Raw genomic sequence first — 230,686 nt, 5'->3', positions numbered from 1 at the left:
TAAATTCGTCCACGAGTTAATATTGGTCTTTGCTTCAATCACAACAACCAAAGGGAAAGCAGAAGATAAACCGCATGATGCAGATGCCTTTATGGCACGAACTCTAAATTGCGGACTGTTACCATTACCATTTACGTCGAGAGTAAAACACTTGCCATTACTACCATACCCTGCTTCGGAACGATGAAGAATTTCTTGCCAAGGCGAATCATCTGAATGCCCTGTCGCAAATTCATAAAGATGACTTTCCGTCCAATTCCCACGAGTTCCAGAAATGTTAACCGACCATCCAGTCGCGGCACCTGCTGCAATAGGAGCGGCTTGAACAACTTCGATATAATCACCTTCGGCCCAACCGTCTGCAAAAGTAATTGTTTCGACATAGCGCTGCTTACCTAAGATTTGGCCATCAACTCTTAAGTCACCCGCAACATGTAACTTATCAGTTGGAGCTGTCGTTCCAATCCCAACATTACCAATGGCCGGATTTAAAAGAAGGTCGTGTACTGCTGCACCCGAAGATTGAGTTTGAATAATCTTCTTTCCGGCAGAATCGATATAAACATCAAGGTACTCATCATTTGTCCCATCACTATTCTTATCAGCAATTAGTCGAATACCTTCATAATTATCAGCGACTCCACTTTGCTGAATTGAAAGACGAGCAGAAGGAGCAGTCGTTCCCATTCCAATCTTTCCTGACTCATCAATATAAAGGTCAGGATCGTTGTCACCAAAAGTTGCAGTATTGGCCTTAAAAGCTAAAGCTTTACTCTGCCCTGACTGAATAAGTCCTGCACCATTACCACTATTAAGGCTTACATCAAGGCCCATGTATAAACCTTGATTATTATCTCTAATAGAGATGTACTTATCATCTAAACTACTATCTCCAAAAATTGCAACGTTACCATCAGTCCCAACATCTAAAGTTGTACGAGCTGTTGTTTTCCCCATTGCAATATTTCCACTTGCATCCTCTTCAATTAAGCGTCGCCAATTATTCCAAGTAGTATTTGAGCCATAACGATGAAATAAATTACCATTTGTCGTAAAACCAAGTTGATGAGACGGGCCACCTGACCAATCAGAAGCGCTACCGTAGCTTCTAAATGTCATAACACCATTATAGGCACCACCATCACTTAGGCCATTCGTAACATTTCTTTTGAAGTCATAAACGACACCACTATCAATCGTCTCAGGAGTTGTCACATCATCACGAGTGTCTGTAGAGTCAATTCTCCCTCTAAACTCAGCTCCCTTTACAACACCAGAAACATCTAGCGCAACTTCAGGAGTCGTCGTTCCAATCCCCACATTTCCAGTGGAATCTATAGTCATCTTTACATCCGATGACGTCGTTCCATTAGTTGTAAACTGCATAGCACCACCACTTGTCACAATGGCATTTGATGATGTGGGATCCTTCAATTCAATTCTAGCTACAGCATCTGTACTCTCAACAACAAGTGGAATATTTGACGTTGACTGCACATGAAGAGGTTGTATTGGGCTATTCGTTCCTATACCGACATTACCACCTAATAAATATGAACTCCCTCCCGATGATATAACTGAACCAAGTGTACCAGTGGAGTCATAAAGATTTAACTGTCCATTATTTGTCACCCCTAGATCACCTAAAAGAGCATTTAAAACTCCGCCCCTTGTCACTCTTAAAACAGGAGCATCACTCTTTTCAAGATGTAAGAGACCTACTGGATTTGTTGTTCCAATACCAACTTTACCATGCCTAAACACGGCCGTTGGTGCTGCCGTAAAATCATCATTTTCAGTAACAGATCCTTTTGTTGAATAAACCGAGACAACACCAGAGTCAATAAAGTCACCAGCGTTTGTATTACCACCAATCGTAATGCCTGCTCCAGACATAGTAGCATGAGTTTGACTCACCTCTAGGTCGTGCCCAGCTCCTGTTTCTGAAATTCTTAAATTCGAACCAATAAGAAGGTTAGCATGATTATTTGATTGAATATTTGAGTATTCACCTTCACCATTTGTACCAGAAATAATAACATTTCCTTCGTCACCTTTAACGTGTAAATCACCTAATGGAGACGCTGTTCCAATACCAACTTTTCCAACACTCTCTGCAAGGATGACATCACCATCACCTTGTAAAATCATCGAACTTCCTGCACCAGCATCAGAAACGTCAAAAGTTGCATTCCCGCTATCCATTGCAACAACAAGATGCTCATTTGTTCCACCTTGGTCAGTATCTGTTAACCTGAACGTAGGTGCTGTTGAAGCAATATTTAAAAGAGCACCTGGAGTACTTGTTCCGATTCCAACATTACCTGAGTTATCAACTGTCATCTTAGTTGTGCCACCAGTTTCAAAATTAATAGCACCAGTTCCGTTGACATCAGTATCAGCAGAGATTGTATTATCTGCGATATTAGAAGATGATGATGAGTTAACACCAGTTAAGCTTGAACCATCACCAATAAATGCCGTGGCCTTTACGTTTCCACTAACTTCTAATTTTTCACTTGGAGTTGTTGTTCCAACTCCAACGCTTCCATTATCTGCGATAATAAGTTGCGAACCAAGTTGCACGTCTGTTAGAGTCGTATAATCCGTCGTTGTTGTAAAATCAACCCACTTCCCTCTAAGCGCAACGTGCTGTCCGTGAGACTTACCTTCTGTCGCGGTTAAAAAGAAAACTGTTGTTCCAGGAGCTGAATCCAAATTTGAATACCTAAGTTTTATTCCTATATCAGTTGTAGAACCTGAAAGAACTTTGATAGCTGTCGTATTTATACCACCGTTATTCTTTACAGTGATTCCATAAGTAACAATAGCTAAATCTTGGCCGTCACTAATTGTGATCTCGGCCCATGACTCACCACCGTTAGTCATATTAGCTGTTTTAAAAATAAAGTTATCTGTTCCATTAATCATTGGACGCCAACTATAGGCCTTATGATAAACACCATTAATTCTAGCTACTCCATTTACTTCAAGAGGTACACTTGGACTTGCTGTACCAATTCCAACATTGCCACCAGTGTATGAAATATCACTTCCACTAGTCGCCCACTGAGTCGCGCGATCATCAACATAAGTCTTTATCGAACTAACCGATGGAGCTTGACCCATTTCTGTACCGGCCATTGAATTGATAACAAGATTTGAATTTGCTGCAATCGAAGTTGAATGAGCATTTAATTGCCCTTGAACTTTTCCAAATGCTTCTAAGATTGTATCAGTTGCCGCAACACTTGAAGCGGCACCAGTTGAGAAGCCAGTTAAAGCAACATCAACTGCAGGGTTATAATTAATAATTGAATCCGCAAGCTTATCTCCTGCTCCAACTTGTGCTATCTTGCCGTTTGTTGTCCCCACATCAACCGCAAGAGTTCCAGTTGAAGTAATGGTTCCACCTGTAAGGCCTGTTCCTGCTGCAACAGAAGTTACCGTTCCGCCACTTCCAGTAGGCCATGATGTACGACAATCACCACCAATACAAAGCTCTGTCCCTTTTACTCTTCCGACAACTTCAAGCATTTCAGATGGGTTTGTTGTTCCAATACCAACATTACCGTTACTACTTATTCGCATGACTTCATCACTAGCAGTGATACCGTTGCTAAAAATAATACCACTCGTATCAAGTTTTATTCGGCGGGAGTTATCCCCAAGCTTGATATAACCTTCATTTGTGCTACTGGTAATGCCTCCGACCTCAAGTCCATTAATTCTTGCGTGGGCATAGCCCGTTGAATTAGAAGCAGAAAAGGGAACATAATTGCCCGAAGAATTATAAGTAATGGCCCCTGAAGAGTTTAGACCACCAGCGGTAATTACACCATTAACAGTGAGCGGGCTTATTGGCGAAGTTGTTCCAATACCAACTCGTCCGCTATCAAAGTAGATATCACTTGCAGAATTTGTCCACTGAGATTGATTAACACCAGCAATTTCAGTTGTGACATAATTTTTCATGGCATCCACTGAAGCCGCTTGCCCAGTCTCATTACCTGCCGTCGAGTTAATAACTAGAGTTGAATTTCCAGCAATCGAAGTTGCGTGAGCATCAAGTTGCCCCTGAACTTTAGCAAATGCCTGTAAGATTGTATCTGTTGCCACGACACTTGATGCCGCTCCAGTTGAAAAACCAGTAAGTGCGACATCAATGGCAGGGTTATAATTAATAATTGAATCCGCTAGTTTATCCCCTGCTCCAACTTGAGCAATTTTGCCATTGGTTGTTCCCACATCAACAGCAAGAGTTCCTGAAGAAGTAATCGTTCCACCTGTAAGTCCTGTGCCACCAGTTACAGATGTAACTGTTCCAGCATTTCCAGTTGGCCAAGCTGTGCGACAGTCGGCCCCAATACAAACTCCTGTTGCTTTGATATTGCCATCAACATCTAATTTTTGCGTTGGCGCTAAAACACCAATACCTACTCGCCCAGCATTTGTTACTGCTAAACTTTCAATTTGAGTTGCATCCACATCACTTACAATTCTTAGTGAGTGATAGGCATTATTAACACCTTCGTTTGCAATGAGAAGACCCGACATATTAGAAAGATTTGTAAGACTTGAGATATCAGCATCAGTTGCACCAAAGCGCATGACACTTAAGTCATTGGCAGAACCCACAACATGTAATGGACCCATCGGAGTATTTGTTCCAACACCAACATAGCCAGTGTTAAAATAAATATCCAGTCCAGAATCTGTCCACTGCGAAGATGTGATCCCTCCAGTCTGTGAAGTCACATAAGTTTTAACAGCATTTACAGAAGGAGCAATTGTCGTTTGCACCCCACTCATATCATCAATTACTTTCGCATCTGCAATTGCCCCGGCCGTTGTATCAACATAAGTCTTAACAATATTCTCTGTCGCAACAGCAGAAGTCGTTCCAAGAGGGCCAGCACTATTAACAGTTAGGCCAACATCATTTGGAGTTGCCCCTGTCTTGTTAATCTTTGACCAAGAAATCGCTGCGTTCGTATTGATATCAGCATCCACAATTAAGTTATCTTGAATATCACTTGCCGTTGTTGAAGGTGGTGTTGTTGAACCACCAGTCACTCGTCCATAATCATCAACTGTTACAGAATAATATGTATCCCCTGTCACAACAGTTGGAAGACCAATCACTCCCGCATTATTCACAAGAGTTGAGTCAACAGCAACTGCTGCTGTTTGATCCACACACTCAAGTTCATTTGAAGCATTTACTGATACAACTTGTCCAGGAGAGCAAGTAGCTGCGACAACTAAATTTTCTGCCACCGCTGCGTGATTGGCGTAAACTGAAATTGGAGTCGCTAGAATATTTTGAAAGTCATAGACAACTGGATTCATTGCATCCGTTATGTCTGTTACCTGAATCACTAAAGTTTCATTTGTTGGGATACCATCGATCACTGTAGCAATACCTGAAAAGTCTAACTCGACAGTATAGATTCCGTTTGAAAGTGGAACCGCATTGATTGTCTCAGTTCCCCTATTAACTCCAATCGAGCCAGAGTAATAGAGATCAAATTTAAGATCAGGAGTTCCTGTTACCGGTGTGCCATTTGTTTGCACAAGACGGCCAGAGTAACCAAGCTTAGTCGTCGATGCAATAGCACTTAGGTTTAAGAATAGCCCTAAACAAATTGCTAAAATAAATGTTAATTTTCGACTAACGTACAACCAAGATCCCCTGTTAATACAGTGGCTTATCGTCAGTATAGAATGGTTTCGTTAAGATCAATAATTAAATGTCATTTAGAGGACTTATCTGCCGGTGGTGATTCTAAGTAGCCTAAATTCGCCTTGATTTTGGGCCAATCAAATAATTATTACTGTCCACAAAAAGGAGCTTCAGGGTCTTTTGAACATAGATAATCTTTAAGCATCTTATTTTCGGCCTTAATCTCAGCATTCTCTTCTTTAAGGCTTGCTATTTCTCGACTATTTTCATCTACTTTTGTTTCAATTCCACTACTCATGAAATTAAACATCTTCTTATTATCTTCAATCATATGATTTAGATCTTGAAGGGCATTGATAATATAAGGAGTAAACTCTCCTTGATTAAGAGTTAAGTATTCCCCATCCTCTCTTTGTGTATCAACAGTTACTGCATGAGGAATTGCCTCTTGTACTTCTTGTGCTATAAATCCGTAATTAATCTTTTCGCTTTCATCCGCATTCCAAACATAAGTACGTGGACGAAGCTTCATGATCACATCAATACCATCTTTGAAATCTTCAATATCATGCTTAAGTCTTCGATCTGAAGAACATGTGAAAGTTGCAGAACCTCCGGCCTTTTCACAAGCTGATCCAGTCCCTGAATATGTTCTAATACGTCCATCAGCGTAATTAATAGCATAGGCATCAGAAGAACAAGAGCCTTCACAGCCTGCACCAACCCAACCAGTCGCTCCAATATTCCCAGTAACATGAAGTGCATTTGTAGGGGCCGTCATTCCAATCCCAACATTTCCATCCCAAATGAATGTATTGGTATTTAGATCCATATAACCAGAAACTTTATCTGCATCTGTTTCAACAAAAGTTATCTGAGCATCAGACTCAATACTCATGGCATTATCATAAGGAAGAGATGGACCTAGTCCAGTTTTTGACTTTTGTCCCAAGAGATGTGGGTAGATCGCATACTTATCAGTTGTTGAAGTTAGATTATATCCAAGAGCATAATCAGAAGCCGTTGATATATTTCCAGCAGCGACATTTATTGCATTAGTATGTATAGCGTTTTGTGAGAATGTTGTAACGCTTGTGACATCTGTATCATAGACAAGTCTTAATTGCTCTACTCCTGTAGCATTATACGCGTAACCAGTAAAAGTTGCGTTATACATCGTCGAGTTATCAGGAATAGCAAGAGCAACATACTTTACGCCACTATAAGTAACATAAGCAAGATAAGTGTATTCACCATAGTTGATGATATTTCCTCGACAGCTATCATACGCACAGGCCGTATTAACTTGTGCTGAAACTTTTCGATTCCATGCAGCCGTTCCACCTCGCCTTAAATTAATCTCACCATTTACATAGTGCTCGTCTAAGAGAGCTCCATCATAGGCACGGTGAAGAAGAATATAATTTATCCCTGTTGAGTTTTCTGTTTGCGAGTATCCGTCAATCTTGCGATTAACGTGGTAATGCTTACCATTTTCATAAACATGTAAACGAGATGATGGAGTGCTTGTCCCAATTCCGACATTCGCCGTTTGACGACTTATACTGATAGCATTGGTATCACTTGCTGTTAAAAGGTCGGCCGTTTCATGGACACCAATGTGAAGATAGTCTGGCCCCGTTCCGTCATAGTGAATATATCCACCTTGGAAAGTATTATTAGGCTCAGCAAAGCGAATACGACCAGCTTCAAATTGATTACTCACATCTCCAGCAAGAGTTAGAGTTGGCCCATTAGTGACATGATCAGCTCCTCTTACCGTAAGTTTTGAAATTGGTTCAGACGAACCAACACCAATCTTACCATCATTTGCAATGATCATTCTTGTTTGTTCTGAAAGAGAGCCATTTGTTACGGTTTTAAAATCAAGATCAGTTCCTCTTGTCGTTGGAGTCCAGTTTTCTGAAGCTCGCCCAGAAATTCCCGCAAGCGCAGTTGTGGCCCAACTTGATCCATCATAGCCAGTAAAAGAAATTCGTCCTACTTCCTCATTATCTGAAGGAGCAACCTCTGCACCAATACTTCCCTTAGCACCACGTAAGAGTAAGTGAGAAGGATTACCAGAAACGCGGTCAAAGAAGACAGGCTCTGTTCCGAATGTATGAATCTGACCTAGAGGTGCATTCGTCCCGATACCTACTCGCCCGGTACTTTCAACAATTAATCCAGTTGTACTATTCCAAGGAGCAGTTCCAAATGTCATATAAAGTTTCTGTTGAGTTGTTGCACTTCCTAGTAGCCCAAAACCTGCAAGCCCATTACTAGTAGAATCAACACTTCCATCTGGTGTATAGTGCATACCACGGGCCCAACTACCTGCCGTTACCGGTCTTTGTAAAGTAAGGTATCCACCTTTTAAAGTCATACTTCCATTTACTTCAAATTTATCAATCGGTGATGCTGTTCCAATCCCAACTTTTCCAGTGTTATAGTAAATATCACTTCCCGAAGTCGACCATTGAGTCGCTCTTGCATCCACATAATTTTTAACAGCACTCACTGATGGCGCCTGAGTTGTTTCACTACCGGCCGTCGAGTTAACAACTGCCGCAGTTTGCGCGCGAGTATTTGTAAAATATAAGTTACCGGCTTCGGCCACATCATCTGTGTCCAGACCTGTAATTGAAGTAAATTGAGCATTGAGCTGTGCTTGAAGCTTTCCGTAAGCATCAACAATTGAATCGGTTGGCGCAAGAACTGAATTTGTCCCTACAGCGTAACCAGTAAGAGGTGTGCCCATAACATTGGAAGCTGGCACACGCCCACTTGCATCTAGTCTTAATAATTCATTGGCTCCATTTGCCGTATTGATAGCAAGGCCAACATCATTCGTATTTGCCGTAAGTGTAATATCACTTGAACTTGTTAGACCTTTAAAGACTAAGTCTGTTCCTGTCTTTGTTTTATAAAGAGAAGTTCCTCCAGCACTAGATGCAGTATTCACCTCACCAGCACCAGAGATAGCAGCGGCCAAACAACCAGCTCCATCAATACAAATATCATTCGTGGCCGTTACATTGATATTTCCATCTACTGTTAGTTTCTGAGTGGCCGTTGTTCCGATACCAACATTACCTGTGGCATCTGCTGTTACAATCTCTTGCCAATCTTTAAAGTCTCCAGTGTTATCACTGTGACGAATAAAGGCACGTGGGTCCTCAGTGTTATTTGCTTTAATGTGAAGTTGAGCAACAGCACCACTTGCAACACCGCTTTGCATATTAAGTGTCGCCCCACTCTCTCCAGGAGTTGGAGAACCAGTTGTTGAAGTATTGGCACGATATAAACCAGCAGGAAGAGCATTGCTATCAAGAGAGTTTGAGGCCGGAAGACTCAATCCAATATTATTGGCCGAAACAATTCCACTCACCTCTAATTCTGTTGTTGGAGAATTAGTCCCAATCCCCACACTACCTTGGAAGTAGTTCTTATAAGCTGCTCCAACTTGGTAAAGTCCAAAACGATTGGTCACAGTTCCACCTGCTCCACTATCGTTACCAATATGAAGATCATAAGCATTTGTCACTGTACCTGAACGATTATAATTTGTGACCTTGATCCCATATGCATCAGTTGTAACCGGGTTTGCTGTACCATCAAAGCTATGATGTCCGTAAGCAACGTTAGATGCTGTTTGCACAGCTAAAGTTCCATTATCTCCGCTTACACCTGCGTTTCTTAGGGCCTGAGTCAATTGTCCTACTTGCATACCTGAAGAAGTCACTCCGGAATCAATTTGAGTCGTATTAATAACATAAGATCCACGAGAAGAGTAAGCTCCATTCGTATCAATCGAATGAACAGTCTGAGAATAAAGTCCCGACTCATCGACATTTGCGTTATTTGTCAGTGTATCTGTTACATGTAACTTCGTGCGTGGAGAAGCTGTTCCAATCCCCACCATACCTGTTGAATAATAAATATCACTTGCCGACGTTGTCCATTGTGTTGAGTTAGCAGCAATTGAAGTTGCTTGAGAATTAAGTTGTGCTTGCACTTTTCCAAAGGCCTCTAACACAGTATCAGTCGCTGCAACTGTTGAAGCTGCTCCAGTAGAGAAGCCTGTTAGTGCAACATCAATGGCAGGATTATAATTAATAATTGAATCTGCTAACTTATCGCCTGCTCCAACTTGAGCAATCTTGCCATTTGTCGTTCCCACGTCAACCGCAAGAGTTCCAGTTGATGTAATCGTTCCACCTGTCAGACCTGTTCCACCAGTAACAGAAGTTACTGCAGCTGCAATGGAAGTAGCATGAGCATCAAGTTGTCCCTGGATTTTTCCAAAGGCCTGCAAAATTGTATCAGTAGCAACAACGCTTGAAGCGGCTCCCGTTGTGTAACCAGTTAAGGCAACATCAAGGGCCGGATTATAGTTAATAATTGAATCAGCTAATTTATCCCCAGCTCCAACTTGAGCAATCTTGCCATTCGTTGTCCCCACATCAACTGCAAGAGTTCCCGAAGAAGTGATCGTTCCACCTGTAAGGCCTGCTCCACCAGTTACTGACGTCACAGTTCCAGCATTTCCAGTTGGCCAAGAAGTTCGACAGTCGGCCCCAATACAAAGCCCTGTCCCTTTAACATAACCTGCTACATCTAATTTTTGAGTTGGTACTAAAACACCAACCCCTACTCGTCCAGCATTAGTTACAGCAAGACTTTCAATATCTGTTCCATCAATATCACTTACAATTCTAAAGCTATGATAGCTATTTGAAACACCTTCAGAAGCAATGAGAAGACCTGCCATATTTGCATAATCTGTAATAGCGGCAACATCAGCATCAGTCGCACCAAAGCGCATTGTGTTGACGTCGTTTGCTCCTCCAGTGATATGTAGCGGTCCTGTTGGAGAATTTGTTCCGATCCCAACATGCCCAGTATTAAAATAAATGTCGAGTCCTGAATCTGTCCATTGAGAAGATGTAATAGCACCTGTTTGAGCTGTTACATAATTTTTTACTGAATCAACAGAAGGTGCAATTGTTGTCTGCACGCCACTCATATCGTTAATGACTTTTGCATCAGCAATTGCCGTTGCCGTTGTATCAACATAAGTTTTAACAACATTCTCAGTTGCAATAGCAGAAGTCGTTCCGAGAGGGCCAGCACTATTAATAGTTAGACCAACATCACTTGGAGTTGCCCCAGTCTTATCAATCTTAGACCACGCAATTGCTGCACTCGTATTGATATCAGCATCAACAATTAAATTATCTTGAATATCATTTGCTGTTGTTGAAGGTGGTGTTGTATTACCACTCTTCACACGTCCCTGCGCATCCACAACAACAGAATAGTAAGTTGTATTATCAGTCACAAGACTTGGTAATCCTATGACACCCGCATTATTAACAAGAGTTGAATCAACAGCTACTGCTGCGGTTTGATCCACGCATTCAAATTCATTTGATGCATTTATAGAAACGACCTGTCCAGTCGAACAAGCGCCAGTAAAATCAACGCTATCAGGAGTGATCGCATCATTTGCAATAGTCTCGGCAAGGGCCGCGTGGTTGGCATAAACCGCAATTGGAGTTGCTAAGATATTTTGAAAGTCATAGACAACTGGATTTCCCACATCAGTTATATCTGTTACTTGAATAACGAGAGTCTCAGAAGCTGGAATAGCATCAATCACTGCTGCAATACCTGCAAAGTCTAGCTCGACAGTGTAGATTCCATTTGAAAGTGGAACAGCATTGATTGTCTCAGTTCCCCTACTTACTCCAGTAGAGCCGGAATAATAGAGATCAAATTTAAGATCAGGAGTTCCTGTAACCGGTGTGCCATTTGTTTGCACAAGGCGGCCAGAGTAGCCTAGCTTAGTCGTCGACGCAAATATTCCAGTGCTTAAGAATAGACTTAAGCTTAGAGCTAAAATAAATGTTAATTTTCGACTAACGTACAACTAACTTCCTCTGTTAATACAGTGGCATATCGACATTTTAGTCCAATTGATTAAATGAAAGAAATTTAATGACTTGGAGAGGAAGAATTTGCGTAAGCTTAAGAAAGCCGCCAATAATTTGAGTTACTTATTGATGTGTTAAAGTATAGAGACCTTGTTTATTTGAGGTAATCCCTTGCTCATTGCTTAGCTGACCTGAATTAGAAGTATTTGGAGTAGCCTGAAAGTGTCCATAACCAACAAAGCCACCGTAAGTTGTGCGAACTCCAGAAATAACAGAAGTTGCTCCCGTCCCCGTAAAGGCAGCAATGGCAAAATCCTTAACAACAACATTTTGCACCTGGCATGAAACGATTCCTAGATTGCGATCTTCGATAACTGTTGCAATAAAGTTATCTCCTATAACAAAATCTGTAATTCCTATTAATTGATCAATCTGTTGGGTTGCAGGATCTAGTCCTGATACATCAACATCTGTCGCAATTGATGAAAAACCTGAAACGTTATAATCATGATAAATCTGATCACATGTCCAGTTAAGGCCACCTGCTCCAGGATTTGTGCCTTTAAAATTAATCTGATGATAGTAGTAATTTGATTTCCCAAAGTCAGCGGACTGAGTGTAATTCGAGACAGAGTTAAACGTTGTCTGCGCGTAGACCTTTGGAAAGGTCACCATTAAGTCTGGCGGAGTTGAGTCAATATGATAAGTAAACTCGGCCACTTCAGTTGAGCTTGTCGTACTCATCGATTCAGCAAAGTATGATAGGCCATACTCTCCATCCACTGTACCGACAGCAATAGGCCCAGAGTAAATTGTTGGAGATGAGACAGGATCACAAAATCCCCCACCTGATTGTAAACAATATGAAATCCTAGAGTTCTCACTACAAGTGATTGTTACATTAATTGTAGATGAATACATCCCTTCAGCACGATCCACAGAACATGTCACAGGAGTAATCACTGGATCATTTGAGCTTCCGCTTCCACTTGGAGTTGTTGTTGATGATGAATTTGAGTCATCCGAATTTTCAGTTGTTGTCGTCGATGAGCCACTCTTAACACCAAGGTCATCATTTGATATTGAAGCAACGGAATTAGAAGTCGTTGATCCATCACCAGAACCACTATCAGAAGAGAAATTATTTGTCCCAGAGCTATCGCCACCAGGGCCGCCAGCATCTCCACCACTACCAGAGGGGCCAGCATATGAGCCACCAGCAGAAATACTTCCACGGCCACTACCACCACCTAAATTTCCTTCGTAACTTGAGCCATCTAATTGCTGAGCTTCATAGGCAGGGTCTCTCACAACCTTGCCGCCTACATTCACACGTGATTCTTCATTCTTTCTTTTTCGTGTAGGAAATTGTCGACTGATCTCTTCTTCAAATGAAGAAGGTCTACGCTTAGGTCGCCCAAATTCATCGACCTCTTGCCCTTCGATTCTCTCTTGTGCATCAAGAGACTCAGAAAGCATTTTATCTTCTGGAGAAGTTGATGATTCAGGAGCGAGGAAGCTAAAATAAGAAACAACTGCAGCTAAAGCTCCAGCACCAAATATATTTCTTAAAAGTGAGCGAAATTCTGAACTCAAAGTAACACCTTCCCCTACTCTTCTTATCGGTTAATTTTAATATATCTTTAAAAATATCAATAATTGAGTAGGAAAAGGCGCCAATATTAGTAAATAACCAAAATTATTTGCCAAGTATTCGTGTCAGAGCTAAACCAGCTCCGAGTTCGTTAAATGCAGATACTGATAATGCTTTTCATATTGAGTAACAGCATCAGCAACAATTTGTTCTTTTGAATAACCATAGATATCGTACTCTTGCCCCCCACTTAGTAGGAAAACTTCTGCACGATAATACTTCTCTTGGTTACCAGGTAAGAAATCAGGAACTTCAAAGGACCTTAGATAAACCTCATACTTAAAGTCCTCAACTCCTTCCTTTTCAATAACAAGAGAGATTGCATCATCTTTACCATAGCGAATAACCGCTTCTAGTCCATTCTTGATAAACTCTTGCTGTAACTCTTTGAGTCCAGGCTCAACGACATCGGCCAGAAACTCCTCTGCAACTTTGTGCTTAGGATGACTTAAGAGAGCGTTTAAGTGCTCCTTCCAAGTCATACTCGCCTTCTCGTATTGAACAGAGCTTGTATGATTTAGAACCTGATTACGTAAGAGATAATCACTACGTAAGGACTTTATTAAACAATAAACTGCAATTAACAATAAGAAGATCATCGGAAATGCCGAGGCAATCGTCATTGTTTGCAGGGCCTCAAGACCCCCAGAGTGTAGAAGTACAGCTGCGACAACACCTTCTGTTACGGCCCAGAAAACTCTTTGCCAAACAGGCGGCTCTTGCTTCCCACCAGAGGCAAGAGTATCAATAACGAGTGATCCTGAGTCAGATGAACTTACAAAGAAAGTAATAACTAGGATGACTCCTAAGATTGAAAGTGCACTTGAGAATGGAAAGAACTCAAAGAAGCGAAATAGCGCAACAGGAACATTACCTGTAACAGCTGCAACAAATTCCCCCGTTGTATCTTTAAGTGCAATTGAGATCGCAGAGTTTCCAAATACAGTCATCCAAAGGAATGTGAAACCTGCAGGAACAAATAGGACTCCAATCATAAATTCACGAATGGTACGCCCTCTTGAAATACGAGCAATAAACATCCCTACAAATGGTGACCATGAAATCCACCAACCCCAGTATAGTAGTGTCCAACCACCGATCCACTCTTCTTTCTTCTCATAAGCATAAAGATTGAAAGTTTTGTAGATAATGTCTGAAAGGTACGATCCAGTATTTTGAACATATTGTTGAAATAAGTGGACAGTATCTCCTAAGACCATGACTGCAACGAGAAGTAAAACAGCAACTGCAAGATTAATATTTGATAGCTTCTTAATACCACCATCTAATCCCAGAACAACAGAGACTGTTGCCATTGCCGTAATGATTGCAATGAGTCCCACTTGAATCGTTTCTGATTGTGGAATACCGATTAGGTAATGAAGTCCTGCATTTACCTGAGCAACCCCAAAACCTAAAGATGTCGCAACACCAAACATTGTTCCAATTACGGCAAAGGTATCGACGATGTCACCAAGAGGGCCATGAACTTTCTCTCCTAAGATTGGATAGAAGGCCGATCTTGGAAGAAGTGGTAGACCTTTTCGATAACAGAAATAAGCAAGGCAGACGGCCAAAAGAGCATAGGCTCCCCAGGCATGTAGGCCCCAGTGAAAGAAGGTAATTTTCATTGCCTCCCGAGCACTCTCGATAGTCTGCGGGTCCCCTACAGGAGGAGAATTGAAGTGCATGATTGGCTCAGCAACTCCAAAGAAAAGTAGACCAATTCCCATCCCTGCAGAAAAGAGCATGGCAAACCAAGATAAGTTTGTATAGCTAGGCTCTGAGTGATCTGGGCCAAGTTTGATATCACCAAGGCGACTTACCATTAGCCAAAGTGATGTGAATAAAATGATTCCCATTGCTAAAACATAGACCCAACTGGCCTTAGCAATTAACCAAGCTTGTATCCCCTTAAAGAACTGACTTAAATGTCCTGGCCAAAAAGAGCCAACTGCAGTGATTAAGAGAATAAAGAAAGCTGAGGTAAAGAAAACATTTTTGTTGATTGTTGATTCGACGACTTCCGTCGATTTCGATTCTTTATTGATAACAAACTCCCCTTTAATTGGACCCGTACCGGGACCAACACAAAATAACGTATAAAAACCAATGCATTCTTATCGACATCTTGGCCAAGAATTTTAAAGTTAAATTTCTTTGATTTAACTTAACAAATTAATTACTCACACCAATCATGAATCCCACCGTTATAGCTTCTGTTACAACAACGAGGTAAATATGGAAATTACGAAGATAATGACAAAGAAGCCTATTACTATCACAGAAGATAAGACAGTAAAAGACGCTGCGAAGTTAATGTGTGATAAGCGAATTAGTGCGCTACCTGTTCTAAACAAAGATGGTGATGTCGTTGGGATCATTACGGAGTCTGATTTTGTTGGTAAAGAAGTCGAAGTCCCCCACGCTATGGCAAAGCTTAAGCAGGCTTTTGGGCATAACTTAAATTTCACTCAACTTGAAAAGACATACGAGCTTATTAAAGAAGTAAGAGTTGGTGAAGTCATGACAAGAAACGTGAAGTCCCTAACAGAAGAGACTGACCTTGAAGGCTATATACAATTTATGATTGAAAAGCATATTAAGCGAGTACCTGTGATCAAAGATAATAAGCTTGTTGGTATCGTCACTCGAAAAGATATCATTAAGTCATTTCTCTAGACTCAATTTATAGCGATATGGTAAGGTGCTTTCATGTCTCATATTAAGCAAAAGATTTCACTTTTACCGCTATTATTATTTGTCGTTATCTACTTAGGCTCTGGGATCTATTTCCAGATGAAAGGTGTTAAACACGCCTTCTATCAAGTGCCGGCACCGATTGCAATTCTACCAGCAATCCTCCTTGCCTTCTTTATTACAAAAGATACTTTCAATAATAATGTTTCTAAATTTGTAAAAGGAATTGGGCATCCTGATATCATTACCATGTGTCTCATCTATCTTCTTGCTGGAGCATTTTCAACGATTGCAACAGAAACAGGTGGAGTTGATGCTATCGTTAACCTAGGCCTATCAATCATTCCAAACTCCCTCATTCTTCCGGGAGTCTTTGTTATCTCAGCCCTTGTTTCGACGGCCATGGGAACATCAATGGGAACAATCGGTGCGATCGGCCCAATCGCTCTTTCAATGGCAGCCAAAACAGATATCAACCTAGGAATCCTAGCAGGGGCCGTGATGTCTGGGGCGATGTTTGGTGATAACCTATCTGTAATCTCTGATACGACCATTGCGGCCACAAGAACACAGGGTTGTAATATGCGAGATAAATTTCAAGAGAACTTTAAAATTGCATCATTTGCGGCCCTGATAGCTATTGTTGTTTACTTCTTTCTTATTTCAGCTCCCAATGTAGCAGTTGAAAAACCAACAAATTTATTTTTAGGTCTACCATACTTCTTCATTCTCTTACTTGCTATCTTAGGAGTGAATGTCTTTGTTGTCTTATCAGGAGGAATTATCCTTGCTGGTATCGTTGCGCTATTTAATGGATTTGATTTCTCGACAATTATAGGGCTGACTTACCGAGGCTTCAGTAATATGCAAGAGATCTTCCTACTCTCCCTTTTAATCGGTGGGCTTAGTGAGTTCATTAGATCAGAAGGTGGACTAGACTATATCTCTCATAAGATTCAAAGACTGATTTCTAAGCTTGCACACTTAAATAAGAATGCTGCTGACCAAATTGGTATTGGACTCTTATCTGCTCTCACAAATATGTGTGTCGCAAATAATACGGTTTCTATTATTATCGTTGGCCCTATTGCAAAGAAGCTTGCTGTGCAGGGAAATATCTCACCTAAGAGAAGTGCTTCTCTCATTGATATTTTTAGCTGTGTAGTTCAAGGCCTACTTCCTTATGGCGCCCAAGCATTGCTTCTGGGTGTGACCTTTAAGATCTCTCCTTGGGAAGTTGTCACAAACTCTTACTACTGTATGATTCTACCGTTTATCGCCCTAGGCTTCATCTTTACAAGACGTTAGACCGTATAATTATTGCGATTTCACCTATTTCCATTGAGATGAGCAGGGATTTTTGTCATAAAGACTCATGCAAAATTCCTTCATTAAGTATTTATTATTTATCTCATTATCAATTCAAGTATATGCACTTAGTGAATATGCCGCTAGTTTTGAGACAGTAAATAGCGCGAAATGTAGCACAAAGGTTCCAAGTAATTGGCAAATCACTCAATATGCAAGGCCTTATCTCAATACAAAAATTGATGAAGCCTATTCACTACTTGTTAAGACTTACGTCTATAATGGTTTAAAAGACAAAGCAGATTTTAAAACTAAAATAGCGGCGGCCAATAAATGTCACACAAAATCTTGTAAGCTTAAAGAATTATTTGAAAGTGATGAACTCATCGAGAAATCAATCTTCTTACTTTTTAAGTACGGCCTTAATACTTCTCCTTATGCAAACAAGGATGCGGCCTTACTTGATTTAGAACAAATGGATGCCATTATCAAAGGTGTAAATCTTCTTCCAACTCACCTTCCAAAGTTATGGGTTAGTAAAAGACTGGTTCGCCATATTAAGAAAGATATCGGTTACGGCCATCGTGGAATGATCTTTGCGAATGCTTCAATTGAGCTTTACGCTCCTTGGGATCGCGAGCTTGATGAAGATGGTAAGGCCTACAGCCTCTTTCATGAACTTGGACATAACCTCGCCTACTTCTATAACTTAAACTACTCATCTTTTTGGTGGGATATGTCTGGATGGATCGATCACCCAATGGGGTGGCGCTATAACCGCGATGAAATGGTTTCAAAGTACGGGCAAACAAATCCAAGCGAAGATGCAGCAGAAAGTATCGCGGCCTACCGTTTAAACCCGACTCATTTAAAGAAGGTATCACCAAAGAAGTACGCCTTTATTCGTGACTATATCTTCTTAGGGCAAGAGTATCTAAATGGATCAAGCTGTTCTAATACGCCAGTTAAAAGCTACTTAGAGAAGCTTATTTCAAGCGCTCATAAAACGTGCAAGAGTAACGATTGTCTTATCACTAATATCAAAACTAAGATAAAAGATGACAATCGCTACCCATTATTTCTAAAGGCGAAGGATGACTTCTTTAAAACTTTCCTAACCAGGTAATTGTCCTCGGTTAAGAGAGATATGAAGATGAAGAACTTCGTTATTGTAACGATTATCCGACTCGTCTGATAAGCGCACAATATCTGAAATTGAATCAATCTGATTTTTGATAAGAGAAAGATATCTTGGGGAGATTCTTCGAATCATCATCTTATTGACGAGATTTTGAAACTTAAAGTTTCGGCCAAACTCCATATCCCAATCGTCAAACTTACCGTAGGCCTTCTTAATCGCCTCACTCTCCTCTTTTGGAAACCTAAACTCAGTTGATCTTGCATAGATCAATCCATCTTGTTCAAAGGCTATCTCGGCCTTGATAAGATCGTTAACAACACTCTTTTTAATGGCATAAGTTTTAAGTTCGCTAATCTTTAAAGCACTTCTTGAAAGAGTCAAAATAAGAAAGAGAAAGTAATGAGACTTCGTTTGAGCAAGTGTATTAATCTGCATGACAGAGAGGTAGCGTTGTCCTTGATTGGCCTTTGCAGCGACTTCTATGACCTTCTCATCACTCTGATTATCCTCTTTAAATAAGTAATCAAAAGAAGAGAATTGATTGCGACAAAAGCTTAAAATAAGAATATTGGCATCCTTCGTCTTAAGACACTTAGCAATTTGATTAACGATGGCAGAAGAAGGAAAAGCATCCCCTTTTTCAATCTTAACGAAATATTGATAATTGCAGTCCAAACCTTTCTTTGCCAGTACTTCATAGAATGATTTCGCACTCTTATAACCGTTTGCCTTTCTAATCTTAACCAAATCTTGACCAAAGTGATCCATAAATCTCCTGACAGGCGACTATCGCCTAATAGAATACTTTTCAATGAATTATCGGAATTATAGAACTCATTCATTAATAAAATTTGGAGATAATAATAAATGAAAAAGCTAATTGCTCTGCTACTAATTTGCCTTACGACTTATGCTGGAAACGGTGTTGAGCGCGGAAGAGTAATCTTAACGGGACAATTTAAAATTCAAAAAGAGATTAGAAATTATCTTTCAAAAGAGTTAACGAAGTGTTCTCTAGGACTTTCTCAAGAGAGATTTGATATCAGAAATATCGCAATTTCTGAGGATCGAGTTGATCAAGGGATCACTGACTACTACTACAAAATTGAACTTACCCACTTAGATAATATTGGAAATAATCTAAATGACATCAAGATTGAAATTGAAGATGCTGATTATAATAACTGGCGCCGTTACGAAGAGAAGCTATCGATTCAATTGCTATCTGATGTGAAAGGAAATTGTAATCTTTAATTAATAATACACTTACTAACAACGGAGAAAAAAATGAAATTTATTCTAGTAGCACTTATGACTCTTTCGGCATCAGCTTCAATCATCAACTCAACTTTTGAAGCACGTCACAATGACAAAATCGTTGACGCTATCATCAACGAGTGTAACGTAATGAAAGACCTTACTCTTGTTTCAACAGAGAAAGTAAAAGTTGTTGTTGACCAAGGGATCGTAGACTACAAATTCGTATCAACTTTCACAGGAAAGCAAAGATACGATCAAAATATGTTTGATCACTATGAAATTACAGTAGAATCTTGGCTATTTGATGGTTATGACCACACAACTCAAGAAGCTAACTGGTACAATGTAGAATCAGTAAATTGTGAAATGACTGCAGAAATGCAATAAAAAGAAAAAAAAAGAAAGGCCTCATTAGAGGCCTTTTTTTATTTTACGCTTTCAAAAGCTTTTAAAATATCTTTTCTTGTAATGATTCCAACTAGCTTATCCCCGTCACATACAGGAATTCTCTTAAGTTGTTTTTTCATCATAAGCTCAACAACAGCAGTTAGAGAGTAATCTGAAGTAACAGTCGTTACATTCTTTGTCATAATCTCAGATAGTGGCTTACTCTTTGCTTTCTTGTAAATATCTTCAACATCACCAAGATTATAATCCATTCCAAATAGTCTCTTGATAGAAGCTAGTGCATGTGGAATCTCAACTTCTCTACCGATAAAGTCAGATTGAGTTACAATTCCAACAAGCTTATCACTGCTATCTAAAATTGGCATAACACTCACACCTAGATCAAGCATCGATTTTGCAGCATCTGCAACAGTTTGAGTATCGCGACAAGTTGTTACATCTTTAGTCATAAATTCAGTTACTTTCATATAAACCTCAATTTTCTATTAATCCCGTCTATTTTAACTTAAACTTGGCCCCTTAGCTATCATTATGAACATGTGCCTAAAACCGACTATAACGATAAAGTACTTAAATCCAATATATATTATGCATCATTTTTGGCCGTTACTTAATTTGACACAAAATTAAGGCCAAATTAAAGTATAGTAATGCTAATTGTTTATATAGTCATCTCGATTGGCGTCTCTTTTCTTTGCTCCATAATGGAAGCTGTCCTGCTCTCCATAACTCCGAGCTTTATTTTGGCCTCCCAGCGCCAAAATCGTAGCTATGCAACGGCACTGAAAAAGTATGCTTCAAATAAAGACGAGTCCATTTCTGCAATCCTTACCCTAAATACATTTGCTCACACCCTTGGTGCTGCTGGTGTTGGGTCTGAGTCCATCCAAATGTTTAAGGACATGGGAATCAGTGGTGCTAATTTAGAGTACTACCTATCAGCTGTTTCCATCATTTTAACTTTGGCAATCCTCTACTTATCAGAAATCATTCCGAAGTCTCTTGGGCATCATTATTGGAAGAGCTTAACTCCTTCCCTATTAAAGATTCTTCCTCCATTGATCTTTATTTTAAAGCCAATACTCTTTATATCAATGACATTGATGAGGTTATTAAAGACAGAGGCCGAACATAAGATGAGCCGAGAAGAAGTTGAATCAATGATTGAATTAGGTGTTCAAACAAAGGCCCTAGCAAAAGATGAGGGGGAATTCTTAAAAGAGTCTCTCTTGGCATCTCGAAAAGTCATTGAAGAAGTCATGACACCTGCACGCAAGGTCTTTATGGTACATGTCGAAGACACCATTGCCTCTGTCTATGACCTGAAAGCTCCAGTAACACGCATCCCATGTTATGGAGAGAGTGTTAATGAAATTAACGGCTATATCCATAAAGAAGATATTGCAAAATCAATTATTGAAAACAATAAAGACAAAAAGCTTTATGAATTAGATATCATAAGGCCTATTGCTATTGTCAATCGCCAAACCCCACTTCGAAATCTCTTTAAGCGCTTTATTCGAGAAAAGGAACATATCGCCATGGTGAGTGATGACTACGGAACAATTCTAGGAGTGATTACACTTGAAGATATTGTTGAGACATTCTTTGGAATTGAAATTATGGATGAGTTTGACGAAGTTGAAGATCTACAAAGTCAGGCCAAGGATGAGATCTTAGCTGAAGAAAAAAAAAGAGAGCACCTGTAGCACTCTCTTATTAGTTTTTTAATCTTTAAATGTTAATGGCATTTGAAGGTATCTCACGCCATTATCTTGTGGCGCTGGCATATGCCCTCCACGAATATTTACCTGAATACTTGGTAGCAGAAGCTTTGGTGCAGCAAGTGTCTTATCGCGACTTGTGCGAAATTGTACATACTCTTCACGACTCGTATCTGCTCTAAGATGTACATTACTCTTCTTATTCTCACCAATAGTACTCTTGTACTTTAGCTCTCTACCGCCTGGCTGATAGTCATGACCAGTGTAAACATTTGTCTCATCTGGTAACGTATAAAGCTTCTTTGTAATTGAGTCATAAAGTGCATTTGCATCTCCACCAGGAAAATCACATCTTCCCGTACCATAATCAGGCATAAAGAGAGCGTCCCCTGTAAAGACATTATTACCAATGATAAATGAAGAACACGCTGGAGTATGCCCAGGAGTGAAGATCGTTTTTACTTCAATTGTTCCGGCCACGAGTGGTTCATCTTCATTTAAAAAAGCATCGAAGTCTTCAAGCTTAATCTCTTTTAAAATATTAAACTTTGCACCAAAAACTTCTTGAACAATTTTAATATTCTCGTTGATCGCAACTTTTACACCAGGAAAGAAGTCCTTAAGTTTTAAGGCCCCTGTTAGGTGGTCAGCGTGTGCGTGAGTTTCTAAAATATAGTGAGGCTTAAGTCCCGCTTCTTTTACAAAGATAGCAACTTTTTCAACTGACTCTGTCGTGATTGTTGATGATGCTTGATCATAATCAAGAACTGGGTCGATAATCACAGCATCCTTTGTCACGTCATCATAGACAACATAAGTTAGTGTGTAAGTTTGCTCATCAAAGAATGTTTTTATATTTAAATTATCCATAATTTCCTCCTATCATAGAGTAAATAAATTTATGAGAAAAGACATTGACCCCCATCAATGTTTAAGAAAAATTAATCCCCTATACTGATTTCAGGAGGAAATATATATGGCATATCTATTAGCACTTATCGCGGGAACAACTCTTGGGCTCTTAGGCGGAGGCGGTTCAATCCTAGTCGTTCCAATCTTAGTTTATATTGTCAAAATCGATCCAAAGATTGCCATTACCATGAGTTTAGCAATTGTCGGCCTAACAGGCTTTATGGGGACACTAAGACATCACAAGAATGGAAATGTTATGGTGAAATTAGCATTTCAATTTGGTGCCATGACAATGCTTTCAACTTATCTTGGAACTTACCTGGCCTCTTTCATTAGTGGACAGGTTCAACTCTATATCTTTGCAGGAATCATGCTCTTGGCCTCGGTTTCGATGCTAAAAAATGGTAAGAATATCAAGGTTAAATCGTCATCAAATCTAACGATTTTTGGGGCTGCGAGTGTTGTCGGGATTGTCACTGGTCTTATTGGAGTTGGTGGCGGATTCCTCATTGTACCAGCACTGGTAAACTTCTTTCATGTCCCAATGAAGAAGGCGATTGGAACTTCCCTGCTAATTATAGCGATTAACTCTCTGATTGGTTTTGTGGGAAATATTATCAACTCACCTAACCTAGAACTTGATTATCAATTTATTGCTATCTTTACAGCTCTGGCCATTGTTGGTTCACAATTTGGTTCGGCCCTGACTCATAAGCTACCACAAGAAAAACTTAAAAAGATTTTTGGTTACTTCTTAATTGTGATGGGAATTTTTATGATTGTTAGAGAAACACTACTCTAATTTCTTCTTTAATTTCTTCAAATACTTTTTCATAAGAACACCGTATAATTTTACCACGACCTCTGGCTTTGCATTAAAGCCAAAGGTCTCTTTAATCATACGACGATCAAAGTCCACCACATACGTAAAGAGAGTTCCATTCTCACCTTCTTTAAACATGCGATTACTTCTTAAGAAATATGGATTTGATCTTACTGTTTCAAATAAAGCCTGATAAGGAGCATTTAATTCAATCAGTTCAGTTGTCGTAATAAAGTGCTTACGAATACCAATCCATGCATCTTCTCTAAAAGTGCTCCCGATTTCAAAAGTACGAGAGTTCGTTGCCATATCATTAACTTCACTACGCCAATGATGATCATTCATTGGGTCGGCCACAAATTCAAAAACTTCTTCAATTGGTGCATCGATTTCGATACTGCCAGTGACTTGGACAGTCTCAATTGCAAAAGTAATATTTGAAATAAGTAGCGTAATTAGAAGTAAAAGATTTTTCATATAAAAATGATGGCAATCTTAATTTGATCTGGCAAGTTTACGTCCAAAATATAAAGTCAATTGGATGATCAAAACACTCAAGAATGCACTCGTTCCAAGTGCTCCACCATAGCCTTTTAGATATGGGACGAGGTATTGAAAGAAAAGAGCAAAGAAAACTGCACCGATGACAATGGTATAATTATGCATCTTTGTAGGACAACTCATTCCCACAAAAGTTGAGCCAAAGAATATCACGGCCATCATTTCATAATTGGGCACTGTAAAATATAAGATCGCATAAGCAACTAAAGTTAAAAGACCGGAAGCTCTAATGGCCCCTATCTTCTTAAAGCGTGATAGGTGAAAAGTTGAAAGTGCACCGATGAGTGAAACTCCAATTGCAGTAATCATATGATACTCCCCTTGATAAAGAAGAATAAGGCAACACTAACAAAGGCAATCGTTCCAAGCTTTCCGCCAAAGCCTTGAAAGATTCTTAATGTATAGAAATATAGAATTGCACCAATAAGAGAGATTCCTAAAATCTCCCAGTAATTTGAGACCAACTCACTAGAGCACATGCCTGCAAAGCTTCCACTATAGACTGCTGCTTGCAGAGTCATTCTCATTGGAATGAGACCAGCGATTAGGCCAACAGTTGCGGAGGCAATGACTGGAGACCAGCTGAATTGTGAATGTAAGATGAAACAAAAAAGGCATCCTAAAAAGAATGCCCCAAATTTGTATAAAAATTGTATTCTCATGCCCCTCTATCTTAGAGCAATGAACTTAGTTTTCCAACACGTAATGGAAAACAAGTGGCGCAACAATCGTTGCATCGGACTCAATAATGAACCTTGGAGTTCTTGAAGATAGTTTCCCCCAAGTGATCTTTTCATTTGGAACAGCTCCTGAATAAGAACCGTAACTTGTTGTCGAGTCAGAGATTTGGCAGAAGTATGACCATAGAGGAACATCGTCTTCCATATCTTGGTTAAGCATTGGAACAACACAAATTGGAAAATCTCCGGCAATACCACCACCAATTTGAAAAAAGCCGATACCACCATCACCACAATTTTCTGGGTACCACTTTGCAAGAAACATCATGTACTCAATTCCGTTTTTGACAAGTGAAGGCTCAAGCTCTCCAGTTAAGCAGTATGAAGCAAAGATATTTGCTGTTGTTGAATCTTCCCAACCTGGAACGATAATAGGAAGGTTCTTTTCACAAGCGGCCATAACCCAAGAGTTTGCCACATCTGTTTCAAATTCTTTTGCAAAGTCTTCACGACGAAGAATACGATAAAGAAATTCGTGAGGAAAGAGTCTCTCCCCTGCTTTGGCAGCATTTGACCACTCTTCAAAGAGATACTTTTGAAGTTTTCTAAAGGCAGTCTCCTCTGGAATACAAGTATCAGTCACACGGTTAAAGCCTTGCTCAAGAAGCTCTTCTTCTTGCTCTGGACTGAGGTCTCTATAATTTGGAATTCGCTTATAGTGGTTATATGCGATGAGATTCATAATATCTTCTTCAAGGTTTGCACCTGTACAAGAAAGAATCTGAACCTTATCCTGACGAATCATTTCAGCAAGTGAAACCCCAAGCTCTGCCGTACTCATGGCACCAGCAAGAGTGATCATCATCTTCTTCCCACTATTTAAATGGTCGACATAGGCCTTCGATGCATCAACAAGTGAAGCGGCATTAAAGTGTCGATAATTGCGACTAAAGAATTGGGCCATTGTACTCATAATAAATCTCCTGACATAGCCAAAATAGAACGAGACTTATTACACCACAATGTAGATCCAAGTCTACATAAATTAGTCAAAAATATTATAATTTGAAGAGTACATGAGCCCGATCACACTAGTGTCTGAAGGACCATCTTGATTCTGGTAATAAAGACCAAAAATAGGGCTGGCCTTTCGGTTAGTTAGCTTAAACCCCATGGATGCCTCGTAGGTACGAGTGATATTTTCAGGTAAGTCTTGCGCCACTCTATTTTCGACTTCACGGTACTGGAGGCCAAATAGAAATGAGTATGTCGTTCCCTTATAGAATTTAGACATCGTATATTCAGGAGTACTCAATCCAAATTTAAGCCATATATCATCTGAAAAGTTATTTCGATTTTGCTCTTGGTTCGGATCAAAAGAAATAATATCTTTAGAAATATCATAGAATATTTCAAATGAAGGCGACCAACTATCTGTAGATAAATAACTGTAGCCAATATTTAATCCCGTATTACTCTTATAACTCGGTTTACTTACAACTCTATTAAATACGGCCGGATCTGCATCAACACGAGAAAAGCTCTCCTGAGTACTTGATGAAGAATACTTGATCCCAGGAAAGAGAACCGAAGCACTCAAAAAGTGCTTCCTTTCGATATAAGATGCACTTAAAAGAGTATTAATAATAATATACTTTGTTCGATCATTTACTGTTTCAAGATATTCGCTACCAGCAATATTCCCATAGAAAGTAGCAAATGTTTTTGAAGATTGAATATCAAGACTACCAGAAAAACCGACGGCGAATTTATCATTTAGCTTCTTTGCTGCGCTAATTCCAAGCACCGTCTCTTCGGCCTGAATATCTGCACTTCCTTTAAATTCATTCGTACTAAAATTGATCGTTCCATTATTTGTTCCACTATAGGTAACAAAATTCGTGAATGTTATGCCAAAGAAGTCCCCTGCAAAACCTGTGAAATAAGGAATGAACTGACTCTCAAAATCGCTACCAGCTGTTCCCTCAACATCAATATCTTGCCTCGAGTACATAAGGCCAAAGTAGATCTTGATTTCATCACGCTTTAGATAGGCCGTGGCAGATGGAAACACCAAGGCAGCACCAATATCACCTGGACGAGATGTCGTATTTCCCAAAAAGCCTGACTCATGGCCAATAGGCAATGCAAATAAACTTAGTGAAAATAGAACTAGGGTTACGATTCGAAATAAAGACATACAGAAAATTAAATCACCCTAAGTAAATAAAGTCTATTCCTATAAAAAAATGAACTTAATTGTTGATATTAACTAATGTTTGATGTATCAAACCATAGTTTCGACAAACAATCATAATTTTAACAAAGGATAAGAATATGTTAAAAAGATCTATCTTACTGATTTCATTAGGTTTAGGCTTAAATACTTCTGCTGCAACAACAGCGCAGTCAGTGATCGAAGGTTACACGAACCTTGTTTACAAGACTTATACAGAGTCTCTTGATAAGGCGATCACTCTTCAAGAAGACGTTGAATTCTTCATCTCCAACCCAGGTGTTATGACACTTGAGATGGCAAGAGAATCTTGGAGACAAGCAAGAGCTCCTTATGGACAATCAGAAGTTTTCAGATTCTACAATGGGCCAATTGATAGTGACGAAGGTCCAGAGGGACTTCTAAACGCATGGCCACTTGATGAAGCCTATATCGACTATGTTGAAGGTGCACCAAACGCAGGTATCGTAAATAACGTTGCTGATTACCCAGTTATCAACAAAGAAGTTCTTTCTTCACTTAATGAACTTAATGGTGAAAAGAATATCTCTACTGGTTACCACGCGATTGAATTCCTACTTTGGGGACAAGATCTTTCAGTTGATGGTGCAGGAGACAGACCTCACACTGATTACGTTATCGGTCTAGGGCAAAACGCTGAGAGACGTGCAGTTTACCTTTCAACAGCAACTGATCTTCTTATCGATCACTTAACTGAGCTTGTTGATGCTTGGGCACCTAATAAGGAAAATTACAGAGCAGCTTTTGAAGCAAAAGACCAAAAAGAAGCGCTTAATAATATTCTTTCAGGAATGATCTATATGTCAGGAGATGAGCTTTCGGGTGAAAGAATGTTTGTTGCTTGGGAAACTCAAGGACAAGAAGATGAGCACTCATGCTTTTCTGATATGACTCACATGGATATTCAGTGGAACTTCTGGGGTGTTGCAAATATTTTAAAAGCAACAGGAATCCTAGGTCTGACAGATAACACAGTTCTTACGACAACAATCGACAACAGAGTTGCAAAGATTAACAAAATGCTTGCAGGCCTTCCTGTACCATTTGATCAAGCAATTCTTGATGAGAATGCAAGGCCAGAAATTCTAGCTTCAATCGAAGAGATGGAACAACTTGCAATCGAGCTTGTTGAAGTTTCTAAAGAATTAGAGACACCTGTACAATGGTAAGAGCTCTTGTTCTCACATTAATTTCAGTATTAAGTTTTAATACATATTCCAGTGAAAAGTTCCCGGCCGGTGCCGGGACTACACTGGACTTTTCCGTAAATGCCTTCTCACACCCGATGAGTGGAACACGTGGCATGCTTAGACGACAGTTCCAAGTTGGAAATAGCTTCTTTAAAGGAGCATGGGTAACATCCCCTTCTTCCACTCCCCTAAGAGATGGATTAGGGCCAATTTTTAATGCGACTTCTTGTACCGCTTGCCACCTACTAGATGGACGCGGACGTGGCCTTCCTGATAGTGACGGCAAAACTGATATCTCCCTACTCTTTCGCCTTAAGAAGGTGGCTGAAAATGGAGAGACTTCACCACACCCAACTTATGGCGATCAATTTCAACCTCATAGTATTGAGGGTGTCCAGGGAGAAGGAGAAGTCTTCGTAAAGTTTGAAACAATTAAGGGAAGCTTTGCCGATGGTGAAGTTTACGAGCTAAAGAAACCAAACTATATCTTTAGAAAACTAGCGTTAGGAAACTTAGGAGACAATACGATTGTCTCACCACGAGTTGGTCCACAAATGATTGGACTCGGACTTCTTGAAAATATTAATGAAGAAGATATTCTTGCAGGAGAAGATCCTGAAGATTTAAATAAAGACGGTATTTCAGGCCGTGCAAATTATATCTACTCAGTTATTGAACAAAGACAAACTCTTGGACGCTTTGGTTGGAAAGCTTCTCGTCCAAACCTCTTAGAACAAAATGCTGCCGCATTCAATGGTGATCTAGGAATCACAAGTCCCCTCTTTCCTACAGAAGAATGCACTCTCGTTCAAATTGATTGTTTAGAGAAACAAACGCAGGAAGATATCTCAAGAGAGCTTTTAGATAAGGTAACGCTATACACGCAGTTAATCTCTGTTCCTGCTAGAAGAGACATTCATGATCCGAGTGTTAAGAATGGAAAGAAACTATTTCATCAAATAAGCTGCCAAGCTTGTCATAGGCCAGATTTTACGACAGGTTCAAACTCAAAATATCAGGTCTTAAATAATCAAAAGATTTATCCATATACGGACATGCTCCTACATGACATGGGAGATGAGCTGGCCGATGATACACGCTCTTATGAATTTGAAGGAAAGGCCACAACAAGAGAATGGCGAACACCTCCCCTTTGGGGACTAGGGCTTGTAAAGAGCGTAAATGGCCACACTCGCTTTCTACATGATGGACGTGCACGAAACCTGCAAGAAGCAATCCTATGGCACGGCGGAGAGGCACAAAAGTCCAAGGATGAATTTATTAAATTAACAAAGAAAGATCGAGACGATCTCATTAAATTTCTTAGGAGCCTATAATGAAGAATTTAATTCTATTAGTAACACTTCTAACTAATCCAGTAAGTGCCCAAATTTGGCCACTACCAACTGGAACAACATATTTCGTTAAGGGAACAGGATACGACTGTGGCGAATTCATCAGACGCTACAAAGTTGAATACACAACAACACCAAAGGTATTCTCTGAGAAAGGAATTAAATTCGATCTCTTAACAGCAGATAGTGACTTAAATGTATTTTCAATTGAATCCTCTTGGAACACAGAATCTGGTCAAACGTGTCACTTTGGCCTCTTCTTTAATCGTGCAAGAGAGACGAGAACACTTGATCTTGACTATACAAAATCACAAACAAATGGATCACCAGAAGCATGTTTAGAAAATGAAGAGCTATTAAAGAGCAAGCTTCAATCTTCTGCATATGAAGCTTCAAAAAGAGGTATTCGTTATATTGCAGTTGATATCCTAAATGAAGAAAATGAGGTTTGCGATGGTAATCGCGTCAGATTAATTTTTGATCGTCGAGCTCAGTAATATATGTAGTGGCACGCAAGTGCCACTATTCTACTTTAAGTGGAATGGTAAAAACGAAGCGAGTTAAGGACGAACTTTCATCGAGATAGAACTCACCACCATGCTTTTCAATATTATTCTTAGAAATACTTAGGCCAAGTCCTGTTCCTCTATTCTTCTTCTTTGTTGTAAAGAAGGGCTCCATAATCTTGCCACGAATATCTTCAGGAATCCCTCTTCCTGTATCAGTAATAGAAATTTCCACGTAGTCCTGATCATACTTTTTGATAGGAACGGCCTTTAAGTTAATCTTCCTCTCTCCTTTAACATTGATAAGCTCATCAAATGAGTTATTGATTAGATTAAGAAGAACTTGAGCGACTTGAACAATTGAGCCATGAATAATAATTGATTCATCGACATTTATATTGAATTCAATATCATTCTCTTTAAATTTTTCATAACATAGAAATGTCACATCTTCTACGGCCTCAATCAAGTGGAAGTTTGCAAACTTTGACTTATCTCCATCTTTCGCAAGATGTTTTAAACCTTTAATAATTTTCGAAATTCTAAATGTCGTACTTGAAATACGGCCAGCATTCTTGATGATATTATCAGAGCTGGTACGCTGAGAAATTCGATTGGCACTCAAGTCGATAATTGTTAATGGATTATTAATCTCGTGTGCAATACCGCTGGCCATCTCACCAATTGACGCTAAACGAGCAGAGTTAATGATTTGTGACTGCTGCTGCACTAGCTGTACCGTGCGATCATGGACATTACGTTCTAGTTTCTCATTCACTTTAATGAGAGAGTCCTTATAGCTACGCTGCTTCTCAAAGAAGTATAGTAAGATAAAGAAGAAAATACACAAGCAAACAAAGCATGCAAAAACGACTAAAAGTTCCGACTTGTACTCATGATAAAACTGAAAGAAGCTAGAAGAATAACTTATGACCTTAGATCTTTCTGGTAGCTTATTGATATCAATATCATATCTCTTTAGTTGATCTAGATCGAAAACGAGGTCATTAATCGATTCAATAATTAGTGGGATCTCTGATATTTTCTTTTTTCCAGAAAGAAACTCATCTGCCATGCGAGCAATCTCTCTTCCATAGATCGTACCATCAGAAACATTTCCACCGACGATTCCCTTATTTAAAAAGACCTTATTAAAACCATAGATTGGTTGCGCTGAAACTTTACTAAGATTCTTAATATTTTCATCTAACTCAAAATACTTTCCATCTCGATCTCTTGCATAAACTCCAAAGAGAACGATTGAGTCATCTTCAAAGTGCTTGGCCATTTCATAGACTTCTTCCATATTGTAATTTTCAATATAGATTACTTTCTGCTTAAGCTTCATCTTCTCAAATGAAGTTTCAAATTGCTTTTTAAGGTAGCGGCCAGTTGGAGTAAATTGTGTGTTTATCACATAAATCTTTTTGGCCGTAGGGTTGATATCAAGGGCGCCCTTAACAGTGGGAATAACATCAAAAGTTTCAACAACTCCCGTGAAGTTCTTCTCTGTTCGATAGAGATCACGTTTAAACTTATCGTAGCCATTTACACCGCTAAAGATGATAGGAGCATCATTGAAGATTTCTCTTCGATACTTGATTGCAAAGTCGAAGGCATAATCATCAGTTGTTACAATTAAATCAATTTTATGAGAGCTAAATTTTGTCGCATAGAGTTTCGCTAGGATTTCATCATATTCACGCCCAAAGAATCTCTTAGAGTCCATATACTCTGTATAGAACTTCATTGAATAATTACTGCGACGATGCACGTGAAAACGAAAGGAGCTATCAAGTTCTTCAGTCCAAACATTCCCCTTCTCATAAGAGTGCAACATAAGAATTTCAAACGCATCTGATGCTTGAACAAGGGAGCTTAAAAAGAAAAATAAAAATGCAATGGACCGGCCGATGACCTTTAAACTAATCATTATAAATAAATATCACTTATTACTTAGAATGTAATTATTTATTTACGCAGTAGGTAGTTGAATGACAAAGCGAGTATTCGGACATGACTTATCGACAAAGATGCGGCCCTTGTGGTGCTCAATAATATTCTTACAGATACTTAGACCAAGGCCAGTACCTCTTTGATCAACCTTAGTTGTAAAGAATGGCTCCATGATTTTTTCAAAGATCTCTTCAGAGATCCCCTTACCAGAATCCGTAACAGAAATCTCAACGATATCCTTGTCTTTCTTTCCTTCAAGCTTAATCCAGCGTTCTGTGTCACCTTGTACTAATTCATCAAAGGAATTATTTAGGAGATTTAAAACGACCTGAGAGATCTGAACAGGGGCACCGTGAACTTTTAAATTCTCATCAACATCAATTTTGAAGTGAATTTCATTCTCTTTAAACTTCGCCTTACAAATTGAAATAACATCTTCAATAGCGGCCTTAATATTAACAAGCTCGCTTGAAAGGCTAGCGTCTTCCTTGGCCAGCTGTTTAAGCCCCTTAATGATTTTAGAGATACGATCAACTGTAAGTTTGATCTTTTGTGCAGACTTAAGAACGACTTCATTATCGGCCATTTGAACAATTCGATAAGCACTCAAATCAATAATAGTCAGAGGGTTATTAATTTCGTGAGCAATACCACTGGCCATCTCACCTATTGAAGCAAGCTTGGCCGAGTTAATCAATTTCGACTGCTGCTCAATTAACTGTCTTGTTCTCTTTTCGACTCGGTCCTCAAGCTGTTCGTTAATTCGAAGAACGGCCTTCTTGTGCTTCTTTTGTTGTTCAAAATGATAAGCAAGAACCACCAGACTAATAAATAGGCACGCAAATGAAAAAAGAATAAACCAAAATTCAAAGGTATATTCTTCATAAAAACGAAGGAGCTTATTATTGCGATTAATAATCTGAGAACTAACGGGTAGCTTGTGGAAGTCTAGGCCATACTTAACAATTTTTGAGTAATCAAAAATTATCGGAGCATCCACATTTTCAACAATTGGAATAGAATTGATATCCTCACCCGCAATGACTTTATTTGCAATAAGGGCAGCTTCCTTTCCGTATAGCTCACCACTAGTGAAGTAGCCACCAGTCAATCCATATGGAAGATAGTATTTTAAGAAGCCGTAAATAGGAACATTCGAGTGCTTTGCTAATTCGCTAAGATTCTTCTCAAAGTCAAGGAAGTTTCCATCACGGTCGCGAGAGAAACCACCATAAAGAGCAAAGGAGCCCTTCTCTAAATTTTCGACTTTTTTATAAAGATCGCTTGCACTGATATCTTCGAGGTATTCAACCTTGTCTTCTAATTTTAATTCAGCAATCGACTTTTGGAATTCTTTCTTTAGGTACTGTCCAGTTGGAGTATGAATAGTATTGATAATATAAAACTTTTTGGCCTTAGAGTGTAAGTCTTTAGAAAGCTCAAGCATTTCTTTGATCTTGAAGCTTTCAACGAGTCCCGTAAAGTTATTCTCATTACGATATTTCTGCTTAAACTCGTTATTATAACCGTTAACTCCAGTGAAAATAATCTGACTATTCTGAAATAGCTTTTCACGATACTTCATCGCAAAGGCAAAAGCGTTATCATCAGAAGTGATAATTAATTTGATATTTCTGTCAGAGTATTTAATCGAAAATAGATTATATAATTTCTCACCATAATCTCGGCCAAAGAAACGCTTAGAATCCATATACTCTGTATAAACATCTAAGTGATTCTTATCACTATGAAGATTCTTCTTAATCGATTGATCAATAAGGTCCGTCCAAATACTATCGCGCGAGTAAGAATGAAGGATAAGAACTTCATATTTATCTAGTGCGATACTTGGAAGCGCCATGACAAAAAGAGTGAATGTGATGAATAATACTCTGGCCCATTTCACTATTTATAATTATCATTTTATCGCTAAAAAGTATTGATAAAATTTATCGATTTAGCAAAAAATCTTCATAATAGCTTGAAATTACTCTAGGGCAGCACGTTAAATCTTACCTCAACTTCATCGTGAACAGTTGCAATCCAAATTGATGGATCTGGGATCTCCAGCTTTTTAAGAGACAGAACAGACTTTCCAACTAAAGAGGCTTCTCCCTCAGCGCTCACAACTTTTTCGATAAAGAGAACAATTGAATGCTTCTTATTTCTTACCTCAATACTTCCCTTATTTAACTCGCCGAGTCTTACAGGGCCAGGTATGCGAACAATAAGCTTAGGATATTTTTCTGTCTCAAGAGATTGTTCATACATCTTATCATTACGCGCATCATTATCTGTATCCAATTGCTTGGAATTAATAACGATTGAAATATCTTTGTAATTACCTTTTGCGTCTTTGGAATAAGTTATCTGCGCATCTTTAACGGCCCCTTTAAAATCCGTTGTTATGATACCCGCCTTAGTGGAAGACATATTAAAGAAGATATGATTCTTTGCTTCAAGTGCTTTTTCATAACTATCGTATTTAAGAATCAGCTTTGATTCAGCAAAGAGACTAGTTTGAAGGAGTAGTAAAATTGTAAGTAGCTTAAAAAATTTCATCGATACCTCAAGAAAAAATAATTCTAAAGAGACCCTTCATAGGAGTATGAATATTTCCAATAATTCCAATAAAGTTATCTCTTCTTTTTTGACTGTGATTTAAAAACTTCGCAATGATCTCAACTAACCACGAGCGACGAATGAGCCACTGAAACCCAAGATTAAGAAAAGTTTTTTCACGAAAACTTTTCGATTTCTTCTCTGTGTAAATCAATAGAGACTGATTATAATCAAAACATGTGTTAGCGATATTAATACTTTCAAAGAGCATTCGTGCAGTAAATAGTGCATTAAAGATACCTTCACCTGTAATGGGATCAACGAAGCCAGCGGCATCTCCAATTAGGGCAACATTATTTCCAATAACATCTTTAACATTATGTTCAATAGGATAGCTCGTATGTATTTTTGAATCCTCTGTTAACTCAACACCAAGTTCATTTTTGATTTGGCCAAGATAGTGTTCAAATGTACTTCTCGCATTTCCGTACTTTCTAATCTCTTGGGCCCCACACACGAGGGAGAGATTTAACTCTTTGGACGAAATCGGATCGACACCGATATAGCTTCCTTTATCAAAGATAAACATCTGGCCTTTTCGAGGAGGTGTTTTCTTCGTTTCAAGCCAAGCATGTAAAGCAATGCGTTTTTTTGAATTTGGCAGCTGAAGATTTAGTTCTCGGGCAACAAGAGAGTTTCTTCCATCTGCACCAACTAAGAGTCTTGAGTAAAAGACATCTTGATCAGAAGTTTCAATTCGCCAATAAGTGCCTAAGTACTCCATACTGACCACGCTCTTGCCTAGAAGAACCTGAGCGCCACTTTCATGTGCAAGATTAATCAAACGCTTATCTAAAACCTGACGATTAACACTGACTCCAAAATTCTTCTGACCATGGCTTTTTGGAAAAGTTGTATTTACCCTATTTCTCTTTGGAGTGTGAATAATCATCCCATCCAAAGGAAGGAAGTCCTTATAGACTGACTTTAAGTCAAGTTCATCTAATAGCTTTACTCCCTGTGGGCAAAGGTACTCACCGCACACCTTGCGGCCAACTTCCTTGTTTCTTTCTAAGATTAAAACATTAGAATTATTCTTGGCCATAAGATGACCAAAGAGTGCCCCCGCGGGACCACCGCCAACAATTAGTACATCATAGATATTCATTCCCAGTCCTCCATCACCTCTTTTAAAGAGGAGCTACCTAAGTAAAGAGTTGGTAAAACAAAGAGATCAAAAATCATCCCACAGAGTAAAATGAAGGATAAATTCACACCAAACTCCCTAATTGGTAGAAAGTCATAAATTCCAAATAGTAAAAATGCGATAATGAGTGTCAGTGAGCTTGTCAGTATTGGTTTCACGATCGTTTCAACATACGACAAAAAGTCACCTCTTTTTTCATCAAAGAAATGTAATAAATGAAAGGTGCTATCAACAACAATTCCAAGCCCCACACTATAAGTCATCACTGTTGCAATATTTAGAGACATCCCTGTAAGGTTAAGAAAACCAAGAGACAACCCCAGAGGCATAGTGTTTACAATAATGAAAATCATAAATAGTTTTAGCTGCCTTAAGGAAATAACAGCAATGGCCGCCATGATAAATAAACTCAACAGAAAGCTTTTTGAAAGAGTATGAACCATCGCTTTTTGCGAAATCATTAAATTATAATAAAGGCCATCGAGTACATAAGTTTTCTCTCCAAGAATATTTCTTACTTTTTTCAAGAGAGCTTCATATTGATCAACATTTAAAGGAGTCCCTAAAAGAGTAATCTTATAGAATGAATCAATTGGATAAGCTTCTCGAATACCTTCTGCGGCCTTTGAGTAGAGAGTCGCATAGGCAAATTGATTGTCAGGAAGAGAAGAGCGCATACTATAAGCTTGATTGATCTTTCTCACCACATGGTTTCGAGACATTACACTCACCCCATCAAGAATCTCTAACTCATCTTCAATATTACTTATCTTTTTTAAGTCTTCATAGCTTAACTCTCCCATTCCAATTTCGAGCAATGGTACTCCTCCTGCGATTGGAGAAATTTCATTAAAGCTTCTTGCAATGGCCGTCTCTTTAGGAAAGTACTTCGTCGCATCTGTAATGATATTGATATTCATCGATCCCCATATCCCAATAAATAGAGAGATACTGCAAATAAGAAATAGACTTGCACCAGATAAGCTACGTTCTGGATACGTTGACAATTTCACACGAGACGCTTCTTCAAGTTTTAAGATTTTCTCTATACTTATTAACCAGAGCATTGAGGCGAATGAAGATAGAAGAATCATAAGACTACTGAGTAGTCCAAAAACTCGAATCACATAGATCTCACTCACGTATAGTGACAAGAAACCGATGAAAGTTGTCACAAGCATAAGAGAAATTGGCTTAATTTTTTTCTTAAGGGCAAGTGATAAGCTTCCCTCTTCTCTCGCTGTAAAATAGATATGCTGACCAAGAGAGAGCACGATTACAAAGGTCATGAGCGGAACAATTGATGTCACCATATTCATCGTTCCAAAATAGAACTTAATTACAGACAGAGAAAAAAGAGCACTAAAAAGACATGGAATAAAAAGCAAGAGCGTCGCTAAGAAATTTCTTATAAACGCCAACAAGAGAATAAATGAAAAGATAAAGAGAATTGGAAATAGCTTTTCTTGCACCAGCGCTGATGACTGATCAAGATGATAATTTGTGTACTCATGGCCGGCACAAAAGAAGCTTTGATTTTCTTCAACTTTTCTAATCACATCTTTAAGCTGACTTTTCTTTCCATTATTAAATATCAGAAAGCCTAGTCGATTAGACGAGATAAGATCAGCATTAGCAGCTGCCCCTTTAATAAGCTCATTATCTAGAATTGTGCGCTCTTTTACGAGATCATGAGGATAAACAAAGTAGCACTCATCATCACATAGCTGCGCCAATTCATTCCCAAACTTCTCAAGCTTTAAATATGCCTCTTCGCTAGGGGCTTCATTTATGTAAACAACAAGAGAGTCAACTTCCGGGTAGTCCTGCTGAAATGCTCTGAATTGATCCATACCCTCATCAGTTAAAAAAATCGACTCAGGATTTTTTTGTTTGATATCCTTGGTATAAAAAAGCATTCCAGCAAAGACGCCGACAAAGGAAATAATAAATAGAGATCTTAGGATCGCTTTTATTATGACCTCCACTCTAGAAGAATACTTTGGGCCATAAAGCCAGGGCCAAATGCTAGCATGTAACCACGCTGTCCATTTTCGATAACCCTTTCTCTCGTAACCTTGTCAAAGATATGAAGAATTGTCGCAGATGACATATTTCCACAATTTTCAAGAACCCATTTAGACTCTGAAATATCTTTGTTGTAATCACCAATATAGTCTTCAACCATTTGAATGATTTTCTTTCCACCTGGGTGAAACATATAATTATCGATATCTTCGATCTTTAGGCCATTACGCTCTAGGAATGGGAGAAAGATATTTTCAAAATTACCCTCAATTGCACTTGGTACATCTTTATCAAGAACAATCTTGAGGCCAGAGTTAATTAACTCAAATCCCATCAGGTACTCACCATGAGAGAAGTTATACATATCGGTATCAATTATATGGGCCCCTTTTCCCTCACCACCTTTTAAAACAGCACAAGCAAAGCCATCAGAAAAGATTGCAGTTGAAACAAGGTTGGCCGCATCCAGGTCATTTAATTGAAATGTGATACTTGGGATTTCCATTGTCAGCACAAGTGCCGTTTTATCTGGATTGGCCTTTAAGAATTCATCAGCATAAATCAGTGCAGAGGTTCCTCCTGCACATCCCATTTCTGTAACAGGCAGACGAACAACGTCCTTTCTTAAACCAAATTCATTGACTAGATATGCATCAACAGATGGAATCATAAATCCTGTACAGCTTGTTGTGATAATATAATCCACTTCACTCGGATCAATATTCGATCTTTCAAAAGTTCGTTTCAATAACCTCTTACCGTACTCAACCATTTTGGCCTTATAGATATTATTCTTCTCTTCAAAGCTGATGTTAGAGAAGACAGTCTCGAGGTCAACAACTGCACTACGTTGATCAATTTTGGAGCCCTTAAATATTTTCAGGGCCTTACGTCTTGTGGTTTCATCAACATCTTTTAGCCATAGGCGCTGTGCTGCTTCAACAATCTCTTCAGTCTTGTACGTGTAATCTGGTTTATAAGTTTCCATGTGAACAATACGTGTCATTTGTTCCTCCTTTCCTAGAGAAAGAATCGTTCAAATTTCTAATTTTTGTAACTGGACGAAAGTCCTAATTCCAAATAAAATGTGTATTATCAGATAGATACAACTCTTATAAGACTAAGGTCCTAGAACTATGCTTAATAAACGTGAACGCCTAATTTCTGGAATACTCTTCCTTCTAATATCCATTTTTCTCATTTTTGATATCTACGAAGACCTCAGCGAAGGCTCGACTTATGAGCATGTTATCGAGGAAGGTATTGTTATGCTCATAGGACTTATCGGAACTACAGTTCTATGGTTCAAGTGGCTATTTACGAAAAAAGAAAACTTAAGAATTAATTCAGATGTTACAAAGCTAAAGTTTGATCTAGAAAACTATAAACAAAAAACCCGTGAATTATCTCGAGGACTTTCAGAGAAAATAAATGATCAGCTAAATGAATGGTCGCTAACAAAGTCAGAAAAGGATATCGCCCTACTTCTTCTAAAAGGGCTGGCCATAAAAGAAATAGCTGAAATTAGGTCAACTGCTGAAAAAACAATTAAACAACATTGCTCTAATATCTACAGTAAATCAAACCTAAGTGGACGCAGTGAACTTTCGGCATTCTTTTTAGAGGATATTTTAGTCATCGATGAGGTATAATAGCTTGAATTAGAAACAAAGAGACAATTTTTAATGAAGCTAGAAAGTTTTAAACAAGAACTAACAAAAACAAATAAGATCACAATTATTGGGCCAATGGCCTTAAGCCTCCCTTATATAATTGACTCTCCTATTATCTATGTTGATGGTGGGCTCAACCATAGGCCAAGTGATGATCATCCCTACCTCTCTGTTGGCGATGATGACTCCAATCAAACAAATGATAGCCTTGATATCATTCTAGATGAAAATAAGGACTACTCCGACCTCACCTTTGCTTTAACACTGGTGCCAGATAATATCACTGAGATTAACTTATTTGGCTTCTTGGGTGGAAGACTCGATCATCAAATGATTACTCTCGGCTCAATTCATCATTTTTTAATAGAAAGAAAATTACAAACGATATGCAATTTTGAAAGAAAGGTTCTTGCAAGCTCTGGTGGTGAGTTCTCATTTACTCACAATGGTACATTTTCACTTTTAAGCCTTGAGAAACAAGAGCTTAAAATTAGCGGCTCATGTGACTTTCCTCTTAATACGCAAAAGAAAGTAAAAACTCTTAGCTGCCTGACCCTTTCAAATAAAGCTTCAGGTGAAGTACATATTAATTCTGAGCTACCTGTATTTATCTACTTACTAGATTCAGAAACACTAGGCCCTCAAGCCTAGTGTTCCAAAAATTTTAATGTGATGATTTATCCTTTTCATCTGCAAATAATTTTACAAAATTTTCTGTAGCGTCTGAGACTTCAATCTTATGAGACTTCTTCTCTGCACTCTTAGGTAATGCTAAGTAGAGAATACCATCTTGAATTTGGGCCTGAACTTCATTTCGATTGATGAAATGAGGCACTGTTAGACTACGTGAGATACGTCGAGTCTCCCCGCCTCCATCTTCAAATAGAGTTTTGCGTTCGGCCTCAATAGTGACAAGCCCATCATCGACTTGAATATTTAGGTCTTCCTTCTTAACACCAGGCATATCAATACTTAGCAGATAAGCATTATCAGTTTCCTTCATTTCACCAAAGGCATTACTGCTTCCACTTCCTCTGCCCTGCCAAATGTCTTCAAGGCCGGTAATAATATCCCTAAACTCATTATCAAAATTTGCGGAACCAAAAAAGTCTGAATTAAATGCTGAACTTTTTCGGGGAACAATTGAACGTCTAATCATGGGAAACTCCTTTAACTTACGTGTGTGTGTGTTGTAGAGAGTACATAACGACGCCAATAGATAAACATCGTCACCTATCTCTTGTTATTAAGATAACGCCATCTTACCATTGTGAATGAGTCGGATAAACTTAAGATATTTTTAAATGCTTCAAATAAGAACTAAAAGATCTCATGACAAAGAGATGTATTGGTGCCTGAGTATAGCAGTAAATATACCAAGGAAGTGATGGCCGAAAATTATTAATTGATACTAGAGTAAATTTTCCATTAGCGACACTTCTAAACTCCAGCCAACCAGTATCTTCAGATGCACTTAAAACTCCTCCAACAATATGAAACTTCGCCCTTCTTAAATTCGACTTATTTTCGATATACCTAAGAATCAGTAGTGGTGTTTTAAATCCAAAAATATTGAAAGTAATAGTTCCCTCTTCTTCATGAACATGAATAATAAATCGAATAAAGCGTGGAAGCCACTTCATATACGTACTCGCAAGCTCTTTCATTTCAAGATGGTTGGGGTTATCAAGGCGTTGAATGGAGCGAACAGTTTTCTCTTCTCTGCGCCTTGCTCTCCGAGGAGCTCTTTTAGTTTTTCTTAAATTAATCAAATTTAACATTTCATCATATGATCGAATTTTGATTAGGTCTCTAATATCATCTTCGATATCAACTTTTGGAAGATGACATTTTAAGCTATCGACTAAAGGAGAAACTAACTCTATTTGTGACTCACCAAAAATAGTCACCCACCACTTTGATAATTTTAAATAATTAATTGGAACAGGAATCATGGGACAAAACTTTCTAAAGCGACGAGAAGTCTTTCTTATCAATTGCTCGTAAGTAACATCCTCGCCGTTAACAATATTAATAATACGATGAAAGAAGTTTTCGTTACCAATCAAATGCGACAGAACTCGCAATAAGTCGTCGATATAGACCAGCTGAGTGCGACTCTTTGTCCACTTAGGTAAAATCATTGCTGGTAAGTTAATAACGAGATTCTTTAAGATCTCAAAAGAAGAGCCCCCGTCTCCTACAATCATACCAGCTCGTAAAATTGTATAAGCAATGCCTGATGACTTAAAGACTTCCTCTACTTCAAGTCGACTTTTTAGGTGTTCACTACTTTCACCTGTCGGAACAAGTCCTCCAAGGTAGATAATATGTTTTACACCATTATGCTGACATGCTTTTGCAAAGTTATCGGCCAAAAGAAGATCTGTATCGCGGAAGTTTCCTTGAAATAATCGTGATGATGGTAGCATTGAATGGACAAGATAAATTGCAATATCAATATCTTTTAAGGCCTCTTTAGTGCTGTGATAAGAAAAGAGGTCTGTTTTTGAAAACTCAATATTCTCATCTGAATAGGACTCACTACGCCCCAGGGCCCTAACTTGATGTTGGCCTTTGATCTTTTGAATGAGGTTGCGACCAATAAAACCATTGGCACCAGCAATTGCTACTTTCATAATAGATAACTTTAATTACTTCTTTCGACGAACGTAGAGAGTTTTTTTGACTCTTGCCACTTGCTTTCCGCCTTTGTCATAAATATAAGTTTCAAAAACAGGATGAACTCTTCTTTCTTCACTGGCCTGCTTTTTTATTCTCTCGACTTCTTCCAGGCTAATTTCAAATTCGGCCTTAACAACACCTTTCCCAGGACTCAAAAAGTCGATCTCTGCAGACTTGTCCCAAATGATATGATCTTTTCCAAGATGAAAACTTAGTAATAACATATAGAATGGGTCACACATTGAGTATAAGCTGCCCCCAAAGTGAACTCCAACATAATTAGTATTAAGAAATGTTTGTTTCATTTGCACACAGATCTTTGTGCGTTCATCATTGATAGATAAGACCTTAATTCCTGCACCCAGGTAAGGTGGCCAAAACTTAAGTAATTTAATGGCCTTTTCTGGTGGTATTCTTTGCCAAAAGCTCATGGCGAAACCTTTAAGATTCAAATGATTAATAAAGTATTTATTATATCATTGGAAATTTCAAAGTCACGCGAGAGCCACGATTTGGCATATTTTCGATAAATAGAGCAGCACCATGCTTTTTAAGAAAAGAGTGAACGAGCTTTAATCCAATGCCAGTTCCTTTCTCTCCCTTTGTCCCCTGCTTTACATGGAATGTCTGTCCACTTTGAATTCCATCAATAACAATATCAGGAACCCCTTCTCCTTCATCACAAATTTGAATTGCATAGCCATCTGAGACAGCGCCCTTGACAACAATTTTCTTTCCTTCAGGAGAGAATTTAATAGCATTTGAAATAATATTACGAACACAAGTTTCAATCATATTACTATCGTGATTGAAGATATAATCCTCTAAATCAACTTCAATTTCGAGATCCTTGGTTTGAGCTAACTCATAGGCAAACTCAACAGCACTCGTTATCGTATCCTTTATATTGAGCTCTTTTGGAGTATAACCAAGGCTTTCATTACTCGTTAGTGCCCAAGCAAGAAGATCCTTTAAGAGCGAATCTGTTTTCTTCGCCGATTTAATAATGCGGTCTTGGTAAAGTTTAATTCGCTCCACTGACAGCTCTTCATTCCTTTTTGAAACAAGAGACGCTGACGAGAGAATAACTTGTAATGGACTCTTTAAGTCGTGAGCAATCGTTGAAATAACATCGTCTTTTGTTTTATTAAGTTCTTCTAGACGGCGGTTAGAAATATAAAATAGTCTCCATGCTCTGTTAAACATTGATCTAAAGGCAAATAGAACAATATTTAGCGATAAGAGAATAAAGATTTTATAGAAGTGTTTCTTTAGATCAACTGACTCGTTAAGAATAGGAATAATCATAAAGAGAGCAAAAAGAAGTGCACAGTTAACGATAATGCCATTTAGTCTTCCAGGTAGCATGACATAGAATGAAGTGGTCATGATCATAATACCAGCAAGTAGTGTCGTACTAGTTCCCATAATCATAAATGTCATTAGCGCAACAATGACTACGGAAACGAGCTTAATAAAGAATAAGTGTGTTTCAATTTTGTCACTATAATCACTCTTTCTAAAAGCAACGAAGAAGCCAAGCCCATAAGCAACAAGTAGAGATCTAAAGAAAGTCAGAATATTTGGTGATCCAAAAGTATAGGCACGTTGATAGTCAGCAAGTATTCCAGCAAATAAGAGCAGGATACAGCAGACTAAATACGACAAGAGTGTATATGTTCGATCCTTTGGCCAAGACGTTTGAAGATAATTTCTCTCTTCAGTACGCGACTTAAACTCCCCAAAGGAATTGATTAGGGCTTCCAATAGTTAATCCTTTAAATTTTAAATACGTAAACAATTAGTCTTTACTATATTTATCCAAGAGATTCGAGAAAAAAAATTGTGATGTGAAAATTTACAATCTCATAAGGCTTGTAAAAACAAGCACTTAAAAACTAAAACAAGTGATTATTATGTTTTAGCTTTGGACGGCCTAGGGAAATCTTTCAATTTACCATAGTGGCCCATGTGCGCGTGATATTTATAAATATGAACAAAATCACCCCTCTACTTATTACTTTATTTGCCTTAAACACCTCAGCAAGCGACATCAAGTCCAGACTGCTAGACTTTCATCAGATTCAAGAAGAGTTAGAATGTAGTCGTGAATACAAATTCGTTGCTTCAGCATTTAAAGTAAAGAAGAGAGAATCCATTAGCTGTAGCGATGTTGATTGGGCCGAAAATGCTCTAAGCAAGGTTGCAAATCTTAAGCCTGATGCACCAATGATTAACTTAGAGTTACTTGCTAGGGATAATGGAGCGTCATTTGATATTGGAGAAACAGTACGTATCCCTCTTCATTTAACATTTACCAATCAATGGGGACAAGTCTTTAACTCATACACAATTGGAACTGATGCAATCCTCTACCATGAGTACTCTCATGCCATATTTGGAAAGAAAATTGGGACACAATTCTATCCGAAGCTTAAGGCCTTAGCAGAAAGGCTATCGCGTTTTAAAATTAGTCGCCAAAAAGCATATGCAGAAGGGAACCCAAGAAATGTGGTTGAATACTATACAAAGCAAATCGAGTCCATTGAGGCGAGAATAAAGAGTCATAATGAGCTTGAAAAATACCATCTTTCATCTTCATATAACGAACTCTTTGCTGATCTCATGGCCGTTCTTGTGACAAATAACCGCAATGCCATCTTTAATGCTCTCTACTATGACGAGATGACAGACGACGCCTATCAGCTAATTAAGCTCAGGTCATTTGAGGATCAAAATACAAAGTATGATAATCGCGGACTCTATGAAGAACATGGTGAGCTGGCCCTAGTTCGCCAATATATTGGAGAAGAAATTCTTCCTAAAATTTTCAAAAAGGAAAACGAAGAAGAACTTAAGAAAGAATTAATAAAAATCGTCCTAGAATCAATTGAATCTCAAATGGATAAGAGGATTAGAAAGGCCGCTTTTAAAACATCTCCTATGCACAGCAACACTGCTCTGATTGAGGAGATTAAGCAACGATATCTTAGCAAAACTGATTCTGTTGACTGAGTAGAAGATAAAACCTAAAATTAATCGAAAGCGACTGAGTCAACTAGAGGTGAATCATAAGCGTCGATTTATTCAAATACTTTTATCCAAATTCCGTAAATGATGAGAACGAACTTCAAGCTATTGATAAGCGCTACGAGGCTCGCTTAATCGTTTTCACCTTAATTTCCATAATATTTATTTTCTTACTGATGATTGGTGTCTTTTCCTATAATGTTGGAATTACGAGCCAATACAATATGCCCTTTCTGATCTTTATCCCAACGGCATCATACACTCTCTTCTTTTATAAGAGATACGATAACCCACTTCTGTTTAAGATTCTAATCCTTAGCATGAGCTATATTATTATCAACTTAAGGGCCTTTGAGCTTCAATCTCATGCTGGCTCACTAGTCCCATGGATGCTCGTGATCTTTGCCCTGATCTCATATACCGTTTCGTTTCGAGTCGGTTTTGGAGGAATACTTCTAAACTCTATTGCCATAATTTATAACTCGTATATGGGAGATAGCTTTTCAGGAATTCTCGATAAAGAGCTCCAAGTTATTGTTAACCAAGGGATTCCCATTTTTCTTTTTTCTTTAGTGGTCTATTACAAACATGTCGTTGACCGCGAAAAGTCTAAGGAGCTTAAACGATTTCAAAAACGTGATGCCATTTCAAAAATGATTATCACCTTATCTCATGAGATAAATAACCCTCTTACGGTTTCAAAATTGTGCTTAAGTAGATTAAAGAGAAATTATGATAACGATACATTAAATCGTTGTGAAAAGAATCTCGATCGTATCTCCAAGATCACTCACTTTATTAAAGATATCCAGGACTTTAAAGAAGTCGATTACGGAACAAATAGCAAGATGTACGACCTTTACGAGGCCATAAAAAGCCACGAAAGGTCAATCGATGACGTCCTTTAATAACCTCAATTCTCAAGAATCGAAGTCAGATATACTAAATCATAATATGGGGCCAAGAATAGGTCAGTCGATAAATTAGACATTCTACAAGTGGGGTATTCCCCCACTTATAGATGAGGTGTAACTAGGCTACTTTAATTTTAGGATTTAGCGTGAATTTACAATTCATTGAATTTGTAACCAGGCATTTGTGTTGAGTCTCTTCTAATAATTTTAGATAATCCTCAACATTCTCCTTACCATGAACAACAAGATTTGGTTGAATCTCTACCGTTGTAAAAGTGAGCTTTCCATCCTTTCTTTCTAGCTTAGCATCTGCTTTAACATCAAGTGTTTCCCAATCCATTTTTCTTGCTTGGGCCAATGCCTTGAAGCTAAGTAGGTAGCAACTTGAAATACTTGCTGAGAATAGGTCTTCTGGAGACCACTCTCCTTCTGGTCCTTTAAATTCAGGAGGTGCCGTCGCTTCCAAATTCTGTTTTCCTTTAGAAGAAATTTTCATTCTTCCATCATTTCTTTCGCCGTGGGTGTTGGTACTGTAGATACTCATATATACTCCAATGTTCTCGTTATTTTGCTATCTTAAGGGTTTTTGTAGTCCAGCTGCTTTAAAGAAATCCTTATTTTTGTTTAATAACTAAAACAAGGCCATAATCTTTAAAGCTTGAAAGAACACAAAACAGATTCAACTTGCAATTCATGTAAAACCTAAGCTACATCATCTTTTTTTTGCTCCAATTCTTCTAAGATTGCCCTTAGGAGATAAAAAGATGATTAAAGACAGTCTTGTTCAAAAATATAATGTACCAGTACCTCGCTACACTAGCTTTCCAGCTGTTCCCTATTGGACGGGGGCACCATCACAAGAGATGTGGTTTGAGCACCTTAAAGAAGGCCATAGTAAGTCCCAAGGTGTAGAGCTTTATATCCATGTTCCTTTTTGTGAAAAGCTTTGTTACTACTGCGGTTGTCACCGAGTTATTTCAAAAAATAAAAATCGTGGTGTTGAATATGTTGATTTCTTACTAAGAGAGTGGGAACTCTACCGGGAGCAAATGGGAGATATTAAGATCTCATCAATTCACCTTGGAGGTGGAACTCCTAATTTTTTAAACGAAGAGGCCTTTTCAACACTATTAGATAAGCTAAAGGAATCAATTGACTCTAAAGATTTTAAAGGTTCAATTGAAATTGATCCTCGAACTTGTTCAAAGTCACAATTAGACCTTTATAAGAAATTGGGATTCAATCGTCTCTCAATGGGAATTCAAGATTTTGATCCTACAGTTCAAGAAGCAATCGGACGCGTACAGCCTTTCAATAAGGTAAAAGAGCTTGTGGACTACTGTCGAGAAATAGGAATTGATGATATCAATTTTGATTTAATCTATGGGTTGCCTTTTCAAACACTAGAGTCTGTTGAAGAAACAATAGAAAAGGTCATCTCTCTTAAACCACTACAGATTGCTTTCTACAGCTATGCTCACCTTCCATCTAAAATAAAAAATCAGAAGCTGATTCCTGAAGAAGCACTGCCAGAAGGAGCGAAAAAAAGAGCATTATACGAACACGGCAAGAGTTTACTTGAAAAGCATTCATATAAAGAAATTGGCCTCGATCACTTTGCCAAGTCAAATTCACAACTCTACCAAGCAAAACAAGAAGGTAAACTGAGACGAAACTTTATGGGGCACACTCATAAGAGCTCTCCGATTATTATCGGTCTAGGTTGTTCTTCAATTTCATCATCTGCTAAGAGCTTTGTGCAAAATGAAAAGGATGTGAAGGCGTATTATGAATCAATCAGCAATAGGAAACTTGCTATTACTGCTGGTCATATTCACTCTCAAGAAGATATCGCCGTTGAAGAAATCTTACAAAATTTCTTTGCGACAAATAGTGTTTCAAATAAAGCATGGCAGGGCCTAAAGAATGCTTCACTTATTAGTCATAAGATTTGCGAGCTTGAAGAAGATGGCCTTATTACAAGTAGTGATAAGATTATTGTCACAGAAGAAGGCAGGCCATTTATGAGAAATATTGCGAGCATTTTTGATCATCATTTGATGAAGGCAAAGCAAAATAGTGGCTCTCGCTCCCTATAAGAGTATTGTTCGATAGACTCTAGCTATTAGTCGATGCAGTTTGATAATTTGCATATTTTTCCAATCTAATAGATAATTTAAGTCACACAACACACAATATAGGGAGAATACATGAGTCAATTGACGCCACAACAAAAAGAAGAATTACTTGCAGAAATCACACTTCTAGAAGGGCAACTTACTGGAAATATGATGGAAGATATGGATATTCGTGGCAGAATTCACAATATTAAAATGAAACTTGATGGCGTAAAACCACCTGAAAGCTTTATCGACTGCATCGGTTGTGGTTCATAGAGAAATCTTCAACGATCAAATTCACTCTTTAGTAAAAAGATAATCTGATTAATAGCAAATCTAGATTCCCTAAGATGAGGCATCTCTATAAATCCATGCATCATCTTGGGGTATTCAAAGTAGCGATAAGGCCTACTACCTTCTTTCAAACGATTTTTTAATTCCTTCGCATCCGGATGTAAAATATCGTGAGTACCTGTAAAGATATTAATCTCAGGAAGATCATCAAGCTCTCCTCTTAATGGACTTATACGATAATCATCCCCAGGTAAATCATCTGCAAATATTTGTCCTAACTCTCTAATCCCCTTTCGATCTAAAACCATTTCATGCTCATCAAAGTCTTCAATCTCAGGGTTACTCATGGTGATATCAAGCCACGGTGAAAGGAGTATAATTGAAGAAGGAAGTGAATACTTTTCATTTCTCATTTGCTCACAAAGCGCAAGTGCAAGACAACCTCCCGCTGCATCTCCCATGACAACGATATTTTCAGCACCAACTCTTTGCGCTGTCTTCTCAAAAGATTCTCTAATCATCGAAAGAGCATCTAAGACGCTTCCATGAGGAACCAAGGGATAGTCAGGAACAATAATTTCGATATCTATATTTCGCATCAACTGTGTGAGCAAGTGGAATTGGCCAACATTCATATTATAAATAAATGCTCCGCCGTGAATATAGAAAACTGTTTTTGCACACTCCTTACCCATTGGCCTAAATTGGAAGAGGTTGCGATTTTGTATCTGCATACAGTGAATATCAAATTCATGATAGAAAGCACGAGGTATACTCGTTTCATTTGGGATGGGATCTTCTTTCTTCTTTTCAACAATCTTAGAAAAGATCTTTCTAAGTTGTAGAATTCTAAGACTTCCCTTTGAGACAAATGAGCCAAAGCTTTCCTCACCTTTGTAACGAAATTCAGTCTCAATTGGATAGCGATCTTTTTTTAGTGCTTTATTTCCCATAGAGCTAATATCGGAGCTCTTAGAACTGGGCCACAGATAAGAATGGCCAAATTCTTTTTAACCAGTTTTAAGACTCAATGCAACACTATTCACAGAACTCCACAAAACACTAATATTTCAAAAATATTGTCCTTAAACTAAGTAAATTATATCTAGTGTCACAACTTACAAAACACAATGTTTTGTCAATTTTAACCCGCTGTACTATGTAGAGTAGTAACTTAGGAGCTTATCTATGAAAACTTTATCGCTAATTGTTTTATCAATGTTAATTCCTGCTTTTGCTAACGCAAATGCTCCAGAGCTAAAGAGCTACTTTAATGATCTAAGGAATGACTACAAGCTCTTCAAAGACTGTAACCTCTATGACATTTACGACAACCAGGACATTAATGCAGGAGATGATGCCTACAAGTGCTACGAGTTTAAGGTAACAAAGATAACATTTAAGGTTGCTGAGATCTTAGGTGGAGATATTGAGCTTATTAATATCCATGATGACACAAGCTTTGATATGAAGTTCACTTTGGCAAAGGCACTTCGCTCAAAGGATTATATGGGTGGACGCTACACTTCACCAGATGGTGAGTACGGATCATCAACAGGTTTTAAAAATGCATACAAGGTTGGAAACCTCTACCTTTTTCAATACGAATCTGCTGGTGGAGAATGGGATAATATGCACCTAACAACGAAGTACTTTCTACTTAATAAGGACGGCGAGTTACTTGGAAGATATAGCGTAAGTGCTTCAATCGATTAATGAATCTAAAATTTAAAAAGCCCCTCACGCATGAGTAGAAGATGAGGGGCCCCCTAGATTTCTCTAGATTATTTATGTAACGCAGAGAGAGTTGTTGCGTTTACACAAGCATTAAGTCTTCAAAGGCAGTTAGGCCTGCTTTGGCCCCTTCTCCCATTGCTATAATAATCTGCTTATACGGAACAATTGTTACGTCTCCAGCAGCATAAATTCCCTTCTCACTTGTACGGCATTTATCCGACACAATGATCTCGCCAAATTTGTTCTTTTCAACAAGCTCCCCAAGGAAGGCACTATTTGGCACAAGTCCAATTTGAACAAAGACGCCATCTAGGTCGACTTTCTTCATCTCACCAGTTGCACGATCCTCATACTCAAGACCGATAACTTTTTCATCGTCACCGACGACCTTATCTGTTCGTGCATTTTTAACGATTGTTACATTTGGTAGAGACTCAAGCTTCTTAACAAGAACAGAGTCTGCTTTAAGTTCTGGTGCAAACTCAAAGAGTGTCACTGACTTTACGATACCAGCAAGGTCAATGGCCGCTTCAACACCAGAGTTTCCACCACCAACAACACTAATATCTTTACCTTTATAATAAGGGCCATCACAGTGTGGGCAATAAGCAACACCACGACCGATATACTCTTTCTCACCGTCAACACCAAGCTCACGCCATTTTGCTCCTGTTGCAATAATGAGAGCTTTTGTTTGGACAGTTTCCCCACTATTTAAAAATAGAGTCTTAACATCACCGTTTTCAATATTTTCAACACGACGATGCTCGAGTGTTTTAATATCATACTGTGACATATGTTCATTAAGGGCCGCAGATAAGTGTGGGCCTTCTGTATATGGAATCGAGATAAAGTTTTCGATGCCCTTAGTATCTTGCATCTGACCGCCGACGCGATCAGTGATTACAGCTGTCTTAAGCCCTTTACGAGCTGTGTAGATTGCAGATGAGACACCAGCAGGACCTCCTCCAATAACGATAACATCGTATAGACCTAAGTCTTTTGCTTCGCCAGAAGACTGTCTGTCTTCTTTTCCAAAGCGTGCTTCTAGCTTTTCTAGTAAATCAACAAGTGAAGACTTTCCAGAGTGAACTAAGTCATCGCCATCAATCACACTTGGGACTCCCTGAATCTTAAGTCTAGCAATTTCATCTTGATCAAACTCTCCATCAACCATTTCGTGAGTGAAGTCGTCTTTAAAGATGGCCATGAGATTAAGTGCTTGTACGATATCAGGGCAATTCTCACATGAGAGAGAAATATATGTTTTAAGGCCTATCTCACCTTTTAAAGCTTTAATTCGATTAATAATCATCTCATCAGGAAGCTTCCCTTTAAGATCACTATTTAGGATAGCAAGAATTAGTGATGTAAATTCATGTCCACCTGGAATACCAGAAAATTTGATTCCATTCGCCTTGCCATTTACATGAATTTCAAAATGTGGGTAATCGTAATTTTGTCCGCTAGACTTTGCCACAATCTTTGGAGAAGTAGTCGCGATGCTCTCAAGCATCTCAACAAGCTCCTGTTGTTTAGCATGACTTGATTCATTGTAAACAAGCCCAATCTCACTCTCCAGTTGAGCGTAGACAGACTTTAATTGTTCAATGATTCCACTATCTAACATAATTACTCCAATAAAATTCTAGGACAGGCCCAAGCGATAAAGCCTGGGCCCAAAATATCGTTGAGGATAAATCTTAGATTTTTCCTACAAGGTCTAAACCTGGCTTAAGTGTTTCAGCACCTGGCTTCCACTTAGCTGGACATACTTCGTCTGGGTGCTCAGCAATGAATTGCGCAGCTTGAACTTTTCTCATAAGTTCATCAGCATTACGTCCGATTCCATTGTCGTGAATTTCAGCAAGTTTAATTTCACCAGCTGGATTGATTAGGAAAGTTCCTCTATAAGCAAGACCTTCTTCTTCAATATGAACACCAAACGCTCTTGTTAGTTGACCTGTTGGGTCTGCAAGCATAGGGTACTTAATTTTCTTGATTGTATCTGAAGTGTCATGCCAAGCTTTATGTGTGAAGTGAGTATCTGTTGATACAGAGTAAACCTCTACACCCATTTTTTGGAATTCTTCATACTTATCTGCCATGTCACCTAGTTCAGTAGGACATACGAATGTAAAGTCTGCTGGGTAGAAGAAAAGGATTGACCATTTACCTTCTAGATCATTAGCTGTAACTGTTTTGAATTCTTCATTGTGATAAGCTTGCACATTGAAGTCTTGTACTTTTGTGTTGATTAAAGTTTGCACTATTCATCTCCTTTAGAAGTTTTAATAAGTGATATTCTACTTATAAGATTCTTCCATCAGAGGTGATTTTAATCTAATATTTATTATCTAATGCTTGATAGATGTCACCTATGATACCGCGAGGCACCATAGGCTTGTATATGACTGTAATTAATGAAAACTTAATTCATTTAGTCGAGATGATAGATTTCCATGATATTTTCTAGAGTTTTTTCAAAGTCAATCTTGAGATCTTTAAGTTCTCCAGTGTGAACATCAAAAACCCAGCCGTAAACTTTTAGGCCTCTTTCACGGTTTGCTTTTTGTACGGCAGCTGTCTTAATAGCATTAATACATTGCTCTTGAACATTTAACTCAACTAGACGCTCATAGCGCTTGTCTTCGTCTTCAATTGCATTAAGTTCTGTCTTGTGAGTACGATAAACATCGCGAATATTTCTAAGCCATGGGTTTAGAATTCCAAGGTCTTGGCTTTCCATTGCGGCCTTAACACCACCACACCCGTAGTGCCCACAAACGATAATATGATCGACTTTTAAGTGATCAACTGCGTAGTTTAGAACACTCATGACATTTAGGTCGATACTGATAACCATATTGGCGATATTTCTGTGAACGAAGATCTCACCTGGTCCGGCACCCATTACTTCTTCGGCCGTAACACGAGAGTCAGAGCATCCGATATAAAGAAAATTAGGGTTTTGTCCTGCCCCTAATTTGTCGAAGTATTTTTCGTCTTGTTTAAGCTTTGAATCAACCCATTCTTTGTTATTTTCAAAAATCTTTTTGATATCCATATAATTCACCTATGTTATTTTTTGCAAAATCATAAGTGAATAAATTGAATTTGCCAATTATAGGCCTTCGAGTAGGAATTTCACCGCAAGGCTTTGTAAAATAATCGCGGCAATGATGCTAAAAACTGGTCCTAACTTATCAGAAGCGCGTTTAGCAATGCTCATTCCCACTATTGTCGAACAAAACGCCCAAACACCAATCGAAGTAATGTATGGAGCCAGCACTTTACCCGATGCGCCAATTGTCACTCCAACAGCAAATGCGTCAAGGCTTGTGGCAAATGAAACCAGGATCACTTTTAATAAGCTATGAAACTGCTTCGGCCTCTCTTCTTCATCATCATTCTTACCACTAAGCTCTTCATAGCCCTCATAGGCCATGTGAATAGCAACAGCTGTTAAGAGGCCAAACGAAATCCAATGATCAATATAATCAAATTGAGCAATAACTTTCGCGCCGGCAATTGCACCTAAGAAAGCAACCAGTGCTTCTGCTCCCCCCGATGAGAATGCAAACTTCAGAGTATCACTAAATTTATGAGGTCTGGCCCCCATTGCAACAGCAGCAGAAAAAGAGTCGGCACATAGAACTAAACCAATAACTATAACTTCAAAATAATTAATCATAAGACCTTTATAATACGTCGGCCTATTACAGGCAATTATTAAAAAACTATTCGATTTGTTAAATATTTACTATTGTCTCTACAGATGAAAATATTAATAGCACTGCTTATCTCAACATTCTCATTCGCAACAAATTCTTTTGTTGATGAAGTTGATACTTACTTTCAAAGTAATGAATTAACTAAAGTTCGAAATCAATCTGAGTTTCAAATCGATAAGTGTCACACTCAATTAAAGGGCCAAAATACTTTTGGTGAAACGCTACTCTATTTTATAAATGAGCTAGCAACTAAGAAATCTACATTCTTACATATTAGTTCAATCTATAAAATGCCTTCCAAAATGGAAGATCAAGAGCAAGTCGGACTTTTAAGTCATCCGCTATGTCTCGTAACAAAAGAGTCTCTTTCAAAGACGATTAAGAATATGCCAGATGAGATGACGATTGAGTTGGCCAATCGTTTTGCTCGTGAACATAATGAGCTTAGAGAGCAAGAAGATCACGCAGAACTTCAACAACTATGGGGAAAGTTCTTTGGGTGTTTAGCATACACTGAAAGCTTAACAACAGCGGACCTCGCTGCAAGTGAGAAGCTCGCAAAGAAGTATGCTCCAAAAAATTACAAAAGACCTCAAGGGGTAAAATTCTATTACGATAAATGGCAGCCAAAAGTGAGTCGTTTGAATATTGGACTCTATCAATTCACGCCGAATTATGGTGGAAATATAAAACCTTGTGTGGATTCATGGAATCATTATTATTCAAATGAAAGTTGTCAGATAAAGAATAAAAAGAAGGATGCGTTGATTAATGCTTTTGGCTCCACTGCTCAGCATTTCAATGCTTATTGTGGAGTTCATAAAGTCATCGAAGCATTTTCAGTACAATTAAATACTTCGGAAAAAAAATTCACTCATCCGCAAAATCAAGAAGATGGAAAACTTAAGAGCGCAAGTGAAAGATGTGTCACTCCTCACTTCTATGCAGGTTGGTCATACAATCACTTTGGGCCACTACAGAACTCGACAAAGAATAATCTAAAAAAGCTTATGTCTTGTCTCTATAATTAAACACCAGTACAGCTTATAACAAGCTTACCTTTATCAAACTCAATTGACTTACGCCCTTCTACAGCTCCATCAAAAACGATAACTTCAGGAAGAATAGGTTCCACTTCAAACTTAGGCATTACTGAGTTTGCAAAAGGCTTTCCTTCTCTTAATTCAATGCGAAGGTACCCTGTTGAAATGACATAAGAGATCATATAATTAAAATGATTTCCCATCATCAGAGGAACTCCACCAGAGAGAATGCTATGCTTTACACCAGAAGCGGCACCTGAGTGGAGACGGTTTAACTGATCAATATATGAAAAAGAACAAGATACATTATTAAAAGATGATTGCTCTTTTGCATCGACAACGAGAAGAGAGCTTAAGTTATAAGTTCCTTCTTCAAGCCCTAATAGACCTAAGTATTCATGAAAAACGATCTTTAACTTTTCATGATCATTAAGTGACTCCCAACGCTGTTGATTAACATGAATTTCTAAGGTCTCAGGAAAATTCTTTGCAACAAAGCCACGCTCATTACGACAACGGTAATCACCGGCCCTCGAACAAAGTTTATAATTCACAGAGAAGACTGCTGTCTTATCAACAATTAAATCCAATAGATCAAGATTGATATCATCAAAGATACTATGCTTTGAGAAAAGAAGTGCCTGTTGCCCTTCGATTTGATCACGAAGCTTCGCTCCAATTTCAAAGAATTCAGCTGCGATATCATCACCACCATTCCCTTCTCTTCCAAGGCGTAATGCCTGATCAAGAATATTTTCGTCAATATTAAAATCTTCTGGACGATCTTTTAATATCTCTAAAACGTGAATTCTTTCTTCGATATTTTTCTTTAATAGAAAACTCTTATTAATCTTTGTTTCTTGTAAATTAATCTCAGGCCTTGCAACCCTTAGACTTGCACGAATTTGTTTTGCCTTGTCGTTTGCTGAAGCAGAAAGCATCTGAGTTAGAAGAATCGATAAAATAATAAGTTTCATTTTCATAAGCTAAATCATATCGGCCAACTAAGAGATATTAGGCCCTTATGTAAAATATCTCCATGGTGTCCATATCTTAAGCAAACGCCAAGTCACTGATTTCACTGACTTTTATTAGAGATTTTGTGACGATAACTTTATCTGGAACTTCCTTCAAAGATGCCTCATACTTATAGCTAATGGATTATTTAGAATTACTCACAAAAATACTTGAAGAAAAGAAAGCAAAGAATAAACGCTTTTCGATGCGCTCCTTTGCTAATTGCCTCGATATGGACCCAGGTCTTCTTTCTAAATACTTAAATGGTAAACGTGAAATTCCGGATGCCTTCATCGAATCAAGAGCGCAACTTTTAGGAATTACAGATGAAGAGCTTTCCAAGATTAAAAAAGAAGTAAGATCTAAAGAGGTTATAAAGTCGTTTCGCCTCAAAAATCCAAAAGAAGAATATACTCGTGTCGATATGATTCACCAAGAGGTCATAAAGAATTGGCAGTATTACGCTATCCTAGAGCTAATGAAAGTTAAAGGCTTCGATCCAACAGCAAAATGGATTGCGGGAGAGCTCCATACGACTGAAGACTATGCACAAAGCCTAATTGATGACCTTGTTGAAGCAAAGTTGCTAGAAATTCGTGAGGATGGTGATTGGCTCGATCTTACGGAAGGAAGCTCTACTCATGCTCTTAGTGATGAAGATATCAATATGGCCAATAAAGAATCTCAACGTCGTATTCTTGAACTTGCAAAGCTTGCCATTGACGAAGTCACTCCTGAGTTTCGTGAGCAATCATCAATGATGATGGCAACTAATAAGAAGAAAATTGAAGAGGCAAAGGTGCTGATTAGAGACTTCAGGCGTAAGCTTTGTGATTTTCTCGAAGATACAAATGAATATGATTCAATCTATCAATTAAGTCTTTCACTTTTTCCGCTCAGTGGAAAAAAGAAGAAATAACTCCTTAAAATTATTAAAAGCTGTAGTATTTATATGATGACAATCGAGGGTCAACACATTAGCCCCTGCTCATATTGAGCGCAGTCCTCCTTTCGATTACATTGGCAAAAAACAAAAGGAGAACAACATGAAAACTTTAATTTTAATTGCAACATTAATCCTATCGATCCAATCATTTGCTGCCGGAACAATCAAACATGAAACTTGTAATGTTGTGATGGCAAAAGGTCCTTATTACGGAACATTTGCAAATTATGATATGCCAAAAGATTACTTTGATAAATTTAGACAAGCTTTTGAAAGAAAGGGATATAATGTTGTCGATCAAATGAGCATCGGAACTTATCATGATCATCCATATGTTCATCAAAATGCTAATGATCAAAAGGCACTAGCTTTCTTTTATCGTGCTACTTACCAAATCATCTCAGGAGACCTTAGAGGTGAAAATTCAGATGACCACTTATGCCGTATGAATGTGGAGCTTTATAAAAATAATTATAGAGTGATATCTAAGGAAGTAACAACAAGTACAGAAGTAAGCTTATTTAAAAATCAGTACAGAAAATCAATTTGTAATAAAGTATTTAGAAACTTCAAAAAATCGATTCTAAAATGTGAGATCAAATAAGAAAGGGCCTCTAAGGCCCTCTTCTAATTAACTGTATTCTTATAATATTTGATACTACCCTTCATTCCAAAGATTAAATGACCTTGGTCGAGAATCAGTGAATCCGCAAAAACACTTTCATCCCCAAACTCGATGGAATTAATCACTTTCCCCTCATTTAGGCCAAGATAAGAAATCTTTCCCTTGCGATCAGAGAAAATAAGTTTTTCACCGTCATACTTAACTGACGAATAGTTGTAGCCAATTTTCTTCTCACGACTGGCGTACTTCCACTCTATTTTGGAAGTAATGCTATTCCACGCATAGACTCTTCCATCAAAGTCATTAAAGACAATAAGGTCATCAAAAACAATTGGCTTTCCAATGACAGGAGAATCAATATTAATTGAGCTAATTTGTTGTCCTAGTGAATTTAAACAAACAAGCCCACCTAACTCAGACTTAACGTGAAGCTCCCCCTGAATAAAGCAGATATTATCTCTTGTAGCGACTGGTCCATACCAACTAGAAAGAGGAAGCTCTTCTTTCCATAAAAGCTTTCCTGTTTTCACATCAATTTTATAGGCGAATGGCCTTGCCTTACCAATATCCTCTTCCGGTACCCCACTTGCCACGTAAAGCGCCTGGTCTCTTACAAGAACAAAGGCATCCATATGGCCACCTTTGTATTGCCAGATTAGCTCCATTGAATTTGGATCAATTGCATAAAGGCCATCCCCACCTGCTGATTGAAAGAGATAGTCCTTTCCATCAATTTCTTTGAGAACAGGGAAGATTTCAGTGTGTCCTTTAGTTTGAAATGAACCAACAACTTTCTTAGCATTAGGATCAAATTTATAAACCCTCATATGGTGAGAAGCGTGAAGGCCTTCTCCAAAATATAGGAACCCTTTATAGTAGACCGGAGTCGGTGAAAGAAATTTCCCGAAGAAAATCTTATTCTTAATTGCTCCTGAATTTATATCAATGACAAAGAGGTTTCCTTCTTTGGAGCCAACAAATAATTCGTCGCCAACCACAACACCAGAAGCAAAAATACCTTCTTCAACACTTTGTTGCCACAAAAGACCAGCTTGCGCCTCTAGTGGAGCTTTTGAAAAGCTAGTATCTTTATTCACAAACTCCTGCACAAAAAGAGGTACAGGGCCATGCTTTAAGTATTGGTAAGCTTCCATTCCGCCATAAATAAGAACATTAAAGATCATGGCCGAAATCAAAATCTTTGGCTTTAATAAAACTTCTAATAATTTCTTAGGACCTTCGGCCTTAAGCTTTATTCCAAAAAGGCCTGCAATAAAAGTCGCAACGACTGTGATACCAGTACTTAAGAAAGCTAGTGGTAATAAAACAGTTGGTACAATTGAGTAGCTAAAGTCACTACATAAATTATTGCATGAGTTTAATTGATCCAGTATTTCCATCAACGAAAACATCTTCTCCACCTTTGAATTTTAAATGACATTGTTTAATTCCACTTACTGCAGGGATTCCCATCTCTCTGGCGACAATTGCACAGTGAGACAAGACTCCACCACGCTCGACGATGATTCCACTTGCCTTAGTAAAGACAGGTGTCCATCCTGGGTCTGTTGACTGGGCCACAACAATTGCATTTTGAGGCCAATCAATCTCCTTCCAACTTGCGGGGTTGTTTACAACAACAATTTTTCCTCTAACGACTCCAGATGAAAGCCCCTCTCCCATAAGGTCATTTGTACTAGATTCTTCCTCTCCATCAATAACTGCTTTAATCTCCTGGAGAGAAGTAACTGTTGAGAAATTGAAGTTCTTAAACATATGAGCGCGCTCTTTTCTTTCTTTAATTAATTCAAGCATTGAAGATTCAAAACTTAGGATCTCTTCTTTATTTAGAAAGAAGATATCATTTTCATCTTCAAGCTGAAGTCTTCTCGCCTTTTCCAGAGCAAGGAAACGGATATGAGCATAAGGCCTTAGGATGGCCATTTTCCACTTTTCTCTAAGCTCTAATAATTGCTTGAGTATTTTCCATTCTTCTAGAATTAAAGTCTTCTTAAAAGACTTCATTGCCATAATTTCTGTCTCAACATCAATAAATGCATGAGAGTTCTTATCCTGTTCATATTTCTCAACAGGATAATCATAGAATGCATCATCTCCAATCTCAGACCATCTCTTAGCACTTAAATCAAGCTCTCCCGGTCCACGATGGCCATAACGAGCAAGAAAGAGTGATCTCGTATTAGGTTTTGCACAGGCCTTTTTAAAATATAGCCCCATATTATATGTTTCAGAGTTAATCCCAGCGCCAGACCATTTCTTAATCATCTGATCAGCTTCTTGCTCAGTATAAATACTTTTAAGAAGAGAGATTAAGGTTTGAATTGTTGTCTCTGTTAGAGAAATCAAAATATATGGCCACTCTAGAGTACGATTACTAAAGATTGCGATCTCTTTTGAAAGGCGATCATTAATCTCCTCTTCACTCCAGTCTTTATAGATTGTTGGATCATTTGGTCGCTTTGAGATTGTTGTAATCTCAAGTAGTTCTTTTGAGGCCTCGTCGATTACTTCTTGGCGATGAGTATTGATTGAAAGTCCAACCTTGAGCATACGCCACATTGTTTGTGGGGTACGAAATAAAACCTTTGGAGTAATTTTCGAAAAATGAAACTTCAGGTGCGGTCTTGGTATAGGCTCGATTGAATACGGAATTGGACCAAAGTACATCTGACCTAGTTTACTTAGGTTAATATAATTACGGCCAAAGACCTCATCCATAATGGATTCATTTCCATCAAAACCAACATAGCCTAATTTTCGGAGGGCCTTATCAAAGGCTTGATCTCTTTTAAATGACTCAGACCAAATCTGTGTCGTTAGCGTTGTCGGAGAGACAGTCCATTCAGCAAATGTTTGTCCATCCCAAACTGTATCGTCAGAGAAGACACTTGAAAGTCTTTCAAGCTCGTCATGGGCCAACTTCTTAAGATTTGTAATCGATGCCTTGGCAGTAATTGGTCTTGCCTGTAATAGATAAACCTTTCCGGCCTTATCAATTGCCCATTCGATATCAAAATCATCTTGGTACTTATCTTCAACGAGATTAGCAAACGCAACAATCTCTTTTACTTGTTCTTCAGTGATATGCTCACTTTCAAAATTCTCTTCACTTAGAATGATCGGAGTACGCTTTCCAGAAACGAGGTCTTCACCTACTCCATCAATATACTCTAGCATCCAAGTTTCGAACTTACCTCTTGGGTCCTTTGAAAAGTAAACACCTGAATATGAAGGGTCAATCATACGCTGAACAACGACATTCATTGGAACTTCTTTATCTGAACCAAGAAAGTGTTTACGATAGGCCTTAGACGACTCTTTATGAATTGAATTAAAACAATTTTCAATTGCATGCTCTAAGTCTGTATCATTGCTTACATATAAGAAGGTCGAATTTTGACCTGCGAAACTATTTTCTTTTGAGTCTTCACCAGTTGCTGAACTTCTTACAGCGAGAGAATATTCTCCATCGCGTGCAAATTTAAAAATTTCTGCTAACTCGTCTTTCGTCGGTAGTGCATCAAGAATAATTCCATCAGGGACAACAATTCCCATCTGGGCCATCATCGCCAGCATATAGGCCTTGCCACCAACTTCTTTCTTCTCTTCAGGGAGATCCTTAAAATAATACAACATAAATGCCTTCCTCTTCTTGATAAATTTATATCGTTTACGAGACAGTCATTACATGACAATCGTCACCTTTTGTCACATTAAATGCCGAATATCAGGAAATTAGCGTCTTGATTGTATCAATTGACTCTTTTGGCCAATATGATTCCTGTGTCACAATTGCGTTAGTATTAACTCTCTCAAACTTAACTTCGTCGTTAACTAAGCTTGGAATCAAATGAGTTAATAACTCTTTTACATTTGAAACATTCTTATTGATTACATTTGTGATCTCTTCTAGAGAGCAGGCTTCGTCTTTCCAGCAATCGTAATCAGTCACAAGTGCCACTGTTGCATAAGCAATCCCAGCTTCTTTTGCAAGGTAGCTTTCAGGAACATTAGTCATCCCAATAACACTAGCACCAAAGCTGCGATAAAGTTCAGACTCTGCTCGTGATGAATACTGTGGGCCTTCAATGCAAATATAACTTCCACCAAAGTGAAACCTTGTTTCGATTTTATCAGCTACTAATCTAATTCGTTCAATAAGAGCTTTTTCAACTGGCTCCGCCACAGAAACGTGCCCTACGATTCCATTTTCAAAGAAAGATCTCTTACGTAGTCCCTTTGTCCAATCAATAAACTGATCCGGAAGAAAGAAGTCACCAGGCGCAACTTCTTCTTTTAAAGATCCCACTGCAGAAATAGAAATAATATGAGTCACTCCAAGAGACTTTAGAGCAAAAATATTGGCGCGGTAATTGATATCTGAAGGACTAATATGATGGCCCTTCCCGTGGCGAGTAATAAAGAAAAATTCGCTACCATTGATCTTTAAATGATCAATGTTACTACTTGGATCTCCATAAGGAGTCTCTATCTTTAATGAGTCGACTCTCTCCATAAGATCAAGATCGTAAACCCCGCTTCCACCAATTACACCTATTTTCATATTACCTACTTATAAAATACTGCTAAGAATTGATTGTACTCACGCCCATTCTTAGTACGTGAGTTAATTGTTTCTATCTTCACATTAAGATTTGCCTTGTCTGCCCAAGAAGCAATTTCTTCATTAGAGAAACCAAAGTGTTTCACTCCCATTCCCTTTGGATCAGGATGAAAGCTTCCATCTTCAGACTCAAGATCAACGATGGCCATCTTTCCACCCTCATTTAACATGCCAGCAAGCTTCAGCGTCATTTGTTCAGGAGAATCAAGATGATGAAAAGTCATCGAACTTATAATCAAATCAAATTTTTCATTGAGCTCTTGATTTTCTAAATCAGTATTGACCGATTTAATATGATCGTAGTCAGCTGTTTTCTTATTGAAAACTTCAAGCATACCTGTGGATGTATCCACTCCTGTGATACTTTTAGCATCATCGATAAACTCAAGGCCAAAAAGACCTGTTCCACATCCAAAATCAAGAAGATCGACTTTACGAGAAAGATTAAGACGTTCTCTGGTTTTTTCTGCAAGCGTTTGCATTAGGGAAATCTTATCTTCAGAGTCCCAAGTATTGGCCGCATGATTAAAATGTGACATATTTTTTCTCCATAAATGACTAATTTCTAAACGTTATAATATCTAATCAAAAAACATGTTAAAAGTCATATTTTTTCCCCCTATTCTTCTTCAGAAAATACTAAGAAAAAAGCTATAAATGACCGATAATAAAGGTATGAGAACAAGGCTTCTTTTGCTATTTACAGGTATTATTATTGCAATAAATACTTTTGCGCAAAGTGCCTCAGTCATCGAATCCCACCAAGAATATGAAATAGCGGCCTGCCAAGATATAGAATCAAATAACCAAAATGATGAATACTATATTGGTTGTGAAAATGGACGAATCAATTACTTTGAAGATTTCTCAGTTCTGTCAAAGTCAGCAAGTGCTATTGAAAGAAATATTTACGAAGACAATCTTCTAAGTGAGCTAAGAGAATTCACAATAAGAGAACTTAGAAAGAACAAAGCATACTTTGATAAAATAAAAGAATGTCTCATTTCAAATAATCCAAATTGTAACGAGATCAAAGAGTCCATACTTAATACAGTAAGAACAGAATCTCCAAAACTTAGGGCCACAATGTCTATGATGGTCCCTCCCCCAAACTTCCAGAGGATGAAACCAATCCTCTATAGCACATCAATAAAGCATAAGTTTCAGAATAAAGAACTTAAGCCATTAACTAAAGATGAAAGGGTAAAAATTGAAGAGGAAGCAAAGGCAATAAAGTATCACTTTAAACAAGCTTGGTTTGAGGATAACTTTGGCAAAAACAAATGTATCGAAAAGTTATCACCTACTTCTTTTCGCTTTCTTCCTTCTAAAGGACGTTATTCATGTGAGTCATTTCACCAGCGAACACGAGATAAAGCGGTTGCTCTCAACATGGCCAACTACCGTAAAGAACTAAAGAAAGAGTATAATAATAAATTAGCAAGTAATCCGATTCTAGCACATATTGATCTTAGAGGAACCGAGAGCGATAAAGAAATCCTTAGCGAAGTCGCAACAGTCATTTCTAATTTGGCCAAACAAACAAGTCTTTCAATTGATAGACTTTCACATTTAAAAAAAGAAGATGAAGCATCTCTAATTCGAAATGATAATATTTTAAATTCGTTTATTAAAGACAGAGGAGTATCAAGGGTTCTTTGTGATGTCTCTCAGAACCTAAAAGATCAAGAAGAGTTTAATGAGATAAAAACTGACCTCGCCCTAGCAGGGGCAGCACTTATAGGTGGTGGAGTATGCGCCTTCACTGCAGGGATCGGGTGTATAATAGGAGTCGGTGTTGCAGCTGAGACGATTGGAATTAGTATTGCTCAGAACCGATATGAAGAAGCTGCTCTAGCATTCAACTCTGGTCTTACAACAGCTCAAATATATGAGGATCGAAAATTTGAACGAGATTTCACACTCCTGCTTGCTCCACTTTCTGTAACAGGAGAATTTATCGGAAGTGGTGTCAAGTTCACTTCTAAAGCAATACGCTACTCCCCTTCTGGAACAAGTGTTGACTACGATCTAAAGGGGATAAGAAAAAGAGATCAGTATCGTCAATCAACATTCATAAATCCGAACGAAAAAATTGGAAGTAAGGCCGAGTTTATTTCGAAGTATGAAGACTTCGTCCTCACTGGCCCAGAATTAAATAGTCGATGGATTCAAAATGCAAGGGCCACGAATGCATCTCTTTACTTAGATATTGAAAACTCTGCTCTAAAAAGATTAAACGATACAATTGGAGACAAGAGTCTTGTGACATCACTAACAAATGCCCACAAGACAATTATCGCTACGAGAATCAATGAGTTATTAAAGAAGTATCCAAATATAGATATTGAAGTCTATTCAGACTTCAAATCAACGCGCTTTGCCTTTGTTCCAAAAGACATATCAAGTGAAACCAAGGCCCAATTATCAAAAGAGCTCAATAGTGTTTACCAAGAAGCAAATAGCGAATTTGCCGATATGATTAAAACAATGGAGGGAATCCCAACAACTGAAAATATTCGAGGTTGGTTTCAAGCAGGAATTGGAGAGACGGCAGACGAGGCAGGACAGGCATCAAAGAGGAGTCGTTCGGTAGATCGTTCGGGTCAAATTGCAAACTTTCAAAAAGTAAAATTTACGATCGAAGAAGAAGTTAAAAGCATCAAGAAGTATACAGAAAGATTGAATCAGAACCACCCTCTTGCAAAGGTAGGGCTTATTGAGAAAACAAAAGATAAAAAATCTTTTGTGCCTACGCTCGAAGTCTTTGAGGTGGCGAGAAAAGTCTCAGGTCCACCTTCTGCTCAGGGAGAAGCCCTGGCCAATGAATTGAATCGTCGCTTTGGAAGTAAATTATCAATTCAAGATGGGCAAGAATTAATGAGCTATATTAAAAATCTTGACTCCCTAACACCTGGGCTCTGGATTAAAGAGCGTGTTAATGCAAATTTAAACGATGCAAGTTTAGGGGGAATGTCAGGAGATATCACAGGAATGGGAGCAAGAAATATTCGCCAAGTTGCATTTGATATTCTTCATACTGATAAAGACTCACCTTCTGATATCGTCAAGGCCACAAGAGCTGGCGAAGAGAAAGTGACAAAAACCTTTGACCAAATTAAAACGAGATTTAATCAAATTGTAAAAGATGTTTTAGATGAGCGACAAATTGAATACTCTAATGCTTGTAGTGGTGATGACTGTGTCATGATTCCATCAAAGGAATTAACGGCCAAAGATCAGATTGCACTTGTTAGTAAATTCGCATCTCAAGAAAACCCTTCACAGTACAGATTAAGTATTATACCAGCAGGAGTTAAACAGAGTGATCGAACAAACTTGGCCGTCCATGGAGAGCTCGTGGAAAAGCACCTAAGGAAGATTCTGACAGGTGTTGGTGATGGAAAAATCAACCACTCAAAACTTAAGAACTTAACAATCGCGACGAAAATGCCTACACAAATCAAGCAAGGAAAAGTTGACCTTATTATAGGAGTTAAAGAAGAGCTACAATTCACACCTCGTGAGCAAGTACTAATTCAGAAGGCCCTAAAGGAGTCGATTGAAAAAGTGAATAATGAACTAGGAACTGAAGCGGCCGAAAAGAGCAGTAACTATAGTGCTGGGACTATGGCATGGATCTAAGTTACTTTAACAAGTCTCTTTTTAAATCAGAATCAACTGGGTACTCACCAATCCATGGGGCATGGGCCAATCCATAGAGTTTTTTATCATCCTTACGTTCAAGAATGATCTTATCATTCTTTTTTATGACAACTTGATCTCCATTAAGCTTATAGATGGAAATGATATCTCCCTCTTTAACATCGACACTACTTTCAACAAATGCCTTCAATTGATTTTCAATATCATCATAGTGCTTTAAAGATTCCTGCCACCCTTTTTGTGAAAGTTTCTTTTCGATATCTCGAAGATATCTAATCTTAAGTAATTCAACATCATCACTAGAGTTTTTAAAGTAAGAGACTTCATAAACATCCCATATAAAATATGACAAGGTCCCCTTTCCAATCAGGCGCAATTCACTATTTGCAGCGCTAGCGTAGAAAGTAAGAAGTCCTAATAATATAACATTTCTCATTAGTTTAATCATAGTTCACCACCTTGGCCCTTTTTAAAAACTTAAGAGCAATAAAAGTAAAATCAAGCTCAAATTCTTTATCTGCAAAATTCAAGCTAGTCTCATTTGCATGATGATTATTTTGATATAGCTCACCCATCATTAAAAAATCAATTAAGAGAGTATTTTTGGAGTGGTCATCCAGATTATGATTTCGATAGCCATATTTATGGCCACACCAGTTTACAATCGCTCCGTGAATTGGCCCTAAAAAACTGTGAATAGGAACTAATAGAAGATACCAATATGAGTCCGTGAATAATAAATACATGAGCGTATAAAGCACGACAAAGAGCAATCTGACGAATACGGAATCAGCGAAAGCAACAACACTAGGATATTTCTCTTCTTGTGTTTCTACGCTCATGTACTCCCTATAAGTATGAAACATCATAGAGATAATATTTTTACTAACAACTGGAGAATGAGGGTCTCCAATGTCATCTGAATGTTTATGATGATTTAAATGCAATGCTCGATAATGTTGAGGACGCAAGAAACTAGGCCCTTGTGCAATAATAGTAAGAACCAAGAAAAACTTGTCCCAAGCAGGTGTTAGCTTACAAAGTCCATGAGATATATAACGATGTAAGTAAAAGGACTGACAAAATAATGACAAGTACCAATGGATAAATAAAAAGCATATTGCAAAAATCATTTTAATCTCCGTGTTTGACTACTTCTTTTCAAATAAGAAGTGTCCAACAAACCATTCCTCACCCTTGTCATGGCCAAACAACTCGGCACAAGATGCAAAAAATATCTTCCAACGATGAAACCAAATATTGGCCTGGTCTTCACCATAGGTAGCGGCCATAACTTTCATGATTTCAGGACGTTTCTTCTCCATATTTTGAAACCACTGTTCTGAAGTCTCTTGATAATTGGCACCATTAACCTTCCATTTTTCTACTAGTTTGAAACTATCTTGCACCTTCTCAAATAGGTCAAAACTAGGCATTACTCCCCCAGTAAAGAAATATCGCCCCATCCAATTGTCTTCTCCCTGAGTTTCAAAGAAATACGAGGCATCTTTATGGCAAAAGATATGTATAAATAGTTTTCCATTGTCTTTTAACCATGAAGAGACTTTAGAGAATAAAGAATTATAGTTGCGCATATGTTCAAACATTTCGATCGAAACAATTCGATCAAACTTACGGTCAATACTAAACTCATTGATATCGCATGTTTTAATCTCAAGGTTGTTTAAGGAGCGCTCTTTAATGCGATCTTCAATAAACTCTCTTTGCCCATTGGAGTTTGATATGGCAATGATTTTTGAATTTGGAAACTTCTTCGCAAGATAGAGGCTTAGTGAACCCCAACCACAACCTAATTCAAGTATATCCATACCATCTTCAATCTTGGCCCTTTCGCAATACTTTTCAAGCATTGCACTTTCCGCTTCATCAAGAGTCTTAATCCCATCATCAAAAAGAGCACTTGAATACTTTAGGTTAGCTCCTAAAACCAACTTAAAAAACTCCGGTGGAAGTTCATAGTGTTGCTCATTTGCTTTATCGACATCTTCTGCAATGAGAGACTTATTGAATTCTTTGATGATTCCATTCTTATGGAACTCGAGATTTTCATTAATTTCATCCTTACGTTGTTTAATTAATTTTCTTATCCCCATTCTAATTAATGGATCAGGAATAAAACCTCTTTCAGCAGCACTCATTAATATAGACATCATATCCTCCTAAGATCTGTATAACGGTTTTCCAAAGACTAAATGAGAAACACCAATGGCCCTTTCACTAAAGCCTCCAATGCAATACGAAAAATAGAAATTCCAAAGTCGTTTAAATTGTTCGTCTTCACCAAGTTTTGGAATCTTATGTGTTTCGTGATTGAATCGATTCTGCCACTCTTCTAGAGTGCGAACATAGTCCTGAGCGAAGTCGACTTGAGAATATAGGCGCATATCTGAAACTTTCTTAGCGGCACCTAAGACAGCATGAATCGAAGGAATAAAACTTCCAGGAAAAATAAACTTCTTAATAAAGTCTAACTCTTTTACAGCTCGATCATATTCTTGATCATTAATCGAAATTATTTGTAAAAGAGCAAGGCCGTCTTCTTTGAGGACGTCAGAGATTTTCTTAATATACGTATTTAAGAATTTTTCACCAACGGCTTCAATCATCTCAATTGATACGACACGATCAAACTGTCCTTCTAGCAGACGATAGTCTTTCTTCAAAAGAGTAATCTTATCCTCAAGGCCCGCTGCCTTAATTCTTCTGCTAGCTTCTTCATATTGATTTTCTGAAATGGTCGTCGTTGTAACATGACAGTCATAGGCCTGAGCGAGATGGATAGCAAGAGCTCCCCAACCAGTACCGATTTCGAGAATATGATCACCTGCCCTAATATTTAATCGTTCACCGATAAGTTTGAGCTTATATTGTTGGGCCTCTTCTAAAGTAGAGTTTTCATTTGCAAATATTGCACTCGAATACATCATAGAATCATCTAAGAAGTGCTTAAATAATTCATCAGGTAAATCGTAATGGGCCTCAATATTCTTCTTAGAGCCAGTGAGTGTATTTCGACTTTGCCAATACTCTAGGAATCTCGCTGGTTTTAAAAGGTTTACAAATCCAGAGTCCATCTCACTAAGAAGGCCTTTATTGATAGCAAATACTCTCATAACATTACTTAAATTTGGAGTATCCCATTTCTTTAGGATATAAGACTCTGCAGCACCAATGGAGCCCTTGATAAAAATATCTGTAAAGAAGCTCTGGTCATGAATAATCATTTCAGCACTAATGCGTTTAGGGCCACGGCCAAGTGTATGCTTCTTACGGCCAACATAAATCGTTAGCCGAACATTTTCTAACAGGTCCAATTTCTTTAGAATTGCATCACGAAGAGTTCGAAGGAGAACACCTGGTGCATCATCTTTATTTAACAATTGAGACTTTTCAATAGTTTTGATATCTGGTTTCATTATTACTCCTTTAAATTCGCTTGTGAGAATAAATTCCTACGGCTATTTGGGTTTGGATGATCATAGAAAGGCACACCTTTAATCCATAAGAGGAATGCTTGAAAGTAAATGCCAAAGACAATCTTCAGAGTCATCAAAGGGAATTTAATTAAGACTCTGTTCAGCGCACCTTCAGTGGCCTCGACCTTCTTTAAGTTCATATTTGCAAAGAAGACCTTCTCTCCTTTATCAAATGTTTCCATATTTATTTTTAATAAATTATTAGGCTTAGAGAATTTCCAATCATATGCCAAGGACATTGGAAAGAAGGGTGACACATGAAATTCCTTTTCAAATTGTGCCTTTATTTCATCTTTGGAAGACTTCGTTGCATCAACAACGTAGCAAAACCTCTCGCCCCAAGGTGTATTTTCAATCTCGGCCATAACAGCGTCGATCTCACCTTCCTTATTAAAGCAGTAGTAGAAAGTAACGGGGTTAAAGCAGTGACCAAAGTATCTAAGACTTGTCAGCATTCTAACGGCCCCTTCACTCTTGCGCCCAAGGTGCTTTTCAACAGTCTTTAAAACTTCATCTTTAAGACTCTTAGTCTTATCACCGTGGTAATCACTTCTTTTAAAGTATGCTATATTTCGTTTCATATAAGACCAGAAACGAGAAAGTGAAAAAAACTCATCCACCTCATCTAAGTCAAGATAAACGAGAAAGAGCTTGTACTTAAAGAAGTGTACTTTAGGACGAGAGCGAGAATGAATGACTACTCCTTCATAAAGGCACGATTTCATAACTTCTCCAATTCCTCGACAACTCTCAAGGCACTAAAGACACCATCTTCATGAAAACCGTTACGCCAATAAGCTCCACAGTAGTGAGTACGATTGTGTCCACTAATTTCATGCCACCTTGCTTGGGCCCTCATCCCATCTAAAGTAAATAGAGGGTGCATATAATTCATTTTTTTAAGGATTGTATCTTCCTTTATAGGGCGATATGGATTTAATGTGACATTGAAATTCTTATGAAAGTTGATCCCTTGGAGGATATTCATATTATAAGTGACAGTTGAGCCAACAGACTCCTCTACTGGTAGCTGATAATTCCATGCTGCGACAGCAAGCTCTCTTTTAGGTAAGAAGCTATCATCTGTGTGAAGATAAGTAGGATTGGCAACATAGGGAATCGCAGAAAGTAATTCGACTTCTTTACTTGTTGGACTCTCTAATAGCTTTAAGGCCGTATCTGAATGTGTTGCAATAATAACTTGATCAAAGTTCTCTCGGCCCTCCTTTGTTTCAATTATAACTTGTTCTCTTTCACGAGAGATATATTTAACAGGAGATTTCAACCTTATTGAGTTCTTAAAGTGTGGCACCATTTTCTTAATATATGAATTTGATCCACCTTCAATCACATACCACTGTGGCCGATCATCAACTTCTAAGAAGCCATGATTTTCAAAAAAACGTAAAACGAATTTGGCAGGAAATCGCCAAACGTCAACTGGATCAGTCGACCAAACTGCCGCCATCATTGGTACGATATAATAATCAATAACACTCTTCTTAACTCCCCTTGTTTCAAAGAAATGAGAAAGAGAAATATCACCAGAATCATTACTTAAAAAGTCCTTCGCTTTTTTGTTAAAGTCCATAATTCCATTAATCATGGAGTAAAACCAAGGTCTAAAGAGATTTCTTCTTTGTGCAAATAGAGTATTTAACGTAGTGCCATTGTATTCAAGACCTGTCTTATCACAATGAACACTAAAACTCATTGAAGTAGGCTTATACTCAACACCCAGTTCTTCCATAAGACTTAAGAAATGAGGATAAGTCTTTTTATTAAAGACAATAAAGCCAGTATCAATTCTAAACTCTTGCTCTTCGTACTCGATTTCATGAGTATGAGTGTGGCCACCAAGATAGTCATTGGCCTCAAAAAGCGTAATATCATACTTCTTCGAAAGCTTATAGGCACATGTCAGGCCGGAAATACCAGAACCAATGATTGCAATTCTCATTACTGCCCCTTTAGCCTATTCTTAATATACTTAATTAAGGAACCAAGTATTGGAATATGCTGGTAAATGAACTCCCCCATATCAAAATAATCACGATGGTAGCTTACGAGGCCAGCTTCATTAAATTTAATAACAGAGTTCCCATGTAAGATAACAGGTTTCCCAGAGTTCAGATTAGGCGTAATAAGAATCATCTTCCAAACAGCAACATGATGATTTCCATTTGAAATAATTTCGGAAAATTCAAAACGAATATCTTCAACTCCTTGATAAATCCCTCGATAATAGTCTTTAACCGCATCAAGTCCTTTATGCTCACCGATGGGATCAATGAAGAGCGCTTTCTTGTCATAGAAGTCATTTAAGATTTCAATATTATCAGCTCGAAGCTCGTTAAAGACCTTTTCAATTTGTTGCGCTTGTTGATTTTGATTATCTACGCCTGCCGCCTTTAGCTCTTTCACACTGACTCCTCCAATTAAACATATTATTAAAACAAGTTTCATGGCTCTTTTTGGAAACCATAAGAGAAAACGATTTGTTCTCTTTTGATACTCTCGGTAAACTTCTCCTTTAGACTTCAACGATGACTCCTCTGCGGGAGGAACTCCTGTAACAGAAGTAATAAGATAAAGCATGATGATATATGGTATAAAACCAATGAAAGTAATAGGTCGTGCCATATCAAGGCCATAAACTCCGTATGATAACCAAATTAATGTTTCAAAGAAGTAATTCGGATGACGTGAGTACTTCCATAATCCAATATCACAAACTTTACCTTTATTATCCTTAGAAGAAATAAACCTTTTAAGTTGGCCATCAGCAGTCATTTCCCCTAATAGTGCAATGATGAATATGGAAAGACCTAAGAAGTTAAAGGCTGTTAAGCTTCCCACTTCAAGAAGAAATAGAGGTAGCGACAAGACAACTGTGAGAATGGCCTCGCCAACAAAGAGTCCATAAAGGTAAACACCATACATAACCTTCCACTTCTTTTTTAAATTTAAGTAACGACTATCCTCTCCAGTCTTTCTAATCCTTTGAAATAAATGTGTACTTAAGCGCAGTGACCAGAATGAATAAAGGAGGCCGAGTAAAATGAACTGAGATGACTCAAGTAAACGAGGCTCAGACAGGAGCAAAGTAGCTATCACGATGAGAAAGCTTGAGCTCCAGAAAAAGTCCAAGTATGAGAATATTTTAATATTCAAAGAAATGAACCACCCTATAGAAAAATAGAGAATAACTAAGAATAGTATGAGCACGATTACATCAAACACGGTCAGTCCTTTATTTGTCTTATGCCTATGGATACGAGCATATTTAAATAAAAGATCACCCTCGAAGAAGAAAACTCTATTTTTCTCCTAATATTAAACACTTAGATTTTTTATTCTTAGTTAGTGATCCAAATCGATGTGATTAACGTATTAAGTAATATGAAGGCATTTAGTGCAACAAATGACTTACTAAATAACACGTGCATAAATTATGCTAAAATAATTCCTATTATAGGGAGAGCAGCTAAGGTGCAACTAAGTCTATCAGACATTGAATATTTGCTAATGCAAATAGCGAAGAATAAATCGCGAGATGCTTTCAAGAAGCTATTTGACTTCTATTATCCAAAAATAATTGGATATGGCCTAAAAGGTAGCCTAAATAAAGAACAGTCTGCAGATATGGCCCAAGAAGTGATGCTTAAAATCTGGAGAAATGCTCATCAGCATAATAACGATAAAGGAAATATTAACACTTGGATTTATGCAATTGTGAGAAATCAAAAGTACGATCTATTAAGGAAACAGGGCCGAGATCCATTAAGTATCATTAGTGCTAATGATATTTTTGAAGACGAATACCTTCAACAAGAAGATGAAAATTATAATAGTGAAGAAATTTATCACTTGGCCTATACGAGAGAAATGATAAATAAGTTATCACTCGAACAGCAGGAAGTCCTTAATGGCGTCTACCAAGAAGGACTAACGCAAAAAGAATTTGCACAACAAGAAAAGATCCCGCTAGGAACCGTAAAGTCACGTATTCGCCTGGCCATTAAAAACTTAAAGATTATATTGGAGGAAAAGTGAAGAAGCTTTATCATCCAGACATTGAATTAATAAAAAAATATGAATCTGGTGAACTTGAAGCAGGACTTGGACTTCTTGTGAAAACTCACCTTAATAATTGTGAAGCTTGTCGTGTGCGGGCCGAGTCAGAGCTAGAGAGACAAGCAAGTGACTTCTTTCACTCTATTGACACAACGCAAACTCCTCTAGATGAGAGTGATGATATTTTCAACTCCATTTTTGAAAAAGTTGAAGGCGCTCAACCGAAGGTAGAAAGGAATAATATCAACGGGCCGGCAACCTTAAAGTTTCATGATAAAACCTTTCTTCTACCAGACACTCTTTCATTTGTTTCTGATAAGGACATTAGCTGGAAAGAATTTGGTGAAAATAGTGCTGTTGCTCAGGTGACATCTGGTAAGGCCGGTGGGCTCTTCTTTATCTACCTAGGTCCAGGGGAAACCATTCCCAAACACGGTCACCATGGCAGAGAATATAGTTATGTTCTCGATGGGTATTACAGCAGTGATGGCCATAGACTCGATACTGGAGACTTTTCAACTTTTGAGGAATCAGACACTCATGAACCATCAACAACAAGTGAAGATGGATGCTTAGTTATCTCCTGGGTTGAAAATCGCTTGAATTTCCTTCATGGAATCTTTGCCCCTTTAAATCGACTTCTATGGTGGTACTTAAAACGTTCATGATTGAACTAAATAAAACAGGTTAAACTAATTTTATTTTGTATTTTTTATGGATTAGCGGATAAATATTTAGTAAAATAATCTCTGATGAATACGGAAGAGAAAAAAGATTTAACACATAAGAACGAGCAGGTTCGTACTGTGGTAACCCACAGGTGTATCCTTAAGGCCACGGACTTATTTTTGCAACAAAACCCAGCAAGCAAGCTAACGACAAATAAGATTGCCCGCGTTGCTGGTGTCAGTATAGGTAGTGTATATAATCACTTTAAGAATAAAGATGAGATTCTTATTGAATTAATCAATAATCAACTTGATGAAGACCTTATTACCTATGGGAACTTCTTTAATGATGAGTCCAAAAGAGAGACTATTGAAGAAGAGTTTCACAAATTCTTAAAAGTTGTCTTAGATAATTACCGCAGAAATATTGAGCTTAGAAGGTTGATCATTTTTTACAAGAGACACCCATCTGTTGAAAAAAAGTTCGTTTACGTCAATCGAGCAACCCAGACTTTGATTGAAGACCACTTCTATCAAAGCTCTGAAATCAAATCTGAACTTCCCATTGATATTATCGTGAGTTCACTACGTGGGGTAATCCGCTACTACTTAGAATTCTGCCCTGAGAAGTTTGGAAGTTTTGAGCTTGATAGAGAGCTTGATATATTGATTAGCTCATATATCAAAAACTCTCACCTGATTGATAGACACGACTAAATTGATGTTTCAATTCGCCTGATGATTGCAGCGTGATTCAAGATCACAACCCCATCGCCATTCGTATCTCGAATAATTTCGGAAACGTCCTGGTCTAGCTGGCCTGATATCTTAGAAAGAATACTAGGCATTTTCATCTTATTTAGCATATCGATTTTAACGATACTATCAATATCATCAACTAAGAGAGCGTAATTCTCTCCCCTTTCATCGGCCTCAAGAATAATAACCTTCTTGACCGTGCTTGGTTTTTCTTCTGCCTCTTCTTTTATGCCATACATACGACGAGCATCAATGATCGTTATTAATTGATCACGTAAGTTATAGACACCAATGACATGAGAAGGTGCTCCAGGTGTTTTAAGGATATCGTTAGGACGTTCTATAATTTCTCGTACCTCACCAACGGCCAATCCAAAGTGATAACCAAAATCAAACGTCACAAATGATTCGAGTCTCATTTCGACTTTATTCTTGGCCTCTTCTTCATGTGATGCCTGATAAATTTCAGCATGACTTCTTGTGATCTCTTTAATTTCCCCATTATTTAAAATCTCTTTATGATCAATCAAAAATGTCATCCCATTGTCACTCGTTTCAATTCCTCCAAGGAACATACTAGACCTCTTTGAGGAAAAGACAGGAACTGGCATAACGCCATCATCATCGTAGAATGTGATTGCATTGAGAGAGTCCACGACTAGTCCGAAGAATTCATTATCAATCTTAATAATAAGAATCTTCTGATCCTTGAGTTGATTACTTTCTGTCTGAAGTCCTAAGATACGAGAAAAGCTTAAAACAGGAATCGTAGTTCCCCTTAAATTAACAAGCCCTAAGCAAAGTTTTGAAGCAAATGCAGAATGCTCAATATTTTGCATATTTATAATTTCATTGATTGATGTAATTTCCATCGCCAACGGAGTTCCACTAACTTGAAAAGAGATACACTTCTTATGCTGACTTTGAATTTTTAAGCGACTATCTACCCCTTGCCTAAAAGAGTCGTAACTTCCAAGCCTAGCAAGATTTCTTATTTTTATAATTAGAGAAGGTTCTAGAATTTGATATATTTTTCTTCCCTCATCTCTTTTAATCGCTCCTTTTACAACCTGAGCACTATCTTCACTATCACTTATATCAAATAGACTAACTTCAGAATCTTCAACTCTTAAAATCTCGCCTGTAGAATCAAATGAAACGCCAATGCTAATGCCATCAACATTTACAATTGCAACTTTAGAGGAAGATTTATTAACCTCTTCATCCTCACTAAGATTCAGAAGCTTTGATAAACATAAGATTGGAATAATCATTCCCCTCAAGTTAAAGATTCCATCAAGGTAATTCGGAGCAAGAGGCATTGAAAAGAGAGAGTTAGGGTAATTCACTACCTCTTGAACCGAATTAATATCAAGTACGAATTCATTTCCACTCAATGAAAATGAAGCGTAAATATTAGAATTAGTTTTTAAAACTTCAACTTCTTTTAATTCATTCATTTTTTTTGTTCCGATTTATCATTAATGCGAATCATCTTTATTTCTAAAGTGTCACAATCAATAATAATTTTAGTTGCTAATTCTTCACCATCTAAAATCTTACGTATTGTTAATTTCTTTTCTTGTAAAATCTCTAAGGCCTTCGCCTTATTCAGTTTTCCAATATGGTCAACATTTCGTTGTTTTAACTGCGCCATCATATTGCCGCCACCAGCGAGATAAATTTCAAAATCATCTTGCAAGCGAGACTCTAGATTAAGCTTTGTTAAGAGATATGGAATAGCATCCACCACATATTTTCCGGGCTGAGCTTCGGGGGACTTTCCTTCCCCTGCTGGAAGAAAGCAATGAGCAAGACCACAGCGTTTATTTACTCTGTCGATAATAGCGATCCCTAAGCAAGAGCCAAGTGTAGCCTGAAGAACAGCGCCTTTTTTGCCGAACTTTATTTCACCAATTCGCACATGAATATACTCGCGGTCTCTACTATTCATACCCTACTTCTTCTTATAGATTTGAGGACTCACATACTCAAAATCATTGGACAGGCCATTTAAGCTCTCAGACTCTCCAAGGATTAAGATTGCCCCAGACTTCATTGCCCTCGAAATATTACTAATCACTCTCATTTGATCATCTTGTTTAAAATAAATTAAAACATTTCGCAGAAACACAATATCAAAATTTGAGATATTACTCTTTGGAAGTGAAAAAAGATTATGGGCCATAAAGCTTACATTCTTTCTTACCTCGGGCAGGATTTCAGCTTCCTCTCCTACTGGTTTAAAATATGCTTGGTATAGACTTGTAAAACGCTCTTTAAAATTATTTATATTGCGTCCACTATACTTGGCATCTTGAGCATAAGTTAAAACCTTTGTGGAAATATCTGTTCCTATGATTTCATACCTCAGTATGCCGTTATTCTTCTTGTGCTCTTCACAAGACATTGCAATCGAATAGGCCTCTTCTCCAGTAGAAGAAGCGGCCGACCAAATTTTTATAGGTGCGCTACTTTTCCAATTAAGTAAAAACTCATCTTGAAAGAAATTCCAAACCTTCTGTGTTCGAAAGAAAGTTGTTTCATTGGTTGTTATAATATTGATGAATTCTTGCTTCTCATTGCTATCAGTTTGCAAATAATTAATATAATCATCATAGCTCTCTAACTCCAATGCTTTCAATCGCTGACGAATTCTGCCTTGTAACATGCTTTTTTTAGATGGAGCAATAGTAATGCCTGTATGTACATGAACAAGACTAATGATCTTCTCAAGTTGATTACTATTAAGCTCCATAAGGTAAATCATTTCCGACACCTGGCCTTAGTCTTCAATTAGGTCACTAAGTTTCTTAGCGCCTTCAGCAAGACTACGAGTTGCCATTGCAATCGACTCAGAAGCGGCCGCAGAGTTTTCTGTTTCAGAAGCCACCTGCTGAACTGCCTCACTAACCTCTTTAGCTGCAAGTAATTGTTCTTGAGTAGCACTTGAGATTTCTGCAATTGAATGATTTGTATTATTAACACCTTCAACAATTTTAGTGAAGGCCTCACCGGCCATTTTTGAAATCTGACTTCCTTCTGAAATCTTTTTAACCGAATCATTAATTAACTTAGAGATTTCCTTCGTTGCTTGTGAAGAGCGCTCAGCAAGTTTTCTAACTTCGTCTGCAACAACTGAGAATCCTGCACCATGCTCTCCTGCTCTTGCTGCCTCAATAGCGGCATTGAACGCCAGAAGATTTGTTTGACCAGCAATCTCACGAATCACTTCAACGATCTCACTAATTTCTTCTGATGATTTTGTGATAACATCCATTGCCTCAACGGCCTCATTGATCGACTTTGCTCCTTCTTGCGCTTCCGAAGAAGTTTGCTCTGCGATTTCATTTGCCGACTTAGCATTTTGTGCAATTGAGTTAATTGATGCTGTTAACTCTTCAACAGAAGCATTCATTTCTTCAGTTGTTGCTCCTAACGAAACGGCACCTTCTGCAACGTGAGATGACTTTGTTGAAATATCTTCAGTACTATCTCTCATCTCAGTGGCCAGCTCATTAATGGCCGTCTTAATTCTTTCCTGCTCAGTGATAACATCCCAAGTAACCATTGCACCTTGATAGACATTATTTTGGTCCATCACTGGACTTACTAATAAATTTAGAATTTCATCCCCTACATGAATATTTGTTTCATGTGGAAGATTAGAAGGATCAGATAGCATTCTTCTTTGATGAGCAGGGTTCTTATGAAAAATATCAATACTACTTCCAACAATTTCTGAAACCTTTATTGGCAATAGGTTTTCAATTGACGTTAGAGTTTGTCTCGACTTTGGATTTATATAAGTAATATTGAAGTCACGATCAGATAGCATTACATTGATTGGCATATTATCAAGCATCGAAGCGTATTGAGCATTGCGATTATCTGCGACGAGCTTATCTGTGATAATATCCCAAGTAACCATGGCCCCAATGTAGTCATTACCTTCCATAACAGCAACGACATTTAATTCGAGTGTTTCGTCTCCAATTTTAATCTCCGTCTTAATTGGTAGATTCTTTGGATTAGCTAAAATCTTTTGCTGATGAATTGGGTTCTCATGAAAGACATCAATTTTAGAACCGATAATCTCTGTGACAGGAATAGGTAGAAGTGACTCAATAGCTCTTAAACTTTCAAAACTCTTTGGGTTAATATACTTAATAACTAAATCAGTCCCACAGTACATTACGTTAAATGGTAACTTATCCAACATATCGTAGATTGCTCCACTTCCCTCAAATACATTTCGACAGTCAAGCTCTTGGTTTAATTTTGCCATGGTCATATAAATCTCCTACATCCTCATTGAGAAAATAATTTGTAATAAAGAAATTATATGACTCCATATTTTTTAAACTACTCAGTTTTAACGTAACGTTAGTTATTTAGAACACGGCTGTAATATCAACAACTTAGAACTGATGGTTATAGAAATAAGCAAGAAATTAATACCTGAGCATTTCACTTACTCATTTTTGTTTTTTACCGGGAATAAAAAATGAACAATTTATATTTTTAAACTTCGAAATCGAAGTAATCCGATAGCTCACCTTCGCCTTCTTGAAGATCATCAATATCCTCATGAGTATCTTCACAGAGGAAGCCAATATTATAAAGAGCATCTCCGGCCATAACGACTGAAGACTTACTGATTCCTAGGATCACACCATCATGTTCCATTGTAATACGACTAATGAGTTCACCAGTAAGTTGCCTAAGCTCTCCTACAACCTCACCCTCTTTAACAATCTTTCCATGATGGGCCTTATTTATTAGGAGTCCGCCTTTTGCCGCCCTCATCCACTTCGTTTTTCGAATGATGAATTTTTCTTCTTTAAAGCTCTTTTTACTTTTAATCATGCCGTAGTGGCTAAGGATACTTTTTACGAGGTTAACTCCATACTTAGCAATCGTCTCATCTATTCTAAGGCCCTCTCCCCCCTCAAAGACGATACAAGGGCGGCCGAGATCATTAATGGCCTCTCTTAAAGAGCCATCTCTTAGGGTGCTATTAACAACAAGTGGGATACTGATATTATTGACAAGATCAAGCATTCCTTCTGTATCGAGGTCACAGCGTATTTGCGGGATATTAAATCGTCCCGGGCCACCTGAGTGTAGGTCGATAAAGACATCACCATATTTTGTAATTTGTTTGAAAATAAAATTTGCAAAGCGAGCACCAAAGCTTCCCTTGGGTTTTCCAGGAAAGCATCTGTTTAAATCCTTGCGATCAGGAAGGTAGCGCTGCTTATTAAGAAAGCCATAGATATTAACCGCAGGGATAATAATCAGTGTTCCCTTAAGAAGCTTGAGCTTTCCTTTCATTAAAAGTTGGGCCGCTCTTAATCCATTGATCTCATCTCCGTGCATACATGCTGTTACCACAACACAGGGAGAAATCTCTTTCGTTGCACGATAGATATAAATGGGAGCCTTTACTTTTTGTAGCCCATAGAAAGAAGGGAAATTGACAAACTCAACGATTGGTCTGCCAATTTCAACTTCTTCAACTTTTAATTTAAATAATTGATCCGTCAATTAGTTATCCTTGATGACTTTTGTGTAATTCTTTTCAACGTAGTCAATGATCTCAACAGCAATATTCTTATTTGTGCAGCCTTCAATTCCTTCCAGTCCAGGAGAAGAGTTTACTTCTAAGATCTTTGGTCCACTACCTGAGCGAATAATATCAACACCGGCCATATTAAGTTTCATCGCCTTTGCAGCTGCAATGGCAACCTTTCTTTCTTCTGGCGTGATCTTTACAGGAGTCCCAACACCACCTCTGTGAATATTAGAGCGGAACTCACCTTCTTTTGCTTGCCTCATCATTGTTCCAATAACCTTACCACCAACAACAAAGCAGCGAATATCAGCGCCATTTGCATCCTTGATAAATTCTTGAACAAGAAAGTTTGCCTTAAGAATTCTAAAGGCATCAATTAAGCTCTCTGCCGCTTTCTTAGTCTCGGCCAGGATAACCCCTTTCCCTTGAGATCCTTCAATAAGCTTTACAACCATCGGTGCACCACCAACGAGTTTAATTAGACTCTCTGTTTGCTGAGTATTATTTGCCATCCCCGTCTTAGGAAGAGGGAGATGTTTTTGTGATAAGATTTGAAGAGAGCGTAGCTTATCTCTTGAGCGTCCAATAGCATTGGATGAGTTTAAGCAGTAAACTCCCATCATTTCGAATTGACGAACAATGGCCATTCCATAGGCACTAACACTTGCTCCAATTCTTGGTATGACAATATCAACCTTGTCTAACTTTCTCTTGCGGTAGTAAACCATAGGAGAACCTGTGGCCACGTCCATATAGCATTTATCAGGACGAATAACTTCTACATGATGACCTCTAAGCTTTGCTTCTTCTACTAGCCTCTTTGTCGAGTAAAGATGTTTATTAGAAGATAAAATCAAAATATTCATTTGCACTCCGTAAAAATAAAAAACTAATTTTGCACACCTATAATATAATCCAGAATTCCTGAACAATGACTATAAAAGTCAATATAATTCATAAATTTTTAATTATTTTTTAGTATCTTTTTTCTTGTGAAAGAGTTGTCATATTTACAATGAGGCTTCTTAGGTTTAACCTTATCGAATGACAGAAGAAAATCAAACATGCCCAAAATGTAGTTCACCTTACGCCTATAACGATGGCCAATTATGGATTTGCCCAGAATGCTTCAACGAGTGGAGCCTAGATGCTAGCTCTGAAGAAGATAGCACTCCACAATTCGTCGATGTAAATGGTGCCCAGTTACAAAACGGCGACTCTGTAACAGTTGTCAAAGATCTGAAGGCCGGAAAAGGTACGATCAAGTCTGGAACAAAAGTTAAGAATATTCGCCTACTAGAAGAACCAGTTAATGGTCACGATATCGCCTGTAAAGTTGACGGCCATGGCTCGATGTATCTTAAGTGTTCAGTAGTAAAGAAAGCCTAGGCCAAGTCTAGTTCTTTACAACCTGCCAAAGAGAATCGATAAATAGCTGATCTTTATCAGTAAAGTGATCCTTTAATTTGAAGCCCGTGTGCTGACACGTTCGTTCTATATCCTCTTTCGTGTACTTGAATGAATATTCGAGATGAAGTGGCTCATAGGCTTCAAACTCAAAACTATGCTCTAGCTCCTTGATATACACCTCCTGCTTCTCCTTAGGAAGTAAGTAACTCTCCATCGCTCCCAACTTTGGGTTAAAGACACCAATATGCTGAAACTTCTTTTTATCGAAGTTACCACCAAGTTCTCGGTTTATTCGATCCAGTAAGTTGAGATTAAAGTCACGAGTGTAGCCACTTGAATCATTATAAGCAGCACTTAGCTTTTCCACATCTTTTTTCAGGTCAAAGCCAATTAAAAGATAATCATCACTATTTAAATACTTCCATAGCTGTCTAAGGAAATTCTCACTTTGAGTGCGATCAAAATTTCCAATATTTGATCCAAGAAAGAGAACAAGCTTTCTCCTCTTTGACTTTTCCTTTAAGAACTTAAGCCCCTGCAAGTAGTCTGCAACAATTCCATGTATCGTTAGGTCAGATTTGTGCGTGATATGCTCTTCCATCTGCTTAAGGGCCTGGGCAGAAATATCAATTGGAAAGTAATTAACTTTCTTTCCTTGCCCTAAGAAGCCATCGATGACTAGCTCACTCTTATGGCCATCACCAGCGCCAAGTTCGATGATATCAATTTCATCTTCACTGATTAAATTCGCTATTTTTGCACTCGACTCTTTTAGGATATTAAACTCTGTGCGAGTTAAATAGTAGTCGTGGTGCTGTGTGATCTTTTGAAATAAATCACTTCCACGATCATCATAGAAATACTTCGTCGATAATCTTTTTTCGGGTTTTGATAGGCCCGTTAAAACATCAATTGCAAACTCTTCTAAAAATTCTGAGTTTTGTTCTTCACTAACTTCTCTAAGTACTGACACTTCCATTATATATCCTTTGCAACTCTAATCCCCGAAAACATCCACCTCTGATGAGCACGGTAGAAGTTTCGGTATGTATTTCGGTAATGTTCATCAGGAGTCGCAAAGCAGCCTCCACGCAGAACAAACTGATTACACATAAATTTACTATTATATTCTCCCAAGGCCCCCATATATGATTCATAGGATGGGTATGGTGAGTAATGTGATGAAGTCCAACACCAAAGAGGTAATTTCTTATCCCCAAGGGCCAGTTCTAATTCGAACTCTGTTGGCAAGCGCTGCCCAGACCATTTCGCAAATGCCTGGGCCTCATATAAGCTGACATGAGTTACAGGTGCATACATATCTAGAGGCACTAAACCATGTAGAGTGAATTCGTACCACTCTCCTTCGATTAGTCGCCAATAAAGTGGAGAGCAAATTTTTTCTTCATTAATCCAGTCCCAACCGTCACTCAGCCAATACTGAAAGCTTTGATATCCTCCAGAATTAATAAACTCTAAGTACTCACCATTTGAAATATAGCTTTCACGAATGGCAAAGGAGTTTATATATTTTTTGTGACATGGCCTCTCATTATCGTAAGCAAACCCACTGTCACTATTACCTAATTCATAAACTCCCTCTTTAAAGTGTCTCCACTTTAATGAACCGGCCGAGAAAGCTTCCACTCTCTTTTCAGAGTAAACAGGAATCAGTGGAGATGAGCTTAGGATATGTTTAATATCCATTAAAAGTAATTCCTGGTGCTGTTGCTCGTGATTGAGTCCGACATCTAAAAGAAACTCAATTCTTTCAGGCTCCATTGTTGTCTCCAACAGAGTCAACATTGCAGTATCCACGTGATTGCGATAACTCAGAACTTCTTGAACAGTGGGCCTAGATAAAAGGCCTCTCTTTTCTTGCTTCCAATGGGTCCCTACTGACTTGTAGTATGAGTTAAATAACAAACCATATTCATCATTAAACTTCTCATATCCTGGTGAGTACTTGGCGAGAATGAACTCTTCAAAGAACCAAGTCGTATGAGCGAGATGCCACTTCGGAGGGCTCACTTCGGGAGCTGATTGCACCGTAAAGTCTTCAATCTTAAGGCCTACGCAGACCTTTAGACTGGCCTCTCTTACAAGTCGATACTTTTCGACGCACAGAGACTTTCGCTCAATCATATCTAGTAACTTATCGCTAAATGCTTCGATAATGACTCCAAAATACTTATAAAATTTAGTTCTACAAAAAAATTACCTTTTGCGCTCTGGGATAAAAACTTAAGAATATTAAAATTTCTTAAAGAATAATTTGGCATGCTTTTGTATCTCAGGGATAATACTTATTATTTAGAAAAGAAAAGGGAGAAATATGAAACGTCTTTTATTATTAGTGATTACTACGCTTCTTTTAAGCTCAACTGTAGCAGCAAAGGAAGTTCAAGATATGTCAGATCCTCTGGCGGTTTATACTCAGGCCGGTCTTGGGGCAACCAACAAAGGGCTAAACGCAAAGATTGGTATATCTTACGATACGGGAATCAAAGACGTTGCGGCCATGAATGTTATCGAATTCAAGGGCTTCTTTGGAGAAGATCTTGGATGGGATGGTTCATCAAAGAAGACAAATCGACTTGATAGTTTTCGCTTTAGAAATTTTAGCGCAAATATAAAGTCAGGTAGAGGCTCTCAACTTGATATCAACTATAGCCTTAAAGAATCATTTCTTGCGGAAAGAACAGGTAATGCTTCTTATTCGATTCTACAAGCGCTACCAAAATTTTGGATTGTTAATCTCTATCCTCTAATTGGCGCTGGCGTTGAGTTTGGAAAAAATACTGTTGAAGATGATAGCTCTATTGATAGTGGCTTCTCTATTATTGGTGTTAATAGTGTAGTTGGTTTCTACGGAAAATTTACAATTACAGAAAAGATCTGGCTTAACTACAACCCAATCTGGGCAGCGGCCCTAGCAGGTTCTGATCTCTACGAGTCATCAGCATACGGTGGAAAGGATAATATTCTTCTTCACGAATTCGTAGCAAGCTACCAGTTTACTCCACGCTTTAATCTTCGCTACTTTGCGAATTGGAGTAACCTAGTAGACATTGCTGACGGTGACCACAGAATCGAATTTAACTATCAATTCTAATTAATCACTTTATCTTTTAAGGGGCGGCGATTCCAAATGTCGCTGACCCTCCTAAGAAGATCTCTGAGAATTTAATTCCTCGATCATATAGTAGCGGTGTTTCAGTTGAGCCCCAGAAAGTATCAGGATAATTTCCAATCTCACCACCTTCACCATAACCAAAGCAATACATATAACCTGTGACATTTTCGATTCCACAAGTGTGCCACATCCCAGAAACAAGCTTGTTCCATGAACGTCCTGCTATGATTGCCGGCTCAGCTCTATTTGAATAATCTCCCTGTCCAAGAGCTCCGTTATTCCCGCTTCCCCAACAATAACCATCACCACTGGCCTGAAGTGCACAAGAGTGAGATTCTCCAACAGATAATGATGTCCAAACTGCTCCACCAACAACTTCAACAGGTACGGAAGAGCTTGTAAAAGATGCATCATTTCCTAACTGCCCTCGGTTATCATATCCCCAGCAGTAAACTTTATTATCCGTTGCTAACCCACAAGCGAAATGATCACCTGTTCCGATATCAGTAAAGGTAAGTCCACCGTTAACTGCTGTTGGTGTTGTCGTAAGGGTTGTCGTGTTTCCAGTGGCCACTCCATTCCCTATCCCACCGTAACGATTCGTTCCCCAACAATAAGCAGCACCATCAGTACGAATTCCACAAACGTGATAATAACCAACAGAAATTTTACTCCAACTATGACCACCTACAATTAAATTTGGGTCATGAAAGGACGCTGTTGTATCACCACTTCCTATTTGCCCGTAGTTATTTCGTCCCCAACAGTAACCAACATTAGAAGTTGTTACCCCACAAACAGAGTCATAATTAGCACTAAGAGATGCCCATTTGTGACCACCTGTAACTATTGTTGATGGGTGTGAATAGTTGGCCGTATCAGCGGCTCCATTTCCAAGTTCACCATATTGGTCTCGTCCCATACAATAAGCATCGTCGGAATCATCAATACCACAATGAAGCATATACCCGGCTGCCATAGACTTCCAAGTTTTTGCCAAAGGAACTTTCTTAGGCATAAAAAGCCCAGCATTCCCCATTCCTGTTCCGGCCTGTCCCCAGTTCCAATATTGTCCCCAGCAATATCCATCACCACCTGTTGTAACACCACAACTTAAATAGTCAGAAGCTGAAGCGGATGCCCAATTATGGCCACCAATAACAAGAGTTGGTGTCAGGCGATCTTGAATATCACCGTCTCCGATCTCTCCTTCTTCACCCTCACCCCAACAGTACATTTGATTTAAATTATCGATACCACATGAGTGTCTTCCCCTCACCGAAACATCAACCCAGTCTTGAGAACCAGTTACTTGTACAGGGACATTAGAAGTCGTTCCAAGCCCATCACCTAAGTTTCCTCCACCACTCCAATCAGTACCCCAACACCAGATCTTATTTGATGTCGTCAACCCACAAGCGTGAAACCAATGAACTTCAATTTTATCAAATGTTAGACCACCACTGACAGGACTAGGAGAATACGTATCAGCACTTAGCCCATCCCCTAAAACATGGTTAGACCCCATTCCCCAACAGTATCCAACTCCCGCGACTGTAACTGCACATGTAGAATATTCACCAACAGCAACATTTTTCCACTTCGTTCCTGAACTTATATGCTCAGGTGCCGTAATAACTGTTGTGTTATCTCCCATTCCGATTTGACCATAATTATTTCTTCCCCAACAATAAAGGTCATCAAGGGAGTTAATAGCGCAAACATGATAATTACGAGCTGAAATCATCTTCCACTTCATTCCTCCCGGAACAAGCTTTGGAACAAATGAATCAGTTGCTGTCCCATCACCAAATCGATAGTAACTATTATCTCCCCAACAGTAGAGGTCATCACTGCCATCAATTCCGCATGTTAGACGATAACCAGTTGAGACATCCTTCCAAGTTTTCTCACCATCAACGATATGAGGAATATACTTAGGTTCATCAACTCCATAACCAATCTCACCATACCAACCCTCACCCCAGCAGTAGAGTTTTGACTCAGTTGTAATTCCACAAGAGTGTTGATCTCCACCAACTATTTTTGACCAAGTTAAATTCCCGACGACCTTATTCAGATCATTTGGATAAAGAGATTGAAACTTTTGTGGATCATAAACATCAATAGGCGCACCAACATCCCAAGAACCAAAGTAATAGAGGTTACCAGCACTATAGCCAGTGGCCATCCCCTGCACACGGTGCTCAGAAGAAACTACCGTTCCATCTGTGATATAGATATTTGCAAAATAATACCCATCAGCTGATGCATTAATTGTCATATCAATTGTACAAGTTTCACCAGGATTTAAAGTGGTTCCAGTACAAGTATCATTTGTCATTTGAAAATTTCCTGAACTTCCATAGATAAGCGGTGCTTGTAAAAGACCAGTTGTTACACCACCAGAATTCGATAAAGTAATCGACTGCGTCTCTCCTGGTCCAGCTCCACCTGGTTGATATAAAAGAGAGAACTCTGTTGAGCCTAATGTTAATGCACTAGATGCTACATTTAAAGTTGTATACGTATCCGAAACGACAACACTTGTGTTTCCCGCTACATCGATGGCGCGAATTTCAATTCGATAATCTTCCGCTCCATCTAAAGACAGACCACTTACTGAGTCTCCCTTTGTAAAAGAAGTCCAATCCTGCTCAATAGAGGAATCAGAGTCCTTAACGACTCTTACCTGGTAGCCAGCAAGAGCTAGGTTATCAGTTGAGTCCGTTGTCCATGTAATGGTAGGAGTTGTTGATAAGCTTGCAGGAACTGTTCCCAAAGTAAGGGCCGACACAGCAGTTGGATCTGTTGTATCGAGAGTAATGTTTTTTGTTACAGTCTGAGATGAAATAGCATTAGAGCTATCGGCTCCAAAAATATATACAACCTTTAGTCCATCTCCACCAGAGAGTGCAAATGACGAAGGAAAGCCAGTAACCCAATTTCCTCCTCCACATGAGCCAGCGCTCGTATCTGCCGGAGGTGTTGTTTGCGTTTCACTAATACAGTACTGAGTTAGATCATCACCACCAGTTTTTGCAATATCAATGCTATTAATATTAGAATGAGTTGTTGATCCAGAACTGCTATCACTTAAGATAACTTCCAAGGCCGCAACATCAAAGCCGAAATTAAATTCAACTTCAGATTCCTTCAAACAACTAGTCATTAAAAATATAACCGACAATAATAGAATGTTTTTCATTTCCCTCACCTTATAAAACAACATAATTTATATCGGTAAATACTTTTCACTTATTTAAACAAAATTTTACTATGGTTAAAAAAAATTTATAAAAATCGATCATTTACATCAGTTATCTTTTTATTGACTGCAGAAATAGCTCTATATGACAGAGTTTAATCTTCAATTAAAATGGTTTAACTCAAATTAATAAATATAAGAGAGAATCAATGAAACAAAATTTATTAAAACTAACTTGCCTTTTCTTTTTATCATTTAATTATTTACATGCAGATTCAATAAACTTTGAGGAATCAAAGAGGAATTCTAAGCATCAATACCTGAGACTTTCATATCAGTCCGTAAATAGTGAGAACCTTGAAACAATCTATGAACAGATCTTAGTTGATTCTTATAGCTACACTGAAGAAGATGCGATGGCCGAGAAGACCAGACGTGAAAATGGTCATATTAAGGACTGGGCCAGTTTAAAGAAGAAGAACTTTAGACTCTATGTCGAGATTGAACTTATCGATATTAACAAATTTATGAAGATTCTAAACTTATCTGATGAGCAAATAAAGGCCCTATTTGGCGTTGTTAAGGCAAAGGAGCAAGTAGCTCAAACACCAAAGAACACGAAGCCTTTAAGCTTTTCTGTTTTCTATATGACTTCTCTTGGTGAGTTTAACCAAAAAAGCGCACCAGGCTCAGTCGAGTTTAAACAAAACTCTTCTGTTTCTCTAGGTCTAACGACAAATTATCAAATTAATACAAAGTATGGCGCCCAAGCAAGTCTTTACTACTCTCAACTTAACACGGCCTCAGCAAATAAGTACCTTGATAATGTTTCCGTAGATCCGGAGATTGGATTTAACTTATATGGAACTTATAAATTTGCTGATTATGGACTTGAAGCCTATGGTGGACTTGATTTTGAACGTTTTAATACTTTCAACTTCGATGGCCTAACAGATGCTGACCAAGTGACATTTGATAAGAATCAAATCTTTTTCTTAACTGTAGGAATTCAAAAGAATTTTAAGTTATATCGTAGAAACTTCTTAGCAAAGTTTAGCTACTCTCACTCAGTGTTTTCAAACCGTGATATTGGTTATGCAAATACAAGTGATAAGCAAGAGTTTACTGGTGGTAAGGCCATGGCCTATGTCATGGGTGATATCACAAAGAAGATCTTTGCTCACGTCATCTTTAAAATGCACTTTATGGATGGCCCAACCGACTTAACAGTAAATCGACTAGGCCTTGGGTTTGGTTATAAGTTTTAACGATATGTAATATCCTTAGCGTCAAAGTCACTTTGACTATGGCGCTCAAGGATTTGTTGATCTTCATCTCCCCAAGCACGATTCACTAATCTCCCCCTTAAAACAGCTGGCCTCTTAATTAATTCATCTGCCCAACGAATTATATTCTTATACTCATGTACTGACAGGAACTCTGCTGCATCATAGAGCTTGCCTTTTACAAGTGCTCCGTACCATGGAAAGATTGCCATATCTGCAATTGAATATTCATCTCCCGCTATATACTTATGACTTGCTAATTGTTTATCGAGTACATCAAGTTGTCTCTTTGTCTCCATCGCAAAGCGGTCTATTGGGTATTCAAATTTCTCCGGCGCATATGCATAGAAGTGACCAAAGCCTCCGCCTAAATATGGAGCGCTTCCCATTTGCCAAAAGAGCCAGTTAAATACTTCTGCTCTCTTAGCTGGGTCCTTTGGTAAGAAGTGACCAAATTTTTCTGCCAAGTGGACAAGAATTGAAGCCGACTCAAAAACACGAATTGGATTACCATTATTCTTATCAAGTAAAGCAGGTATCTTAGAGTTTGGATTGATAGCAACAAAATCTGAACCAAATTGGTCTGCTTCACCAATATTAATTAAATAAGCATCATACTCTGCTTCTTTAATTCCAAGCTCTAAAAGCTCTTCAAACATAATCGTAACCTTAACTCCATTTGGAGTTCCTAACGAATATAATTGAAATGGATGATCCCCTTGAGGGAGTTTCTTTTCAAAGCGGGCCCCAGCTGTTGGGCGATTAATGTTTGCAAACTCTCCCCCATTTCCTTCTTTAAATGTCCACACTTTTGGTGGTGTATATTTTTGATCCATATTTTTCTCCTTGTAATGCATAAAGTATAACAACCATTAGAGGTAAAAAAAATCTAAACTTGACGAAGATCAAACTTACTAAATAGAGATTATGGTAGGATATTTGTATGAAAAAAATAATCATCGCCCTACTATTTACATCAAGTTTATTTGCCTCAGAGAAAGAAGCCGTTCAAGCAATACAGAAGACTGCAATGGCACTAAAGAAAGAGCTACAATCAGCAATGAAAGTATCTCCCGTTAACGCTGTGTCAGTTTGCAACACAAAGGCCCTACCGATCACTAAGAAGTATCATGAAGATGGTATTGAAGTTGGTCGCGTGAGTCTAAAGAATCGTAACCCAAATAATACCGTAAAGGGCTGGATGAATGACGCAATCATGAGTTATGAATCAGGAAAGAATAAGAAGAAATATTCTGTTGTAAGAATTGATTCTGATAAGAATGGTATTATCATGCCTATCAAAACAATGCCTCTTTGTCTTAACTGTCATGGAGATAACCTAAAACCGGAAGTACAAAATAAAATCACTCAGCTTTATCCAAGTGATAAGGCCACAGGCTATAAGAGTGGTGATATTCGAGGATACTTTTGGGCAACTTTTAAAACAGAAAAGTAGAAATATAAGAAGTTTACTTCTTTGCTAAGTTCTTTATTTTAGGGTGAAGTGTAAATTCACACTTCATCGACTTTGTTACCAGACAATTATCTTTGGCCTTGTAGAGAAGATCCAAGTAGGGATCAACATCCGACTCACAACAAATCTCCAGAAAAACGTGGATATCACATTTAGTGAACTCATAGCCCTTGGCAACTTTCTCGAGATGAGCATCTGCCTTGACTTCAATATTTCTAAAATCAAGTTTCTTAAAAGAAGCAAATGATTTGAATGTTAAGATATAACAACTTGAAATACTCGCACTAAAGAGATCCTCAGGACTCCATTCTGTTTCGACTCCATTAAACTCAGGCGGAGGAGTAATCGTAATACTTTGCTTTTTATCTGCCGTAAGACTTAACTCAATACTTTCAGAATTACCTTTAGTAATCGTTGTATACATCCCCATAACTACTCCTAATTAAACATGTGCTTGAGCTGCATTTTCTGTATGACTTCTAATTTTTCTAAGGGCCACAATCATATCTGAATAAGTAAGCGCACCCAAAGCATCATACTCACCACTTGAAACACGATCTAAGTGCTTCTTTCTTATTTGCTCGGCCTGATCTCTTAATTCCTTAGACTTTCGTTCTGCAACACTATAGTCCACTCGATCCAGTGATATTTGATTTGATACTGAATCATAGAAGGCCTTAACATTAACAAATAAAGCATCAAAATCTTTCTTTGCTTCATCACGCATTAGCTTAGAGATATCACCGCGAGCACTGTAAGCAATAAGCCTTTCAATATAGTCCGCAATACTCTCTAGTTCATCTACTTCTTTAATCATCGATTGAGCGCGACGGGATTCATCTTCACTCAATGGATTAACCATAAGCTTTACAATGAAGATCGTAACTTCTTTTTGAATATTATCAGTAATCCTCTCGTAGTCTTTGGCCTTTAGAGAAATTCGTTCTTGATCTTTAAAGTTTTGTTTAATGTAAATCTCTTCAGCAAGAGCGTAAAGTCTAGAAACGATATCTTTCATTTTATTAACTTCGGCCTGTGCCTGAGCAAGTGCTGCAGCTGTCACCATTTGACTTGGATCTCCAAGCATCACAAGATGATGCTGCTCTTTTTCTCCCGTCGCAGGTGTGATCTTAGTGACAAAGTTTGCTAGCTGAGTAAGGAATGGAATAAAGATGATCGTTGCCGCAACATTGAAGATCGTATGTCCAGTTGCAATATGAACTGCAACATTAACAAAGTCACCTTCTGCGTTCACAGCGTTGGCAGCTCCGGGAACAAGATAATCGATAAACTCAACATAGAATGGAAAGAATAAGAAGATAATAAGGACACCCAGAAGATTGAAGATAGCGTGAGCACGTGCGGCCCTCTTGGCCGTTATATTTGCCCCAACACTAGCGAGAAGGGCCGTAATCGTTGTTCCAATATTCTCACCTAATACGAGTGCTGCTGCCGTATGAAATTGAATCACTCCAGAACTAGCAAGAGCAATGGTAATCCCTAGCATGGCCGAAGAAGATTGAATAACGACAGTCAAAATACAACCAACGATGATACACGCAAAGTATGCGCCGTAATTTTGTTCAGAAAAGTATGAAATCATACTTAAGAATTCAGGTATTGTTCTTAGAGGCTTAAATGCATTAGACATAATACTTAGGCCGAAGAAGATCATCCCGACTGAAAATAAGATACGCCCAATTTGACGATAGCGGTTAGTTTTAGCAAATAAGAGAGGAAAAATACCTAGGCCAATAAAGAGTAGGCCATACTTCCCTACCTTAATTGAAATAATCCAACCAGTTACGGTTGTTCCAATATTTGCACCTAGAATAACACCAATTGCTTGGCTTAAGTTCATAAGGCCAGCATTAACAAAGCCTACCGTCATAACAGATGTTACAGATGAGCTTTGAACAAAGACAGTGACAAGAGTTCCAACGACGATGGCAGAGAAGCGATTCGTTGTAATTTTGTTAATTGTATTTTTAACAACATCACCGGCTACAGACTGTAAGGCCTCTGACATATTCTTCATTCCATAGAAGAAAATTCCAAGTCCTCCAAAAACAGAATAAATGAGCTTAAAGACTTCCACTGCCCTTCACTTCCTTTCGCCTATGATACGACGTTATATTGATCATGATAAATTTCAACAATTGTCAAAAAGAGGATTCCAATAATTGGGCCATAGAAAATCCCCCCCATTCCAAATACTCCCATCCCTCCAATAATTGCAAGCAAGACAAAAGTTGAGTTAATTTGAATACGATTTCCAATAAATTTTGGCTTAAACCAATTTTCAACAATCAGGCCAACAAGTGCTGTAAAAATAAATAGCACCACTCCTGAAGTTGGACTACCAGTCAGAACGAGATAAAGACTTGCAGGAATTGTTACAATTGAAATCCCAACGAGTGGAACAAATGCTAGGAATATCATAAGAACTGTCCAAAGCACAACAGACTCAATACCAGCGGCCCAAAGTGCAAGTCCTCCAAGCACACCTTGAATCACCCCTCCAACTCCATTACAAACAAGAGTCACGTAATTCATTTGGTTAAATTTATCGAGAATCTTTTGTTCTTGATCAGATGGTAGTGGTGAAAGATCAAAAATATATGTTTTTAGTCTTTTTCCTTCAACAAAAATACCAAAGACCACAATCATCATTATCGCAAGATCAAAAATAAAAGTAATGATATTTCCAACGATCGAGTTAATACTTGAAATAACCGTTCCAGAAATTCCTTTTAGAGTTCCAAATACAGTTGTCTTAACTTGCTCCATATCAATATCAACACCAGTGATATCAGATACACTTTTAATAAGAACAGCAACGGGACCATCTCCAAATAAGAAATCATTTACCTCATGGTGAGACATTGCCTTCATTATTGTTTGATAAAGACTTAAGGCTTCCTTACTAAGAGCGATTGATAGAAAGATGAGAGGAATAAGAACCAGTAGAATAATAATACAGCTTGTAACTGTGGCCGCTAAATTATCAGAAAGTTTATACTTCTCAATTAAGCGATTATTTAGTGGATTAAAAACACCTGCTAAGACAAAGCCAAAAATGATTGGAGCAATCATTTGCTTGGCCATCATCCAAACAAGGTAACAGACTAAAAGAAAGATACAACCGAAGAATACGTACGTTACGTTAAATTTATTTTGCATGTAAATATTGTATGTTTGAAATGGTTAATAAGCAATTTATAATGCCCTACTTTATAAGTGATTTACACTGCTTGAGCTCTAGAAAGAATTTTATAAACTTTGTCAGATAATATGCGCCAGGAAGAATTCCTATTACTGCCCCATAGGACATGGCCATTGCAAAGTCATTTAGGAAATAAGCAATTGCTGAAAATGTACTAATAAAGAGAATCGTTCCAAAGCATAGAAAAATAGGAATAAAGTTTACAATCATACTAAAGATAATTGCTCTAGTCGTCGTTGCAGTCAGCACCTCTTTTCCAATCTTTGCCATTGCAATATAGAAGAACCTCCCTACCTTAAAGTAGGCCAATTCAACTTCTTCACCCTTATCGAAGTTTTCAGCTATTGAAACCGATGTAACAACATTTTCTATTATTACGCCATTTTCAAATTTGATAAAATTAAAAACACGATCACTTCCACTTGGGGTTGCGACTTCGTAGCCAACAACCTTTGATCTTATATTTAAAACCATACGAGAGCCCTTAAAATGATTAGGGCATTATCGGCAATATACTGGACAACTTTACTTAGAGATTATTTGTTTGGAAGAATTTAAAAATGAAAAAGCCTCCGAAAGGAGGCCTTTATTAATTTGATTTTAGTAGCAGTAGTAATTACCCCAGTAATCACGGTAGCAGTCATAGTAGTAAGTGTACTGAAATGCATACCAGTAGTAATAGAATGCAACACCACCGAATACAACAAAGTATAAACCGTAGTCGTAGCTATAGTAACCAGAGTAGTTAGCACCTGTGTTCTTCATACCATCAACATAGTCTTGAATTAGTGACTTTGATTCTTCAAGAGTCATATTCTCTACGTCAATTGATCCAACAAGGTTAGAAAGCTCTGATGCAACTTTCTTATCTTTGATATTTGCTTGTAGGTAATTTAAAACCTCAGATGGCGTGATACCTTCTTGAGCTAGATCACCTAGTTGTTTTTCAAATGATTTTACAGTTTCATTGTAGAAATTTTGATCTTTTTGATCCCACTCTACAGATAATTTAAATTCAACTTCTTCAAAAATTGGCGCGATTTTAGCTTCAACATTTGCAAGAGCTGAGAACGAAAAGCATACAAGTGCCATAGCAGCTAATTTTCTTAACATGAACATCTCCCTATTAGTAACAGATATGGGTAACTACCCTATCTAAATATATTTTGTCAATTTAATAAAAGTTAACTTCCTTTACAAACCCATCTCATGATAGGCGTTTTGAAGATTTATGCGATCTCTCAAGGGTGACTTACAACTTCTACGACACTCCTTAAGAATTGACTTCAATAAATCTCCTCTAATATTTGAGCTACTAGTAATATTCTTGCGAACATCATAAATCAGCCCATGACTTGAGTCTTTATCAAGCTCGCGAACTTGCCACAAAACCCCAAGAACAAAATCAATATTGGCATAAGCATTAGTTTCAAAGCCAGCATTATAAACTTCATCGCGAAAGGCATCCTTTTCACGAACTCTTTTTGCATAGTCTTTTACATTATCAGCAATCGTTGCACTATCTGCGATAGAGGCAGCAAAGAAGTCGGCCATCCCTTCATTAACGGGAGAAGAGTGGCTAAGTCCTAGATGATCACTGAGAGCGACATGGGCAAACTCATGGTAGACAACTTCGGGAATAAAGCTTGTATCTAAAAAGAATTTCTTTCCCTGAAGTAGTCCGTAGAGCTTTTTCATAGCAAAGAATGATGCCTCGATAATGGCCGTTGAGCCCAGAATATTAAGCCCGCTGTCTTTTAGGGCATCTCCTGTAAGTAAGAATAGGTCACTAACAAATTTTTGAAAGCTTGCTAAACGTGACTGGTTTCTAAACTCACTAAAGATTGCGGCAGTTTGTTCAAAGTCATTCTTTAAACCTTCCTTAGGAAGATTAATCTCCTTGGCCGGACGAAACCAAATTTCATAATTCCAAGGCTTAATCCCAAATTTTTCTCTTCCCTCACCAGGTGGAATCGAAAGAGCGTTATTATACTCAGGAGATAAGTTGTCATGTGCAAAGTGCCCAATTGAATTAAATTGGTTTGTTATATTTAAACGTACCACAAGTTGAGGAAGCTCTTTTACGTACGAAGACTTAACAACGTTTAAGAAATAATTCTTTGCCTTTGTCAGGTGATAGAAAACACTTGCTGCTCTAAGCTTTTCAACTTCATCTTCTAAAGTCTCTAAATTTATCGCTTCATTTGATTTGCCATATACAATTTTAAAGCTCTGGTTTTCCAGTAATGATGCTTTTGTTAGATCAAGCTCTACTTCCTTCTTAACCAAGTCCATATCACCATCACGAGTGATAACCTGGGCCTTAAAGCTTGCCATGATTGACGATGCGAGAAGTGACAGTAGAAGGAGCTTAGAAAATTGAATGATCACGTTGTGGCTCCTGCTTTGTCTCTGTTAACATCTCGATACCAACTAATGATAAAACTTTTACAAAGTAAAATGTTGTTGGAATAGCTGCAACAAAGATTGTTCCATATCTTCTAATAAATCTTTTTCTCTTTTCTGCTTTTGTAAGCTCAGGGTTCCAAACATCATCGACTAATGCTAGTGTGCTCAAGTCCCCACCAGAGACCAAGCCTGTTTCAAATGCTGCGGCCAGAATATCTTCAAAACCAACATTAGTACCTTCAAATAAATTCATCATCTGAAGATCACCTAATTCTTTCCTTACCATTTTAGCGGCGAAACGATACTGCTCCATTGGATCCAGAATAATCTCCTCAACACTTTCATCATCAATCATAACGTTGATAATTACTTCATCCGCATTAAGACGATTAAGTAGCCTCTGAGTCATTCCACTTAGATAAATAATTTGAAATTGATTGTACTTTGCAAGCAAGGCCTCTCTACGTGACACCTTACTCTTATCACGTCGCCCTGAAATATAATTTGTCTTTTGAATATTAAGGCGCTCTGGAAATTGCCTTGTTAGAAAGTTTTGTTCTTTCAAGTACTCTGCTAATATCTGAGGTTCAAGATGATAGTCCTCTTGAACTAGTCTTTTGAGCATCCAATAGGTACGCTTATCAATTAAGTTTTTATGATAGGCCTTCTTTAGAAACTTCGTTGGTTTCTTTTCTCCTAGTTCTTTAAATAAATTCTTAGCAATAGCATTGAAGCAAAGACCTCTTTGCTGTGCCCTTTGAAAGTTTTCAAAAGTCTGCGCCTTGAAGTTTTTAACAATAGGATTAAAAGGAGAAAGATGTTTTTCTAATTTAGAGATTTCAAATGATCTTAAGGTTCTTAAAAGTAAGCGGTATTGGGTGTCATCGATTCGAGAATTACTTCGTAAGTAAACGAGAGCTTCTTTCAACTTACCTTGCGCAAATTGATTTAAATCTTCTAAAAGCTCATACTCACAAGTTCGTGATGAAAGCTCAACTTCATCTAGTAAGGCTTGCTCTTGAGAACTTAGTTCTGCCTGGGCCTTTGCGATATCTTTCTTATCAAAGTACGCACTTTCTCCCGCGAGATTTAACCCACATGCCTGAAAGCTCATATTCAATGACAGAATAAAGATAAGTAGATGATTTTTCATATGTCTATCTACCCTGAACAGGTAATAAAGAAAATAAGTGGTGAAATTTATACACTAATTATTTAGTTGTAAATTTATTTTGACGAGTTAAGATGGCAACAATGTTAAGAATTCAATAAAATCAACAATTTATGACATATATCATGTTTTGTTCATTTTTTTCATTCTAAACAGAAAATATTCATGATTTTTCAGAAAAGGGAGGATGCATGTCGAAGGATAGAGAGAGTAACTTCGATTTTGATGAACTATTCTTTTCCAGGACCGATAAGCGAGGAGTTATCGCGTCCGGAAATTCAGTATTTCAACGAGTCAGTCAGTACGAGTGGGAGGAGATGCTTGGCAAACCCCACAAGGTGGTTAGACATCCGGAAATGCCTCGCGGGGTATTTTCATTACTTTGGGACACTATTGCCCAAGACAAGATGATCGGCGCCTATGTCAACAATCAAGCTAAAGATGGAAGCAATTATTGGGTCTTTGCCCTCGTCTCACCTATAGACGATGGCTACCTGTCTGTAAGACTAAAGCCTAGTAGTCATTTCTTTGAGATCGTGAAGGAAAAGTATATTGAGCTAGCTCAATTAGAAAAGCGTAAGAAACTTACACCGGCACAATCACAAGAAACTCTTCTAGCAATGATTAATGAGTTAGGCTTTGAGTCCTACGAGCACTTCATGATTGAGGCCCTCATGCAAGAGCTTGAATCAAGACAAGTAGCACTTGGAGAAGAGCCAATTGAAGAGCTTAACTTATTAAGAAAGGCCCTAGAATCCGGCTCATTTCTACAAGAGAAGTCAGAAGGTATATTTGAGGAATACAAGAAGACCTCACTTGTGCCTATGAACCTAGAAGTTCAAGCTGCAAGGATTGGGGAAGAAGCAGCTTCAATGGCGACGATTTCTACTCAGTACGACAATCTTGCTAAAGAGATTCAAGACGAAATTAACAAGTTCATGGTCTCTGGAAAGCTTGTTCAAGAGAAAGTGAAGGATTGCCAATTCTTTGTTTGTAATTCAATTCTTCAAAGAGAGATTTACAACTTCTTTGAAAAAGAAACAAAGCCTTCACCAATTCAAAAGGCAAATGAGATGGGTATCTTGTCAATGTTACAAGAACAGCAGATTAAGAATGCCAAGACTAGCCTCATTGAAATTCAAACGGAGTTTAGTGAATTCAAAAGAGTGTGTAACGACGTGAAGAAGTTATCAATTGGCCTAGAGATGGTAAGTATCAGTGGAAAGATCGAAGCGGCAAGACTTAACAGAAATTCAGGAGAGCTTTCGGGGCTTCTCGATCAATTAACTAACTTTAAAGACTCACTCAAGCAATCGTTAAAAGAGATAAACGATATCGGTAACGATTTAGTTCATCAGGTATTTCGCATGAATGAGTCTTTAGCAAATCAAAATAACTAAGACTGATAGCTTTCTTTAAAATCTTTAATTGATTTTGAGATAGGTATCGTTGGGCGTCCGATGAGACTTGATAATTGCTTTTGATTATCAAATAGGCCTCCTACGGACGCTCCTTTTTCAGAGTCTGCCAATAATTGTGCAAATCCTTCGGGGAGACCTCCCTGCATTAAAGCATTTTTAAAATCAGCTTCGCTTAGATTTTGAAATTGTATTTCTTTCCCAAATTCTTTACCTACAGATTCTGCAAATTCAGATAAGGTAAATGCTTCATCCCCTGCTAATTCATAAATCTTTCCTTCATGACCTGTTCCGGTTAAGACCTTCGCAGCGGCAAGAGCATAGTCCACACGTGCTGCAGTTGAAAGCTTGCCATCACCAGCACAACCAATAACAGCTGAATGTTCAATAATACTAGGTAATCCCATCATGTAGTTTTCAGAATACCAACCGTTACGAAGTATCGTCGTTGATATATTAAGGTCATTTAGTAACTTCTCCGTTTCAACATGCTCTTTCGCAAGCCCAAGTGGAGATTTATCTGCATGAAGAATACTAGTGTAAATAAGATGTTTAACTGAAGATTCCTTTACAGCATCAATAACATTCTTATGTTGAGGAAGTCTTTTACCAACCTCACTTGCAGATATTAATAAAAGCTTATTAATTCCTCTTAGTGCTTCTTTCAATGAATCAGGTTTTTCATAATCACCATACCTTACTTGAACACCTTTTTTTGCAAACTGATCGAGTTTTTCAGTAGACCTTGCAATGGCCACTATTTCATTGGGATTAACACCCTCATCTAAGAGTTGTTGAATAACTAATTGGCCTAGCTGACCAGATGCACCTGTTAATGCAATCATATATTTCTCCTTATTATCTAAAACTAAAGCTTCTCATTGAAATGGAAGCGTTTTGAATTCCTTCAAAATCAAAATTCAGGATGTCACTTTCATCTGAGGCCCCTATCACATATAAAAGAGGAAGATAGTGTTCAACTGAAGGTACACTCATCTTTCCAATATCCATGCTTTGAAAATCATTAATCAAATAATTAAACTCTCTATTGATAAGCTTCTCTTTGATAAGTTCATCATACTCTATGGCCCAATCAACGACAGGAGCATCCTCACTCCAGCTTATTGTTTTTAAGTTATGAACAATATTTCCACTGCCTATAATGAGCACTCCTTGATCTCTCAAAACTTTTAGCTTCTTTCCTAGATCAAAGTGATACTGTGGGGGCTTCCTCATATCCAAACTCAACTGAACAACTGGTATATTTGCTTCGGGATACATGAACTTCAGTAACGACCATGTCCCGTGATCCAATCCCCAATTTTCATGATCAAGCTTCACACTCTCACCAATCATTTCAACAATCTCGTTAGCAAGATGAGGTGATCCCGGAGCGGGGTATTGAATTTCATATAACTCTTTTGGAAAGCCGTAAAAATCATGAATCGTTTTAGGTTTATCCATTGCTGTAATCCACGTTCCCTGTGTTTCCCAATGCGCAGATATCATTAGTATTGCTCTAGGCTTTGGCAGCTCTTTTCCTATTATTCTAAGTTGATCAGTAAATTCATTACTTGCAATTGCATTCATAGGAGAGCCATGTCCTAAGAATATCACTGGAATCTTTTCTCTAGTCATGACTGCTCCGCCTACTACTTAGTAACGACTTTAAAAGTTAGTGTTACTGTATCTGAAATCATATTATCACCAAGGTTCTTAAAGAAACTTCCTGAACCATAAACCATATCAAACTCAGTACGATCAAAGGCAAGAACCCCAGAATAAATCTTTCCCTTCTTTGTCACAGGGATTGCGACAGCATTAGTCTTGCCCTTAATAGTTAGTTGTCCATAAAGTTGTCCGTTATCAATCTTATTAATCTTTAGCTTTGCTGTTGGGTACTTTTCAACATCAAAGAAATCACTACTTTTAATATGTGAGAGAAATTTTGCCTTCCACTCACCTTTTAAAGTTGTATCATCAATAGAGCTCATATCAGCGACGAAACTCCCTCTTCCATTATCTAAAGTGGCACTTTTCATTTTAATTGGCCCAGAGTGAAAATCACCTGTGATTTTTGAACCTTTCCATACGAATGAACTTCTTGCTAAGTCAATATTATCGGCCATCGCTGTTAAAGATGTTAAAATTAGTCCTAGAATTATAAATTTAGCTTTCATTTCTTTTCTCCTGATTTGTTTTGCTATATTCGTATTATGGAGAAAAAATGAGTGTTGCAACAGATCACAATAATGCAATATAATGTTCCATATAAGGAACACTAAATGGATCTAAATTTACTTAAGATATTTGAAAAAGTTGCTGAGGCAGGAAGTCTAACTAAAGCTTCCCTAGCACTAGGTCACCCTAAATCCAAAATTAGTCGCGACCTCGTCAAGTTAGAAGATGAACTGGAACAGACTTTACTATCTCGCGGGCCAAGAGGAGTAACGTTAACAGAACAAGGCCTAGCACTACTACAGTTGATTAAATCTCCACTAGAGTCTCTTGATGCATCTCTTTTAAAAATAAAGAGCCAAAAAGATGAGATGAAAGGCTTAATTAAATTAACCGCACCAGAGGATCTTTCACAGTCACTCCTTACTAGTATTGTTTGTGACTTCATGGATAAATACCCTGGTATACGAGTTGAACTTTTCTCTACAAATATCCTTATGGACTTCAAAGAGCATAAGTTAGATCTTGCCCTGCGTATTGGAAAATTAAAGGATTCATCACTGATTCAAAAGAAAGTCTGTGATATTGAAGTTGGCCTAGTCGCTAGCTCACAATATTTGAAAAGCTCTCCAAGAATATCAAAATTAGCAGACCTTGAAAAACATCCGGTGGCAATCTTGACTGACCTTTATGGTAACCCTTTAAATAAGTCATGTTTTAAAGACCTCATTCCTCAATTTGCAAGCAACTCATTTCCCATTTTAAAGGATTACGTAAAAAACAATAAAGGACCGGCAATGATCCCGAGTTTTTACTGCAAAAAAGAACTCGTTGAAAATGAATTCATCAAGATATTACCAAGCTATAAGTATTTAGCTAGAACACTCTTCTTACTTTCTAAGCCTTCAAAACATATTCCAAAACATGTGAAGATATTTAAAGAATACCTCTATGATAATTTAAAATATATTTTAGATAACTAATCTTTGGAACGAAATGATGAAGGAATAATATCGACACCTAGTCTCTCACCTAGCTTAACAACAAAAGGAATCGTAAGTGGGGCAAAAGGAAGTACAAGTAAAACACCAACACCTAGCCCTTTAATGACCTCAACAAATTGCTTATTGGCCTCTTTCATTTCTTCTTTAGAGGCACGTCCTTGAGTGTAGCGCCTATATATGGCAAACATCTCTTTTGTTTCAGTTCCTTCCTTTTCAAGGCCATCTCGAAGAATAATTAGAGATTTCCTCAGCCTAAACATAAGTCCCTTTTTCTTAGAAGCAAAATAGACAAGAATATCAAGATATAGCTTTTCAATTTTTCTTAGCATATTCATGGTGCGATTCGGCCTTCTCTCAAATGATAATAATTCATCAACTTATCTTTAAGTCTTTGAGAATAAGTCAGAAGGTGCATAATTGCTCCTGCATCATTTCGTTCAGGCTTTGCCATCAGTGTGAATACTTTCTTTCCAAAGCCTTCAAGGTTTCTTTGAAAGTCTTGTGATACTTTTTTTAGATCCTTATCTTTTTGACTATCACTTGAAATATAGTCGAAAACCGAAAGCGTACTACTTGCAATCTCTCGCACAATCATCAGGACATCACTTTTGAGCTCTACATAGTTATTATCCATTGAAGCTTTAACACTTGTAATATCTTTAACTGAGTCGTGCATCTGAAAGATATATTCATACATGGCCATGATATTTACGATGCGATCAATTTCTTCTTCATTATTACACTTGGAAATGAACTTAGAAAAGAAGCCTAAAAGTTCGGCCTTAAGAAAGTCCATATATTCAATACGCTTCTTTGCCGCCTCATAAATACCTTTATAATTTGTTTCAATACTTAAGGTAATAAGGTTGTAGTTTTCTTGTACAAATTGAAAGGTCTTTTCGAGGTCATCCATTAAGTTTTCTTCAATCTCACTAAATTCTGATTCTTCTTTTAGGCCTAGAGCGATTCGTTCAAAATCCATTTTCCCTTCCCCAAGCATTCGATCGATTAGAGCAGTAAAAGGGTTTAAGAAAATAACAAAGATAAAACTCGTGGTGACGTTAAAGATGAGGTGAAAGTTTGCGAGCGCTATAGCCGGAATATCTGACATCAGAGGAAGGTGCTCCCTCCAAAAAATAACGATTGGAAGAAAGATTAACACTCCTCCTAAGTTAAAAAGAAAGTGAGCAAGGGCCGTCTTCTTTGCTGCAATATCCATACTAATAATAGAAATAAGGGCCGTAACGGTTGTTCCAAGATTTGAACCCATTAAAATCGGAATTGCATTATCAAGACTCATAAGCCCTTGTTGTGTGAAGATAATAGCTAAACCAGTTGTTACTGAACTTGATTGAACAATAGCGGTAATGACAGCACCAACGAGAACACCAAGAAGTGGATTATGGGCCTTTGTTAGAAACTCAATTAAGCGCACATCCGTTTGAAGTGGGGCGAGGGCCGATGAGATTAGGTTTAAGCTAAAGAAGACGAAACCAAAATAGAAAAGTGTCTTTCCAAAGATAGCGTAGCGAGATCTCGTAAAAGAAAGTAGAAAACCAACGATAATAAAGACAGGAGCAAAGGCCGTCAGCTTAAAGGCAACTAATTGTGCCGTAACCGTTGTCCCAACATTAGCACCAAAAATTATCCCAACACTATTTTTAAAGGACATAACACCGGCATTTACCAAGCTAATTGCGATGACAGATGTTGCAGAGCTCGACTGAATGAAGGCCGTGACAATAGCTCCAATTAAGAGCCCTACGACGGGGTACATTGTTGCACTTCCGAGAAATTTTCGAAATTTTTCACCAGTAATATTTTGAACTTCTTTAGAGAAGTTCTCAAGGCCAAAGACAAAGAGTATTACACTCGATGTTGCGGCCAGAATAATTTGAAAATCCTTCATTAATAAACCTATGTCTAATATCAAAATGAATTATTGAGATAAATATAGCAGTAAAACCAGTATCATAAAATTATCATATTCTTTATTTGAATAAATCGTTAGTAATTTCAACAAGTTAGAAAAATAGGCCTTAATCTTAATTAATGAATGAACTTTGTACGGCCGCATGGATTATCAACACCGCTCTTAGGCCAACTAAATGATTATTCAAGAAAAATACTGGCACTCCCCTTGCATTAATATACAGAAATATTGAACGGAGCGATTTCAAATGAAGAAAATCTTTTTTCTAAGTCTACTTTTAAGTTTTAATACTCAAGCTGAGTTTAGCATAAGCGCCAATGGCTCAAATGTTGATATTAAAAAGCGCAAGTATCATACGAGACCGCTTATTCAAACTGAAGAATTCAATACATCATCTTATTGGGCAGATACCGTCAGAAGAACAACTGTTGTAAAATCAATTGTTGGTTGTCTAAGTGAGAATTGTGCCTATTTCAATGAAATGGATATGTCGGATATCTTTAAAGAGTCCGTTGCCCAATTTGGTAAAGAAGAAGGTGAAATGTATTTTACTAACGTTGTCGCGGGCCTAATCATTGGCTCACCTGAAGTTAGAAGAGAGAATATCTATTCATCAGCAAAGCTTCTTTTAAGCTTTAATCAAAAGATGTACCTGGCCCATATTCTTGGGACAATAATGAATAATCACTATGATTTTGAACGTGATAAAGATGGCGTTGTAACAACAGAAGATATCTTTGAAGCAATCAGAAGTGGTACAAAGGCCGGTGTTTGTCGTGACATTGCCGTAACTCAGGCCAATGTCCTAAAGAAGTTAAATGTTGAAGACGTCTATGTTGTCGCTTACAACACAAGAAATGTAGGTCACGCTACAGTCGTTGTACAAGATCCAGGAAATAAAGATCGCATCATTAATTTCAACTACGGTGAAACCAGAATTAATGAGGGGCAAAGTGCGCAGAGCTTAGCACAAGATACAACCCTAGCTGACTTTGGAATTAATTATCGAATTTTTAATGCAGATGGAGAACCAGTTGACAGAGTTCCTAGTGAGGTTGGTTACTTACTAAATCAAGCAGTCGGTCTAGACATTGATATGGTCGCTCCTGGTGTCGAGTTTGATAATATCGATGTTATCTCGATGAATTATGAGAACGGGGCCATAAGAGCAAAGAGTTATTATGCAGAAACTGAAAATGGCCTAACAGCATCAGGTGTTGCCGCAACTCTAAAAAACCAAGGAAACAGAATTAAATTTGACGCTGGAATTGCGCTTCAAAGAGAACAAAAAAAATTAGAACATAGAGAGTTTGTTAAAGATAGCACTAGCTTTTACTTCGGTATGGATGCACGACTGAAGTCAGGAAAAGTCGACTTAGGTATTCTAAGAAATGTCTACGCGGACATAAAGTCACACGTAAGTATTACCGTTGGAAATGGAAAGATAAAAACTAAGAACTTCAAAACAGACGGAGAATTTAGCGACAGCCAAAATATGTTCTCTTCTTCCCTATATGCTGATTCAAGCTACATGGGAGTGAATTGGAAAGGTATCGTAACGGCCCACGCTTCTATTATGAAGGCCGATGTTAGAGAAGAAGGAAAATACACGATGGCCGTAATTGGAGGAACAATTAAAAATGAAATTAAAAGACAGATTATGGATGAGTATGGAGTTGGTATTCAAAATATCATCTATATTAGGCAAGAAGGTGCGACAGCTGACTATAGTATTACGCTCTACTCGGAAGATGGACGTCACTCATTTGAAGTTGGAATGAAGGCCCCACTATACGGAAGAACAGGGTTCTGGGTAAAAGGTAACCAAAAGTCTGCATATATAGCTGCACAAACAAAGATATTAAAAGACAGTTTAAAGTTAGGTATTAAATATATTAAAAAAGAAGATAAAGAAGCAACTTATAAATTTGAAGGTGAATATATCTTTTAATAAATAAAATAGTCACCTACTACAGGTGACTATTATTATCGATATAATCAATGATTTCATCTAAGTGGATATAGATATTTTTCTTGATCAACTTGGCCTTATTTAAAGTTCCTTCCTTAAAGTGAAATCCTGCAAGCCCTAATTGCTTTGCGGCCTCCACTTCCTTTAAGGACTCGGAAATATACAAACTAGGATAACGTCCCGTCTCATCTAGCGCCTTATTAAAAATATAAGGCGCAGGCTTTAGTTCATCATTACTCATAGGAATATAGATTTTTTCAAATACACTCCAGTCAAATTCTACTGAATCATTCCAATGTGCCCTTACATATTCCTTTAGCGTTGTAATCTTCTGTTCATAAGTCTCACCAAAAGATTCAGGAATATTTGAGATAATGGCCACATGAATCCCCATCCCTTTTAAAGCATGGATATACTCGAGAGAGCCTTCGTAGTAGTGATAATTCCCACTCTTTTTCGTGTTGATAATAGTATCCCCTAAATCAAAGAATACCCATCTTTGAAGACTCGTATCTTCATTTAGGTTTGATGCATAGTAACCAGCACCGGCAAAAGAGATTAAAGTAATAAGAATAAGTAGTACGATATTTTCTTTTTTCATACTTTATTTTAGCAAACAATTATATTAGTTTAACCTGATCAATGTCAGGGTTTTTAGTTATATTTTTCAACATCCATCGGTACTTCCATCACGAGAATCTCTGAGTCATTGAGTGACTTTAGTCCAATATTATTACCAGGATCAATCCCTAGCCCATCACGATTTGATAATGTTAATTCATTAACCCTTACCTCGCCATTTATAACAAAGAGATAGACACCATTTGATTTGATATACTTCTTATAAATTAAATTCTGCCCTTCTTCTAAGTTTGCTAATGAGAAAAAGGCATTTTGATTTATCGTCACAGAATTATCTCGGCCATCAGGGGAAACAATTAATTGAAACTCTCCTCTTCGCCCAGAGTCTTTGAAATATCTTTGAGAGTAAGAAGGCCTAATATTATGCTCTTTAGGTAGCACCCAAATTTGTAAGAAGTGTACCTCTTCTCGATCAGAATTATTATATTCACTATGAGAAATTCCCGAACCGGCAGACATCACTTGGATCTCGCCTTTCCTTATAATGAAATCATTTCCAATAGTATCCTGATGGTGAAGAGAGCCCTTTAGAGGAATAGATATGATCTCCATATTACGGTGGGGATGAGTATCAAAGCCTTCCCCTGGAGCAACGACATCGTCATTAATAACCCGAAGTGTGCCGAAGTGAATTCTTTCCGGGTCATAATAATTGGCAAAGCTGAAAGTATGATTACTCTTTAACCACCCATGTTCTGCATAACCACGCGAGTCCGCGCGGTGAAGTACATTTGTCATCTTTCCTCCTACATTTTTGATATTATAGCGGTCCTCAATATCTCAATGTAGGTAAATTAAATTAAAATTTTAGTCGGAGGATCAAGTAAGAAGTCTAAAAGCAACTCAAGCTCTTTAGCAAGATCAGGTTCAACTTTAGTCCACTTCTTCTGGCTAACTTGAATTCGATCATAAAGCTCTGTTGCCTTCTTTTTTATTTTAAAGGTTGAGCCCTCTGAAATAGACTCAACCATTCTCCACTTTAATTCATCAAGGATATAGTAATACGTTTGTGGGCCATCATCTTTTTCCAACTCTTGGTCGATGACGGTAACAAGATCCCACCAATCATTTTTACGATATCTTCTTGAACTTGAGTACATCTTAACGTAGCTCTCGGCGAAGTACCTTACCAACGTTATTCTTTGGAAGGTCATCGACAAATGCAATTTGCTTAGGAACTTTATATCCAGCTAAGTTCTTCTTTGCATAGGCCTTAATATCTTCTTCAGTTAAAGAGGCATTTGCTTTAACAACAAAGACCTTAACAACCTGTCCTGACTTTTCGCTATCAATTCCAATAGCAGCAACATCCTGAACCCCATCAAGCTCAAGAAGAACACCTTCGACCTCATTTGGATAAACATTAAATCCTGAAACAACAATCATATCTTTCTTACGATCTAAAATTCTTAGAAAACCTTTTTCATCAATCGTTGCGTAATCACCAGTTTTAAGCCAACCATCTTTTGTAAAAGTCTTACTCGTCTCTTCAGGTTGATTCCAATAGCCCTTCATAACCTGAGGACCTTTTACACAAAGCTCCCCTTCTTCATTAAAGCCTAATTCATTCTCATCCCCGTCAATGATTTTAATATCAGTAGAAGGAAGAGGAAGCCCAATTGAACCAATTTCATCAGTCCCATCTGTTGGGTTACAACTAACAACTGGAGACGCTTCAGTAAGGCCATAACCCTCAATAACTCTGGTCTTCGTTACCTTCTCCCACTCTTGTTTCACAGCAGGTTTAAGGGCCATCCCACCAGCAACACTAAAGCCAATAAAGCTTAAGTCATGCTTTCTAAATTCCTCATTTGCAAGTAGAGCTTGAAGAAGAGTGTTTACAACAATCATAACTTTAGGCTTATGAGTATAAACGTCCTTGATTAATGAATTAAGATCACGCGGATTTGTGACAAGTACATTTGTCATCCCCATCTTAAAGAATCCAAAGATATTAACTGATAAAGTGAAAACGTGATAAATCGGTAGTGGAGCTAGAATATTAGCGTGTTCCGTACCTAGGCCAGCATTGATCCAAACATCCATTTGTAACATATTAGCAATAATATTTCTGTGAGTTAGAATCGCGGCCTTCGTTTTTCCAGTCGTTCCACCAGTGTATTGGAAAAGAGCAGTATCTTCTCTTTCAATCGTTGGAAAAGTTGCACTCGCCCCCCTTCCTTTTGCAATAGCTTCATTAAGCGTTAAGTAAGTTCCTTTATAAGCAGGAATCATTTTCTTTACGTGCTTAATAACAAAATTTGTAAGCTTTCTCTTTACTAAAGGAAAGAAGTCACCGATTTCAGTTGTGATAATATGCTCAATCTTACTTCCTTCAATGGCCTCTTCTAAATTTGCCACAAAGTTCGAACAGATAACAATTGCTTTTGCCCCACTATCTTCAAGAACTTTTTTAACTTCTCTTGTTGTATAAAGTGGATTTGTATTAACAACAACTAGCCCCGCCTTGAATGCTCCAAAGAGAGCGACAGGATATTGAAGAAGGTTTGGCATCTGAATCATGATGACATCACCCTTCTTAAGCTTTAGATCTTTAATAAGATAGTTAGCAAATGCATCAGACTTCTCTCTTACCTCTTGATAAGTCATACTAGCATTCATATTGATAAATGCTTTTCTCGCCGAAAATTTTTCACAAGTCTCATCAATCATTTCAACAATATTATTATATTGATCAGGGTTGATTTCTGCTGCAGCATTCTTTGGGTAATTCTCTAACCATACTTTATTCATTTATATATCCTTTTTTCTTATAGCTTTAATCTTATATTCACAATTCCCATTGTTTCAGGCTCTATGAAAACTTCGCCGCGGCTCTTGAGAAGCCCTAATACTGCGTGATTGCCAGTACTGGCCGTGCCATATATCTCTTTAATCTTGCGCTCTTTGGCGGCCTCAATTAAATGATCAATTAAAATTCCACCAAATCCCATACGATGATATTTATCAATCACAGTAACGGCGAATTCGGCCTTTGGTGAATGATCAGAGTCGCGGTAGAATCTTGTGGAGCCTACCGGAAGCTCACCCTCTTCACTTTGCTTCATAACCGTTAAGGCCACATGGTTAACATAATCAGGACAAGTAAATAACTCTAAGTCCTTTTTTGAAAGACTTTTCTTTGCCGCTAGAAAGCGACTACTCAATGTACGATGAGAGGCCATCTTAAAAGCTTCGATCAATTTTTCTTGATCTTTTTCACTTACACTTCGGATGATGTATTTCTCACCACGATGCTCAAACTGTTTAAAGAAGTCTTTATTGTATTTCACAAGGGCTTCCAATGACACATGCTCGATTTAGCGTCTTTATAAATTGTTCCTTTAGAAGATCAAATTCTTTCTCATCTCTACCACGGCCAATCCACGAGTGAACAAGCTCTCTGGCCGCACCAAATAAAATGGCATCGAGTATATGGCGATCAACAATTCTAATATTTTCAAGCTCGGCCTGTTTTGTGAGGACTTCATAAATTCTTGTGGATAGAATTTCGTACTCACTAACTAAGAGTTCACGAATTTCTTGGAAGCCAGACATTGTCGCCTTCCAAAAGAAATCACTCTCCCTCACTTCATTCTTATGCCAACCAAAGTAGATGCATACCAAATCATTTAGAGTTTGTTCTATCGACTTTGCACTACTGGCAGCGACAAAGGCCCTATTTCTAATCTTAGATGAAAGCTTTATAAAGAGAGACTTATAAATATCTTCGATGCCACCAGGGAAATGATAATAAAAAGTTCCAGTTGAAAGCCCGGTGTGTTTCTTAAGCTTAGAAACCGAAATATCTAAAATGGCCTCTTCATTTAAAAGCTCTAAGACACCTTCAAAGATGGCCTCTTTTGAATCCTGTTTCACAATCACTCCATTTGTAGACAAGTTGTCTAGACGTGTACTCTAGAATATGCCACAGCAGAACATAAGACTCAAGCTAAATGATCTAACTAGCTGAAAAATGGTTATAGAATTTTAAACAAGGAAATTACTTTAGCAACTGACACTTTACTGCAAATTTAATTTTATCAAATCCTTCAGCGCCAAACCACTCAACGTATTGGCAATAGATCGATTTGTAGAGGTCTGTGTCTTGATATTCGAGGTAGAGTTCTTCTCCAACAGGAGTGGAGAAGAACGGAACGAGAAAAATAAATGTTAGAATAACTGTAATTAGAATTCTAAACATCTATTGAACCTCCCAAATGGCCATTGCCCACTCAGGGTGGTCAATGAAAGGGTTGCGGTTCTTTTGATATTCACATGCGATATCATTTCTTCTTCTTTCGTGCTCACTTACAGGATCTTGCTTGTGCCACTTTAGAAGTAGTTTAATAAACCAAGTGCTATATGTTTGCTCACGTGAACCATTAGTCATTGGGTTATTCTTAAATCTTGGAATCTCTGCTTCATAGCGAACTGCAAAGTAAAGCATTGCTCTTGCAATATCACCTTTGAATTCATCGATTGGTTCAAAAACGCGACCACGGTAACCACTTGTTGAGCTTCTCCCAACCTTTGATCCGTTCTTAGAAGTCCATGATGCGTCACCAACTTCTCCAAAAGGATAAGAGCCACGATGTCCGTTTACTTTTCCATCAGTAGGATAAACATGAAAGATATCTGTTTTCATTGGGCGTCTCTTATTAAAAAGACCTTGAGGGAATAAGTGCTCTCTATTGTAGCAGTCACCCTCTCCCTTATATTGGCCACATGTTCTGCGACCAGGTTGAAAACGATACGGATCCTTTCCATTTGGATTTTCTGAGTACATATCCATAATCGTGCGATCACCATCGTAAGTAGTATCGAGGTCAGTGCTACGATACGCCTTAAGAAGGTCATCATACGAGATACTACGATGTTCTCTTCTCAAAAGAGAAGAAAGCTCTGATTTAAACTCGTAGCCAGATGCATGCTTAGAAAGTCGTGAATAAAATTGTGTTTGATCACAAGTTGAAGCAAAGGCCGTGCTTGTGATGAAAATTAGAAAAGTTGTGATGTGTGTGATTTTCATGCAAAGAGAGTATCGACTAAAATACATGAACACAATGAAAAAATTTATTAAATCTTATAGGGTATATTAGGTATTCTTATAAACAGATAGTCTTTAGAAGAAGGTGTACCTTCTAAGAAGCTGAAATTCTTCACTTTCTTAAAAGGCACGGTGTATCAATCTTAAGATTAAGAAAGAACGCTTACTGAAACAGCACAAGGACCTTTTTGTCCTTCACCTACTTCAAATTCAACAGCGTCATTTTCACTTAGAGTGTTTCCGTTTACTGCTGAAATGTGTACGAAAAGATCTTTGCTTCCATCGTCAGGAACGATAAATCCAAAACCTTTCTCATCATTAAAAAACTTAACTTTACCTGTTTTCATACTTACTCCTTATGTTTAAGTTTCTTTAGGTCTACGTTAGAACTATATATTTTTAATTCGCCAGAGCTTAAAACGCCATTGGCCTTCCAAAATTGTTTATACTTTCTTTCCAACAAGAAATCTATTCGATCACCTCTAGTCACTAAAAAGAAACTATAGTCACCGATTCGACTTACTAATTCATCTAAAATCTTCGAAATATCCTCAATTTCACTAAAATCATAGATAAAGTATATTTGCGCCTTTGGTAGAATAAAATCATCATCCAAGACGTCTTCTAAAATAATTTCACAATTTATGAGATCTAATTTTTCAAAAAGACGATTTCCTTCGCTCTCTCTTTGTTTAAGAATCTCATAGCCGATAAATCGGGACTCTGGAAAAACAGAGTTCATCACAATACCAACTCGTCCATAGCCAGCACCAACATCCACTATCTTATCAACCTCAAAATCCTTTAAAAGATAAAGTGCATCAAAAATATCATTATAAGGTGTCTGCAAAACTTGCGGATGTAATCCAATCCAAGTTTGCGTGCCTTGAAAGTGCTGCTTTCCTTTAATGCCATCATTTTGCTTATAATAGGCTTTGTATTTCTGTAGAAGCTTTCCTTCTATTTTTGGAATACGAAAACCAAGCAGCCGATCTAAATCCTTTGCATGTTCCAGAGGATGATTATTGCTTCTCATAAATGTACGCGGATTTTTAATAAGATCTTTCAATGGTACTGAGTCTGCATTAAGCACTTCGTTCACTAAGGTATTCCCTGCAATTCTGTCGTTTCTAAATAATAAAAGATTAAAAATAGACAGAACCGAAATAAGGAAGTGAACTATAGGAAACCTAATTTGACACAAGATACTATGTCCAAAGCTCTAATACAAGCGAGATTCTTCTTACTGTATTTTATTCGCATGTTTTTTTAATTGTTTCGATCAAGCCTGGGTAATACTTTTTGATATTAGGATTGAGAAATAGGTACTTCTTCACTCCTTCCGTCCTCTGGCAAATGATATGGGCCTCAATCAGAATCTTAATATGATGTGAAAATGTGGCCTTATTCACACAATAATCGAAGCCGCCACAAGTTATCTCCTTGTGTCCATGCTCTTCCTCGTAAGCAATTAGCTGCTTAATCACACTCATGCGAATAGGATCGCCTAGTGATTTAAATATCTTATCCAATGGTATCTGTGTGCAGTCATTCATAGTTAGATAAAATTCTAACAAAGGACTTGATTTTTATCAAGGGCAGGCCTATTGTTTGATAAATATCAAACTAAAGGAGTCTCAATTGAGTACGAATTTATTCACACCTATAAAGCTTGGAAGAACTGAGCTCAAAAATAGAATTATTATGGCCCCCCTAACTCGAGCAAGAGCAGGAGAAGAACGAGTTCCAAATGATCTTATGGTTAAATACTATGAACAGCGTGCTGATGCAGGAATGATCCTCACAGAGGCAACCGCTATTACACCGTCGGCCGTTGGTTATGCCAATACTCCTGGTATTTGGTCGAAAGATCAAATCGAGGGCTGGCGAAGAATTACAGATGCAGTGCATGCCAAAGGCTCAAAGATCTACATGCAGCTATGGCACGTGGGAAGAATCTCACACTCTAGTTTTCTAAATGGGCAAAAGCCTGTTGCCCCAAGTGCGATCCAACCAGCGGGTCATGTTTCTCTTGTTCGTCCAATTACGAACTATGAAACTCCTCGAGCACTTGAGACACAAGAAGTAAAAGCAATAGTAAAAGACTATCGTCAAGCAGCAATCAACGCAATGGAGGCAGGCTTTGATGGTGTTGAAGTTCATGCGGCCAATGGATATCTCATTGACCAGTTCTTACAAGACTCGACTAATAAGAGAGACGATATATACGGAGGCAGTATTGAAAACCGCACAAGATTCTTGCTTGAAGTTACAGACGAACTCATTGAAGTATGGGGCGCTGATCGCGTCGGCGTTCATCTTGCTCCTCGCTGCGATAGCCACGACATGGGTGACTCTGATCCCCTGGCCCTTTTTGGCCATGTGGTAGAGGAATTAAATAAGAGAAAGATTGCATTTATCTTTACTCGCGATCCGCTAGATAATGACAGTCTTTTTCCAAAGCTTAAAGAAAAGTTTGACGGCGTCCTTATTGCCAATCAAAAATTCACCAAGGCCACAGCTGAAAAAGCATTAGAAGATAAGATAGCGGATGCCATTTCATTTGGTGTTCCCTTTATTGCAAATCCTGATCTTGTTGAAAGGTTTGCAAAAGATGCTCCCTTAAATGAGCCAGTCTTTGAAACATTCTACGGCCCTGATCACGTTGGTTATACAGACTACCCAACACTAAAGGATTTACCATGACTCCAAAATTATCCCTACTCGACTTAGTCTTTGTTAATGAAGGACAGGAGCTTAAAGAAGCATTTGATCATTCAATACGTAGCGCACAAGCAGCAGAGGAATATGGATATCATCGCATATGGGTGGCCGAACATCACAATATGCCGGCCATTGCAAGTGCTGCAACATCAGTTGTGATTGGACATCTTGCCAGTCAAACAAAGTCTATTCGAATTGGTGCGGGAGGAATTATGCTTCCCAACCACTCACCTCTTGTTATCGCTGAGCAATTCGGAACATTAGAGGCACTCTATCCTGGACGTATCGACCTAGGACTTGGCCGAGCCCCAGGTACTGATCAAATGACTATTCAGGCCCTAAGAACAACGGCCCAGAGTTCAAATAACTTCCCAAAAGATATTGTCGAACTTCAGCGCTACCTTTCTAAAGAAAGTGGTAGTGATCCAATAGTGGCAACACCTGGCCTTGGCTCACAAGTTCCACTCTGGATTCTCGGTTCAAGTACGTTTGGGGCACAACTAGCTGCTCACCTTGGACTACCATATGCCTTTGCTTCTCACTTTGCACCTGATGCCATTCAAGAAGCGCTATCACTTTATCATGCAGGCTTTGAGCCATCTGCTCAACAAGAAAAGCCTTACGTCATGTTAGGTGTAAATGTCATTATTGCAGATACTGATGGAGAAGCTCAATTTCTTTCAACGAGTCAGAAACAGTCCTTTGCCAATCTTCGCCGTGGATTAAAGAAGAAATTCCAAGCTCCTATTGACGATATGGATACCTATTGGGATATGCATGAGAAGATGACGGCACAACATATGCTTCACTTCTCTTTTGTTGGCTCAAAGGAGACAGTCAAGAAAGGTCTCGATCAATTCATTGAGCGCTACAGACCTGACGAGTTGATGGTTGTGACTTCAATCTTTGATAATGAGAAAAAGATAAAATCCTTAAAATTATTGTCTGAAATATTTAAGCAGTAAGTTTAAGTCCTATAATTGAAATAAGAAGTAGCGCTAGAAAAACGGTGCGTGCAAGAGTGATTGGTTCATTAAATAGAACAATTCCTAAAATTGCAGCACCTAGCGCTCCTATCCCAACCCATACACCATAAGCTGTGCCAATAGGCAGGGACTGACTGGCCTTAGCAAGCAAGAACATACTTGCAGCAAGAGTGACAAGCGTAAAAATACTTGGAACTAGTTTTGTGAACCCTTCAGTGTACTTAAGGCCGATGGCCCAACATACTTCGAGTAGTCCCGCTATAAGAAGAATAATCCAAGCAGCTGTTGTCGACATAAAATCTCCTAAGACATCAATTGAATAAACTCTGTTACCGACTCTGTACCTAGTTTATGTGCAAGATATCCTAAAACGATAGCTGTTGCTAGAGACGAAATTCTTAAGTTCTTCTCTTTAGTTAAGATATGAGAGAACTTAGAAGAGAATGTAACAAGAAAGTAGAACCATACAATTGAAAATACACCTGCGCCTAAGCCAAAAAGAAAACGGTGTTGAACAAGATCAAAACGAGTCGAGTAACCGCCGATCAAAAAGAAGGCATCGATATAGACGTGAGGATTAAGAAGCGTAAAGCTTAGCGTCGTTAAAATCACAATTCGACGAGAAAGAGCAAATTTCTTACTCTCTTGAGTTTCCTTCACACCTTTTACAGAATCAATAAGTTTCATTACTGCATAGTAAAGTAGAAAGGAAGCACCAAGAAGCCCGATACCGACTTTAAACTCAACTGTTTTTACAAGCATCCCTGAGACACCAAGAACGGCCAATAGAATAAGGGCCATATCACAGACAGAACAAATAGCTGCTGCTAAATAATGATTCTTCTTTTTTGTCCCAATATCAATAAGAAATAGGTTCTGTGCACCTAATGCCAGAATGAGACTTGCCTGCAATAAAAAACCTTGAGTAAAAAATTCCATAAAACCTGCTCCTGAGGCGTAATTTAATGCAAACCGTGATATAAGTTAAATTAATCTTTTTAATTATTAATTAGTAAAACTTATGAGAGTAAATAATGATTGATTACCATGCACTAAGGGCCTTACAGGCCGTCATTGAATATCAAAGCTTTGAGCTTGCCTCTAAGGCCATTGGCATCTCACAGTCAGCAGTGACTCAACGTATTCAAAACTTTGAATCTTTCCTCGGGACAAAATTACTAATTCGAAAGACACCCTACCGTGCAACAGAAAAAGGAAAGTCTTATTTAAATCTCTTACGTAAGGTGACAAGCTTAGAGAATGAGATGCTAGAAGATGACGACATCAAAAAGGCAAAGCCAACACTAAAGATCGCCATGAACCGCGACAGTCTGGATCTCTTCTTTCACGATGTCTTAACAGACAGCAAAGTCTCACAAGTTTTAACACTACAAATTATTGCTGATGACCAAGACAATACACTGAAGTACTTAAAGAGTGGTCAGGTTGATATGTGTATTAGCTCTGAGAAGAAGCCACTTCCTAATCACACATCCACTCACCTTGGAGATATGGTCTACTCTCTTGTTTGTTCGAAGAAGTTCTATAAAGAATATTTTAGTGAAGGTGTGAACAAGAAAACTCTTTCAGAAGCTCCTCTTGTCGTCTTTGATAAGTATGATAAGGCCCAACACACTTATCTAAAAGAAAACTTTAAAGTCGATAAGCTGACAAAAATTAACCTTATGCCATCTGTTTCAAGCTTTAAAAAAGCAATCCTTGGAGGATATGGCTATGGGCTCCTGCCCTTTATTGATATGGAAAAAGAAATGAAAAAGAGAAAATTTGTACAACTTAATCCCTCTAAGGATTTTAGCGTTTCACTTTTTCTACATCAATGGGAGTATCAAAGAGAGCATATTAAACTCTTTAATGAGAAGCTAATTAAGGCCGCACAAAAATTATAAGCATTCATCAAGTAATGCTCGCACATCAAAACGTGCTCCAAGCTTTTGTAGAACAAAGAAGACCCCACCAATCTTGCGATCGAGGAAAACGGTATGCCTTGAAGGGTTACCGACAGCTACTTCTTTCATTAGCAGAGGCGCCATCTCCATGACCTTGTCCGCAACATTTGAGCTCCCCCAGTCATAGACCCCACCCTGAAAAGGTGCTGCAATAACTTTGGCATATTCCCAAAAGAAGTCTTCATTAGTTTTCTTACTCTTTGATAGGTACTCCATCTCATAAAGATTTGAAAAGAATAGTTCGCGGTCAAGATTTGCACAGGCAATGATTAGAGTCCGATAACCTTTTAAGAAATTATCTGGTGGAGTTTTTGAGGCACCAAAGTCGATTAGGCCCCAACGATTATTTGGTAGTAGAATATAATTTCCCATATGAACATCAGTCTGTACTTTTTTGAATTGAAAAAGCTCTAAGAACATCAGTCTCATAAAGTCTCTTCCAAGTTCATCTCGATCTTCTTGAGATAAGTTCAATTGATCGATCTCTCTTAAGCTATGACCTTCGAGATATTCCATCGTTAAAACTCGCTCATTACTAAAGTCTTCCAAAACTTCAGGAATTTTGTATTGTGGATAATCCTTGAGCATTTCACGAAACTCATTTATTGACTTGGCCTCTGCCTGGTAATCAGTTTCAAGAAAGAGCATTTCTTCAATTTCAGAATAAATTTCTTTTAAATCCACTTCCTTGGGAATGACATTCAAAAGCTTCATTAACATCTTTAACGCCTTCACATCATTCTTGATGGCCTTACGTACACCCTTGTACTGAATCTTCATGGCATAATCAATTCCGTTAAAGTGTGCCAGGTGAACTTGCCCGAGGCTTGCCGCTGCTATTGGTTTCTCTTGAATATCAAGTTCTTCTAAGAACTCTTTCGGTAGCTGTTCTTTGATTTGATCCCACTCTAAATAGTAGGACTGACTCTCTAATTGTTTTAAAACTTTTTGCGCCTCAGGAGGAAGAAATGCACTTGCATAAGTTGATAGAAGTTGTCCGGCCTTCATTAAAGAGCCCTTCATCACCCCTAACTCATTTACAATGAGTTCAACATGAGGCCCAATACCGCCACTCAATTTATTTTTTAAATCTTCATTGCGTTTAGACCAAACGTCCTTTCCCATCTTGAGGGCAAGCTTTGCAACGCCGACTTGTCTTGAAATGAACTTATTTTTTATTTTATTTATTTTCTTCATTGGCCTTCTTATTCTAGCATTAACTAAAGGAGAAAGGATGAATTTTCGACTCAATAATTGTCAGCACGCTCTAATTATTGGAGCTGGCCATGGAATTGGACTTGGGATAGTGCAAAATTTGCTAGAGAATTACTCAGGTATCTCTATAAAGGCAACTTATCGAAGAAAAGGTCATGCCTTAGAGTTATTAGACCTAAAGAAACAATTTCCAACAAGACTTGAGGTAATAGAACTGAATCCAACAAAAGAAGAACAGATAAGTGCCTTTGCCCAAGAGCATACTGATAGCTCCTTTGATTTAATAATTAACAGCGTAGGCCTTCTTCATACAAAAAAAATCTCCCCGGAAAAAGCTTTACGTGAATTTGATCCTGATACCTTTCTTGAACTCATAAGAGTTAATGCCATAGTCACTCCACTGCTAGCAAAGTACCTTGAAAGGAACTTAAGCGACTCTCCTGGCCTCTTTGCTACAGTTTCGGCAAAAGTAGGAAGTATCGAAGATAATAAAATTGGTGGTTGGTATAGCTATCGCGCTTCAAAAGCTGCTCTCAATATGCTTATAAAAAATATTGCCATTGAATTCGAAAGAAAGAGAAAGAAGTGTCTTGTTCTTGCCATTCACCCAGGGACTACTAGAACAGACTTGTCAGAACCATTTATTGATAGAACCTCCTATATAATTCACGAGACACATGAAACCGCTTCCAATATACTTAATATTATAAATAATAGAGAACTTAGTGAAACTGGAAAGTTTCTATCTTGGGACGGCGGAGAAATTCCATGGTAACGACAACAATTAAAGACACTGACTTTAAAAACTTTGATGAAAGAAAAAGAATAAAATTCATTAATGCTTTATCTGGTTTTAAGTCAGCGAATCTTGTAGGAACAATCAATAATGAAGGACAAACAAACCTATCGATTATTAGTTCCCTCGTTCATCTAGGCGCATCCCCTGCACTTATTGGACTCGTTATTAGACCTGATATCGCCAGAAGAGATACACTAGAGAATATTCGAGAAAATGGTTTCTTCACAATTAATCATGTTAATAAATCAATAGTCGAAAAGGCCCATCAAACGAGTGCTCGCTATCCTCAAGACCAAAGTGAGTTTGATGCCTGTGACCTAAGTGAAGAGTATAAAGACGACTTCCTTGCACCCTTTGTCTTAGAAGCAAATATAAAGATGGCCATTAAATTTGTGCGTGAAATTAAAATTGAGGAGAATGGTACTCATTTTTTAATTGGAGAAATTAAAAGTGTACACTTGCCACAAGATTGCCTCGAAGAAGATGGTCATATCGATATTCATAAGGCGGGAACAATTTGTGTATCTGGTTTAGACTCTTACTTTAGCACAGTCCCATTAGGTCGTCTAAGCTATGCAAAAGCCGATCGCCCACCAAGCTGGTTATAGACAAAAATAAAAAAAATTCCTAGCTAGCATTGACACTACTTTTTTTGCTACCATTATTTTATCACGAGAGGTAAATATTTAATTTTTCAACCTCTAAAGAATCTTTTTTACTACAAACCGTATCAAGGAGACTTTATGTTTAAGAAAACTAATTTATGTGATTTTTCAAAACCTTCATTTTCAGAATTTGGCATTGAATTAGCGCCAAAGCAGTATCAGAAAATTAAAACACGACTGGATAGACTTATGGATCGCTGTCCTATTTATAGTCACTATCAACTTAAATTCAAAAAGCATGAATCAAATTACATAGGTCAGCTCAGTATCAAGTCCTATACCAAGAACTTTCATGCAAAGAAAGTTGCACATACCCCATATCATGCAATTCTACTTCTTGAAGAGGCTATTGATGAGCAATTATTAACATGGAAAAGAGAAAGATTTAGTAAAAGCTTAGCAAGTAACTTACGTGGACCACAAGTCGCGTAATTTATCCCTTGGCAAAACTCCTGGTATCTCCAGGAACCTTAACTGGTTCCTGGAACTTAGTATTTTCTATTTATCTAAACGACGAGTACGGCGGGCCTGCTTTGCCATAATCTCAAGATAGAAAGACTCGGCTTTTTCACTAACCATTAAATCAATATTCTTATTGATCTCTTTCTCGTGAATCTCTTTAGCGGCCTCTTCTGAAGTACCAATACGACAGTCAAAATCCCAAAAGTCAGCACCTTCAGGTAATTCCTTCTTGCGCTCTCTTTTAATATATTTCTTAACTTCAAATTTTATCTTATCCGCAACTCTTTCTGGAGCGCGCTTTTCGTCTACTAACTTAAACGTCTTCTTCACTTTTATCTCACTTTTTTAAACTAATAGGAGCTTTTAGCATGGAATAACTCGGAAAACACTCTATTAATGATCACTAAGTTCACTTTACTTAAATAAAGTGTGAGAATAGAATAATACTATGAAGAAAAAGACCATCGCCCTTGTGGCCCACGATAGTAGAAAGAATGACCTTATCCAATGGACTCTGGAACACAAAGATAAACTCGTCAATTACAACCTTTGTGCCACTGGAACGACAGGAAGACTCTTAGAGGAAAAGCTAGGGATCAATATTCATAAGTACTTAAGTGGACCAATTGGTGGAGACTTTCAAATTGGTAGTGCCATAGTTGAAGGTAGCGTTGATATGCTGATCTTTTTTTGGGACCCATTGGAATCCATGGCACATGATCCAGATATTAAGGCCTTATTAAGAATTGCAACACTCTATAATATTCCCATGGCCTGTAATCAAACAAGTGCTGATTACTTCATTAATTCAAGCTTAATGGACACGGAGTATGAGCGAAAGCTTTCCGTACTTAATCATTATAATCAAGCACGAAAAGATATTAATTAAAGAAGTCCATATACACCTTAAACCAAGGTGTTTCTCCAAATCTCTCGACGACCTTATCAAAGAAGACTTCTACACCTTCTTCAGTAAGCCCCATTTGATCATATGAGAGTTGCTCATAGAGATTCATAATAAGACTTGGCGAAAAGGAATCCATAAGCTTTTCAAGATAGGCCAGCCCATGCTGTGGATTTCGAGTTAAAAGATAGTCATAAATAGATAATCTTTTTATATCACAGGCCTCAGGTGAGCGTTTTTGAATACTTAGGCCATTATCAAAGTGATGCCACTGAGGCGTCCTATCATTTACTGTGCGAATACATAGAGTTACTGTTGGATTTTGTTCATGAAGCACTCGATGAGAGAACTCAAGTCCTCTTTTAATCTCACGAATATCACCCTTTACAAGAGTTTCATCAATTACACATTCAATTTGGCTTGTATAAATATCAGGAAAGAACTCTTCTTTCTTATGAACCTTAAACACTTCATGTCTTGACTCCCCTGCTACGACTTGAAAAGCACCACAGAAAGAGTGAGAGTGAATAGAAGTATCTAGAGTCTGCCAAAAATAAAGATCAACGACAAAGTGTCCATTATTAAAGATGGTAACAGGAGGCTGTCCAAATCCATTATATACATTTACTTGTTCTGGCAAAGTTTCTTGCTCTAAACTCCACTGCGCGATAAATGACTCTAGCTCTTCAAGCTCAAAATCGAATTTCGACTTTATGAGAAATTCAGTACACACTTTTGAAAAGTCTTCGGCCGTAGGTTTTAGGGCTTCAATTTCTTTTCCAATATTCAAAAGGTCTTTAATATTCATTTGTTTTCTCACTACTTTTAAATACGAGTAAAGCTACACTTTCTCGACTTTTTAAAATATTGTCCATCTCGGCTACGTCCACTATAGACTCTTAGATAATCCATTTGCTCACCTTCGACCTTAAGTACTCCTACACCTTGAGCATTAGAAGTTTGATTGCGATCCTTCATCCACTGGACGCGGTCAACATTGAAATAGAGACTTTTCCTATCGGCTCCCCAGTAGAGATTATGAACATTAAATGTCTTTTCAAATTTATTCTCATACTGTTCACTATAAGGCCTACCAATTTTATAATCCATTCCATAAAAATTGATATGCTCACAACTTTGCTGTCTTACATGAAGTTTTTCCATCTTCACTGTACCATCGCGATCACACATTCCCTCCCAAGTACCAGCAAGGTCTGGACAACTTGCCCATGTTGGCAATGTTGAAAGTGTGAGTAAACAAAGAGCTGTCAATTTTAGCTTGAGATAATTCATAAGACTTCCTTAAGTATATTTAAGTTCATTTATAGATAAGTTTAGCTGGTTTTTCTCTATAATGGAAAGTGGAGTTTATCATGCTGGCCCTACTAACTTTAACGATCATACTATTTACATCAATTACTGTTGTAAAAGTAGCAACAAAGATCTTAGTTTTAACTGGCCTAAGTGACGAAGTTGCAAGATTTCAAGCAAAGTCAGCTCTTACAGGAACAGGGTATACGACCAGTGAATCCGAGAGTCTTGTCAATCACCCACTAAGAAGACGCGTACTAAGCTTTCTTATGACAATTAGTAATGTGGGAATCATCTCCGTTATCTCAACGGCCATCTTATCATTTGTAAATATCGATACGACGGTTCAAGGTCTTAGCCGCTTCGCTATCGCAGTCTGCTTATTTTCAATTATTATTTATATAACTCAGAGTAGCTTCTTTAATAAATGGCTCAATAAAAAACTAAAAAAATATCTCAATAAACTCTCTAATGTCGAACTCGTGGACTACGCAAACTTACTTCACCTAGGTGATCGCTTTGGCATTGGCGAAGTCTATGTTTCTGATAAGCACTGGTTTGCCAATAAGAATGTTCGAGAACTCTCTCTACCAAGAGAAGGCCTTATCGTCCTGGGAGTTCAAGTTGCAAATGGTGAGTATCTAGGGCTTCCCTCAAAAGACTATGTCATCACTCCTGGAGATACGGCCATTCTTTATGGGAGAGCTGACATGTTAACTGAAATTAGCACTAGAACTGCTGATATTGGTGACAATGAGAGAAAAGAGGCCATGGAAAAATTAGTGGAAATAAAAAAAGAAGAAAAGGAGAAAGAAGAAGAAATCGTTGAAACGAGAGAGGCCAGTTAATACTCTCTAGCATCTGGCCTTTCTGAAGTTAAAATAACAAAGTACCTCAAAACAAAGATCAAGAAACCAAAACACCATAAGGCAGCTGCAAAATACAAGCTAGTGAAATAGTGTTGTGATGAAACCATAGGAATTATAGAACGTGTTAAGGCCCCTGCAATAATCAATAAATAAGAAAGCTTCGTCCATGAATCCGCTATAATTTTTCGGCCAGTATGCCCCAGAGAAACGCGAGTCATTATCCCAATGGCAACAATCGCTAGTCCTCCTGCTAGTAGCATGTGCAAGGCTGCATTTGTATGACTGATACGTATATCGAAAATTCCAATCAATCTTAAGATCAGCTCTAAATTTATACACCCAATCCCAATATGAAGAATAAAGAGAATCGGAATACTTTTCGTTGATAAGGGATGCCACAAAAGCTGTCTAAAAAGGTTCGAGATAATTGCAATAATAAGGATTGAAATATACGCTACAGATGGGTTCATAAGATCCCAAAAAAATGACAGGAGTAGAACAGACCCTAAGCTTAGCAGATTAAGCCACTTAGGAATATCAATCTTAGTATTAGGAATTTTACTTCTCGTAAAAAATGGGATGACTCTTCCAGCTATCAGTAGAATAATAAAGCGTATTAGGCCAATCGCAACGTCCCTTCCATAATCAGCAATGGCCGCTTCTGAATATAAATTTCCCCAAGTATGTAAAAAGTTAGAAAATGTGAACCCCAATAATATTGGAATAAAGACATATTTTTGCTTTGGAAATTTTTGTAACTTTCTAAAAAGCATAAGTAGAAGCGCTGGAAAGAAAAGATTTAAAGCAATAAGTAGTGCAGGCCCTGAGAGAGGTAAAAAATATGAGAAGCGCTCAACAAGCCACAATAGAAGTAAAACAACGAGGGCCTTTCCTTGATATGGCCTTGAGCCCGTCCAATTGGCACTGGCCGTAAGTAGAAACCCAGCAATGAGAGCACCAGTGAACCCAAAGAGCATTTCATGAGAATGCCAAAAGAGAGAACTTAAGTTAAGGACTGGAACTTCAATATGTCCCAGATAAGTCAAAACCCAAATAATGGGGTTAAGGGCCGCAATTAATCCGGCCATGATAAAAAATGGCCTAAAACTAATTGAAAATAGTGGTCTTAACCCCATCACTTCTCTCTGCCTATTTAAGAAGTACGTCGGCCCTAGTCGACTCAGCAATTGCTGCTGCTTCTTGTATTAGCTCATCTGCCACACCCAGCTCTTGTAAAGTAGCACCAAGGTTTTCAACAACAGCATCAAAGTGCTCATCATTTAGACCTTGGGCAACTAGGGCCTCGTGTGCTTCTCTCATTCCCTTTCCGTCATAAGTATTTGGGCCACCAAAAGCATATGTTAAGAACATGATCTGCTTTCTTCTTTGTGCGGCCATATCAATCCCCTCAAAGAAGTGCTTAATACGTGTATCTGCTAAAACTTTATTATAAAAAACATCCACAGCTGCATTAACAGCATCTCTACCACCTATTCTTTCAAATAATTTTGACATAATATCTCCTTAATATATATCTAAAATACATATTATGTATGCTAGACTTAAATGGTATTAAAGTAAACAGGAAATTAATATGCGTTTGGCCAGTTTTACAGATTACAGTCTAAGAGTTCTTTTATATATCGCCACAAAGGGCGATGAACGCTCTACTGTGGGTGAAATTGCAGATAAGTATAAGATTTCTCGTAATCACTTAGTAAAGGTTGTTCATAATCTTTCATCAATGGGAATCATTGACTCGTATAAAGGAAAAGGCGGAGGCATCACTCTGTCTAGTGCTCCAGATCAAATTGTCATTGGAAATTTAGTACGTGAACTAGAAGAAGACTCTCCCCTTGTGGAGTGCTTTGGAAGTAATGGCGGCTGCATTATTAGTCCTGCGTGCAAGTTAAAAGGTGCGCTAATGATAGCGCAAAACCAATTCTACGAAGCATTGAATGCCTATACTCTGGCCGATCTTCTTACTAATAAGGACAGGCTTGTGGATATTTTTAAAGCGGACAATTAGAATCCAGAAGTCCCCTAATATTCTTTTGAAACTTTCTAATCACCTTAATTTGATTATCCAATTGAGTCAGCTTTTCTTCTAATTGCTTTCTAAGTCGCCCATTTGGTTTTCTTGTTGCTAGAACTTTTGCCATCGACTTAATTTCTGCAAGAGAGAATCCAAGTTCCTTGGCCTGAACAATGAGTTTTAGTAAATCAACAGCTTCCTCAGGATAAACGCGGTAACCATTACCACTTCTTCTTGGAACTAATAATTCAACCTTCTCATAATAGCGTATTGCTGATGAAGGTATCCCCGTTTGCTTAGATAAATCACCTATTTTCATTTTTTCTCTCCGACGCTTGACCTTAAAGTATAGTTTAAGGTTTATACTAGTCTAAACTGATAACAAAAAGGAAAACAAGTGAAATATCTTATCACTCTCTTAATTGCACTTAATATATTTGCCGCCAGCGAAGGCCCTCGTTTTTCAATTATTCAAACGGGTACTGCTAAGACTCTTGAAGCCTTAATATATGAGAAAGGAAGCCTCTTTAAGACAATGATGGTTAATCACGCAGGTTTTCTTATTGAAAATAAGGGAAGGTATATTCTTTTTGAGACAGGTTTAGGAAATGAAGTCGATCATCAGTTTGATAAAGATATGTCTTGGTGGACAAGGCCACTCTTTGCCTATAACAAACTCGATTCAATAAAGGAGCAACTTAAAGATAATTATCAAATTGAAAATATCATTTTATCCCATGCCCACTGGGATCATGCCAGTGGCCTCGTTGATTATCCAACGACAACAACCCTAGTAAGCCCTGAAGAAATGGAAGAAATTGAGCACCCTATTGCCAATAGAACATTTCCTTCGCAATTTAAAGGAACAAAGACGAAACCATTTAAGTGGAAGCAAGAAAGCTATCTTGGATTTGATAAATACTATGACGTCTTTGGGGATAATAAAGTCATCATTGTTCCATTATTTGGACACACGCATGGCTCTCTTGGCCTAATTCTAAATGGAGCGAATAAGAAGTACTTCTTTGTTGGTGATGCTATCTGGACTACTAGACAGCTCTCCCCAATTCAAAATAAACCATTCATTTCATCTAAGCTTGTTGATACAGACAAAGAAGTGGCCCAAAAGAAAATTAAAATTGTAAAGAGTATGCAAGAAGAAGGATTCATTATTATCCCAACCCATGACTACTACGTTCATGAATCACTTGGCCACTATCCAAAGTGGAACTAGCTTTACTCTTTCATTGTTGGCAGTTTTAAACCGAATTTAATGGCCCCATATCTAAGAACAAAAGTAGTTATGATAACGGTTATTGCAGGAAAAATTGGCTCAAGATCAACGTCAGACAATAGAATAAAAACGAGAGATGAGATCGCGGCCACCGTTGCATATAATTCTTTTTGGTAGAGAATTGAAAGTTCCCCACTAAAGGCAGAGCGTAAGATACCACCTAAAACAGCAGTGATGACACCCATAAGAAGAGCAGTCTCATTATTAAAGCCTAGTAGTAAAGTCTTTTGAGTTCCGATGACAACAAAGAAGCCAAGTCCTAGTGTATCGAGGAAGAGCAAGAGAGAGCTCTGGCGCTCATAGAACTTTCTCATAAAGAATGTTGAAAGTGTCGCAATGATAATAATATAGAGGTAAGTTGTATTTTGCGTCCAAAAAACAGGTTCATCAATAATAAGGTCTCGAACTGTCCCGCCTCCAACTGCAGTTAGAAAAGCTAAGAATAGCATTCCAAAGAGATCAAGTTTTGACTTGCCTCCTACTGACGCGCCAGTAACAGCAAATGCAAATGTTCCAAGGTAATCAATATAGATAAATTCATTCATTATAACTTCCTTAGATTGGAGTTTAGCATAAATTTCAAGAAATTTTACTTTTAGAATTAACCAACGACATCTGTTTATCCCCTTATAATTAAGAATAGAAAAATCTTAACCATGGATGTGTTAAATGATTATTTTTTTTATTTGCCTACTGATGCTGGCCCTTGCTTATATCTTCTATGGCCCCTTTGTCGAGAAACAGGCCGGCATTGATCCTAGCAAAGACACCCCTGTTACAAAGTTTGAAGATGGTGTTGACTACGTTGAGGTTTCACCTATCAAGGCCTTTCTCATTCAATTCTTAAATATTGCCGGAGTGGGGCCAATTTTCGGGCCAATACTTGGAGCAATCTACGGCCCTATCGCACTCGTCTGGATCGTGCTTGGAAATATCATTGGAGGCTCTGTTCATGATTTCTACTCAGGAGTTCTAAGCATCAAAGAAGATGGAAAGAGCTTGCCTGAAATAGCTGGCCATTACTTGAATCAATACTTTAAGGCAATCATGCTACTCTTTACAGCAATGCTGCTCTTCTTTGTTGGTGTTGTCTTTATTATGAGTCCGGCCGGTTTAATTAGTAACCTTGATGCCTTTAAGGACACAATCTTTGCGAGTAATAATTTTTGGGTTTTAGTTATTCTTGCCTATTACCTACTTGCAACTCTTCTTCCTATCGATAAAATCATTACAAAATTCTACCCACTCTTTGGCCTCTTAATGGTTGTCATGACGGTCTTAATTGCCTTTGCTTTGATACTCCATGCGCCAATGCTACCTAAGATCGAAAATATCTTTGCCTATTTTTCTCATTCACATCTTAACTATGAATTATTAAATCGAGATCCTAATGGACCTCCTGTCTGGCCACTACTATTTGTCACAATCACTTGTGGTGCCATCAGTGGTTTTCATTCAACCCAAGCCCCTATCATCGCCAGATGTCTTAAGAATGAAAAGTATGTAAGACCTGTTTACTATGGCGCCATGTTAGCAGAGGGAGTCGTTGCTTGTGTTTGGGCCCTAGCAGGGATATCGGCATTCCCAGAAGGCTATGTCCAACTAAAGGCAGTCATCGCACAAGGAGGACCTGGTTTAGTTGTAAAGCAAATCTCATCAACCTATTTGGGAACACTCGGTGGAGTTATGGCAGTACTTGCTGTAGCGATCTTTCCAATAACTTCTGGAGATACTGCCTTTCGTTCACTAAGGCTTACGATCATAGATGCCTTTAATATTCACCAAAGTATAAAGAATCGACTCTTCGTATCGATTCCAATTCTAACCATCGCCTACTTTATGACAAAAATCGACTTCTCTCTTATTTGGCGCTACTTTGCATTTTCAAATATGCTCTTATCAACGAGTGTACTCTGGTTGGCAACAAAATACCTATTTGATCGCAAGGCCATACATTGGGTTGTAAGTCTTCCAGCTATCGTGGGAACAGCAGTTACGATATCCTATATCCTTACTGCGCCTATAGGAGTAAATCTTTCAAAAGCGCAAGCACAACCAATCGGTGCCATCGTAGGGTTGCTATGTTTTGTTTTACTCGTCGTTTTTCACCGCAGGAGGTACGCGTTTAACTAGCTTTTCTTAAATGAAAAGCGTCCATCTTTCTTTTATCGACAGTTAGATCAAAGATATCTGGCCGAGAGTAGTGGCCCCCAATATCTAGAGATCGTCTAGCATCAATAACTTCTTCAAGATCGTATTCAGCATAGAGTATTGCTTTCTCACGTGACATTGGCCCGGCAACAGCACCGCCAAAGGGCCGAAATAAAACCGCATCCCCATCTGATAACCAATCATCTGGTTCTGGAAACACATCGTCTTTGAATGGGATATCATCTGGAATATCACGGCATTGAATTGCAGTCGAACATCCGGCACCCCAGCAGCCTCCTTCACGAGCAATATGCCTTAGGGTACCGACCCAAGACTCTCCACAGTCCCAGGTTGGTGCGAGGTAAACTTCTACACCTTGAGCGTATAAGCTGAAGCGAGAAAGCGGCATATAGTTTTCCCAGCAAATTAAGCTGCCAATTTTACCAGCAGGAGTATCAACAACATTTAATCCCCGAGCATCTCCCCAACCCCAAACCATACGCTCAGGGTTCGTTGGGATAAGCTTACGATGGTTGTTTAGAATCTTTCCATCAGGTCCAATGATGGCATAGGAATTAAAAAGAGTTGAGCCGCTAGCTTCAGAATTAATTTCGTTGAAACCAATTGCGACTGTCACATTTTCTTTCTTAGCTGTTTCTTGAATTTCAGAAAGTTGTCCCTTGGAAAGGTCAACAGAGTTCTTGAAAAGAAGGTGGTGCAATTCTTTAGACATACCGATATCACCACCAGGTCTTAACCTCCATACCCATGAAGGATAGCCTGGCAAGTAAGCTTCGGGAAACATCACTAAGTCGGCACCATTTGCTGCGGCTTCGGAAATTGAGTCACAGGCCTGTTCAATTGTTTTAGTTAAGTTTAAAAATACCGGTGGAAGCTGAACGATTGCAATCTTTTTCACATCGATCTCCTAAGTCAGCACCTCACAGAGTATTTTTATTTAAGCATAAAATTGAATCAAAAAGTATTTAACTCTTTCTTATTTTCCAAAGAATTCACTACGGTATTCTTTGATTCCGGCCTCATTCTTTTTTTGACAATTTTTTGATGATGCTTCTTTACTAACCTTTTCTTTTTTTACTTCTTGAACCTTTGCTTCTGATGCAATAGTTGTGATTGATAAAAGTACACATATACCTAAGATAAGTTTTCTCATATTTAATCCCTTGTTTATTTTTTTCAAATTTAACACTTGGGATTGTTGAAATATAGGTACCAAACAAAGAATTCACACTTATGTTAATAGTTTTAACAATAGTGTCTAAAGTCAATAAATCTATTATTGGTAAGAAAAATCTGGATATAAAAAAGGGCCATCGAAGGCCCTTATGTTTTACAACTTAAGACTATTATAAACCTCTACGCGGCCATAATTTTTTCAATCTCGCTATCAGGTAAGTTTCCTAGATCTTTATTTAAGTAATTGCTTACATGCTTATTTAACTTACTATTCAAGTTATTTCGAATAACTCCTAAGAAAGAATTCTCAGCAACGATAACTAAATCATCAAAGTTATTCTTATTATGATTTTGATTGAGAAATTGATTTATTTCTTTTGCAAATAATTCCTCACGATGCTTCTTATTCGTTTTTTTCGGAGTAAATGACTGATACCCATGGCCATTACTATTGGCCATTGAACCATGTCGATCAGAGTCGACTTCCCCTTCTTTAAGTTTTATTTTTGGGTTCTCAAGAGACTTGATTAATTTTAGTGTATTTCTTTTTTTACGCTCATAAATACGCGCATTAGACTTACTTGCGACAACAACCCATGATCGATGCATATCTACCTCCAAGAGATATTTTTTCAATCATCACTCTATTTCAAAAAAAACTCCAACAAATAAATAGTAAAAATTTCTTATCTGCAAGCAGCTGAACATTGTGTATTTTCTTCGCTAATTCCTTTTTTCTTATAAAGAACTAAAAATATGTTAAAAATAAAGAATGAAAAATGAAAATAAAGCATTACATCAAAGAAATCTTCACAATAAGGGCTATGACTTTAAGGCCTTAATTAAATCATTCCCTTCCCTAGCAGGCTTTGTCAAAGAGAACCAGTATGGCAATCAGAGCGTGAACTTCTCTGATGCTGGAGCAGTCCTATGTTTAAACCAGGCCCTATTAGCTCATTACTACAAAGTAGAAAATTGGAGTGTTCCCCAAGGAAACCTCGTTCCACCGATACCCGGACGTGTGGACTATATTCATTATATTGCCGATCTTTTGGCCGAAGACAATGATGCAAAAATTCCAGTTGGCCCAAAAATCAAGGGACTTGATATTGGTACGGGAACAACTTGTATCTACCCTATTCTTGGTAATAGTATCTATGGCTGGAAATTTGTTGGCAGTGATATCAGCTCAGAGGCCATTAATCATGCCAATACAATCATTAAGTCTAATGCAAGCTTTAAGAAGAATATTAAGGCACGCTTTCAAAAGTCACCAAATCATATCTTTATCGATCTAATTAAGAATGATGAAAAATTCGATTTTACAATGTGTAATCCTCCTTTCTACTCATCACAAGAAGAAGCCGATAAAGAGAGGGCCACAAAGCTTAAGAACTTAAATGTTAATAAAGTAAAGAAAGGTCATAATCCTTCAGCGAAATCAAATTTCGGTGGTGTAAGCAATGAGCTTTGGTGCGAAGGTGGCGAAAAAGCCTTTGTGACAAATATGATTCAAGAAAGTGTTGAGTTTAAGAGTCAGTGTCGCTGGTTTACCACTCTCATTTCTCAAAAAGAGAATCTCGTTGAACTAGAGAAAGAGCTTATAAAACAAAGAGTAAGTGAAAGTCGAGTAATTGAGATGATTCATGGAAATAAGATCGCGCATATACTTGGTTGGCGATTTTAAGAGAAAGTCCATACCTCGACCTTAGGGAAATCAAGGTATGGACATATAAAATTAAAGAAGAATGATTGTATGAACAGCACCTTCTCTAACAACTTCAAATTCAAACATTTCTAGAGCTAGATCTTTACGATCTGATCTCTTAGCGTTCTTAAGAATTTCTACATCAGAGCTTGATAATTCGTCTAGAGAGATATTGAAAGCTACGAACTCGTTTCTTTTTCCGTTATTTACTTCACCGTGACGGTCAGCTGTACCAAATGGCTTATAGCTTAGAACAACTTGAGCAACTTCAACTTTTGTAAGTGTTACTTCACTACAAAGACCTGTTTGAGCTCTATCTCTAACTGGACCATTAGAGTTACAGTTAGTAACAACAACATTTTTAGATTTTACAACTTCAGTAATTTTGAAATCAAATACGTTTACTTTTACAGTTCTAGAAGACTCAACTTTTTTCTCAGTTGCGAATACGTCGTATGAGATAGTTTTTGCTTGAGTTGAAAGTCCTGCGATTAGTGTAAGTGCGATTAATAAGTTTTTCATAAATCCTCCAAGAATTGGTTAGCAATGTTTTCTATGGAGGTAATTTGAACTAAGCACGACAAAAAATATATATTCTTCAAATTTTGTCCAAATTTTCAAAGACATTTGTCCAATATCCTAATTTCAAGGCCCTAGAGCGGACAAATCCCAGACTTTTGTCCAAAATTTTCATAGTTTCACAACAATTATTGATTAAATGAATAGTGAACGATAGTTATATATCCATGCAAAATAGCATTTCCGCTTCCCATTCAAAGCTTGGCCTTAGGGCACAAGTCCAGGCCGATATCAATCGCTACCTTGTGAATTTCAAGGATCCTAAGATTGGTCAAAGGAAGCTGGCCGAAAGTGCTGATATCCATCCAAAGACAATCCAAAGAATCTGTCGTCAGGAGAATACTCCGGGACACATTACGATTCTAAAGATTTACCGCGTTCTTCTTGGAGAGAGCAATACATCGAAGCTCCTTCCCCTACTTCCAAATTCGATTAAAGAAGTTGTTTTAAAAGATGGAATTGATTTACCGGAGACTGACGTTGATTACTCCGCAGTCATAAAGAGTGAAATTTTAAAGAATGCTGTCTTTTGTGAGATTTACTTCTTAATTGATACAGCACCTGTTACGCGTGATCTAATCATGTTCAAATACGGTGAGCATGGACTACATATTCTTGATAATATGTTTTCTCTCAATGCCATTAAGTACCTTGATGATGGTGCCATTACTCTTGGAACTTCTAGAATTCAGCTCGATGCTGAAATCATTAAGAAGGCCGGGCTTACTTTGTCAGAAAAGTATTCTAAGCATCAAAATTGTGAAGTAACTGGTGATAACTTCATCGGACTCTATGTAGAATCCCTACCAGAAGAAGCCTACCAGATGTGGTTAGAGATTGATAAAGAAGCCTTTATCAAGAAAGCTGAAATAGCAAAACAGTATCGTACCAATGTAAAAGGCAAAAGAGTCTTTACCTATATGACAACTGATACATTTACAAAGAGTGAATTATGAAATTTTTTAAGTGGATAGTATTATCTTTTATCGCTGCAAGTATCCTTGCCGGCGGAGACTATGGTGGAGGACCTAAAGTTGTCGCTCTAAATAAACTCGACCACTCTGTTCACCTTGGCGATATTAAGCTGACAAAAGATAATGAGAAAGTCGAGCTTACAGTTATTTACCAGAGACGAGTTATGAAGTTTGATCCTTTCCTAGGAGAGAGAGATGCACATAAGCTTAAGTATGGTAAGTATGCTGAGGCGAGAGTCAAATACGATAAGGAACTATTCAACCAAGACTTAATTGATGAATTAAGTGGCCGAGGGCCAATAACTATCTTTAGATCAAAGTATCGAAAACTTGTGAATGAATACTTCACAATTGATGAAGTAACTGATCAAGTTAATATTGATTCAGATAAAAGATATTTTGAAGTAAATATAAAATAATAAAGAAAGCTTAGAGCTCAGTATATTTCTTTGCTGAGCCCTTTGCTTTTTCAACCGGATATTTCTTTGCATTCTTATGCATTTTTCTAAGAGTAACCTCTTCAATATCAATATCTGCTTTAATAGCGATTCTCATCAGGTAAACAAAGATATCAGCAACTTCATCCTCAAGCTTCTCCTTAAGACTTGCATTTGAAGCGATATCATTGGACTCACTCTCTTTTAGCCACTGAAAGATCTCAACAAGCTCAGAGGTTTCCACACTAAGTGCCATGGCCAAGTTCTTAATCGAGTGAAACTGATCCCAATCTCTCTCACTAATAAATTTACTTACTTCAGAGTTAATTTTTTCAACATTAATCGATTTCATATAGGCCTTTTCTTTAAGTCTTAAAAGGTGTCTCCTATTCGATTATAGTAATTTTCCCATTAGCAAAGCAAGTAAATGTCGATTTCACAGTAACGTCACCGCTACATCCACCTGGAAATGGCGATTCGTTGTGAACAACGACCTCAAGATCGTTACTATTCAGGCGACTCAATTCTCCATTTAGGCCATCGCACCACTTCTGAGCATCATGTAGAATCATATCCACAGCACCGCTTAGCGCCCCAATACTATCAGTGTAACAAGCGTAGTTTTGAACCTCAAAATCTTTGCGAACGATACTCCCATTACTTGCTAGCAGACTTGTAGACGTAAAAATTGTAAGTGCGATTAGTAGAAAATTCTTCATCTCTCCTCCCTTTGGTTAAGAGTAAGATAGAAAATCCTACTTAATAAATACAATAAATTTATGAGTAATATCTAATAAGATAATTTTATGACAAGGAGAAATCTTCACTAAGTACCTAATAACACAGCTTAAAGTTAACCATCTTAACCATATTAAGTTTTACACAGATCAAATTCCCCTTATAATTAAACTCATACCTTAAGGAGAAGTTATGAAAAGAAAGTACGTAGACCACTATAGTAATTTCGACATTAATGAATTCAATAAATTCTTTGATGGAGATATCAATAACTCAATCAATGCTGCTGTCGAGTGTTGTGATCGCTATGCAGATTCAGATAAGGTTGCCCTCTACTGGGAAGGCGTCAATGGCGAAGAAGAAGTTATCACTTTTAAAAAATTAAAAGATGAAACCTCTAGACTTGCAAACTTTCTTGTCGCTCAAGGAGTCAAACCAGGAGAAGTTATTTCAGGTCTTCTGCCACGAACTCCGGAACTCTTGTATACAATCCTAGGAGCGTGGAAAGCTGGCGTAATCTATCAGCCACTCTTTACAGCGTTTGGACCTAAGGCAATTGAACAAAGACTAAATTCAAGTCAGGCCAAGATTGTTTTTACCGATGATACCAATCGTGCAAAATTAGATGAGCTTCCAATGAAGCCTAAGAAATGTGTTCTCGTACGTTCTAATGACTACCAATTAGCACAAGACGATTTTGACTTTCATAAGGCCATGACCGAACAAAGTGTAGACTTCACCCCAGTAATGAAAAAAGGTGAAGATACATTCTGTCTTCTTTCAACTTCTGGAACCACAGGACTTCCAAAGGCCGTGCCAGTTCCACTCTTTGCCCTCTCTTCGTTTAAGCAGTATATGGATCTCGCAGTTGATTTGAAACCAACAGATCGCTTCTGGAACCTTGCTGATCCAGGTTGGGCTTATGGCCTCTATTATTCAGTCATTGGCCCACTTGTTAATGGTAATGCCCTTCTCTTCTATGAAGGTGGCTTTAGTGCAGAAAGCACAGTACGTGTGATTCAAAAATATAAAGTAACTAATTTAGCAGGATCTCCTACGGCCTTCAGGTTATTAATTGGAAATGGTGATGAAGTATCTAAGGCCATAAAAGGACAACTTAGAGTTGTCAGCAGTGCCGGAGAACCTCTTAACCCCGAGGTTATTAATTGGTTTAAAAATAAACTCGATGTTGTCATTAACGATCACTACGGACAAACAGAAACAGGAATGACTGTTAATAACCACCATGAAATAGAACATGAAATTAAGCCAGGAAGTATGGGCTATGCTATGCCTGGTTACAAAGTAGTCATCCTTGATGAAAACGGCAAGGTTGCCCCACCAAACACGCCAGGGGTTATTGCTGTTGATATCGCGAACTCTCCTATTATGTGGTTTAAGGGTTACTTAAAAGCTGAAACTCCGGCCATTGCAAACGGCTTCTATACAACTGGAGATACCGCCGAACAAACTGAAGACGGACGCATCACTTATGTAGGACGTAATGATGATGTCATCACTTCTTCAGGTTATCGAATTGGCCCATTTGATGTTGAAAGTGTCCTTCTTGAGCATCCTTGTGTTTTAGAGACGGCCGTCATTGGAAAGCCTGATCCAAAGAGAACAGAAATCGTAAAAGCATTTGTTGTTTTAAATAAGGGCTTTGAGGCTTCGGAAGAATTGAAAGAAGAGCTTAGTCTATTTGTGAAGAAAGGATTAGCGGCCCATGCCTACCCACGTGAAATTGAGTTCATTGAAGAACTACCCAAAACTCCAAGTGGGAAGGTTCAGCGCTTTCTTTTGAAAAGACGTGAAGATTAAAACTTCATATTAGTAACGGGGCAGACGAAGTCTTCAAGACGTTTCTTGTAGTCTGCCTCAAACTCTTCGCGAGAAACTTTAGCAAGCTCGCTGAATTCAGACTTCTTCATTTCTGCAACAAGATCAAATGGAAGATACATTTCAAGTGCAGCAAGTCCGCCGTCAACTGACTCAATTAGGTTTTTATATCCTCGGATATAACCAAAGGCTTCATCTTGTCTCTTATAACCATCGTAGAATGCAGTTACAATCTCTGCCTTCTCCTCCATTGAAAGAAGGTCACTCTCACCAAGCACTCTTCCCCAAGAGTCCATAAACGGCCCAACTGGGATAAGAAATTTTGAAGACTTTCTTAGACACTTTGGTTGTCTCATGGACATGTGGCGATGATTCTCTTTTGAAGAGAATGTCTTATTCACCTTTCCTGTATACACAAGAATCGGGTCGTAGTTTTCATTTAATTGATGGCCTAGCTTAAAGATTCGCTTGTAGAAGGCGTCCTCTGGATTCATATTCCACTGAACCATCACGCGATCAAGATCCCCAAAGTTATGGGCCATAAGAGGAGCAGCTCTTAGGAAGTTGATATGATCTCTTTCCTCGCGAAGCTTTTGCATAATAAGCTCTTCTTTTTTGATCTCTTCTAAAATGACATCCGCCATTTCCTGGGCAAGTTCAGTTTTACGATTTTTCACAAGAGCACAGTAAGCACCAATGGCAACACTTAGCCATGTTCCTTCGTGAGTACTCATGACCGTATTATTGTCGTTATTATAGGCCTTACGACTTGTTACCTGAGCGTAATCCCAAGTCCACGACTCAATTGTCAGGCGGGCCATTTTCTCAATATGCTTTGAGATATGTCCATGCTTCCACAAAGACTCTCTAATCTGATTGTCCACATCTGTTGGAACAAAAGTTCCCGCTGTCGCCCAGTGTGCACTTATACAAATATGAAAGTACTCAGCTAGATTGATATTATTTAGCTGCTTTAAATTCTTCTTGTAAAACCTTAGCTTCTCTAGGAAAGCTCGCTTTTCACCTGTCGTATCCAGCTCCCCTTGAAAGAGAAAAGGTGCTGTATTTTCAACATGTTGAAGGAGAATATTCGGTGCAATGCCTACACCCTGTAATGCCATCGTTGATTTTTTCTTTTTGCTCATAAAGCCTTGATAACATATTGCACTCAAAAAGAGAGAATTATTTCAGGATGCTATATTTATGACATAAAAATATGATAGATTGGCTCACTTTTATTTACTTAGATAAGGTTTATTCTGCATATGAGAATCAATAAATACATTAGCCAAAGTGGTATCTGCTCTCGTCGTGAAGTAGACGATTTAATTGAACAGCAGGTTGTAAAAATCAATGGAGTTCTGGCAGGCATCGGTGCCACTGTTAACGAAGGTGACGTCGTTGAAGTTCGCGGTCAAATCGTAAAACCAAAAGTTGCAGAAAAAGAGATTATTATCGCTCTAAATAAACCTCGCGGAATTGTTTCAACGACAGAAAGCAGTGAAAAAGACAATATTGTCGACTACGTCAATCACGTGGAAAGAATCTTCCCTATTGGCCGCCTTGATAAAGACTCGCAAGGACTGATCTTTCTGACTAATAATGGTGATATCGTAAACAAGATCCTGCGCGCAGGAAATAATCACGAAAAAGAATATGTCGTTACAGTTGATAAACCAATCAATGATAACTTTATTAAAGGCATGGGCGGTGGAGTTCCAATTTTAGGAACAATGACTAAGAAGTGTAAGGTTGAACAAATGAGTATGATGGTCTTTAAGATCACACTTGTTCAAGGCCTTAATCGCCAAATTCGCCGTATGTGTGAACACTTTGGCTACAATGTCACAAAGCTTGATCGTGTGCGTATCATGAATGTAGGTCTTAATGGCCTTGGTGTTGGAGACTGGCGAGAGCTAAGCGAAACAGAGGTGGCGACCCTCTACAAGTTAATTGAAGGCTCTTCGTCTGAAGATAAGAAGGCCGTAAAGAAAGCGCCTGCTAAAAAGCCACAACAACCACAGAAGAAGAAAAAGAGTAAGTACGATAAGCTCTTTAAAGACTTAGATAAGGAATTTAACTTCAGTGGCAAGACGACAAAGCGAGAAGAAAAGCGCAAACAAAATGCGAAAGGCAAGCACCGTCGTCGCTAAACCAAGTGCTTGCCCGCTGGAATTACTTAGTAATTCCGTACTCTGCTAAAATTGTATTTCTTAAATAACGATAGATATCCGACTTCTTTGCAAGTCTCTTTCTAAGAGGAGCACCAAACTTCTTTGCACTCTTCGACTTTCTAAGTTCACCTGTACAAAACATTGAGTTTTGATCTGCTTCAACAAGTAGCTCAGAGATTCTTTCTGGAGCAACCTCAACTTCTTCAAGTCCCTCTTTCTTAAGAGCACGGTTTACTCTTTTATTAATCTTGGCAACAAGCTTATCAAACTTCTTCCCTCCACCGATATAACCAGTAAATGACATCTTCGCAGCATTCTTAGTGGCAATAATCTTTGAACTAATAACACCCATCTTCACTGTATTATAAATAAGTACAATACCAAGAGCACCAATCCCTGCTCCAGCTCCAGTTTGAATAGCTTCAATAGGCTTAATTCCCAAATCATCCATAATCTTTTGTGCCGTTTCAGCATCAATCGTCTCTGTTAAATCAATATCAAGTAGCTCTAGAATTTTTTCTCCGAACTCAGTAATCGGGCCACCATCAGCAATACCACCAAGAACAAAACCACCAAGAGTTGCAACAATTGGAAGTTGAACGAGACCTAGTGTAAGCTTCACAGGTTGCATTAGTAGGTCTTTTCTAAGCTTTCTAACTCTTTGATGATACTCATCCATACAAGTTGAATTTGCAGCAAAGTTATCTTGTGCATAATTCTTCATTTCTTTGTAAGTATTAATCTTTTCAAACTCAGCTGGAACTTGAGTCTGTGCAACAACAGATGATGCAAAGGCAATAGTAATCACAATCGTCAGTAAGCTACGAAACATTTTTCTCTCCGGTAATTTTGGTTGTAAATAAATATAGGTGACACCAATACTGGCCAACGCAAAGCTTTGTCAACAGCCTAAAAATACGTAAAAGGAGGAATAAGACGTGAATCTTTAGGTTATCTAAAGATTAAATTGATGAATATCTATGAATACATATGATTGCTTTGAAGTCATAAAAATAAAAAAAATAATTAAAATGCAGCATCAAGAAGCAGATCTGCAGTTCCGTCTAATAGTCTCTCAAGAGCATTGGGCTTCTTTTCCTTATGAAGAAATGGCCCTTCTGAATACACTGCAGACTCTAGGACAAGGCCAGAAGAGACAAGCTTTGATTCACCGTTAATAGTTGTTCCGCCAATAAAGTTAAAACCAACAGTTTCACCATTTGTTACATCACAGCTAATCTTTGGATTTCTTCGATTTAAAAACATTTGCGTATAGTAACTTTCAACTTCTACATCATCAGTGAAACAATGAGTACAGCCCTGGTAATTTGGACGTGGTGTATTCACAATCTTATCCATCGGTATAACACACTTTTCTTTCCCATAGGTTTCAATAAGGATCACTCGTCCACCATCAGCAGAGAGTCTCGTCTTTTTTATTTTTTTAATTTTATAAGTCTTAGCTTCTTCGCTAGAGGTGCGAATTGTTAACGTATTCATATCGGCTTCATTTGCAAGGCCTGTGAACACAACTAGAAATATGAGAAATGCTTTAATTAATCTCATGTGTTCTTATCGTTAAAAACAGCGATAAGCTTTAATCGACAATGGCATCAGGTACGGTAACGTAGCGAATTCTTTGTTGTAATTCTTTGGAAATATTATTTTTAATCCACTTCTTTAAGTCACTTACATTTCTTTGTCTCATATAAGAGAGATCCACAAGAATATGAATATTACCAACGGCTTCAAGCTTGTGCTTGATACTATTTCCGGCCTTCTCAATATTAAAACGCCAAGAATGAGTAAGAAGTGGTGAGATTGGTGTTTTCACATCCCAAAAGATCCCATCACCATCAACAAACTCAGTTCCCTCAGGCCCTCTTTCAATCCCTGCAGCAATGATTCCCCTTTCCTGGGCATAGAGTCCACTTACGGCCTCAAGCTGACTCGTTTGAGTTTGCTTAAAGTTATGGTCTGGATCTGATGCGAGAGAGTCAAAGTCTTCGTGAGAAAGGTATTTTGGATTAACTGATGCCCCCTGCTCTTTAAAGATATGCCAAAGCATAATATTCTCTTCAAGATTTAAAGGAGAAAGAAAAGTTCTAAGTGCACTTGAACAACTTATTTCTGAAACAGATCTTGAAGTTGAGTATGAACTTATCGAGCGCTGGCCTTCTTTCGTACTAGAAGAATAGAAGCCAAGACCGAAGATGGCAATAAATTGAATTGATAGTATAAAGAGCTTTAAACGCATATGAACGTTTATCGACAATACTTAGCAATAGTTGAGTTTATTCTTTAGGTAAGAAGCTAAAATTATCAAGAGCACTTGGAAAGCGCTTAATCTTATCTAAGTTAGCAACAAGATATTTTGATTCTTTACTAATTTGTAAATCAGCAACAACACCCTTGATCTTACTAACCTGTCCTTGTAGGTTCGCAAGGCGCTCTCCTGTAAGCTTAGGAGTTGCAATCATTCTCTTATTTAGTGGATTCATCCATCTTCCTCTTGAGTCTTTAAAACCGAAGTGAAGATGTGGGCCAGTTACTCTTCCTGTCGCACCAACAGTTCCAATAACTTGATGTGATCTAACCCATGCTCCTACTTTTACACTACGACGATTTAGGTGATAGTAGTACGAAGTTGATCCGTCTCTGTGCCTAATTCCAATTTTGTTACCTGCAAACTTATTATAAGTGGACATGATAACTTTTCCGGCAGCAACAGCGTGTACTCGCTCACCAGTTCTTCCCCTTAAATCAACACCTCTGTGCATAGCACGTCTTCCCGTAACTGGGTGCATGCGCCAACCATAGTTTGAACGCACGTGAAGTCTAGGAAGAGGATAACGAAGCCCTGAGTTAATTAAGGCTTGGCCATTTGGAGTGTAATGAGCTGTATAAGTCGAGCTCTTTTCTTCATCTTCGTAGAAATAAGCTTCATGACTACCAGCTTTTACACCACTATAAGAAGTAAAGAGAACTTTTGTTTGAACAGTTTTCTTAGAGTGCTTTCTTTCGCTAAGAAGAATCTTATACTGATCTCCCGCACGTGCATTCATTCTAAAATTCACTTTGCAAAGTAGAACATTGATAACTTCATTAACAACTGATCTTTCTAGGCCCATGGCCAAAAGATCATCTTGAAGAGTTGATCCCGAATTGAGATTTCCTTCAATCATTCGTGGCTGCCAATAAGTATCCAACTCGTTTAAAGAGTAATCCCACTTACCAGTATCTTCATTTAAAGAAACAACATGAGTTTCATAATCATTTTGCGCAAAAGAAAATTTAATAAGCATATTATACTCATCAAAAGTTGCTTCTAATCGATCACCGACTTTAAGTTTTGAAAACTCAACTTCATCTCTAAGTTGATTGATTAGATTCAATGCTTGCTTATTATCGATATTAATATTTTGCAAGGCCTGATACAGACCTTGTCCCCTTTTGACCTTACCCTTCTTCACAATCGTTGTATGAATAAGAGGGCTTTTGACAATCATTTGTGTAGAGGCTTCTACATTTTGAGAGACATAAACTTGTTGGCAGCCAGTGAGGCCACTTAATAGAATTAAGCTAATAAATAATTTCGACATCTTACCAATAAGCATAGCAAACTTATCGGAATATACCAAAATTTCTTAACCAACTCTTAACGATTTCTAAATAAGATCTAGCTAATTTTAGAAAGAACGGCCTCAATAAATCTGGTCTTCATTTCTTCATAAAGACCAATATCATTTGAGTGATTTTGTATGAGATTCATCTTGGCATTCTTATACTCTGTCGCAATCATAGGTTCAGCGTTTAGGTAATCTCTAAAGTCTAGAATATCGCTAATTTTGATATCCCCTTTCTTAAGAATACGAACACTCGTAAGGACTCGATCTCCCTCAGGTGACTTGCGCTCAAATAAGAAATGTTTTGAATCATTTGAAGTTAATGAAAAACCTTGGTCCTTGAATTCATTTCGAAACATTTCGATGCCATCAAGAGTATGGACAACACATAGAATATCCAGGGTTGGACGGGCAACAACTTTTGGCATAGCTGTCGAGCCAATATGCTCACAACCCATTAGATTATTTCTCAAAAGCTTTGCCAGAGTCTGACTCTCCTTTTCAAAAACTTTTAACCAAAAATCATTATATTCTACTAACTCTATTCTGTTTTCCATGTGGCGAACTTAGCATATTCGCAAAAAGAGTGCGATAGTAAAGTTATGAAAAATCAAAACGTAAAGAAATTACTGTTCATCATCCTCTCTATCCTATGTTTAAGTCCGTGGGTCTCATCCGCCATTGCTCTTTTTGCAGGTATCTTATTTTCATTACTTATAGGAAACCCATTTCAAGACTGGACGAGCAAAGCAGTTAAGAAACTACTGGCCCTTGCTGTCGTTGGCCTAGGTGCGGGAATGGATCTAAATGTGGTAACAAAGGTTGGGCTACAATCAGTCGGTTTTACGGCCCTAAGTATTGTGGCCGTATTTGCTATAGGAAGTCTCTTAGGAAAGCTTTTTAGAACTCCTCTTAATACAACTCTTTTAATAAGCTCAGGAACGGCAATTTGTGGAGGAAGTGCAATCGCTGCAGTCGCTCCTGTCATCAAGGCAAAGAATCATGAAGTAACAGTATCACTGGCCGTGGTTTTCACATTAAATGCCATTGCCCTATTCGTCTTCCCATGGGTTGGCCACTTACTTCATCTTGACCAAACTTCATTTGGGCTTTGGTCGGCTTTGGCCATTCACGATACAAGTTCCGTTGTTGGAGCAGCTCTGAGTTATGGGCCTAAAGCACTTGAGGTTGGAACAATTGTAAAACTCGTTCGTGCACTTTGGATTATTCCATTGGCCCTTATCTTTAGCTTTACAACCGCCATACAACTTAAGAAACAAGGCGCTACTGTTCCAACAAAAACAAAGAAACCATGGTTCATCCTGGGCTTTATTACGGCGGCGGCCCTCGTTACATTTATTCCTGAATTAAAACCAACAGGAACGATGATTTACGCTGGTGCCAAAAAACTTATGGTCCTGACTCTCTTTTATATTGGCTCGAGTATTACTTTAGATCATATTAAAGAAGCAGGAGTTAAGCCTATGCTTCAAGGTGTGCTACTTTGGTGTTTCACAGCAATCTCAACACTTACCTTAATCATGTCTAATATTATCTCTTAGGGGCGTCCTTTTTTTTCATTTTCCCAAGGAAGCCCAAGTTAATAACAGTAGAGAGGTACATATTTGGGTTTTCGTTCATTCTCTTTTTTAAAAGATCAATCATATACGGAATATGACCTTGCGAAGGGTACTTACTATAGACTTCAAAATAATTTTGTTCATTTAGGCGGTGACTCCACAAATCCGCAACATCAACCCCAGCACCATAGTGAAGATATTTTAGCTCGTTACTTTTATTCTCTGCATACCCTATTGCTCCGTGCAGAAGAATCATTTCATGAATAATATCAAGCTGCTTTGCAGTTAATATATCGCTACAATGAGCGCATGCCTCGTCTGCCCCAACAAGCTCAAAAGTCGTACCAGTGCAGTCCTTGATTAGGCCAAGGTCATGAAGAAGCGAGCCAATAAAGAAAACTTCATTATCAACCTTTTCATCATTCAAACTCATTAAGATCTTTCCAAAGGCATAGCTTCTGATGCCATGATTAAAGAGAGGTCCATCATAGAGCTTGTCAGCAAGAGTAATAATCTTTTGCACCTTTTCACTCTTTGGGATACTCCATTCAACTGAGTTGATATAGCTGGCACTTCTTCTCGTCAGCGCCATTTTGCTACGATAGATAGTCTCTTTTAAGTCATATTTTATTAAGCTCTTGATTACCCCACACTTGTGAGGAGGACTGATTGTTTTCATAGATTCTCCTTAAGTAAACTCTACCGAAGGCTTGACTTAAACACCATTGTCACTTATGACATAATCTATGCAAAACACGACAATATTAAATATTCATATTCTAGATTGCAAAGACTCTTTAAAGAGTACGACGCAGAACTTTATCGATTACTTTGAAATCCTTAGATACATAAATGATAAGGTTATATTTAAAATCACGAACCAAATGAATAAAAAAATAGCAGCAGGAAATGTTGCGGACTACCTTATCCTTCCCCCTTGCTACAAGCCTCAAAAGGCCACAAAAGAGGAAGCAAAGATAATCAAGGCCCATATTGCTCATAAGAAAGCAAAAGTTGTGGCATGCTGTGGTGGTGCAATAAAGCTTGCTTCAACAGGGGCACTCGATAGACGAAAAGCAACAACTCACTGGCTTTTTGAAAAGAAGTTAAAAGCAGAGTATCCAAAAGTTAATGTCGAGGCCCACAGAACAATCATTGAATCAGGAAAGATTATTACGGCAGGTGGAGTTCTTAGTTACCTTGATGTCATTTGCCTAATAATAAAGAAAGAGCTGGGGAAGAAGACGGCCAGACAATATAACGAAATTATTCAAGGCCCAGGAATTCGCGAATATCAAATTCCAAAGCATAAATATGATAATGATCCAGAATTAAAAAAGTTATTTAATGTTTATGACAAGCTTAAAAGCGACGAGCTCACCTTAACAAGTATTGCCCAAAGCTTAGGGATGTCCCCTCGTGGACTACAACGACACCTGAAAGAAAACTTCAACACAACCTTCCGCGATAGCCTAAAGTCCTATCGTATAAAGAAAGTTCAAGAATATATCCTCAAAGACATGCCTATTAAGGAGATCTCTTTCAAACTAGGCTTCATTGATGACATGAGCTTTAGGCGTTTCTTTAAGAAGGAAATGAAAATGCCAATCTCCCAATACAGAGATCTGCTCTTATTAAATATCTAAGTTCTATTCCATCTAAAAGGCACTTTTAATAATTATATAAATATTCTTGTAAAAATTAGCACTGAATAAAAAGTCATAGATTGTCTTATCAGTACTCTCCATTGAGAAATAGATAATGACTGGAAGAATATAGAAATTAATAGTACTTAACTCTTTTAAGAATTGATACTTTGTTGATTCACTTTTAAGCATGTAAGAACATATAAAATAGTGGAAAATAAAATAAATAAAAATATAAATTGCGATAAAATCAACAAAGCTAGAGAGATAGAATAAATTTAATATTCCTAACAAATATACTATTGATTTTAAAATTATAACTACTCTATTACGAATAGACATACGCTACCTTTCACCAAATGTATTTGGGCCCCTTTTTTAAGGCTTAAACTTACTTTAGTTTCTAAACTATTAATCCCAGTACCAAAATACTCTACAAACTTCTCACTAAAATGTGATTTACTATAATTACATACATTCAAAAAATTAATAGAACTATCAACTGTAAAAACCTCTCCAGAATGGTCTCTCAATAATTTTGCACCAATGCCTACAAACGTTAATTTTTTCTTCTCAACAGTCATTAACCCATTTAATGCTAACCCATCTTGATAAAAGCTATACGATGATCTTAACTTTTCTAGGGCATTACCATCTTCAACCAAAAGATATTCGTTTAACTCAGATATACCTAGACCAAAAGCTCCCTCTATAAATTCCTTCAGTGGCTTATAAGAATAAATTTTAGATGTTGTTGATGGAAAAATTACCTCTGTCAATCTTCTCATGATTTTCGAAGGCAAAATGCCATCAAATGCATTTGCTAAAACTTTATTGATTTTGCTACTAAATGGAACTCTTAATAAAATATCACTTAAACAAGAAAGAGCTCGATTTGTTTCCTCAACGTTAGTTGTATGCATCCCTAAACGTATACGATTGAAATACTCATAGCTACATTTTATCATACCAAGACTTTTTGCAACAATCGGTCCCCCTGGAACAGTATGAAGAATAGGGTTTGCAAGTACAAATAATATATCAATTACCTCTTCTGCTCTTTTTGCATCGTTAATTTGGTCGGCCATCTTTAACAAAGAGACAATAATTGAAAGGTTATGGTTTTGATTTAAATCATCCATTGTTACATCAGGATAAATCTTACGATATTTCGAAACAACTTCTAAAATACGCTCTCTCACAACACCAGTTGAAGTAAGTTCAAAGTCAAGTGGTGACCTATCTTCTTCATCTACAGAAATCGGCATCCCAGTTTCATCAACAACAAAGTCACCATAATTTGTAATGATCTTAACTGAATTAAGCTCGCCATCAGTCACCTTTTCTATTGTCACTATATCTTTTAAAGAACGAATGAATAAATCACGACCTTCAATTGTATATAGACCTTGTGGCCCCCTCATATTTATAGCTAAAACATCAAACCACTGTCCTAACAATGAAGGTATATTCTTTTTAGAGTAAGTCTTAACAGTCTTTAACTCTTCAAAATTAAGAGATACTGTATTTAAAACTAAAGGTGTATATTCTTGTTCTTCTTTAACGATCAAAGACTCAATAGTTAGTTCATTATCTATCCCTAATTGTGCTTTCAGATCACTTCGTTGACTATTATTAACCTCTACGGCATTTTTAAAAAACTGATTCTTAAAAACTAGCTCTTCAATTGAAATAAGTTCATTTAAGATTTGGTTATCCGAAGACTGGACATCTTTTAAATCTTTTGACTTTAATAGAAGATCTTTACTTATTGTTCTTGTCTTATCAAGTAAAGAAGCTTCTTGTTTGTTTAGCTTCTTGATTTCAAGGGCCATTTTATCAAGATTATTAACTTGATATCGATATGTATGTTGAGAATCATATACCGTATTATAACTTGCATACTTCAATGAAAGAGACATTACTTTTTCGTTGAAATCTTTAGATAGCTTTGTACCATTATCTGGAAGTAAAATAATTGGAGCACACCCCAACATTCCACATCTCATAGCGTCTTTTAAAGATGCTATTGAGTTTAGTTTCTGTACCGAAGTATAGATATTATTCCAAGTATTCTCAACATTAGAAATATCCCCAAATCGCATTTCTATTTCATTTTTTAAACCTTCAACTTCTATCCTTACATCATCGAAATCGAGGTCTCTACTATATTCAAGAGTTGCGAGTTCATTTCGAACATTATTTTCTTTTATTTTGATTTCATTATTTATCTTTGCTCTAAAATCTTGTATTTTCTGACTTGAGAAAGCTTTATATTTTGCATAGTCATTTTTTGCAAAATTATAGTTCTTTAACATATCGTTAAATATCTGATTTGATCTTCTACGTTTAATATCTAAACTTTCTATTTGTTTGGTTAATACTTCAATTCGCCTTTGCATTGCCTTACGTTTTGTCGTCCACTGGCAAGTATTAGGGTCATGCCCTGGATGGTTTTCTCTACTCTTATAATCTTCTTTACTCCAAACAGCAGAAGCTTTATTTGCCTTCGCCTGTCGTATCAGCTTGTCATCTTCATCCAGATTTGATTTAGCATGATCTAGTTTGCCTTTTTCATGTCGCACATTAGATTCAAGGGATAATAATTCACCACTGTAGAAAAATTTAGTTTCTTCAATAGAAGCTAAAAGCTGCTTCTTAGATTGAGTAAATTCTTGTCTAATGACATCAATCTCAAGAGAGATTTTATCTTTGCCTTCTTTAAATTGCTTAAGAACACCTTCAAGTTCGTTACGGTGTGAGCTAAACTCTTTCAATTCAAAATTAACTTCATTTACAAAATTGATGATATTACTAAGTTCACCCTTTAATTGAGACACACTAGAGTTAATCGTTCGATTAAAGCTCTCACCATCAAAACCATCGAGGCTGGCCTTAAGTTGTTGATAAGATGCTAATACTTCAATTTTCTTATGTTTTATAGATTTCAAAGAACTTTGTGTATTTCTCAATACCGACTTAAGATCCTCAACTTCATTAAACGTAGAAGAGAATTCTTCGTCGTGAATTGATAATAAATTTAAGAGATGTGATTTAAAACTTGATACTGCTCTTGTAAGATACGAATCAACGCTATCATTAACAAACTTGTCAAATAAACGATCTCCAATATAAGAATCAATATTACTTAAATCCGTCGAAACCTTATCAACAGTTTTAATATCAGCATTAAGATTTGGCGTGTTTAATTGTTCAGAATCAACATTAGGTAGCTCATTTAAAGTTGTCCCTACCTCTACAGGGTTCGTACGTGGAATTTTCACGTCCGCTAAGATAACCGCACGATTTCCAAACTTATCTGAATGTGTAAAGTCATAATTTCCTTTCAACTCCTTAAGAATTGAATTTAATAGCTCAGGTTTATTTTTAGCAAGTTTTATAACAGCATCAGTACCATCATTATTTTGGATACTCAGTAAATCAAGATTGTCCTTTATATAAGTCTTAACATTAGCATTATCAAAACTATCGATCATAAGCATTAAAGCTGTGTCACCTTTTCGATTACGTAGGCTAAGCTTTAACCCCCTTTTAATCAAAAAATCTACAATTAATGGACGATTCTTAATAATTGCTAAATGTAGATATGAGTTACCTGCAATATCTTTAATTTTAAGATCTTTTTGTTTCTTAATAATACTTAATAAAATATCATCTGGAGCATCATTTTTTAGTGCAACTTCAAGAAGACTCTCCCCTTTTGGCCCGTTTATAATATTTGTACGATAATCCGACAATTCTTTATATGCCTCGAAATTTTTAGAAGTAATAAGTTGATAGATAAATCCTTTTTCGAATACATCTAGGCCAAGTGATGCAAGATAAGACATTGACCACTTACTAAGAGAATTAGACTTGATTAGAAAGTCTAAAACAGAAAGATTACTAATTTTAATATTAATCGTTCGATACTTACTAAGATATTGCTCGAGCTTCCTTGTATCACCATTTGTAAGAGAGTTTTCCAATTCATTTGCTTGAATGAGTGATATTTCTTTAATCTTATTATATTCAGCTTTGATAAATCTCTTTATTGCCTCATTACTATTTTTTTCAAGATAATAAAATATATCTCGTTGATGCTTATCTTTAGCTTTAAGATCAACTCCGTTTTCCATTAAAAGCTTAAATAATTCAACATCATCAAACTTACTAAGGGCAATAGTAATTGGAGAACGGCTGATATAATCTTTTGCATTAACACCTAACTTCCTAGAGATTAAATACTTTGCTACATTTAATTTTCTTTTATGGAGTGCATAGATTAAAGGAGTCTGCCCGGCCTTATCTCTTGATCTGCTGGATAGCTGTTCGAACTTATGCTTCGCAAGTTCCTCAACATTATCTCTTTCAATAGCATTTTTCACACTATCTGATATAGCAAAAATATTTAAAGAAAATAAAAGTAAGATTATTATTTTATTCATAGAACACCACCTATTAATTTATGGAGTTCAGGGATAGAAGAAATATTATCTTTCAACATTCTTTTTTCACTCTTGTTTAATTTTATAATTTCTTTTTCTAACGCAATCTTCACGAGATAACTAAAGTATTCAATATTTTCATTTTGAGTAACTTGATTTTGATAATCATAGTCATCAAACGTTCTCTCAAACTGGTCATTAAGATTGAATGATTTAGAGCTACTTAATGTTGCACCATTTTCAAGTAATAACCTAATCATCTTCAAGTCTCTTTTATAGACAGCGTAGTCAATTGGAAGTTTTCCTCTAATATCCTTTTCATCAACTCGTGCACCATTTGCGATTAGTTTTAATGCTTCACTATAATTTGAGCTTCTCACTCTCATCGTCAGTAGAGTTTTACCTTGATAAAGAGTATTAATGTCAGCATTTTTAAAGAGATACTTCTTATCTGAAAAGATTAGCTTTGGACGACATGTCCCTGCAACTTCAATACTCTTTTTATCGAATGATAGCTTAAGCGAATCATCACGTGCGCTAACACTATAGTCCCCATATTTTAAAACTCGACTTGATGGTGCAGCTTTTTTATACATTCCTTCTGATATCTCGTTTTGAACCTTATCAAAGTTAATATTTAAATCTTTTAAAACTCTAAATTCTTGTCCGAGATCTAATACATACTTTTTAAAACCAATATTACTGCTACTAAAAACATCACTTACATCATATTTATACTTAGTGAAGTGATTTTCGGTTAGCGAATAACTAGTTTGTAACATTCTTGTTTTTGGGAAACGGTATGAAATCAGAATTTCAAGAGACTCAAATGACATCTCTTCTTTTATATAGATACTAATTGTCTTACTGATTCTTTCGGCCTGCTTAAAGAGTTTATACCTGGCCTCTTCTACATTTATTAATCTTTCATTAGTGTCATTAAACTTTAATTTTCCAACACTCGTTACAATTTCTTTAACAGATTCAAATTTATTAGCATTTCTTGCAATAAGATTTAATCTCATTCCTTCTCTATCATAAGATACAATGACAAATTTATCTTTAGAGATCCCAAAAGCAGAAATAAAGTACTGATCTGCTAGGTCAAACAAAACAGGAGTAACCGTATTATCTTTAGTATCTAGTACTTGAAAACTTCCCCTATCTAAAACAAGAATTGCATCAACTACATTTAATTTTGTATAAATGCTATCTTTAACGAAGTTTATTTCTTTATCTTCTACACTAATTAAATTCCTATTTCCATTATCTAAAACATACTTCTTTAATGAAAGACCGGCACCACATTGAGAACCATCATCAAGAACAAAGATATTATTCATACGAACACTCTTAACTTCACAGTCATGACTGTAAGTCATATTCGTATGACTGACCGTTAAGTTTGGAAATAGATCGATCATATCGATAAGATCTTGCGATAAACCTTGATCAACTTTAATAGAGCTCTTAGCATTGATTAACTTATTTTGAATCTTATCGTCTAAGGAATAAACGAACTCTCCACCTGATAAATAATCGATATTTTTAAGATAAATATTTCGACAATAGTAGCTTGATGTTCCCTGATTCTCTAAAGTATAAACAGATTTGAATAATTCGCTGCTTGCAGGCTTTCCTGTTACAGCAATTGATTTTCCAAAAGAAAGGTTCGAATAGAGAAGAATTAATAAAGATATCATTCTCATTGCATATCCTTATTGATGATGGAGACATCTCCAACTCGACCAAAAAAGATATAATCACCACTACCTCTTAAAGAGGTTCCTATTCGGCCAGGATTACCTGCATCTCCACCACTTCGTTTCCATAGCCCACATCTTACAGAGTCACCACCAGAACCACCTGCTCCACCATTTCCAGGATTACCAGCAAGTCCCGCGTATTGTCTTACATTTAATCCAAATGGTATTTGTCCAGTAGTTATAAGAGGTAAATCACTTTGCCACATGATATTTATTGCACCGACACTTCCAGGGAATCCCCCTTGTCCACCATTTCCACCATGTCCACCGTTGGCACCACGATTTCTATCACACTCAGCATGGCTACCACCTTGACCGTCTGATCCATGTCCTCCATGCCCACCACTTTCTCCAACTAAGACAACATCTAGCTGACCGAATGAGGCAATATTAATATCTAAATTTAATTCTTTAATTCCACTGATTCCGCTTCGACCGTTCTTTCCATTTTTTCCATCTCTACCTTTATCTCCATCCCCGCTTGGAGCACGTTCATGATTAACACGCTCTCCATCTTCACCCTTTTCGGCCCTTGGAATTAAGTCTTCATAATACTCTTTTAAACCAACTTCTCCCTTATGACGTACAATATTCACATTACTTCGTACTGACTGGGCAATATAGCCTTTACCATGAACGTGAAGTTCATCAATTGTTATTTTGGCTATTTTATTAGAGAGACTAGTTGGAAGAAATAAGACGGACTCGTTATTTAGAGTTAGCTTTTTAATATAGAGAGAATAAACGGTATCACTCTCTTTTTTGAACTTTTTTAGACTTAAATACTTAGTCTGATTCGGTTTTACAAAAAGCTCTTCTGCAAAAACAAAAGAGCTTATTATACTTAAAAATATGATTATAGTTTTAATTTTTCCCATACTGGCGTCAAATGCTTTTGCGTTTCCTTTAGTTGATCTAATGCCATTTGTATTTCAAGTGGCGTATCTCTTAGATCTTGTCCATAATCAAATAGGTATTCTTTCAATTCAATTACTTCTTCAACACTGTCGTATCCGAGTTTAGCTCTAACGAGATCAACATCTCCTTCTAGGTGTGGAACAAAGTTTTCAAGCAGTGCTCCAGTTGCTCGCATACCACTAATTTCGTTAGTGAAATTTCTTTCTTTGACTGCGATATCTTGGCTAATATTGATTAACTTTTGGAAATAAATATTCTTTTTGCTTTCAAAGGCGTTATTTCCAACATCAATTATCATCATTTCTTCAAGGGCCTTAGCTTCTTTCATAACTGACTTCTTGAAATCTTTTGCACTCTTCTCAAGATTTTCTAATCTATCAAATTGCTTTTGAAGGTTTTGCGCAAAAATCGTTAAAGCACTCTTTACATATTTTGGGTTACCTTCTAAGCAGCTATATTCTATAAATGGTACAAAGCCAGAATTATTTGATAAAAATGCATCAATCTGCTTTAGGCTTTTATCGCAATAATTTTGGGCAAAGCTGTTATTACTAAACAAAGCAAGTAGTATGCCAATTACAATTGTTGTTCTCATTATAAGCTCCCGAAATTACTAGTACTTCACTTTGATATAGTTAAGGTCTTTATCAAAAATGTATATTGATTTATCTTCATGTTTACTTGTTAGACACTCTGGGTATAAGCCTTTTTTAAAGGCCATTGTATATAAAACGCCATTTTCGATTCTCTTTGAAATCATGCCAGTTTTATAATTCATCCCAACGCACTTGTGGCTTAATCCTGTAATAGGATTAGATGTAACAAAGGCCCCTTTATCAATTTCATTGATTACTTTAAAAGAGAGCTTATTATAATCTTCGTCTAATTCTTCAATATTAAAGTCGATTTTGAAGTTTTCACTAAGCGCATTATCAATATTAATAGACTCGATGATCTCAAACTCTTTATAAGAAACAATGTCACCGGAAATCTCTTTAACCATCTTCAACTCATTATCAAACCAAAATTCATAAGTTCCATTTTGATCGAGGTTTCCGACTCGTCGGGCGGCCAAGTATTGTATAGGAGCATCAGTGATATGTGCAACGTAGTTCTTAAGGTTTTCACTATCATCCCTTCTCTTCAAAAGAATTTTTCCATTTTCTAATAATTTTGAATTCGGAGTACTGTCGTAAAAGCTATGACGAAGAATATTTTCGGCTTCAATTACATCAAATACTTCAAGGATAAGTTCTTTATTTGCACCTTTCTTTCTAAAGACAGGATTAGCTCCGGAGATATCTAATACTTCAATATTAGATAAATCAGAAACGCTTAACTGGGCAACTAGTTTAGCTGTATCACGAGTTTTAAAAAATAGATTGCCGTCGCTTAACTCACTAACCAGATTTACAGGACTATAAGATATCGATAAATCGTCGTATTTTACTCGCTTCAGAATATCAATGTTTTCCAGGTTGAATACGCTATTATTCCCTACAGAACTGACTTCTGCAGAGTCACTTTGAAAATTCATACGACTACTTGTCTTATCTTTACATGAAATTAAAAGTGACGGTAAGACTAATGATAAAATGAATAAATGCTTCATTCTAACTCCTAATAGTTAACTATTACTTAAAGTTAGCATGAATAAATTTTAGTTTGTGTGTTACATGATTATTTACATAGGGTGAGCAATGATTAATCAATTTGCTTCATTTTCTCTATCCAAGACCTTGTCTTATTTTCATCGAAATTACGCACAGGTCCCACTAAAATCGTTCTCATAGTTTTTATCCCTGAGAAGCTAAGAATTAAACTTTTAAGCAGCTTTGGTCCTAAATTCCCTTGAACGTACTTGTAATAAAAAGGTGGCGTATCCATTGTCGTAACAATTGTCGCAGTCTTACCACTCAGAAGTTTTGTTTGAAAGCTCTGCCCTGGCTCAAACTTAAAGGCAAATCCTGGCAAGAAAACACGATCAAAGAAACCCTTTAATTTGGAAGGTAGACTCCCCCACCATGTTGGGTAGAAGATAGCGATATGACTGGCCTCTTGTATTGATGTCTGTGCAGAAATAAGCACATCTTCAAGAGGAACAATTTCTTTATATCCTTTGTCTAAAATAGGATTGAATTCAATTTCAGATAGATCAATTAAGCTTACACGATTTCCCTTGGCTTCCTGTGCCTCAAGATAAGACTTGGCAAGAGAGTATGTAAGAGATGTTGAATCAGAATGACCTTGGATAACTAAAATATTTTTCATATGCTCCTCAAATATTAACACTTGTTCACATAATATAAGTTAACACTTGTTTACTTTCAAGCCAAAAGAAGGCAAAATGAAGAAATGAGAAAAAAATCGAATACTTATCATCATGGCGCACTTAAAGAATCAATCCTATTAAATGCAAGTCAAATCATTGCAGAGAATGGGAGTGTCGATTTCTCAATCAGAGATATTAGCAATGCTTGCAAAGTATCTCCTGCTGCAATTTATAAGCACTTTAAATCAAGAAATGAAATTGCAGTAAAACTTGCTCTTCAAGGAGTAAGTCTTCTTAAAGAAGAGTTTGATATTATTTCAAACTCAAAGTCCCCTGGCCTTCTAAAGTTCTGTAAAGCTTATATTAATTTTGCAAAAGAAAACGAGGGACACTTTAGGGCCATTTATTTTAAGAAAATTTGTTCAATGGATGAGTTTCAAGAAGTTGAAAGCATCACAGATCAACTCTATGCATACCTTTTGGAATCAATCGATACAAAGACAAAGCTTAAGAAAGATGATTATAAAATAAAGAAAATATTGGCCTGTATCCACGGCGTTTCGTTTCTTATCATTGATAATTGTGCAGAATTTTCTGAAAAGGAAATTGATAAGATCCTAAAAGATATAATTTAATTAGCTCCATGAGAATGGATTCATGGAGCGCAAATTTTATTTCGTTTTATAATATAAGTTGAATGTGTAATCGATTGATGTACCTTTGTGTACTTCTAGAATTTCTTTCGCAATATTTTCAGGAAATTCAATTGCAATAACACTTTCAAAATCTTCACGAGACTTAAAGCTCCAATTTGAGTCAATAACTTCAAGCTTAAAACCGCGATCAAACCAAAACTTATCAATCTCTTCTTGGTGAGTATCACTAAAGTTAAAGCTTTTTTTAACCCAGCCTCCAAAGCTTCCACGCTCAAGATTATTATCAATCATAAGAAAGGTCCCACCTCGTTTTAGCACACGAAACACTTCATCAAGTCCTGGTTCACACCCCTCTCCCCAAAAATAAGCAAAGCGTGCATAAGCAAAATCAATAAGGTCATTACTTAGAGATAAGGCCTCTGCAGTTCCCTTTAATAAAGACACATTCTCTAGGCCCAAGTCACAAATCCTCTTCATGCCTTTGACTCGGTTAACATCAAATGGCTCAACACCAAAGACATGTCCTGCATATTTTGCAAAGTGTGGTAAATGGAAAGCTGTCCCGCAACCAATGTCGAGAATATTCTTTCCTTCAAGGTCGAAGCTACTCTCCATGAACTTTTCTATTTTATTTTCTGGGTCACAAGCAATATTTTCAATTTCGTATACACCACTATTATCATGAATATTTGGGGAGTCGTGAAACCCTTTATTTAAATCACTCATTAATTATTCCTCTTATATGTTATTTCTGTTTTAAGTTGATCTAAGAAGGCATGAAAGAAAGCAAGCCTTCTCTTCCCTTCTTCTTTTCCTGCTTGCGTGTTAAGACGGTCATTTAGTTTTAATAACTTTTTTTCAAAATGATCTAGAGAAAAACTCTTATCATCTAAAGAGCGCTCTTGTGCCCATGGATCATCAAGATGATAAAACTTAGATTTCATCTTAGTTCCACAACTGGCCCATCTCATTACACCGATGGCACCCATTGCATCGAGCTTATCTGCATCTTGTAAGATCTCTGATTCAATTGAGCTGGCCTTTAAGTTGGCACTATATGAATGCTCTAAGATAACTTGTGCAATATGCTCAATTTCACTATTAGAATAATCACTTTCACCAAGTAAGGACTTCGCTTTTTGAGCAGCAAGAGCACTGGCCTTACTACGGTGCTCACTATTTTTAGGAATATTGATAATATCGTGTAAGTAAGCAGAAGCGCTTAAGACTCTCGAATTAACTTCATGGCCATGAGAGAGTCTCTCACATAAGTTTGCTACCCTAATAACGTGAGACCAGTCGTGACTCGGATCATCGTGATCATAGTAAGATCTGATTTTATCTAGTAATTCTTTTTCAAACATTTAAGACTCTCCAATTAAATGATGTCTAGGAAAGGAAAATCACTTCCTTCATTAATACAGTCAATAAGATAAAGAGCAAGTCCCATCTCTCCTGTAAAAAGAGTAGCACGGCCATTTCTTTGAGTTAGTGCATGCATGGCAAATGAACGAGCGCGATTAAGCCATTTCTTATCACCAGTTCTTTTATAGAGTTGTAAGAAAGCATAACCATTTCCATCTGTTCCATGACAAAGAGAAATCCCTTTATTAAGTGGCCCAGCTTGCCAGATAACCTCAGCTGATTTTAAAAGGCAATCATCAACAAATTCATCGCGAGGATAATTTACAAGTGAAGTTACTACCCCAGGAGCTCCATGACACCATTGTGTTAACTGCTTTATTTGCGGCATTGAAGGATAGACAACTTCATAATTCATCATCTCACCTTCTTCCTTACTAACAGCTTTCATAACTTTTTTAACGTGAGCAAGGAGATAATCCCTATCACCTTGAGAGAGAAGATTAATCTCTTTTAAGATTCCAAAAATATTTCCAAAGTAGCCGTGGCCTGCTCCAATATAGCGAACCTTCTTGCCATACATATCTTGTTCCCAAACAAGCTCACCTTTGGCCTCTTCTTCTTTCAGTTTTTTAATTAAAAAATCGACATTTTTTAGGAAGAGTTTCGCCCAACGCTCTTCTTTTGTTTCTCGATAAAGAAAAGAAGCTGCAAGCATAGTTCCAGGAGCACCCCATAGGGCCTCAATAGTTGCGTTTTCAATATTGGCCTCAACTAATTCAAATATTTTATCTTGAATTTCTTTCGATGGGGCAAATTGGTTTTTAACGAGAAGAATCCCAACTTCTCCAAGAAAAAGAGAAGGAACTACATTTTCAGTATCTGGGCGACGAAGATAGTCCTCATGAATTTGATTTAATAATTCTACTTTATTAAAAGGGAGCTCACGATTAAGAAATCCTGAAACTTTATTCAACGCCCAAACAGTACCTGCAGCGCCATAATAAATCGTCTTATTACTTTTGATTTGCGCATCTTCATTCTTGTCAGCAATCCAATACTTTTTAGCATCAAAATTTCTCAGAGTGTCATTAAAAATTAACTCAATAACTTCGTTTACTTTCTCTAAATTCCATCCAGCATCGATCAAAGTTTCGTGCTTTGTTGGTTCAAACAACATAATTATCCGTATCCCTGTATTATTAGGATTATTTTAACATTGTGTTCAAAAAAAATCCCCTGCCAAAGGCCGACATCTGATATTTTATATCGTAGAATCTCACCAAATATTGAATCAATTACGGAGTTCCTTATGGAAGCAAATATAAAAGAAAGACTAACGCAAATCGTAAATAATATGCCGACAGACTGGCTGCGCTTAACGACACACAGACTTGATATCTATAATGAGTCACTTGCCAAAGTTGAATTTCTTCAAAAATTAGAAGCTGGAGTTGAGCTTGAAGAGCTACCAACTGCATATGATTATATTCGCCTTGGCCACCCTCTTTCATGTGTTCTAGAGTGGGCCATTGCAAAGGAAGCTGACTTAAATCCAGAGAGTGTTATTTCATTTTCTTCAGAGACAATGCCAATCCTTGCTGTTCTTAGAGCAAATAAATTTAAAGGGATTCACACTCAAATTGTAAGTGAAAAGCCTCTTTCAGAACTCTTTCAATCTGTTTATCAATATGACTTCATTCAAAATCAAACAATGGACAAAGACTTTGATGGAACAACGATTGTTATCGATGGAAGTGAAAAAGCTGATATCAATGTTGCTCGCTATCCAAATCTTGGAAGTGTTATCACTGTTAATGACAACAACGCTGCTTACATTAAAGAGATTCAACACGTAAGACGTCGTGAATCGATTGCCATGACTCCGCAAAACTGTCTTACAGTAATTAAGGCCATGACTGGAGAAAGTCCAAAAAGCACGGCTCCTGTAGATACAACAGAGCTAACAAGAACAATTCAAGGAATTACAAATTCTAAGACTCCTGTTGCTTTTAGCAATTGTGGGCTTTCTGCTCAATATGCAATCATGATGGGGCAAGTTCACTATGCAAATGAAAATCACCCAGGAAAGGATATTAAGTTTATCGTGCCACCAAATTGCTATGGCGGAACTAATGATCAAGCAAGACGTGTTGCTGCTTGTATTGATAACGTAGAGATCATCGATCTTCCAGTTGATAGTGGCAAGGATATGGTAACAGAACTTGAGCGCATTCTAACAGACGTTGCTCATGCCGATGCTGTTCCATATATTATTGGAGAAATTCCTACAAACCCACGTGTTGAAATTCCTGACTTAATAAAGCTTCGTGAAACACTTAAAAAGCCAAGATTCACAAATGATGGTGCTACAGCTGTTGGTGCAGTCTTTAATCTTGATCAAACATTTTGTCCAAATGTGAAATTCTTTGGCGATCACGGCTACCTAAATGACGTTAAGGTTATTTCATATGTAAGTGGTTCAAAATTCCCAAGTGGTGGACTTTGTACAGCAGGCTATGCTGTGGCAAGTGATAGTGCTGCTGAATATATGAGCTTTGTTGAAAATCACTTAAAGCTTTGTGATAACGTTGCAACAAATTTACAACTTCAAATTCTTACTCGTGAAATGCCAGCGATGAACGAAAGAATTACAAAGGCCTATGCAAATACACGTGGGTTCGTTGATTATATTCAAGAGCAACTTCCAAAAGCAAAGATCAACTTTGTTTCACATGAACTTGCTGATGCAACATTTACACCTTCTGTTTTCTCACTAGACCTTCCGGCCACTAGCGAAGAACACAAGCGTGAACTAAACCACAAATTAATTCGCATGATGATTGATGCTATTCCTGAAGAAAGTAAGCATTGTGTAAGTTATGGCCAGCTAAAAGGCTGTTACTGGACTGTTCCGGCCACTTCAACTCAAGGAACAACGAAAGAGAGCGACAAAGACTATATTGTTCGTGTCTCTGTTGCTGCAGATTTTAATTTAGAAAAACATAAAGAAATTTTTAAAAGATTTGTAAAAGAGGCTTATTAAAGCCTCTCTTATAACAAGCGCCAAACTAAAATTTGTAACCGAAGCCTATTCCCAGTCGATTAGCTGATAAGTTAGAAGGACCACTCATCGTATGATACTTATACATACCGTGGAGAAAGAACTTCTTTGTTATTTCGCCAGAAAGATAAATAATGATTTTCTGTCCCTGAAATTCTCCGGTGTTTACAGAAGAATTGTAGGCGAGATTTCTATTCGAAAAAAATGATTGCGAAATGCTTAATTTAGAATAGAAGTTTCTTTTAAATAACTGAAAGCTTTTACTAATACCAACAGTAAAGTAACCAACAAGATTTGTATCAAATTGAATTTCATTATTAACTAGGCCATCAATATTAAAAGTATTAAACCTTTCAACATCAAAACCAAAATGTGCATTAAACTTACTTCTATAATTATAATCAGCATAAATATTGAATCCAATTTCAGGATCAATTTTATGCTTATCTAATGATTGATTATCTGAGGCAGTATTAAGATGTGAATAGTAAAGACTTGATGAATAAGTAAATGGCCCCTTATTAGGACTATAGATCGCCATGGCACCTAATGAAAAAGATGAGTTTTGATTAAACCTAACTCGATCACTCCCTTGCTGCTGTTCAAAACTTCCTTTAGAAGTCATATAGAATAAAGAGTATTGAAACTTTTTCGACCTCTCCTCTCGATTTCGGCGATACGCCTTGGCCTTGCTAATATAATTAATAATGCTATTTTTTAAATTTTGGTCGTAGTCTCCAATACTTGTAAAGTCGACAGTCTTTAGATCAATATAGAGTTTAATTTTTGTCTTTGATGCAAGTCGATCCCAATTCTTAATTTCTTTATTTGCATTTATTGTTTTTTGAACAACCTTATTATTTTTCGAAAATTTAAAATTACTCTTCGTAAACTTTAGATAAATATCTTCAAGTGACTCTTCTTGCTGTACAAGATAACCAAAGCTAATCACTCTCTTAAAGTACTTTTGATCAGCTGCATTTACATAAGAAGCGAATGTAAATATAAGAACAAAGAAAACTGTTTTACTCAATTTTTCTCTCCAAAAAATAAAAGAAACTTAAATAAAATTATATTATTTCCTACATAATTTATCTTTACATGGAAGAATAATCCAACATTAGTAAAAGTACGCGCCACAGTTTGCTAATTTATTGGCATATTTCTATATAGATAGATTAGAAAACAACCGTAAGCAACTGATTACACGTACTCTTTTAAAAACGTTTACAATAAAGTTTATCGTCCCCAATGTCGATACGAAGATGTGTTATGTAAGGGAGAGGGCAAAAATGAAAATAATATTCATTTTATCTTTATTATTTCTACTAGGAAGCTGTCTAAAAGAATCAGAAATCCTTATTGATGTTGGCCAAATAAATAACAACCTAATTGTTTTAGAAGATACTTCTACTAACTCCAAACTATACACAAGTTCGACGACAGTTAATGTTGAAAATAATGGTTTTGATGCGAGTTCGAAAATTTGTATAAGTGAAACTCAAACTACTCTACCTGCAACAACGGCAGCAGGAACGTGTGGTGGCGCCAATTGGATTTCTCCTATTCCAACAAGTTTCACTCTCTCTGGAGGAGATGGTCAAAAGACTGTCTATATTTATATCTCCGATTCTTCTGATAATATTTCTTCTGAAATTTTCACTCAAGATATTACTCTTGATATATCGGCCCCAACACCAACTTCGGCCCCAACATTCGGAACAGTCCCTTTAAGTCTTTCAAGAACTCCAAATATAACATGGACTACAGACTCAACTGATAATATCGCTCTTGAGGGCTACCAAATCAAAGTAACAAAATTCTCTGACTCAACTCTTATTCAAGACTGGACTGATTTTACAAAAGGCAGCTACATCAGTGGTATAACACTAGAATCATCTACTGATTATCAAGTTGAAATTCGTGCCATCGATATGGCAGGGAATACAAGTACAGTTCAAAGCGCAAATTATACATCAGCTCTTGTTATAACAGCTCTATCATTTGGTACGGAAGCCTTCTCTCTTGTTGAGCAACCTGGAGGAGCAGGACCAGGACCAAATACGACACTGACGTTGACGAACACAACAGGCTCAGCGACAGGGCCTCTATTTTCTCCTAATCTATATGGTGGCGCTGCTAATTTTCAAGTTGTGAATGATAATTGTACTGGCTTCTCTTTGAGTGACGGCAGTTCGTGTACAGTTGATATAAGACTAAATGCATCTCAAGATGGCTTCTACCTTACGACAATTTATTACACAGATGGAGTGACGACGTCTTCAGAACACGAGGTACGTGGGATGGCCACAGGATTTAGCGGAAGCAATACTTACATGATTGGTTTAAATAACGCGATTACTAGTGTTTATGATTCTGCTGACTATGGTTCTACATATCCAAATGAGTTTTATAAAATGATTGGTGGTTTTCAGTGGGATGAACTTAGTCTTTCAAATAATTTTTCATGCGGGATCACAACGAATGCTAAGCTCTACTGCTGGGGAAGTGGAACATGGGGACGTCATGGGGATGGAACGACAAATGATAATTATTATCCAAGTATCGTTGAAGCTTCAAAAACGTGGAAGGACGTTGTTGTAGCTAACCGTGATGTTTGCGCAATCGATTCCACTGATGATCTATACTGCTGGGGTAATACATATACAAGTACACCGGCCCTAATGCCAGGAGGCTTAAAGTGGAAGAGTATAGCTTCGACACGAGGACTTCATATTTGCGGAATTACTAATACTGATGATCTCTACTGTTGGGGAGATAATAGTTACGGACAAATTGGTATTGGTGACAACACAACCTTAACCCCAAATCCAACTCAAGTAACTCCAGGGACTAAATATAAATTTGTTTCAGTCGGCTATCGCTTTACATGTGCGATCACGAGTACTGATTTAACGTACTGTTGGGGCGAAGGAGTTGCTGGCCAACTTGGTGATGGAAATAGTGCTGACACCTACTCTCCTTCTCTCGTCTTAGGAGGCCATACATTTACAAAAGTCGATATATCTCGATACCACGCCTGTGGACTAACAGACGGGAGTGAAGTTTACTGTTGGGGCGGAGGAACTCCTGCAACAAGTGGAGCACTTGGGAATGGACTAGGTGCTGCTTCAGCCTCGCCAGTAAAAGTTTCAGGATCACAAACTTGGGTAGATATCGGAATCCAAGGCCAGAGTTTTTCTTGTGGAATTGATAACACAAACACAATGTATTGCTGGGGCTCTAATGGCTACGGTGTATTAGGTAATGGTAATACAACTAATCAACTAACTCCTGATCTCGTCGTAGGCTCTTATTCTTGGAGTAAAGTAAGGATGGCAAGATTTAATATATGCGCAATCACGACCTCAAACGAAGCATACTGCTGGGGTGACTATTGGCCATACGGTGGTATTGCAAATGGAATAAATGATGGTGGTTATTATGTGCCAAAGAAAGTCCCAGGTAATCTCGATTGGAAATTTATCTCTAGTGATTATGAAAACTTTTGCGGGATTATTTCAAATGATGACCTCTATTGCGTCGGTGGTGATGTTGATGGACAACTTGGAGATGGTGGTGCAAATACAAGTCAATATACACCAGTCTTAGTTAGTGGCGGACACAAGTGGATAAGTGTAACATCGACTTACTCAACAACTTGTGGAGTAACAACAACGAATGATGCTTATTGTTGGGGAGAGAACTCTCTAGGGCAAGCAGGAAGTGGAGATGCAACCGCAGCATTCACAACACCAAACCTTGTTGTCGGAGGACATAGTTGGCTTAAGGTGAATAATAATCAGTCATCAACATGTGGCCTACGTACAGATGGAGCTGCTTATTGCTGGGGATCTAATCGTTTTGGCCAACTTGGCAATGGTGTGACTACTGGAGACGCGACGCCATTTCCAACACCAGTTGCTGTATCAGGTGGACATATTTTTTCAGACATTAGTGTTGGAAATAATTTTGCCTGTGGGCTTACAACTGGAAATGATATCTATTGCTGGGGACGTGACGATGACGGCCAATTAGGAAATGACACTTCATTTACAGACTCAAATACTCCGGTACAAGTTACAGGAGGTTCAGGCATTTGGAGATCTCTAAGTGTTGGAAATGATCATGTATGTGCCGTAAGACTTGATAATAGTGCATATTGTTGGGGCGATGGAAATAATCGAGCAACAGGTGTATCCACAGACTCCCCTCAACCTATTATTGTACCAGGTGGACACTCGTGGTCGACATTTCAAGCAGGTCTTTATCATAGCTGTGGACTTGAGAATGGTACTAGTGACATGTACTGCTTTGGTTATGACTCCGGAACAGAGACGGGAGCTGAGCCACAAGACGCTTGGGGTGTAAATCCTAACTTGATAAAGTACAATCGTGGAATAAAATTTAGTGAAATCTTTGTGGGAGGAGCAAATACATTTGGTATCCCCTAACCTTATGTAATAGATGAACTAAAATATTTTGGATAATTAGAGAAGTTTAAAAGCTAAAGCTGAAACATTTTCCGGGATTTTCTCATGTGAAATTACTGTAGCAATTTTCCACTTAGGAATAAGCTTGTATACTTTCTTTAAGCATACTGCACGAATAGGACGAACAACCTCACTACCCTCGGCACAATCTTTAAAGAACTTCAACTCAAGGAACAACGAAAGAGAGCGACAAAGACTATATTGTTCGTGTCTCTGTTGCTGCCGACTTTGAACTGACAAAGCATAAAGAAGTCTTTAAGGATTTCGTACGTGAGGCCTATTAAGGGCCTCACTCATTAGCTTTTGAAAGTTAGGACAAGAAAAGTGATCTTTTTCCCTACAGTTATTCAAGTGTTCTAAGCTACTCTTCATCTTCTTTAGCTTCTTTATTTGCTCATCAATCTCATCAATCTTCTTCGTGAAAAGTGAGCGTCTTACCCTAAACTTACCATTAGCAGTTAGCATTGAAGAAATATCGTCTAAGCTGAGGCCACAAGATTGTGCCAATGCAATAAATGAGAGGTTGTTAATCACTCCCTTAGCAAAGACACGTTTTAATCCATTTCTTCCCACTGATTTTATTAGACCAATCTTTTCATAATAACGAATCTTAGAAGAAGCAAGGGAAGTAATTTTTGATAATTCACTTATATCCATACAAATCCTTTAAAACATAGCTTGACTTGAAGTTAACTTTAACTTGTAGAGTGAGGATAACAAAGGAATATTTTATGAAAATTATAGTACTAGGAATTCTTGCAACTGTTTTCATGGACCTGTGGGCCTATTTCATAAAGACCGTCTTCAGAGTGAAAGGACTTGATTACAAATTCGTTGGCCGATGGGCATATTATCTTACAAAAGGAGTTTTCTTTCATGATACGATTATTCAAACGAAGCCGGCACCAAATGAAAAACTAATTGGATGGACAATTCATTATCTAATTGGAATCTTCTTTGCTTATCTATTGATTTTTACTTTTGGCAAAGCTTGGCTAGCATCACCACAAATTATGCCAGCAGTTCTCATTGGACTCCTGACTTTACTTGCCCCCTTTTGTATTATGCAACCGGCCTTTGGTTTTGGAGTGGCCGCTTCACTTACCCCTGCGCCACTAATAACAAGAGCAAAGAGTATAATGGCACATACATCTTATGGTATCGGTTTATACTTAGCAGGAGTAATCCTTTCTGCGTAAAAGATTAAGGGAGTTTAAAAGCAAGGGCCTTGACGCTTTTTGAAATTTTATCATGTGATAGAGCTATGGGGATTCTCCAATCAACTCTTACGATGAGAAATAGTAAGAACGCGATCAAAGGCATCTGCAATTGATGCTTCTAATTTCGTTTTATCTTCAACACAACAAGTTGAGAAAATTTAAAAAAATAAAGAATTTAGTATAAAGAACAAAAGAACTTCTAAGTAAATAATGTTACGATTAATATAAGCAAGCTGTCAGAATCAGGAATGAAATTACTTCCTTAGCAATTTCATTTCCAAGTCATTTGGTATTTAAGATAAAATAATTGAATTAGAACAAATACGCATTTTATCATTTGCTCTCACTTGAAAGTACTTTTTTAAATTGTCTTTTTCGAAGTGAACTTCGAAATAATCAAAGACTCCGTCATACAATTTAAAAATACCAACAACTCTTCCAACTCCATATTCATCTGAATATACTTTTGTTTTATCAATAATGTGTTTTTCAAAATCTATAATCATTAGTTTCTCCTAGTAAAATTGTAAAGGCGCCATAAAATGACGCCCAATTTATTTAGAAACTAGTAGCGATTGTGTGTTTTTTTCTTTGTTGTTTTTGCCATATTCACAATTAAAGATCTTCCCATAAAGTTTTTATCGTTAAGGTCATTAATTGCTTTTTCAGCATCGCTTGCAGTTTCCATTTCAACAAAACCGAAACCTCTTGCTCTACCTGACTCTTGGTCTCTTATAACATTTACTGCTACAACATTTCCGACATCAGCAAATAGTTTTTCTAGATCAGAGTTTTCAATATCGTATGATAAATTTCCTACATAAACATTTGATTTCATTTTTACCTCCAAGGTAAATCCCTTTAGTGAGATATGCTCATCACTAAAAGTAAAAGATATAACGAGACAACTGTCCCTATTACACAAGATTGTGTAATTTAAGTTTTAATTAAATTATTTAGACTGTTGCTAATAGCGAAAATAACCTAGGACAATTTATTTATCCTATAGTCAAAAAGATATTTATAATTCAGTGATTGCTAGCTACTTGGCCATAAAGAAAATCCCGACCTACCTAGTATAGCCTACTAATGCATTATAAGCAAATGTACGTAATTATGAATGAATGCAACTACTTAGAATGAGCAATGCAAAAGGTAGCATATCCAATTTAATATCAAAAAACTAACAGAAAACTGTCTTGGATCACCATTGTAACTATTGTAATAATAAAGTATGAAAAATTTTATTATCCTTTTAATCCTATTACCTACTGCATTCTTATATACAAAACTTCCTACCTACAATAACCAAGTTATCCAATTCGACATGCCAAATAATGAGGGAATTGATGTCAGTGAAGACTACCTTTCATTTGCACTTGATATGGCACAAGTACTTGGTGGAAAATGGTGGGAAGGATCAATGGATTTCACAGGCGGACGTGGTGGAAAGATAACAAAACCATTTGATTTCAACCGAAATAAATTAGATGAATTATTAAGACCTCTCGCCCCCTTCACCCTCAGACTAGGTGGTTCAGAAGCAGACTCCGCACACTATGATATTAAGTCGACTCGCACAGTACTTACTCAATCAGAAAAGGAACAAGGCTTTCAAACTCTTTTTAACAAGACCAAACTCGACAATATTAAAAGCTTTGTCTCTAGAAATAATTTAGATCTTCTTATCACACTAAATATTGGGCCAGGCTATCGTAATGATGGAGAGCTTAATCTGACTCCAATTGAAAATTTCATTCAAAATCTATCGCAAGAGATCAAGGACATAAAGTACTTTGAACTTGGAAATGAGGCCAATGCATTCTTTCTAAACTATGGGCCTTTTGGTCAAATTAGTGAAAGCGAATATAAGAGAAACTACCGTGAGATTAAAAATATTATTAGAAAGTACTATCCTGAAGCGAAGCTAGCAGGCCCGGCCAATGCCTTTTGGCCAATCTTGGGAGAAGTCTTTGATTGGTTCACTGTAAACTCTTTTAATATTGTTAAAGATCTGGGTAGTGAACTCGATATCTACACTTGGCACTACTACCCGACTCAATCCACTCGTTGCCCACTTCAAGTTATTAAATCAGACAACGAGAGCATGATTAAGGCCATTAAATCCAATGATATGATTGAGACAATGGAGGCCATTGCAAAAGTCACAAAAGGGCGCTCAAAAGAAGTTTGGTTAGGAGAAACTGGCCCTGCTCAATGTGGAGGTCAACCTGGTGTATCAACAGAATTTAACTCTGCTCTGTGGTTCTTCGATCATATTTTTAAGGTCATGGCAGCTGGAAATAAGAAGCTTATTCGCCAAACAATTGTAGGCTCAGATTATGGCCTGATTAACGACAAGGAGCTTAGACCTAATCATGATTATTATATTGCTAGGATTTATAAGAAATTGAATATTACAAAGATATATTCGAGACCTAATGATTCAGTACATACAGTATGTGCCAACAATAAGATATCGTTCTTAACTTCAGTTATTGATGGCCAAACCATCACTCTACCAAGAACTACAGATAAGTATATGACTGTGAATGAAAAGGCCCTTTCAGCATTTGATCATCTTAGCTTTGAGAGTCAATTTGAAAAGAAATGGGAAGAAACTCGTCGTGACAAAATTGATATCAAAAATTCGACGATATTGATTATAAAGACAACAACTGGCTGCAACGAATTGTAGCCAGTATTAAAAAGCTTATCTTCTTACAACTCTTTTCATTTCTTCATTACCATAACATCTCATATACAAGTGGTAAGAAGCACCATTATGAACTTTTGGTGAAAAGTGAAGTTGGTAACGAATTGTCACACTACGCTTAGAGTGATCCGTCGTTAGGCCTTTAAAATTTCTATCATTAACAAGGTAGCTATAATTTTCGATACCATTATCTCTTGAGTACAACTTAGAGAACTCAACATCTGACTCAAAGTATTCAATCTCATCCAGTGGCGCAGTAAACTCTTCATCCACGAGTGATTTGATCAGAGAGACAAGAAATTGCTTCCCCTCACTCTTAGAATAAGACTTCTTGAAGTTAACTAATGGTAGTCCAGCAAAATATGTATATAGGCTTGGTGCTGTTTGATAAACAAAGCGTTGATAAAGATACTTATAATCAACAAGCGGTAGTTCAGCATTTTCAGGAGTAAATCCTCTATCAAGGTGTAGAACTTCAGCAGGCCCTAGGCTCTCCTTAGTATAGACAAAGTTATTACGAAACGAGATTTTCTTATCCTGAAATAGCGTCTCATAAGTAAAAAGATCTTGATAAGAAGCGCTAAATTCGCATCCACCTTTATATCTCTTATAATCAACGGCCCATGTATTTAGCCCAAGTACTAATAGAATAATCGCAAGTGATATCTTTCTCATAACAGTCCCTAAATAAATAATGTCTTCAAAGTTGTTACGTTATAGCAGATTTAAAATTTGAGACGGAAGGATTGTAAAATCTTTAGGATTATTGGCTTTGCCCTTGTTCCAAGTAACTAAAAATACTATAAGTCCCGGAAGAAAACGAATATAGAACGACAAGGAATACCTATCCTATGAAGATAATCATATCTCTTCTTTCACTTCTTACATTAAGCGCGGCCCTTGCAAATGATCCTCTTGAAAAAGATCAGTGGTATCTAAAATATAATACTAAGAATAAGGGCGCTAATATTGAGAAGGCCTGGAAGATCCTTGAATCGAATTACCAACCAGTCATTGCAATTATTGATGCAGGTTTTGACGTCAATCATGAAGACTTAAAAGATAGCATTCTTATCAATAAGGATGAGATTCCAAATAATGGTATTGATGATGATAATAACGGTTATACTGACGATTACTATGGTTATAACTCCAATAAGAAAAATGGTGATTTGGCCGGCGATTACGATTTTCAAACAAAGCACGGTACAGCTGTAGCAGGAGTCATCGCTGCAAAACATAATAATGACATTGGTATCAAAGGTGTCGCTAAGGGGATAAAGATCATCCCTATCGTCAAGCCAGAGCCTATGGCAAAGAGAAAAGAGAAACTTCCACACCTCATTGAGGCCATGAGATATGCCATGGAGCGAGGTGCAGATATCATCAGTTTTTCTGCACGTCTAAAAGTAACTTCTCCTGCATTTAAAAAAGCTCTTAGAGAGCTCAATGACAAAGGTATTCTTGTCATTGCTTCTTCTGGAAACGTAGGAGTTGAAAACTCAACAAATCGCTATCCAGGGGCCTATGCAGATGAGTTTCCAAATATCATAGTAGTCGGATCAAATGATAAGAATGGAAAAAGAGCGAAGTCCTCAAATTATGGAAACAAGTCTGTCCACCTCTTTGCACCAGGTGTAAAAATTCAAACGTCTCACCTATCGGATACATATGGTTATTCAAGTGGCACGAGCTTTTCAACACCACTTGTGGCCGCCGTTGCAGCTATGGTTCTAGCAAAGCATGGCCCTGAAGCGAGGTGGACAATGCGTGAAAGGCTTATACAAACAAGCCGTCCTCTAAAGACGCTAGAAGGTCTTAGTGTATCAGGAGGGATTATTGATGCCTTCGAGGCGCTCAAGTAATAATTTGTGATATAATGGAGAGATGATAAATCAACTCCTTGATAACTTCATTCCTCTATTCTTCTTAGGGGCCATGGCCATCTTCGGACTCTTCTTTCATCTTCTTATCAGAAGTGTAAACTCATACTATAAAAAGCATGGTAGGCTCACAAAAGGTAAGATTATTGCCTTTAAAGAAGAAACCAAGACAAGAAGATCACGTGGTAGACGTGAAACCTCGACAACTATTCGTCCAGTTATTGAATATATCAAACAGGGTGAAAGAAAGTTATTTCTCGGAACAAATCAGAACTATCTCAATAACTTCATAGGAAAAGAAGTTGAAATTTACCTCGTTGAAGACAAGGAAAATCAAGTTCTACAAAAAGACAATGTTTATAAAGTCTTTACCTATGTCTCCCTACTCTTTGTCATAATCCCATTGGTAATTATTGGGCTTTTAAAAGTTGATCTCATCTATAAAATGACTATTCCGTTTTTATCACTAGTGGCCTTCACTCCCATAGCTCTTGTGATCAAGGGCCGCATGAAAAAACACGCATTAGCTTCAAACGATCACCGAGGACTTCTCGAAATCATGAGGGAGAAGATGATTACGAATAACGATGTTATTGCCCCTTCTGATTTTGAAAATAGCGATAAGTATATCAAGACATCAAGAGACTTTAATAAGAAACTTAGAGTCGCAAATCTCTTTGGTGTTATCTTCTCCCTTATCTTTGGAGGAGGTCTCTATTTTCTTACCATACATGTCTACACAACAAAGATGTCACAGGCAGAAAAACAAATTATCGATAATTTTCTTGAGGATATGTCCAATTACCAACCTCTTCTAGACCAATTGGGTAAGAGTGATGATATAACAATACTCATTGCACTTAGCGGCTTTGCAGTGATTTTGACATATGCTTTCGTGAAGAACTTAAGCGGTTTACTAAAGTCATGAGACTTCATTCTTCTTAGCATAAGCATAGGCCATAGCATGGGTTGCAATTGGTGTTGTAATAAGAAGAAATATGAAGAGTACAAAGTTGGTAATCATAATATTAATTTCAGCAATAATCATACTAGAACCCAATAAGATAAGTGCAGCACCAAAGGCACTGGCCTTACTTGCAGCTTGAAGCTTCATAAAGAAGTCTGGCATTTTAATAAATCCAACAACTGCCAAGAAAACAAAGATAGAACCTAAGAGAATTAAGACCTCACCTATTAAATGTATCATTTACTCTCCTTATTCATATCTGATAAAAATACAGCAAAGACAAATGCAGTAACGAAGCCAACAATCGCAAATAGTTGCGCTATATTGTGAAAGAATGTATCTCTATTTGCTGTATACAGTATTAGAAAGAGACTAACTCCTGAAATTCCAATTAAGTCGAAGGCCAAGACTTTGACCAAAACTTCTTGTTCTCTCTTTGCTTCGATTGTCAGCAAAAGAAATGTTAGAATAACAATACCAGTTGAAATCATTAGTAGCACACTCATTTAGATTTCTCCTTTTGACTTCCTCTCAATATCCTTAACACACGATTTTCAATAATTTCCTTAAATTCTTTTATTGCTTCCTCTTCGTTTTCTAAGAACATCATATGAATATATAAGTGTGATTTATCTGGGTCTAAATCAATGACCATTGTCCCCGGTGAAAAGGTAATTAAATTAGAAAGAAGAGCAATTTCAAAATCGCTTTGTACTTCGAGTGGAAATTTTATAATACCAGGAGTAGATAAGTTTTGAGGCGTAACAACATCTTGCGCGACTCTTAATGCCCCTAAAGAAAGATCCCATAAGTAGAGAATAACAAATTCAAAAATATACCATAATCTCATCGACACCTCACTAGTACACCAATCCAATCTTTCCCACCTGCTGGGCCAGTTTGAAGATGAGAAGAGGGTTAAAACTAATAATCAGAGTAAAAATACAAAGTAAGATACAAGAGATATATGATCGAATGATTGCGACCTTGGGAAAAGAGACAATAAACTCATGGTACTCTCCCCAAAAGACACCACTCCAAATTTTGACCATACTATATAATGTGAAGAAGCTTCCAATAATCATAGGTATGATGATCCAAATAAGACGACTTTCAGTTGCTATCTTAAAAAGACCTAACTTTGCCCAAAAACCAGAAAATGGTGGTATTCCAATTAGACTTGCAGCAGGGATCATAAATAGTATCGCAATTGTTGGAGAAGTCTTAAGTAGCCCTCCCAATTTTGTTATCTTTTCCGTATATGCAAAGTTTCTAACGAGGCCAGAAACAAAGAAGAGATTTGTTTTAACAATAATGTGATGAAAAATATAAAATAAGGCACAAGCTAGTCCAAACTTCTTTATTGCCATATCAGGATGCAAACAAAAGCTCACACCTATTCCAATAAAACCAACCTGACTAATAATATGGTAACTTAAGATTTCACGTAATTTATTTTGGACGACAGCGAACCATACACCGATGAGAAGAGTCAACATGGCCAATATAAGAATTGTCCAAAACAACTGAAGATCTGGCGGAAAAACCTGTCCAAAAACTCTAATCATTGCATAGAGTCCTAGCTTTGTGAGTAGCCCTGCTAAGACTCCACTAAGGCCTGCGGAAAGCTTTGGGTAGCTTTCTGGTAACCAAAAAAATAGAGGAAAGAACGCTGATTTAATGGCAAAGGCACCAAAGAGCGAGAGCGCAAGAGAGCGAACGAGGCCCGCATCAATAGCATATAATTGAGATAGCCTTTCACTTAAGACTTTAAAGTCTAATGTATTTGTAAATTTATAAATTAGAGCAATTGAAATCAAAAAGATAAGCCCACTGATAAAATTAAGAAGAATATACTTCAGCCCACTCTTTAGTCTTTTTCGAGACGAATCAAGTACGACAAGAACATAGCTACTCATAAGTGTGATTTCAAACCACACAAATAAATTAAATAAGTCGCGAGTAAGAAATGCCCCTGTAAGACCTAAAAAAAGGGTGTTATATAAGAAGTGATAAACACTCTTTTTCTCAACCGTAACTCCTGGGTATGCATAGAGAGCACCGGTAAAATAAATTGCTCCAATAACAAAAATCATGACTCCAGAGAAAAGATCATAGCTTAAAGATATTCCAATGCCACTTTCCCAGTCTCCTGCGACAAATGTGGAAGCTTCAGTGTAAGAGAAGAGACAAATCCCAGAATATATAAAGTATAAGAGCGAAAATAAGTTTGAAAAGAATAGCCCTAACCGATCAGATTCTTTAAACATGAGCGTAAAGGATGCAGAAAGAAGCGGCAAGACGAGAAAGATGATAAAGAAGTATTGATGGATCATTACGCCTTTCCCCCTTGCCTAGAATCATTAATCTTCTTAATTACAGAAATGACAAAACACAGTGTTGCAAAAGAGATAACGATTGCAGTTAGAACAAGCGCCTGAGTTAAGGGATCTGCAAAGTCGGAATCGAAGGTATCTCCTTCTTTGGCGAAGGGGTATCCATGAGCAACGACCTGGCCAATTGAGAAGATGATAAGGTTTGCTCCATTACCCAATGTGATAATGGCAAAGATACTATTGACCCATGTGTTCTTTAACAAGAAAAGAAAACCGATGAATAAAAATATACAACCAACTAGAAATGTCATTTAAACACCATTCTCCTTTGAGAAACTGATAAATTTCACATAGGCCATGGTAGTACTTGATGAGACAATGATAAAAACAATTGAATCAAATACTAAGACAGAGCTAATTTTTCCAGCAATCGGAAAAGGGATACTTGTCCACATAGAACTCAGTCCGGCTTTTCCTAAGGCAATGGGTATTATGAGAACAAGAATAAGAACTAAGATACTCATAGCGATAATAGAAGTGAAATTAGTGTATATCCATTTCCTTAACCTAGAATCCTGATGGGAGATAAAGTGGAGTATCATGGACAATGATAATACTAACCCACCAATAAAGCCTCCTCCTGATAGATCATGTCCTCTTAAAAGTAGTAAGAGAGATAAGATAGCAAGAAGTGGACAGACAACCTTAAAGCTTCCCCGTATTAGTGCCTCATTCACGTTCACCTCTCTTAGAGAAAATTGCTAGTACACCAACAATTGCAATTGCCACGACAAGCACTTCACCAAATGTATCCATGGCCCGATAATCCACAAGAATGACGTTAACAACATTCTCCCCCTTGGCCAAAAGCTTTGAATTCTCAAAAAAGTAGCGACTGGCAGTCATATCAAAATTTAGATTCTTGGCCATGGAAAAAGTAAATATAGAAACTCCATATAAGAAAGCGATTATGAAATTAATTGGTTTAATATTTATTCTCAAATCCCGTCCATCAATGGGAACGGCCTTAATGAGGAAGAATACAAAGAATAAAGAGAGAGTTTCAACCATAAGCTGAGTCATGCTAACATCTGCGGCACTATGATAGCCGAAGAATAAAACCAGGAAGAAACCTGAAAGAACGAAATAGAGAATTGCTTTAAGATTTGATTTACTTAAGTATGCAAAAACCAATCCAGCTAAAATCCCTGATAAACTCAAAAACTTTGACAGTGTGAAGTCAATCTTTGGAGAAACTATATTTGCTATCCCAATATGAGTAGAAAGAGTCAGGAGTGTAAGAAAACCAAGAGTGATGCGTATATAGTGGGCGAAATTACCATTTTGTAACGCCAGATTCATTTTCTTAAATACATCCAAAGTAATAGACAGTCCCCTTTCAAGCATGGGCCATGGACTAAAGTCAGAATATTTCTTTGAAAATTCATCGAGTTTCAAAAAGTGCTTATCCAGAAGAATACTCCCTAAAACACTACCTAAGATTGTAATGATACTTAGAACTAGAACTGTGCCATATGGGTACTCAAGCCCATGCCAAGGTTTAATATGTATATTTTGAGAGCTAAGCCCAACCTCACCGACTGCCTTTTCAGCAATTAAGTTAATCCCTAACACATTTGGGGCCAGAGCAATAGATAATGCGATTAATGAATAGATTAATGGAGAGATAAGAAGTCCCTTATAACCGATTACATAGCTTCTTACTTGTGGCCAAGAGACACGAAGAAGATTGACGGCCTGAATACCCATAAAGAGGTTTCCAAGAAAAAAGGTAGGAACGAGAATCCATAGTAGATAAGATTTTATCGATGTTAAGTAAATATATTCCTTAGCATAAAAGCCCACACTTAGTGGAATCCCTACCATGCTCATTGTACTCAATAGAGCTACAATAAATGGCAATATACCAACACGATCACTATTTAATAATTCATGTCTATCCATTGTTTTTAAAGCTTTTGCAAAATAGCCAACATATTGAAAGAGACTTGCCTTGTAAAAAGCATGTGCAATGACTAATAAGACAAAGCTTATGATTGAATATTCGTTTGCAATCCCAAGTAGAATGGCAAGCATTCCAAGAATACAAATGGTGGAATATGCTAGCATTGTCTTAAAATTACTTTGTAGCAGACACTGGAAGCCACCGTGAAGCACAGTTAAAATACCTGCTCCAATAAAGAGCACCTGCCACAGTGGATCTTGAGCATATAGTGGAAATACCTTAACTCCTAAGATGAGTCCGGCCTTTACCATGGTTGCAGAGTGAAGAAAGCTACTGACGGGAGTCGGGCCGGCCATGGCCAAAGGGAGCCAGTACGAAAATGGGAAGAGTGCCGATTTTGAACTAATTCCTATAAATAGTGTGATCAAAGAAACTTTAAAATACTCATGATTAGAAAAGCCTTCCTTCTCCATTAAGCTGGATAAGTTAAATGACTCAGAAAATGATAGGCCTAAATCAACTCCTATTTGAGAAATTAATAAGATACCAAAGAGAAGAAAAAGCCCACCTCCTACAGTTGTGTACAGGGCCCACTTTGCTTTTTCTCTAACTTTTGAATCCTCATTCTTTAGTCCAATCAAAAAGAAGGATGTGACACTCGTCATTTCCCAAAATAAATATAATAGTAATAGATTTGATGAGTAGATTATTCCAAACATCGAAATTGTGAAAAGAATAAGTGAGATATAGTAGATAATTTTATCTTTCATGCTGAAGCTCTTCATATAGAAGAAACTATAGACAAAGACACCTAACCCAATGATGGCCACAAGTGCACCAAATAGATTATTCACACTTGATAGAGAAAATATACCTTCCATTAGTATCTTCAAAACAATCCTTCGTACAAATTACGAGTTTAATTTTATCTAAGTGTGTGTTGGAAATTTTGAGGCCATACTTAATTAAGTACGACCTCAGAAATGAATCGTTTTTTTCTAAGCGCTTTTCTTAGCTGATAATTGATTTTTCTTTTTCATGGCCACTAAGTGATCAGTAGTAATCTTACTTCTACGATCTTTTGTATCGCTCATATCACCGGCATTAGTATAGTAGTCTCTTTTCGAAGATTTAATTTTTATAAACTTCTCAATCGTAATATATACCCCAATCAATGCGAGGCATGAAATTAGGAAAATGATTTCATTGGCATTCATGCAATGCTCCTTTGTTTACACCTCCAATAACTATACCGGAATTGTAAACAGCAATAATATATATATTGACAATAGATTATATTAATTTACTCAATGATAAACTTAGGTTTTTATTTACTTTCTTGTTATATTGAAGACCTAGATATTTTAAGGCCAATAACAAAACAAAGAACAATTGCACAAACTTTTGCCCAATCCATAAAATGCAAAGGTGTTAAATGAAGTATCTTATCCATTAATGAACTCTGAATGAGGACAATAGTCATGAGTGAAGTGATTACAATGATAAGCTTTGCTGTAATAGTCCTTCCTCTTGTTAAGGCCACAACGATCCCTGCACTCCAAAGAGAAAGAAGTGCCATGGCCTTTGCTCGTCCGTGAGCGACATCTTGGCCCTCAGCGACTGCGCTAATATAGAAGATAACAAGGATGATTGTTAAACCAAGCCCGATGCCCAAGATGATTACTAAATCTCTTCGATTAAAAAAGGATTTTCGAGTCGTGATTTCCTGACGACGAGGGCCCTGCTTAGCATCTTGCTGAAATGCAAATAGAGCTGTTGGATGAATGATAAGTTCGAGCCATACCACGTGGATCGGTAAATAAAGCAGAGGGTAACCTAGTAACGGAATAATTGCGGCCGTAAGAACAAATGGCATATGAATAAGTAAAAGATACTTGAAGCTCATTCTTAGGTTTTCAAAAAGTTGCTTTCCTTCTCGAATTGCATTAACGATCGTACTAAAATTATCGTCTGTGAGGATGATTGAAGAGACTTCCCTTGCACTTCTTGTTCCTCTTAGTCCCATTGCCACTCCAATATCGGCGGCCTTAAGAGCAGGGACATCGTTTACTCCATCACCAGTAACGACAACTAACTCACCAACTCTCTTTAAACTCTCGACGATTCTAAGTTTTTGAATAGGATTACACCTTGCTACAATGTCGACACTCTTAAAAAAATTAGGATTCTTTAATATCCACTCATCTTCGAGCTTTTCTGGTTCAAATTCGGCCGAAACGACAATGGGTTTAGAATCAATCAATCCCACATCTTTTGCAATTGCACCTGCAGTGTCGGGGTGATCACCGGTTATCATAAGCACTTTAATTGCATTATCCTTACAATAATTTATTGCTTCTTTCACTTCTGGTCGCGCTGGATCTTCAAATGCAAGGATTCCATAAAGTGTGAATCCGCCTTCTGGCTCTAAGCAAGATTCCACACCTGCTTGCGACACCAGAGTGGCGCCAACAGCTAACACTTTATGGCCCCCCTTCGCTAGATTCACAACTTCTTTTATCCACTTAAGTTTTTCATTTTGTGAAAGGTCTGACTTTGACAAGACAACCTCAGGCGAGCCCTTAATGGCACAAATTAAATCATTATCGTAAAGAAAGAACCCAGACTCACGCTTTCGATCTTCTGTAAATGGAATAACATTTAATCTCTTAGGGATATTGATCCCTCTAAGTTTTGCTTCACTTATCAGAGCGATATCGACAGGATCACTGCCTTCAGCATTAGATGCCGCTAAGGCCATTAGCAAAATTTGAGTTTGAGAAAAGTTATCTGATGTAACAAAGTGGGCCAACTCGAGCTTACCAATGGTTATGGTACCGGTCTTATCGGTACAGATTTGAGTGACACGACCGATATTTTCAACGGATACGGCCCTTCTAACGAGAGCATGGTGCTTTGCTAATCGGTAAACACCAACACCTAAAAAGAATGAGAACACGACAGGAAACTCTTCAGGCAAAGCGGCCACGGCCAGGACTGCAGCACTTAAGAGTGCATCGAGCCATCCATGTCCTTGATAGAACCTGATTGCAGCAATGGCCAAACATAGAACGACAGAAGCATAGACCAATAAACGTGTGAGTTCTAAAATTGCTGACTGAAGAGGTGTTCTTTCGTGAGAAATCTTAACAACAGACTGAACAATTTCACCATAGGAAGTACTCTTGCCAGTAGATAATACCCTTAAGATTCCCTTGCCTGTTAAGACCCTTGTTCCAGCAAAGCCTAAAACACTTGTCTCTACGAAAGCCTCTCCACTCGTGACAAAGGGGTCAAATTCAATCGAAGATTTTTTTACGGGAAATGCCTCTCCTGTTAAGACTGACTCATCAACCTGTAACGAGTCCACTTCTTCCCAATAACCATCGGCCGGTAAGAAGAGATTCTTACTTGAGAGCACAACGAGGTCTCCCGGAACAATATCAAGAGAGTCAACGATAACCACCTTGCCTTCCCTGAGGAGCGTAACTTTTGAAGAGAGCTGACTTCTAAGCCCAGCAGTTGATGCTTGCGTTCGAAAGTGAAGAAAAGCATCCATGAAGATAAGTGGCAATGTAGCTAGAATTAAAATAAGGGATTCGCTAAATTCCCCAATAAAGTAGAAAACTGCAGAGATGCTGACAAGGAACCAAACCATAGGGTCCTTCAGCGTATCCACAATAAGCTCAAGCCACGGACTGCCTACTCGTTCGACAATTTCATTTGTTCCAAATTTTGAGCGCTGCTTTGTGACTTCCTTCTCACCTAGTCCTGTCGCTCGACCGTCAAGGCCTGCTAAATTACGAAATGAGACCTTTCTTTGCATAAGCTCTTTCACCGTCACTGGAGTTGAGCTTATTCTACTAAAAACGCTAGCAACAAAACCAGTTAAGAAGACTAAAGATTAACTTCTCTTACGTTTTTTATTCGCTAATCATCATTGTTGGATCGCCTTCATCAACTAGTTCTAATTGAGCAAGGTTTTTCATCTGACTTATTTCATCGGAAGATGGTAAGTTATAATTCTCACCGAGGACTTCATACTTATAGTAATACTCACTAAGAATTTCTCGACCACCAAACTCCAACATTAATTTATCTCTATCTTGATAAGACAATTTATAGAAATCTTCCGGTGCCATATTTTTCAAAGATATATATGCCCTTTCTGCATTTGATAACTTGTCTAAAGTATCAATTTCTTGCCCATGACTTTCTTTGATACTTGAAATAATCATTCTAGTATCATTAGCATCCTTTCCCGAAGAGTTCTCTGAGTCATAAATTCTTGACTCAAGCTCATCTATTCTTTCCTCAATATCCACAACTTCTATCTTCCTATCTGAACTTAACTCAAAACTTTGAGCCTCTTCTTTTTCGACAAGCTCTTTACTAGTGCTTTCTGTTACAGACTCTTCGAGCTCTTTAACCTCCGAGTCTAGAAACAGAAACCCCGTAATGGAAAATGCCAATATGATTGCGATTATTTTCATCACTACCTACACGTTATATCCATAGTTCGATAATATGAGTTACTAAGCGGAGCTTTAGCATGCCAAGGGTGCTTAATTGTCGCCTTCATTCTAAGATAAATAGAATCGCCAGATACATAGTACCCATTTCCATTGTAACCTCTTAGGGCCGCTAAACTTTGTAACTTCGTTGCTCCTAGGAGATCACAATTATTTCCACCAACGATTTGGACAACAGCACTTGTGGACTGATTACTTTCAGCTTGGTAGTTAATTTTAAATTGCTTATCAAGAGAAGGAACTGATTCAAAATCAACTTGATAGATATCACTAGTCCCAACAATAGTATTAAATTTATTATTCCAATTACTTGAAGCAATCGATGTTAGAACCTTAGACTGCGCTCCTCTTTTCAAAGTGAAGTAGATTTTATTATTATCTTCAACACCATTTCTTCCTTTAACAGAGCGGAAAGTGAAAAGACCTAAATTATAATTACAAACATACGCATTCCAATCAGTTCTTGCACTACAAGCACTATTATTAAAATTATTATAAGGAACGACTACTGAACCACTTACCCCAGTTAAAGAACCGTCGAGGTCTCTAACCGACATTGAATAGGCGGAATCAATCCAGTTTTGATTATTCGTTTCATAGTAAAATCTCTTCCATGGTGTTGAGGCAAACTTTAGGCCACGAACCTTATTTTCAAATCGATTAGCTCCCCCAATATTGGTAATTGGTATTGGAGTGATATTCCTATTACTATAAGTTTGTTGTGTACTTGGATAATCAAAGAATGTTACGTTATCTAATTCAAAAGGCCCATCATAGACAACGATTCCCGAGACAAATGAGTTACTAGGAAGTACACTAGCAAGTATTCCCTTATCTTTATTTGAATTATTTGCACTTTGCCCAACAATTGCCGAGTTCGTAAAACGCTGCGAGTAAGCTGTAAAGATGGCCCAACGATTATCTGCTAGTACAGCATTATCAAATTGAGCGGCCCTTCCTCTAAAGTAAATCCCACTTTCAGTATTCTTAAAAGCAACGAGATTTTTAAACACTGGGTAATTAGAAGGCCCGTAGTGAGCACTCATAAGCTCCCTGTCTTCAGGATTATTTGGATTATTTCTTAAAGCACCATCTGGTGCCCCATCCCATGTATGACCGACCTTACTTGAGTGGGCCGTATTGTTGTCATACCTTAGGGTATTATTCGTTATTGGTGTTGAACAAAGTCCGTCAGGAGAACAAATTCTATTTTTTTCAAATGCCATCCAAAAACCAGTTCCTTCAGACCCAGCGGCAACGTTATATGCAACAGTATTATCTGGGTTTGAAATCCAATAAGTCGAAGGACTAGGAAATCTTCCCGAAACCCCTCTTACATCTGAAATGAGTAATGCCCTCGATTCAGGAACTTTCTTTGAAACCAGTCCAATATTGTGACTTAGAGTATTCTTTACTTCATTACCATCTTCTAGGAAATAACCATGACCAAAGTGGTTATAACAAACATTTCCAATGACACTTACGTAATTTGTTGCGTGAACGGTAATACATCTTTGATAACTGTCAGTAACAGATGAGTTCTTAATATACTGTCCACTTGCATTTCCTACCATATGCCAATGGAATGGATATCTTGCCATCTCCCCCATTCGTCCAAGCTTAGAAAACTGGACTGAATCAACATATGCCTTAGCGCTTCCCATAACCATGACGTGTCCACCAAGGTATGAAGACGTATGAGAAGTGCCATGAGATGCAATCACGATATTTCGAGTTAGATTTGCAACAGTTGCTCTATTGTCTAGCGTCCAACTTTTCCCGCTGTGACTTAAAGTACGATTAACACCCCAGTGCTTATAATTAAGTCCTCTATTAAGAGAGACAACATTGTTATTAACGGAAACAATTTTAACTCTCTCTGCTTCATTCATATCAAATGAAGTTGAAGAGATAACAATCTCATCATCTTTCTTCCAATTTACATTAGTTGAAAGTGTAATTGTTGTATTACCTGGGTTGGCATGATTAGCGAGCTTAATAATCCCACTATTACGATAAACCCCATGTAAATGTAATTGCCCTTGACCGTGAACTGCGAAGGCCCTCTTTCCCATTGAATGATTGCCACTATTTAATTCAAGGCCATCAGCAAGTTCAATTCTAAGCTTTCCTTGAAATCTCTTACCACTCGTCCCACAAATAAACTTACCATTTACTAAAATTGCTTTAGCGATGATTCGGTAACTTGAAGAATTATCAGGACACCTAAACTCTCCATCAACTTGCAATAAACCTACGTTAATATTGCGATCGAGAGTGGCAGTGATCCCAGATGGAATCGTTAAATTTTGGCCATTTGTTGTAAATAGCTCACTAATCTTTCTATCGGAGACATAGGCAGGAATTCGAAAGTATCCACTTTTTCCAATTTGTAAATTTGGGCCACCAGTCAAAGAGATCCCAAAACCAAAGACAAGCTTTCCTGCATTGGATTTCCATTGATCGTCGCTAAAGGTATGAGCGAAACGATGTTTAGTGAAAGTATTTTGACAAACATTTGAAACCGCTGCTTCACTTGGATTGCTTGCTTTAAAATTTGAAAGAATCTTCTTATTACTTAAAGAGTCACCAGCATAGATATGCACATTAATGGATTGATTAACTGTCTGGTCACAGGCCCACCCACTTACGACTAGTTTATTATTGACGACTTTAACTGCATCAATATGACCTTTAATTTCGGCATAAGCATGATTGAATGTAAGTAATCCAAAACTAATAACAACGAACGTTCTAAATAAATCTTTCATTTAATTCCCTTATAAAAAAACCAGTATGATATGATCCTTGGTATTTTAAACGGGCATCAAATCCGAATTTAACTTTTCTAAAGAAACTTTAACTAAATGAAATAATTCCGAATACTTAATCATGCTAAGATAGCAATATTTGAATGTCGTGATAGACACAAATATGTGCAAATAAAAGTAGGATCTTGCTTATAGGAAATCAATCATGAGAGTTTTTGTCGCCATTGATTTACCCAAAGATGCAAAGGAAAAATTGAAGAATGTGAAGATGGTCCATGCTAAATTTCACCGCTATCCTGCGGCCAATCTCCACTTAACCTTGAAATTCATTGGCGAGGTTTCAGATGAATTATTAGAACAAATCAAAGAGCAGCTTGATACAATTAACTTCTCATCTTTTCCATTGAGCTTCAAGGCCTTGGGCCACTTTCATACTCATCGTCGCGGTACTCCCATATGGATGGGTGTCGAAAATAATGAAGAGCTAATGAAGCTACAGGCTAAGGTAGAAGAGGTTCTCCAAGACCTAGAACTAAAAATGGATAAGATGAAATTCACCCCTCACCTCACTTTGGGTAGAATGGAGCGAGGAACTAGTGAGGATGAAGTAGAAGAGTTTATTCAAACACTTCACATACCTGAATTTAGTATTGAAACTAAAGAGTTTATCTTATTTCATAGTCATTCAACCAAAAATGGTGTTGAATACCTTCCATTAGAAACTTTCTAACTAATCGGAGTGGGTATGCCTATTGAAAAGTACTTTCGACATTATCCGGAACATTTGAAACAGCAAATCCAGGATTTGATTGCCAGTGGTAATCTTAGGTCATACCTCTTAAATAAGTACCCACATCCGCATGAAATCAACTCCGACAAATTACTCTACAAGTATGCAAATGAGCTTAAGGACAAGTACATGCGTAATGTCCCTCAATTGAGCAAGGTCATCTACGAAAAGCAAAAAGACCTCGTTAACGATGCTCTTGGAACCCACACTTATATTAGTCGAAATCATGGTGGTAAGCTAAAGAAGAAGCACGAGATGAGAATCTCACGCACTCTAAAAAATGCTCCTCGTGAGATGCTTGAAATGCTTGTTGTTCACGAACTGGCCCACTTTAAGGAAAAGGACCATAACAAGGCCTTCTATAAACTTTGCGAGTATATGCAGCCTAATTATCATCAAGTTGAGTTCGACCTGCGCCTTTATCTTGTTCTGTTAGATCAGGGGATGACTCTATATTCTAGAGATTAAATAATCAAGCCCACCAACAATAGCTGCGACCTGTGCATTTACACAATCCTCGTCGGTAACCTTTGGACTATCGGGATAGACTTCAGTCGTTGTACAAAACTTTGCATTGGAAAAAGATGCACAGAGATGAAGTTTCTTTAGGGCATAATTGATAACCCCCTCTTGTTCAACAGCAGATCCTATAATCTTGCCACTTTCATCAGCAGGAGCAATATGTGTGACCTTGCGAACTGAATCAATGATCGCCTTTTGAAACTCAGGAGTAGGATTATCACTATCATCAACAAGATAGAATCCATCAGGGATATCCCAAACATCTTGAGGAATTCCATCCCTCTTCTCTAGGGCCGGCCTAAAGATAGTATTGTCAGTATCTGTCGTCTCATGAAGATCAAAATGGGCAAAGATCTCAACACCTAAATCAGAAATGGCCTTCATAACGAGGTTACACTCTGGTGCTGGCCCATTTACATAGAAGGAGCGATTTGGATCAACTGTCTTTGGGTTCCAACGATTGATGGTCTCATACCCCCAGGGGCTGATACATGGAGTAACGATGAAGTTAAATGAATCAATATAATTTAAAGCTTCTCTTTCTAGAAAACCAAGGGCACCGTGAACTCCACTAGTTTCATAACCATGGACACCACCAGTAATCAGAACCGTTCTTTTATCTGGTGAAGAGTTCTTACTTTTAATGATAAAAAGTGGATACTTTTCTTCATCATATGGAAGAGCGCCATATTGTAAAATTTCAAAATGCTCTTCTAACTTTTTGATCTTTGAAACGACTTCTTCAAGATACGATCTCTTGATCGTTTGTTCTTTGAACCACTTTTCTTTTTCGCTTTCGCCCCAGGGGATTAGTTTAGTTGTCATTCTTAGGCCAATTTCTTAGTTAACATTTTAAAAGGCTCTTTAAATGGTACATACGCATATTTTTCTTCTAAAACTTCTGCAGCTTTTCTCAGTACCGACCTCTTTAGGCCTCTTTGTATTATATAAGAAGCAAAGTCATTGGAAAGGATAAAAATGGCAGAGATTAAAGTTATCTTTTTCCCTCGTAACCCTACAGGAAAGCCACTACCATCAGGTTGTTCATGATGCTGGTGAAGAATGAAGTCAACTTCAGGATACTTTGTAAAAAGGCTCGCGAGCTCCCCTTCTCTAACAGGATGAATCTTAAACTCTTCTTGTTCCTCTTCGGAGAACATTCTTAGGTTTGGATCCTTCACTGAATTGATTTTACATAAATCATCGTTTTCTAAAGTCGAGTCACATAGGATAGCACTTAGAATGATTTTTGATCTTGTCCCACTTGCCTTATAGTTTATGGACTCAAGAATACTACAGCCAAATAGCGATGTGAGAAGACTCTTTTCTGCCACATCTCCTGCAGTGAAAGGGAATTTACTTAATAGTGTCAATAGATCTGGTTCTTTTTCAATGACCAGTTCACATTTTTCAATCACCTTATCAACAAGAGATAAGACAGCATCTCCAGTACCAATCCATCTTAAATACGAATGGATAATTCCAACAGATCTTATTAAATTTTCAAGTAAGACCTTTGTGTCTTTATGTTTATCCAAAGTTATATACATCTCAGTAATAGCGTCTTCCAAGATTTGTAATTGATCACTTTTATAAAGGCATACAAATTTTACTTTTCTTTTAACAAAGCTTTGAATCAAGGCCTCTGTGATGACTGCATTCTTCTTAATTACTTTCATAAATTTATGTGAAGTAAATTTAATATAAGCATCAGCAGGTATTGATTTAAATAAGTATAGGCTTCGAAGTTTTAAAGGAGCAAACTCAGACTCATCAATCTCAATAACGGCAGCATTCTCTTCAATCCTCTTATATTTGAGAATAATATCCATAAAGACATTATCTAGCGCTTCCTCATTAAAAGGATACTCAAGATGATGAGCAAGATGCATCAGTTCATCATCTAATTGAGATTCGATATTGCCAGCATATAAAGACGAATTTCCAAAGAAAACAAAGTCCATATCATCAACAAGTTCACTGTAAGTCGTCATTAAGTCCATTGCTGAAATATTCTTATTTTCAACATCAATTAGGCCAATTTGAAAAGGCCCTTTACTTAATACTTGATCAATAGCCTCTTCTTTAGAGTTAACCTTTACTAGTTCTACATCCTTAGGCAGATTACTTCTTAGATAATTGTCTTTATTGATATCTTCATCAGTAATATACAATGCTCTTATCATTTCTGCTCTCCTAACAACTTTAGCTTAATTAAATTAAATAATAGTATATAATACATGTGAATAAATACGATGGGAATTATATGCGATCTAGAGTTTTGATTATTTCAGATGAAAATATCTTAAGTTCAGTATATGCTGCAAACTTAAGTGCATACGTTGGTTTGAAAGTAGTCGTTGCAAAAAACAAAAGTGAGATTCAAAATCTCCTTGCAAGAAAGAATTATATTGACCTCATCGTCAGTGCAAACTACCTCGATAAATTCCCTCAAATTTCTGATGAAATCTTAGAAATGATCCCCTCTGTTAAGTTAAAGTCCAATATCATTATGTTTAACAATCAAGTAGATAAGGACTCGGCTTCTACAATTCCTCCATCCGTAGTCTATATTCCGAACAGATACGATATTAAATCCATTGTCAGAGCTGCCGCAAAACTTATGAGTGTTACGGCCAAGGATATGGTTGCCTTAGATGTAGGAGAATTTTATCCACTCCCAATCGAACTTCTAAAGCTCACAGACCAAGCCTATAGTGATATTTATCTACGCAAGAACGACGAATATGAATTAACATTTTCAAAAGATGAAAAAATAAGTGATAAAGATATTCAATCAGAGGATGATCAGGTCTACGTTAAGCCTGAAAAAAGACTCCAATGTATCAATCACTTAACCATGGAGTTAATTTTACACCTAAAAAAGACTGCAACACCTGAAGAAAAATTAAAGGCTGTTGAAGTTTCTTTAGAATCACTCGCCTCGGTTTTATTGAGTGATCAAGCTAATCTAGAAGAAGTTACAAAAGTAAGTCTTACTTGTGTAAAAATCATCAAAGAAGTTATTGAAGAATCTAGCGAGCTCGAGAAACTCTTGGCCTATCTTCTTGCTAATAAATCTTCGTACTTATACACCCATTCTATTTTAGCTACATATGTAAGTCAGTTTATCCTAAAACAAGTTTCTTGGGGTAACTCTGCACAAGAAGAAAAACTGGCATGCGCCTTCTTCTTTCATGACATCTTTCTGGCACCTGTCTATGAAGAACATCCAGATGCTTTTGAAGTTGAAGACCTTGCATACAAACTTGATGTTAGTGAGAAGAATCTCAACTATATTCTCATGCATGCCAAGCTAGCTGCGGAGCAAGTTGCAAAGCTTACGAAACTCCCTAATGGTGTCGATCAAATAATTTTACAACACCACGGGACTCGAAATGGAGAAGGCTTCGCCATGGATCCAGGCGACGACATCTCCCCTCTCTCAAAAGTCATGATGATCTCAGAGTCTTTTGTAAACTTTTTCTTCGAAACAAAGGATAAGGGGCAAAATTTTTCAAGTGAACAACTCATTACCTTTTTAAATGGTCAGTACACAAGCAAGAGTTATCAAAAGATTATTAATGTCTTAAAAGACCTAAAGTAAGCATAACACACCACAGGATCGTTACTGCGATCCTGTGGCATCTCTTAATCAAGTTCTTCTAAAATTTTTCTTCTTGGCCTTGCTATCAAAGAATAGAAACAAGGAACAACAACAAGTGTAAAAATAGTTGAGAGAAAAACCCCTCCTATAATAACTAAGGCCATTGGCCTTCTTGTTTCTGAACCAGCTCCTACAATTACCGCTGCAGGTACAGCAGATGCAAGAGTTGTAAAAGTAGTCATAATGATAGGCCTAAAGCGTGTTTCACATGCCTCTAAGATTGCATTCTTTAACTCTTTACCTTCATCTCTTAGTTGATTTGAAAATTCAACGATAAGAATAGAAGTTTTCTTAACAATCCCCATTGTGAGTAAGATACCAATCATCGAGTAGATATTCAGAGTACTTCCTGACAACCATAGTGCGATGAATGAACCGGCTAACCCAAATGGTATTGCCAGAAAGACAGTTAGTGGATCTGAAAAAGAATTAAACTGACTGGCCAGAACCATATAAGCAATAACAAGTCCTAAAACCATGATCATTAAAACACTAAAGAGTGATTCATTTAGATCTTTTGAAAACTTTAAGTAGTAACCCTTTGGTAATACTTTCGCACCAAGTTCTTTGATATAATCAATCGCCCTACTTTGAGCAACACCAGTTTTTAAATTGGCATCAACTCGAATCCCTCTTGCCCTATTTTCACGGTAAATAGACTGTGGCCCAAATGCATCTTCGATCTTTACAACATCATTTAGAGTTACAAATTCTCCGCGATTATTTTGAAGTAGTAGTGACGAGATATTCTCGCGTGTACGATCTTCCTCAGCTAATTGAACAAATACATCGTAACGTCTACCACGCTCCGTATACTTTGTTGCGGCCGAACCAGCAACTCCAACATTAAGAGCAGTTGCAATAGTATTAACTTCAACACCACGTTGTTGTGCTTTAATTCGATCAGGAATAATGTGAACTTCAGGAAGCTGTCCGATATCATCGGAACGAATTCCAACCATTAGATCAGATTCTTTCATCCCCTTTTCTAGTTGTTCATATAATTGTGCTTGAATAGCGGCATCTGGCCCCGTAATTGTAAACTCAATCGGACTTCCTCTTCGGCCACCAATGGCAGATCCCATACGATCTCTAATAATAATCTTTAGACCTTTAACAACAGATAATTCTTTTCTCAACTGGGCTGCAACTTCAAATTGAGTGAGCTTTCTGTGATCGCGGTCTTTAAGAATTAAAACACCAAAACCACGGTTTCCAGAAGTAGCACCTCGTCCACCTCCAACTGCAACAATCATTCTTTGAATATTTTCATTTTTAGAGACGATTGCTTCATACTCTTTAACTTTCTCATTTGTGTAATCTAAGCTCTTTCCATCTGGAGCGATGAAAATTACAAACATGAAGCTACGATCAGACTCAGGTGCAAATTCCTTATCGATATGATTAAGAGATAAGAAAGCGACAAAAATCAGTGCTGTCGATACAAGAAGAACTTTAATTCTATGACCAAGTGCGAACTTAAGAATTCCCATGTAAACTTTATTTCCAAACTCTACCGCCCTATCAACCCAAACGTGAACAAAGATTCCTTTTGAAGCAACATTTAAGAATTGTGAACATCTCATTGGTGCTAGAGTCAGGGCCTCTAGAGAAGATAGAGATACAGCAATACAGATTGTTAAAGCAAACTCTTTAAAGAACCTTCCTTCGATTCCAGGCATTAGTGTAATAGGTGCAAAGATTGCAACAAGAACAGCAGTCGTGGCAAGAACAGCAAATGCAATCTCACGACTTCCTTTAAAAGCTGCCTGTACCTTATCATGTCCTTTCTTGGCGTAGCGAACAATATTTTCCAACATAACAATAGCATCATCAACAACAATACCGATTGCTAAGGTTAATCCAAGAAGAGAGAATGTATTTAATGAGAATCCCATTAAGTACATAAAAGAAAACGTTCCAATAATGGCAGTAGGAATGGCCAGAAGAATATTTATTGTTGCCGACATTGAGTTCAAAAACAGCCAACATACTAAAGAAGTTAAAATTACTGATAGAACAAGGTTTTGAAGAAGTTCATCAATTGATAACCTAATAAAAGAAGTTCTATCGAAGTTTACAGAAAGATTTGTTCCCTCAGGCAAGTTCTTAGAAATCTCTTCAACTCTCGCTTTAACTCTATCCGCAACATCAACTGCATTAACACCTCTTTGTTTGTAAATTGGCATCGATAGCGATGGCTTTTGATTAACACGTGAGATACGTGTACGATTTTCAACACCAGCGTAAATATTTGCAACTTCAGAAAGTCTTATCGGTACGTAATTAGCTTGGCCACCACGTCGATTGATAATCATATTCTTGAAGTCTTCAACTGTTCGTCCTTCACCCAAAACCCTTAAACTCTTCTCATTTGAAACCGTCTCAAACTTACCAGCAGGTAGCTCAACACTTTCTCGTTGGAGTGTCAGAACAATATCAGAGAGAGTTAATTGAAACGCTTCTAGCTTATCAGCAATAACATCAATTCTCATCATAGGCTCTCTCGCACCAAAAGCACGAACTTCAGAGACACCCTCGATTGTGGTCAGTTGATCAATAACACCATCTTTAAACAAAATATTTAGTTCTCTTTCAGTTAAAGTATCTGAAACAAGAGCTAAATAGAGAATTGGATCATCAGCTGCGTTGGATTTTGTAACTGTTGGAGTTTCGACATCGTCAGGAAGCTGTCTTTGAGCACGTCCTAGAAGAGTTTGAACTTCCTGAAGTGCGAAATCAATATCTTTATCAAGTGTAAACTCTAAATCAATTCGCCCTTGCCCACGTCCAGCAGTAGATGTCATATCTTTAATCCCTTGCATTGAAACAAGAATAGACTCGGCCGGCTCTAATACGTCTTTTTCCACAACTTCTGGGGTTGCCCCTTCATATTGGTAGGCGATTGAAATTGATGGGTAATCAACATCTGGGTTTTCATTAATTCCCAATTCTCTAAATCCTAAGATTCCAAAGAGAATGAGAGAGAACATTAACATCCATGCAAATACAGGATTTCTTATCGATAATGATGATAAACTCATATATAACCTTCTTAAATTTTAGGGATATTACCTAAGTAAGCATTCGCTTGATAATATAAAGACTTAACTTCAAGAGACGATCTAATCGCTAGCTTCTCAAGATCGATGACATCATCTAGTGACCTAATAACTTCAATCTGTGTAACAAGGCCTTTATTTAGATCTTTCAACTGCTCTTGATACGAAGCACGACTTCGAAACAATGCTTTTCTAAGTGTTTTTAACTCATTTTTCTTATATTCAAAATTTTGAACAAATGCATTCCAACGATTTTTCGTATTACGTCTACTGAAATCAATTTGGGCCTTGTTGATTTGTGAAGCGATTCTCTTACTTACAACTCGAGATTTTCTTTCACCAAAATCTAATAAATTTAAGGAAACATTGAGACTTACACCCCAATCACGCTCTCCAATCTCGTTCTTATCAATATTGTAATTGGCCCTAAGATCAACCTGGGGATAATATGCGGCCTTTTCGATCTTTGCTTCTGCAATAGAAGCTTCATAATCATACTTCAAACTTTTTAGTTCAGGTGTGTTCTCAAGGTCGACATTTAATGAAAGCGTTAGCTTTAATGGATCGACACTATCTTTCACTTCAGCAATATTGTCGAGTCCAGAAAAATTCATAAGGTCAGTCATCGAAGTCTTTACCTGTGCCTTACTTTGTACAAGTCCTGCTTCGAGGCGGTGTAATTGGGACTCTAGAGCAAATAAATCGGCCTTGCGATCTCGTCCAATTTTTGTTCTACCTCTAACAATACTAACCCTCTTTCTAAGGTTCTCTAATAACGCATCGACTCTTTCTTTTTCTTCAATAGCGGAAGACATTTGAAAGAAAAGCGATGTGAATTGAGAGTAGTACTCTGCAAGACTTCTATTAGTAAGAGCTTTAGCTTGCTTTGGTACAATTTTATTATAGTCATACAGAGCAAACTCAGCTCCACCTTGAAATAGTTTCTGATTTAGAGAAAGGAAAACTTCTGAATCAACTTCATTATTACGAGTTGTAACATTGCGATACTCTTCACTATAGGTGTTAGTATTTACAATATCAACTGACGGATAAAGCGTTGACTCTACAGTTGCAAGGTCTGAAATAGTCTTCTTCTCTGTAAGATCAAATACTTCAACTTGTTTTGACTTTTTTAAAGATTTTAAATAAAGATCCTCAACTGAAGCGCTACTTAAGCAAGGAACAAGTGTAAAAAACAATAATCCAATTTTATAAAACTTCAAGAATTAGTCTCCTGTATATTTTTAACAAAACTTTCAATTACCAGCAGTGCATCTGATACTCTTTTAACCTCAGATGAATCAATTTCATCTAGGTTTTCTAAAAAGCGACAGCTGGCAGCACTTCTGACTTTTTCAAACTTCTTTTTGCCTTTTGATGTAATTTTTAGATTCGTGATTCTTCGATCTGTTTTACAAGTCTCTCGAGATATATATTTATCATTGACCAAGGTATCCACTAATTTTGAAATGGCAGCACAAGATACACACATGATTTCAGCTAGGTCACTTACTGAACATGTGCCATTATCAACCCTTGCAAGGATTCGATATTTTGGAAAGCTAAGCTCTGACTCACTTGCACTTTTAATATAAGATCTAATAATGCTCATGGATGATGGGATGACTTCGATAAATTTACGAGATAATGAATCTTTAATAATGCGTAACCTTGTTAATATTTAACTTTGTTAAGTATTTTACAAAGATATCTTAAGATTTCAAATATAATTCATTAGAAAGATTTTAGCTTATTTAACCCAGTTAACTAAAGAACCATGCCACCAACAATTGCGGCTACTTGTGCATCGACACAATTTTTAACACTGACCTTGGGACTAACTTCTTTGGCATATGAGTACCTATTTATAGCTATCTTGTTGCTATAATAACGTACTCCTTTTTGTGGGAAGGAACTTGTCGACTAATGATATTATGAAATCCCCAATCGTAGAATTGATCCTCAAATGATTCGAGGTTTTCGATATACTCCATCTTTACAACTGGAACAGTAAAGATAATTCCTTTTAATGTTCGGTTATACTTCTTTGCTAGTCTTAGGACTTCTTTAATAGACTGTTTAGGATTAATATTAATATCCGCATGAATCCAGCGTACTTCCTCAGGTAGATCTTCATGAGAAAGGTCCTGCACTGATCTTTTCATATGTGTGAAGTTTTTGTGATTAGCGACCTCTGGGTCTAATTTTGCAGGATCTATTCCCACAACCTTGCAACCTTCATCAAGAAGAAGTTGTGATGCACCACCTGGAGCACAACCAAAGTCTAGCCACAAATCCCCTTTATATAATTTGATTGCGTATAGCTTTATGATTTGAGCAAGTTTTAAATAACCTTTAGAAGGTGCATTTTCGGCCACATTTACTTCAACCACTGAGTTAGGATAGCGAGTACATCCATTGGCCACACTATGAGCACCAAACCAAATTTCATTTGGGCCTAGGGCAATTAAATCAATAACAGTCTTACCTTCAGCACTATAGCCATTTACCTCACGTCCAAAGGCCTCTTGAGCATCAAATTCGCTCTCACACCCAATTGTAAAACTGTGAATCATGAAGTTTTCACTATCAAGCCCTGATGCCTTAACATCATTTACAATATTTTCAGGAGTCGATTTTCCATAGAAGATCCCACTACGTGTTGCAAATGTAAGTTGGAGTTGCGAGATTGTTTTCAAGTCATATGCAACACCCGTATTCTTAAATGTGACAAAGCCTTTCTTAGAAAAACTTAAAACCAATTCCGGATAAAATATCTTAATCTCTTCTTTTAAAAGAATTTCATTTCCTGGATTTGTACATACAAAAATATATTGTTGCTGACTCATGGCCATCCTTATATCTCAGGTGCCATGCACCTTTGGTTTCGCACATGCACAACAAAAAGAGCATGGCACCGTTTTTAAAAAATTACTGAAACCTCTTCTAGAAGGGCCGCATGCTTATTTCTAAGCTCAATTGGGTCATCAAAGCTCATCGACGTCGTCTTTTCAAAGAGAATTGTGCTCTCATCACTTGGAAGTTGGCACTTAATAAAGGCAGAGCATTCATTCTTATGCTCCCCTAGCATCTTTGTTTCAATGCACAGATTAATCCTAAGCTCTTGAGAGGCCTTTCCAGGATACTTCTTACATAGCTCAATGAGAGATTTTTTAAGTTCTGGATTATCCCATTTTAGGGCCTCCAAAATTGACGGCTCACAAGATTGCACTCGAAATACATCCCCATCAACAACACACTTAATCCCTTTATCTGTCGAGGTTTCAAGGTAGCGATAGGCAAAATTCTCAAGATTATGAATAAAGAGCGCTGAAACACCATCAGACTCAATTAGCCATTCACGATTCTTAGAATTCATTTCTTCTGTAAGCTTTTCTTTATCAATTTTCGTCATACATACATAATACTTGCTAAATCTAAGCAGTAAAGAGATTCTATAATTATAACTAAATAATAATTGGAGGAAGTAAATGAGTCATGCTATTGAACCATCGTTAAAATCAAAAAAAGCTGGGATAGCCTTCGGCTTCGTCATCTCCTTTGTGCTCGGTTCAGCATTTGTATTTTCAGCACTAAAAGCAGGAATTACCCCAGGAATCAGCCCTCTTGTCGTCTTATTTGGCTGGGTCGCAATGGGTAGCTTCTTTAAAAGCGACATGAAAGGCTTTCTTGCCATGGCCCAAGTAACAGGTTCAGCAGGAGTCGCAGTAACGGCCGGTGTCGCCTTCGTTGCGCCAATCGTTCAAATTCTAGCTGCAGAATTAGGACAACCAGTTCCTCCAGTCGATATTCTATCACTCGTCCTAGCTTCCGCTGCCGGATGTTTCCTAGGTTGGGGCTTTGTGGGCCTTGCAACACAGAGGTTCTTAACAGATCCAAAACTTCCAGCTCCAGAGGCCGTCGCTTGTGACCGCCTTATCCAAACAGCTGCAGAAAATCCTCAGGCCCGTCCACCTTTAAAATTCTCACTTATTCCAGGTCTAGCATTTGGATTTGTGATGGCCTTTCTAAGCCAAATAAAAGTTTTAAAAGCAAGTATCTATGATCTTAAGTTCACTCTAAGTGGAGTTGAAACTAAACTTCCTCTTCCAATTAACCCACTTTACTTTGGTATTGGAGCGCTTCTTACTGTTCCGACGGCAATCCTAATCTTCTTCGGAGGACTTCTGAACGCAGTCGTTAAGGGAATGTCAGCGGCCCAAAATATGCCAGGGACAACTTTTCGTTGGGTTGGTGGTGCTGCCATGGTTGTTGCCGTAGTTTACTCACTAATTGCTTATATTATTGAAGGTAGAAAAACTCGCAACGCTCTAGCTAACAAGGAAGCAGACTATGATGCTGAACAATTAGAAATTCCAGCAAGCGTAAGAAAGCAACTTCTGGCCTCAATTGGCTTTGGTGCATTCTTACTAGTTGCCATGATGATGTATTCAGGAGCAACACTTGTAGGACTTGTTGCACTTGGAATCGTTGCCCTACTGCTTATCTTTTTCCTAAGTGGCCTAGGTGCACTTTTATCACTTCAAGTTGGATCATCTGCTTCACCTGTAAGTGGAACCGTTTTTATGGGAATGCTTGTTCTAAGTTTAGTAGGACTTGCAATTGGTCTTGAAGGTATCCAAGGTGTTTACTTTCTAGTTCCAATTATTGTTGCAGCTTGTGTTGCCATTTGTGCATCTAACGACTCATCACAAGATTATAAGACAATGCAATTTAATGGCCTTAAGGTTTCAAGCTCTTTTGTGGGACAAATCGTAGGTCTTCTAGGTGGTGCAATCTCTGTTCCTCTAGCAATTTACGTAGCTCATGAAACAGGAACTCTTGGAAGCGAGGCCCTACCAGCACCACAGGCAGCTTTCTTTGCAACTGTACTAAAATCGCTATTTATTCAAAGTGATATTCCAATGATGCCAGTTCTTGCAGGTACAGGTCTTGGACTTCTTGCAGTTATTGTTGAAATCATCGGAAAGCGTAAGGGTGTAATCCTAAGCTCTCTTGCTTTTGCAGTTGGAATCTATCTTCCTTCATATATCGGAACGGGAATTCTTCTAGGTTCTCTTGCAAGACTAGCTGGGACAAAGTCAGTGACAAAGATCACTCACCGAGGAATCCTGACGGCCGCAGGTCTAATCACAGGAGACGCTCTATTTGCTCTTCTTTTTGGAATCCTTGCAATTGGCGGAATGGAGATTGCAGGAGTTAAGGACTTTAATTTTCAAACAAGCCTAAGCGTCTTATTCTTTGTAGGTCTTCTGCTTACGACAGCGATTAACTACGCTAAGACTTCTTCGATTGAAAAATAATACCTCGATACATAACAAAAAAAGGGAAGCTTATGCTTCCCTTTATTTATGGCTAATATCCGCAACCGACTCCACTTGAAGAAGGTTCTACATACTCACCATTTCCAAAATTATCATTCTCTTTAAACATATGATGAATTTTATCGAATGTTTCAATCCACTTATTCTTTTCAACGATACTTTTAAACGGCATGATGAAGCTTAAGCTTCTAGAGATACCGTCTGCCCCAGTAAATACTGTATTAATTGCTGTAAACTTTAATCCAACAACTCCGACATGAGAAGGAACTGAAACTTCTTCGAATGGTCTAAACGTTCTAAAGTCTGCTTCAATTGTTTCGTCATACCCACATACCTTTTTTGACTTTGCATCCTTAACTTCAAATCCAATTTTTGAACTCGTATTATAAAGTTGTTTTGTAATGTATCTTGAGGCAACTCCAATATCCCAAAGATCAGTACCTTCAGTATTCTTAAATGCTTGGTTACTTAGTTCCATTAGTTCCTGAATTAAAGCAACTGTCTTCTCTTTTTCAGCAAGAATATTCTGAGCACTAGTTGTCCAACCGCTCTTTGGAGCTAGAAGCTCCACAATTACCCTTGAGTTGTTATTAGCTGCTACCACAATTGGAACATCCTCATTAGCTCCTCTCAAATCAACGTCAACATCACCTTCTTCAACTAAAACTCTAACCACTTCAGAATGATTATTAAAGACAGCTAACGATAAAGGTGTTGAACCACTAGTATTTTTAATATCGACGTATGCACCTGCTTCAATTAAGTCACTTACAACTTGAACGTAATTTCGAGAAGAGGCCCAATGTAAAGGAGTATCCTTGTACTTATTTCGAACATTAGGATTCATTCGATTCTCTATTAAGAGTAATGCTATATGCTCAGAATACTCCTCTCCTCTAGCCAGAGTTCTGAGTAGAGCATTAGAGCCATTTGAATCTCTATACCTCATATTTGCTAATTTATTATCAATCAAATATTTAACTAACTCAAAACGATCTTTAGACCCAATTTTAGGAGTATAACTAGCAATATGAAGAGCATCATTCCTTGAGGGCCCAATATTTGTAAATGATGCATTAGCATCTTCAAAATAGCGTAGGCATTTTATACAACCGGTATAAACAGCGAGGCTGACTGCACTGCTCCCATTCTTAGTAACTTGGTCATAGTTGATCCCGGAAGAAGACAAGAAAGAGTATCTTTCAATAACTCTAAGAACACTCGGCTTATTATTCCAGGCTGCAAGAGTTGCAATAGTGTCACCATTGTCATTTAGAGCTCTATTAAAATCAATTTCCTCACCTCGGTATTCTACTTCGGATAAGAAAAAATCTAACTCTTGATCGTTCTCGTTTATAACAATTCTTCTTAGCTCATTGTAATCAACAGCGGCAAAAGTATTGGCAACTAAAAGAAATGTACTCAATATAAGAAGCAATATATTTTTCAAGACTCCCCCTATACCTAGAAACGACAGTTAAAATTAACGTTAGCATCAACTAGAGGATCAACATATGGATTATTCGCTCTCACAAATCCATTGATACACTGACCTGGCATTACATAACCATTTTGGAATGCAGTCATCCATGCACCATACGCAGTCATACCACGCATATTCATATTACAATAAATAGGTCTGCTATAGTAATGGTTACAAACTTCACAAACAGCTTGTCCTCCACCATTGACCCAGCAATTAGCATTTGCATTAACATATGCTTGAGCATTAGATAAAGTACCAACAATAACGAATGCCAAAAGCATCATAAACTTTTTCATGAGAATCTCCTTTAAAATTAATCGTATGGAGCCTCAATACGTTTCACTAAATATCATTGTCAATGAGTGCAAATTCATAGAGAAATTCAACTCTTTAGAATATCTTTAGATTTAGAGTTTAAGCTACTCTTAACTAGGCTATGAAACAGGTATGCTACAAATTGAGCAAGATAGAACTTAAGAAAAACTTTACCTACGCAAAATTAGCAAGATAGAGGTGTCAAATATTGTCAAAAATACACTCTCTAACTAAACCTAATCAATTTGGTATATATATTTAAAAAAGATTATTCAAAGGCAATTTTATGAAATTATTAAATATCATTCTATTACTACTAGCTGTTTCTTTCACTGCCACGGCCCGCCCAAGAGATGGTGCCCTTTACTGCGGGAAACACGAGTCTCACATTAAGATCTATTTCAAACAAGATTCTAAACTTTACTACTATATTGATAACACTGACTTGAGGAATCTCAAAGAATACAGATGTGTTGAATTCACACCAGAACTTCCGTTCTACGATGAAGTTCAAAGTGCCTACCTAAAAGCACAAAAAGACGTTGAAAAATATAGTTCAGCTTCTACTGCTCTTTATCGACTTGAACATGACACGCGCTACTACTGTGGAAATCCACAATCAGGTGGACTATACGCTGCTTACACAAAGAAGTATTCTGAAGCGCTATACCTTTACGATATTGAGTCAAAGACTTTTGATACTTACGATTGTATTAATCTTTAGTACTTATAAGAACTCTTCACGTATAAGCTTTAAAAGATAAGTCTCACGTTCAATGGACATGCCTTTCTTCTCACTTGAGGCAATGGTCTGTTCATTGTGAGCAATTGCATCGTGGATATTTATCCACTTTGGTTTCATACCATTATTCACTTCATAATGTTCTAGCTGCGTTTGGCCTAAGTCGTAATCCACAAAACAAGTAAAACAGTATGAAATCATATGCTGGATATCGAAGTCTGGTTTATACCATGGCCTAAATTCTTCATAGATACCAAACTCTTTGACCTCTCGAATATTTTGAGCGCCAGTTTCTTCTTTTAGCTCACGAATCATCCCGGCCTTGATATCTTCACCGCTATCAAGACCCCCTCCAGGAAGACTATAGTCATCATACCTTTCAGTATAGAGCATGAGAATCATCTCACCATTAAGAGCAATGGCCCTTGTAGCAAGACGTTTGAAGACACTCTTTTCTTCAATCGATTCCCTCGATCCAATATCTGGATGAATAGTACTCTTTATCATTCTCATTAATCTAGAACTTCCTAATTTTGGACCACTTCACCACAAGTAAGCATTTTCTTTCCGTAATATGGATTCTTAACAGAAGATCCTTTTTGAATCCAACGGGCCTTTGCCATTGGGCATTTCACGATCTTCAGGTCGCTATTTTCAAGTGATTTTCCATTCTTGATATAAATTTCAGAAAGAAGTTTGAATGAATCTCTTAAAGCACTGACACTTTTTATATTCTTATCACAGTCACCGTATTTATAATCTTTAGCATAGTGACCTAGTTCTTTCGTACACATCGTTTTCCAAGACTTTAAGGCCTTATTTAAATCACCCTCAACTAATGACTTCTGAAGACTTAGGTAATTTTGATATTCTAACTCATGGCAAAAAACGTTTAAAGATAATATTAAAGCTATAAATAATTTCATAATTTCTCCTATGGGTAGCATGATATTACACATACCCCCCTAGGGTATATCGCAAAAACTATAAAATCAAATTATTACTTATTATCTCTAGAACTAATAAGCTTCAATTAAGGCACCTCTCTCAAGTAGCTTTTTATGTCGCTGTTTTAGTTTCTGAATTTCATTTAAAAATTGAAGGCGCTCCTTCACTTGATAGAATTCATAAGGAATCTTACCACTTTCAATATAATCAATTATTAAGCTCTCACTTATTGTTTCTAGACTGATAATTGAGTTCATTGATCGAATAGCATCCGTTAACTCTAAGGCAGGCCTTGAAGCTTTTACACGAAGTTGACTAGTAATGACTTCGTGAATGCCACTAGAGAGATCAAGTAAGAGATTTGCCTTCTTATCTTCAAATGTCACTTCATAAAGTTTATCAAGGGCCGTTACGCTCTCCATTAGAACACTAGAGTTATCAATATTATCGATGCTACCTTGAATAATAGAAAGGAGCTCAGGATAGTTAGTTAATCTCTCATCTAAAATAAGATTTCTTAGTCTTTCTTTGCTTTGAGCAAGCTGATCCTTACTCTTATAGTGTAGCGCCGTAATTGAGTCTTTATGATAATAGGCCCTAGAGTCAAGGGTTTCACCTTCGATAGGTTCAGTAAGGGTAATTCGGTAAGTGATATCATGGATTACTTCTTCACTTAACTTATCACCATAGCTAATACTCATATGTCTTAAAGCTTCATGAATAAGAAGCCCTATTTTTGAAAAGTCACCGACACTATTCCAAACAGGAGTAGAAATCCAGGCGCCTTTATCTCCAGAATAAAAAACTGCACCTTGAAAAATCTCTCCCTCATAAAAGCTTCTAACTCGATGTGGAGTAAATCTCCAATCAGCTCCCTTTAGGGCGGACTTAATCCCATGAGTAATCAAAGGACTACTCTCTTGCCACTTCTCGATTCTCTCTTCTAAAAGTGGATATATTTCCATTTCTTTAATACGGTCAAAAGTGAATTTCTCATAACCAAGAACACTGGCATATTTTTTCAAGACAACTGATGAACCTTGAGAATAATTAAATTCATCAACAAAGTTTTGATCATAAACAGCAATGTCTAATAAGATAGGTGCACCGACTCCTGTTTTAACAATCGTTCCTCCACCAGAACTCTCAAAGCCACCCTCATCTGAATTGTCCTGCACACTCTTTTTTAAAAAAGAATTTAAATCTAGTTGCTGAGGCTTTTCCTTATGAAGATTAAACTTCTTAATATCAAGAAGTGTCTTATACTTTGATAAATCCACTTGAACTTTATGCTTAATATCCAAACTTTCCACACCAAAGGCCTGGTGATTCAAGCATAAGCATAGTCCAATTAGTGAAATAAGTTTTTGTGTCTTCATGGTTTCAATATAGACCAAAAGCAATTTAGCAAAGGGCAAAGTGTTTAATTTATAGGCCCTGTATTTAATAAATACACAACGATGCCGAAGCTAACTAAAAATATGCTAAAGTATTAACTAATACTACGAAGAAGAGAACACAAGCCAATAATAACGAGAGCTTATGGATATTTTCAGTTATCAAAATTACAAAGATTTCACTATTGATGCTCTTGAAGAGCTTGGAAAACGGGTGCGCGGGACAAGGTCGAGACTTGCTGAAAAGCTGGCCTGCCAAACGGCCTATATCTCGCAAGTCCTAAACAAAGATGCTCACTTTAGTCTTGAGCAGGCACTACTCACAGCAGATTTTCTGTCTCTATCAAATAAGCAGACGGAGTTCTATTTAACGCTAGTTAATTATCAGCGCGCTGGAAATAAGAGATTAAGTGACTATTACAAGCTCAAGATAGATGAGCTTGTCAAAGACTCAAAAGATCTCAGTAAACGCCTAACTGATAAGAAAGAGCTAACAAAAGAGCAGCAATACGAATACTACTCAAGCTGGCATTATCTTGCGATCCACGCCTACCTCTCAATCACAAAGCAGTATGACAGAGAAGTGATCGCTGCAACTTTTTCAATTTCCACAGAGACTGTGGCAAAGGTTATCGACTTCCTTTTGGATGCGGGGCTTATTACTAATGACGGTGATAAAATAAAGCTTACATCAAAAAGTTTTCACCTTGGAAAGAACTCTCCAATGATTGCAAGACATCACTCAAATTGGCGTCTGCGTGCGATGGAAAGTATGGACCGAGCAACTGAAGATGAGCTTCACTATTCCTCTGTTATCACTCTTTCTAAGGAAGATTTGCCAAAGGTTAATGGCATCATGGTAAAGGCCATTGAAGAGATACGTGAGGTAGTAAAGAAGACAACCCAAGAGGATGTCTTCTGTTACACGATGGATCTCTTTAAAGTTTAGTTAAGGTCTAGCCGCTAGCATAACTTCATGAAGTAGTGCTGAAAAAATCGCTAACTTATTGGCGAATTCATCATCCATTGTTACTTCAAATCTCTCATCAAGTTCGAGGATATTTGAAAGAATAATTTTTGAATCATCTAAATTATTTAAACTCTCTTCAAAGATTAGCTTAATCTGAGAATCGGCCATAAGCTCACTATCTTCACCAATAAACGTCTCAAGTTGAGTAACGATATTAACAAGTCTTGAGTTTTCAACCTCTGTAGAAGCAAAAGTGTTTAGTGAAAGAATTAAGCTACTAAGTAAAATCATCATTGTCTTTTTCATTTGTATTCTCCTTTTCTTTTTGTTTTGTTGAAGGAGTTATAGACCAACAGATGACGCACCGATAGATTAAATTAATTAAAAAAATCAGCCTTTCTTAAGCTCAGCTATGAAAACCACTTAAAATAATATAATTACAATAACTTACGATAGATCATTTTTAAAACCCTAGCTCACATTTCGTTAGCTGTTGATCTCTATAGTAGCCATCAGACATTAATCTTGCAGCACTCTTACACTCGTATACGGTGTATTCGCCCTCATAAATGTCTTTGCAATTTTCGAGTTGAGTGTACTTGTCCATGCTCTTAGGAATCGATCTAATGAGACTACTACAATGAGAAAAGTTAGATTGCCCCTTAAGCTCTTTAAAGCAACTAGCAACCTTATCCATATAGATAATATCAAAAAGCGTTGCATGAGATAGACACTCTTGAAGCGTGTAACTACCCTTAAATTTATCAAAACATTTTTGCTTGTCAGGATTAGTGCCTGTTTTTGATGCTTCAGAACAGTCTTTGAATGTTTCTACATAAGCGGGAAAAGTGAGCTTATTAAAGGTATAGTCAATATTTTCATCTTCTTTATCACTTACTTTATTAACTAGAGTGAATAGGTAGAGCTCTTCTTTTAGCTTTTTGAGTTTATGTCTTACGTTTTTAAAACTTACTTCTTTAATTTCATCTAAATCTAGATTTCCAGAATCATCAGTTGTTGCATAGTGAAACAACGTAGCAAACCTTTCATCAAGTGTGATGATTTTTGGCTCACCGGCTTCATCAATTCTTACAATTGCAAACTGAATTTTAAACTGTGTTTTTGGTAAGTACTCTACCCTTCCATTGATTTTTATATTTATGTCACTACCATCAAAATCAATATCTGACTTCAGTGATACCTTAGGAGATGTAGCTGCTGGCACTTTCGGCTTAATAAGCTTCAATTTTTTCTTTAGCTCGACGGCCATAATTTCAGGGGCCCCATAGAGTTTATTAATATACTCAAAGGTAATTGTTCCATACCCATTACTTCCCCAGCTTTTTCCATAGCTATTTTTGAACTTAAAAGTTTTATCTTTTAGGTTATAACCTGTTATGACGATGGAGTGAGCAAAACACTGATTAGAAATATTGCATTCATCTCTTAGTCTTGTATTATATTTGATCTCTCCATTTTTCGAACTAAGCATTATGTCATCGTTAATTACGATATTAACAGATACTGGCCGTTTATTTTTAGCGAGGTATGAAATAATTAGATCAGATCTTTGATTTTCATAATCGTCTATATCAGTGATTTCTAAATTATTCCCTAATGAGATAATTCTATTTTTATCGGCACTGCTATTATGGTGGTAGCATTCATAACCAGATGATCTAACAGAGGCGTCTTCTGAGCATGGCATGCCTGGGGAGAACCAGCTTTGCTGGTAAGGTAGCTCCTGCTCAAAAGTGATCCCATACTTTTTTGCTGCATAAAGATTCCTAATGACACTAGAGCCTTCTTCTAATTCTCCATAACGAGCATAGTTCTTGGTAGCATAAATCATAAATTGTTCAGAGATATTTATCTCAATATTTTGCTGTTTAATTATTTCACTTTCTAATAAGGAGGTAGCACTAAAGAATGTACATGCCCCTCGATTTCCTTGATTTTTAACTGAAGACTGAATGCTACTTAAATCCAGTGAAGCCGGAATTACAGACTCACTCGCTATTGCGAAATTGCAAACAGATAACTGCAAGGCCAAAATTGTGAATAAAAATAATGAGTACTTCATAATTCCAAACTTTTAAAAGAGTTGTATCAGTAATTAGATACAGCAAGACTGAAGCCAGTTTTTACTGAGAAGTGGGCTTTTGAGGTGTGGATAATCAGCTAGTTATGGGTTGAGAACGAAGTAAAGTGTTGAATAAATTGTAAATGTACAAAAATTGGGCAGCATTAAGCTTTTACGCGGTAGATGCCGGCCTTTCTCTCCATTAGCTTCTCTGCAATGAACTCACGTCTAATGGTACAAAAGTCTTCGTTATACTTTTCAATCCTTTCGTTAACTTCAGCTTCTGTGTAATCACGGCCCTTTTTAAATTCTTGTAAGAGATGCTTTAAAATAACGAGTCGTTTTTTACGTTGTACAGGGATCGACTTAAGCACACCATTTTTAAAAAATGACTTGATGATCTTCTGTTCATATTGAACTTCATTTTCATCTTCGTTTGAAATTGAAACCTCTAAAATTGAACTTAGGATATTCTTATCAAGCATCTTCTTTTGTAGTGAGAAGACTTTGTAGTACTGCTCCTTGCGCGACTTAATAAGTCCTACAGCTTCAAGCTTTTTCAAGTGATGCGTAATCGTTCCAGGAGACAGAGAAAGTCTTTCTGCAAGAACTTCTGCATAGAGATCTTTCTCTGCCAGGCTTCTGATAATACTTAATCTCGCCTCATCACCTAAAACTTTAAATACGTTCGCAAGACTCATCTCTTAACCTTCGCCAAGGGATGCGCGCATTTCTTGCACAGATGGAAGAGATACGATCCACTCAAATGTACTAAGCTTAACCATCGCCTTGTCTGCATCTTCATCACGTCCAAATCTGATGTCTTCGCTATAGCTCTGTGACCAATCACGGTACATAAGTTTTGTCGTCTTGATGAAATTAGCAGTCGTAGCATTTCCGTAAAGCTCTTCCATAATTTCAAAAACATTCTCTTTAATCTTTCTTTCAACGTTGATATCGATTTTTCCTCTTGAAAGGTTCGATGCCTGCTTTGAAAGTTCTTTCAATTCATCCAAAAAATTCATTTTTACCTCCTGAATCTGTTTTGATACTTGCCAAAATAGACTCAAGAAATAGAAAGGTCAATATTTATTTTGATATTTATCAAATTAGATTTAAAACCAGTATATTAAAACATATGCTATTATACCTAAATGAAACTAACCTTCTTTTCAGACACTCATAATCGCCACAGCGAAGTTCCCTTCGAATCAGGGGATATCCTCTTTCACACAGGAGACTTCACACGCCGTGGCTCGCTGGAGGATACGAGAGCATTTGCAGAATTTGTCGCAGGCCTTGACTTCAAACACAAAATCGTCATCGCTGGAAACCACGACTTCTGCTTTGATGATGAAAGAAAGGAAGAGGCCGAAGCAATTTTAAAAGAAAACGGCATCATCTACTTAAATGATTCAGGAATTGAAATTGAAGGATTTAAAATCTGGGGCTCACCAATTCAGCCATGGTTTCATGACTGGGCATTTAACAGACACCGAGGTCCTGAGATTCAAAAACATTGGGACTTAATCCCAAATGATACTGACATCCTCCTCACCCACGGGCCACCTCGCGCCGTGATGGACTTATGTGCAAATGGCGAACGTGTCGGATGCACAGACCTGCTAAAAACTATTCAACGAGTACAGCCTCGCGTACATGCCTACGGCCATATCCACGAAGGCTACGGCACTGATATTTTTGGTGGAATCATATTCGTTAACTCTTGTAGCTTGGATGAGAGTTACAATTATAAGAATGCGCCGATTACATTGGAGTTAAGCTAACAAGAGATGCTAAAGAATTTCTTTTACGCGTCCAACCTCTCCGCTTTCAAGACGAACCTTGATCCCATGCGGATGATAATCTGACTTCGTTAGAATATCTTTTACGATACCTTCAGTAAGGTTTCCTGTTCGCTGATCTTTCTTTAAGACGATACGGACTCGCTCGCCTATTTCGATATGGTCTCTTACATTTCCTTCCATGGTTTATTTATACCCTATATTAGACTATACGCAAATTCCTTAACTTTCTTCCAATCAGTGTATTCATAATCACGGCCAAAGTCTGTGCCTTCACCGGCCCTCTTGGCAATCATTCTCATAATCCACTTCATAGGCCATGAATACTTGGAATACTTTAGTGCCCCGGCCACCATTTCAAAACGATTAAACTTTGTTATAAGTTGCTTGTCGACTCTCTTGCGGGCATCGTTCAACCACTCTTCCCTTAACACAGGATCTTTTGTCGCCGCACTTAATAGAACAAGAAAGAAGGCATTCGGCTTTGATTCAATTTGTTCCTTGTGATCATTGATAAAGTTAACCAATTCTTTTTCGATCCCTCCAATATGCATGGAGCCACCAAAGACTAATAAGTCAAACTCCTCTAAATTCTCCTTTACGACATTCCTTGCATCATGAAGAGAGGTTTCGATCTTAGCTTCAATAAAGTGATCACGAATTTTATGTGCAACCTTTTCGGTTTGTCCCTCGCGTGTTGCATAGATGATGAGTGCTTTTTTCATGGTACTACGATTTTAAACAATTGGTACTAGGATAAAAACTTAATTTATTAATAGTTTCCTGATCTATGCCTCTAGATACTTTTTGGGATGCGCTCCAGCATCCTAATTCTCCGACGCAATCTCGCGATTCGACTTGCACCAATCCACCTTCTTCTTCGTGCCACCATCATAAGCATAGGCAAGGCCATTTTTAAGAAGGTAGTATGACAGCGACTGCCCATCGATTTTCACATCGGCCACCACGCGAAAGTACTTACCTCTTTGCACATTCTCTAGATCAATGCGCTTGGCGTGCTTTAAAAGATTCGTCACAATCTTCTTCGCATCTCGCCCCTTACTCTTCTCGCACGCATTCTTCGTTCGAATCTCCGGCGTATCCACCCCACTCACTCGCACATTGATTCGACTGCCAATCAGCGGATGCACATTTGGAATATCAAACGTCACCGTGTCCGCGTCGTAGTTCTTCACATACTTTACGCAACGGAAGTTGTTGGCGTCGTGGGTGCAGTCTGATGTTGCTAGTGTTGTTAGTTGGAAGATTGAGATTAGGAGTGTGAGGGTTATGTATTTCATACGTAACCTATCGGATATTTTGATAAAAAGTTTAAAGTGCTAATTACTGTTTATTGTAAGTAAAAGAACACTCCTCACCTGTCTTAAGCTTCACTTCCACATAGATATCGAAATATGAATCAACAGCACCTACATCATACAAACTAGGAACATTCTTAGTTTTTATAAAATCAAATTTCATATAATCAATGTCCTCTGAATAATCAATATTATGTTTCTTTGCATATCCAGCAAAATACTTATCATATACGGAAACAATTCGAGAAAGCGGTTCAGGAATATCTGTCACTCCAGAGATGACTCCTCCAGGAAAAGAAATAGTCATTCCTTTATCACTATTTGCTATAATTTTTGGTACATCTAATTGAAAATTAAAATCACTCAAACTAGCATCATCATCTGCCATTAAACTATAAAGACTACTTATGCATGTTCTCGCGAATGCTTTTGTTAATTTCATAACCAAACCCCTATTCCTTATCCCAAAGCTTTTGCATATCATGCTCACGCCAGTACTCACCTAAGTCTTCGTGAACCTCATCTTCAATATTTCTAAAACTAATTATTCGATATTCTGTAAGAAAATAAATGGCATAAAATTCAAGCCCCTGCCAATTTATTTTATATACAGATATGTCGTTCCCACGGCGCCACTTTACAAGCTCAACGCATTCATCATCATTAATGATTAATTCATTTAACTCATGTAATTGAGATTCTGTAATTACATGACCGATACGTTTTTTGAACCTATTGATTGCGTGGATTGGTGTTTTCATAAAATACTCTTTGTCCTATAACAATTGTACTATGTGCTTTTTCGTTCACGCAGCGTATCCAAGTTAAAATCGTATTAATTAATCATCGACAACAAGTAGAAAAAGTTGAATAAATTCAGCCGCTTATGAAAACATTATAGTTATAATGATAAGTACCTAAAATAATGAGTTTAAACTAAAATCAGTGCTCAGAAAGAAGAAGATTGAGCCACCTCTCATCACGATCAAGCCTCTTATCTTCAGTAACGTTCTAGACCAGATTCAAGCATAAGAATGCACCGATTACTTTGACTCTATAGTTTTTTACCAATCACTACTTTCATCGTCGTTATCATCAAATGGTATACCTTGATTCTTTTTAAAGTATTCTTCGGCTTCTTTTACTAGGTCTTGACTTTCAACTCTAGTTTTGAAAAATACTTTTGCTCTATCAAGAGCCTCTATAAAATCCTTCTCTCTATCAACACCATTTGGAAACAGTAGGTTTTCTAATGATATATCGAAAATAGCACAAATAGCTAAAGCAATTTTTAACTCAACTTGCTTCTTTCCAGCTTCGATTTTTTCAAGTTCGTCAATTCCTAGACCAACTAATGTGGCAAATTCGTTTGAAGTTATTTTAAAATTCTTTCTAAAAAATCTAACAACTTCGCCACTGTATTTAAACTTCATTTCTTTTAATAAATACTGCATTTAATTTCCTATGCTGCAATATCGGCTCGATACACTTCTTTCGCTTTTAAACTTCTTATTGATTTTTCTATTCTTTTTAAAATTCTAAAATTGAATAATGTCATTTTAATTTCATTTTCAATAATTAATTCTTGTCTCCCATATGCAACACTAACAGAATTGATATATTCAAGATCCTCTGAGGAGTCAAAATCAAAATTAATAGTATATGCAGCTAAATCGTATATTGTTGAAATCGAGCTACCTAGTTTTAATATTTTATTTACCTTCCTGATAATTAAATCCATAAAGTTCACTATTTCAGCACTATCCATTAGATTAAGATTTAAAGTGCTTTTAATTTCATCAATATTAATAACTAATTGTGGATTATTATAATCATAAGATTTTTCGATATTATCCAAGAGCCAATCACATAGAACACCTGACTGGTATAAGTATTCTGCATGCTCGACATTATCAAAAAATGTAATCTCATATACTTCGTTGTCAATTTTCAAGAATGATCCTTGACTATATTCTTCAGAAAATATCTTTCGTCCAATAAAGCGTGGGAACCTATTGTGAAAGACTATGTCTTCATTGAAATATATATCACTCTCTGAAGCAGGTCTTGCAATATTCAACATATCGTTAATTGCTACTGATGTTAGATAATAATAACACCCACGTATTCGAAACTTCTTTCCCATTCGAAAAGTTGGTTTTAAAATTTCACCTGCTTTTCTTTGCGGAAATAACACTCTCCAATCTTTGAAGAACGTACGCGAGAATATCGGCCATCCGGTCATACACATGATAGGAAAAGTTGATAATTTTCTCTCAAAAAACTTCATCATATCCATTGAATCAAACTGACTAAATTCAGGATCACTCATACAAAACTCCAGTAGATTAACATTTTTATCCTCGGCAAAATATTCAAGAGCGATCTTGATGTCATTACTTGAATATAATGAAATATCTTCATAAATTTCATCTACAATAAAGAAAGTATTATTATTAAAACTTGCTACAATATTATCACGTTTAGATATATCATTTTTCTCTAAACACCTTCCCTTGAAGATTGGGAATCCGGTGTATAGAAAATCATTATCAGCTATTTTCACCCAGTCATCGTATTTAGACTCTTCTAGTTTTTTATGTAGTAACATTCTCGACGTTGCAAGATAATCTATTCTTTGAAACTTTCTTGTATCAGAATATTTAAAATAGTCTCGATCTACTCTAAATCGTTTCCCAAGTTTTTCTAAATCTATATTGTATTCTTCAACAAATCCCCTAAACTTTTTAAGCATTTGCAACTTATCTTCATTTTTTGGTTTCTTACGATAGAACCTTATATCAATATTCATTTAATGCTCCTTTATGCAATTTTTTGATTTTCTAAATTCACAAGATACTCAAATAAAGTTATATAATTATCGGTAATTGATACAATATATCTATCCTCTACCCCAAAATAGTGCTCGCTTATGAATTCAATATACTCATGATTAAGACTCGTTAAATACTGTTGAAAGAATATTTCCGTAGCTTTAGTATCGGCATACAGTGATCGATAATAGTGTCCCAAATAATTCCTCGTCTTTTCGATGATATTGGCCAATATTCTAAAAAATAAAGTTGCGATTAAATAAAGGAAGAAAATAGCTAAAGCATCAGAGCTACTACGATTTCGATTTCGCCTATCTTCTTCAGACGTTAAAAATTGACTAATTGCCGTTAATGGGATTGCCAAACAACAAGTATAATAGATAAGTGAGAAAAAGCTATACATACAATTAGACATAAACAAATGTTCAAATGATCTTCTCTTATCTGTTTTAAGAACTTCCCAAATTGCTTGCGAATAAAAGTATTCAGTATCGTTATAACCAGACATATATGTTTGATCACTAAGAGCAATTTCTCGGGCCATGTGAATACTGTAAGTACATTTCCCTTTAGATTTCACAACGCGACAAAAGCGAGGATTATCCCTTGGATACACAATTATTTCATCAATTTTTATATTTTCACATGTTTCGAGTTTAGCAATTCTTTTATTTAACTCATCAATTCTTTCACAGATGATCTTTTCATCATCTCTTGTTAGTATTTGTCTATTATGTTTTTTAAACCTATGCCTGAACCCAAACAAATCAAACTTAAACACGCTTAGTAAAGTAGTAATTATAATATGACTAACTGAAAAAATTGATAGCCATTCAAGATATTTATAGTCATAAATACCAACGTAGTCTCTAGCCCATACTGGAGAAGATACGAGTAATAAATAGAAAACAATCGTTATAATATTGATAAAACTACGCATTTTTCACCTTCAACTTATCAATAATATTCAATATTTCTAACTGTACTTTATAATATCGTATTGTTCTTATTTTATTTATTAACTCTTCAGCTTCACTAAATTTTCCAAGAAGAATCAAAATAGCACTTTCATTTAACTCTACCGCTGATCGATCTTCCTTGTTCAAATTCACTTTCAATTGACGATAAGAACTTAACGTTGACTCCCAACTCTCACTCTCAAGAGCTATAGATAATTCATTCCCAAAACGATTATCCTCTAATCGAGTAATTACTGGAATTCTAAAGACTTTATCTTGATTTGCTAAAGTATCATATATTTCATTGATAACTTGTTTTCTGAATTCTTCATCATAATTATTTTTATAATCTAGGAAGTATGTATGTGAGAGCCCTCTAATTTCTTCCCTTTTCACCTCTGAGTGTGAAAATAAAATATCTCCTTTCTTCGTATCAAATAATTGAAAAGAGACATACGAGATCTGTCGGTAACAAAAAGACTCACTTCCACACTTATAGTATTGATATTGATTTTTTAAATCTCCCTTAATCTCGACCTGAGAATTTCGAAGAAAATCCTCTGGTTCTTTTTTTTGTAACCTCTTTCCAATCGAGTCTACTAAGCTATCTTTATAAACGACATTTAGGCCACGGTTAACTAGAAGAGAAGAAAGTTCAACACTAGGATTAAACTCCTTTTCATTTGACTTGAGATCAATACTAATTTTTTTATTACCAATCTTCGACAATGGACTATTTTTTTTTTGCACATATGTAATTCTTTTTATGTTTGAACCACAAGATGCAAATGATATCAAAGACATGAAACACAAAACCTTAAAAATGATATTCATCAAAGCTATCTCCCATTGTTCTCAAATAAATTTTTATATTAATTTTATTTTTGTCTTTTAATAGAATTTTTACTGCTCGGTGATCAACAAGCCAATATTCCTTTTCATGGTAGTATACTGAGTAGCTAACTTCCTTATTGAAAAATACAAGTTCTTGATCTGACAATAGATCTAACTGCTTCTTATATATTTCTTCGTTCTTATCGATATATGTGAATGCATCATACTTATCAATGATAAATTCAGACCTCTCTTCCAAATAACTCACGATCTGGTCTTGACGTAAAACCGTCGCGATAACATTCTGTTTTTTTATGAAAACAAGATACATTAATGTCTTTTTAAAAAAGATACGATAAATATCAGTATGCGAATCACTAATAATCAATGGTAGTATTCCAAGACTACACTTCATATTCAGCAGGATATATTCTAAGTGTGAAACCCTAAGGGAGAACCTCTCAAGTACCCTTTCTTTAAAATGATTTCCAGTATGTGGTGAGTTTCCCATTAAAATATTAAAATTTTGAATTACTGACTTTATACCCATTCATTTAGTATATCCAGCAAGCTAGACATTCCACGTCCAACTGAATAACATTAATTTTAGAGGCCATATGAAATTAGCAGAGAAGAAAAGTCATATATTTAACTATTTACTAAGAAATTCTAGTAATCCACCTTCTGTAACAGAAATTCATGACTATCTTTCAAGTAAGTGTGAAATTTCAAGAAAGCAAGTTTCAAGATATCTTGAGGAATTTCTCGATGATCCAGAAATGAATATGGAAATCACGGGCAAAAGTCCTAAGAGGTATAAGTTACTTTCAAATTCAAATTTTAGACATGATATTAAGCTCTCTAATGAAAATATTGAAACAATCCTTCTTGGCCTTTCAATGCTAGAAAGCTATGGACCTATTCCCCTTGAACAAAACGTAGAAGATGCAAGACGGGTTCTTCTTAGTGCCGTTAAAAATTCAAATTATAACTTAGAGAAATTCAACAGTTCATTCCTCTTCCCATATAGTAATTCAGGTAAGGCAAAACTTAGAGATAAGACTTCACTATTTAAGATATTAGAAGCCATTAGAACTGAGTGTGTTTTTAAGGCCAATTATAAAAAGTTAAACGGTGAAAAGGGATCAAGATTAATCACTCCACTTTTCTTTTATCTATCTGGTGCCATTCCATTTATTTATGGTTTCGACATGGAGATCCGTGATTACCGAAATTTCAAAATTGCTCGCTTTAACGATATTGAACTACTAAAATCATCTCCTGTCTTTAAACCTATTGCCAAAGACCTAAAAAGACTTCGCAAGGAGATCGAACATTCAATTGGTGGTTACACAAGTAAGATCGAGGATTTTGTAACTTATGAAATCCACGGCAATAATGAATTCAAAGAACACTGCCAAGAAGTCAAAATTCATCCCTCAGAGTTTATAGAAGAAAGTCCTAAAGGCGCGATCTTAAAGATTAGTGTTCCCGATTCTTCTATTTTTGATGAGTTATTTCAGAAAGGAAAAAAAGGTGTTACGAAAGTTTTGAAGTACTAAATAGATAATGTATCAAACAGCTTTTTTAGCCTATTATGATAGATTGAGACTTCCGAATCTAAAATAGTATCAGCGCTAGCTTCGGCTATACTTTGATTTATACCAATAAGGTCTAATACGACCCTTGAACTTACACCGAGATCATCTGATATGGTCTTTAATATTTCACCAAGGTTTGTTTTTTTCATTATTCATTTTTATAATCTAGCGGATTAGTTAGACAATTCTTGTCCATATTAATCATCAATAATAAAAAGAATATATTATAATATTTTATCCTGGTTTCTTATTAAGACTTTTACACATATCTAAATAATCATCTACCGCTTCCTCAAAAGCTGGTTTTAGCCCCTCTAAAGTATCACTTTCAAATGATACTAAATCATATTCAAGATCAATCTTTCCAAAGTAGACATTGTCTTCTTCTGAGAAATCACAAATACCGCTATAACCCCTATACCTTAATTCTTTCATATTATATCCAAGTAAATATTAGCATCATGTTCTTTTATTAAGGTCCTAGATATGTTCTTTTTCATTGACACCGTGTATCCCCTCTATAATTTGTATTCACTATTATACGACAACCGATAGAAAAAAATTAAGCAATATTATTAATTTGATATACACATATTGCCTATGAGTGAAGTGCAAGACTATACAGTGAGTGATATTCAAGCACTGACTACAGTTTTATTTCCATTAACAACACGTAGTCTAAGAGTGATTAGTAAAAAATTAATAAAGAAATCATCTTTAGAAATGATTAATATCTTCATAGTAGAAACAAAACTTCGCTAAGTTTAAATTAAAGAAATTTTAATAATACTTTAATGCTAGGCAGTACCAATGACACCAACATGATCTCACTAATATTGAGCATATACTATACTTCTAACATTCACAGTTTAATAAAGTCCTAAGAGCCTCAACTGAGAATAACTAACTATGACATTCTTCGATGTTAAAGCGTCACACAGAGCATTATTAAAAAGTATTAAAGAAATTATACTTCTCAATGATAAGCGACTGAAATAACGTATTTACACCCAGTCTCTTGTAAGATTTACATCGTCAAAATCCATTTTTTCTTGTATTTTTATATTATCAAAAACACAACACAGTAGAGAAAAATTTTGCAGCACAACAAAATAAAAAGCATTGCTAAATTATTTAATAGGCTTATTGATAATTTATCAAATAACATAAAAGAAGAGGACTACTTCTTAGCTCCACTTGCCATTGTTTCATCTTTTCAGATAGCTAATGCTCTCCCAAATAAAGATTCAAGGAGTGATTCATTAATAACTCATATAGAAATGCTTTTTCCGACATTAAAAGACTCACTTGTTCGATTCGAAAAAGCACTGAAGAACTCTAGTGAAAATGATCTCTATAACGAAATTTCCTCAGAATTAGAAATATACTTTGAAAACAGAGAATACGATCCATATGTATTATCATGGTTTTATCAATATTTAAAAACAAGTATTGAAGAAAGAGCTACCTCTATGTCTTTCCAAGGTAGAAAAATTGAAGGTGATGACTTAAAGTTTACTACTCAATTTTTTACAGATAAATATATGGTTAAATATCTTGTAAAAGAAGCCCTCTCTCAATACAAAACAAAGGAATCTCTCACCCAGCTGCTCATAGTTGACCCAGCTTGTGGTGGAGGAAACTTCTTAATTGAGTCATTAATACATCTAAGTAGTACTTTTCACTCAAAGGCCATTGTAAAAAGTATCATATTAGAGAATATTTTAGCTTATGATATTGACGAAAACATGGCTCTTTTAACAAAGATTAACCTATGGATACTTTCTTGCCATTTATCTAGTGAGATCGTTGATTATTTACCAAAATCATATGCACCATCTAAAAAATCTCTCACCGGATTTCTAGATTTATCTGAAAACGATTTTTTATTAAAGCAATTATCTTCAGCAAGAAAAAAAGTATTTTTAACCAATCCTCCCTTTATGGGGAAAAGAATGATGTGCCCTAACCTTAAAAGCTTTTTACAAAGAAACTATCCTCTCTCTAAGGGCGATCTGTGTAGTTCATTTATAGAGGCTTGCTTAAACACTTTAAACGATAATGACTCCCTAGCTATGGTTCATCAAACATCATGGATGTTTTTAAGCTCATTCAAAGATTTAAGAAAAGTTATTCTTGAGAACTATTCATTTCATTCTGTTGTTGACCTAGGCTCAAACGCCTTCAGAGACCTAAATGGTGAAAAAACAAGAGTTGCTTTAACGATTATTAATGGAGCTAAACCCACAAGTAAAGGAACTCCATTTTACAGGTTAGTAAATCTTCCCCTGGAAGAAAAAGTAAAAGTTCTAAATAAGAAAAAACTATTAAATAAATATTCATCAAATGTAAGAACATCTTCTTTCTTGAAGAACAGCTTATTTGAATTTAACTATAATTTATCAAATGAGTTTAGAGAAATTTTCAACGAATCCCCTAGTTATGCTCAATTCGCAACTCCAATGCAAGGAACATCTACAGGCGACAACAAGAACTTTATAAAGTACCACTGGGAAAAAGGTTGCAATGATGAAGACTGGGTTAGCGTAAGCAAAGGAGGAGGTTATGCAAAATGGAATGGACTAAACCAATATCTAGTTAAATGGGGAGAAAACGCTTGTCACATTTCAAACAACAAAGGCTCAGCTCTTAGGAATTTAAAAATGCTAGATTCAACAGACTTAGTATTTAGTGATACTGGCTCACAAGGACTGAATGTTCGTTTATTTAATCAACACAAGGTATTTATTGCTTCAGGACCAGGAATTTCGGTCAAGAGCGGATCAAAATATGCTCACATGGCTTTTTTAAACTCTAAACTTGCTTCGTTTTTTATAAAGACTCTATCTCCAAAATTGACTATTTCAGCAGGCTACATTGCCAGACTTCCATTTAATGAAACCCTTGCAAACTCCGTAGAGTTATCGCAAAAAGCAAAAAAATGCTCTAACTTGAAAGCTAAAATACTTCAAGGAAAGGTTACTAATTCTAATTATACTTATAAAAAGATAGTCTCCGTACCATACTCAGAAAAGCAGATCTTTAAAATAATAACTTCAGAGTTAAAGCTTGAACTTCAAAAGTTAAAACTTGAATCAGAAATAGAGGATTTTATACACACTTCATTCAATCTATCAAAAGAATCGTCTCAACATGTTTTCAAAGAGGTTGGTCTTCCATGCTACCTAATAGAAGATAATGAAAGTAAAGACCTTAACATTGAAAAAGTTGATGCTCTAATTTCTAAAAGCTTAAATTTTAGATGTGAATTAAAGAGAAATGGATTAAAATCGACACAATCTGTATCAGAAGGGATTCTTGAATATCTATCATTCAACCTACAAATACACCCCGAAAGGACTTTTCAATTTATTAACGAAAATATTTCTAAATTAGAGAAGACATTAGTTCTTTTTGCAAAAGATCAACTCCATAAACAAATATTAAATGACCTAAGATTCAATGCTCACAGAACTTGGAACTCTAACACTATCTCTTTAGATAAAACAGCAGAGACATATGACAAGTTCCAATCTACCATCAAAAAACCTGTAAAAGAATGGATAATTGAGGAGTTACCACACATTCACAACGAATCATTTTTTAACAAACCGATATTAAAGATAAAAAATAATGAGATAAAAATTGGTAGAGGTCTTCAATTATGAATTTTACATCTATAATAATCAAGTTTGCTAAAAACTATCTATCTAATCCTGAAAACAATGACCCACTTTTATTAAATAGAAATAAGTCGTATTTTTATGCTATTTCAATATCGATAGTTCTTCTACGCTACCTTGATATAGATACAAACTTATCATTTCCTCAACTTAAAAATGTAATCGAGATGACTTTCTCAAAAAAAAGTCTATTTTACGCTATATTAAACACAATAGATAACACACAAAAAACTCATATTACGTCTCTATCTAAAAAGCTTGCAAAAGTTCAAGTAACAAATTCCTTAGCAAGTGAGGTATACGAAGACCTTCTTAACTATCACTTTTCCATAAAAGAAAATAACTCTGTACAAGAAGCTGAATGCTTAATGACAAAAAGTACTGGTGGTGTATTTTACACACCTGACAATATAGCATATGCAAGTGTAAAAAAAGCTATTTCTTCAATGAATGTCTCAAAAGGTAAAATTTCAAAAATTAGTGTCGTAGACCCTAGCTGCGGAACAGGTCAGTTCTTAAAACAATATCTATTATTTCTAAAAGACGAATTAAAACTTAAAGATGAAGCCCTAAGACAAGCGTTATTAAACTGTCATGGTTTTGATATAGATCCAATTGCAATAGAGGTTACTAAATTCACACTTGCATTAACTCTAAATGCACTAGATTTGTTACATGAAGATGACCTTCATAACAATTTCTCTCATGGTAACCCTTTACTAACAACAACTGATTCACCTATTCCAACAATAGATAAAATAAACCTATCCTTCTCAGGGTACATATATCATCCAGACTTAGCATTAACTAACAATGAGCTAACACCAAAATATGATTTAATAATAGGAAACCCTCCGTGGAGTAAGATCAGAATAGAAGACAAGAAATTCTTTTGGAATCTAAATAAATCTATTTCTCAAGAAAAAAGTAAAGCTAAGAGAATTCAAAAAATTTCTAATCTAGAAACAGAATCACCACTTCTACATAAATCTTACAATAGCATATTGAATAATTTAGAAAGTTGTAAATCCGATATTAAAAGTAATTTACACTTTAAGTTAACTGCGAAAGGTGAACTTAATACATATGCATTATTCACTGAACTTTCTTCAAACCTTCTACTAAAAGACAATGGATATTTATCACTCCTCGTTAAAAGTGGTCTATTTACCACAGCATGCTACAAAGACTATTTTGCTCACCTAATAAAAGCTAAAAAAATCATTTCTATCTCAGATTTTATAAATTCAAAAAAGATATTTAACATAGACGGACGTGAACGATTTAGTCTTTTTATCGCAGGAAAAAATCCCAATAGTACATTCAAACTACAAATGGGCCTAGTAGAAGCGAAGGATTTATTCAATCCCTCTTTAGAAGTTAATATTCATCCAAATGATCTCACACTTATTAATCCTATTACAGGAATGCTCCCAAACATTTCTTCTCCTCAAAGACTTGAACTTTTAATTGAATTAGCAAAAAATAATTCTCCATTTAATGACATCTACCCAGATGTTAACTTTGGAAGAATTGTTCACCTAACAACACACTCAAAATCAATTTACAAAGAGAGGAAAGCAAATACTGTACCTATTTATGAGGGAAAGTTCTTTAATCAATATAATGGAAGATTTGCCGGATTCAATTTTGTTGAAGCAAAAGATAAGTACAAATCGAAGGCAAGTGCTCAAAAACTAACCTCAGCCAACAATGACCAAGCTCCATGGCCAGAATCTAGATTCTTTATAAACGAAAAGAAGTGGTTCTCATTAACAAAGAATTATAAAGAAAAATATTCTTTAATGTGGAGAAGTACGACATCAGCAACAAACACAAGAACCTGCATTGCAGTATTACTTAATCATAGAGCTACAATACAGTCAGTGCAACTTCTACAAAGAAAAGGATCCCAGCATGAACTTTTATATATATTAGCTGTTTTTAATTCAATCCCTTTTGACTACATCGTTAGAAGCAAACTCAATGGAATTGATCTAACACAAACAGTAATTAAGCAAACGACTTTTCCTGATTATAACAGATTAAAATCGGTGGTATTTTTTGATGGACTTAGTGCTAGTTTAAAAAATCATATTTGTGCTAGATCATATCTACTCTCTAAAAATGATTGTGATATTGAAAACGTATATCCTTCGACATTAATTGATAGCATTTCTAGGAATCCCAGTCGCTTAAGGCAAGATCTAGACATATTGGTATCATTTGCATATGGAATATCACCCTCTCAGTTTTTAGATATCATCAAAGACTTTAAAAAGTTTGTTAATGAAAATAAATTATCCTACGACTCATATATAGAAAGCTGGCCTCAATTGTCAGTGATTAAACCTCTTAATAAAGAGACTAATTCACTTCCTGTTTGAACAATATAACGCCTCCAGTTTTTTAAGGAGTCTATATCATTAATATCGGGAAACTTAACTTTAGTTTCATAAAGTTTGATTTCCTCATTATCACTTCTCAAGTTTTCCTTTAAATTGAGATAATCATTAGTAGATGGATAAATCAAGTTTAATTTTTTCACATTGTACTCTATATCATCCTTATCTCTAATTTTGACAAGATGACTATATACAAACATTTGTCTCATATCTTCAATTGCAGATGTTTTAGTTTTATATTTTGCATCTATACAGAAAAAATTTAGATATTTTTTATGTTTGAGGCCAAGAACTAGATCAGGACTCAAGCCTTCTTCAGTTCCTGATGAAATCCATGGAGGAGAGCAAGTTACATAAAAGTTCTCATTTATCTTATTGCTATTTCCATCAATTACGCATTCATTCTTACTAATAGATTTAGCTAACGACTCGTATAATATGTTTTCCCACAATTTATCTGTGCGTATTTTAATGCAAAAACTATCTATTTCCTTAGATGGTTGTCCAATTTTTAGATCTTGCTTTACAACTATCATTCTAGCTAACTCTACCAACTTTCTTAGATTTCGATTGGTCTTAGATAAAATATATCTTTCTGACATAGCCATCATCTTATCTGCTGTTAACACATCCACATCTCTAAAAAAATTAAAATAAATCTTAGACTTTTTAAATAAACATATTTTCGAATCATCATCTAAAAATGGAGAAGACCAAGGTAACCTGGCATTAACAATTTGAGTTGCACTTTTAATTAACTGTACAGTTAGTGTATTTTTATCAAAGTCATCATATGAACAATTCACAAAATGCTTTTTTTGCTCAATACTTTCTAACAAAGAACTTTCATTAACTCGACCTTTAATAGTTATTAACTCCTCTTTCTTTTCAATGTAGCCTTTTTTTATATATTTGAAGTTCAATTCTAGTTCTTCAATAAATCTATTAAACAACAGAATCCTTAAAAGAGGTGAATCATATGAAAGGTTTGCAAATGTTGACTCTTTTTGTGTTAATACTTTTCCTCGATAACCAAGTTTTAAAAGATATGAAATTTTGTCTAAATCCACTGGTTGAGTTTTACATTTTTGAAAAGTATCTTCTGTAGAATATTTAAGAGCTATTTCTTCTAGTAAATTTGACTCTTCTTTATTATTATCTTCTATTTTCTGGTATTCTTTAAGTTTATTAATTATTACCTTTGAGTTATCGCTAAACCTAATAACAAATTTCTGAGTTTCAAATAGTTCTATATAACAAGACTTATCCTCGTCTCTCCAGTTTATAAACTTATCATAAAAATCTTCTCGACTACGCCAAACTTTCGGTCGAACAAGAATTACTAATTGCCTTTGACTATTTCCGATAATTAATAACCCGCTCAGTTTACCAAGCTTTGAAGCAACAAATGATATTTCGTTTTCCACTCTAGTCCCCAGACTGAACAGAAATAGACTTTCCGATACCAGTTCCAAATAATTTAATTCGCAATTTTATCGAACTTAAAAATTGATCTAATAATTTTAATGATTCTATTGCTATTTGTTTATGTTCAAAGAGCTCTGGGTTACCATCAAGCCAGTCTTCCCTTTTCTCAGGAATCAATAACTCCTCGGCTCCATTTTGCATTAACTGCTCAAACAGCTGAGGTAAAATTTTAAACTCCCATGTACTAGAAATATCTAATGTTGATATAATCCCGTCTGACATAAAGCCAAACTCTCGTGCGTTTTGTTTATTTGAAATTTTATCTACTATTGTGGAATTGCTCTTTATTGTTTCTTTATCTACTTTATCTATAACTTCAACTAAATTAAACTCTGTTGCAGAGACTTTCTCAAAAATTATTATCTTATTCTTAAACTCTTCTTTATTATCACTATAACATAGCTTGGTACCTGTCTCGGAACTGACTCCTTTTAAATTCAACCTCCATGTACCATTTGCGGCTTCACCACTATACATCTTTATTTCATTACCATCATATTTTACACCTTGGTAGTTTATAGAAATATCGTAGACAGTATCTCTTTCAGGCTTATCTATAAATAGATGAACCATTCCAGTTTTTGGATTTTTAACGCCTTTCATAGATAAATCTACTTGATTCCCTGACCCCCCAGTCATTCCTCCTGTTTCTATCCAAAATTGACTATTATCTGTATTCCTTGCGCAATCTGTTTCCAACATATAACTATGCCCCAATATGCTTTCTGGTGAAAGACATGTTTTTAATACGTTTTTATTTAATTCGGACCACATTCTAATCGATTGTTCTTCAATTTCTTCTAGCTCTCTATTTAATATCGACTTAAGCCTATTTACTAAGCCCTCTTCTGTTAGCGGATCAATATGAACAAAAGCAAATCTTCTTCTTAACGCAGAATCCATAGAGATAACAGATTTATCTGTCGTATTCATTGTACCAATTATATAAATATTTTCGGGTACAAATAATAGCCTTGAAGAATATGGTAATGTCACTAATGCTGTCTCTCTATCTACGACCCAACTGTCACTTTTACTACTCCATTTCGCCCTCTTTGACTGCTCCATACTAATCAGTAAATCTCCAAAAACTTTAGGTACATTTGACCTGTTTAGTTCATCTATTAAAACAAGGTAGTCTTTATCTGGGTTTAAAATCGCTTCTTTACATACTCTAATAAAGAAACCATCTTTTACTGAAAATGATGACTCATTACTAGTCTCGAAACTCTGAAAAAAATAGTCACTTTCATTATTTTTAAATGGTACAGATTCTATTTCACCGAAACTGCTAATCTTAACCTCTTTACCTACAAAGCAATCACTAAGTACGTGTTGTACATTGGGCCTTAATCCCTCAACGAAATCTTCATAAGAGGTACTTGGATGTGTAGTAATAGCATACTTTCCTTGACCATTCCCAGCAAGGCAACGTCCTGTATACGATGTCCATTGCTCGCATATTTCACCTACAGCATAAGTTTTCCCTACTCCAGGAACACCTTGTAAAACTACATTTTTATATGATCTCAGTATATTAATAAGTCTAGTTGTATTATTCACTTAAGCTCCAAATCTGTTATAAAAGCCCATAAATTAGGCACATAAAATCTAAACGTTAAAACAAAATTTTTTAATAGAATTCACTTACATCATTCATGTTAAATCTTCAGAATAATTGTTCCAGGTGTTTCATTATTGACACCCGTAACCATACTTTAAATTACTATAATCATTAATCGTCAATTGAGAGAAAAAGTTGAACAAAATCATTAACTTAATATAGACATAAGTTTCAAAGGCTAAGTACTAGTTTTTACAGAGATAATTATTACAACTAAAAAGAGAGATTTCGATTTACCGGCAGGAATAATCTTTTCCCATAGGCTATCTTATTTAATGTATCTTGCATGAAATACATCTTGCTAAACAATTCTATTTCGAGAGTCCTCGCCATAACGAAAATCTGGACGAAGAAATCCTTGAGAGATACTTTTATCTTCATCGACATTAAAGCTATTATTTAACCACTCAAGAGTTTCATTAGCCTTAAATAGATCAACAACTTCATAGAGAGTAAAAGATAATTCACAACAAACTTTCTCGTAAACTGAAAAAGGGGACTCTTGAACTACATGTACAATATTAGTCCTTGCAGGTTTTCTCAGAGTATACTTGAAAGCATCTGCCAAATAGCTTGCTTCAATTAGAAGAGAAGATATATAAACGGCCACCTAAAATTGAATTTAAAACAATAGCCTTTTCTGGACTTCAAGAGTTGATATCTTCATAACCCAACACATAGCTTCATTAATATTTGCCATTGGCGCTTCAAGCATTAAATGAAAATGGTTATTCTTGAAAGTAAAGGCATATATTTTAACTTTATAATCCTTTACCATTCTTTCTAAAGCATTTTATTTAAAATAGATTTATATATAGATTGCAAAAGCCTAGAAACGCTTAACACTAAGAAAAGTACATAGAACCTTTATTTAGCTGATAGCAAGTTCTTTAGGACTGCAAGAATTGATAATATAAAAGAGAGGCTCGTCAACTTTGCCACTCTTCCCACCAGGTATTGAAAGGCTTCATTCGATTAGCGAAACTCCGGAGACTTAAGTATAAAAAAAGCAGAGAAGAAAGTCCCATATACAAAAGTTTTTTTCACAGTCAAAGAATGGATTCATATAGTACCGACTTTAATGAGTTACTTGGAATTATTATTTTTTTAAATCACTTAATCAACATTTCTAAATGAGCCTACATTTTGACTTTTTAAGCACTTAAGCATTTGTTGATCTATTTTGTATACTCTTTCATTTGTTACATCTATTGATTTATTGATTGCCTCGAATGATGGAATATTATCAACTTGAAGGTGCAATCTTCTTAATAGTATCCCAATCCAATTAAAGTCTTTCATTATACGGTCTTGTAATAAAGTTTTTAATTTAGCACCGTAGAATTGCTCAACCTTACAAATATTAATATTCATTCGCGAGTTCCATTCGTACAAAAACTTGTTATATTCATCGAATCGATCTTGAGTCTTATCAGGAAGTCCTCTTAGTTTTACATCTTTATGAGAATAGAGAAGTTTCCTTTCCAGGTACAACCTCCTATCCATTAACGAACTGATTTCTTCAAAAACTTCAGTAGCCATCTGCATTTGATCATCAAGCCTCTTATCAGATATCTTTAACTTATGTGCTCTTAGTTGATACTGGTGTACAATTTGAGACCCAAATATCTTAGTTAAAACAAAGCCTAAAAATGCCAAAACAGTCGGATGCTTTAAAATAATCTCGATATTATCAATTTTAAATTCAAAAATATAAATGTAAAGTATTGCAATTATAAGATTGAGTAAGGTTAAGCTAATGTATAAGTTATTATTTAATATATTCCCCATGCTAATAGAGATAAAACAGCAAGTACTATTTGTCAGCAACATTATATCCATTTATGAAAAACAAAAGAAATCAATACCAAGATATATTCAGAAAGCTGTCATAATATTAGAGGACAAACGCTTTTACTCACATCCAGGATTTGATCTAATAGCAATATTTAGATCTATTATTTACAACTTATACAAGGATCAAAAATCTGGAGCAAGTACCATTGAACAACAGCTCACCAGAACTTTAACAATGAAAAAAGACCGAACTATAAGAAGAAAAATCCTAGAAATAATTGTCGCAAAACAAATATCGAAGAAGTTCGACAAAGAAACAATCTTAAACTGTTACATTGACTGTGCCTATTTAGGAACTGGTCTTACTGGCTGTAACAATGCTTCTCTCAAAATCTATAAAAAAGAATACCATCATCTAAACCTAGAGGAATCCTTCCTAATTGCATCTTGCTTAAAGTATCCAATTCCTAAACAATTTCAAAAAAATTGGGAAAATAAAGTACAAATACGAACAAGTTATGGCATCCATAAAGTTCAAAATCATTAACAATGTAATCTTTATTACAGAGTTGTTGAAATACAGCACACCAGACATTAGAGGAATAATATTTGGACAAAATGACACTTTCTTAATATTTTGTGATCTATATAGTAAACCTTCACATAAAAAGTTATATGTACTTTGCACTAAAAGATTATTATTTTTATAAGAAAAAGAGAAGACAATACTCACCTGAGGAACTCAAAAAATACAATTGTTTTCCAGCAACAACTGAATGCTTTGAAAATTTAGAGCATATACCAGCAGGTGCATTTATGTTTGTGCACACCCGAGAAAGTATTTTGAGTTGGCTCGTTATGTATTATACAAATAGTATTTGGAGTCATGTATGTATTTTTAAAAAAAATGGATATGTTCTAGACATGACAACTTCGGGTGTGACTACGCACAGCGCCAACAATTATCTTGATCGAAAGAGCTATCTAACAGTTATCGCATTAAAAAATTTCCATCCAAAGGTTCCTGCCAATACTACTCAGAAGAAGCTTGAGAATATTCCATATAGTTGGCCTACCGTACTTAAGAAGTACTTTGCTTACATTACAGGAATGGCCCATTTTCGTTGGATTTATTATGGAGACTTCTTGCTGCTCTATTTAATCGTTTCAAGCATTCTATTTTTATTTTCTACAAAACTAGCAGTTATTCCACTATATCTAGGTTTAGCCCATTTATTGATAATTACTTACAATTTAGTTCGATACAGAAGTATACCCCATCCTACAGTTCTAGATGATACTTTCGATTCAAAAGCACTATTTTGGAATCCAAAAACAATTTATATATATTTAACATATCTCGCTTCTAAGGCTGATGCATCTCGTAGATAAAGTAAATTTTAATGATTCTAACTCTCTACTTAGGTCATCTAATTGCAGGACCAGAAACTTCCTTCAAAAAAGTATTACCGCAGAATTGTATATTACTAAATTATTGAGCAAAACTTGTTCGTTATGCTTTACATGACCCCTATGAAAAATACCCCCCATATGGAATCCACACTTCAAGCTACAGAGGTGTCCTAAATAAAGATAAATATCTATCTAATAAACAATGGTAAAATTAAATAGTTCAATCAAATGAAGCTTACTAGTATATAGATAATTGGAAGATAATTAATGAAAAACATGCCTAATAGACATAGAACACACCAGTTAGAAACAGAATCCGTTAATGCATTCAAGCGAGAGGTACCTAGCTCATGGGTTATACGAGAGGTAGAAAAAGATTATGGAATAGATCTTGAAGTGGAAATATTTGAAAGTACAGGTGATGCAACTGCTGAAAAATTCTACGTCCAGCTTAAAAGTACAGACTCTACAAAAAAAACGGATCATTTAAAAGAGTCAGGGTTCAAGGTTCAAACATATAATTATTTGTGCAAACAAAAATACCCTGTCCTTATCGCAAAGTATAATTCTCAAAATGATACAATTTATTATAAATGGACTTTTGAGAAGTTGAAAAGTCCAATTAGAAACAATGCCAAGTCATTCACCTTTCATTTTGAAGAAGTTAAGATTTTCAAAAATGAAGTAATGAAAGATATTACAATTGATTTGAAAAATTATTTATCTTTCACTTCAAATAAAGACATTGAAACCTTCAGATTAAAAATCATATCAAACACTTCATCTTTTGAGATTTTTGATTTTATTAAGTGTTTAAATTTTTCGAATAAACATAATAAAATATTGTTCGATATGTACGAATATGATGGAACAATTAAGTTAAGCAAAGATCATCTTGAATTGAAAGTAGCTGGTGGAGCAAGTTCCTTTATTTACCCCCTCCAGCATAATGAGACCCCTGAATCAATAATAGAAAAAATACTTTTTTCCCTAGGCTTCCTTCTTGTTAGCGCTGAAAAAGTAAGACTTGGTATTCCACTAGTTAGCAATACATACAAAACCTTAAGTTTAAACAATGTAGAAACTCTAACTCATCTAATCAGTTCGTTAATTAAAATAAAGAACTACGAGATTATAGAAGAGATTCATCATTGGTGTTTAAATGAAGAAAAAAACACAAATATATCAAAATCAATTTCAACATTCCTTCTAAGTTTTTTGCCACGTGATAGAGAATCACATAACCTAGTCGAAAGAATTCTAGGACACAACCTACAGCACGATATCAAAGAAGGAGATGATACACAGATAGCAATTTCACAATACAACTTAGGTAGATTTTTTTTAAGAGAAAACCCTCTAAAAGCATTTTTTTATCTTAATGAAGCAAGAAAAAATGATAACAAATATCTAGAGAGAGATTATTATTGGAAGGAGCTAGGTAGTGTTACATATAGAAAAAGAAAATACTCAACATCAAAAATATTATATCAAAGATCAATTGAAATAAAACCACAATCTATTACAATTGCCTACCTTGGTGATTGCTATTTACATAGCCTTGAGTTCGAAGATGCCCTTAAATCTTTCACTTTAGCAATTGAAAAAGATTGTAAACGTGAATTACCAAGTAGATATAGACTGTTAGAGATTATACTTCCTTTAATAATTTCAGATATTAACTCTTTAAATTCTGAAGCTACCGATGAGTCAATTAGCAGAGATAATTTTGTAGAACTAAAGAAACTTAACCACAAAATAAGCGAAGACCTTATTGAACCTAATTATTGGTTTAATAAAGCAATATTTATGAATAACATACAAAAATTCGAAGCTGCTTCAGTAATATTCTGTTGGTGTGCTCTGTTACATGAAAAAGATAACGAATCATGGGCAAATGCTATAATAAGTCTTTTCAACCTAGAAAAAAAATCAAACAAAGATGAAGATAAAAATTTTCTTAACATTATCGTAGAGATTTTTAAAGAAGCTTATTTTTGTAATGGCGAAGAGTTTTTTTATTATTTAATGCAAAGACTTGAAGAGGTCACCCTACCTGGTTATAGAGAACAGATATCAGAATTAATGATACTACTACATAAGGAAGTACAATCCCCAGAAAAATGCGAAATAAGGATACACGGGGACGAAGACAAGACTAAAGTACTAGAATACAGTAAAAAGATATAACGAACAGCAATTAGAAATAGTAAACACAATAATCCTTTGCTCGACTTTTATCAGATGACTCTTAACACAGGACTAAGACTTGGCGAGATTTGTGGTTTATGTTGGGATAGAGTTGACTTCAATGGTGGCTTCATTAGCATCAATCGCTCTCTAACAAGAGAGGGCCTTAGAAACACGACAAAGACCCATAAAGGCCGATACATTCCAATGAATGATAAGGTTAGGGCCATACTCGAAAATCGTCTTAAAACACGAAATTCAGAGTTCGTTTTTTCTACTCCTAATGGCGAACCTCTACCCTACAGCCATATTAACCAAAGACACTTCAAAAAAGCACAACGAGTTGCGGGCCTTTCAAAAATAATTCGCTTTCACGATCTAAGGCATACATTTGCGAGTCACTTTATGATGAACGGAGGAAACCTCTATACATTGCAGAAATTATTAGGGCACTCCGACATCAAGACGACAATGATCTATGCTCACTTAGACAAAGATTTTATGATTGAAGCCGCTAACGTTGTTTCGTTTTAAATAAAGAAGTACACATCTGTGTACTTCTTTCATTTCAAAATAAAGTTTCTTGTTTTATATCCGATTAATATATCAGTTTTAATTTGGAGCCCTCATGTACAGAAAGCATATAAATGACTTTATTATAAATATTAATTCAATAAGAGCATTCTTAACAATTTCGGACTTTCTAGTAAACGAAGATACATCTGATACACTCATGGAAAATCTAGCGAACTGTATTATGAACAGTGAAAAGCTCAACGTAAAAGAAAGTAAGAATGGAATGTCTGTACAACTAGATCATTTAGCTAACATGAAAATGGCAAGTGTTTTAGAGAAATCTTCAACACAAAAACATAAACATAAGCTATTACTAAGAAGCTGTATTATTAACACGATAGGAGCTACAGAGTGGCTTTTTTCGAATTTACTACATCAATATTATAAAAAACACCCAGAAATTATACAGTTAGATAATTCAACAATAGAATTTTCAAAAGTAAAAAAACTTAATAAGGTAGAAGACATTGAAGACTATTTAATCAGTCAGAAAGTTGAAAATATAATTCGTACAAGTTTCATGAAATGGACGGAATCAATAGACAAAATTTCCTCAAAAATATTAAACAATAATTTCTCACAGACGAGACAAGAAATATTTGAAGTTTTTCTTATCAGAAATATTTTAGTACATAATAATGCAATAATTAATAACATATTTATGAGTTCTTTAAACGAAGAACAAAAAATGAAATATCAAATTAACAAGGAAATTAAACTGTCAGATGAACTGACAAAAGAATACATAGAAAGGGTTGAGAAAGCTTTTCTTCATATTTCAATAAAAAAATGGATACTTCTAGAAGCAGAAGATAAAAATAGATCAGATTTTCTTCTTAATATGTCTAAAAAATATATGATTGAAGGAAATTACAATCAAGCTATTGTTATACTTAAACTACTACTAGAAGACAAAATTACAACCGCAGAAATAGCGTCTGAATCAGCACTATTAATATGTTTGTGCCATAAAAAGAACAACGACCAAAAAGAACTTGAACTATCTTTAAAAGGGTTAGACTTTTCTGACAAAAATGAAAAACTACAACTTTATAAAGATATAATTGAAGGTATAAGTTTTGACTTAATATCTAAAAGAGTTCTTAAATTATTTAAAGCAAAAAAAATTCCATACTTAACAATTCAAGATGATCCAATTTTTGAAGACTTTAGATCACACATGGAATTCCCCAATTTTTTGAACAAAGTGAAAAAAATTAGACCTTCAAAATCAAAAGATATTAAAAAATTTGTAGATACTCTAATGTCATTATCTAAAATGATAAAAGATAAAGATCAAACAGATCAAAGTATAAACAACAAAAACTCAAAAAAAGTCGTAAAAAAGAAAGTTGCTAAAAAAGTCGTAAAAAAGAAAGTTGCTAAAAAAGCGACAAAAAAGAAAGTTGCTAAAAAAGCGACAAAAAAGAAAGTTGCTAAAAAAGCGACAAAAAAGAAAGTTGCTAAAAAAGCGACAAAAAAGAAAGTTGCTAAAAAAC

The 230,686-nt window shown here is 36.9% G+C and carries 226 protein-coding genes and 1 pseudogene (1 of these 227 cut by a window edge); 71 read left to right on the top strand and 156 right to left on the bottom strand.

Going from position 1 to position 230,686, the window contains the following annotated elements:
• From ABMA78_RS09865 to ABMA78_RS09850, 4 genes are all read right to left on the bottom strand, one after another.
• Positions 1-5,685 carry the 5' portion of a tail fiber domain-containing protein gene (locus ABMA78_RS09865; protein ID WP_392859602.1) on the bottom strand. The gene continues 924 nt to the left of window position 1, outside the view, so only the first 5,685 of its 6,609 coding nucleotides appear in the window; the start codon lies at positions 5,683-5,685; the stop codon falls past the left edge of the window.
• Positions 5,686-5,834: 149 nt separating this feature from the next.
• Positions 5,835-11,621, bottom strand: a complete 5,787-nt coding sequence (locus ABMA78_RS09860; RefSeq protein ID WP_392859600.1) for a tail fiber domain-containing protein — start codon at positions 11,619-11,621, stop codon at positions 5,835-5,837.
• Between the two features lie 127 nt (positions 11,622-11,748).
• The gene (locus ABMA78_RS09855; RefSeq protein WP_392859598.1) at positions 11,749-13,221 is read right to left on the bottom strand and encodes a hypothetical protein; all 1,473 of its coding nucleotides are present in this window, start codon (positions 13,219-13,221) and stop codon (positions 11,749-11,751) included.
• 129 nt (positions 13,222-13,350) lie between these two features.
• A complete protein-coding gene (locus ABMA78_RS09850; protein ID WP_392860230.1) occupies positions 13,351-15,330 on the bottom strand; it encodes a BCCT family transporter in 1,980 nt (659 codons plus the stop codon).
• Between the two features lie 190 nt (positions 15,331-15,520).
• Between ABMA78_RS09850 and ABMA78_RS09845 the strand changes: the two genes are divergently transcribed.
• The 3 genes from ABMA78_RS09845 (at position 15,521) to ABMA78_RS09835 (ending at position 18,413) form a co-directional block, all read left to right on the top strand.
• Positions 15,521-15,961, top strand: a complete 441-nt coding sequence (locus tag ABMA78_RS09845) for a CBS domain-containing protein (protein ID WP_392859596.1) — start codon at positions 15,521-15,523, stop codon at positions 15,959-15,961.
• Between the two features lie 33 nt (positions 15,962-15,994).
• Positions 15,995-17,287, top strand: coding sequence for a Na+/H+ antiporter NhaC family protein (locus tag ABMA78_RS09840; RefSeq protein ID WP_392859593.1), 1,293 nt, complete (start codon positions 15,995-15,997; stop codon positions 17,285-17,287).
• Positions 17,288-17,354: 67 nt separating this feature from the next.
• Positions 17,355-18,413 carry a hypothetical protein gene (locus tag ABMA78_RS09835; protein WP_392859590.1) on the top strand — a complete coding sequence of 353 codons (1,059 nt, stop codon included), beginning with the start codon at positions 17,355-17,357 and terminating at the stop codon, positions 18,411-18,413.
• On the opposite strand, the gene ABMA78_RS09830 is transcribed toward ABMA78_RS09835, so the two are convergent.
• Positions 18,402-19,196, bottom strand: a complete 795-nt coding sequence (locus ABMA78_RS09830) for a hypothetical protein (protein ID WP_392859587.1) — start codon at positions 19,194-19,196, stop codon at positions 18,402-18,404. The two genes, ABMA78_RS09835 and ABMA78_RS09830, sit on opposite strands and share 12 nt — an antisense overlap.
• A 99-nt stretch (positions 19,197-19,295) precedes the next feature.
• On the opposite strand from ABMA78_RS09830, the gene ABMA78_RS09825 reads away from it, so the two are divergent.
• Positions 19,296-19,682 carry a hypothetical protein gene (locus ABMA78_RS09825; RefSeq protein ID WP_392859585.1) on the top strand — a complete coding sequence of 129 codons (387 nt, stop codon included), beginning with the start codon at positions 19,296-19,298 and terminating at the stop codon, positions 19,680-19,682.
• Positions 19,683-19,715: 33 nt separating this feature from the next.
• Positions 19,716-20,075, top strand: coding sequence for a hypothetical protein (locus ABMA78_RS09820; protein ID WP_392859582.1), 360 nt, complete (start codon positions 19,716-19,718; stop codon positions 20,073-20,075).
• A gap of 38 nt (positions 20,076-20,113) precedes the next feature.
• On the opposite strand, the gene ABMA78_RS09815 is transcribed toward ABMA78_RS09820, so the two are convergent.
• Positions 20,114-20,563, bottom strand: coding sequence for a CBS domain-containing protein (locus ABMA78_RS09815; protein ID WP_392859579.1), 450 nt, complete (start codon positions 20,561-20,563; stop codon positions 20,114-20,116).
• A 183-nt stretch (positions 20,564-20,746) separates the two neighbouring features.
• Between ABMA78_RS09815 and ABMA78_RS09810 the strand changes: the two genes are divergently transcribed.
• Positions 20,747-21,805, top strand: coding sequence for a CNNM domain-containing protein (locus ABMA78_RS09810; RefSeq protein WP_392859577.1), 1,059 nt, complete (start codon positions 20,747-20,749; stop codon positions 21,803-21,805).
• An 18-nt stretch (positions 21,806-21,823) separates the two neighbouring features.
• Here the strand turns inward: ABMA78_RS09810 and ABMA78_RS09805 are convergent, their stop codons facing one another.
• Entirely contained in the window at positions 21,824-22,690 is an 867-nt protein-coding gene (locus tag ABMA78_RS09805; protein WP_392859574.1) for an MBL fold metallo-hydrolase, read from the bottom strand.
• A gap of 106 nt (positions 22,691-22,796) precedes the next feature.
• On the opposite strand from ABMA78_RS09805, the gene ABMA78_RS09800 reads away from it, so the two are divergent.
• Positions 22,797-23,534 (top strand): sulfite exporter TauE/SafE family protein, encoded by a 738-nt coding sequence (locus ABMA78_RS09800; protein ID WP_392859572.1) that lies wholly within the window; start codon positions 22,797-22,799, stop codon positions 23,532-23,534.
• Here the strand turns inward: ABMA78_RS09800 and ABMA78_RS09795 are convergent.
• The 5 genes from ABMA78_RS09795 to ABMA78_RS09775 form a co-directional block, all read right to left on the bottom strand.
• Complete coding sequence (locus ABMA78_RS09795) at positions 23,526-24,032, bottom strand: SRPBCC family protein (protein WP_392859569.1); 507 nt, start codon at positions 24,030-24,032, stop codon at positions 23,526-23,528. The two genes, ABMA78_RS09800 and ABMA78_RS09795, sit on opposite strands and share 9 nt — an antisense overlap.
• An 18-nt stretch (positions 24,033-24,050) precedes the next feature.
• A complete protein-coding gene (locus ABMA78_RS09790; RefSeq protein ID WP_392859566.1) occupies positions 24,051-24,425 on the bottom strand; it encodes a hypothetical protein in 375 nt (124 codons plus the stop codon).
• A complete protein-coding gene (locus ABMA78_RS09785) occupies positions 24,422-24,778 on the bottom strand; it encodes a hypothetical protein (RefSeq protein ID WP_392859563.1) in 357 nt (118 codons plus the stop codon). The genes ABMA78_RS09790 and ABMA78_RS09785 overlap by 4 nt, the downstream gene beginning before the upstream one ends.
• A gap of 25 nt (positions 24,779-24,803) precedes the next feature.
• A complete protein-coding gene (locus tag ABMA78_RS09780) occupies positions 24,804-25,769 on the bottom strand; it encodes a deoxyhypusine synthase family protein (protein ID WP_392859560.1) in 966 nt (321 codons plus the stop codon).
• 72 nt (positions 25,770-25,841) lie between these two features.
• Entirely contained in the window at positions 25,842-26,996 is a 1,155-nt protein-coding gene (locus tag ABMA78_RS09775) for a hypothetical protein (protein ID WP_392859557.1), read from the bottom strand.
• 137 nt (positions 26,997-27,133) lie between these two features.
• Here ABMA78_RS09775 and ABMA78_RS09770 point away from each other — a divergent pair, with 137 nt between their 5' ends.
• From ABMA78_RS09770 to ABMA78_RS09760, 3 genes are read left to right on the top strand one after another with little or no spacing between them, the layout of a single operon-like run.
• A complete protein-coding gene (locus tag ABMA78_RS09770; protein WP_392859555.1) occupies positions 27,134-28,222 on the top strand; it encodes an imelysin family protein in 1,089 nt (362 codons plus the stop codon).
• Entirely contained in the window at positions 28,216-29,580 is a 1,365-nt protein-coding gene (locus ABMA78_RS09765) for a di-heme oxidoredictase family protein (RefSeq protein WP_392859553.1), read from the top strand. The genes ABMA78_RS09770 and ABMA78_RS09765 overlap by 7 nt, the downstream gene beginning before the upstream one ends.
• Positions 29,580-30,095: a hypothetical protein gene (locus ABMA78_RS09760; RefSeq protein ID WP_392859551.1), complete on the top strand. Its 516-nt coding sequence runs from the start codon at positions 29,580-29,582 to the stop codon at positions 30,093-30,095. The genes ABMA78_RS09765 and ABMA78_RS09760 overlap by 1 nt, the downstream gene beginning before the upstream one ends.
• Before the next feature lie 25 nt (positions 30,096-30,120).
• Here ABMA78_RS09760 and ABMA78_RS09755 read toward each other — a convergent pair whose 3' ends face one another.
• The 6 genes from ABMA78_RS09755 to ABMA78_RS09730 all read right to left on the bottom strand — a co-directional run bounded on the left by ABMA78_RS09755 (position 30,121) and on the right by ABMA78_RS09730 (position 38,863).
• The gene (locus tag ABMA78_RS09755; protein WP_392859548.1) at positions 30,121-32,037 is read right to left on the bottom strand and encodes an ABC transporter substrate binding protein; all 1,917 of its coding nucleotides are present in this window, start codon (positions 32,035-32,037) and stop codon (positions 30,121-30,123) included.
• Between the two features lie 42 nt (positions 32,038-32,079).
• Positions 32,080-33,966, bottom strand: coding sequence for an ATP-binding protein (locus ABMA78_RS09750; protein WP_392859545.1), 1,887 nt, complete (start codon positions 33,964-33,966; stop codon positions 32,080-32,082).
• An 86-nt stretch (positions 33,967-34,052) separates the two neighbouring features.
• Positions 34,053-34,622: a YceI family protein gene (locus ABMA78_RS09745; RefSeq protein WP_392859542.1), complete on the bottom strand. Its 570-nt coding sequence runs from the start codon at positions 34,620-34,622 to the stop codon at positions 34,053-34,055.
• Between the two features lie 7 nt (positions 34,623-34,629).
• Complete coding sequence (locus ABMA78_RS09740; RefSeq protein ID WP_392859540.1) at positions 34,630-35,790, bottom strand: FAD-dependent monooxygenase; 1,161 nt, start codon at positions 35,788-35,790, stop codon at positions 34,630-34,632.
• Positions 35,787-37,817, bottom strand: coding sequence for a hypothetical protein (locus ABMA78_RS09735; RefSeq protein ID WP_392859537.1), 2,031 nt, complete (start codon positions 37,815-37,817; stop codon positions 35,787-35,789). Before ABMA78_RS09735 ends, ABMA78_RS09740 begins: the two co-directional genes overlap by 4 nt.
• Positions 37,805-38,863, bottom strand: a complete 1,059-nt coding sequence (locus tag ABMA78_RS09730; RefSeq protein ID WP_392859536.1) for a type III polyketide synthase — start codon at positions 38,861-38,863, stop codon at positions 37,805-37,807. The genes ABMA78_RS09735 and ABMA78_RS09730 overlap by 13 nt, the downstream gene beginning before the upstream one ends.
• 130 nt (positions 38,864-38,993) lie before the next feature.
• On the opposite strand from ABMA78_RS09730, the gene ABMA78_RS09725 reads away from it, so the two are divergent.
• Entirely contained in the window at positions 38,994-39,509 is a 516-nt protein-coding gene (locus tag ABMA78_RS09725; RefSeq protein ID WP_392859534.1) for a LuxR C-terminal-related transcriptional regulator, read from the top strand.
• Between the two features lie 33 nt (positions 39,510-39,542).
• On the top strand, positions 39,543-40,181 hold the full coding sequence (locus tag ABMA78_RS09720; RefSeq protein WP_392859532.1) for a hypothetical protein: 639 nt from the start codon (positions 39,543-39,545) through the stop codon (positions 40,179-40,181).
• A gap of 13 nt (positions 40,182-40,194) precedes the next feature.
• On the opposite strand, the gene ABMA78_RS09715 is transcribed toward ABMA78_RS09720, so the two are convergent.
• From ABMA78_RS09715 to ABMA78_RS09700, 4 genes are all read right to left on the bottom strand, one after another.
• Complete coding sequence (locus tag ABMA78_RS09715; RefSeq protein ID WP_392859529.1) at positions 40,195-40,689, bottom strand: Hsp20/alpha crystallin family protein; 495 nt, start codon at positions 40,687-40,689, stop codon at positions 40,195-40,197.
• Positions 40,690-40,819: 130 nt separating this feature from the next.
• Positions 40,820-42,169: an NAD(P)H-binding protein gene (locus tag ABMA78_RS09710; protein WP_392859523.1), complete on the bottom strand. Its 1,350-nt coding sequence runs from the start codon at positions 42,167-42,169 to the stop codon at positions 40,820-40,822.
• A 15-nt stretch (positions 42,170-42,184) separates the two neighbouring features.
• A complete protein-coding gene (locus ABMA78_RS09705; RefSeq protein ID WP_392859520.1) occupies positions 42,185-42,646 on the bottom strand; it encodes a DUF4442 domain-containing protein in 462 nt (153 codons plus the stop codon).
• Positions 42,647-42,686: 40 nt separating this feature from the next.
• Positions 42,687-43,982, bottom strand: coding sequence for a sensor histidine kinase (locus ABMA78_RS09700; protein ID WP_392859519.1), 1,296 nt, complete (start codon positions 43,980-43,982; stop codon positions 42,687-42,689).
• 225 nt (positions 43,983-44,207) lie between these two features.
• Between ABMA78_RS09700 and ABMA78_RS09695 the strand changes: the two genes are divergently transcribed.
• Together ABMA78_RS09695 and ABMA78_RS09690 are read left to right on the top strand one after the other, a co-directional pair.
• The gene (locus ABMA78_RS09695) at positions 44,208-45,230 is read left to right on the top strand and encodes a hypothetical protein (protein WP_392859517.1); all 1,023 of its coding nucleotides are present in this window, start codon (positions 44,208-44,210) and stop codon (positions 45,228-45,230) included.
• Positions 45,231-45,421: 191 nt separating this feature from the next.
• Positions 45,422-46,153: a hypothetical protein gene (locus tag ABMA78_RS09690; protein WP_392859514.1), complete on the top strand. Its 732-nt coding sequence runs from the start codon at positions 45,422-45,424 to the stop codon at positions 46,151-46,153.
• Positions 46,154-46,277: 124 nt separating this feature from the next.
• Here ABMA78_RS09690 and ABMA78_RS09685 read toward each other — a convergent pair whose 3' ends face one another.
• On the bottom strand, positions 46,278-46,703 hold the full coding sequence (locus ABMA78_RS09685; RefSeq protein ID WP_392859513.1) for an OsmC family protein: 426 nt from the start codon (positions 46,701-46,703) through the stop codon (positions 46,278-46,280).
• A gap of 220 nt (positions 46,704-46,923) precedes the next feature.
• Between ABMA78_RS09685 and hemN the strand changes: the two genes are divergently transcribed.
• Positions 46,924-48,258: an oxygen-independent coproporphyrinogen III oxidase gene (gene hemN / locus ABMA78_RS09680; RefSeq protein ID WP_392859510.1), complete on the top strand. Its 1,335-nt coding sequence runs from the start codon at positions 46,924-46,926 to the stop codon at positions 48,256-48,258.
• A 111-nt stretch (positions 48,259-48,369) separates the two neighbouring features.
• The gene (locus tag ABMA78_RS09675; RefSeq protein ID WP_021268045.1) at positions 48,370-48,555 is read left to right on the top strand and encodes a hypothetical protein; all 186 of its coding nucleotides are present in this window, start codon (positions 48,370-48,372) and stop codon (positions 48,553-48,555) included.
• Between the two features lie 8 nt (positions 48,556-48,563).
• Here ABMA78_RS09675 and ABMA78_RS09670 read toward each other — a convergent pair whose 3' ends face one another.
• Positions 48,564-49,526 (bottom strand): alpha/beta hydrolase fold domain-containing protein, encoded by a 963-nt coding sequence (locus ABMA78_RS09670; RefSeq protein WP_392859507.1) that lies wholly within the window; start codon positions 49,524-49,526, stop codon positions 48,564-48,566.
• 235 nt (positions 49,527-49,761) lie between these two features.
• Here ABMA78_RS09670 and ABMA78_RS09665 point away from each other — a divergent pair, with 235 nt between their 5' ends.
• Positions 49,762-50,289 (top strand): hypothetical protein, encoded by a 528-nt coding sequence (locus tag ABMA78_RS09665; protein ID WP_392859504.1) that lies wholly within the window; start codon positions 49,762-49,764, stop codon positions 50,287-50,289.
• A gap of 100 nt (positions 50,290-50,389) precedes the next feature.
• On the opposite strand, the gene ahpF is transcribed toward ABMA78_RS09665, so the two are convergent.
• From ahpF to ABMA78_RS09645, 4 genes are all read right to left on the bottom strand, one after another.
• Complete coding sequence (gene ahpF, locus ABMA78_RS09660) at positions 50,390-51,940, bottom strand: alkyl hydroperoxide reductase subunit F (protein WP_392859502.1); 1,551 nt, start codon at positions 51,938-51,940, stop codon at positions 50,390-50,392.
• A 73-nt stretch (positions 51,941-52,013) separates the two neighbouring features.
• Positions 52,014-52,580, bottom strand: a complete 567-nt coding sequence (ahpC, locus tag ABMA78_RS09655; RefSeq protein WP_392859499.1) for an alkyl hydroperoxide reductase subunit C — start codon at positions 52,578-52,580, stop codon at positions 52,014-52,016.
• A 170-nt stretch (positions 52,581-52,750) separates the two neighbouring features.
• Positions 52,751-53,377, bottom strand: coding sequence for a carbonic anhydrase (locus ABMA78_RS09650; RefSeq protein WP_392859497.1), 627 nt, complete (start codon positions 53,375-53,377; stop codon positions 52,751-52,753).
• A gap of 57 nt (positions 53,378-53,434) precedes the next feature.
• Positions 53,435-54,004, bottom strand: a complete 570-nt coding sequence (locus ABMA78_RS09645; RefSeq protein ID WP_392859495.1) for a manganese efflux pump MntP family protein — start codon at positions 54,002-54,004, stop codon at positions 53,435-53,437.
• Between the two features lie 84 nt (positions 54,005-54,088).
• Between ABMA78_RS09645 and ABMA78_RS09640 the strand changes: the two genes are divergently transcribed.
• A complete protein-coding gene (locus tag ABMA78_RS09640) occupies positions 54,089-55,075 on the top strand; it encodes a hypothetical protein (RefSeq protein WP_392859492.1) in 987 nt (328 codons plus the stop codon).
• Here ABMA78_RS09640 and ABMA78_RS09635 read toward each other — a convergent pair.
• Positions 55,072-56,070 carry a hypothetical protein gene (locus ABMA78_RS09635; RefSeq protein ID WP_392859491.1) on the bottom strand — a complete coding sequence of 333 codons (999 nt, stop codon included), beginning with the start codon at positions 56,068-56,070 and terminating at the stop codon, positions 55,072-55,074. The two genes, ABMA78_RS09640 and ABMA78_RS09635, sit on opposite strands and share 4 nt — an antisense overlap.
• Before the next feature lie 173 nt (positions 56,071-56,243).
• Between ABMA78_RS09635 and ABMA78_RS09630 the strand changes: the two genes are divergently transcribed.
• Positions 56,244-57,023, top strand: a complete 780-nt coding sequence (locus ABMA78_RS09630; protein ID WP_392859489.1) for a TIGR02147 family protein — start codon at positions 56,244-56,246, stop codon at positions 57,021-57,023.
• Positions 57,024-57,150: 127 nt separating this feature from the next.
• Positions 57,151-57,654, top strand: coding sequence for a hypothetical protein (locus tag ABMA78_RS09625; RefSeq protein ID WP_392859486.1), 504 nt, complete (start codon positions 57,151-57,153; stop codon positions 57,652-57,654).
• Positions 57,655-57,677: 23 nt separating this feature from the next.
• On the opposite strand, the gene ABMA78_RS09620 is transcribed toward ABMA78_RS09625, so the two are convergent.
• The 4 genes from ABMA78_RS09620 to ABMA78_RS09605 form a co-directional block, all read right to left on the bottom strand.
• Entirely contained in the window at positions 57,678-59,087 is a 1,410-nt protein-coding gene (locus tag ABMA78_RS09620; RefSeq protein WP_392859483.1) for a PQQ-binding-like beta-propeller repeat protein, read from the bottom strand.
• On the bottom strand, positions 59,041-61,332 hold the full coding sequence (locus ABMA78_RS09615; protein WP_392859481.1) for a PEP/pyruvate-binding domain-containing protein: 2,292 nt from the start codon (positions 61,330-61,332) through the stop codon (positions 59,041-59,043). The genes ABMA78_RS09620 and ABMA78_RS09615 overlap by 47 nt, the downstream gene beginning before the upstream one ends.
• Positions 61,333-61,423: 91 nt before the next feature.
• Positions 61,424-62,260 (bottom strand): S-methyl-5'-thioadenosine phosphorylase, encoded by an 837-nt coding sequence (gene mtnP, locus ABMA78_RS09610; RefSeq protein ID WP_392859479.1) that lies wholly within the window; start codon positions 62,258-62,260, stop codon positions 61,424-61,426.
• Positions 62,261-62,265: 5 nt separating this feature from the next.
• A complete protein-coding gene (locus ABMA78_RS09605) occupies positions 62,266-62,859 on the bottom strand; it encodes a class I SAM-dependent DNA methyltransferase (RefSeq protein ID WP_392859476.1) in 594 nt (197 codons plus the stop codon).
• A gap of 136 nt (positions 62,860-62,995) precedes the next feature.
• On the opposite strand from ABMA78_RS09605, the gene ABMA78_RS09600 reads away from it, so the two are divergent.
• Positions 62,996-65,965 carry a hypothetical protein gene (locus ABMA78_RS09600; protein WP_392859474.1) on the top strand — a complete coding sequence of 990 codons (2,970 nt, stop codon included), beginning with the start codon at positions 62,996-62,998 and terminating at the stop codon, positions 65,963-65,965.
• Between the two features lies 1 nt (position 65,966).
• On the opposite strand, the gene ABMA78_RS09595 is transcribed toward ABMA78_RS09600, so the two are convergent.
• Genes ABMA78_RS09595 through ABMA78_RS09565 form a run of 7 tightly spaced genes read right to left on the bottom strand, consistent with a single transcriptional unit; the run spans position 65,967 to position 72,657 of the window.
• Positions 65,967-66,434 carry a chalcone isomerase family protein gene (locus tag ABMA78_RS09595; protein ID WP_392859472.1) on the bottom strand — a complete coding sequence of 156 codons (468 nt, stop codon included), beginning with the start codon at positions 66,432-66,434 and terminating at the stop codon, positions 65,967-65,969.
• The gene (locus ABMA78_RS09590) at positions 66,427-67,119 is read right to left on the bottom strand and encodes a fatty acid desaturase (protein WP_392859469.1); all 693 of its coding nucleotides are present in this window, start codon (positions 67,117-67,119) and stop codon (positions 66,427-66,429) included. Before ABMA78_RS09590 ends, ABMA78_RS09595 begins: the two co-directional genes overlap by 8 nt.
• An 18-nt stretch (positions 67,120-67,137) precedes the next feature.
• Entirely contained in the window at positions 67,138-68,157 is a 1,020-nt protein-coding gene (locus ABMA78_RS09585; protein ID WP_392859466.1) for an SAM-dependent methyltransferase, read from the bottom strand.
• 9 nt (positions 68,158-68,166) lie between these two features.
• On the bottom strand, positions 68,167-69,423 hold the full coding sequence (locus tag ABMA78_RS09580; RefSeq protein WP_392859464.1) for a class I SAM-dependent methyltransferase: 1,257 nt from the start codon (positions 69,421-69,423) through the stop codon (positions 68,167-68,169).
• 2 nt (positions 69,424-69,425) lie between these two features.
• Positions 69,426-70,208: a DUF1365 domain-containing protein gene (locus tag ABMA78_RS09575; protein ID WP_392859461.1), complete on the bottom strand. Its 783-nt coding sequence runs from the start codon at positions 70,206-70,208 to the stop codon at positions 69,426-69,428.
• Positions 70,205-71,443 carry an NAD(P)/FAD-dependent oxidoreductase gene (locus ABMA78_RS09570; RefSeq protein ID WP_392859458.1) on the bottom strand — a complete coding sequence of 413 codons (1,239 nt, stop codon included), beginning with the start codon at positions 71,441-71,443 and terminating at the stop codon, positions 70,205-70,207. The genes ABMA78_RS09575 and ABMA78_RS09570 overlap by 4 nt, the downstream gene beginning before the upstream one ends.
• Positions 71,443-72,657 carry a DUF1295 domain-containing protein gene (locus ABMA78_RS09565; protein ID WP_392859455.1) on the bottom strand — a complete coding sequence of 405 codons (1,215 nt, stop codon included), beginning with the start codon at positions 72,655-72,657 and terminating at the stop codon, positions 71,443-71,445. The genes ABMA78_RS09570 and ABMA78_RS09565 overlap by 1 nt, the downstream gene beginning before the upstream one ends.
• Before the next feature lie 354 nt (positions 72,658-73,011).
• Here ABMA78_RS09565 and ABMA78_RS09560 point away from each other — a divergent pair, with 354 nt between their 5' ends.
• The 3 genes from ABMA78_RS09560 (at position 73,012) to ABMA78_RS09550 (ending at position 74,945) form a co-directional block, all read left to right on the top strand.
• Positions 73,012-73,539, top strand: coding sequence for a sigma-70 family RNA polymerase sigma factor (locus tag ABMA78_RS09560; RefSeq protein ID WP_392859452.1), 528 nt, complete (start codon positions 73,012-73,014; stop codon positions 73,537-73,539).
• Positions 73,536-74,228, top strand: a complete 693-nt coding sequence (locus tag ABMA78_RS09555; RefSeq protein ID WP_392859449.1) for a cupin domain-containing protein — start codon at positions 73,536-73,538, stop codon at positions 74,226-74,228. Before ABMA78_RS09560 ends, ABMA78_RS09555 begins: the two co-directional genes overlap by 4 nt.
• Positions 74,229-74,312: 84 nt before the next feature.
• On the top strand, positions 74,313-74,945 hold the full coding sequence (locus tag ABMA78_RS09550) for a TetR/AcrR family transcriptional regulator (protein WP_392859446.1): 633 nt from the start codon (positions 74,313-74,315) through the stop codon (positions 74,943-74,945).
• On the opposite strand, the gene ABMA78_RS09545 is transcribed toward ABMA78_RS09550, so the two are convergent.
• The 6 genes from ABMA78_RS09545 to rimK form a co-directional block, all read right to left on the bottom strand.
• Positions 74,942-76,447, bottom strand: a complete 1,506-nt coding sequence (locus ABMA78_RS09545; RefSeq protein WP_392859444.1) for a chemotaxis protein CheW — start codon at positions 76,445-76,447, stop codon at positions 74,942-74,944. The two genes, ABMA78_RS09550 and ABMA78_RS09545, sit on opposite strands and share 4 nt — an antisense overlap.
• Complete coding sequence (locus ABMA78_RS09540; protein WP_392859441.1) at positions 76,444-76,941, bottom strand: chemotaxis protein CheD; 498 nt, start codon at positions 76,939-76,941, stop codon at positions 76,444-76,446. The genes ABMA78_RS09545 and ABMA78_RS09540 overlap by 4 nt, the downstream gene beginning before the upstream one ends.
• Positions 76,942-76,944: 3 nt before the next feature.
• Complete coding sequence (locus tag ABMA78_RS09535) at positions 76,945-77,757, bottom strand: CheR family methyltransferase (protein ID WP_392859439.1); 813 nt, start codon at positions 77,755-77,757, stop codon at positions 76,945-76,947.
• 15 nt (positions 77,758-77,772) lie between these two features.
• Positions 77,773-79,281: a methyl-accepting chemotaxis protein gene (locus ABMA78_RS09530; protein ID WP_392859436.1), complete on the bottom strand. Its 1,509-nt coding sequence runs from the start codon at positions 79,279-79,281 to the stop codon at positions 77,773-77,775.
• Between the two features lie 230 nt (positions 79,282-79,511).
• Complete coding sequence (locus tag ABMA78_RS09525; protein WP_392859433.1) at positions 79,512-80,537, bottom strand: succinylglutamate desuccinylase/aspartoacylase family protein; 1,026 nt, start codon at positions 80,535-80,537, stop codon at positions 79,512-79,514.
• On the bottom strand, positions 80,538-81,431 hold the full coding sequence (gene rimK / locus ABMA78_RS09520; protein ID WP_392859430.1) for a 30S ribosomal protein S6--L-glutamate ligase: 894 nt from the start codon (positions 81,429-81,431) through the stop codon (positions 80,538-80,540).
• Between the two features lie 178 nt (positions 81,432-81,609).
• Between rimK and ABMA78_RS09515 the strand changes: the two genes are divergently transcribed.
• Positions 81,610-81,954 carry a zinc ribbon domain-containing protein YjdM gene (locus tag ABMA78_RS09515; protein ID WP_392859428.1) on the top strand — a complete coding sequence of 115 codons (345 nt, stop codon included), beginning with the start codon at positions 81,610-81,612 and terminating at the stop codon, positions 81,952-81,954.
• 7 nt (positions 81,955-81,961) lie between these two features.
• Here the strand turns inward: ABMA78_RS09515 and egtD are convergent, their stop codons facing one another.
• Both egtD and egtB read right to left on the bottom strand, forming a co-directional pair.
• On the bottom strand, positions 81,962-82,954 hold the full coding sequence (gene egtD, locus ABMA78_RS09510; protein ID WP_392859426.1) for an L-histidine N(alpha)-methyltransferase: 993 nt from the start codon (positions 82,952-82,954) through the stop codon (positions 81,962-81,964).
• Positions 82,954-84,120 carry an ergothioneine biosynthesis protein EgtB gene (egtB, locus tag ABMA78_RS09505; RefSeq protein ID WP_392859423.1) on the bottom strand — a complete coding sequence of 389 codons (1,167 nt, stop codon included), beginning with the start codon at positions 84,118-84,120 and terminating at the stop codon, positions 82,954-82,956. The genes egtD and egtB overlap by 1 nt, the downstream gene beginning before the upstream one ends.
• A 190-nt stretch (positions 84,121-84,310) precedes the next feature.
• On the opposite strand from egtB, the gene ABMA78_RS09500 reads away from it, so the two are divergent.
• Positions 84,311-85,090, top strand: a complete 780-nt coding sequence (locus ABMA78_RS09500) for a hypothetical protein (protein WP_392859420.1) — start codon at positions 84,311-84,313, stop codon at positions 85,088-85,090.
• A gap of 16 nt (positions 85,091-85,106) precedes the next feature.
• Here ABMA78_RS09500 and ABMA78_RS09495 read toward each other — a convergent pair whose 3' ends face one another.
• Positions 85,107-88,319: a hypothetical protein gene (locus tag ABMA78_RS09495; RefSeq protein WP_392859417.1), complete on the bottom strand. Its 3,213-nt coding sequence runs from the start codon at positions 88,317-88,319 to the stop codon at positions 85,107-85,109.
• A gap of 209 nt (positions 88,320-88,528) precedes the next feature.
• On the opposite strand from ABMA78_RS09495, the gene ABMA78_RS09490 reads away from it, so the two are divergent.
• Positions 88,529-89,587, top strand: coding sequence for a hypothetical protein (locus ABMA78_RS09490; protein WP_392859414.1), 1,059 nt, complete (start codon positions 88,529-88,531; stop codon positions 89,585-89,587).
• Here the strand turns inward: ABMA78_RS09490 and yghU are convergent.
• The gene (gene yghU / locus ABMA78_RS09485; protein WP_392859412.1) at positions 89,584-90,441 is read right to left on the bottom strand and encodes a glutathione-dependent disulfide-bond oxidoreductase; all 858 of its coding nucleotides are present in this window, start codon (positions 90,439-90,441) and stop codon (positions 89,584-89,586) included. The two genes, ABMA78_RS09490 and yghU, sit on opposite strands and share 4 nt — an antisense overlap.
• Positions 90,442-90,548: 107 nt before the next feature.
• Between yghU and ABMA78_RS09480 the strand changes: the two genes are divergently transcribed.
• Entirely contained in the window at positions 90,549-91,061 is a 513-nt protein-coding gene (locus ABMA78_RS09480) for a DUF3365 domain-containing protein (protein ID WP_392859409.1), read from the top strand.
• Positions 91,062-91,074: 13 nt separating this feature from the next.
• On the opposite strand, the gene ABMA78_RS09475 is transcribed toward ABMA78_RS09480, so the two are convergent.
• The 7 genes from ABMA78_RS09475 to ABMA78_RS09445 all read right to left on the bottom strand — a co-directional run bounded on the left by ABMA78_RS09475 (position 91,075) and on the right by ABMA78_RS09445 (position 97,867).
• On the bottom strand, positions 91,075-91,509 hold the full coding sequence (locus ABMA78_RS09475; RefSeq protein WP_392859407.1) for an OsmC family protein: 435 nt from the start codon (positions 91,507-91,509) through the stop codon (positions 91,075-91,077).
• A gap of 12 nt (positions 91,510-91,521) precedes the next feature.
• Positions 91,522-93,177 (bottom strand): Na/Pi cotransporter family protein, encoded by a 1,656-nt coding sequence (locus ABMA78_RS09470; protein ID WP_392859404.1) that lies wholly within the window; start codon positions 93,175-93,177, stop codon positions 91,522-91,524.
• A gap of 20 nt (positions 93,178-93,197) precedes the next feature.
• Positions 93,198-94,262: an AI-2E family transporter gene (locus tag ABMA78_RS09465; protein ID WP_392859401.1), complete on the bottom strand. Its 1,065-nt coding sequence runs from the start codon at positions 94,260-94,262 to the stop codon at positions 93,198-93,200.
• A gap of 46 nt (positions 94,263-94,308) precedes the next feature.
• Complete coding sequence (locus ABMA78_RS09460; protein ID WP_392859398.1) at positions 94,309-94,779, bottom strand: hypothetical protein; 471 nt, start codon at positions 94,777-94,779, stop codon at positions 94,309-94,311.
• A gap of 126 nt (positions 94,780-94,905) precedes the next feature.
• On the bottom strand, positions 94,906-95,418 hold the full coding sequence (locus ABMA78_RS09455) for a hypothetical protein (RefSeq protein WP_392859395.1): 513 nt from the start codon (positions 95,416-95,418) through the stop codon (positions 94,906-94,908).
• An 81-nt stretch (positions 95,419-95,499) separates the two neighbouring features.
• The gene (locus tag ABMA78_RS09450) at positions 95,500-96,696 is read right to left on the bottom strand and encodes a hypothetical protein (RefSeq protein WP_392859392.1); all 1,197 of its coding nucleotides are present in this window, start codon (positions 96,694-96,696) and stop codon (positions 95,500-95,502) included.
• Positions 96,677-97,867: a hypothetical protein gene (locus ABMA78_RS09445; RefSeq protein WP_392859389.1), complete on the bottom strand. Its 1,191-nt coding sequence runs from the start codon at positions 97,865-97,867 to the stop codon at positions 96,677-96,679. The genes ABMA78_RS09450 and ABMA78_RS09445 overlap by 20 nt, the downstream gene beginning before the upstream one ends.
• A gap of 209 nt (positions 97,868-98,076) precedes the next feature.
• Between ABMA78_RS09445 and ABMA78_RS09440 the strand changes: the two genes are divergently transcribed.
• On the top strand, positions 98,077-99,285 hold the full coding sequence (locus ABMA78_RS09440; protein WP_392859387.1) for a PAS domain-containing protein: 1,209 nt from the start codon (positions 98,077-98,079) through the stop codon (positions 99,283-99,285).
• Here the strand turns inward: ABMA78_RS09440 and ABMA78_RS09435 are convergent.
• Genes ABMA78_RS09435 through ABMA78_RS09425 form a run of 3 tightly spaced genes read right to left on the bottom strand, consistent with a single transcriptional unit; the run spans position 99,282 to position 101,483 of the window.
• Positions 99,282-100,148: an SDR family oxidoreductase gene (locus tag ABMA78_RS09435; RefSeq protein WP_392859384.1), complete on the bottom strand. Its 867-nt coding sequence runs from the start codon at positions 100,146-100,148 to the stop codon at positions 99,282-99,284. The two genes, ABMA78_RS09440 and ABMA78_RS09435, sit on opposite strands and share 4 nt — an antisense overlap.
• Positions 100,149-100,161: 13 nt before the next feature.
• The gene (gene ygiD / locus ABMA78_RS09430) at positions 100,162-100,941 is read right to left on the bottom strand and encodes a 4,5-DOPA dioxygenase extradiol (RefSeq protein WP_392859382.1); all 780 of its coding nucleotides are present in this window, start codon (positions 100,939-100,941) and stop codon (positions 100,162-100,164) included.
• Between the two features lie 14 nt (positions 100,942-100,955).
• Positions 100,956-101,483 (bottom strand): YceI family protein, encoded by a 528-nt coding sequence (locus ABMA78_RS09425; RefSeq protein ID WP_392859380.1) that lies wholly within the window; start codon positions 101,481-101,483, stop codon positions 100,956-100,958.
• Between the two features lie 105 nt (positions 101,484-101,588).
• Here ABMA78_RS09425 and ABMA78_RS09420 point away from each other — a divergent pair, with 105 nt between their 5' ends.
• Entirely contained in the window at positions 101,589-102,464 is an 876-nt protein-coding gene (locus tag ABMA78_RS09420; protein ID WP_392859379.1) for a LysR family transcriptional regulator, read from the top strand.
• On the opposite strand, the gene ABMA78_RS09415 is transcribed toward ABMA78_RS09420, so the two are convergent.
• Positions 102,461-102,820 (bottom strand): hypothetical protein, encoded by a 360-nt coding sequence (locus ABMA78_RS09415; protein ID WP_392859376.1) that lies wholly within the window; start codon positions 102,818-102,820, stop codon positions 102,461-102,463. The two genes, ABMA78_RS09420 and ABMA78_RS09415, sit on opposite strands and share 4 nt — an antisense overlap.
• Positions 102,817-104,394 carry a Na/Pi cotransporter family protein gene (locus tag ABMA78_RS09410; protein WP_392859374.1) on the bottom strand — a complete coding sequence of 526 codons (1,578 nt, stop codon included), beginning with the start codon at positions 104,392-104,394 and terminating at the stop codon, positions 102,817-102,819. Before ABMA78_RS09410 ends, ABMA78_RS09415 begins: the two co-directional genes overlap by 4 nt.
• Before the next feature lie 271 nt (positions 104,395-104,665).
• Here ABMA78_RS09410 and ABMA78_RS09405 point away from each other — a divergent pair, with 271 nt between their 5' ends.
• Entirely contained in the window at positions 104,666-106,369 is a 1,704-nt protein-coding gene (locus ABMA78_RS09405; protein ID WP_392859372.1) for a transglutaminase-like domain-containing protein, read from the top strand.
• 19 nt (positions 106,370-106,388) lie between these two features.
• Here ABMA78_RS09405 and ABMA78_RS09400 read toward each other — a convergent pair whose 3' ends face one another.
• The 11 genes from ABMA78_RS09400 to ABMA78_RS09350 all read right to left on the bottom strand — a co-directional run bounded on the left by ABMA78_RS09400 (position 106,389) and on the right by ABMA78_RS09350 (position 113,638).
• Positions 106,389-106,991: an HAD family hydrolase gene (locus tag ABMA78_RS09400; protein ID WP_392859370.1), complete on the bottom strand. Its 603-nt coding sequence runs from the start codon at positions 106,989-106,991 to the stop codon at positions 106,389-106,391.
• Positions 106,992-107,044: 53 nt separating this feature from the next.
• The gene (locus tag ABMA78_RS09395; protein ID WP_392859369.1) at positions 107,045-107,770 is read right to left on the bottom strand and encodes a pirin family protein; all 726 of its coding nucleotides are present in this window, start codon (positions 107,768-107,770) and stop codon (positions 107,045-107,047) included.
• Positions 107,771-107,826: 56 nt separating this feature from the next.
• The gene (locus tag ABMA78_RS09390; protein ID WP_392859367.1) at positions 107,827-108,132 is read right to left on the bottom strand and encodes a hypothetical protein; all 306 of its coding nucleotides are present in this window, start codon (positions 108,130-108,132) and stop codon (positions 107,827-107,829) included.
• Between the two features lies 1 nt (position 108,133).
• On the bottom strand, positions 108,134-109,786 hold the full coding sequence (locus ABMA78_RS09385; RefSeq protein ID WP_392859364.1) for an AMP-binding protein: 1,653 nt from the start codon (positions 109,784-109,786) through the stop codon (positions 108,134-108,136).
• Positions 109,787-109,803: 17 nt separating this feature from the next.
• Entirely contained in the window at positions 109,804-110,325 is a 522-nt protein-coding gene (locus ABMA78_RS09380) for a GNAT family N-acetyltransferase (protein ID WP_392859361.1), read from the bottom strand.
• A complete protein-coding gene (locus ABMA78_RS09375; RefSeq protein WP_392859358.1) occupies positions 110,312-110,911 on the bottom strand; it encodes a TetR/AcrR family transcriptional regulator in 600 nt (199 codons plus the stop codon). The genes ABMA78_RS09380 and ABMA78_RS09375 overlap by 14 nt, the downstream gene beginning before the upstream one ends.
• A 124-nt stretch (positions 110,912-111,035) precedes the next feature.
• On the bottom strand, positions 111,036-111,236 hold the full coding sequence (locus ABMA78_RS09370) for a hypothetical protein (RefSeq protein WP_392859356.1): 201 nt from the start codon (positions 111,234-111,236) through the stop codon (positions 111,036-111,038).
• The gene (locus tag ABMA78_RS09365; RefSeq protein ID WP_392859354.1) at positions 111,237-112,064 is read right to left on the bottom strand and encodes an endonuclease; all 828 of its coding nucleotides are present in this window, start codon (positions 112,062-112,064) and stop codon (positions 111,237-111,239) included.
• A 167-nt stretch (positions 112,065-112,231) separates the two neighbouring features.
• Positions 112,232-112,429, bottom strand: a complete 198-nt coding sequence (locus tag ABMA78_RS09360; protein ID WP_103218258.1) for a cold-shock protein — start codon at positions 112,427-112,429, stop codon at positions 112,232-112,234.
• Positions 112,430-112,431: 2 nt separating this feature from the next.
• A complete protein-coding gene (locus tag ABMA78_RS09355; protein WP_392859350.1) occupies positions 112,432-113,151 on the bottom strand; it encodes a hypothetical protein in 720 nt (239 codons plus the stop codon).
• 184 nt (positions 113,152-113,335) lie between these two features.
• On the bottom strand, positions 113,336-113,638 hold the full coding sequence (locus ABMA78_RS09350; RefSeq protein ID WP_103218260.1) for a helix-turn-helix transcriptional regulator: 303 nt from the start codon (positions 113,636-113,638) through the stop codon (positions 113,336-113,338).
• Between the two features lie 85 nt (positions 113,639-113,723).
• Between ABMA78_RS09350 and ABMA78_RS09345 the strand changes: the two genes are divergently transcribed.
• Both ABMA78_RS09345 and ABMA78_RS09340 read left to right on the top strand, forming a co-directional pair.
• Positions 113,724-114,788: an alkene reductase gene (locus ABMA78_RS09345; protein ID WP_392859347.1), complete on the top strand. Its 1,065-nt coding sequence runs from the start codon at positions 113,724-113,726 to the stop codon at positions 114,786-114,788.
• Positions 114,785-115,771 carry an LLM class flavin-dependent oxidoreductase gene (locus tag ABMA78_RS09340; RefSeq protein ID WP_392859344.1) on the top strand — a complete coding sequence of 329 codons (987 nt, stop codon included), beginning with the start codon at positions 114,785-114,787 and terminating at the stop codon, positions 115,769-115,771. Before ABMA78_RS09345 ends, ABMA78_RS09340 begins: the two co-directional genes overlap by 4 nt.
• Here ABMA78_RS09340 and sugE read toward each other — a convergent pair.
• Both sugE and ABMA78_RS09330 read right to left on the bottom strand, forming a co-directional pair.
• Positions 115,761-116,087, bottom strand: coding sequence for a quaternary ammonium compound efflux SMR transporter SugE (gene sugE / locus ABMA78_RS09335; protein WP_392859342.1), 327 nt, complete (start codon positions 116,085-116,087; stop codon positions 115,761-115,763). The two genes, ABMA78_RS09340 and sugE, sit on opposite strands and share 11 nt — an antisense overlap.
• An 8-nt stretch (positions 116,088-116,095) precedes the next feature.
• Entirely contained in the window at positions 116,096-116,731 is a 636-nt protein-coding gene (locus ABMA78_RS09330; protein WP_392859340.1) for a LysE/ArgO family amino acid transporter, read from the bottom strand.
• A gap of 95 nt (positions 116,732-116,826) precedes the next feature.
• Between ABMA78_RS09330 and ABMA78_RS09325 the strand changes: the two genes are divergently transcribed.
• Positions 116,827-117,699, top strand: a complete 873-nt coding sequence (locus tag ABMA78_RS09325) for an ArgP/LysG family DNA-binding transcriptional regulator (RefSeq protein ID WP_392859338.1) — start codon at positions 116,827-116,829, stop codon at positions 117,697-117,699.
• Here ABMA78_RS09325 and ABMA78_RS09320 read toward each other — a convergent pair.
• A complete protein-coding gene (locus tag ABMA78_RS09320; protein WP_392859337.1) occupies positions 117,694-118,956 on the bottom strand; it encodes an ABC1 kinase family protein in 1,263 nt (420 codons plus the stop codon). The two genes, ABMA78_RS09325 and ABMA78_RS09320, sit on opposite strands and share 6 nt — an antisense overlap.
• Before the next feature lie 37 nt (positions 118,957-118,993).
• On the opposite strand from ABMA78_RS09320, the gene ABMA78_RS09315 reads away from it, so the two are divergent.
• From ABMA78_RS09315 to ABMA78_RS09305, 3 genes are all read left to right on the top strand, one after another.
• A complete protein-coding gene (locus ABMA78_RS09315) occupies positions 118,994-119,749 on the top strand; it encodes an SDR family NAD(P)-dependent oxidoreductase (RefSeq protein WP_392859334.1) in 756 nt (251 codons plus the stop codon).
• On the top strand, positions 119,743-120,381 hold the full coding sequence (locus ABMA78_RS09310; RefSeq protein WP_392859332.1) for a flavin reductase family protein: 639 nt from the start codon (positions 119,743-119,745) through the stop codon (positions 120,379-120,381). Before ABMA78_RS09315 ends, ABMA78_RS09310 begins: the two co-directional genes overlap by 7 nt.
• A gap of 135 nt (positions 120,382-120,516) precedes the next feature.
• Complete coding sequence (locus tag ABMA78_RS09305) at positions 120,517-120,870, top strand: hypothetical protein (RefSeq protein ID WP_392859329.1); 354 nt, start codon at positions 120,517-120,519, stop codon at positions 120,868-120,870.
• A gap of 66 nt (positions 120,871-120,936) precedes the next feature.
• On the opposite strand, the gene ABMA78_RS09300 is transcribed toward ABMA78_RS09305, so the two are convergent.
• Positions 120,937-121,230, bottom strand: a complete 294-nt coding sequence (locus ABMA78_RS09300) for a DUF6172 family protein (protein ID WP_392859327.1) — start codon at positions 121,228-121,230, stop codon at positions 120,937-120,939.
• Between the two features lie 118 nt (positions 121,231-121,348).
• Here ABMA78_RS09300 and ABMA78_RS09295 point away from each other — a divergent pair, with 118 nt between their 5' ends.
• Entirely contained in the window at positions 121,349-121,789 is a 441-nt protein-coding gene (locus ABMA78_RS09295; protein ID WP_392859325.1) for a methylglyoxal synthase, read from the top strand.
• On the opposite strand, the gene ABMA78_RS09290 is transcribed toward ABMA78_RS09295, so the two are convergent.
• Positions 121,782-122,612: a hypothetical protein gene (locus ABMA78_RS09290; RefSeq protein ID WP_392859322.1), complete on the bottom strand. Its 831-nt coding sequence runs from the start codon at positions 122,610-122,612 to the stop codon at positions 121,782-121,784. The two genes, ABMA78_RS09295 and ABMA78_RS09290, sit on opposite strands and share 8 nt — an antisense overlap.
• Before the next feature lie 17 nt (positions 122,613-122,629).
• The gene (locus tag ABMA78_RS09285; RefSeq protein WP_392859320.1) at positions 122,630-123,097 is read right to left on the bottom strand and encodes a hypothetical protein; all 468 of its coding nucleotides are present in this window, start codon (positions 123,095-123,097) and stop codon (positions 122,630-122,632) included.
• A gap of 80 nt (positions 123,098-123,177) precedes the next feature.
• Here ABMA78_RS09285 and ABMA78_RS09280 point away from each other — a divergent pair, with 80 nt between their 5' ends.
• Complete coding sequence (locus ABMA78_RS09280; RefSeq protein WP_392859317.1) at positions 123,178-123,963, top strand: TrkA C-terminal domain-containing protein; 786 nt, start codon at positions 123,178-123,180, stop codon at positions 123,961-123,963.
• Here the strand turns inward: ABMA78_RS09280 and ABMA78_RS09275 are convergent.
• Together ABMA78_RS09275 and ABMA78_RS09270 are read right to left on the bottom strand one after the other, a co-directional pair.
• Positions 123,960-125,120 carry an NnrS family protein gene (locus tag ABMA78_RS09275; RefSeq protein ID WP_392859314.1) on the bottom strand — a complete coding sequence of 387 codons (1,161 nt, stop codon included), beginning with the start codon at positions 125,118-125,120 and terminating at the stop codon, positions 123,960-123,962. The genes ABMA78_RS09280 and ABMA78_RS09275 overlap by 4 nt on opposite strands.
• A gap of 13 nt (positions 125,121-125,133) precedes the next feature.
• Entirely contained in the window at positions 125,134-125,499 is a 366-nt protein-coding gene (locus ABMA78_RS09270) for a group 1 truncated hemoglobin (RefSeq protein ID WP_392859312.1), read from the bottom strand.
• A gap of 79 nt (positions 125,500-125,578) precedes the next feature.
• Here ABMA78_RS09270 and ABMA78_RS09265 point away from each other — a divergent pair, with 79 nt between their 5' ends.
• Complete coding sequence (locus ABMA78_RS09265; protein WP_392859310.1) at positions 125,579-126,013, top strand: RrF2 family transcriptional regulator; 435 nt, start codon at positions 125,579-125,581, stop codon at positions 126,011-126,013.
• Here ABMA78_RS09265 and ABMA78_RS09260 read toward each other — a convergent pair.
• Positions 125,997-126,338, bottom strand: a complete 342-nt coding sequence (locus ABMA78_RS09260) for a MerR family transcriptional regulator (RefSeq protein ID WP_392859307.1) — start codon at positions 126,336-126,338, stop codon at positions 125,997-125,999. The genes ABMA78_RS09265 and ABMA78_RS09260 overlap by 17 nt on opposite strands.
• 78 nt (positions 126,339-126,416) lie before the next feature.
• Here ABMA78_RS09260 and ABMA78_RS09255 point away from each other — a divergent pair, with 78 nt between their 5' ends.
• Positions 126,417-127,253, top strand: a complete 837-nt coding sequence (locus ABMA78_RS09255) for an MBL fold metallo-hydrolase (protein WP_392859305.1) — start codon at positions 126,417-126,419, stop codon at positions 127,251-127,253.
• A 2-nt stretch (positions 127,254-127,255) separates the two neighbouring features.
• Here ABMA78_RS09255 and ABMA78_RS09250 read toward each other — a convergent pair whose 3' ends face one another.
• Positions 127,256-127,858: a trimeric intracellular cation channel family protein gene (locus tag ABMA78_RS09250; RefSeq protein ID WP_392859303.1), complete on the bottom strand. Its 603-nt coding sequence runs from the start codon at positions 127,856-127,858 to the stop codon at positions 127,256-127,258.
• Between the two features lie 124 nt (positions 127,859-127,982).
• Between ABMA78_RS09250 and ABMA78_RS09245 the strand changes: the two genes are divergently transcribed.
• A complete protein-coding gene (locus tag ABMA78_RS09245; RefSeq protein ID WP_392859300.1) occupies positions 127,983-129,446 on the top strand; it encodes a carbon starvation protein A in 1,464 nt (487 codons plus the stop codon).
• Here ABMA78_RS09245 and ABMA78_RS09240 read toward each other — a convergent pair.
• The 3 genes from ABMA78_RS09240 to ABMA78_RS09230 all read right to left on the bottom strand — a co-directional run bounded on the left by ABMA78_RS09240 (position 129,439) and on the right by ABMA78_RS09230 (position 131,270).
• The gene (locus ABMA78_RS09240) at positions 129,439-130,383 is read right to left on the bottom strand and encodes a carbon-nitrogen hydrolase family protein (protein WP_392859298.1); all 945 of its coding nucleotides are present in this window, start codon (positions 130,381-130,383) and stop codon (positions 129,439-129,441) included. The genes ABMA78_RS09245 and ABMA78_RS09240 overlap by 8 nt on opposite strands.
• A gap of 78 nt (positions 130,384-130,461) precedes the next feature.
• A complete protein-coding gene (locus ABMA78_RS09235; RefSeq protein ID WP_392859296.1) occupies positions 130,462-130,638 on the bottom strand; it encodes a hypothetical protein in 177 nt (58 codons plus the stop codon).
• 203 nt (positions 130,639-130,841) lie between these two features.
• Positions 130,842-131,270, bottom strand: coding sequence for a host attachment protein (locus ABMA78_RS09230; protein WP_392859294.1), 429 nt, complete (start codon positions 131,268-131,270; stop codon positions 130,842-130,844).
• A gap of 163 nt (positions 131,271-131,433) precedes the next feature.
• Between ABMA78_RS09230 and rlmF the strand changes: the two genes are divergently transcribed.
• Positions 131,434-132,348 (top strand): 23S rRNA (adenine(1618)-N(6))-methyltransferase RlmF, encoded by a 915-nt coding sequence (gene rlmF / locus ABMA78_RS09225; protein WP_392859291.1) that lies wholly within the window; start codon positions 131,434-131,436, stop codon positions 132,346-132,348.
• Positions 132,349-132,399: 51 nt separating this feature from the next.
• Here the strand turns inward: rlmF and ABMA78_RS09220 are convergent, their stop codons facing one another.
• Positions 132,400-132,891: a hypothetical protein gene (locus tag ABMA78_RS09220; RefSeq protein WP_392859289.1), complete on the bottom strand. Its 492-nt coding sequence runs from the start codon at positions 132,889-132,891 to the stop codon at positions 132,400-132,402.
• Between the two features lie 224 nt (positions 132,892-133,115).
• Between ABMA78_RS09220 and ABMA78_RS09215 the strand changes: the two genes are divergently transcribed.
• Together ABMA78_RS09215 and ABMA78_RS09210 are read left to right on the top strand one after the other, a co-directional pair.
• The gene (locus ABMA78_RS09215; protein ID WP_392859287.1) at positions 133,116-133,904 is read left to right on the top strand and encodes a hypothetical protein; all 789 of its coding nucleotides are present in this window, start codon (positions 133,116-133,118) and stop codon (positions 133,902-133,904) included.
• Positions 133,901-134,341: a hypothetical protein gene (locus ABMA78_RS09210; protein ID WP_392859284.1), complete on the top strand. Its 441-nt coding sequence runs from the start codon at positions 133,901-133,903 to the stop codon at positions 134,339-134,341. The genes ABMA78_RS09215 and ABMA78_RS09210 overlap by 4 nt, the downstream gene beginning before the upstream one ends.
• Before the next feature lie 10 nt (positions 134,342-134,351).
• Here ABMA78_RS09210 and ABMA78_RS09205 read toward each other — a convergent pair whose 3' ends face one another.
• Positions 134,352-134,711, bottom strand: a complete 360-nt coding sequence (locus tag ABMA78_RS09205) for a nucleotide pyrophosphohydrolase (protein WP_392859282.1) — start codon at positions 134,709-134,711, stop codon at positions 134,352-134,354.
• 34 nt (positions 134,712-134,745) lie between these two features.
• Complete coding sequence (locus ABMA78_RS09200; protein ID WP_392859279.1) at positions 134,746-135,078, bottom strand: hypothetical protein; 333 nt, start codon at positions 135,076-135,078, stop codon at positions 134,746-134,748.
• Positions 135,079-135,289: 211 nt separating this feature from the next.
• Between ABMA78_RS09200 and ABMA78_RS09195 the strand changes: the two genes are divergently transcribed.
• On the top strand, positions 135,290-136,918 hold the full coding sequence (locus tag ABMA78_RS09195) for an AMP-binding protein (protein ID WP_392859276.1): 1,629 nt from the start codon (positions 135,290-135,292) through the stop codon (positions 136,916-136,918).
• On the opposite strand, the gene ABMA78_RS09190 is transcribed toward ABMA78_RS09195, so the two are convergent.
• Positions 136,915-138,081, bottom strand: coding sequence for a hypothetical protein (locus ABMA78_RS09190; protein ID WP_392859273.1), 1,167 nt, complete (start codon positions 138,079-138,081; stop codon positions 136,915-136,917). The genes ABMA78_RS09195 and ABMA78_RS09190 overlap by 4 nt on opposite strands.
• Before the next feature lie 120 nt (positions 138,082-138,201).
• Here ABMA78_RS09190 and rluF point away from each other — a divergent pair, with 120 nt between their 5' ends.
• Complete coding sequence (gene rluF / locus ABMA78_RS09185) at positions 138,202-139,089, top strand: 23S rRNA pseudouridine(2604) synthase RluF (protein ID WP_392859270.1); 888 nt, start codon at positions 138,202-138,204, stop codon at positions 139,087-139,089.
• 22 nt (positions 139,090-139,111) lie between these two features.
• Here rluF and ABMA78_RS09180 read toward each other — a convergent pair whose 3' ends face one another.
• The 5 genes from ABMA78_RS09180 to ABMA78_RS09160 all read right to left on the bottom strand — a co-directional run bounded on the left by ABMA78_RS09180 (position 139,112) and on the right by ABMA78_RS09160 (position 143,293).
• On the bottom strand, positions 139,112-139,942 hold the full coding sequence (locus tag ABMA78_RS09180; RefSeq protein WP_392859267.1) for a hypothetical protein: 831 nt from the start codon (positions 139,940-139,942) through the stop codon (positions 139,112-139,114).
• A 194-nt stretch (positions 139,943-140,136) separates the two neighbouring features.
• Positions 140,137-140,676: a hypothetical protein gene (locus ABMA78_RS09175; RefSeq protein ID WP_392859265.1), complete on the bottom strand. Its 540-nt coding sequence runs from the start codon at positions 140,674-140,676 to the stop codon at positions 140,137-140,139.
• 31 nt (positions 140,677-140,707) lie between these two features.
• On the bottom strand, positions 140,708-141,367 hold the full coding sequence (locus tag ABMA78_RS09170) for a hypothetical protein (protein ID WP_392859262.1): 660 nt from the start codon (positions 141,365-141,367) through the stop codon (positions 140,708-140,710).
• A gap of 37 nt (positions 141,368-141,404) precedes the next feature.
• Positions 141,405-142,727 (bottom strand): peptidoglycan DD-metalloendopeptidase family protein, encoded by a 1,323-nt coding sequence (locus ABMA78_RS09165; protein ID WP_392859260.1) that lies wholly within the window; start codon positions 142,725-142,727, stop codon positions 141,405-141,407.
• Positions 142,728-142,789: 62 nt separating this feature from the next.
• On the bottom strand, positions 142,790-143,293 hold the full coding sequence (locus tag ABMA78_RS09160) for a GrpB family protein (RefSeq protein WP_392859257.1): 504 nt from the start codon (positions 143,291-143,293) through the stop codon (positions 142,790-142,792).
• A gap of 45 nt (positions 143,294-143,338) precedes the next feature.
• On the opposite strand from ABMA78_RS09160, the gene ABMA78_RS09155 reads away from it, so the two are divergent.
• Entirely contained in the window at positions 143,339-144,298 is a 960-nt protein-coding gene (locus tag ABMA78_RS09155; RefSeq protein WP_392859255.1) for a YeiH family protein, read from the top strand.
• On the opposite strand, the gene ABMA78_RS09150 is transcribed toward ABMA78_RS09155, so the two are convergent.
• Positions 144,288-144,995 carry a hypothetical protein gene (locus ABMA78_RS09150; RefSeq protein WP_392859253.1) on the bottom strand — a complete coding sequence of 236 codons (708 nt, stop codon included), beginning with the start codon at positions 144,993-144,995 and terminating at the stop codon, positions 144,288-144,290. The two genes, ABMA78_RS09155 and ABMA78_RS09150, sit on opposite strands and share 11 nt — an antisense overlap.
• Before the next feature lie 205 nt (positions 144,996-145,200).
• On the opposite strand from ABMA78_RS09150, the gene ABMA78_RS09145 reads away from it, so the two are divergent.
• Positions 145,201-145,962: a helix-turn-helix domain-containing protein gene (locus ABMA78_RS09145; protein WP_392859252.1), complete on the top strand. Its 762-nt coding sequence runs from the start codon at positions 145,201-145,203 to the stop codon at positions 145,960-145,962.
• 12 nt (positions 145,963-145,974) lie between these two features.
• Here the strand turns inward: ABMA78_RS09145 and ABMA78_RS09140 are convergent, their stop codons facing one another.
• From ABMA78_RS09140 to ABMA78_RS09110, 7 genes are all read right to left on the bottom strand, one after another.
• Positions 145,975-146,154, bottom strand: coding sequence for a hypothetical protein (locus tag ABMA78_RS09140; protein ID WP_392859250.1), 180 nt, complete (start codon positions 146,152-146,154; stop codon positions 145,975-145,977).
• Positions 146,155-146,282: 128 nt separating this feature from the next.
• Entirely contained in the window at positions 146,283-150,410 is a 4,128-nt protein-coding gene (locus ABMA78_RS09135; protein ID WP_392859247.1) for an ankyrin repeat domain-containing protein, read from the bottom strand.
• Entirely contained in the window at positions 150,407-152,119 is a 1,713-nt protein-coding gene (locus ABMA78_RS09130; protein ID WP_392859245.1) for a hypothetical protein, read from the bottom strand. The genes ABMA78_RS09135 and ABMA78_RS09130 overlap by 4 nt, the downstream gene beginning before the upstream one ends.
• The gene (locus ABMA78_RS09125) at positions 152,116-153,054 is read right to left on the bottom strand and encodes a hypothetical protein (RefSeq protein ID WP_392859243.1); all 939 of its coding nucleotides are present in this window, start codon (positions 153,052-153,054) and stop codon (positions 152,116-152,118) included. The genes ABMA78_RS09130 and ABMA78_RS09125 overlap by 4 nt, the downstream gene beginning before the upstream one ends.
• Positions 153,033-153,689, bottom strand: a complete 657-nt coding sequence (locus ABMA78_RS09120; RefSeq protein WP_392859240.1) for a hypothetical protein — start codon at positions 153,687-153,689, stop codon at positions 153,033-153,035. Before ABMA78_RS09120 ends, ABMA78_RS09125 begins: the two co-directional genes overlap by 22 nt.
• A gap of 18 nt (positions 153,690-153,707) precedes the next feature.
• Positions 153,708-154,706 (bottom strand): hypothetical protein, encoded by a 999-nt coding sequence (locus ABMA78_RS09115; RefSeq protein WP_392859237.1) that lies wholly within the window; start codon positions 154,704-154,706, stop codon positions 153,708-153,710.
• A gap of 92 nt (positions 154,707-154,798) precedes the next feature.
• Positions 154,799-155,365, bottom strand: a complete 567-nt coding sequence (locus ABMA78_RS09110; RefSeq protein ID WP_392859234.1) for an NAD(P)H-dependent oxidoreductase — start codon at positions 155,363-155,365, stop codon at positions 154,799-154,801.
• 84 nt (positions 155,366-155,449) lie between these two features.
• Here ABMA78_RS09110 and ABMA78_RS09105 point away from each other — a divergent pair, with 84 nt between their 5' ends.
• Entirely contained in the window at positions 155,450-156,001 is a 552-nt protein-coding gene (locus ABMA78_RS09105) for a TetR/AcrR family transcriptional regulator (protein WP_392859231.1), read from the top strand.
• Between the two features lie 36 nt (positions 156,002-156,037).
• Here ABMA78_RS09105 and ABMA78_RS09100 read toward each other — a convergent pair whose 3' ends face one another.
• Genes ABMA78_RS09100 through ABMA78_RS09090 form a run of 3 tightly spaced genes read right to left on the bottom strand, consistent with a single transcriptional unit; the run spans position 156,038 to position 158,564 of the window.
• A complete protein-coding gene (locus ABMA78_RS09100; RefSeq protein WP_392859229.1) occupies positions 156,038-156,748 on the bottom strand; it encodes a class I SAM-dependent methyltransferase in 711 nt (236 codons plus the stop codon).
• The gene (locus ABMA78_RS09095) at positions 156,748-157,386 is read right to left on the bottom strand and encodes an HD domain-containing protein (RefSeq protein WP_392859227.1); all 639 of its coding nucleotides are present in this window, start codon (positions 157,384-157,386) and stop codon (positions 156,748-156,750) included. Before ABMA78_RS09095 ends, ABMA78_RS09100 begins: the two co-directional genes overlap by 1 nt.
• Positions 157,387-157,400: 14 nt before the next feature.
• On the bottom strand, positions 157,401-158,564 hold the full coding sequence (locus tag ABMA78_RS09090) for a lanthionine synthetase C family protein (protein WP_392859225.1): 1,164 nt from the start codon (positions 158,562-158,564) through the stop codon (positions 157,401-157,403).
• A 132-nt stretch (positions 158,565-158,696) separates the two neighbouring features.
• On the opposite strand from ABMA78_RS09090, the gene ABMA78_RS09085 reads away from it, so the two are divergent.
• Positions 158,697-160,430, top strand: coding sequence for a cystathionine beta-synthase (locus ABMA78_RS09085; RefSeq protein ID WP_392859223.1), 1,734 nt, complete (start codon positions 158,697-158,699; stop codon positions 160,428-160,430).
• Positions 160,431-160,455: 25 nt separating this feature from the next.
• On the opposite strand, the gene ABMA78_RS09080 is transcribed toward ABMA78_RS09085, so the two are convergent.
• Positions 160,456-161,481: a hypothetical protein gene (locus tag ABMA78_RS09080; protein ID WP_392859221.1), complete on the bottom strand. Its 1,026-nt coding sequence runs from the start codon at positions 161,479-161,481 to the stop codon at positions 160,456-160,458.
• Positions 161,482-161,740: 259 nt separating this feature from the next.
• Here ABMA78_RS09080 and ABMA78_RS09075 point away from each other — a divergent pair, with 259 nt between their 5' ends.
• A complete protein-coding gene (locus ABMA78_RS09075; RefSeq protein WP_392859219.1) occupies positions 161,741-164,902 on the top strand; it encodes an RCC1 domain-containing protein in 3,162 nt (1,053 codons plus the stop codon).
• Positions 164,903-164,938: 36 nt separating this feature from the next.
• Here the strand turns inward: ABMA78_RS09075 and ABMA78_RS09070 are convergent, their stop codons facing one another.
• Together ABMA78_RS09070 and ABMA78_RS09065 are read right to left on the bottom strand one after the other, a co-directional pair.
• Positions 164,939-165,181 carry a hypothetical protein gene (locus tag ABMA78_RS09070; RefSeq protein WP_392859216.1) on the bottom strand — a complete coding sequence of 81 codons (243 nt, stop codon included), beginning with the start codon at positions 165,179-165,181 and terminating at the stop codon, positions 164,939-164,941.
• Between the two features lie 15 nt (positions 165,182-165,196).
• On the bottom strand, positions 165,197-165,598 hold the full coding sequence (locus tag ABMA78_RS09065; protein WP_392859213.1) for a MerR family DNA-binding protein: 402 nt from the start codon (positions 165,596-165,598) through the stop codon (positions 165,197-165,199).
• Between the two features lie 74 nt (positions 165,599-165,672).
• Between ABMA78_RS09065 and ABMA78_RS09060 the strand changes: the two genes are divergently transcribed.
• Positions 165,673-166,140, top strand: coding sequence for a DUF2938 domain-containing protein (locus ABMA78_RS09060; RefSeq protein WP_392859211.1), 468 nt, complete (start codon positions 165,673-165,675; stop codon positions 166,138-166,140).
• A 314-nt stretch (positions 166,141-166,454) separates the two neighbouring features.
• On the opposite strand, the gene ABMA78_RS09055 is transcribed toward ABMA78_RS09060, so the two are convergent.
• Entirely contained in the window at positions 166,455-166,667 is a 213-nt protein-coding gene (locus ABMA78_RS09055; RefSeq protein ID WP_392859209.1) for a hypothetical protein, read from the bottom strand.
• A gap of 59 nt (positions 166,668-166,726) precedes the next feature.
• Positions 166,727-166,999: an RNA recognition motif domain-containing protein gene (locus ABMA78_RS09050; protein WP_392859207.1), complete on the bottom strand. Its 273-nt coding sequence runs from the start codon at positions 166,997-166,999 to the stop codon at positions 166,727-166,729.
• 396 nt (positions 167,000-167,395) lie between these two features.
• Between ABMA78_RS09050 and ABMA78_RS09045 the strand changes: the two genes are divergently transcribed.
• Positions 167,396-168,859, top strand: a complete 1,464-nt coding sequence (locus ABMA78_RS09045; RefSeq protein WP_392859206.1) for a hypothetical protein — start codon at positions 167,396-167,398, stop codon at positions 168,857-168,859.
• Between the two features lie 15 nt (positions 168,860-168,874).
• Here the strand turns inward: ABMA78_RS09045 and ABMA78_RS09040 are convergent, their stop codons facing one another.
• Positions 168,875-169,552, bottom strand: a complete 678-nt coding sequence (locus ABMA78_RS09040; protein WP_392859203.1) for a hypothetical protein — start codon at positions 169,550-169,552, stop codon at positions 168,875-168,877.
• A gap of 176 nt (positions 169,553-169,728) precedes the next feature.
• Here ABMA78_RS09040 and ABMA78_RS09035 point away from each other — a divergent pair, with 176 nt between their 5' ends.
• Positions 169,729-170,742: a S8 family serine peptidase gene (locus ABMA78_RS09035; RefSeq protein WP_392859200.1), complete on the top strand. Its 1,014-nt coding sequence runs from the start codon at positions 169,729-169,731 to the stop codon at positions 170,740-170,742.
• A gap of 22 nt (positions 170,743-170,764) precedes the next feature.
• Positions 170,765-171,688 (top strand): hypothetical protein, encoded by a 924-nt coding sequence (locus tag ABMA78_RS09030; RefSeq protein ID WP_392859198.1) that lies wholly within the window; start codon positions 170,765-170,767, stop codon positions 171,686-171,688.
• Here the strand turns inward: ABMA78_RS09030 and mnhG are convergent.
• The 11 genes from mnhG to ABMA78_RS08975 all read right to left on the bottom strand — a co-directional run bounded on the left by mnhG (position 171,683) and on the right by ABMA78_RS08975 (position 183,332).
• Complete coding sequence (gene mnhG, locus ABMA78_RS09025) at positions 171,683-171,967, bottom strand: monovalent cation/H(+) antiporter subunit G (RefSeq protein WP_392859196.1); 285 nt, start codon at positions 171,965-171,967, stop codon at positions 171,683-171,685. The two genes, ABMA78_RS09030 and mnhG, sit on opposite strands and share 6 nt — an antisense overlap.
• Positions 171,964-172,233 carry a monovalent cation/H+ antiporter complex subunit F gene (locus ABMA78_RS09020; protein ID WP_392859193.1) on the bottom strand — a complete coding sequence of 90 codons (270 nt, stop codon included), beginning with the start codon at positions 172,231-172,233 and terminating at the stop codon, positions 171,964-171,966. The genes mnhG and ABMA78_RS09020 overlap by 4 nt, the downstream gene beginning before the upstream one ends.
• Positions 172,230-172,577, bottom strand: coding sequence for a Na+/H+ antiporter subunit E (locus ABMA78_RS09015; protein WP_392859191.1), 348 nt, complete (start codon positions 172,575-172,577; stop codon positions 172,230-172,232). The genes ABMA78_RS09020 and ABMA78_RS09015 overlap by 4 nt, the downstream gene beginning before the upstream one ends.
• Before the next feature lie 10 nt (positions 172,578-172,587).
• On the bottom strand, positions 172,588-174,063 hold the full coding sequence (locus tag ABMA78_RS09010) for a complex I subunit 5 family protein (RefSeq protein WP_392859188.1): 1,476 nt from the start codon (positions 174,061-174,063) through the stop codon (positions 172,588-172,590).
• Entirely contained in the window at positions 174,063-174,374 is a 312-nt protein-coding gene (locus ABMA78_RS09005) for a sodium:proton antiporter (RefSeq protein ID WP_392859186.1), read from the bottom strand. Before ABMA78_RS09005 ends, ABMA78_RS09010 begins: the two co-directional genes overlap by 1 nt.
• Positions 174,375-174,800, bottom strand: a complete 426-nt coding sequence (locus tag ABMA78_RS09000; protein ID WP_392859183.1) for an MnhB domain-containing protein — start codon at positions 174,798-174,800, stop codon at positions 174,375-174,377. It abuts the gene before it with no gap.
• On the bottom strand, positions 174,793-176,910 hold the full coding sequence (gene mbhE, locus ABMA78_RS08995; protein ID WP_392859180.1) for a hydrogen gas-evolving membrane-bound hydrogenase subunit E: 2,118 nt from the start codon (positions 176,908-176,910) through the stop codon (positions 174,793-174,795). Before mbhE ends, ABMA78_RS09000 begins: the two co-directional genes overlap by 8 nt.
• A 117-nt stretch (positions 176,911-177,027) precedes the next feature.
• The gene (locus ABMA78_RS08990; protein WP_392859178.1) at positions 177,028-177,246 is read right to left on the bottom strand and encodes a hypothetical protein; all 219 of its coding nucleotides are present in this window, start codon (positions 177,244-177,246) and stop codon (positions 177,028-177,030) included.
• Positions 177,247-177,371: 125 nt separating this feature from the next.
• Positions 177,372-179,855, bottom strand: a complete 2,484-nt coding sequence (locus ABMA78_RS08985; RefSeq protein WP_392859175.1) for a cation-translocating P-type ATPase — start codon at positions 179,853-179,855, stop codon at positions 177,372-177,374.
• Between the two features lie 97 nt (positions 179,856-179,952).
• Positions 179,953-180,522 (bottom strand): hypothetical protein, encoded by a 570-nt coding sequence (locus ABMA78_RS08980; protein WP_392859173.1) that lies wholly within the window; start codon positions 180,520-180,522, stop codon positions 179,953-179,955.
• Positions 180,523-180,524: 2 nt separating this feature from the next.
• Complete coding sequence (locus ABMA78_RS08975) at positions 180,525-183,332, bottom strand: G8 domain-containing protein (RefSeq protein ID WP_392859170.1); 2,808 nt, start codon at positions 183,330-183,332, stop codon at positions 180,525-180,527.
• A gap of 205 nt (positions 183,333-183,537) precedes the next feature.
• Between ABMA78_RS08975 and thpR the strand changes: the two genes are divergently transcribed.
• The gene (gene thpR / locus ABMA78_RS08970; RefSeq protein WP_392859168.1) at positions 183,538-184,062 is read left to right on the top strand and encodes an RNA 2',3'-cyclic phosphodiesterase; all 525 of its coding nucleotides are present in this window, start codon (positions 183,538-183,540) and stop codon (positions 184,060-184,062) included.
• 15 nt (positions 184,063-184,077) lie between these two features.
• Entirely contained in the window at positions 184,078-184,590 is a 513-nt protein-coding gene (locus ABMA78_RS08965; protein ID WP_392859166.1) for a M48 family metallopeptidase, read from the top strand.
• Here the strand turns inward: ABMA78_RS08965 and ABMA78_RS08960 are convergent.
• Together ABMA78_RS08960 and ABMA78_RS08955 are read right to left on the bottom strand one after the other, a co-directional pair.
• Positions 184,573-185,469 carry a M14 family metallocarboxypeptidase gene (locus ABMA78_RS08960; RefSeq protein WP_392859163.1) on the bottom strand — a complete coding sequence of 299 codons (897 nt, stop codon included), beginning with the start codon at positions 185,467-185,469 and terminating at the stop codon, positions 184,573-184,575. The two genes, ABMA78_RS08965 and ABMA78_RS08960, sit on opposite strands and share 18 nt — an antisense overlap.
• A gap of 2 nt (positions 185,470-185,471) precedes the next feature.
• Positions 185,472-186,830: an HD domain-containing phosphohydrolase gene (locus ABMA78_RS08955; RefSeq protein WP_392859161.1), complete on the bottom strand. Its 1,359-nt coding sequence runs from the start codon at positions 186,828-186,830 to the stop codon at positions 185,472-185,474.
• A 56-nt stretch (positions 186,831-186,886) separates the two neighbouring features.
• Between ABMA78_RS08955 and ABMA78_RS08950 the strand changes: the two genes are divergently transcribed.
• Positions 186,887-188,251, top strand: a complete 1,365-nt coding sequence (locus tag ABMA78_RS08950) for an HD domain-containing protein (RefSeq protein WP_392859159.1) — start codon at positions 186,887-186,889, stop codon at positions 188,249-188,251.
• Positions 188,252-188,295: 44 nt separating this feature from the next.
• Here ABMA78_RS08950 and ABMA78_RS08945 read toward each other — a convergent pair whose 3' ends face one another.
• The 5 genes from ABMA78_RS08945 to ABMA78_RS08925 form a co-directional block, all read right to left on the bottom strand.
• Positions 188,296-191,355 carry an efflux RND transporter permease subunit gene (locus tag ABMA78_RS08945; protein ID WP_392859158.1) on the bottom strand — a complete coding sequence of 1,020 codons (3,060 nt, stop codon included), beginning with the start codon at positions 191,353-191,355 and terminating at the stop codon, positions 188,296-188,298.
• Between the two features lie 11 nt (positions 191,356-191,366).
• Positions 191,367-192,596 carry a TolC family protein gene (locus ABMA78_RS08940; protein WP_392859157.1) on the bottom strand — a complete coding sequence of 410 codons (1,230 nt, stop codon included), beginning with the start codon at positions 192,594-192,596 and terminating at the stop codon, positions 191,367-191,369.
• The gene (locus ABMA78_RS08935; protein WP_392859155.1) at positions 192,593-192,985 is read right to left on the bottom strand and encodes a MarR family winged helix-turn-helix transcriptional regulator; all 393 of its coding nucleotides are present in this window, start codon (positions 192,983-192,985) and stop codon (positions 192,593-192,595) included. Before ABMA78_RS08935 ends, ABMA78_RS08940 begins: the two co-directional genes overlap by 4 nt.
• A 259-nt stretch (positions 192,986-193,244) precedes the next feature.
• Positions 193,245-194,222 carry an SAM-dependent methyltransferase gene (locus ABMA78_RS08930; protein WP_392859153.1) on the bottom strand — a complete coding sequence of 326 codons (978 nt, stop codon included), beginning with the start codon at positions 194,220-194,222 and terminating at the stop codon, positions 193,245-193,247.
• 74 nt (positions 194,223-194,296) lie between these two features.
• The gene (locus ABMA78_RS08925) at positions 194,297-194,788 is read right to left on the bottom strand and encodes a hypothetical protein (protein WP_392859151.1); all 492 of its coding nucleotides are present in this window, start codon (positions 194,786-194,788) and stop codon (positions 194,297-194,299) included.
• 76 nt (positions 194,789-194,864) lie between these two features.
• Between ABMA78_RS08925 and ABMA78_RS08920 the strand changes: the two genes are divergently transcribed.
• Positions 194,865-196,697 carry a hypothetical protein gene (locus tag ABMA78_RS08920; RefSeq protein WP_392859149.1) on the top strand — a complete coding sequence of 611 codons (1,833 nt, stop codon included), beginning with the start codon at positions 194,865-194,867 and terminating at the stop codon, positions 196,695-196,697.
• A 52-nt stretch (positions 196,698-196,749) separates the two neighbouring features.
• On the opposite strand, the gene ABMA78_RS08915 is transcribed toward ABMA78_RS08920, so the two are convergent.
• Together ABMA78_RS08915 and ABMA78_RS08910 are read right to left on the bottom strand one after the other, a co-directional pair.
• Positions 196,750-198,168: an ankyrin repeat domain-containing protein gene (locus ABMA78_RS08915; RefSeq protein ID WP_392859147.1), complete on the bottom strand. Its 1,419-nt coding sequence runs from the start codon at positions 198,166-198,168 to the stop codon at positions 196,750-196,752.
• Between the two features lie 14 nt (positions 198,169-198,182).
• Positions 198,183-198,500: a hypothetical protein gene (locus tag ABMA78_RS08910; RefSeq protein ID WP_392859144.1), complete on the bottom strand. Its 318-nt coding sequence runs from the start codon at positions 198,498-198,500 to the stop codon at positions 198,183-198,185.
• A gap of 305 nt (positions 198,501-198,805) precedes the next feature.
• On the opposite strand from ABMA78_RS08910, the gene ABMA78_RS08905 reads away from it, so the two are divergent.
• A complete protein-coding gene (locus ABMA78_RS08905) occupies positions 198,806-199,243 on the top strand; it encodes a hypothetical protein (protein ID WP_392859142.1) in 438 nt (145 codons plus the stop codon).
• A gap of 3 nt (positions 199,244-199,246) precedes the next feature.
• Here ABMA78_RS08905 and ABMA78_RS08900 read toward each other — a convergent pair whose 3' ends face one another.
• The 3 genes from ABMA78_RS08900 to ABMA78_RS08890 form a co-directional block, all read right to left on the bottom strand.
• Positions 199,247-199,774 carry an NUDIX hydrolase gene (locus tag ABMA78_RS08900; protein WP_392859139.1) on the bottom strand — a complete coding sequence of 176 codons (528 nt, stop codon included), beginning with the start codon at positions 199,772-199,774 and terminating at the stop codon, positions 199,247-199,249.
• Positions 199,775-199,788: 14 nt separating this feature from the next.
• On the bottom strand, positions 199,789-200,187 hold the full coding sequence (locus ABMA78_RS08895; protein WP_392859136.1) for a hypothetical protein: 399 nt from the start codon (positions 200,185-200,187) through the stop codon (positions 199,789-199,791).
• Between the two features lie 93 nt (positions 200,188-200,280).
• A complete protein-coding gene (locus tag ABMA78_RS08890; protein WP_392859134.1) occupies positions 200,281-201,588 on the bottom strand; it encodes a hypothetical protein in 1,308 nt (435 codons plus the stop codon).
• Between the two features lie 163 nt (positions 201,589-201,751).
• Here ABMA78_RS08890 and ABMA78_RS08885 point away from each other — a divergent pair, with 163 nt between their 5' ends.
• Positions 201,752-202,555 carry a TIGR02147 family protein gene (locus ABMA78_RS08885; RefSeq protein ID WP_392859131.1) on the top strand — a complete coding sequence of 268 codons (804 nt, stop codon included), beginning with the start codon at positions 201,752-201,754 and terminating at the stop codon, positions 202,553-202,555.
• Here ABMA78_RS08885 and ABMA78_RS08880 read toward each other — a convergent pair whose 3' ends face one another.
• The 4 genes from ABMA78_RS08880 to ABMA78_RS08865 all read right to left on the bottom strand — a co-directional run bounded on the left by ABMA78_RS08880 (position 202,556) and on the right by ABMA78_RS08865 (position 205,684).
• The gene (locus tag ABMA78_RS08880; protein WP_392859129.1) at positions 202,556-202,882 is read right to left on the bottom strand and encodes a hypothetical protein; all 327 of its coding nucleotides are present in this window, start codon (positions 202,880-202,882) and stop codon (positions 202,556-202,558) included.
• Between the two features lie 157 nt (positions 202,883-203,039).
• Positions 203,040-204,659 carry a C1 family peptidase gene (locus tag ABMA78_RS08875; RefSeq protein ID WP_392859126.1) on the bottom strand — a complete coding sequence of 540 codons (1,620 nt, stop codon included), beginning with the start codon at positions 204,657-204,659 and terminating at the stop codon, positions 203,040-203,042.
• A 164-nt stretch (positions 204,660-204,823) separates the two neighbouring features.
• Positions 204,824-205,360 (bottom strand): metalloregulator ArsR/SmtB family transcription factor, encoded by a 537-nt coding sequence (locus ABMA78_RS08870; protein WP_103218350.1) that lies wholly within the window; start codon positions 205,358-205,360, stop codon positions 204,824-204,826.
• 3 nt (positions 205,361-205,363) lie between these two features.
• The gene (locus tag ABMA78_RS08865; RefSeq protein WP_392859123.1) at positions 205,364-205,684 is read right to left on the bottom strand and encodes a hypothetical protein; all 321 of its coding nucleotides are present in this window, start codon (positions 205,682-205,684) and stop codon (positions 205,364-205,366) included.
• A 129-nt stretch (positions 205,685-205,813) separates the two neighbouring features.
• Here ABMA78_RS08865 and ABMA78_RS08860 point away from each other — a divergent pair, with 129 nt between their 5' ends.
• Positions 205,814-206,446, top strand: a complete 633-nt coding sequence (locus ABMA78_RS08860) for a metallophosphoesterase family protein (protein ID WP_392859122.1) — start codon at positions 205,814-205,816, stop codon at positions 206,444-206,446.
• A 9-nt stretch (positions 206,447-206,455) separates the two neighbouring features.
• Here the strand turns inward: ABMA78_RS08860 and ABMA78_RS08855 are convergent, their stop codons facing one another.
• From ABMA78_RS08855 to ABMA78_RS08810, 10 genes are all read right to left on the bottom strand, one after another.
• Positions 206,456-206,647, bottom strand: a complete 192-nt coding sequence (locus tag ABMA78_RS08855; RefSeq protein WP_392859120.1) for a YwbE family protein — start codon at positions 206,645-206,647, stop codon at positions 206,456-206,458.
• Between the two features lie 14 nt (positions 206,648-206,661).
• Complete coding sequence (locus ABMA78_RS08850; protein ID WP_392859118.1) at positions 206,662-207,189, bottom strand: flavodoxin domain-containing protein; 528 nt, start codon at positions 207,187-207,189, stop codon at positions 206,662-206,664.
• A 102-nt stretch (positions 207,190-207,291) separates the two neighbouring features.
• Positions 207,292-207,765 (bottom strand): thermonuclease family protein, encoded by a 474-nt coding sequence (locus ABMA78_RS08845; RefSeq protein WP_392859116.1) that lies wholly within the window; start codon positions 207,763-207,765, stop codon positions 207,292-207,294.
• A 43-nt stretch (positions 207,766-207,808) separates the two neighbouring features.
• Positions 207,809-208,231, bottom strand: a complete 423-nt coding sequence (locus ABMA78_RS08840; RefSeq protein WP_392859113.1) for a hypothetical protein — start codon at positions 208,229-208,231, stop codon at positions 207,809-207,811.
• Positions 208,232-208,235: 4 nt separating this feature from the next.
• Positions 208,236-208,544, bottom strand: coding sequence for a hypothetical protein (locus ABMA78_RS08835; RefSeq protein ID WP_392859111.1), 309 nt, complete (start codon positions 208,542-208,544; stop codon positions 208,236-208,238).
• Between the two features lie 303 nt (positions 208,545-208,847).
• On the bottom strand, positions 208,848-209,237 hold the full coding sequence (locus tag ABMA78_RS08830; protein WP_392859108.1) for a helix-turn-helix domain-containing protein: 390 nt from the start codon (positions 209,235-209,237) through the stop codon (positions 208,848-208,850).
• An 8-nt stretch (positions 209,238-209,245) separates the two neighbouring features.
• The gene (locus ABMA78_RS08825) at positions 209,246-210,595 is read right to left on the bottom strand and encodes a hypothetical protein (RefSeq protein ID WP_392859106.1); all 1,350 of its coding nucleotides are present in this window, start codon (positions 210,593-210,595) and stop codon (positions 209,246-209,248) included.
• A gap of 11 nt (positions 210,596-210,606) precedes the next feature.
• Positions 210,607-211,557, bottom strand: a complete 951-nt coding sequence (locus ABMA78_RS08820) for a hypothetical protein (protein WP_392859103.1) — start codon at positions 211,555-211,557, stop codon at positions 210,607-210,609.
• Positions 211,550-212,305: a hypothetical protein gene (locus ABMA78_RS08815; protein WP_392859100.1), complete on the bottom strand. Its 756-nt coding sequence runs from the start codon at positions 212,303-212,305 to the stop codon at positions 211,550-211,552. The genes ABMA78_RS08820 and ABMA78_RS08815 overlap by 8 nt, the downstream gene beginning before the upstream one ends.
• A gap of 88 nt (positions 212,306-212,393) precedes the next feature.
• A complete protein-coding gene (locus ABMA78_RS08810; RefSeq protein WP_392859098.1) occupies positions 212,394-212,678 on the bottom strand; it encodes a hypothetical protein in 285 nt (94 codons plus the stop codon).
• A gap of 349 nt (positions 212,679-213,027) precedes the next feature.
• On the opposite strand from ABMA78_RS08810, the gene ABMA78_RS08805 reads away from it, so the two are divergent.
• Entirely contained in the window at positions 213,028-213,972 is a 945-nt protein-coding gene (locus ABMA78_RS08805) for a helix-turn-helix transcriptional regulator (RefSeq protein ID WP_392859095.1), read from the top strand.
• On the opposite strand, the gene ABMA78_RS08800 is transcribed toward ABMA78_RS08805, so the two are convergent.
• Both ABMA78_RS08800 and ABMA78_RS08795 read right to left on the bottom strand, forming a co-directional pair.
• The gene (locus tag ABMA78_RS08800) at positions 213,969-214,160 is read right to left on the bottom strand and encodes a hypothetical protein (RefSeq protein ID WP_392859093.1); all 192 of its coding nucleotides are present in this window, start codon (positions 214,158-214,160) and stop codon (positions 213,969-213,971) included. The genes ABMA78_RS08805 and ABMA78_RS08800 overlap by 4 nt on opposite strands.
• An 85-nt stretch (positions 214,161-214,245) precedes the next feature.
• Positions 214,246-214,446 carry a hypothetical protein gene (locus ABMA78_RS08795; protein WP_392859091.1) on the bottom strand — a complete coding sequence of 67 codons (201 nt, stop codon included), beginning with the start codon at positions 214,444-214,446 and terminating at the stop codon, positions 214,246-214,248.
• Positions 214,447-215,108: 662 nt separating this feature from the next.
• Here ABMA78_RS08795 and ABMA78_RS08790 point away from each other — a divergent pair.
• Complete coding sequence (locus ABMA78_RS08790; protein ID WP_392859089.1) at positions 215,109-217,679, top strand: Eco57I restriction-modification methylase domain-containing protein; 2,571 nt, start codon at positions 215,109-215,111, stop codon at positions 217,677-217,679.
• Positions 217,676-220,081 (top strand): Eco57I restriction-modification methylase domain-containing protein, encoded by a 2,406-nt coding sequence (locus tag ABMA78_RS08785; RefSeq protein WP_392859086.1) that lies wholly within the window; start codon positions 217,676-217,678, stop codon positions 220,079-220,081. The genes ABMA78_RS08790 and ABMA78_RS08785 overlap by 4 nt, the downstream gene beginning before the upstream one ends.
• On the opposite strand, the gene ABMA78_RS08780 is transcribed toward ABMA78_RS08785, so the two are convergent.
• The 5 genes from ABMA78_RS08780 to ABMA78_RS08760 all read right to left on the bottom strand — a co-directional run bounded on the left by ABMA78_RS08780 (position 220,027) and on the right by ABMA78_RS08760 (position 224,870).
• The gene (locus ABMA78_RS08780) at positions 220,027-221,526 is read right to left on the bottom strand and encodes a hypothetical protein (protein ID WP_392859084.1); all 1,500 of its coding nucleotides are present in this window, start codon (positions 221,524-221,526) and stop codon (positions 220,027-220,029) included. The genes ABMA78_RS08785 and ABMA78_RS08780 overlap by 55 nt on opposite strands.
• Before the next feature lies 1 nt (position 221,527).
• The gene (locus tag ABMA78_RS08775; protein WP_392859082.1) at positions 221,528-223,150 is read right to left on the bottom strand and encodes an McrB family protein; all 1,623 of its coding nucleotides are present in this window, start codon (positions 223,148-223,150) and stop codon (positions 221,528-221,530) included.
• A gap of 362 nt (positions 223,151-223,512) precedes the next feature.
• The gene (locus ABMA78_RS08770) at positions 223,513-223,821 is read right to left on the bottom strand and encodes a hypothetical protein (protein ID WP_392859080.1); all 309 of its coding nucleotides are present in this window, start codon (positions 223,819-223,821) and stop codon (positions 223,513-223,515) included.
• Positions 223,822-223,833: 12 nt separating this feature from the next.
• A complete protein-coding gene (locus ABMA78_RS08765; RefSeq protein WP_392859077.1) occupies positions 223,834-223,989 on the bottom strand; it encodes a transposase in 156 nt (51 codons plus the stop codon).
• 338 nt (positions 223,990-224,327) lie between these two features.
• Entirely contained in the window at positions 224,328-224,870 is a 543-nt protein-coding gene (locus ABMA78_RS08760) for a hypothetical protein (RefSeq protein ID WP_392859075.1), read from the bottom strand.
• A gap of 100 nt (positions 224,871-224,970) precedes the next feature.
• Here ABMA78_RS08760 and ABMA78_RS08755 point away from each other — a divergent pair, with 100 nt between their 5' ends.
• From ABMA78_RS08755 to ABMA78_RS08735, 5 genes and pseudogenes are all read left to right on the top strand, one after another.
• Positions 224,971-225,555 carry a biosynthetic peptidoglycan transglycosylase gene (locus ABMA78_RS08755; RefSeq protein ID WP_392859073.1) on the top strand — a complete coding sequence of 195 codons (585 nt, stop codon included), beginning with the start codon at positions 224,971-224,973 and terminating at the stop codon, positions 225,553-225,555.
• A gap of 128 nt (positions 225,556-225,683) precedes the next feature.
• Complete coding sequence (locus tag ABMA78_RS08750; protein ID WP_392859070.1) at positions 225,684-226,400, top strand: hypothetical protein; 717 nt, start codon at positions 225,684-225,686, stop codon at positions 226,398-226,400.
• Between the two features lie 288 nt (positions 226,401-226,688).
• The gene (locus ABMA78_RS08745) at positions 226,689-228,611 is read left to right on the top strand and encodes a DUF4365 domain-containing protein (RefSeq protein ID WP_392859068.1); all 1,923 of its coding nucleotides are present in this window, start codon (positions 226,689-226,691) and stop codon (positions 228,609-228,611) included.
• 36 nt (positions 228,612-228,647) lie between these two features.
• Positions 228,648-229,145, top strand: coding sequence for a tyrosine-type recombinase/integrase (locus ABMA78_RS08740; protein WP_392859065.1), 498 nt, complete (start codon positions 228,648-228,650; stop codon positions 229,143-229,145).
• A gap of 1,405 nt (positions 229,146-230,550) precedes the next feature.
• Positions 230,551-230,631 (top strand): annotated as a pseudogene (locus ABMA78_RS08735) (histone protein); the annotation flags it as partial.
• Between the last annotated feature and the right edge of the window lie 55 nt (positions 230,632-230,686).

Source organism: Halobacteriovorax sp. RZ-2 (genome assembly GCF_043196685.1).
In the GTDB taxonomy this organism is placed as follows: Bacteria; Bdellovibrionota; Bacteriovoracia; order Bacteriovoracales; family Bacteriovoracaceae; genus Halobacteriovorax_A.
The sequence above is the reverse complement of the archived record's forward strand: the minus strand, read 5'-3'. Positions and strand labels throughout refer to the sequence as shown.

What these genes read in the sequence shown, in the direction of transcription:
- ABMA78_RS09845 (WP_392859596.1), top strand. Translation starts at nt 15,521, where the DNA reads ATGGAAATTACGAAGATAATGACAAAGAAGCCTATTACTATCACAGAA.
- ABMA78_RS09840 (WP_392859593.1), top strand. Translation starts at nt 15,995, where the DNA reads ATGTCTCATATTAAGCAAAAGATTTCACTTTTACCGCTATTATTATTT.
- ABMA78_RS09835 (WP_392859590.1), top strand. Translation starts at nt 17,355, where the DNA reads ATGCAAAATTCCTTCATTAAGTATTTATTATTTATCTCATTATCAATT.
- ABMA78_RS09830 (WP_392859587.1), bottom strand. Translation starts at nt 19,196, where the DNA reads ATGGATCACTTTGGTCAAGATTTGGTTAAGATTAGAAAGGCAAACGGT.
- ABMA78_RS09825 (WP_392859585.1), top strand. Translation starts at nt 19,296, where the DNA reads ATGAAAAAGCTAATTGCTCTGCTACTAATTTGCCTTACGACTTATGCT.
- ABMA78_RS09820 (WP_392859582.1), top strand. Translation starts at nt 19,716, where the DNA reads ATGAAATTTATTCTAGTAGCACTTATGACTCTTTCGGCATCAGCTTCA.
- ABMA78_RS09815 (WP_392859579.1), bottom strand. Translation starts at nt 20,563, where the DNA reads ATGAAAGTAACTGAATTTATGACTAAAGATGTAACAACTTGTCGCGAT.
- ABMA78_RS09810 (WP_392859577.1), top strand. Translation starts at nt 20,747, where the DNA reads ATGCTAATTGTTTATATAGTCATCTCGATTGGCGTCTCTTTTCTTTGC.
- ABMA78_RS09805 (WP_392859574.1), bottom strand. Translation starts at nt 22,690, where the DNA reads ATGGATAATTTAAATATAAAAACATTCTTTGATGAGCAAACTTACACA.
- ABMA78_RS09800 (WP_392859572.1), top strand. Translation starts at nt 22,797, where the DNA reads ATGGCATATCTATTAGCACTTATCGCGGGAACAACTCTTGGGCTCTTA.
- ABMA78_RS09795 (WP_392859569.1), bottom strand. Translation starts at nt 24,032, where the DNA reads ATGAAAAATCTTTTACTTCTAATTACGCTACTTATTTCAAATATTACT.
- ABMA78_RS09790 (WP_392859566.1), bottom strand. Translation starts at nt 24,425, where the DNA reads ATGATTACTGCAATTGGAGTTTCACTCATCGGTGCACTTTCAACTTTT.
- ABMA78_RS09785 (WP_392859563.1), bottom strand. Translation starts at nt 24,778, where the DNA reads ATGAGAATACAATTTTTATACAAATTTGGGGCATTCTTTTTAGGATGC.
- ABMA78_RS09780 (WP_392859560.1), bottom strand. Translation starts at nt 25,769, where the DNA reads ATGAGTACAATGGCCCAATTCTTTAGTCGCAATTATCGACACTTTAAT.
- ABMA78_RS09775 (WP_392859557.1), bottom strand. Translation starts at nt 26,996, where the DNA reads ATGTCTTTATTTCGAATCGTAACCCTAGTTCTATTTTCACTAAGTTTA.
- ABMA78_RS09770 (WP_392859555.1), top strand. Translation starts at nt 27,134, where the DNA reads ATGTTAAAAAGATCTATCTTACTGATTTCATTAGGTTTAGGCTTAAAT.
- ABMA78_RS09765 (WP_392859553.1), top strand. Translation starts at nt 28,216, where the DNA reads ATGGTAAGAGCTCTTGTTCTCACATTAATTTCAGTATTAAGTTTTAAT.
- ABMA78_RS09760 (WP_392859551.1), top strand. Translation starts at nt 29,580, where the DNA reads ATGAAGAATTTAATTCTATTAGTAACACTTCTAACTAATCCAGTAAGT.
- ABMA78_RS09755 (WP_392859548.1), bottom strand. Translation starts at nt 32,037, where the DNA reads ATGATTAGTTTAAAGGTCATCGGCCGGTCCATTGCATTTTTATTTTTC.
- ABMA78_RS09745 (WP_392859542.1), bottom strand. Translation starts at nt 34,622, where the DNA reads ATGAAATTTTTTAAGCTACTTACAATTTTACTACTCCTTCAAACTAGT.
- ABMA78_RS09740 (WP_392859540.1), bottom strand. Translation starts at nt 35,790, where the DNA reads ATGAATATCTATGATGTACTAATTGTTGGCGGTGGTCCCGCGGGGGCA.
- ABMA78_RS09730 (WP_392859536.1), bottom strand. Translation starts at nt 38,863, where the DNA reads ATGACACGTATTGTTCACATGGAAACTTATAAACCAGATTACACGTAC.
- ABMA78_RS09725 (WP_392859534.1), top strand. Translation starts at nt 38,994, where the DNA reads ATGCTTAATAAACGTGAACGCCTAATTTCTGGAATACTCTTCCTTCTA.
- ABMA78_RS09720 (WP_392859532.1), top strand. Translation starts at nt 39,543, where the DNA reads ATGAAGCTAGAAAGTTTTAAACAAGAACTAACAAAAACAAATAAGATC.
- ABMA78_RS09715 (WP_392859529.1), bottom strand. Translation starts at nt 40,689, where the DNA reads ATGATTAGACGTTCAATTGTTCCCCGAAAAAGTTCAGCATTTAATTCA.
- ABMA78_RS09710 (WP_392859523.1), bottom strand. Translation starts at nt 42,169, where the DNA reads ATGAAAGTAGCAATTGCTGGTGCCAATGGTTTTATTGGTCGCAACCTC.
- ABMA78_RS09705 (WP_392859520.1), bottom strand. Translation starts at nt 42,646, where the DNA reads ATGAGCTTTTGGCAAAGAATACCACCAGAAAAGGCCATTAAATTACTT.
- ABMA78_RS09695 (WP_392859517.1), top strand. Translation starts at nt 44,208, where the DNA reads ATGAACAAAATCACCCCTCTACTTATTACTTTATTTGCCTTAAACACC.
- ABMA78_RS09690 (WP_392859514.1), top strand. Translation starts at nt 45,422, where the DNA reads ATGATTGGTGTCTTTTCCTATAATGTTGGAATTACGAGCCAATACAAT.
- ABMA78_RS09685 (WP_392859513.1), bottom strand. Translation starts at nt 46,703, where the DNA reads ATGAGTATCTACAGTACCAACACCCACGGCGAAAGAAATGATGGAAGA.
- hemN (WP_392859510.1), top strand. Translation starts at nt 46,924, where the DNA reads ATGATTAAAGACAGTCTTGTTCAAAAATATAATGTACCAGTACCTCGC.
- ABMA78_RS09675 (WP_021268045.1), top strand. Translation starts at nt 48,370, where the DNA reads ATGAGTCAATTGACGCCACAACAAAAAGAAGAATTACTTGCAGAAATC.
- ABMA78_RS09670 (WP_392859507.1), bottom strand. Translation starts at nt 49,526, where the DNA reads ATGGGAAATAAAGCACTAAAAAAAGATCGCTATCCAATTGAGACTGAA.
- ABMA78_RS09665 (WP_392859504.1), top strand. Translation starts at nt 49,762, where the DNA reads ATGAAAACTTTATCGCTAATTGTTTTATCAATGTTAATTCCTGCTTTT.
- ahpF (WP_392859502.1), bottom strand. Translation starts at nt 51,940, where the DNA reads ATGTTAGATAGTGGAATCATTGAACAATTAAAGTCTGTCTACGCTCAA.
- ABMA78_RS09650 (WP_392859497.1), bottom strand. Translation starts at nt 53,377, where the DNA reads ATGGATATCAAAAAGATTTTTGAAAATAACAAAGAATGGGTTGATTCA.
- ABMA78_RS09645 (WP_392859495.1), bottom strand. Translation starts at nt 54,004, where the DNA reads ATGATTAATTATTTTGAAGTTATAGTTATTGGTTTAGTTCTATGTGCC.
- ABMA78_RS09640 (WP_392859492.1), top strand. Translation starts at nt 54,089, where the DNA reads ATGAAAATATTAATAGCACTGCTTATCTCAACATTCTCATTCGCAACA.
- ABMA78_RS09635 (WP_392859491.1), bottom strand. Translation starts at nt 56,070, where the DNA reads ATGAAAATGAAACTTATTATTTTATCGATTCTTCTAACTCAGATGCTT.
- ABMA78_RS09630 (WP_392859489.1), top strand. Translation starts at nt 56,244, where the DNA reads ATGGATTATTTAGAATTACTCACAAAAATACTTGAAGAAAAGAAAGCA.
- ABMA78_RS09625 (WP_392859486.1), top strand. Translation starts at nt 57,151, where the DNA reads ATGAAAACTTTAATTTTAATTGCAACATTAATCCTATCGATCCAATCA.
- ABMA78_RS09620 (WP_392859483.1), bottom strand. Translation starts at nt 59,087, where the DNA reads ATGTTTTCGTTGATGGAAATACTGGATCAATTAAACTCATGCAATAAT.
- ABMA78_RS09615 (WP_392859481.1), bottom strand. Translation starts at nt 61,332, where the DNA reads ATGTTGTATTATTTTAAGGATCTCCCTGAAGAGAAGAAAGAAGTTGGT.
- mtnP (WP_392859479.1), bottom strand. Translation starts at nt 62,260, where the DNA reads ATGAAAATAGGTGTAATTGGTGGAAGCGGGGTTTACGATCTTGATCTT.
- ABMA78_RS09605 (WP_392859476.1), bottom strand. Translation starts at nt 62,859, where the DNA reads ATGTCACATTTTAATCATGCGGCCAATACTTGGGACTCTGAAGATAAG.
- ABMA78_RS09600 (WP_392859474.1), top strand. Translation starts at nt 62,996, where the DNA reads ATGAGAACAAGGCTTCTTTTGCTATTTACAGGTATTATTATTGCAATA.
- ABMA78_RS09595 (WP_392859472.1), bottom strand. Translation starts at nt 66,434, where the DNA reads ATGATTAAACTAATGAGAAATGTTATATTATTAGGACTTCTTACTTTC.
- ABMA78_RS09590 (WP_392859469.1), bottom strand. Translation starts at nt 67,119, where the DNA reads ATGATTTTTGCAATATGCTTTTTATTTATCCATTGGTACTTGTCATTA.
- ABMA78_RS09585 (WP_392859466.1), bottom strand. Translation starts at nt 68,157, where the DNA reads ATGTCTATATTAATGAGTGCTGCTGAAAGAGGTTTTATTCCTGATCCA.
- ABMA78_RS09580 (WP_392859464.1), bottom strand. Translation starts at nt 69,423, where the DNA reads ATGAAACCAGATATCAAAACTATTGAAAAGTCTCAATTGTTAAATAAA.
- ABMA78_RS09575 (WP_392859461.1), bottom strand. Translation starts at nt 70,208, where the DNA reads ATGAAATCGTGCCTTTATGAAGGAGTAGTCATTCATTCTCGCTCTCGT.
- ABMA78_RS09570 (WP_392859458.1), bottom strand. Translation starts at nt 71,443, where the DNA reads ATGAGAATTGCAATCATTGGTTCTGGTATTTCCGGCCTGACATGTGCC.
- ABMA78_RS09560 (WP_392859452.1), top strand. Translation starts at nt 73,012, where the DNA reads ATGCAAATAGCGAAGAATAAATCGCGAGATGCTTTCAAGAAGCTATTT.
- ABMA78_RS09550 (WP_392859446.1), top strand. Translation starts at nt 74,313, where the DNA reads ATGAATACGGAAGAGAAAAAAGATTTAACACATAAGAACGAGCAGGTT.
- ABMA78_RS09545 (WP_392859444.1), bottom strand. Translation starts at nt 76,447, where the DNA reads ATGAATGAATTAAAAGAAGTTGAAGTTTTAAAAACTAATTCTAATATT.
- ABMA78_RS09540 (WP_392859441.1), bottom strand. Translation starts at nt 76,941, where the DNA reads ATGAATAGTAGAGACCGCGAGTATATTCATGTGCGAATTGGTGAAATA.
- ABMA78_RS09535 (WP_392859439.1), bottom strand. Translation starts at nt 77,757, where the DNA reads ATGATTTACCTTATGGAGCTTAATAGTAATCAACTTGAGAAGATCATT.
- ABMA78_RS09530 (WP_392859436.1), bottom strand. Translation starts at nt 79,281, where the DNA reads ATGACCATGGCAAAATTAAACCAAGAGCTTGACTGTCGAAATGTATTT.
- rimK (WP_392859430.1), bottom strand. Translation starts at nt 81,431, where the DNA reads ATGAATATTTTGATTTTATCTTCTAATAAACATCTTTACTCGACAAAG.
- ABMA78_RS09515 (WP_392859428.1), top strand. Translation starts at nt 81,610, where the DNA reads ATGACAGAAGAAAATCAAACATGCCCAAAATGTAGTTCACCTTACGCC.
- egtD (WP_392859426.1), bottom strand. Translation starts at nt 82,954, where the DNA reads ATGGAAGTGTCAGTACTTAGAGAAGTTAGTGAAGAACAAAACTCAGAA.
- egtB (WP_392859423.1), bottom strand. Translation starts at nt 84,120, where the DNA reads ATGATTGAGCGAAAGTCTCTGTGCGTCGAAAAGTATCGACTTGTAAGA.
- ABMA78_RS09500 (WP_392859420.1), top strand. Translation starts at nt 84,311, where the DNA reads ATGAAACGTCTTTTATTATTAGTGATTACTACGCTTCTTTTAAGCTCA.
- ABMA78_RS09495 (WP_392859417.1), bottom strand. Translation starts at nt 88,319, where the DNA reads ATGAAAAACATTCTATTATTGTCGGTTATATTTTTAATGACTAGTTGT.
- ABMA78_RS09490 (WP_392859414.1), top strand. Translation starts at nt 88,529, where the DNA reads ATGAAACAAAATTTATTAAAACTAACTTGCCTTTTCTTTTTATCATTT.
- yghU (WP_392859412.1), bottom strand. Translation starts at nt 90,441, where the DNA reads ATGGATCAAAAATATACACCACCAAAAGTGTGGACATTTAAAGAAGGA.
- ABMA78_RS09480 (WP_392859409.1), top strand. Translation starts at nt 90,549, where the DNA reads ATGAAAAAAATAATCATCGCCCTACTATTTACATCAAGTTTATTTGCC.
- ABMA78_RS09475 (WP_392859407.1), bottom strand. Translation starts at nt 91,509, where the DNA reads ATGGGGATGTATACAACGATTACTAAAGGTAATTCTGAAAGTATTGAG.
- ABMA78_RS09465 (WP_392859401.1), bottom strand. Translation starts at nt 94,262, where the DNA reads ATGCAAAATAAATTTAACGTAACGTACGTATTCTTCGGTTGTATCTTT.
- ABMA78_RS09460 (WP_392859398.1), bottom strand. Translation starts at nt 94,779, where the DNA reads ATGGTTTTAAATATAAGATCAAAGGTTGTTGGCTACGAAGTCGCAACC.
- ABMA78_RS09455 (WP_392859395.1), bottom strand. Translation starts at nt 95,418, where the DNA reads ATGTTAAGAAAATTAGCTGCTATGGCACTTGTATGCTTTTCGTTCTCA.
- ABMA78_RS09445 (WP_392859389.1), bottom strand. Translation starts at nt 97,867, where the DNA reads ATGAAAAATCATCTACTTATCTTTATTCTGTCATTGAATATGAGCTTT.
- ABMA78_RS09440 (WP_392859387.1), top strand. Translation starts at nt 98,077, where the DNA reads ATGTCGAAGGATAGAGAGAGTAACTTCGATTTTGATGAACTATTCTTT.
- ABMA78_RS09435 (WP_392859384.1), bottom strand. Translation starts at nt 100,148, where the DNA reads ATGATTGCATTAACAGGTGCATCTGGTCAGCTAGGCCAATTAGTTATT.
- ygiD (WP_392859382.1), bottom strand. Translation starts at nt 100,941, where the DNA reads ATGACTAGAGAAAAGATTCCAGTGATATTCTTAGGACATGGCTCTCCT.
- ABMA78_RS09425 (WP_392859380.1), bottom strand. Translation starts at nt 101,483, where the DNA reads ATGAAAGCTAAATTTATAATTCTAGGACTAATTTTAACATCTTTAACA.
- ABMA78_RS09420 (WP_392859379.1), top strand. Translation starts at nt 101,589, where the DNA reads ATGGATCTAAATTTACTTAAGATATTTGAAAAAGTTGCTGAGGCAGGA.
- ABMA78_RS09415 (WP_392859376.1), bottom strand. Translation starts at nt 102,820, where the DNA reads ATGAATATGCTAAGAAAAATTGAAAAGCTATATCTTGATATTCTTGTC.
- ABMA78_RS09410 (WP_392859374.1), bottom strand. Translation starts at nt 104,394, where the DNA reads ATGAAGGATTTTCAAATTATTCTGGCCGCAACATCGAGTGTAATACTC.
- ABMA78_RS09405 (WP_392859372.1), top strand. Translation starts at nt 104,666, where the DNA reads ATGAAGAAAATCTTTTTTCTAAGTCTACTTTTAAGTTTTAATACTCAA.
- ABMA78_RS09400 (WP_392859370.1), bottom strand. Translation starts at nt 106,991, where the DNA reads ATGAAAAAAGAAAATATCGTACTACTTATTCTTATTACTTTAATCTCT.
- ABMA78_RS09395 (WP_392859369.1), bottom strand. Translation starts at nt 107,770, where the DNA reads ATGACAAATGTACTTCACCGCGCGGACTCGCGTGGTTATGCAGAACAT.
- ABMA78_RS09390 (WP_392859367.1), bottom strand. Translation starts at nt 108,132, where the DNA reads ATGTACTCAAGTTCAAGAAGATATCGTAAAAATGATTGGTGGGATCTT.
- ABMA78_RS09385 (WP_392859364.1), bottom strand. Translation starts at nt 109,786, where the DNA reads ATGAATAAAGTATGGTTAGAGAATTACCCAAAGAATGCTGCAGCAGAA.
- ABMA78_RS09370 (WP_392859356.1), bottom strand. Translation starts at nt 111,236, where the DNA reads ATGTTTAGAATTCTAATTACAGTTATTCTAACATTTATTTTTCTCGTT.
- ABMA78_RS09365 (WP_392859354.1), bottom strand. Translation starts at nt 112,064, where the DNA reads ATGAAAATCACACACATCACAACTTTTCTAATTTTCATCACAAGCACG.
- ABMA78_RS09360 (WP_103218258.1), bottom strand. Translation starts at nt 112,429, where the DNA reads ATGAAAACAGGTAAAGTTAAGTTTTTTAATGATGAGAAAGGTTTTGGA.
- ABMA78_RS09350 (WP_103218260.1), bottom strand. Translation starts at nt 113,638, where the DNA reads ATGAATGACTGCACACAGATACCATTGGATAAGATATTTAAATCACTA.
- ABMA78_RS09340 (WP_392859344.1), top strand. Translation starts at nt 114,785, where the DNA reads ATGACTCCAAAATTATCCCTACTCGACTTAGTCTTTGTTAATGAAGGA.
- sugE (WP_392859342.1), bottom strand. Translation starts at nt 116,087, where the DNA reads ATGTCGACAACAGCTGCTTGGATTATTCTTCTTATAGCGGGACTACTC.
- ABMA78_RS09330 (WP_392859340.1), bottom strand. Translation starts at nt 116,731, where the DNA reads ATGGAATTTTTTACTCAAGGTTTTTTATTGCAGGCAAGTCTCATTCTG.
- ABMA78_RS09325 (WP_392859338.1), top strand. Translation starts at nt 116,827, where the DNA reads ATGATTGATTACCATGCACTAAGGGCCTTACAGGCCGTCATTGAATAT.
- ABMA78_RS09320 (WP_392859337.1), bottom strand. Translation starts at nt 118,956, where the DNA reads ATGAAGAAAATAAATAAAATAAAAAATAAGTTCATTTCAAGACAAGTC.
- ABMA78_RS09315 (WP_392859334.1), top strand. Translation starts at nt 118,994, where the DNA reads ATGAATTTTCGACTCAATAATTGTCAGCACGCTCTAATTATTGGAGCT.
- ABMA78_RS09310 (WP_392859332.1), top strand. Translation starts at nt 119,743, where the DNA reads ATGGTAACGACAACAATTAAAGACACTGACTTTAAAAACTTTGATGAA.
- ABMA78_RS09305 (WP_392859329.1), top strand. Translation starts at nt 120,517, where the DNA reads ATGTTTAAGAAAACTAATTTATGTGATTTTTCAAAACCTTCATTTTCA.
- ABMA78_RS09295 (WP_392859325.1), top strand. Translation starts at nt 121,349, where the DNA reads ATGAAGAAAAAGACCATCGCCCTTGTGGCCCACGATAGTAGAAAGAAT.
- ABMA78_RS09290 (WP_392859322.1), bottom strand. Translation starts at nt 122,612, where the DNA reads ATGAATATTAAAGACCTTTTGAATATTGGAAAAGAAATTGAAGCCCTA.
- ABMA78_RS09285 (WP_392859320.1), bottom strand. Translation starts at nt 123,097, where the DNA reads ATGAATTATCTCAAGCTAAAATTGACAGCTCTTTGTTTACTCACACTT.
- ABMA78_RS09280 (WP_392859317.1), top strand. Translation starts at nt 123,178, where the DNA reads ATGCTGGCCCTACTAACTTTAACGATCATACTATTTACATCAATTACT.
- ABMA78_RS09275 (WP_392859314.1), bottom strand. Translation starts at nt 125,120, where the DNA reads ATGGGGTTAAGACCACTATTTTCAATTAGTTTTAGGCCATTTTTTATC.
- ABMA78_RS09270 (WP_392859312.1), bottom strand. Translation starts at nt 125,499, where the DNA reads ATGTCAAAATTATTTGAAAGAATAGGTGGTAGAGATGCTGTTAATGCA.
- ABMA78_RS09265 (WP_392859310.1), top strand. Translation starts at nt 125,579, where the DNA reads ATGCGTTTGGCCAGTTTTACAGATTACAGTCTAAGAGTTCTTTTATAT.
- ABMA78_RS09260 (WP_392859307.1), bottom strand. Translation starts at nt 126,338, where the DNA reads ATGAAAATAGGTGATTTATCTAAGCAAACGGGGATACCTTCATCAGCA.
- ABMA78_RS09250 (WP_392859303.1), bottom strand. Translation starts at nt 127,858, where the DNA reads ATGAATGAATTTATCTATATTGATTACCTTGGAACATTTGCATTTGCT.
- ABMA78_RS09245 (WP_392859300.1), top strand. Translation starts at nt 127,983, where the DNA reads ATGATTATTTTTTTTATTTGCCTACTGATGCTGGCCCTTGCTTATATC.
- ABMA78_RS09235 (WP_392859296.1), bottom strand. Translation starts at nt 130,638, where the DNA reads ATGAGAAAACTTATCTTAGGTATATGTGTACTTTTATCAATCACAACT.
- ABMA78_RS09230 (WP_392859294.1), bottom strand. Translation starts at nt 131,270, where the DNA reads ATGCATCGATCATGGGTTGTTGTCGCAAGTAAGTCTAATGCGCGTATT.
- rlmF (WP_392859291.1), top strand. Translation starts at nt 131,434, where the DNA reads ATGAAAAATGAAAATAAAGCATTACATCAAAGAAATCTTCACAATAAG.
- ABMA78_RS09220 (WP_392859289.1), bottom strand. Translation starts at nt 132,891, where the DNA reads ATGAAAAACTTATTAATCGCACTTACACTAATCGCAGGACTTTCAACT.
- ABMA78_RS09215 (WP_392859287.1), top strand. Translation starts at nt 133,116, where the DNA reads ATGCAAAATAGCATTTCCGCTTCCCATTCAAAGCTTGGCCTTAGGGCA.
- ABMA78_RS09210 (WP_392859284.1), top strand. Translation starts at nt 133,901, where the DNA reads ATGAAATTTTTTAAGTGGATAGTATTATCTTTTATCGCTGCAAGTATC.
- ABMA78_RS09205 (WP_392859282.1), bottom strand. Translation starts at nt 134,711, where the DNA reads ATGAAATCGATTAATGTTGAAAAAATTAACTCTGAAGTAAGTAAATTT.
- ABMA78_RS09200 (WP_392859279.1), bottom strand. Translation starts at nt 135,078, where the DNA reads ATGAAGAATTTTCTACTAATCGCACTTACAATTTTTACGTCTACAAGT.
- ABMA78_RS09195 (WP_392859276.1), top strand. Translation starts at nt 135,290, where the DNA reads ATGAAAAGAAAGTACGTAGACCACTATAGTAATTTCGACATTAATGAA.
- ABMA78_RS09190 (WP_392859273.1), bottom strand. Translation starts at nt 138,081, where the DNA reads ATGAGCAAAAAGAAAAAATCAACGATGGCATTACAGGGTGTAGGCATT.
- rluF (WP_392859270.1), top strand. Translation starts at nt 138,202, where the DNA reads ATGAGAATCAATAAATACATTAGCCAAAGTGGTATCTGCTCTCGTCGT.
- ABMA78_RS09180 (WP_392859267.1), bottom strand. Translation starts at nt 139,942, where the DNA reads ATGTTTCGTAGCTTACTGACGATTGTGATTACTATTGCCTTTGCATCA.
- ABMA78_RS09175 (WP_392859265.1), bottom strand. Translation starts at nt 140,676, where the DNA reads ATGAGATTAATTAAAGCATTTCTCATATTTCTAGTTGTGTTCACAGGC.
- ABMA78_RS09170 (WP_392859262.1), bottom strand. Translation starts at nt 141,367, where the DNA reads ATGCGTTTAAAGCTCTTTATACTATCAATTCAATTTATTGCCATCTTC.
- ABMA78_RS09165 (WP_392859260.1), bottom strand. Translation starts at nt 142,727, where the DNA reads ATGCTTATTGGTAAGATGTCGAAATTATTTATTAGCTTAATTCTATTA.
- ABMA78_RS09160 (WP_392859257.1), bottom strand. Translation starts at nt 143,293, where the DNA reads ATGGAAAACAGAATAGAGTTAGTAGAATATAATGATTTTTGGTTAAAA.
- ABMA78_RS09155 (WP_392859255.1), top strand. Translation starts at nt 143,339, where the DNA reads ATGAAAAATCAAAACGTAAAGAAATTACTGTTCATCATCCTCTCTATC.
- ABMA78_RS09150 (WP_392859253.1), bottom strand. Translation starts at nt 144,995, where the DNA reads ATGAAAACAATCAGTCCTCCTCACAAGTGTGGGGTAATCAAGAGCTTA.
- ABMA78_RS09145 (WP_392859252.1), top strand. Translation starts at nt 145,201, where the DNA reads ATGAATAAAAAAATAGCAGCAGGAAATGTTGCGGACTACCTTATCCTT.
- ABMA78_RS09140 (WP_392859250.1), bottom strand. Translation starts at nt 146,154, where the DNA reads ATGCTTAAAAGTGAATCAACAAAGTATCAATTCTTAAAAGAGTTAAGT.
- ABMA78_RS09135 (WP_392859247.1), bottom strand. Translation starts at nt 150,410, where the DNA reads ATGAATAAAATAATAATCTTACTTTTATTTTCTTTAAATATTTTTGCT.
- ABMA78_RS09130 (WP_392859245.1), bottom strand. Translation starts at nt 152,119, where the DNA reads ATGAGAATGATATCTTTATTAATTCTTCTCTATTCGAACCTTTCTTTT.
- ABMA78_RS09125 (WP_392859243.1), bottom strand. Translation starts at nt 153,054, where the DNA reads ATGGGAAAAATTAAAACTATAATCATATTTTTAAGTATAATAAGCTCT.
- ABMA78_RS09120 (WP_392859240.1), bottom strand. Translation starts at nt 153,689, where the DNA reads ATGAGAACAACAATTGTAATTGGCATACTACTTGCTTTGTTTAGTAAT.
- ABMA78_RS09115 (WP_392859237.1), bottom strand. Translation starts at nt 154,706, where the DNA reads ATGAAGCATTTATTCATTTTATCATTAGTCTTACCGTCACTTTTAATT.
- ABMA78_RS09110 (WP_392859234.1), bottom strand. Translation starts at nt 155,365, where the DNA reads ATGAAAAATATTTTAGTTATCCAAGGTCATTCTGATTCAACATCTCTT.
- ABMA78_RS09105 (WP_392859231.1), top strand. Translation starts at nt 155,450, where the DNA reads ATGAGAAAAAAATCGAATACTTATCATCATGGCGCACTTAAAGAATCA.
- ABMA78_RS09100 (WP_392859229.1), bottom strand. Translation starts at nt 156,748, where the DNA reads ATGAGTGATTTAAATAAAGGGTTTCACGACTCCCCAAATATTCATGAT.
- ABMA78_RS09095 (WP_392859227.1), bottom strand. Translation starts at nt 157,386, where the DNA reads ATGTTTGAAAAAGAATTACTAGATAAAATCAGATCTTACTATGATCAC.
- ABMA78_RS09090 (WP_392859225.1), bottom strand. Translation starts at nt 158,564, where the DNA reads ATGTTGTTTGAACCAACAAAGCACGAAACTTTGATCGATGCTGGATGG.
- ABMA78_RS09085 (WP_392859223.1), top strand. Translation starts at nt 158,697, where the DNA reads ATGGAAGCAAATATAAAAGAAAGACTAACGCAAATCGTAAATAATATG.
- ABMA78_RS09075 (WP_392859219.1), top strand. Translation starts at nt 161,741, where the DNA reads ATGAAAATAATATTCATTTTATCTTTATTATTTCTACTAGGAAGCTGT.
- ABMA78_RS09065 (WP_392859213.1), bottom strand. Translation starts at nt 165,598, where the DNA reads ATGGATATAAGTGAATTATCAAAAATTACTTCCCTTGCTTCTTCTAAG.
- ABMA78_RS09060 (WP_392859211.1), top strand. Translation starts at nt 165,673, where the DNA reads ATGAAAATTATAGTACTAGGAATTCTTGCAACTGTTTTCATGGACCTG.
- ABMA78_RS09055 (WP_392859209.1), bottom strand. Translation starts at nt 166,667, where the DNA reads ATGATTATAGATTTTGAAAAACACATTATTGATAAAACAAAAGTATAT.
- ABMA78_RS09050 (WP_392859207.1), bottom strand. Translation starts at nt 166,999, where the DNA reads ATGAAATCAAATGTTTATGTAGGAAATTTATCATACGATATTGAAAAC.
- ABMA78_RS09045 (WP_392859206.1), top strand. Translation starts at nt 167,396, where the DNA reads ATGAAAAATTTTATTATCCTTTTAATCCTATTACCTACTGCATTCTTA.
- ABMA78_RS09040 (WP_392859203.1), bottom strand. Translation starts at nt 169,552, where the DNA reads ATGAGAAAGATATCACTTGCGATTATTCTATTAGTACTTGGGCTAAAT.
- ABMA78_RS09035 (WP_392859200.1), top strand. Translation starts at nt 169,729, where the DNA reads ATGAAGATAATCATATCTCTTCTTTCACTTCTTACATTAAGCGCGGCC.
- ABMA78_RS09030 (WP_392859198.1), top strand. Translation starts at nt 170,765, where the DNA reads ATGATAAATCAACTCCTTGATAACTTCATTCCTCTATTCTTCTTAGGG.
- mnhG (WP_392859196.1), bottom strand. Translation starts at nt 171,967, where the DNA reads ATGATACATTTAATAGGTGAGGTCTTAATTCTCTTAGGTTCTATCTTT.
- ABMA78_RS09020 (WP_392859193.1), bottom strand. Translation starts at nt 172,233, where the DNA reads ATGAGTGTGCTACTAATGATTTCAACTGGTATTGTTATTCTAACATTT.
- ABMA78_RS09015 (WP_392859191.1), bottom strand. Translation starts at nt 172,577, where the DNA reads ATGAGATTATGGTATATTTTTGAATTTGTTATTCTCTACTTATGGGAT.
- ABMA78_RS09010 (WP_392859188.1), bottom strand. Translation starts at nt 174,063, where the DNA reads ATGATCCATCAATACTTCTTTATCATCTTTCTCGTCTTGCCGCTTCTT.
- ABMA78_RS09005 (WP_392859186.1), bottom strand. Translation starts at nt 174,374, where the DNA reads ATGACATTTCTAGTTGGTTGTATATTTTTATTCATCGGTTTTCTTTTC.
- mbhE (WP_392859180.1), bottom strand. Translation starts at nt 176,910, where the DNA reads ATGGAAGGTATATTTTCTCTATCAAGTGTGAATAATCTATTTGGTGCA.
- ABMA78_RS08990 (WP_392859178.1), bottom strand. Translation starts at nt 177,246, where the DNA reads ATGAATGCCAATGAAATCATTTTCCTAATTTCATGCCTCGCATTGATT.
- ABMA78_RS08985 (WP_392859175.1), bottom strand. Translation starts at nt 179,855, where the DNA reads ATGCAAAGAAAGGTCTCATTTCGTAATTTAGCAGGCCTTGACGGTCGA.
- ABMA78_RS08980 (WP_392859173.1), bottom strand. Translation starts at nt 180,522, where the DNA reads ATGAAAATAATCGCAATCATATTGGCATTTTCCATTACGGGGTTTCTG.
- ABMA78_RS08975 (WP_392859170.1), bottom strand. Translation starts at nt 183,332, where the DNA reads ATGAAAGATTTATTTAGAACGTTCGTTGTTATTAGTTTTGGATTACTT.
- thpR (WP_392859168.1), top strand. Translation starts at nt 183,538, where the DNA reads ATGAGAGTTTTTGTCGCCATTGATTTACCCAAAGATGCAAAGGAAAAA.
- ABMA78_RS08965 (WP_392859166.1), top strand. Translation starts at nt 184,078, where the DNA reads ATGCCTATTGAAAAGTACTTTCGACATTATCCGGAACATTTGAAACAG.
- ABMA78_RS08960 (WP_392859163.1), bottom strand. Translation starts at nt 185,469, where the DNA reads ATGACAACTAAACTAATCCCCTGGGGCGAAAGCGAAAAAGAAAAGTGG.
- ABMA78_RS08955 (WP_392859161.1), bottom strand. Translation starts at nt 186,830, where the DNA reads ATGATAAGAGCATTGTATATTACTGATGAAGATATCAATAAAGACAAT.
- ABMA78_RS08945 (WP_392859158.1), bottom strand. Translation starts at nt 191,355, where the DNA reads ATGAGTTTATCATCATTATCGATAAGAAATCCTGTATTTGCATGGATG.
- ABMA78_RS08935 (WP_392859155.1), bottom strand. Translation starts at nt 192,985, where the DNA reads ATGAGCATTATTAGATCTTATATTAAAAGTGCAAGTGAGTCAGAGCTT.
- ABMA78_RS08930 (WP_392859153.1), bottom strand. Translation starts at nt 194,222, where the DNA reads ATGAGTCAGCAACAATATATTTTTGTATGTACAAATCCAGGAAATGAA.
- ABMA78_RS08925 (WP_392859151.1), bottom strand. Translation starts at nt 194,788, where the DNA reads ATGACGAAAATTGATAAAGAAAAGCTTACAGAAGAAATGAATTCTAAG.
- ABMA78_RS08920 (WP_392859149.1), top strand. Translation starts at nt 194,865, where the DNA reads ATGAGTCATGCTATTGAACCATCGTTAAAATCAAAAAAAGCTGGGATA.
- ABMA78_RS08910 (WP_392859144.1), bottom strand. Translation starts at nt 198,500, where the DNA reads ATGAAAAAGTTTATGATGCTTTTGGCATTCGTTATTGTTGGTACTTTA.
- ABMA78_RS08905 (WP_392859142.1), top strand. Translation starts at nt 198,806, where the DNA reads ATGAAATTATTAAATATCATTCTATTACTACTAGCTGTTTCTTTCACT.
- ABMA78_RS08900 (WP_392859139.1), bottom strand. Translation starts at nt 199,774, where the DNA reads ATGAGAATGATAAAGAGTACTATTCATCCAGATATTGGATCGAGGGAA.
- ABMA78_RS08895 (WP_392859136.1), bottom strand. Translation starts at nt 200,187, where the DNA reads ATGAAATTATTTATAGCTTTAATATTATCTTTAAACGTTTTTTGCCAT.
- ABMA78_RS08890 (WP_392859134.1), bottom strand. Translation starts at nt 201,588, where the DNA reads ATGAAGACACAAAAACTTATTTCACTAATTGGACTATGCTTATGCTTG.
- ABMA78_RS08885 (WP_392859131.1), top strand. Translation starts at nt 201,752, where the DNA reads ATGGATATTTTCAGTTATCAAAATTACAAAGATTTCACTATTGATGCT.
- ABMA78_RS08880 (WP_392859129.1), bottom strand. Translation starts at nt 202,882, where the DNA reads ATGAAAAAGACAATGATGATTTTACTTAGTAGCTTAATTCTTTCACTA.
- ABMA78_RS08875 (WP_392859126.1), bottom strand. Translation starts at nt 204,659, where the DNA reads ATGAAGTACTCATTATTTTTATTCACAATTTTGGCCTTGCAGTTATCT.
- ABMA78_RS08870 (WP_103218350.1), bottom strand. Translation starts at nt 205,360, where the DNA reads ATGAGTCTTGCGAACGTATTTAAAGTTTTAGGTGATGAGGCGAGATTA.
- ABMA78_RS08865 (WP_392859123.1), bottom strand. Translation starts at nt 205,684, where the DNA reads ATGAATTTTTTGGATGAATTGAAAGAACTTTCAAAGCAGGCATCGAAC.
- ABMA78_RS08860 (WP_392859122.1), top strand. Translation starts at nt 205,814, where the DNA reads ATGAAACTAACCTTCTTTTCAGACACTCATAATCGCCACAGCGAAGTT.
- ABMA78_RS08855 (WP_392859120.1), bottom strand. Translation starts at nt 206,647, where the DNA reads ATGGAAGGAAATGTAAGAGACCATATCGAAATAGGCGAGCGAGTCCGT.
- ABMA78_RS08850 (WP_392859118.1), bottom strand. Translation starts at nt 207,189, where the DNA reads ATGAAAAAAGCACTCATCATCTATGCAACACGCGAGGGACAAACCGAA.
- ABMA78_RS08845 (WP_392859116.1), bottom strand. Translation starts at nt 207,765, where the DNA reads ATGAAATACATAACCCTCACACTCCTAATCTCAATCTTCCAACTAACA.
- ABMA78_RS08835 (WP_392859111.1), bottom strand. Translation starts at nt 208,544, where the DNA reads ATGAAAACACCAATCCACGCAATCAATAGGTTCAAAAAACGTATCGGT.
- ABMA78_RS08830 (WP_392859108.1), bottom strand. Translation starts at nt 209,237, where the DNA reads ATGCAGTATTTATTAAAAGAAATGAAGTTTAAATACAGTGGCGAAGTT.
- ABMA78_RS08825 (WP_392859106.1), bottom strand. Translation starts at nt 210,595, where the DNA reads ATGAATATTGATATAAGGTTCTATCGTAAGAAACCAAAAAATGAAGAT.
- ABMA78_RS08820 (WP_392859103.1), bottom strand. Translation starts at nt 211,557, where the DNA reads ATGCGTAGTTTTATCAATATTATAACGATTGTTTTCTATTTATTACTC.
- ABMA78_RS08805 (WP_392859095.1), top strand. Translation starts at nt 213,028, where the DNA reads ATGAAATTAGCAGAGAAGAAAAGTCATATATTTAACTATTTACTAAGA.
- ABMA78_RS08800 (WP_392859093.1), bottom strand. Translation starts at nt 214,160, where the DNA reads ATGAAAAAAACAAACCTTGGTGAAATATTAAAGACCATATCAGATGAT.
- ABMA78_RS08795 (WP_392859091.1), bottom strand. Translation starts at nt 214,446, where the DNA reads ATGAAAGAATTAAGGTATAGGGGTTATAGCGGTATTTGTGATTTCTCA.
- ABMA78_RS08785 (WP_392859086.1), top strand. Translation starts at nt 217,676, where the DNA reads ATGAATTTTACATCTATAATAATCAAGTTTGCTAAAAACTATCTATCT.
- ABMA78_RS08765 (WP_392859077.1), bottom strand. Translation starts at nt 223,989, where the DNA reads ATGGTAAAGGATTATAAAGTTAAAATATATGCCTTTACTTTCAAGAAT.
- ABMA78_RS08755 (WP_392859073.1), top strand. Translation starts at nt 224,971, where the DNA reads ATGTATAAGTTATTATTTAATATATTCCCCATGCTAATAGAGATAAAA.
- ABMA78_RS08750 (WP_392859070.1), top strand. Translation starts at nt 225,684, where the DNA reads ATGTACTTTGCACTAAAAGATTATTATTTTTATAAGAAAAAGAGAAGA.
- ABMA78_RS08745 (WP_392859068.1), top strand. Translation starts at nt 226,689, where the DNA reads ATGAAAAACATGCCTAATAGACATAGAACACACCAGTTAGAAACAGAA.